General features: G+C 52.4%; 262 protein-coding genes and 7 pseudogenes (1 of these 269 running past the window's edge). 191 read left to right on the forward strand and 78 right to left on the reverse strand.

Annotation, left to right across the window (positions count from 1 at the left end):
• Positions 1-100: 100 nt before the first annotated feature.
• Positions 101-1,048, forward strand: a complete 948-nt coding sequence (rluC, locus tag L362_RS18620) for a 23S rRNA pseudouridine(955/2504/2580) synthase RluC (RefSeq protein ID WP_021240761.1) — start codon at positions 101-103, stop codon at positions 1,046-1,048.
• A gap of 76 nt (positions 1,049-1,124) precedes the next feature.
• Here rluC and L362_RS18615 read toward each other — a convergent pair whose 3' ends face one another.
• On the reverse strand, positions 1,125-1,709 hold the full coding sequence (locus L362_RS18615; RefSeq protein ID WP_023343759.1) for a Maf family protein: 585 nt from the start codon (positions 1,707-1,709) through the stop codon (positions 1,125-1,127).
• 140 nt (positions 1,710-1,849) lie between these two features.
• Here L362_RS18615 and yceD point away from each other — a divergent pair, with 140 nt between their 5' ends.
• From yceD to L362_RS18505, 22 genes are all read left to right on the forward strand, one after another.
• Positions 1,850-2,371, forward strand: coding sequence for a 23S rRNA accumulation protein YceD (gene yceD, locus L362_RS18610; RefSeq protein WP_021240759.1), 522 nt, complete (start codon positions 1,850-1,852; stop codon positions 2,369-2,371).
• Positions 2,372-2,387: 16 nt separating this feature from the next.
• Positions 2,388-2,561 (forward strand): 50S ribosomal protein L32, encoded by a 174-nt coding sequence (gene rpmF, locus L362_RS18605; protein WP_003857964.1) that lies wholly within the window; start codon positions 2,388-2,390, stop codon positions 2,559-2,561.
• Positions 2,562-2,641: 80 nt separating this feature from the next.
• Entirely contained in the window at positions 2,642-3,676 is a 1,035-nt protein-coding gene (gene plsX / locus L362_RS18600) for a phosphate acyltransferase PlsX (RefSeq protein ID WP_021240758.1), read from the forward strand.
• Between the two features lie 6 nt (positions 3,677-3,682).
• Entirely contained in the window at positions 3,683-4,636 is a 954-nt protein-coding gene (locus L362_RS18595; protein ID WP_008500797.1) for a beta-ketoacyl-ACP synthase III, read from the forward strand.
• A 15-nt stretch (positions 4,637-4,651) separates the two neighbouring features.
• Positions 4,652-5,581 carry an ACP S-malonyltransferase gene (gene fabD, locus L362_RS18590; protein WP_008500796.1) on the forward strand — a complete coding sequence of 310 codons (930 nt, stop codon included), beginning with the start codon at positions 4,652-4,654 and terminating at the stop codon, positions 5,579-5,581.
• A gap of 12 nt (positions 5,582-5,593) precedes the next feature.
• The gene (gene fabG, locus L362_RS18585; protein ID WP_008500795.1) at positions 5,594-6,328 is read left to right on the forward strand and encodes a 3-oxoacyl-ACP reductase FabG; all 735 of its coding nucleotides are present in this window, start codon (positions 5,594-5,596) and stop codon (positions 6,326-6,328) included.
• Positions 6,329-6,482: 154 nt separating this feature from the next.
• Positions 6,483-6,719: an acyl carrier protein gene (acpP, locus tag L362_RS18580; protein WP_003857954.1), complete on the forward strand. Its 237-nt coding sequence runs from the start codon at positions 6,483-6,485 to the stop codon at positions 6,717-6,719.
• Positions 6,720-6,810: 91 nt separating this feature from the next.
• A complete protein-coding gene (gene fabF / locus L362_RS18575) occupies positions 6,811-8,052 on the forward strand; it encodes a beta-ketoacyl-ACP synthase II (RefSeq protein WP_008500794.1) in 1,242 nt (413 codons plus the stop codon).
• A 121-nt stretch (positions 8,053-8,173) separates the two neighbouring features.
• On the forward strand, positions 8,174-8,983 hold the full coding sequence (gene pabC, locus L362_RS18570) for an aminodeoxychorismate lyase (RefSeq protein WP_008500793.1): 810 nt from the start codon (positions 8,174-8,176) through the stop codon (positions 8,981-8,983).
• A 2-nt stretch (positions 8,984-8,985) separates the two neighbouring features.
• Positions 8,986-10,008: a cell division protein YceG gene (gene yceG / locus L362_RS18565; RefSeq protein ID WP_023343760.1), complete on the forward strand. Its 1,023-nt coding sequence runs from the start codon at positions 8,986-8,988 to the stop codon at positions 10,006-10,008.
• Positions 9,998-10,639: a dTMP kinase gene (gene tmk, locus L362_RS18560; protein WP_008500791.1), complete on the forward strand. Its 642-nt coding sequence runs from the start codon at positions 9,998-10,000 to the stop codon at positions 10,637-10,639. Before yceG ends, tmk begins: the two co-directional genes overlap by 11 nt.
• The gene (gene holB, locus L362_RS18555; protein ID WP_008500790.1) at positions 10,636-11,640 is read left to right on the forward strand and encodes a DNA polymerase III subunit delta'; all 1,005 of its coding nucleotides are present in this window, start codon (positions 10,636-10,638) and stop codon (positions 11,638-11,640) included. The genes tmk and holB overlap by 4 nt, the downstream gene beginning before the upstream one ends.
• A 10-nt stretch (positions 11,641-11,650) precedes the next feature.
• Positions 11,651-12,445 (forward strand): metal-dependent hydrolase, encoded by a 795-nt coding sequence (locus L362_RS18550; protein ID WP_008500789.1) that lies wholly within the window; start codon positions 11,651-11,653, stop codon positions 12,443-12,445.
• A gap of 297 nt (positions 12,446-12,742) precedes the next feature.
• Entirely contained in the window at positions 12,743-14,176 is a 1,434-nt protein-coding gene (gene ptsG, locus L362_RS18545; RefSeq protein ID WP_008500788.1) for a PTS glucose transporter subunit IIBC, read from the forward strand.
• A gap of 246 nt (positions 14,177-14,422) precedes the next feature.
• Entirely contained in the window at positions 14,423-14,782 is a 360-nt protein-coding gene (gene hinT / locus L362_RS18540) for a purine nucleoside phosphoramidase (protein ID WP_008500786.1), read from the forward strand.
• A 1-nt stretch (position 14,783) separates the two neighbouring features.
• Entirely contained in the window at positions 14,784-15,158 is a 375-nt protein-coding gene (locus L362_RS18535) for a YcfL family putative periplasmic lipoprotein (RefSeq protein ID WP_008500785.1), read from the forward strand.
• Between the two features lie 10 nt (positions 15,159-15,168).
• Complete coding sequence (gene lpoB / locus L362_RS18530) at positions 15,169-15,816, forward strand: penicillin-binding protein activator LpoB (RefSeq protein ID WP_008500784.1); 648 nt, start codon at positions 15,169-15,171, stop codon at positions 15,814-15,816.
• Positions 15,797-16,609 (forward strand): thiamine kinase, encoded by an 813-nt coding sequence (thiK, locus tag L362_RS18525; RefSeq protein ID WP_023343761.1) that lies wholly within the window; start codon positions 15,797-15,799, stop codon positions 16,607-16,609. The genes lpoB and thiK overlap by 20 nt, the downstream gene beginning before the upstream one ends.
• A 23-nt stretch (positions 16,610-16,632) precedes the next feature.
• On the forward strand, positions 16,633-17,658 hold the full coding sequence (gene nagZ / locus L362_RS18520; RefSeq protein WP_032637972.1) for a beta-N-acetylhexosaminidase: 1,026 nt from the start codon (positions 16,633-16,635) through the stop codon (positions 17,656-17,658).
• 34 nt (positions 17,659-17,692) lie between these two features.
• Positions 17,693-18,235, forward strand: coding sequence for an alpha/beta hydrolase YcfP (ycfP, locus tag L362_RS18515; RefSeq protein ID WP_008500781.1), 543 nt, complete (start codon positions 17,693-17,695; stop codon positions 18,233-18,235).
• A 237-nt stretch (positions 18,236-18,472) separates the two neighbouring features.
• Positions 18,473-19,777, forward strand: a complete 1,305-nt coding sequence (locus L362_RS18510; RefSeq protein ID WP_008500780.1) for an NAD(P)/FAD-dependent oxidoreductase — start codon at positions 18,473-18,475, stop codon at positions 19,775-19,777.
• Between the two features lie 193 nt (positions 19,778-19,970).
• A complete protein-coding gene (locus L362_RS18505; protein WP_008500779.1) occupies positions 19,971-20,510 on the forward strand; it encodes a glycine zipper 2TM domain-containing protein in 540 nt (179 codons plus the stop codon).
• A gap of 59 nt (positions 20,511-20,569) precedes the next feature.
• Here the strand turns inward: L362_RS18505 and comR are convergent, their stop codons facing one another.
• Positions 20,570-21,205 carry a TetR family copper-responsive transcriptional repressor ComR gene (gene comR, locus L362_RS18500; RefSeq protein WP_008500778.1) on the reverse strand — a complete coding sequence of 212 codons (636 nt, stop codon included), beginning with the start codon at positions 21,203-21,205 and terminating at the stop codon, positions 20,570-20,572.
• 244 nt (positions 21,206-21,449) lie between these two features.
• Between comR and bhsA the strand changes: the two genes are divergently transcribed.
• Positions 21,450-21,707 (forward strand): multiple stress resistance protein BhsA, encoded by a 258-nt coding sequence (bhsA, locus tag L362_RS18495; protein WP_008500777.1) that lies wholly within the window; start codon positions 21,450-21,452, stop codon positions 21,705-21,707.
• A 74-nt stretch (positions 21,708-21,781) separates the two neighbouring features.
• Here the strand turns inward: bhsA and L362_RS18490 are convergent, their stop codons facing one another.
• The 3 genes from L362_RS18490 to L362_RS18480 form a co-directional block, all read right to left on the reverse strand.
• Positions 21,782-22,750 (reverse strand): L,D-transpeptidase LdtC, encoded by a 969-nt coding sequence (locus tag L362_RS18490; RefSeq protein WP_155249597.1) that lies wholly within the window; start codon positions 22,748-22,750, stop codon positions 21,782-21,784.
• 141 nt (positions 22,751-22,891) lie between these two features.
• Entirely contained in the window at positions 22,892-26,338 is a 3,447-nt protein-coding gene (gene mfd, locus L362_RS18485) for a transcription-repair coupling factor (RefSeq protein WP_023343765.1), read from the reverse strand.
• 148 nt (positions 26,339-26,486) lie between these two features.
• Positions 26,487-27,560: an acyltransferase family protein gene (locus L362_RS18480; protein ID WP_023343766.1), complete on the reverse strand. Its 1,074-nt coding sequence runs from the start codon at positions 27,558-27,560 to the stop codon at positions 26,487-26,489.
• 256 nt (positions 27,561-27,816) lie between these two features.
• On the opposite strand from L362_RS18480, the gene lolC reads away from it, so the two are divergent.
• From lolC to cobB, 5 genes are read left to right on the forward strand one after another with little or no spacing between them, the layout of a single operon-like run.
• Entirely contained in the window at positions 27,817-29,016 is a 1,200-nt protein-coding gene (lolC, locus tag L362_RS18475; protein ID WP_032637640.1) for a lipoprotein-releasing ABC transporter permease subunit LolC, read from the forward strand.
• Positions 29,009-29,710 (forward strand): lipoprotein-releasing ABC transporter ATP-binding protein LolD, encoded by a 702-nt coding sequence (gene lolD, locus L362_RS18470; protein ID WP_008500772.1) that lies wholly within the window; start codon positions 29,009-29,011, stop codon positions 29,708-29,710. The genes lolC and lolD overlap by 8 nt, the downstream gene beginning before the upstream one ends.
• On the forward strand, positions 29,710-30,954 hold the full coding sequence (lolE, locus tag L362_RS18465; protein ID WP_008500771.1) for a lipoprotein-releasing ABC transporter permease subunit LolE: 1,245 nt from the start codon (positions 29,710-29,712) through the stop codon (positions 30,952-30,954). The genes lolD and lolE overlap by 1 nt, the downstream gene beginning before the upstream one ends.
• A 53-nt stretch (positions 30,955-31,007) precedes the next feature.
• Positions 31,008-31,919 carry an N-acetylglucosamine kinase gene (gene nagK, locus L362_RS18460; RefSeq protein ID WP_023343768.1) on the forward strand — a complete coding sequence of 304 codons (912 nt, stop codon included), beginning with the start codon at positions 31,008-31,010 and terminating at the stop codon, positions 31,917-31,919.
• Positions 31,920-31,933: 14 nt separating this feature from the next.
• Complete coding sequence (cobB, locus tag L362_RS18455; RefSeq protein WP_008500769.1) at positions 31,934-32,755, forward strand: Sir2 family NAD+-dependent deacetylase; 822 nt, start codon at positions 31,934-31,936, stop codon at positions 32,753-32,755.
• A 45-nt stretch (positions 32,756-32,800) separates the two neighbouring features.
• Here the strand turns inward: cobB and L362_RS18450 are convergent, their stop codons facing one another.
• Positions 32,801-34,732, reverse strand: a complete 1,932-nt coding sequence (locus L362_RS18450) for a methyl-accepting chemotaxis protein (RefSeq protein WP_023343769.1) — start codon at positions 34,730-34,732, stop codon at positions 32,801-32,803.
• A gap of 236 nt (positions 34,733-34,968) precedes the next feature.
• On the opposite strand from L362_RS18450, the gene L362_RS18445 reads away from it, so the two are divergent.
• Entirely contained in the window at positions 34,969-36,198 is a 1,230-nt protein-coding gene (locus L362_RS18445; protein ID WP_023343770.1) for an EAL and HDOD domain-containing protein, read from the forward strand.
• Positions 36,199-36,245: 47 nt separating this feature from the next.
• On the opposite strand, the gene potD is transcribed toward L362_RS18445, so the two are convergent.
• The 4 genes from potD to potA are packed head-to-tail and all read right to left on the reverse strand — an operon-like array spanning position 36,246 to position 40,054.
• Positions 36,246-37,280, reverse strand: coding sequence for a spermidine/putrescine ABC transporter substrate-binding protein PotD (gene potD / locus L362_RS18440; protein ID WP_023343771.1), 1,035 nt, complete (start codon positions 37,278-37,280; stop codon positions 36,246-36,248).
• Positions 37,277-38,068, reverse strand: coding sequence for a spermidine/putrescine ABC transporter permease PotC (gene potC, locus L362_RS18435; RefSeq protein ID WP_008500765.1), 792 nt, complete (start codon positions 38,066-38,068; stop codon positions 37,277-37,279). The genes potD and potC overlap by 4 nt, the downstream gene beginning before the upstream one ends.
• Positions 38,065-38,922, reverse strand: a complete 858-nt coding sequence (gene potB / locus L362_RS18430) for a spermidine/putrescine ABC transporter permease PotB (RefSeq protein WP_023343772.1) — start codon at positions 38,920-38,922, stop codon at positions 38,065-38,067. Before potB ends, potC begins: the two co-directional genes overlap by 4 nt.
• Positions 38,906-40,054, reverse strand: coding sequence for a spermidine/putrescine ABC transporter ATP-binding protein PotA (gene potA, locus L362_RS18425; protein ID WP_196231162.1), 1,149 nt, complete (start codon positions 40,052-40,054; stop codon positions 38,906-38,908). The genes potB and potA overlap by 17 nt, the downstream gene beginning before the upstream one ends.
• Before the next feature lie 237 nt (positions 40,055-40,291).
• Here potA and pepT point away from each other — a divergent pair, with 237 nt between their 5' ends.
• Positions 40,292-41,515 carry a peptidase T gene (gene pepT / locus L362_RS18420; protein ID WP_023343774.1) on the forward strand — a complete coding sequence of 408 codons (1,224 nt, stop codon included), beginning with the start codon at positions 40,292-40,294 and terminating at the stop codon, positions 41,513-41,515.
• Positions 41,516-41,608: 93 nt separating this feature from the next.
• Complete coding sequence (locus L362_RS18415; RefSeq protein ID WP_023343775.1) at positions 41,609-42,100, forward strand: REP-associated tyrosine transposase; 492 nt, start codon at positions 41,609-41,611, stop codon at positions 42,098-42,100.
• Positions 42,101-42,190: 90 nt separating this feature from the next.
• On the opposite strand, the gene L362_RS18410 is transcribed toward L362_RS18415, so the two are convergent.
• The 11 genes from L362_RS18410 to L362_RS18365 all read right to left on the reverse strand — a co-directional run bounded on the left by L362_RS18410 (position 42,191) and on the right by L362_RS18365 (position 51,428).
• Positions 42,191-43,312: a ribosomal protein uL16 3-hydroxylase gene (locus L362_RS18410; RefSeq protein ID WP_023343776.1), complete on the reverse strand. Its 1,122-nt coding sequence runs from the start codon at positions 43,310-43,312 to the stop codon at positions 42,191-42,193.
• 91 nt (positions 43,313-43,403) lie between these two features.
• Positions 43,404-44,867 carry a two-component system sensor histidine kinase PhoQ gene (gene phoQ / locus L362_RS18405; protein ID WP_008500759.1) on the reverse strand — a complete coding sequence of 488 codons (1,464 nt, stop codon included), beginning with the start codon at positions 44,865-44,867 and terminating at the stop codon, positions 43,404-43,406.
• Positions 44,868-45,539 (reverse strand): two-component system response regulator PhoP, encoded by a 672-nt coding sequence (phoP, locus tag L362_RS18400; RefSeq protein WP_025911763.1) that lies wholly within the window; start codon positions 45,537-45,539, stop codon positions 44,868-44,870.
• Between the two features lie 73 nt (positions 45,540-45,612).
• The gene (locus L362_RS18395; protein WP_023343777.1) at positions 45,613-46,899 is read right to left on the reverse strand and encodes a site-specific integrase; all 1,287 of its coding nucleotides are present in this window, start codon (positions 46,897-46,899) and stop codon (positions 45,613-45,615) included.
• Positions 46,899-47,114 carry an excisionase family protein gene (gene xisR / locus L362_RS18390; RefSeq protein ID WP_023343778.1) on the reverse strand — a complete coding sequence of 72 codons (216 nt, stop codon included), beginning with the start codon at positions 47,112-47,114 and terminating at the stop codon, positions 46,899-46,901. Before xisR ends, L362_RS18395 begins: the two co-directional genes overlap by 1 nt.
• Before the next feature lie 61 nt (positions 47,115-47,175).
• Positions 47,176-47,415, reverse strand: a complete 240-nt coding sequence (locus tag L362_RS18385) for a DUF4060 family protein (RefSeq protein ID WP_023343779.1) — start codon at positions 47,413-47,415, stop codon at positions 47,176-47,178.
• Complete coding sequence (locus L362_RS18380) at positions 47,412-47,711, reverse strand: DUF7740 domain-containing protein (protein WP_023343780.1); 300 nt, start codon at positions 47,709-47,711, stop codon at positions 47,412-47,414. Before L362_RS18380 ends, L362_RS18385 begins: the two co-directional genes overlap by 4 nt.
• Entirely contained in the window at positions 47,708-49,600 is a 1,893-nt protein-coding gene (locus L362_RS18375) for an exonuclease family protein (protein WP_023343781.1), read from the reverse strand. The genes L362_RS18380 and L362_RS18375 overlap by 4 nt, the downstream gene beginning before the upstream one ends.
• 222 nt (positions 49,601-49,822) lie before the next feature.
• On the reverse strand, positions 49,823-50,095 hold the full coding sequence (locus L362_RS18370) for a hypothetical protein (protein WP_023343782.1): 273 nt from the start codon (positions 50,093-50,095) through the stop codon (positions 49,823-49,825).
• Between the two features lie 67 nt (positions 50,096-50,162).
• Positions 50,163-50,348: a hypothetical protein gene (locus L362_RS24545; protein WP_126345250.1), complete on the reverse strand. Its 186-nt coding sequence runs from the start codon at positions 50,346-50,348 to the stop codon at positions 50,163-50,165.
• A gap of 684 nt (positions 50,349-51,032) precedes the next feature.
• Positions 51,033-51,428, reverse strand: a complete 396-nt coding sequence (locus L362_RS18365) for a hypothetical protein (protein ID WP_023311188.1) — start codon at positions 51,426-51,428, stop codon at positions 51,033-51,035.
• Positions 51,429-51,522: 94 nt separating this feature from the next.
• On the opposite strand from L362_RS18365, the gene L362_RS18360 reads away from it, so the two are divergent.
• From L362_RS18360 to L362_RS18330, 7 genes are all read left to right on the forward strand, one after another.
• Positions 51,523-51,780, forward strand: coding sequence for a transcriptional regulator (locus L362_RS18360; protein WP_023343784.1), 258 nt, complete (start codon positions 51,523-51,525; stop codon positions 51,778-51,780).
• Positions 51,780-52,232 (forward strand): hypothetical protein, encoded by a 453-nt coding sequence (locus tag L362_RS18355; RefSeq protein WP_023343785.1) that lies wholly within the window; start codon positions 51,780-51,782, stop codon positions 52,230-52,232. Before L362_RS18360 ends, L362_RS18355 begins: the two co-directional genes overlap by 1 nt.
• A gap of 22 nt (positions 52,233-52,254) precedes the next feature.
• Complete coding sequence (locus tag L362_RS23615) at positions 52,255-53,172, forward strand: helix-turn-helix domain-containing protein (protein ID WP_023343786.1); 918 nt, start codon at positions 52,255-52,257, stop codon at positions 53,170-53,172.
• A gap of 2 nt (positions 53,173-53,174) precedes the next feature.
• Complete coding sequence (locus tag L362_RS18345) at positions 53,175-53,915, forward strand: ATP-binding protein (protein WP_023343787.1); 741 nt, start codon at positions 53,175-53,177, stop codon at positions 53,913-53,915.
• Positions 53,916-53,932: 17 nt separating this feature from the next.
• Positions 53,933-54,607 carry a DUF1627 domain-containing protein gene (locus L362_RS18340; protein ID WP_023343788.1) on the forward strand — a complete coding sequence of 225 codons (675 nt, stop codon included), beginning with the start codon at positions 53,933-53,935 and terminating at the stop codon, positions 54,605-54,607.
• 200 nt (positions 54,608-54,807) lie between these two features.
• Positions 54,808-55,116, forward strand: coding sequence for a DUF977 family protein (locus L362_RS18335; protein WP_023343789.1), 309 nt, complete (start codon positions 54,808-54,810; stop codon positions 55,114-55,116).
• A gap of 19 nt (positions 55,117-55,135) precedes the next feature.
• Entirely contained in the window at positions 55,136-55,354 is a 219-nt protein-coding gene (locus L362_RS18330) for a hypothetical protein (RefSeq protein WP_023343790.1), read from the forward strand.
• Positions 55,355-55,529: 175 nt separating this feature from the next.
• Here L362_RS18330 and L362_RS18325 read toward each other — a convergent pair whose 3' ends face one another.
• A complete protein-coding gene (locus tag L362_RS18325; protein WP_023343791.1) occupies positions 55,530-56,558 on the reverse strand; it encodes a P63C domain-containing protein in 1,029 nt (342 codons plus the stop codon).
• Between the two features lie 418 nt (positions 56,559-56,976).
• Between L362_RS18325 and L362_RS18320 the strand changes: the two genes are divergently transcribed.
• The 41 genes from L362_RS18320 to L362_RS0122745 all read left to right on the forward strand — a co-directional run bounded on the left by L362_RS18320 (position 56,977) and on the right by L362_RS0122745 (position 83,184).
• A complete protein-coding gene (locus L362_RS18320) occupies positions 56,977-57,300 on the forward strand; it encodes a S24/S26 family peptidase (protein WP_023343792.1) in 324 nt (107 codons plus the stop codon).
• Positions 57,301-57,471: 171 nt separating this feature from the next.
• Entirely contained in the window at positions 57,472-57,690 is a 219-nt protein-coding gene (locus L362_RS18315; protein ID WP_010429840.1) for a hypothetical protein, read from the forward strand.
• A gap of 144 nt (positions 57,691-57,834) precedes the next feature.
• Positions 57,835-58,131, forward strand: a complete 297-nt coding sequence (locus L362_RS18310) for a Ref family recombination enhancement nuclease (RefSeq protein WP_023343793.1) — start codon at positions 57,835-57,837, stop codon at positions 58,129-58,131.
• Positions 58,124-58,480, forward strand: coding sequence for a RusA family crossover junction endodeoxyribonuclease (locus L362_RS18305; RefSeq protein ID WP_023343794.1), 357 nt, complete (start codon positions 58,124-58,126; stop codon positions 58,478-58,480). The genes L362_RS18310 and L362_RS18305 overlap by 8 nt, the downstream gene beginning before the upstream one ends.
• Positions 58,477-59,082, forward strand: a complete 606-nt coding sequence (locus L362_RS18300) for a hypothetical protein (protein WP_023343795.1) — start codon at positions 58,477-58,479, stop codon at positions 59,080-59,082. Before L362_RS18305 ends, L362_RS18300 begins: the two co-directional genes overlap by 4 nt.
• A gap of 21 nt (positions 59,083-59,103) precedes the next feature.
• Complete coding sequence (locus L362_RS24550; RefSeq protein ID WP_155249598.1) at positions 59,104-59,394, forward strand: hypothetical protein; 291 nt, start codon at positions 59,104-59,106, stop codon at positions 59,392-59,394.
• 32 nt (positions 59,395-59,426) lie between these two features.
• Entirely contained in the window at positions 59,427-59,816 is a 390-nt protein-coding gene (locus tag L362_RS18295) for a phage holin family protein (protein WP_023150206.1), read from the forward strand.
• Positions 59,806-60,084, forward strand: coding sequence for a phage holin family protein (locus L362_RS18290; protein WP_023343796.1), 279 nt, complete (start codon positions 59,806-59,808; stop codon positions 60,082-60,084). Before L362_RS18295 ends, L362_RS18290 begins: the two co-directional genes overlap by 11 nt.
• Complete coding sequence (locus L362_RS18285; RefSeq protein WP_023343797.1) at positions 60,084-60,713, forward strand: glycoside hydrolase family 19 protein; 630 nt, start codon at positions 60,084-60,086, stop codon at positions 60,711-60,713. The genes L362_RS18290 and L362_RS18285 overlap by 1 nt, the downstream gene beginning before the upstream one ends.
• Positions 60,714-60,720: 7 nt before the next feature.
• The gene (locus tag L362_RS18280; RefSeq protein ID WP_023343798.1) at positions 60,721-60,996 is read left to right on the forward strand and encodes a hypothetical protein; all 276 of its coding nucleotides are present in this window, start codon (positions 60,721-60,723) and stop codon (positions 60,994-60,996) included.
• Positions 60,989-61,138 carry a hypothetical protein gene (locus tag L362_RS0122730; protein WP_032637649.1) on the forward strand — a complete coding sequence of 50 codons (150 nt, stop codon included), beginning with the start codon at positions 60,989-60,991 and terminating at the stop codon, positions 61,136-61,138. Before L362_RS18280 ends, L362_RS0122730 begins: the two co-directional genes overlap by 8 nt.
• Before the next feature lie 116 nt (positions 61,139-61,254).
• A complete protein-coding gene (locus L362_RS18275; RefSeq protein WP_023343799.1) occupies positions 61,255-61,500 on the forward strand; it encodes a hypothetical protein in 246 nt (81 codons plus the stop codon).
• Positions 61,501-61,696: 196 nt separating this feature from the next.
• Entirely contained in the window at positions 61,697-61,927 is a 231-nt protein-coding gene (locus L362_RS18270; RefSeq protein WP_023343800.1) for a hypothetical protein, read from the forward strand.
• A gap of 763 nt (positions 61,928-62,690) precedes the next feature.
• Positions 62,691-62,891 (forward strand): hypothetical protein, encoded by a 201-nt coding sequence (locus tag L362_RS18265; protein WP_023343801.1) that lies wholly within the window; start codon positions 62,691-62,693, stop codon positions 62,889-62,891.
• A 158-nt stretch (positions 62,892-63,049) separates the two neighbouring features.
• A complete protein-coding gene (locus L362_RS23620; RefSeq protein ID WP_230469165.1) occupies positions 63,050-63,499 on the forward strand; it encodes a motility associated factor glycosyltransferase family protein in 450 nt (149 codons plus the stop codon).
• A gap of 7 nt (positions 63,500-63,506) precedes the next feature.
• A complete protein-coding gene (locus L362_RS18260) occupies positions 63,507-64,373 on the forward strand; it encodes a glycosyltransferase family 9 protein (RefSeq protein WP_023343803.1) in 867 nt (288 codons plus the stop codon).
• Complete coding sequence (locus tag L362_RS18255; RefSeq protein WP_023343804.1) at positions 64,354-65,004, forward strand: class I SAM-dependent methyltransferase; 651 nt, start codon at positions 64,354-64,356, stop codon at positions 65,002-65,004. Before L362_RS18260 ends, L362_RS18255 begins: the two co-directional genes overlap by 20 nt.
• Positions 64,985-65,353 (forward strand): HNH endonuclease, encoded by a 369-nt coding sequence (locus L362_RS23625; RefSeq protein WP_023343805.1) that lies wholly within the window; start codon positions 64,985-64,987, stop codon positions 65,351-65,353. Before L362_RS18255 ends, L362_RS23625 begins: the two co-directional genes overlap by 20 nt.
• 108 nt (positions 65,354-65,461) lie before the next feature.
• Positions 65,462-65,899 carry a phage terminase small subunit P27 family gene (locus L362_RS18245; protein ID WP_023343806.1) on the forward strand — a complete coding sequence of 146 codons (438 nt, stop codon included), beginning with the start codon at positions 65,462-65,464 and terminating at the stop codon, positions 65,897-65,899.
• Positions 65,899-67,629 (forward strand): terminase large subunit, encoded by a 1,731-nt coding sequence (locus L362_RS18240; protein ID WP_023343807.1) that lies wholly within the window; start codon positions 65,899-65,901, stop codon positions 67,627-67,629. Before L362_RS18245 ends, L362_RS18240 begins: the two co-directional genes overlap by 1 nt.
• Entirely contained in the window at positions 67,626-67,784 is a 159-nt protein-coding gene (locus tag L362_RS24775) for a hypothetical protein (RefSeq protein WP_023343808.1), read from the forward strand. Before L362_RS18240 ends, L362_RS24775 begins: the two co-directional genes overlap by 4 nt.
• Positions 67,778-68,995, forward strand: coding sequence for a phage portal protein (locus L362_RS18230; protein WP_023343809.1), 1,218 nt, complete (start codon positions 67,778-67,780; stop codon positions 68,993-68,995). Before L362_RS24775 ends, L362_RS18230 begins: the two co-directional genes overlap by 7 nt.
• Positions 68,988-69,590: an HK97 family phage prohead protease gene (locus L362_RS18225; RefSeq protein WP_023343810.1), complete on the forward strand. Its 603-nt coding sequence runs from the start codon at positions 68,988-68,990 to the stop codon at positions 69,588-69,590. The genes L362_RS18230 and L362_RS18225 overlap by 8 nt, the downstream gene beginning before the upstream one ends.
• A 9-nt stretch (positions 69,591-69,599) precedes the next feature.
• Complete coding sequence (locus L362_RS18220; RefSeq protein ID WP_023343811.1) at positions 69,600-70,829, forward strand: phage major capsid protein; 1,230 nt, start codon at positions 69,600-69,602, stop codon at positions 70,827-70,829.
• A 79-nt stretch (positions 70,830-70,908) separates the two neighbouring features.
• Positions 70,909-71,232, forward strand: coding sequence for a head-tail connector protein (locus L362_RS18215; protein ID WP_023343812.1), 324 nt, complete (start codon positions 70,909-70,911; stop codon positions 71,230-71,232).
• Complete coding sequence (locus L362_RS18210) at positions 71,229-71,633, forward strand: phage head closure protein (RefSeq protein ID WP_023343813.1); 405 nt, start codon at positions 71,229-71,231, stop codon at positions 71,631-71,633. The genes L362_RS18215 and L362_RS18210 overlap by 4 nt, the downstream gene beginning before the upstream one ends.
• A complete protein-coding gene (locus L362_RS18205) occupies positions 71,605-72,117 on the forward strand; it encodes a hypothetical protein (protein WP_023343814.1) in 513 nt (170 codons plus the stop codon). The genes L362_RS18210 and L362_RS18205 overlap by 29 nt, the downstream gene beginning before the upstream one ends.
• Positions 72,114-72,674, forward strand: a complete 561-nt coding sequence (locus L362_RS18200) for a phage tail terminator protein (protein WP_023343815.1) — start codon at positions 72,114-72,116, stop codon at positions 72,672-72,674. Before L362_RS18205 ends, L362_RS18200 begins: the two co-directional genes overlap by 4 nt.
• A 3-nt stretch (positions 72,675-72,677) precedes the next feature.
• Positions 72,678-72,848 (forward strand): DUF2635 domain-containing protein, encoded by a 171-nt coding sequence (locus L362_RS23630; RefSeq protein ID WP_023343816.1) that lies wholly within the window; start codon positions 72,678-72,680, stop codon positions 72,846-72,848.
• Positions 72,832-74,346, forward strand: a complete 1,515-nt coding sequence (locus L362_RS18195; protein ID WP_023343817.1) for a phage tail sheath subtilisin-like domain-containing protein — start codon at positions 72,832-72,834, stop codon at positions 74,344-74,346. The genes L362_RS23630 and L362_RS18195 overlap by 17 nt, the downstream gene beginning before the upstream one ends.
• Positions 74,346-74,702 carry a phage tail tube protein gene (locus tag L362_RS18190; RefSeq protein WP_023343818.1) on the forward strand — a complete coding sequence of 119 codons (357 nt, stop codon included), beginning with the start codon at positions 74,346-74,348 and terminating at the stop codon, positions 74,700-74,702. The genes L362_RS18195 and L362_RS18190 overlap by 1 nt, the downstream gene beginning before the upstream one ends.
• Entirely contained in the window at positions 74,699-75,025 is a 327-nt protein-coding gene (locus L362_RS18185; protein WP_023343819.1) for a phage tail assembly protein, read from the forward strand. The genes L362_RS18190 and L362_RS18185 overlap by 4 nt, the downstream gene beginning before the upstream one ends.
• An 84-nt stretch (positions 75,026-75,109) precedes the next feature.
• Entirely contained in the window at positions 75,110-77,020 is a 1,911-nt protein-coding gene (locus tag L362_RS18180; protein ID WP_023343820.1) for a phage tail tape measure protein, read from the forward strand.
• Positions 77,021-77,054: 34 nt separating this feature from the next.
• Positions 77,055-78,398 carry a DNA circularization protein gene (locus L362_RS18175; RefSeq protein ID WP_023343821.1) on the forward strand — a complete coding sequence of 448 codons (1,344 nt, stop codon included), beginning with the start codon at positions 77,055-77,057 and terminating at the stop codon, positions 78,396-78,398.
• Positions 78,395-79,453: a phage baseplate assembly protein gene (locus L362_RS18170; protein WP_023343822.1), complete on the forward strand. Its 1,059-nt coding sequence runs from the start codon at positions 78,395-78,397 to the stop codon at positions 79,451-79,453. Before L362_RS18175 ends, L362_RS18170 begins: the two co-directional genes overlap by 4 nt.
• The gene (locus L362_RS18165; RefSeq protein WP_023343823.1) at positions 79,453-79,986 is read left to right on the forward strand and encodes a phage baseplate assembly protein V; all 534 of its coding nucleotides are present in this window, start codon (positions 79,453-79,455) and stop codon (positions 79,984-79,986) included. Before L362_RS18170 ends, L362_RS18165 begins: the two co-directional genes overlap by 1 nt.
• Positions 79,987-79,989: 3 nt before the next feature.
• Positions 79,990-80,403 carry a phage GP46 family protein gene (locus tag L362_RS18160; RefSeq protein WP_023343824.1) on the forward strand — a complete coding sequence of 138 codons (414 nt, stop codon included), beginning with the start codon at positions 79,990-79,992 and terminating at the stop codon, positions 80,401-80,403.
• A complete protein-coding gene (locus L362_RS18155; RefSeq protein ID WP_023343825.1) occupies positions 80,396-81,475 on the forward strand; it encodes a baseplate J/gp47 family protein in 1,080 nt (359 codons plus the stop codon). The genes L362_RS18160 and L362_RS18155 overlap by 8 nt, the downstream gene beginning before the upstream one ends.
• A complete protein-coding gene (locus L362_RS18150; RefSeq protein ID WP_023343826.1) occupies positions 81,475-82,062 on the forward strand; it encodes a YmfQ family protein in 588 nt (195 codons plus the stop codon). Before L362_RS18155 ends, L362_RS18150 begins: the two co-directional genes overlap by 1 nt.
• Positions 82,049-82,753 carry a gp53-like domain-containing protein gene (locus tag L362_RS25055; RefSeq protein ID WP_023343827.1) on the forward strand — a complete coding sequence of 235 codons (705 nt, stop codon included), beginning with the start codon at positions 82,049-82,051 and terminating at the stop codon, positions 82,751-82,753. The genes L362_RS18150 and L362_RS25055 overlap by 14 nt, the downstream gene beginning before the upstream one ends.
• Before the next feature lie 2 nt (positions 82,754-82,755).
• The gene (locus tag L362_RS0122745) at positions 82,756-83,184 is read left to right on the forward strand and encodes a tail fiber assembly protein (protein ID WP_032637655.1); all 429 of its coding nucleotides are present in this window, start codon (positions 82,756-82,758) and stop codon (positions 83,182-83,184) included.
• Between the two features lie 124 nt (positions 83,185-83,308).
• Here the strand turns inward: L362_RS0122745 and L362_RS23635 are convergent, their stop codons facing one another.
• The 6 genes from L362_RS23635 to rluE form a co-directional block, all read right to left on the reverse strand.
• Positions 83,309-84,403: an acyltransferase family protein gene (locus L362_RS23635; protein ID WP_071787672.1), complete on the reverse strand. Its 1,095-nt coding sequence runs from the start codon at positions 84,401-84,403 to the stop codon at positions 83,309-83,311.
• Between the two features lie 487 nt (positions 84,404-84,890).
• Positions 84,891-86,261 (reverse strand): adenylosuccinate lyase, encoded by a 1,371-nt coding sequence (gene purB, locus L362_RS18145; protein ID WP_008500757.1) that lies wholly within the window; start codon positions 86,259-86,261, stop codon positions 84,891-84,893.
• A 19-nt stretch (positions 86,262-86,280) separates the two neighbouring features.
• Positions 86,281-86,910 carry a high frequency lysogenization protein HflD gene (gene hflD / locus L362_RS18140; protein WP_008500756.1) on the reverse strand — a complete coding sequence of 210 codons (630 nt, stop codon included), beginning with the start codon at positions 86,908-86,910 and terminating at the stop codon, positions 86,281-86,283.
• 28 nt (positions 86,911-86,938) lie between these two features.
• Positions 86,939-88,051 (reverse strand): tRNA 2-thiouridine(34) synthase MnmA, encoded by a 1,113-nt coding sequence (mnmA, locus tag L362_RS18135; RefSeq protein ID WP_021241033.1) that lies wholly within the window; start codon positions 88,049-88,051, stop codon positions 86,939-86,941.
• 40 nt (positions 88,052-88,091) lie between these two features.
• Entirely contained in the window at positions 88,092-88,565 is a 474-nt protein-coding gene (locus L362_RS18130; RefSeq protein WP_023292763.1) for an NUDIX hydrolase, read from the reverse strand.
• A 9-nt stretch (positions 88,566-88,574) separates the two neighbouring features.
• Positions 88,575-89,228, reverse strand: coding sequence for a 23S rRNA pseudouridine(2457) synthase RluE (gene rluE, locus L362_RS18125; RefSeq protein WP_023343830.1), 654 nt, complete (start codon positions 89,226-89,228; stop codon positions 88,575-88,577).
• Positions 89,229-89,345: 117 nt separating this feature from the next.
• On the opposite strand from rluE, the gene icd reads away from it, so the two are divergent.
• Positions 89,346-90,596: an NADP-dependent isocitrate dehydrogenase gene (icd, locus tag L362_RS18120; protein ID WP_023292761.1), complete on the forward strand. Its 1,251-nt coding sequence runs from the start codon at positions 89,346-89,348 to the stop codon at positions 90,594-90,596.
• Positions 90,597-90,716: 120 nt separating this feature from the next.
• Positions 90,717-91,331: a hypothetical protein gene (locus tag L362_RS18115; RefSeq protein WP_023292760.1), complete on the forward strand. Its 615-nt coding sequence runs from the start codon at positions 90,717-90,719 to the stop codon at positions 91,329-91,331.
• A 6-nt stretch (positions 91,332-91,337) separates the two neighbouring features.
• Here the strand turns inward: L362_RS18115 and L362_RS18110 are convergent, their stop codons facing one another.
• The 6 genes from L362_RS18110 to L362_RS0122755 form a co-directional block, all read right to left on the reverse strand.
• Positions 91,338-92,462 (reverse strand): site-specific integrase, encoded by a 1,125-nt coding sequence (locus tag L362_RS18110; RefSeq protein ID WP_023343831.1) that lies wholly within the window; start codon positions 92,460-92,462, stop codon positions 91,338-91,340.
• Entirely contained in the window at positions 92,443-92,688 is a 246-nt protein-coding gene (locus L362_RS23640) for an excisionase (RefSeq protein ID WP_071787694.1), read from the reverse strand. The genes L362_RS18110 and L362_RS23640 overlap by 20 nt, the downstream gene beginning before the upstream one ends.
• Positions 92,689-92,740: 52 nt before the next feature.
• Entirely contained in the window at positions 92,741-95,221 is a 2,481-nt protein-coding gene (locus L362_RS18105) for a 3'-5' exonuclease (RefSeq protein ID WP_023343832.1), read from the reverse strand.
• A gap of 176 nt (positions 95,222-95,397) precedes the next feature.
• Complete coding sequence (locus tag L362_RS18100; RefSeq protein ID WP_023343833.1) at positions 95,398-95,580, reverse strand: DUF1482 family protein; 183 nt, start codon at positions 95,578-95,580, stop codon at positions 95,398-95,400.
• Positions 95,577-95,699 carry a hypothetical protein gene (locus tag L362_RS25015; RefSeq protein ID WP_010433050.1) on the reverse strand — a complete coding sequence of 41 codons (123 nt, stop codon included), beginning with the start codon at positions 95,697-95,699 and terminating at the stop codon, positions 95,577-95,579. The genes L362_RS18100 and L362_RS25015 overlap by 4 nt, the downstream gene beginning before the upstream one ends.
• A gap of 270 nt (positions 95,700-95,969) precedes the next feature.
• Positions 95,970-96,350, reverse strand: coding sequence for a helix-turn-helix domain-containing protein (locus tag L362_RS0122755; RefSeq protein ID WP_032637657.1), 381 nt, complete (start codon positions 96,348-96,350; stop codon positions 95,970-95,972).
• 106 nt (positions 96,351-96,456) lie between these two features.
• Between L362_RS0122755 and L362_RS23650 the strand changes: the two genes are divergently transcribed.
• The 8 genes from L362_RS23650 to L362_RS25060 all read left to right on the forward strand — a co-directional run bounded on the left by L362_RS23650 (position 96,457) and on the right by L362_RS25060 (position 103,115).
• Complete coding sequence (locus tag L362_RS23650; RefSeq protein WP_071787673.1) at positions 96,457-96,672, forward strand: helix-turn-helix transcriptional regulator; 216 nt, start codon at positions 96,457-96,459, stop codon at positions 96,670-96,672.
• Positions 96,673-96,675: 3 nt separating this feature from the next.
• The gene (locus L362_RS18095) at positions 96,676-97,230 is read left to right on the forward strand and encodes a toxin YdaT family protein (RefSeq protein ID WP_023343834.1); all 555 of its coding nucleotides are present in this window, start codon (positions 96,676-96,678) and stop codon (positions 97,228-97,230) included.
• 36 nt (positions 97,231-97,266) lie between these two features.
• Positions 97,267-98,325: a DnaT-like ssDNA-binding domain-containing protein gene (locus L362_RS24855; protein WP_023343835.1), complete on the forward strand. Its 1,059-nt coding sequence runs from the start codon at positions 97,267-97,269 to the stop codon at positions 98,323-98,325.
• A complete protein-coding gene (locus tag L362_RS0122760; RefSeq protein WP_230469177.1) occupies positions 98,237-98,782 on the forward strand; it encodes a replication protein P in 546 nt (181 codons plus the stop codon). Before L362_RS24855 ends, L362_RS0122760 begins: the two co-directional genes overlap by 89 nt.
• 14 nt (positions 98,783-98,796) lie before the next feature.
• Positions 98,797-99,240, forward strand: a complete 444-nt coding sequence (locus L362_RS0122765) for a PerC family transcriptional regulator (protein ID WP_032637662.1) — start codon at positions 98,797-98,799, stop codon at positions 99,238-99,240.
• Between the two features lie 147 nt (positions 99,241-99,387).
• Positions 99,388-100,494, forward strand: a complete 1,107-nt coding sequence (locus L362_RS23655) for an AAA family ATPase (protein WP_023343836.1) — start codon at positions 99,388-99,390, stop codon at positions 100,492-100,494.
• 4 nt (positions 100,495-100,498) lie between these two features.
• Positions 100,499-102,727: a S8 family serine peptidase gene (locus L362_RS18085; protein ID WP_023343837.1), complete on the forward strand. Its 2,229-nt coding sequence runs from the start codon at positions 100,499-100,501 to the stop codon at positions 102,725-102,727.
• A 283-nt stretch (positions 102,728-103,010) separates the two neighbouring features.
• A complete protein-coding gene (locus tag L362_RS25060) occupies positions 103,011-103,115 on the forward strand; it encodes a DinI-like family protein (RefSeq protein ID WP_333110968.1) in 105 nt (34 codons plus the stop codon).
• A 331-nt stretch (positions 103,116-103,446) separates the two neighbouring features.
• Here L362_RS25060 and L362_RS18080 read toward each other — a convergent pair whose 3' ends face one another.
• Positions 103,447-104,358: a hypothetical protein gene (locus L362_RS18080; protein WP_023343838.1), complete on the reverse strand. Its 912-nt coding sequence runs from the start codon at positions 104,356-104,358 to the stop codon at positions 103,447-103,449.
• Between the two features lie 345 nt (positions 104,359-104,703).
• Between L362_RS18080 and L362_RS18075 the strand changes: the two genes are divergently transcribed.
• From L362_RS18075 to L362_RS0122775, 7 genes and pseudogenes are all read left to right on the forward strand, one after another.
• Positions 104,704-104,904: a hypothetical protein gene (locus L362_RS18075; protein ID WP_023343839.1), complete on the forward strand. Its 201-nt coding sequence runs from the start codon at positions 104,704-104,706 to the stop codon at positions 104,902-104,904.
• Positions 104,895-105,263, forward strand: a complete 369-nt coding sequence (locus L362_RS18070) for a RusA family crossover junction endodeoxyribonuclease (RefSeq protein WP_023343840.1) — start codon at positions 104,895-104,897, stop codon at positions 105,261-105,263. Before L362_RS18075 ends, L362_RS18070 begins: the two co-directional genes overlap by 10 nt.
• Positions 105,263-106,281, forward strand: a pseudogene (locus L362_RS0122770) (DUF968 domain-containing protein). Before L362_RS18070 ends, L362_RS0122770 begins: the two are co-directional and overlap by 1 nt.
• A gap of 12 nt (positions 106,282-106,293) precedes the next feature.
• On the forward strand, positions 106,294-106,899 hold the full coding sequence (locus tag L362_RS18065; protein WP_023343843.1) for a hypothetical protein: 606 nt from the start codon (positions 106,294-106,296) through the stop codon (positions 106,897-106,899).
• Between the two features lie 1,227 nt (positions 106,900-108,126).
• Positions 108,127-108,342 (forward strand): class II holin family protein, encoded by a 216-nt coding sequence (locus L362_RS18060; RefSeq protein WP_023292747.1) that lies wholly within the window; start codon positions 108,127-108,129, stop codon positions 108,340-108,342.
• A complete protein-coding gene (locus tag L362_RS18055; RefSeq protein WP_023292746.1) occupies positions 108,342-108,878 on the forward strand; it encodes a lysozyme in 537 nt (178 codons plus the stop codon). The genes L362_RS18060 and L362_RS18055 overlap by 1 nt, the downstream gene beginning before the upstream one ends.
• Positions 108,875-109,264, forward strand: coding sequence for a DUF2570 domain-containing protein (locus tag L362_RS0122775; RefSeq protein WP_032637667.1), 390 nt, complete (start codon positions 108,875-108,877; stop codon positions 109,262-109,264). The genes L362_RS18055 and L362_RS0122775 overlap by 4 nt, the downstream gene beginning before the upstream one ends.
• Positions 109,265-109,445: 181 nt before the next feature.
• On the opposite strand, the gene L362_RS18050 is transcribed toward L362_RS0122775, so the two are convergent.
• On the reverse strand, positions 109,446-109,802 hold the full coding sequence (locus tag L362_RS18050; protein ID WP_126287421.1) for a hypothetical protein: 357 nt from the start codon (positions 109,800-109,802) through the stop codon (positions 109,446-109,448).
• Between the two features lie 172 nt (positions 109,803-109,974).
• Here L362_RS18050 and L362_RS18045 point away from each other — a divergent pair, with 172 nt between their 5' ends.
• From L362_RS18045 to L362_RS17980, 13 genes and pseudogenes are all read left to right on the forward strand, one after another.
• On the forward strand, positions 109,975-110,334 hold the full coding sequence (locus L362_RS18045) for a cell envelope integrity TolA C-terminal domain-containing protein (protein ID WP_023292743.1): 360 nt from the start codon (positions 109,975-109,977) through the stop codon (positions 110,332-110,334).
• 540 nt (positions 110,335-110,874) lie between these two features.
• A complete protein-coding gene (locus L362_RS18035) occupies positions 110,875-111,078 on the forward strand; it encodes a hypothetical protein (RefSeq protein WP_023292741.1) in 204 nt (67 codons plus the stop codon).
• A gap of 431 nt (positions 111,079-111,509) precedes the next feature.
• A complete protein-coding gene (locus L362_RS18030) occupies positions 111,510-112,055 on the forward strand; it encodes a terminase small subunit (RefSeq protein ID WP_023343846.1) in 546 nt (181 codons plus the stop codon).
• Positions 112,030-113,952, forward strand: a complete 1,923-nt coding sequence (locus L362_RS18025; RefSeq protein WP_032637669.1) for a phage terminase large subunit family protein — start codon at positions 112,030-112,032, stop codon at positions 113,950-113,952. Before L362_RS18030 ends, L362_RS18025 begins: the two co-directional genes overlap by 26 nt.
• Positions 113,952-114,158 carry a phage head-tail joining protein gene (locus L362_RS18020; protein WP_023343848.1) on the forward strand — a complete coding sequence of 69 codons (207 nt, stop codon included), beginning with the start codon at positions 113,952-113,954 and terminating at the stop codon, positions 114,156-114,158. Before L362_RS18025 ends, L362_RS18020 begins: the two co-directional genes overlap by 1 nt.
• The gene (locus L362_RS18015; RefSeq protein WP_023343849.1) at positions 114,155-115,744 is read left to right on the forward strand and encodes a phage portal protein; all 1,590 of its coding nucleotides are present in this window, start codon (positions 114,155-114,157) and stop codon (positions 115,742-115,744) included. Before L362_RS18020 ends, L362_RS18015 begins: the two co-directional genes overlap by 4 nt.
• On the forward strand, positions 115,725-117,068 hold the full coding sequence (locus L362_RS18010; protein WP_023343850.1) for a S49 family peptidase: 1,344 nt from the start codon (positions 115,725-115,727) through the stop codon (positions 117,066-117,068). The genes L362_RS18015 and L362_RS18010 overlap by 20 nt, the downstream gene beginning before the upstream one ends.
• Before the next feature lie 9 nt (positions 117,069-117,077).
• The gene (locus tag L362_RS18005; protein ID WP_023343851.1) at positions 117,078-117,410 is read left to right on the forward strand and encodes a head decoration protein; all 333 of its coding nucleotides are present in this window, start codon (positions 117,078-117,080) and stop codon (positions 117,408-117,410) included.
• 55 nt (positions 117,411-117,465) lie between these two features.
• Positions 117,466-117,711, forward strand: a pseudogene (locus L362_RS18000) (major capsid protein); the annotation flags it as partial.
• Positions 117,712-117,874: 163 nt separating this feature from the next.
• The gene (locus tag L362_RS17995) at positions 117,875-119,110 is read left to right on the forward strand and encodes a tyrosine-type recombinase/integrase (protein ID WP_023343853.1); all 1,236 of its coding nucleotides are present in this window, start codon (positions 117,875-117,877) and stop codon (positions 119,108-119,110) included.
• Between the two features lies 1 nt (position 119,111).
• On the forward strand, positions 119,112-119,339 hold the full coding sequence (locus L362_RS17990) for a helix-turn-helix transcriptional regulator (protein WP_023343854.1): 228 nt from the start codon (positions 119,112-119,114) through the stop codon (positions 119,337-119,339).
• 15 nt (positions 119,340-119,354) lie between these two features.
• Entirely contained in the window at positions 119,355-120,182 is an 828-nt protein-coding gene (locus L362_RS17985) for a hypothetical protein (protein WP_023343855.1), read from the forward strand.
• Positions 120,179-120,721 (forward strand): hypothetical protein, encoded by a 543-nt coding sequence (locus tag L362_RS17980; protein WP_032637672.1) that lies wholly within the window; start codon positions 120,179-120,181, stop codon positions 120,719-120,721. The genes L362_RS17985 and L362_RS17980 overlap by 4 nt, the downstream gene beginning before the upstream one ends.
• 3 nt (positions 120,722-120,724) lie before the next feature.
• On the opposite strand, the gene L362_RS17975 is transcribed toward L362_RS17980, so the two are convergent.
• A complete protein-coding gene (locus L362_RS17975) occupies positions 120,725-120,910 on the reverse strand; it encodes a hypothetical protein (protein WP_023343857.1) in 186 nt (61 codons plus the stop codon).
• 134 nt (positions 120,911-121,044) lie between these two features.
• Between L362_RS17975 and L362_RS17970 the strand changes: the two genes are divergently transcribed.
• The 9 genes from L362_RS17970 to L362_RS17930 all read left to right on the forward strand — a co-directional run bounded on the left by L362_RS17970 (position 121,045) and on the right by L362_RS17930 (position 127,203).
• Entirely contained in the window at positions 121,045-121,332 is a 288-nt protein-coding gene (locus tag L362_RS17970) for a host cell division inhibitor Icd-like protein (RefSeq protein ID WP_023343858.1), read from the forward strand.
• Entirely contained in the window at positions 121,325-121,504 is a 180-nt protein-coding gene (locus L362_RS17965; RefSeq protein WP_023343859.1) for a hypothetical protein, read from the forward strand. The genes L362_RS17970 and L362_RS17965 overlap by 8 nt, the downstream gene beginning before the upstream one ends.
• 5 nt (positions 121,505-121,509) lie before the next feature.
• The gene (locus L362_RS17960; RefSeq protein WP_023343860.1) at positions 121,510-121,833 is read left to right on the forward strand and encodes a DUF4222 domain-containing protein; all 324 of its coding nucleotides are present in this window, start codon (positions 121,510-121,512) and stop codon (positions 121,831-121,833) included.
• A complete protein-coding gene (locus tag L362_RS17955) occupies positions 121,830-123,248 on the forward strand; it encodes a helicase RepA family protein (RefSeq protein WP_023343861.1) in 1,419 nt (472 codons plus the stop codon). The genes L362_RS17960 and L362_RS17955 overlap by 4 nt, the downstream gene beginning before the upstream one ends.
• Positions 123,249-123,447: 199 nt before the next feature.
• Positions 123,448-124,446, forward strand: a complete 999-nt coding sequence (locus L362_RS17950; protein ID WP_023343862.1) for a hypothetical protein — start codon at positions 123,448-123,450, stop codon at positions 124,444-124,446.
• 246 nt (positions 124,447-124,692) lie between these two features.
• The gene (locus tag L362_RS17945) at positions 124,693-125,733 is read left to right on the forward strand and encodes a major capsid protein (RefSeq protein ID WP_023343863.1); all 1,041 of its coding nucleotides are present in this window, start codon (positions 124,693-124,695) and stop codon (positions 125,731-125,733) included.
• Positions 125,734-125,742: 9 nt separating this feature from the next.
• The gene (locus L362_RS17940) at positions 125,743-126,084 is read left to right on the forward strand and encodes a head decoration protein (RefSeq protein ID WP_023343864.1); all 342 of its coding nucleotides are present in this window, start codon (positions 125,743-125,745) and stop codon (positions 126,082-126,084) included.
• A 10-nt stretch (positions 126,085-126,094) separates the two neighbouring features.
• The gene (locus L362_RS17935; protein WP_023343865.1) at positions 126,095-126,478 is read left to right on the forward strand and encodes a helix-turn-helix transcriptional regulator; all 384 of its coding nucleotides are present in this window, start codon (positions 126,095-126,097) and stop codon (positions 126,476-126,478) included.
• Positions 126,479-126,690: 212 nt separating this feature from the next.
• Positions 126,691-127,203, forward strand: coding sequence for a terminase small subunit (locus tag L362_RS17930; RefSeq protein ID WP_023343866.1), 513 nt, complete (start codon positions 126,691-126,693; stop codon positions 127,201-127,203).
• A 45-nt stretch (positions 127,204-127,248) separates the two neighbouring features.
• On the opposite strand, the gene L362_RS17925 is transcribed toward L362_RS17930, so the two are convergent.
• Both L362_RS17925 and L362_RS23675 read right to left on the reverse strand, forming a co-directional pair.
• Positions 127,249-128,274 (reverse strand): FRG domain-containing protein, encoded by a 1,026-nt coding sequence (locus L362_RS17925; RefSeq protein WP_023343867.1) that lies wholly within the window; start codon positions 128,272-128,274, stop codon positions 127,249-127,251.
• Between the two features lie 44 nt (positions 128,275-128,318).
• On the reverse strand, positions 128,319-128,606 hold the full coding sequence (locus L362_RS23675) for a DUF3892 domain-containing protein (RefSeq protein ID WP_023343868.1): 288 nt from the start codon (positions 128,604-128,606) through the stop codon (positions 128,319-128,321).
• A gap of 185 nt (positions 128,607-128,791) precedes the next feature.
• Between L362_RS23675 and L362_RS17920 the strand changes: the two are divergent.
• The 17 genes and pseudogenes from L362_RS17920 to L362_RS17855 all read left to right on the forward strand — a co-directional run.
• A pseudogene (locus L362_RS17920) lies at positions 128,792-129,580 on the forward strand (minor capsid protein E); the annotation flags it as partial.
• Positions 129,581-129,625: 45 nt separating this feature from the next.
• A complete protein-coding gene (gpFI, locus tag L362_RS17915) occupies positions 129,626-130,039 on the forward strand; it encodes a DNA-packaging protein FI (protein WP_023343870.1) in 414 nt (137 codons plus the stop codon).
• Positions 130,040-130,050: 11 nt separating this feature from the next.
• Positions 130,051-130,404, forward strand: a complete 354-nt coding sequence (locus L362_RS17910) for a head-tail joining protein (protein WP_023292732.1) — start codon at positions 130,051-130,053, stop codon at positions 130,402-130,404.
• A gap of 9 nt (positions 130,405-130,413) precedes the next feature.
• Entirely contained in the window at positions 130,414-130,998 is a 585-nt protein-coding gene (locus L362_RS17905) for a phage tail protein (RefSeq protein ID WP_023292731.1), read from the forward strand.
• Positions 130,995-131,393: a phage minor tail U family protein gene (locus tag L362_RS17900; protein ID WP_000683284.1), complete on the forward strand. Its 399-nt coding sequence runs from the start codon at positions 130,995-130,997 to the stop codon at positions 131,391-131,393. Before L362_RS17905 ends, L362_RS17900 begins: the two co-directional genes overlap by 4 nt.
• Before the next feature lie 7 nt (positions 131,394-131,400).
• A complete protein-coding gene (locus L362_RS17895) occupies positions 131,401-132,144 on the forward strand; it encodes a phage tail protein (protein WP_001704116.1) in 744 nt (247 codons plus the stop codon).
• 10 nt (positions 132,145-132,154) lie between these two features.
• Entirely contained in the window at positions 132,155-132,586 is a 432-nt protein-coding gene (gene gpG / locus L362_RS17890; RefSeq protein WP_023343871.1) for a phage tail assembly chaperone G, read from the forward strand.
• Between the two features lie 50 nt (positions 132,587-132,636).
• Positions 132,637-132,909 (forward strand): phage tail assembly protein T, encoded by a 273-nt coding sequence (locus tag L362_RS0122780; RefSeq protein WP_032637677.1) that lies wholly within the window; start codon positions 132,637-132,639, stop codon positions 132,907-132,909.
• Complete coding sequence (locus L362_RS17885) at positions 132,893-136,033, forward strand: phage tail tape measure protein (protein WP_023343872.1); 3,141 nt, start codon at positions 132,893-132,895, stop codon at positions 136,031-136,033. Before L362_RS0122780 ends, L362_RS17885 begins: the two co-directional genes overlap by 17 nt.
• Before the next feature lie 3 nt (positions 136,034-136,036).
• Positions 136,037-136,384: a phage tail protein gene (locus L362_RS17880; protein ID WP_023343873.1), complete on the forward strand. Its 348-nt coding sequence runs from the start codon at positions 136,037-136,039 to the stop codon at positions 136,382-136,384.
• The gene (locus L362_RS17875) at positions 136,381-137,136 is read left to right on the forward strand and encodes a phage minor tail protein L (RefSeq protein WP_023343874.1); all 756 of its coding nucleotides are present in this window, start codon (positions 136,381-136,383) and stop codon (positions 137,134-137,136) included. Before L362_RS17880 ends, L362_RS17875 begins: the two co-directional genes overlap by 4 nt.
• A gap of 1 nt (position 137,137) precedes the next feature.
• A complete protein-coding gene (locus L362_RS17870) occupies positions 137,138-137,854 on the forward strand; it encodes a C40 family peptidase (protein ID WP_023343875.1) in 717 nt (238 codons plus the stop codon).
• A gap of 82 nt (positions 137,855-137,936) precedes the next feature.
• A complete protein-coding gene (gene yecR, locus L362_RS0122785; RefSeq protein WP_225828840.1) occupies positions 137,937-138,266 on the forward strand; it encodes a YecR family lipoprotein in 330 nt (109 codons plus the stop codon).
• Between the two features lie 42 nt (positions 138,267-138,308).
• Positions 138,309-138,908: a tail assembly protein gene (locus L362_RS17865; RefSeq protein WP_023343877.1), complete on the forward strand. Its 600-nt coding sequence runs from the start codon at positions 138,309-138,311 to the stop codon at positions 138,906-138,908.
• A gap of 53 nt (positions 138,909-138,961) precedes the next feature.
• Positions 138,962-142,135 (forward strand): TipJ family phage tail tip protein, encoded by a 3,174-nt coding sequence (locus tag L362_RS17860; RefSeq protein WP_023343878.1) that lies wholly within the window; start codon positions 138,962-138,964, stop codon positions 142,133-142,135.
• Complete coding sequence (locus L362_RS23680) at positions 142,129-142,434, forward strand: hypothetical protein (protein WP_032637679.1); 306 nt, start codon at positions 142,129-142,131, stop codon at positions 142,432-142,434. Before L362_RS17860 ends, L362_RS23680 begins: the two co-directional genes overlap by 7 nt.
• Positions 142,431-143,072, forward strand: coding sequence for a hypothetical protein (locus L362_RS17855; protein ID WP_023343879.1), 642 nt, complete (start codon positions 142,431-142,433; stop codon positions 143,070-143,072). Before L362_RS23680 ends, L362_RS17855 begins: the two co-directional genes overlap by 4 nt.
• Here L362_RS17855 and L362_RS24565 read toward each other — a convergent pair.
• The gene (locus L362_RS24565; protein ID WP_155249599.1) at positions 143,022-143,408 is read right to left on the reverse strand and encodes a hypothetical protein; all 387 of its coding nucleotides are present in this window, start codon (positions 143,406-143,408) and stop codon (positions 143,022-143,024) included. The two genes, L362_RS17855 and L362_RS24565, sit on opposite strands and share 51 nt — an antisense overlap.
• A gap of 108 nt (positions 143,409-143,516) precedes the next feature.
• Here L362_RS24565 and L362_RS25065 point away from each other — a divergent pair, with 108 nt between their 5' ends.
• Complete coding sequence (locus L362_RS25065; protein WP_023343880.1) at positions 143,517-145,496, forward strand: hypothetical protein; 1,980 nt, start codon at positions 143,517-143,519, stop codon at positions 145,494-145,496.
• The gene (locus L362_RS25020) at positions 145,486-145,800 is read left to right on the forward strand and encodes a tail fiber assembly protein (RefSeq protein ID WP_023343881.1); all 315 of its coding nucleotides are present in this window, start codon (positions 145,486-145,488) and stop codon (positions 145,798-145,800) included. Before L362_RS25065 ends, L362_RS25020 begins: the two co-directional genes overlap by 11 nt.
• 101 nt (positions 145,801-145,901) lie before the next feature.
• On the opposite strand, the gene L362_RS17850 is transcribed toward L362_RS25020, so the two are convergent.
• On the reverse strand, positions 145,902-146,168 hold the full coding sequence (locus tag L362_RS17850; protein ID WP_023292714.1) for a DinI family protein: 267 nt from the start codon (positions 146,166-146,168) through the stop codon (positions 145,902-145,904).
• 99 nt (positions 146,169-146,267) lie between these two features.
• On the opposite strand from L362_RS17850, the gene L362_RS17845 reads away from it, so the two are divergent.
• From L362_RS17845 to L362_RS23690, 3 genes and pseudogenes are all read left to right on the forward strand, one after another.
• Positions 146,268-146,507: a hypothetical protein gene (locus L362_RS17845; protein WP_023343882.1), complete on the forward strand. Its 240-nt coding sequence runs from the start codon at positions 146,268-146,270 to the stop codon at positions 146,505-146,507.
• Positions 146,508-146,548: 41 nt separating this feature from the next.
• Positions 146,549-146,797 carry a hypothetical protein gene (locus L362_RS17840; RefSeq protein WP_023343883.1) on the forward strand — a complete coding sequence of 83 codons (249 nt, stop codon included), beginning with the start codon at positions 146,549-146,551 and terminating at the stop codon, positions 146,795-146,797.
• Between the two features lie 253 nt (positions 146,798-147,050).
• Positions 147,051-147,221: pseudogene (locus tag L362_RS23690) on the forward strand (NADP-dependent isocitrate dehydrogenase); the annotation flags it as partial.
• A gap of 122 nt (positions 147,222-147,343) precedes the next feature.
• Here the strand turns inward: L362_RS23690 and L362_RS17835 are convergent.
• The 3 genes from L362_RS17835 to L362_RS0122810 all read right to left on the reverse strand — a co-directional run bounded on the left by L362_RS17835 (position 147,344) and on the right by L362_RS0122810 (position 149,329).
• On the reverse strand, positions 147,344-148,477 hold the full coding sequence (locus L362_RS17835; protein WP_023343884.1) for a phage integrase Arm DNA-binding domain-containing protein: 1,134 nt from the start codon (positions 148,475-148,477) through the stop codon (positions 147,344-147,346).
• Entirely contained in the window at positions 148,467-148,703 is a 237-nt protein-coding gene (locus L362_RS17830; RefSeq protein WP_023343885.1) for an excisionase, read from the reverse strand. Before L362_RS17830 ends, L362_RS17835 begins: the two co-directional genes overlap by 11 nt.
• 302 nt (positions 148,704-149,005) lie before the next feature.
• Positions 149,006-149,329: a chromosome partitioning protein ParB gene (locus tag L362_RS0122810; protein ID WP_230469166.1), complete on the reverse strand. Its 324-nt coding sequence runs from the start codon at positions 149,327-149,329 to the stop codon at positions 149,006-149,008.
• 67 nt (positions 149,330-149,396) lie between these two features.
• On the opposite strand from L362_RS0122810, the gene L362_RS17825 reads away from it, so the two are divergent.
• Positions 149,397-150,527 carry an RNA-guided endonuclease InsQ/TnpB family protein gene (locus L362_RS17825; RefSeq protein WP_023343886.1) on the forward strand — a complete coding sequence of 377 codons (1,131 nt, stop codon included), beginning with the start codon at positions 149,397-149,399 and terminating at the stop codon, positions 150,525-150,527.
• A 48-nt stretch (positions 150,528-150,575) separates the two neighbouring features.
• Here L362_RS17825 and L362_RS0122815 read toward each other — a convergent pair whose 3' ends face one another.
• From L362_RS0122815 to L362_RS0122820, 3 genes are read right to left on the reverse strand one after another with little or no spacing between them, the layout of a single operon-like run.
• The gene (locus L362_RS0122815) at positions 150,576-151,103 is read right to left on the reverse strand and encodes a hypothetical protein (RefSeq protein ID WP_023343887.1); all 528 of its coding nucleotides are present in this window, start codon (positions 151,101-151,103) and stop codon (positions 150,576-150,578) included.
• Entirely contained in the window at positions 151,090-152,124 is a 1,035-nt protein-coding gene (locus tag L362_RS17820; protein ID WP_023343888.1) for a hypothetical protein, read from the reverse strand. The genes L362_RS0122815 and L362_RS17820 overlap by 14 nt, the downstream gene beginning before the upstream one ends.
• Positions 152,124-152,483 (reverse strand): hypothetical protein, encoded by a 360-nt coding sequence (locus L362_RS0122820; protein WP_023343889.1) that lies wholly within the window; start codon positions 152,481-152,483, stop codon positions 152,124-152,126. Before L362_RS0122820 ends, L362_RS17820 begins: the two co-directional genes overlap by 1 nt.
• Before the next feature lie 257 nt (positions 152,484-152,740).
• Here L362_RS0122820 and L362_RS17815 point away from each other — a divergent pair, with 257 nt between their 5' ends.
• Positions 152,741-153,547, forward strand: a complete 807-nt coding sequence (locus tag L362_RS17815) for a hypothetical protein (protein ID WP_023343890.1) — start codon at positions 152,741-152,743, stop codon at positions 153,545-153,547.
• Positions 153,548-153,943: 396 nt separating this feature from the next.
• On the opposite strand, the gene L362_RS17810 is transcribed toward L362_RS17815, so the two are convergent.
• Positions 153,944-154,663: a LexA family protein gene (locus L362_RS17810; protein ID WP_023343891.1), complete on the reverse strand. Its 720-nt coding sequence runs from the start codon at positions 154,661-154,663 to the stop codon at positions 153,944-153,946.
• Positions 154,664-154,761: 98 nt separating this feature from the next.
• Here L362_RS17810 and L362_RS17805 point away from each other — a divergent pair, with 98 nt between their 5' ends.
• Both L362_RS17805 and L362_RS17800 read left to right on the forward strand, forming a co-directional pair.
• Entirely contained in the window at positions 154,762-154,980 is a 219-nt protein-coding gene (locus L362_RS17805; protein WP_023343892.1) for a Cro/CI family transcriptional regulator, read from the forward strand.
• 57 nt (positions 154,981-155,037) lie between these two features.
• On the forward strand, positions 155,038-155,508 hold the full coding sequence (locus tag L362_RS17800; RefSeq protein WP_023343893.1) for a YmfL family putative regulatory protein: 471 nt from the start codon (positions 155,038-155,040) through the stop codon (positions 155,506-155,508).
• 178 nt (positions 155,509-155,686) lie between these two features.
• Here L362_RS17800 and L362_RS24870 read toward each other — a convergent pair whose 3' ends face one another.
• A complete protein-coding gene (locus L362_RS24870) occupies positions 155,687-155,860 on the reverse strand; it encodes a hypothetical protein (protein WP_230469180.1) in 174 nt (57 codons plus the stop codon).
• Between L362_RS24870 and L362_RS23695 the strand changes: the two genes are divergently transcribed.
• The 9 genes and pseudogenes from L362_RS23695 to L362_RS17770 all read left to right on the forward strand — a co-directional run.
• Positions 155,789-155,962 carry a DUF4222 domain-containing protein gene (locus L362_RS23695; RefSeq protein ID WP_230469178.1) on the forward strand — a complete coding sequence of 58 codons (174 nt, stop codon included), beginning with the start codon at positions 155,789-155,791 and terminating at the stop codon, positions 155,960-155,962. The two genes, L362_RS24870 and L362_RS23695, sit on opposite strands and share 72 nt — an antisense overlap.
• A pseudogene (locus L362_RS0122825) lies at positions 155,919-156,840 on the forward strand (conserved phage C-terminal domain-containing protein). Before L362_RS23695 ends, L362_RS0122825 begins: the two are co-directional and overlap by 44 nt.
• Complete coding sequence (locus L362_RS17790; RefSeq protein WP_023343896.1) at positions 156,837-157,331, forward strand: hypothetical protein; 495 nt, start codon at positions 156,837-156,839, stop codon at positions 157,329-157,331. Before L362_RS0122825 ends, L362_RS17790 begins: the two are co-directional and overlap by 4 nt.
• Positions 157,331-157,990: an MT-A70 family methyltransferase gene (locus L362_RS17785; protein WP_023343897.1), complete on the forward strand. Its 660-nt coding sequence runs from the start codon at positions 157,331-157,333 to the stop codon at positions 157,988-157,990. The genes L362_RS17790 and L362_RS17785 overlap by 1 nt, the downstream gene beginning before the upstream one ends.
• Positions 157,991-158,051: 61 nt before the next feature.
• Complete coding sequence (locus L362_RS17780) at positions 158,052-158,441, forward strand: RusA family crossover junction endodeoxyribonuclease (RefSeq protein WP_023343898.1); 390 nt, start codon at positions 158,052-158,054, stop codon at positions 158,439-158,441.
• Entirely contained in the window at positions 158,438-159,427 is a 990-nt protein-coding gene (locus tag L362_RS17775; RefSeq protein WP_023343899.1) for a DUF968 domain-containing protein, read from the forward strand. Before L362_RS17780 ends, L362_RS17775 begins: the two co-directional genes overlap by 4 nt.
• A 14-nt stretch (positions 159,428-159,441) precedes the next feature.
• Positions 159,442-159,816, forward strand: coding sequence for an antiterminator Q family protein (locus L362_RS0122830; protein WP_032637684.1), 375 nt, complete (start codon positions 159,442-159,444; stop codon positions 159,814-159,816).
• 74 nt (positions 159,817-159,890) lie between these two features.
• The gene (locus tag L362_RS23425; RefSeq protein ID WP_023343900.1) at positions 159,891-160,739 is read left to right on the forward strand and encodes a DUF6602 domain-containing protein; all 849 of its coding nucleotides are present in this window, start codon (positions 159,891-159,893) and stop codon (positions 160,737-160,739) included.
• 254 nt (positions 160,740-160,993) lie between these two features.
• Positions 160,994-161,215, forward strand: a pseudogene (locus L362_RS17770) (putative holin); the annotation flags it as partial.
• 32 nt (positions 161,216-161,247) lie between these two features.
• On the opposite strand, the gene L362_RS17765 reads toward L362_RS17770, so the two are convergent.
• Positions 161,248-162,368 (reverse strand): IS3 family transposase gene (locus tag L362_RS17765; RefSeq protein ID WP_155249600.1). Its coding sequence is split into 2 segments (ribosomal slippage): positions 161,248-162,110 and positions 162,110-162,368, totalling 1,122 coding nucleotides; the frame shifts between segments, so codons are not numbered across the junction.
• 97 nt (positions 162,369-162,465) lie between these two features.
• On the opposite strand from L362_RS17765, the gene L362_RS25070 reads away from it, so the two are divergent.
• Both L362_RS25070 and L362_RS17750 read left to right on the forward strand, forming a co-directional pair.
• Positions 162,466-163,005 carry a gp53-like domain-containing protein gene (locus L362_RS25070; RefSeq protein ID WP_023343903.1) on the forward strand — a complete coding sequence of 180 codons (540 nt, stop codon included), beginning with the start codon at positions 162,466-162,468 and terminating at the stop codon, positions 163,003-163,005.
• A gap of 1 nt (position 163,006) precedes the next feature.
• Positions 163,007-163,447 carry a tail fiber assembly protein gene (locus L362_RS17750; protein WP_023343904.1) on the forward strand — a complete coding sequence of 147 codons (441 nt, stop codon included), beginning with the start codon at positions 163,007-163,009 and terminating at the stop codon, positions 163,445-163,447.
• 41 nt (positions 163,448-163,488) lie between these two features.
• Here L362_RS17750 and L362_RS23710 read toward each other — a convergent pair whose 3' ends face one another.
• The 3 genes from L362_RS23710 to L362_RS17740 form a co-directional block, all read right to left on the reverse strand.
• The gene (locus L362_RS23710; RefSeq protein WP_023343905.1) at positions 163,489-165,009 is read right to left on the reverse strand and encodes a phosphoethanolamine transferase; all 1,521 of its coding nucleotides are present in this window, start codon (positions 165,007-165,009) and stop codon (positions 163,489-163,491) included.
• A gap of 268 nt (positions 165,010-165,277) precedes the next feature.
• Complete coding sequence (locus L362_RS17745) at positions 165,278-165,526, reverse strand: hypothetical protein (protein WP_155249601.1); 249 nt, start codon at positions 165,524-165,526, stop codon at positions 165,278-165,280.
• A gap of 5 nt (positions 165,527-165,531) precedes the next feature.
• Positions 165,532-165,771 carry a DinI family protein gene (locus tag L362_RS17740; RefSeq protein ID WP_023343907.1) on the reverse strand — a complete coding sequence of 80 codons (240 nt, stop codon included), beginning with the start codon at positions 165,769-165,771 and terminating at the stop codon, positions 165,532-165,534.
• A 98-nt stretch (positions 165,772-165,869) separates the two neighbouring features.
• Between L362_RS17740 and L362_RS17735 the strand changes: the two genes are divergently transcribed.
• The 4 genes and pseudogenes from L362_RS17735 (at position 165,870) to L362_RS17720 (ending at position 167,923) form a co-directional block, all read left to right on the forward strand.
• Positions 165,870-166,109, forward strand: coding sequence for a hypothetical protein (locus L362_RS17735; protein WP_023343908.1), 240 nt, complete (start codon positions 165,870-165,872; stop codon positions 166,107-166,109).
• Between the two features lie 901 nt (positions 166,110-167,010).
• A pseudogene (locus tag L362_RS23715) lies at positions 167,011-167,178 on the forward strand (isocitrate/isopropylmalate family dehydrogenase); the annotation flags it as partial.
• A 77-nt stretch (positions 167,179-167,255) separates the two neighbouring features.
• Positions 167,256-167,603, forward strand: a complete 348-nt coding sequence (locus L362_RS17725) for a DUF1304 domain-containing protein (RefSeq protein WP_008500751.1) — start codon at positions 167,256-167,258, stop codon at positions 167,601-167,603.
• A 74-nt stretch (positions 167,604-167,677) separates the two neighbouring features.
• Complete coding sequence (locus tag L362_RS17720; RefSeq protein ID WP_008500750.1) at positions 167,678-167,923, forward strand: DUF2543 family protein; 246 nt, start codon at positions 167,678-167,680, stop codon at positions 167,921-167,923.
• Between the two features lie 289 nt (positions 167,924-168,212).
• Here L362_RS17720 and L362_RS17715 read toward each other — a convergent pair whose 3' ends face one another.
• A complete protein-coding gene (locus tag L362_RS17715; protein WP_023343910.1) occupies positions 168,213-169,712 on the reverse strand; it encodes an EAL domain-containing protein in 1,500 nt (499 codons plus the stop codon).
• Between the two features lie 236 nt (positions 169,713-169,948).
• Here L362_RS17715 and L362_RS17710 point away from each other — a divergent pair, with 236 nt between their 5' ends.
• The 4 genes from L362_RS17710 (at position 169,949) to L362_RS25025 (ending at position 173,806) form a co-directional block, all read left to right on the forward strand.
• Positions 169,949-171,469: an EAL domain-containing protein gene (locus tag L362_RS17710; RefSeq protein ID WP_023343911.1), complete on the forward strand. Its 1,521-nt coding sequence runs from the start codon at positions 169,949-169,951 to the stop codon at positions 171,467-171,469.
• 167 nt (positions 171,470-171,636) lie between these two features.
• The gene (locus L362_RS17705; protein ID WP_369796316.1) at positions 171,637-173,121 is read left to right on the forward strand and encodes a sensor domain-containing diguanylate cyclase; all 1,485 of its coding nucleotides are present in this window, start codon (positions 171,637-171,639) and stop codon (positions 173,119-173,121) included.
• 284 nt (positions 173,122-173,405) lie between these two features.
• Complete coding sequence (locus tag L362_RS17700; RefSeq protein ID WP_008500746.1) at positions 173,406-173,654, forward strand: GlsB/YeaQ/YmgE family stress response membrane protein; 249 nt, start codon at positions 173,406-173,408, stop codon at positions 173,652-173,654.
• A gap of 29 nt (positions 173,655-173,683) precedes the next feature.
• Positions 173,684-173,806, forward strand: coding sequence for a hypothetical protein (locus tag L362_RS25025; RefSeq protein WP_008500745.1), 123 nt, complete (start codon positions 173,684-173,686; stop codon positions 173,804-173,806).
• Here the strand turns inward: L362_RS25025 and L362_RS24570 are convergent.
• Together L362_RS24570 and L362_RS17695 are read right to left on the reverse strand one after the other, a co-directional pair.
• The gene (locus L362_RS24570; RefSeq protein ID WP_014883431.1) at positions 173,785-173,883 is read right to left on the reverse strand and encodes a YoaK family small membrane protein; all 99 of its coding nucleotides are present in this window, start codon (positions 173,881-173,883) and stop codon (positions 173,785-173,787) included. The genes L362_RS25025 and L362_RS24570 overlap by 22 nt on opposite strands.
• 45 nt (positions 173,884-173,928) lie before the next feature.
• On the reverse strand, positions 173,929-174,957 hold the full coding sequence (locus L362_RS17695) for a sensor domain-containing diguanylate cyclase (RefSeq protein ID WP_031274981.1): 1,029 nt from the start codon (positions 174,955-174,957) through the stop codon (positions 173,929-173,931).
• A gap of 309 nt (positions 174,958-175,266) precedes the next feature.
• Between L362_RS17695 and L362_RS17690 the strand changes: the two genes are divergently transcribed.
• A complete protein-coding gene (locus L362_RS17690) occupies positions 175,267-175,521 on the forward strand; it encodes a putative hemolysin (RefSeq protein WP_008500743.1) in 255 nt (84 codons plus the stop codon).
• Between the two features lie 80 nt (positions 175,522-175,601).
• On the forward strand, positions 175,602-175,907 hold the full coding sequence (locus L362_RS17685) for a nuclear transport factor 2 family protein (protein WP_008500742.1): 306 nt from the start codon (positions 175,602-175,604) through the stop codon (positions 175,905-175,907).
• On the opposite strand, the gene L362_RS17680 is transcribed toward L362_RS17685, so the two are convergent.
• Positions 175,908-176,252: a DUF488 domain-containing protein gene (locus L362_RS17680; RefSeq protein WP_008500741.1), complete on the reverse strand. Its 345-nt coding sequence runs from the start codon at positions 176,250-176,252 to the stop codon at positions 175,908-175,910.
• A 101-nt stretch (positions 176,253-176,353) separates the two neighbouring features.
• On the opposite strand from L362_RS17680, the gene L362_RS17675 reads away from it, so the two are divergent.
• Positions 176,354-177,061 (forward strand): CTP synthase C-terminal region-related (seleno)protein, encoded by a 708-nt coding sequence (locus L362_RS17675; protein ID WP_008500740.1) that lies wholly within the window; start codon positions 176,354-176,356, stop codon positions 177,059-177,061.
• A 31-nt stretch (positions 177,062-177,092) separates the two neighbouring features.
• On the opposite strand, the gene L362_RS17670 is transcribed toward L362_RS17675, so the two are convergent.
• Complete coding sequence (locus tag L362_RS17670; protein WP_008500739.1) at positions 177,093-178,280, reverse strand: CynX/NimT family MFS transporter; 1,188 nt, start codon at positions 178,278-178,280, stop codon at positions 177,093-177,095.
• A 99-nt stretch (positions 178,281-178,379) separates the two neighbouring features.
• Between L362_RS17670 and L362_RS17665 the strand changes: the two genes are divergently transcribed.
• Positions 178,380-179,171: an AraC family transcriptional regulator gene (locus L362_RS17665; protein ID WP_008500738.1), complete on the forward strand. Its 792-nt coding sequence runs from the start codon at positions 178,380-178,382 to the stop codon at positions 179,169-179,171.
• On the opposite strand, the gene L362_RS17660 is transcribed toward L362_RS17665, so the two are convergent.
• Positions 179,155-179,601 (reverse strand): DUF441 domain-containing protein, encoded by a 447-nt coding sequence (locus tag L362_RS17660; RefSeq protein WP_008500737.1) that lies wholly within the window; start codon positions 179,599-179,601, stop codon positions 179,155-179,157. The two genes, L362_RS17665 and L362_RS17660, sit on opposite strands and share 17 nt — an antisense overlap.
• A gap of 144 nt (positions 179,602-179,745) precedes the next feature.
• Between L362_RS17660 and yoaI the strand changes: the two genes are divergently transcribed.
• A complete protein-coding gene (gene yoaI / locus L362_RS24575; RefSeq protein WP_008500736.1) occupies positions 179,746-179,850 on the forward strand; it encodes a small membrane protein YoaI in 105 nt (34 codons plus the stop codon).
• A 20-nt stretch (positions 179,851-179,870) separates the two neighbouring features.
• Here yoaI and L362_RS17655 read toward each other — a convergent pair whose 3' ends face one another.
• The 3 genes from L362_RS17655 to yeaG all read right to left on the reverse strand — a co-directional run bounded on the left by L362_RS17655 (position 179,871) and on the right by yeaG (position 183,763).
• Entirely contained in the window at positions 179,871-180,371 is a 501-nt protein-coding gene (locus tag L362_RS17655) for a YbaK/prolyl-tRNA synthetase associated domain-containing protein (RefSeq protein ID WP_008500735.1), read from the reverse strand.
• A gap of 99 nt (positions 180,372-180,470) precedes the next feature.
• On the reverse strand, positions 180,471-181,754 hold the full coding sequence (locus tag L362_RS17650; protein ID WP_023292702.1) for a YeaH/YhbH family protein: 1,284 nt from the start codon (positions 181,752-181,754) through the stop codon (positions 180,471-180,473).
• Between the two features lie 74 nt (positions 181,755-181,828).
• Positions 181,829-183,763: a protein kinase YeaG gene (gene yeaG, locus L362_RS17645; RefSeq protein WP_008500713.1), complete on the reverse strand. Its 1,935-nt coding sequence runs from the start codon at positions 183,761-183,763 to the stop codon at positions 181,829-181,831.
• A gap of 431 nt (positions 183,764-184,194) precedes the next feature.
• Here yeaG and L362_RS17640 point away from each other — a divergent pair, with 431 nt between their 5' ends.
• Positions 184,195-184,941 carry a MipA/OmpV family protein gene (locus L362_RS17640; RefSeq protein ID WP_021241048.1) on the forward strand — a complete coding sequence of 249 codons (747 nt, stop codon included), beginning with the start codon at positions 184,195-184,197 and terminating at the stop codon, positions 184,939-184,941.
• A gap of 78 nt (positions 184,942-185,019) precedes the next feature.
• Here L362_RS17640 and L362_RS17635 read toward each other — a convergent pair whose 3' ends face one another.
• Positions 185,020-185,904 carry a D-hexose-6-phosphate mutarotase gene (locus L362_RS17635; protein ID WP_008500711.1) on the reverse strand — a complete coding sequence of 295 codons (885 nt, stop codon included), beginning with the start codon at positions 185,902-185,904 and terminating at the stop codon, positions 185,020-185,022.
• Positions 185,905-185,976: 72 nt separating this feature from the next.
• A complete protein-coding gene (gapA, locus tag L362_RS17630; RefSeq protein ID WP_006809136.1) occupies positions 185,977-186,972 on the reverse strand; it encodes a glyceraldehyde-3-phosphate dehydrogenase in 996 nt (331 codons plus the stop codon).
• 341 nt (positions 186,973-187,313) lie between these two features.
• Between gapA and msrB the strand changes: the two genes are divergently transcribed.
• Both msrB and L362_RS17620 read left to right on the forward strand, forming a co-directional pair.
• Positions 187,314-187,727, forward strand: a complete 414-nt coding sequence (gene msrB, locus L362_RS17625; RefSeq protein ID WP_008500710.1) for a peptide-methionine (R)-S-oxide reductase MsrB — start codon at positions 187,314-187,316, stop codon at positions 187,725-187,727.
• Between the two features lie 41 nt (positions 187,728-187,768).
• Positions 187,769-188,041: a YeaC family protein gene (locus L362_RS17620; protein ID WP_021241050.1), complete on the forward strand. Its 273-nt coding sequence runs from the start codon at positions 187,769-187,771 to the stop codon at positions 188,039-188,041.
• 51 nt (positions 188,042-188,092) lie between these two features.
• Here the strand turns inward: L362_RS17620 and L362_RS17615 are convergent, their stop codons facing one another.
• The 4 genes from L362_RS17615 to sppA form a co-directional block, all read right to left on the reverse strand.
• Positions 188,093-189,346: a chitinase ChiD gene (locus tag L362_RS17615; RefSeq protein WP_023343914.1), complete on the reverse strand. Its 1,254-nt coding sequence runs from the start codon at positions 189,344-189,346 to the stop codon at positions 188,093-188,095.
• 221 nt (positions 189,347-189,567) lie between these two features.
• The gene (gene pncA, locus L362_RS17610) at positions 189,568-190,209 is read right to left on the reverse strand and encodes a bifunctional nicotinamidase/pyrazinamidase (RefSeq protein WP_008500706.1); all 642 of its coding nucleotides are present in this window, start codon (positions 190,207-190,209) and stop codon (positions 189,568-189,570) included.
• 9 nt (positions 190,210-190,218) lie between these two features.
• Complete coding sequence (gene ansA / locus L362_RS17605; protein WP_008500705.1) at positions 190,219-191,235, reverse strand: asparaginase; 1,017 nt, start codon at positions 191,233-191,235, stop codon at positions 190,219-190,221.
• A gap of 63 nt (positions 191,236-191,298) precedes the next feature.
• Positions 191,299-193,155, reverse strand: coding sequence for a signal peptide peptidase SppA (gene sppA / locus L362_RS17600; protein ID WP_008500704.1), 1,857 nt, complete (start codon positions 193,153-193,155; stop codon positions 191,299-191,301).
• A gap of 167 nt (positions 193,156-193,322) precedes the next feature.
• On the opposite strand from sppA, the gene L362_RS17595 reads away from it, so the two are divergent.
• From L362_RS17595 to L362_RS17585, 3 genes are all read left to right on the forward strand, one after another.
• Positions 193,323-193,874, forward strand: a complete 552-nt coding sequence (locus L362_RS17595) for an NAD(P)H nitroreductase (RefSeq protein ID WP_023343915.1) — start codon at positions 193,323-193,325, stop codon at positions 193,872-193,874.
• Positions 193,875-193,990: 116 nt separating this feature from the next.
• Positions 193,991-195,034, forward strand: a complete 1,044-nt coding sequence (selD, locus tag L362_RS17590; RefSeq protein WP_008500702.1) for a selenide, water dikinase SelD — start codon at positions 193,991-193,993, stop codon at positions 195,032-195,034.
• Positions 195,035-195,038: 4 nt separating this feature from the next.
• On the forward strand, positions 195,039-196,952 hold the full coding sequence (locus tag L362_RS17585) for a DNA topoisomerase III (RefSeq protein WP_023343916.1): 1,914 nt from the start codon (positions 195,039-195,041) through the stop codon (positions 196,950-196,952).
• Positions 196,953-197,068: 116 nt separating this feature from the next.
• On the opposite strand, the gene gdhA is transcribed toward L362_RS17585, so the two are convergent.
• Complete coding sequence (gene gdhA, locus L362_RS17580; RefSeq protein WP_008500700.1) at positions 197,069-198,412, reverse strand: NADP-specific glutamate dehydrogenase; 1,344 nt, start codon at positions 198,410-198,412, stop codon at positions 197,069-197,071.
• A 229-nt stretch (positions 198,413-198,641) separates the two neighbouring features.
• On the opposite strand from gdhA, the gene L362_RS17575 reads away from it, so the two are divergent.
• A complete protein-coding gene (locus tag L362_RS17575) occupies positions 198,642-198,914 on the forward strand; it encodes a YnjH family protein (RefSeq protein WP_023343917.1) in 273 nt (90 codons plus the stop codon).
• Here L362_RS17575 and L362_RS17570 read toward each other — a convergent pair.
• Entirely contained in the window at positions 198,874-199,290 is a 417-nt protein-coding gene (locus tag L362_RS17570; protein ID WP_023292696.1) for a pyrimidine (deoxy)nucleoside triphosphate diphosphatase, read from the reverse strand. The genes L362_RS17575 and L362_RS17570 overlap by 41 nt on opposite strands.
• Positions 199,291-199,365: 75 nt before the next feature.
• Here L362_RS17570 and L362_RS17565 point away from each other — a divergent pair, with 75 nt between their 5' ends.
• Together L362_RS17565 and L362_RS17560 are read left to right on the forward strand one after the other, a co-directional pair.
• Positions 199,366-199,935 (forward strand): carboxymuconolactone decarboxylase family protein, encoded by a 570-nt coding sequence (locus L362_RS17565; RefSeq protein WP_023343918.1) that lies wholly within the window; start codon positions 199,366-199,368, stop codon positions 199,933-199,935.
• A complete protein-coding gene (locus L362_RS17560) occupies positions 199,928-200,545 on the forward strand; it encodes a CDP-alcohol phosphatidyltransferase family protein (protein WP_023343919.1) in 618 nt (205 codons plus the stop codon). Before L362_RS17565 ends, L362_RS17560 begins: the two co-directional genes overlap by 8 nt.
• Here the strand turns inward: L362_RS17560 and L362_RS17555 are convergent.
• From L362_RS17555 to xthA, 6 genes are all read right to left on the reverse strand, one after another.
• Positions 200,542-201,849 (reverse strand): sulfurtransferase, encoded by a 1,308-nt coding sequence (locus tag L362_RS17555; RefSeq protein ID WP_023343920.1) that lies wholly within the window; start codon positions 201,847-201,849, stop codon positions 200,542-200,544. The genes L362_RS17560 and L362_RS17555 overlap by 4 nt on opposite strands.
• A 73-nt stretch (positions 201,850-201,922) precedes the next feature.
• On the reverse strand, positions 201,923-202,543 hold the full coding sequence (locus L362_RS17550; RefSeq protein WP_023343921.1) for an ATP-binding cassette domain-containing protein: 621 nt from the start codon (positions 202,541-202,543) through the stop codon (positions 201,923-201,925).
• Positions 202,543-204,072 carry an ABC transporter permease family protein gene (locus tag L362_RS17545; RefSeq protein WP_023343922.1) on the reverse strand — a complete coding sequence of 510 codons (1,530 nt, stop codon included), beginning with the start codon at positions 204,070-204,072 and terminating at the stop codon, positions 202,543-202,545. Before L362_RS17545 ends, L362_RS17550 begins: the two co-directional genes overlap by 1 nt.
• Positions 204,045-205,205, reverse strand: coding sequence for an ABC transporter substrate-binding protein (locus L362_RS17540; protein ID WP_050583067.1), 1,161 nt, complete (start codon positions 205,203-205,205; stop codon positions 204,045-204,047). The genes L362_RS17545 and L362_RS17540 overlap by 28 nt, the downstream gene beginning before the upstream one ends.
• 15 nt (positions 205,206-205,220) lie before the next feature.
• Positions 205,221-205,904: a TVP38/TMEM64 family protein gene (locus L362_RS17535; protein ID WP_023343924.1), complete on the reverse strand. Its 684-nt coding sequence runs from the start codon at positions 205,902-205,904 to the stop codon at positions 205,221-205,223.
• Between the two features lie 6 nt (positions 205,905-205,910).
• Positions 205,911-206,717 carry an exodeoxyribonuclease III gene (xthA, locus tag L362_RS17530; RefSeq protein ID WP_023343925.1) on the reverse strand — a complete coding sequence of 269 codons (807 nt, stop codon included), beginning with the start codon at positions 206,715-206,717 and terminating at the stop codon, positions 205,911-205,913.
• A 433-nt stretch (positions 206,718-207,150) separates the two neighbouring features.
• Here xthA and L362_RS17525 point away from each other — a divergent pair, with 433 nt between their 5' ends.
• From L362_RS17525 to ves, 7 genes are all read left to right on the forward strand, one after another.
• Entirely contained in the window at positions 207,151-208,371 is a 1,221-nt protein-coding gene (locus tag L362_RS17525; RefSeq protein WP_008500687.1) for a succinylornithine/acetylornithine transaminase, read from the forward strand.
• The gene (gene astA / locus L362_RS17520; RefSeq protein ID WP_008500686.1) at positions 208,368-209,402 is read left to right on the forward strand and encodes an arginine N-succinyltransferase; all 1,035 of its coding nucleotides are present in this window, start codon (positions 208,368-208,370) and stop codon (positions 209,400-209,402) included. The genes L362_RS17525 and astA overlap by 4 nt, the downstream gene beginning before the upstream one ends.
• Positions 209,399-210,886 carry a succinylglutamate-semialdehyde dehydrogenase gene (gene astD, locus L362_RS17515; protein WP_023343926.1) on the forward strand — a complete coding sequence of 496 codons (1,488 nt, stop codon included), beginning with the start codon at positions 209,399-209,401 and terminating at the stop codon, positions 210,884-210,886. The genes astA and astD overlap by 4 nt, the downstream gene beginning before the upstream one ends.
• Positions 210,873-212,198 (forward strand): N-succinylarginine dihydrolase, encoded by a 1,326-nt coding sequence (gene astB, locus L362_RS17510; RefSeq protein WP_023343927.1) that lies wholly within the window; start codon positions 210,873-210,875, stop codon positions 212,196-212,198. The genes astD and astB overlap by 14 nt, the downstream gene beginning before the upstream one ends.
• Before the next feature lie 10 nt (positions 212,199-212,208).
• Positions 212,209-213,174 carry a succinylglutamate desuccinylase gene (astE, locus tag L362_RS17505; RefSeq protein ID WP_008500683.1) on the forward strand — a complete coding sequence of 322 codons (966 nt, stop codon included), beginning with the start codon at positions 212,209-212,211 and terminating at the stop codon, positions 213,172-213,174.
• 338 nt (positions 213,175-213,512) lie between these two features.
• On the forward strand, positions 213,513-214,007 hold the full coding sequence (gene spy / locus L362_RS17500; protein ID WP_023343928.1) for an ATP-independent periplasmic protein-refolding chaperone Spy: 495 nt from the start codon (positions 213,513-213,515) through the stop codon (positions 214,005-214,007).
• 296 nt (positions 214,008-214,303) lie between these two features.
• On the forward strand, positions 214,304-214,861 hold the full coding sequence (ves, locus tag L362_RS17495; protein WP_021241069.1) for an environmental stress-induced protein Ves: 558 nt from the start codon (positions 214,304-214,306) through the stop codon (positions 214,859-214,861).
• Here ves and cho read toward each other — a convergent pair.
• Together cho and nadE are read right to left on the reverse strand one after the other, a co-directional pair.
• Entirely contained in the window at positions 214,839-215,717 is an 879-nt protein-coding gene (gene cho / locus L362_RS17490) for an excinuclease Cho (RefSeq protein WP_196231159.1), read from the reverse strand. The genes ves and cho overlap by 23 nt on opposite strands.
• Before the next feature lie 115 nt (positions 215,718-215,832).
• Positions 215,833-216,657 (reverse strand): ammonia-dependent NAD(+) synthetase, encoded by an 825-nt coding sequence (nadE, locus tag L362_RS17485; protein WP_008500678.1) that lies wholly within the window; start codon positions 216,655-216,657, stop codon positions 215,833-215,835.
• Positions 216,658-216,878: 221 nt separating this feature from the next.
• Between nadE and osmE the strand changes: the two genes are divergently transcribed.
• The 6 genes from osmE to L362_RS17455 all read left to right on the forward strand — a co-directional run.
• Positions 216,879-217,220 carry an osmotically-inducible lipoprotein OsmE gene (osmE, locus tag L362_RS17480; protein ID WP_008500677.1) on the forward strand — a complete coding sequence of 114 codons (342 nt, stop codon included), beginning with the start codon at positions 216,879-216,881 and terminating at the stop codon, positions 217,218-217,220.
• A gap of 284 nt (positions 217,221-217,504) precedes the next feature.
• Positions 217,505-217,822 (forward strand): PTS N,N'-diacetylchitobiose transporter subunit IIB, encoded by a 318-nt coding sequence (gene chbB, locus L362_RS17475; protein WP_008500676.1) that lies wholly within the window; start codon positions 217,505-217,507, stop codon positions 217,820-217,822.
• Positions 217,823-217,901: 79 nt separating this feature from the next.
• Complete coding sequence (chbC, locus tag L362_RS17470) at positions 217,902-219,260, forward strand: PTS N,N'-diacetylchitobiose transporter subunit IIC (protein ID WP_008500675.1); 1,359 nt, start codon at positions 217,902-217,904, stop codon at positions 219,258-219,260.
• Positions 219,261-219,306: 46 nt separating this feature from the next.
• Positions 219,307-219,654, forward strand: a complete 348-nt coding sequence (gene chbA, locus L362_RS17465) for a PTS N,N'-diacetylchitobiose transporter subunit IIA (RefSeq protein ID WP_021241072.1) — start codon at positions 219,307-219,309, stop codon at positions 219,652-219,654.
• A gap of 29 nt (positions 219,655-219,683) precedes the next feature.
• Complete coding sequence (gene chbR, locus L362_RS17460) at positions 219,684-220,502, forward strand: transcriptional regulator ChbR (RefSeq protein WP_008500673.1); 819 nt, start codon at positions 219,684-219,686, stop codon at positions 220,500-220,502.
• A gap of 109 nt (positions 220,503-220,611) precedes the next feature.
• On the forward strand, positions 220,612-221,441 hold the 5' portion of the coding sequence (locus tag L362_RS17455; RefSeq protein WP_023343930.1) for a 6-phospho-beta-glucosidase. The gene runs 526 nt beyond the window's last position; 830 of the gene's 1,356 nt are visible here — the first part of the coding sequence; its start codon is at positions 220,612-220,614; its stop codon lies beyond the right edge, outside the window.

A 221,441-nucleotide genomic window follows, 5' to 3' on the forward strand; every position in this document is an offset into this window, starting at 1 on the left:
AAATCGATTGCGTGAAACGGGGCGCAGGCCGGATAAAAGAAAATATAAGCATAGAAAAATGAGTGGCGCTAATGGCTGACGATATTTAGAATCGCCAACCATGAAAACAGAGACTCCAGCCGTAAAAATGGTTGCCATCGCCGAAGATGAAGCGGGGCAACGTATCGATAACTTCTTGCGCACCCAGTTGAAAGGGGTGCCAAAGAGCATGATTTACCGCATCCTGCGTAAGGGCGAAGTGCGGGTGAACAAAAAACGCGTGAAGCCCGAGTACAAACTCGAGGCGGGCGATGAAGTGCGTATTCCGCCGGTGCGCGTGGCAGAGCGTGAAGAAGAGACCGTTTCACCGAAGCTACAGAAAGTGGCGGCCCTGAGCGATGTCATCCTTTACGAAGATGACCACATTCTGGTGCTGAATAAACCGTCAGGAACGGCAGTCCATGGCGGTAGCGGCCTGAGCTTCGGTGTGATTGAAGGGCTCCGCGCCCTGCGCCCGGAAGCGCGTTTCCTTGAACTGGTGCACCGTCTTGACCGTGACACCTCTGGCGTGCTGCTGGTAGCGAAAAAACGTTCTGCGCTGCGTTCCCTGCATGAACAGCTGCGTGAAAAAGGGATGCAGAAAGACTACCTGGCGCTGGTGCGCGGCCAGTGGCAGTCCCATGTAAAAGTGGTGCAGGCGCCGCTGCTGAAGAACATTCTGCAAAGCGGCGAGCGTATTGTCCGCGTCAGCCAGGAAGGGAAACCGTCTGAGACGCGCTTTAAGGTTGAAGAGCGCTATGAGTTTGCCACGCTGGTGCGCTGCAGTCCGGTGACCGGTCGTACCCACCAGATCCGCGTACATACGCAGTTTGCAGGGCACCCCATCGCGTTTGATGACCGCTATGGCGACCGCGAGTTTGATAAGCAGCTGGCGGGAACGGGGCTATCGCGTCTGTTCCTGCATGCGGCAGCGCTGAAATTTACCCACCCAAATACCGGTGAAGTCATCCGTATTGAAGCGCCGCTGGATGAGCAGTTGAAACGCTGCCTGAAGGTTCTGCGAGGCTGATTTTGCCCGGCGGCGCTGCGCTTGCACGGGCCTACGGTTTTGTAGGCCGGGTAAGCGCAGCGCCACCCGGCGAAGGTCATATCGTCAGCGGATTACACTCTTCTCGCCGTAACATCTGACACAAGGCAATCAGCGGTAACCCCACCAGGGTGTTCGGATCCCGACCGTCCAGCTTGTCGAACAGCGCAATCCCCAGCCCCTCACTTTTAAAGCTCCCCGCGCAGTTCAGCGGTCGCTCACGACGCACATAATCCATAATCTCTTGCTCGCTGAGATGGCGGAAGTGTACGTCGAAAGGCTCGCACTCGGTTTGCAGATGGCCTGACGCGGCGTTATAGAGGGCGAGGCCCGTATAGAAGGTCACGATAGTACCGCGCGCGCGCAGAAGCTGCTGGCAGGCATTTTCCTCTGTATGCGGCTTGCCGGTGATTTGGCCGTCCAGTACGCAAACCTGATCCGAGCCTATAATCAAATGCGAAGGATAGCGTGCGGCCAGCGACTGCGCCTTCTCCTTAGCAAGACGCGTCACCAGATGGCGCGGTGACTCGCCCGGCTGTGGCGTCTCATCCACGTCTGGAGCAGCGCATTCAAACGGGATCCCAAGCTTTTCCAGCAGCATTCGGCGGTAGGAAGACGTGGAAGCAAGGACGAGATTTGGCATATTTTTATCACCAGATATAGCGTATCGATGCCAGCCATTTTAAACTACAGGCCGCAATGTGTGCGAATAATTGGCAAAAGGCAGCTCTGGTTGCCTTTTTCTTTGACTCTATGACGTTACAAAGTTAATATGCGCGCCCTATGCAAAAGGTAAAATTACCCCTGACTCTTGATCCGGTTCGTACGGCTCAAAAACGCCTCGATTACGAAGGTATCTATACTTCCGATCAGGCTGAGCGTATTGCCGAATCCGTAGTCAGTGTGGACAGTGATGTAGAATGCTCCATGTCGTTCGCTATCGACAACCAGCGCCTCGCCGTGTTAACCGGTGATGCAAAGGTGACGGTAACGCTCGAGTGTCAGCGTTGCGGGAAACCGTTTGTACAGCATGTTCACACAACGTATTGTTTCAGTCCGGTTCGTTCTGACGAACAGGCTGAAGCACTCCCGGAAGCGTATGAGCCGATTGAGGTTAACGAATTCGGTGAAATCGATCTTCTGGCTCTGGTTGAAGATGAAATCATCCTCTCCTTGCCAGTCGTTCCGGTGCATGATTCTGAACACTGTGAAGTGTCCGAGGCGGACATGGTCTTTGGGGAACTGCCTGATGAAGCGCAAAAACCAAACCCATTTGCCGTATTAGCCAGCTTAAAGCGTAAGTAATTGAGGAGTAAGGTCCATGGCCGTACAACAGAATAAACCAACCCGTTCCAAACGTGGCATGCGTCGTTCCCATGACGCGCTGACTGCAGTTACCAGCCTGTCTGTAGACAAGACTTCTGGTGAGAAACACCTGCGTCACCACATCACCGCTGACGGTTTCTACCGCGGCCGCAAGGTTATCACTAAGTAATCACGCGTCAGCGTGATTAGGCTTAGTGAGGAGCTCCCCGTGCAAACGGGGAACTTACCGAACCAGGCTGCGACGATACCTTGACACGTCTAACCCTGGCGTTAGATGTCATGGGGGGAGATTTTGGCCCTTCCGTGACAGTGCCTGCAGCATTGCAGGCACTGAATTCTAATTCGCAACTCACTCTTCTTTTAGTCGGCAATCCCGACGCAATCACGCCATTACTTGCAAAAGCTGACTTTGAACAACGTTCACGTCTGCAGATTATTCCTGCGCAGTCAGTTATTGCCAGTGATGCCCGACCCTCGCAGGCGATTCGCAACAGCCGCGGCAGCTCGATGCGGATAGCGCTGGAGCTGGTGAAAGAAGGACGAGCCCAGGCTTGCGTCAGCGCGGGTAATACCGGCGCGCTGATGGGACTGGCGAAATTGTTGCTCAAACCGATTGACGGTATTGAGCGCCCGGCGCTGGTGACGGTGTTGCCGCATCAGCAGAAGGGCAAGACGGTGGTGCTCGATTTGGGCGCGAATGTCGATTGTGATAGTACAATGCTGGCTCAGTTTGCCGTAATGGGATCGGTGCTGGCAGAAGAAGTGGTCGGGATCAACACTCCCCGTGTTGCGTTACTGAACATTGGTGAAGAAGAGACCAAAGGCCTGGACAGCATTCGCGAAGCAGCTGAATTGCTCAAACAGGTTCCCTCCATCAACTATATTGGTTATCTCGAAGCCAATGAGTTGTTGACGGGTAAAACGGATGTTCTGGTCTGCGATGGCTTCACCGGAAACGTAACGTTGAAGACCATGGAAGGGGTCGTGCGGATGTTTCTTTCTCTGCTGAAATCACAGGGAGAGGGCAAAAAAAGCGCCTGGTGGCTGATTTTATTGAAGCGTTGGTTACAAAAGAGCCTGACGCGGCGATTCAGTCACCTCAACCCCGACCAGTATAATGGCGCCTGTCTGTTAGGATTGCGCGGCATCGTGATTAAGAGTCATGGCGCCGCCAATCAGCGAGCATTTTCTGTCGCCATTGAACAGGCAGTGCAGGCGGTGCAGCGACAAGTCCCTCAGCGGATTGCCGCTCGCCTGGAATCTGTATTAGCTAAAAGTGACTGAGCGTACATGTATACGAAGATTTTAGGTACCGGCAGCTACCTGCCAAAACAAGTGCGTACCAACGCCGATCTGGAAAAAATGGTAGATACGTCTGACGAGTGGATTGTCACGCGCACAGGTATCCGTGAACGTCGTATCGCCGCGCCAGACGAAACCGTGTCCACCATGGGTTACGAAGCCGCACAGCGTGCTATCGAGATGGCGGGCATTGATAAAGAACAGATCGGTTTGATCGTGGTGGCCACGACGTCTGCTACACATGCTTTCCCAAGCGCGGCATGCCAGGTGCAGAATATGCTCGGCATTAAAGGTTGCCCGGCGTTTGACGTTGCCGCTGCGTGCGCAGGTTTTACCTATGCGCTGAGCGTTGCCGATCAGTACGTGAAGTCCGGAGCCGTCAAATATGCGCTGGTGATCGGTGCTGACGTGCTGGCGCGTACCTGCGATCCAACCGATCGCGGAACGATCATTATTTTTGGTGATGGTGCGGGCGCGGTGCTGCTGGGGCAGTCCGAAGAGCCGGGTATCATCTCTACGCATCTGCATGCTGATGGCAGCTACGGTGAGCTTTTGACCCTGCCTAACGCCGATCGCGTTAATCCGGACAACTCGATTTACCTGACCATGGCAGGGAACGAGGTGTTCAAGGTGGCGGTGACTGAGCTTGCGCACATTGTTGATGAAACGCTGGAAGCGAATAACCTTGAGCGCTCCGCGCTCGACTGGCTGGTGCCGCATCAGGCGAACCTGCGTATCATCAGCGCGACCGCGAAAAAGCTGGGCATGTCGATGGATAACGTTGTGGTGACGCTGGATCGCCACGGCAACACCTCTGCGGCGTCAGTACCGTGCGCATTTGATGAAGCGGTACGCGACGGGCGAATCAAACGGGGCCAGCTGGTCTTGCTTGAAGCCTTCGGTGGCGGGTTCACCTGGGGTTCCGCGCTGGTTCGTTTCTAGAATAAGGGTTAAAAAATGACGCAATTTGCTTTTGTGTTCCCGGGTCAGGGCTCTCAAACCGTTGGGATGTTGTCTGAAATGGCAGCACACTATCCGGTCATTGAAGAGACTTTCCGTGAAGCTTCTGATGCACTGGGTTATGATTTATGGGCGCTGACCCAGCAGGGTCCGGCCGAAGAACTGAACAAAACCTGGCAGACACAGCCAGCGCTGCTGACAGCGTCCGTTGCGCTGTGGCGTGTCTGGCAGCAGCAGGGCGGTAAAGCGCCAGCGCTGCTCGCGGGCCATAGTCTGGGTGAATACTCAGCGCTGGTCTGTGCCGGTGTGATCGCGTTTGCTGACGCCGTACGTCTGGTGGAACTGCGCGGTAAATTCATGCAGGAAGCGGTGCCAGAAGGCACAGGAGGCATGTCTGCTATCATCGGTCTGGATGATGCTGCGATTGCAAAAGCGTGTGAAGAATCTGCTGAAGGGCAGGTGGTTTCACCGGTTAACTTCAACTCGCCGGGCCAGGTGGTTATCGCTGGTCATAAAGAAGCGGTTGAGCGTGCCGGTGCTGCCTGTAAAGCTGCTGGCGCGAAACGCGCGCTGCCGCTGCCGGTCAGCGTGCCGTCCCACTGTGCGTTAATGAAGCCAGCCGCCGAGAAACTGGCGGTTGAGCTGGAAAAAATTACGTTTAACGCACCGACGATTGCCGTTGTGAACAACGTCGATGTGAAATGCGAAACCGCGCCGGAAGCTATCCGCGACGCACTGGTTCGCCAGCTCTACAGCCCGGTACAGTGGACCAAAACCGTTGAGTTTATGGCCGCTCAGGGCGTTGAGCATCTGTATGAAGTCGGCCCAGGGAAAGTCCTCACCGGTCTGACGAAACGTATTGTTGACACCCTGACAGCCTCGGCGATTAACGAGCCGGAAGCGATGTCAGCGGCACTCTCGCAATAAAAGAGGAATACCATGAGTTTTGAAGGAAAAATCGCCCTGGTGACTGGCGCAAGCCGCGGTATCGGGCGTGCAATTGCTGAAACACTGGTTGCGCGCGGCGCGAAGGTGATTGGTACAGCAACCAGCGAGAATGGCGCGCAGGCCATCAGCGAGTATCTGGGTGCGAACGGTAAAGGTCTGGTACTGAATGTGACCGAACCAGCATCTATCGAATCTGTTCTGGAAAATATTCGCGCAGAGTTTGGTGAAGTGGATATTCTGGTCAATAATGCCGGGATCACTCGCGACAACCTTCTGATGCGAATGAAAGATGACGAGTGGAACGATATTATCGAAACCAACCTGTCATCTGTATTCCGTCTGTCAAAAGCGGTAATGCGCGCTATGATGAAAAAGCGTCATGGTCGTATTATCACTGTTGGTTCTGTGGTTGGTACCATGGGAAATGCTGGTCAGGCTAACTACGCTGCGGCGAAAGCAGGTCTGATCGGTTTCAGTAAATCGCTGGCGCGTGAAGTCGCGTCCCGCGGGATTACTGTAAACGTTGTTGCTCCGGGCTTTATTGAAACGGACATGACGCGTGCGCTGACCGATGAGCAGCGTGCGGGTACACTGGCGGCAGTTCCGGCGGGTCGTCTTGGCGACCCTAAAGAAATCGCCAGTGCGGTTGCATTTTTAGCCTCTGACGAAGCGGGTTACATCACTGGTGAGACCCTCCACGTCAACGGCGGGATGTACATGGTTTAATCACGATCGAAAATATTTGCGTTATTAGGGCAAATGGCCTCAAAATAACGTAAAATCGTGGTAAGACCTGCCGGGATTTAGTTGCAAATTTTTCAACATTTTATACACTACGAAAACCATCGCGAAAGCGAGTTTTGATAGGAAATTTAAGAGTATGAGCACTATCGAAGAACGCGTTAAGAAAATTATCGGCGAACAGCTGGGCGTTAAGCAGGAAGAAGTTGTGAACTCCGCTTCCTTCGTTGAAGACCTGGGCGCAGATTCTCTTGACACCGTTGAGCTGGTAATGGCTCTGGAAGAAGAGTTTGATACTGAGATTCCGGACGAAGAAGCTGAGAAAATCACCACCGTTCAGGCTGCCATTGATTACATCAACGGCCACCAGGCGTAAGTGAACATCTCCAGGCGGTCATTCGACCGCCTGAGTTTTATCTTTTTTAGTCCCACGAATCTCTTTTTTTATCCCTCCCTGGAGGACAAACGTGTCTAAGCGTCGTGTAGTTGTGACCGGACTTGGCATGTTGTCTCCTGTCGGCAATACCGTAGAGTCCACCTGGAAAGCTCTCCTTGCCGGTCAGAGCGGCATCAGCCTAATCGACCATTTCGATACTAGCGCCTATGCAACGAAATTTGCTGGCTTAGTAAAGGATTTTAACTGTGAAGAGATCATCTCGCGCAAAGAACAGCGCAAGATGGATGCCTTCATTCAATATGGAATTGTCGCTGGCGTTCAGGCCATGCAGGATTCTGGCCTTGAGATTACGGAAGAGAACGCAACCCGTATCGGCGCTGCTATCGGCTCCGGGATTGGCGGTCTTGGCCTGATCGAGGAAAACCATACATCGCTGATGAATGGCGGACCGCGTAAGATCAGCCCGTTCTTCGTTCCGTCCACGATTGTTAACATGGTGGCAGGTCACCTGACCATTATGTTCGGCCTGCGTGGGCCAAGCATTTCTATCGCTACCGCGTGTACGTCTGGCGTGCATAACATCGGCCAGGCCGCGCGTATCATTGCGTACGGCGATGCAGATGCTATGGTTGCGGGCGGTGCTGAAAAAGCCAGTACCCCATTGGGTGTCGGTGGCTTTGGTGCAGCGCGTGCGCTTTCTACCCGTAACGATAATCCTCAGGCGGCGAGCCGTCCGTGGGATAAAGACCGCGATGGTTTCGTGTTGGGTGACGGGGCAGGTATGCTCGTGCTGGAAGAGTACGAACATGCGAAAAAACGCGGTGCGAAAATTTATGCTGAAGTCGTTGGCTTTGGCATGAGCAGCGATGCTTATCACATGACCTCTCCTCCGGAGAACGGTGCGGGTGCTGCGCTGGCGATGGAAAACGCGATCCGTGATGCGGGTATTACCCCAGCGCAGATTGGCTACGTTAACGCTCACGGTACCTCTACGCCAGCAGGCGACAAAGCTGAAGCGCAGGCTGTGAAGTCTATCTTCGGCGAGTCTGCCAGCCGCGTACTGGTTAGCTCCACGAAATCTATGACCGGTCACCTGCTGGGTGCTGCGGGTGCAGTAGAGTCCATCTACTCTATCCTTGCGCTGCGCGATCAGGCTGTTCCGCCAACCATCAACCTGGATAACCCGGATGAAGGTTGCGATCTGGACTTCGTTCCTCATGAAGCGCGCCAGGTTAGCGGTATGGAGTACACCCTGTGTAACTCCTTCGGCTTTGGCGGCACGAATGGTTCTCTGATCTTCAAAAAGGTCTGAGCCTGACGGCCCGAAAGCTATAAAAAAAGGTCCGCTTGCCGGGCCTTTTTTATTAAGCCTAATCTTCTTGTCGGTTGCATGGCATCCTGCCAGACTAAACGCCCACGCATAAGGAGCCACCATGTTTTTAATTAATGGCCTTGAGCAAGACACGCTGCCGGCAAGCGACAGGGCGACGCAGTTTGGCGATGGCTGCTTTACGACTGCGCGTATTCTGGAAGGCGACGTGTGCTTGCTTGATGCACACCTCCGCCGTTTACAAGACGCCTGCCAGACGTTACTGATCCCTTTTACGCAGTGGGAAATTCTTGAACATGAGATGCGTCAGCTGGCGTCAGGTAAAACCAGCGGTGTCTTAAAAGTTATCATTAGCCGAGGCAGCGGTGGGCGGGGGTACAGCGGTGCCGCCTGTCAGCATCCAACACGTATTCTCTCTGTTTCAGCTTATCCTGCTCACTATGCGCGCTGGCGTGAAGAGGGCGTGACGTTGACGCTGAGCCCGGTGCGGCTGGGGCGAAACCCGATGCTTGCCGGACTAAAACATCTTAACCGCCTTGAACAGGTGCTTATTCGTACTCATCTTGAACAGACGGACGCCGATGAGGCGCTAGTCCTTGACAGCGAAGGGTTCATTACGGAATGCTGTGCGGCTAATTTACTCTGGCGGAAGGGCCGTGAGGTCTTCACCCCTTCGCTGGCGCAGGCTGGCGTTAACGGCATCATGCGCCAGTTTTGTTTACAGCAGCTCGCACGTTCAGACTTTCGCATTGTCGAAGTTTGCGCAGGAGAAGACGCGCTACATACCGCCGATGAAGTCGTTATCTGCAATGCGTTGATGCCTGTTATCGCCGTCCGTGCGTATGACCAACAGCGCTGGTCTTCGCGCGAGCTGTTCCAGTTTTTAGCCCCGATATGTGAGCAAACCAGATAGTCATGAAGAAAATGTTGCGATTTGTCCTTCTCCTTATTATTGCGCTGGGCATTGCTGGCGGAGCGGGAGTATGGAAAGTCCGCCAGCTGGCGAACAGTAAAATCTTGATTAAAGACGAGACGATTTTTACCCTGAAAGCCGGTACCGGGCGGATGGCGCTGGGCGAGCAGCTTTACGGGGATAAAATCATTAACCGTCCTCGTGTGTTCCAGTGGTTATTGCGTATTGAGCCTGACCTATCTCACTTCAAGGCTGGTACCTACCGCTTTACGCCCGGCATGACAGTCAGAGAGATGCTGCAACTGCTGGAAAGCGGTAAAGAAGCCCAGTTCCCGCTGCGTTTTGTCGAAGGTATGCGCCTGAGCGATTACCTCAAACAGCTGCGCGATGCGCCGTATATCAAACATACCCTGAAGGACGACAGCTACCAGACGGTGGCCGACGTGCTCAAGTTTGAGCATCCCGAGTGGGTAGAGGGCTGGTTCTGGCCGGATACCTGGATGTACACCGCAGGCACGACCGATGTGGCGATCCTGAAGCGGGCACACAAAAAAATGGTCGCCGCCGTGGACGCCGCCTGGGAAGGGCGAATGGATGGTTTACCTTATAAAGATCAAAATCAGTTTGTTACCATGGCCTCGATTATCGAGAAAGAGACCGCCGTTGCTGCTGAACGCGATCGGGTGGCGTCAGTATTTATCAACCGTCTGCGCATTGGTATGCGCCTGCAAACCGACCCTACCGTTATCTACGGCATGGGTGAGAGCTATATCGGCAAGATTTCCAGAAAAGATCTGGAAACGCCAACGGCGTATAATACCTACGTGATTAGCGGTTTACCGCCTGGCCCGATTGCCACGCCGAGCGAGGCTTCTCTAAAAGCCGCCGCGCACCCGGCGAAAACACCGTATCTCTATTTTGTGGCTGATGGAAAAGGGGGGCATACCTTTAACACCAACCTTGCCAGCCACAATCGCTCTGTTCAGGACTATCTGAAGGCACTTAAGGAAAAAAATGCGCAGTAAATACATTGTCATTGAGGGACTCGAAGGGGCGGGTAAAACCACTGCCCGCAACGTAGTGGTGGACACGCTGAAATCGCTTGGCGTCGCCGACATGGTCTTCACCCGCGAGCCGGGCGGTACACAACTTGCGGAGAAACTGCGCAGCCTGGTGCTGGATATTAAATCCGTTGGCGACGAAGTTATCACTGACAAAGCCGAAGTGTTGATGTTCTACGCGGCGCGCGTACAGCTGGTTGAGACGGTGATCAAACCCGCGTTGGCCGAGGGTAAATGGGTGATCGGCGATCGCCACGATTTGTCGACTCAGGCCTACCAGGGCGGGGGACGCGGTATTGACCAGACGATGCTGGCAACGCTGCGCGATGCCGTACTGGGTGATTTTCGCCCCGACCTGACCCTCTATCTGGATGTTACGCCGGAAGTGGGCCTCAAACGCGCCCGCGCGCGCGGCGAGCTGGACCGCATTGAACAAGAGTCCTTTGATTTCTTTAACCGCACCCGTGCGCGCTATCTTGAGCTGGCGGCACAGGATAGCGCTATTCGTACCATCGATGCGACGCAGTCGCTGGATGACGTCACGCACAACATCCAGCAGACCGTTACGCAGTGGGTACAGGAGCAGCAGGCATGAAATGGTATCCATGGTTGCGTCCGCACTTTGAGCAGCTGATCGGCAGCTATCAGGCGGGGCGGGGGCATCATGCGTTACTGATTCAGGCATTGCCAGGGATGGGGGATGAGGCGCTAATTTATGCCCTCACCCGTTTTCTGATGTGCCAGCAGCCGGAAGGGCACAAAAGCTGTGGTAAGTGCCGCGGCTGCCAGCTGATGCAGGCGGGCACACATCCTGACTACTACACCCTTGAGCCTGAGAAGGGCAAGAGCGCGCTGGGTATTGATGCCGTGCGTGAGGTCAGTGAAAAATTGTACGAACATGCGCGTCTGGGTGGCGCTAAGGTCGTCTTGCTCAAAGACGCCACCCTGCTGACCGAGGCGGCGGCTAACGCCCTGCTTAAGACTCTTGAAGAGCCGCCGGAAAAAACGTGGTTTTTCCTCTCGTGCCGCGATCCGGGACGATTGCTGGCGACGTTGCGCAGCCGCTGCCGTCTTCATCACCTTGCGGTGCCTCAGGAATCATGGGCGCTGAGCTGGCTGGAGCGAGAGGTGACAACGTCACCTGAAAGTGCGCTGTCCGCCTTGCGCCTGAGTAGCGGCGCGCCCGCGGCGGCGCTGGCCTTGCTGCAACCTGACGTCTGGTCACAGCGAGAAGCGCTCTGCCGGGCCGTTGAAGCGGCGCTGAATAACAACGACTGGCTAAGTTTACTCCCGACACTTAACAGCGATAGTGCCGTTGAGCGTCTGCACTGGCTGGCCGCGTTGCTGCTGGATGCCCTTAAAATTCAGCAAGGGGCAACGCTGCTGACTAACCCTGACGCGTGGCCACTGGTGAGTACGCTGGCGAACCGCCTCTCCGGCGCGATTCTTCATGCGATGCTTCATGAAGTTTGCCAGAGCCGCGAACAGCTTTTAACCGTGACGGGTCTTAATCGCGAGCTTTTACTGACCGACCAGTTACTGCGTATTGAACATTACCTGCAACCCGGCGTCACACCGCCAGTTTCCCATCTCTGAGAGAGACATTATGTTTTTAGTCGACTCACACTGCCATCTTGATGGCCTGGATTATCAATCCCTGCATAAAAACGTGGATGACGTGCTGGAAAAAGCCGCTGCCCGCGATGTGAAATTCTGCCTTGCGGTGGCGACGACGCTGCCGGGTTATCGCACCATGCGTGAGCTGGTGGGCGTTCGCGACAACGTAGTGTTCTCCTGCGGCGTGCATCCGCTGAATCAGGACGAGGCGTATGACGTTGAGGAACTGCGCCGACTGGCAGCAGAAGAGGGCGTGGTGGCGATGGGGGAGACGGGCCTGGACTATTTTTACACGCCGGAAACGAAACCGCGACAGCAGGAGTCCTTCCGCCATCATATCCGCATTGGCCGCGAACTGAACAAGCCGGTCATTGTGCATACCCGCGATGCGCGTGCCGATACCCTGGCGATCCTTCGGGAAGAAAACGTGACGGATTGCGGTGGCGTACTACACTGTTTCACAGAAGACAGAGAAACGGCGGGTAAACTGCTTGATTTAGGGTTTTATATTTCGTTTTCCGGGATCGTGACGTTCCGTAACGCTGAGCAGCTCCGGGATGCCGCGCGTTATGTTCCGCTCGATCGCATTCTGGTGGAGACAGACTCTCCGTATCTGGCCCCGGTACCGCATCGCGGTAAAGAGAACCAACCGGCGATGACGCGAGACGTGGCTGAGTACATGGCCGTATTGAAGGGCGTCAGCATCGAAGAGCTGGCCCGCGTGACCACGGAAAACTTCTCAACGCTGTTCCATATTGACCCCGCCCGCCTGCAATCTGTCTGATACACCTGTTTTTTTTAGGCTCGTAATTAATAAATAAAACGAGTAAAGTTCACCGCCTCATTTGGGGCGGTGAGGGTGTTTTTAGACACATCCGGACATGCTTTTTGTAAATAACTGAAAGTTTTTCGACCGCCTTAAGCTGAAACGTGATAGCCGTCAAACAAACTCAGAGGGAATTATTTTACTCTGTGTAATAAATAAAGGGCGCTTAGATGTCCTGTCCACGGCACGGTACTCCCCCCGGGCCAATGCGTGAAAGCGTAAAAAAAGCACAAATACTCAGGAGCACTCTCAATTATGTTTAAGAATGCATTTGCTAACCTGCAAAAGGTCGGTAAATCGCTGATGCTGCCAGTATCCGTACTGCCTATCGCAGGTATCCTGCTGGGTGTCGGTTCTGCTAACTTCAGCTGGCTGCCAGCCGTAGTGTCCCATGTGATGGCCGAAGCAGGCGGTTCTGTCTTTGCTAACATGCCACTGATCTTCGCGATCGGTGTGGCTCTGGGCTTCACCAATAACGACGGCGTATCTGCGCTGGCTGCAGTGGTTGCTTACGGCATCATGGTGAAAACCATGGCTGTGGTTGCGCCGCTGGTTCTGCATTTACCGGCAGAAGAGATCGCCGCGAAACACCTGGCGGACACCGGTGTTCTGGGCGGTATCATTTCCGGTGCGATTGCAGCGTACATGTTCAACCGCTTCTATCGCATCAAGCTGCCTGAGTACCTGGGCTTCTTCGCGGGCAAGCGTTTCGTTCCGATCATCTCTGGTCTGGCAGCGATTTTCACTGGCGTGATCCTGTCCTTCATCTGGCCACCAATCGGCTCCGCTATCCAGACCTTCTCTCAGTGGGCTGCTTACCAGAACCCGGTTGTGGCGTTTGGTATCTACGGCTTCATCGAGCGTTGCCTGGTGCCATTCGGTCTGCACCACATCTGGAACGTTCCATTCCAGATGCAGATTGGTGAATTCACCAACGCAGCAGGCCAGGTATTCCACGGCGATATCCCACGTTACATGGCGGGTGACCCAACTGCAGGTAAACTGTCTGGTGGCTTCCTGTTCAAAATGTACGGTCTGCCAGCAGCGGCGATTGCTATCTGGCACTCTGCTAAGCCAGAGAACCGTGCAAAAGTGGGCGGTATCATGATCTCCGCAGCGCTGACCTCGTTCCTGACCGGTATCACCGAGCCGATCGAGTTCTCCTTCATGTTCGTTGCGCCGATCCTGTACGTTATCCACGCGATTCTGGCGGGCCTGGCGTTCCCAATCTGTATTCTGCTGGGTATGCGTGACGGTACGTCCTTCTCTCACGGTCTGATCGACTTCATCGTTCTGTCCGGTAACAGCAGCAAACTGTGGCTGTTCCCAATCGTGGGTGCGTGCTACGCCGTTGTTTACTACACCATCTTCCGCGTGCTGATTAAAGCACTGGACCTGAAAACCCCAGGCCGTGAAGATGCGACAGAAGACAGCAAAGCTGGCGCGACCAGCGAAATGGCTCCGGCACTGGTTGCCGCGTTCGGCGGTAAAGAGAACATCACTAACCTGGACGCGTGCATCACTCGTCTGCGTGTGAGCGTTGCCGACGTCGCGAAAGTAGACCAGCCGGGTCTGAAAAAACTGGGCGCAGCGGGCGTGGTTGTTGCAGGTTCTGGTGTACAGGCAATTTTCGGTACGAAATCCGATAACCTGAAAACCGAAATGGATGAATACATCCGCAACAACTAAGCTGTGACCTGGGGAGACTAAGGCAGCCGAATGGCTGCCTTTTTTATTTCTGTCTTAAAAAAATGCAGCAGCACGCTTTAACGGTCACTCTTCGTTCAGCTGATGAACATTCAGGAAAGAAATCGAGGGAGGAGGTTGAAAGGACAGGAGAAACTCGCTCATACTCTTGAATTGTGTCACGCACTCAACCAGAGCGTGTGTTAACAGCAATTGCTCGCGCCAGATTAAACAAAAAAGGAAAAGGTCATGGCTGAAGAAACGATTTTCAGTAAAATTATCCGTCGCGAAATCCCGTCGGATATCGTCTATCAGGATGAACTGGTAACGGCTTTCCGGGATATTTCCCCTCAGGCCCCGACGCACGTCCTTATCATTCCCAATATTCTGATTCCGACCGTAAACGACGTAAAAACCGAGCATGAAGTGGCGTTAGGTCGTATGCTGACGGTGGCCGCGAAAATCGCTGAACAGGAAGGCATTGCAGAAGACGGTTACCGTCTGATCATGAACTGCAACCGTCATGGTGGCCAGGAAGTTTATCATATTCACATGCATCTGCTGGGTGGACGTCCTCTGGGGCCGATGCTGGCACATAAAGGTCTTTGATATGCGTAAAGGGCGTATTGCAGCGCTGGTATTGACGATGATGATTGTGGGGTGCAGCTCGCGCCCGGCGATCCCCGTGAACGATGAACAGACGCTGGTGATGGAATCCTCCGTGCTTGCCGCGGGCATCACGGCGCAACAACCCGTGCTGACCATCAGTGAAATCAATTCCTCTGCCTCCTCTACGCTCTTTAATGAAAGACATGAACCCGTGACGGTCCACTACCGTTTTTTCTGGTATGACGTAAGAGGTCTTGAAATGCATCCGCTGGAGGCGCCGCGCAGCGTCACCATTCCGGCCAGATCGTCGGTAACGCTCTATGGCAGCGCCAACTATCTGGGTGCGCATAAGGTGAGACTTTATCTTTATCTCTAAGGGGTGAACCTTGATTAAAAACTTGAGCCGCTATGCGCTCGTGACAGCTTTCGCGCTGTTCCTGGCGGGGTGTGTGACCCGAACTGAACAGCCAGCGCCTGTGGAAGAGGCGAAACCGGGCACTGAACAGCCGACACAGCCAACGCAGCCGCAGCCAACCGTGCCGTCTGTGCCGTCTATTCCGTCACAGCCTGGCCCGATTGAGCATCCAGACCAGACGTCACAGCCCACGCCGCGCGTGCGCCATTACGACTGGAACGGCGCAATGCAGCCCATGGTCGGCAAAATGCTGCAGGCACAGGGCGTGACGGCAGGTAGCGTGTTGCTGGTTGATAGCGTAAACAACCGTACCAACGGTTCGCTGAACGCGGGCGAAGCGACAGAAACCCTGCGCAATGCGCTGGCAAACAACGGTAAGTTTACGCTGGTCTCCGCCCAGCAGCTCGCGGTAGCCAAACAGCAGCTTGGCCTGTCGCCACAGGACAGCCTCGGCACACGTAGCAAGGCGATCGGCATTGCCCGTAACGTTGGCGCACAGTATGTGCTGTACTCTAACGCTACCGGTAACGTGAATACACCGGCCCTGCAGATGCAGCTGATGCTGGTTCAGACAGGCGAAATTATCTGGTCAGGTAAAGGTGCGGTTACGCAACAATGACAGCACGCGTGAAGAGATTCTGACGCGCTATTTTCCTCAGTACCGCCTTATCGCGCCGCAGGCCCACTCCGGGCTTGGCGGCGCGAGTTGCATTATAGCGCAGGGGGAACGACGCCTGGTCTTGCGGCAACATCACGACCCCTATGCGCCTGCCTCCCATTTCCGTCGTCAGTTTCGCGCCCTGAGGCGTCTTCCGTCAGATCTCGTGCCTGCCCCCCGTTTTTTCAGAGAGAGCTGGATGGCCGTCGACTATCTGGACGGTGACGTGAAAAGCGCGCTGCCGGACACGCCGACGCTCGTGGCAATGCTGTATCATCTGCACCGGCAGCCACGTCTGGGATGGCGAATCATGTTATACCCGCTGCTTGAACGCTACTGGCAGCAGGCCGCGCCTGACAGACGCACTCCAGTGTGGCTGGCACATCTCAAGTGGTTGCGTAAAGCAGGCGAGCCGCAGCCGATTCGGCTATCGCCGCTGCACATGGATGTTCATGCCGGAAATATTGTGCATACGGCAGAGGGCATCAGGCTCATCGACTGGGAATACGCCGGAGATGGCGATGTGGCGCTGGAGCTGGCGGCAGTCTGGACGGAGAGTGACGACGCGCGGCAGACGCTTATCAGGAACTACGCCGAGGTGGCGCACATTGACGCCGACGCGCTCAGGCGTCAGGTCAAACGCTGGCGGCCATGGGTCGTCATGTTAATGGCTGGCTGGTTTGAAATGCGCTATCAGCAGTCAAGAGACAAACTTTTTATTGCGCTGGCAGACGATGCCTGGCGTCAGTTATAAACGAAAGGATAAGAGAGGTGGATGTGGGTCCAGTCATGTTGGATGTAGAAGGGTTTGAACTGGATGCGGAGGAGCGTGAAATTCTGGCGCATCCGCTGGTGGGGGGCCTGATCCTGTTTACCCGCAACTATCACGATCCGGCGCAGCTGCGCGAGCTGGTGCGTCAGATCCGCGCCGCGTCGCGCAATCATCTGGTGGTCGCCGTCGATCAGGAAGGCGGCCGGGTGCAGCGTTTTCGCGAAGGGTTTACCCGCCTGCCGGCGGCCCAGTCTTTTGCCGCGCTGCTCGGCACGGAAGAGGGCGGGACACTGGCGCAGGAGGCCGGCTGGCTGATGGCCAGCGAAATGATTGCCATGGATATCGACATCAGTTTTGCCCCGGTGCTGGACGTGGGGTATATCAGCGCCGCCATTGGCGAGCGCTCGTACCATGACGATCCGCGCATTGCGCTGGCCATGGCGACCCGCTTCATTGACGGCATGCACGATGCCGGGATGAAAACCACCGGGAAACACTTCCCTGGCCACGGGGCGGTGACGGCGGACTCGCATAAAGAGACCCCGCGCGATCCGCGTCCGGAAGCAGAAATTCGCGCCAAAGATATGTCGGTGTTCAGGTCGCTTATCACCGACAACAAGCTGGATGCCATCATGCCTGCGCACGTGATTTACAGCGACGTTGATCCGCGTCCTGCCAGCGGCTCTCCGCACTGGCTGAAAACCGTTCTGCGTCAGGAGCTGGGCTTCAATGGCGTGATTTTCTCTGACGATCTATCAATGGAAGGGGCGGCGATTATGGGCAGCTACGCTGAACGCGGTCAGGCGTCGCTGGATGCAGGTTGCGATATGATCCTGGTCTGCAATAATCGTAAAGGTGCCGTTAGCGTGCTGGATAACCTGTCGCCGATCAATGCAGAGCGTGTTACACAATTGTATCATAAAGGTTCATTTAGCCGTCAGGAGCTGATGGATTCGGCGCGCTGGAAGACGGTCAACGCCCGGCTTGAAGACCTGAATGAGCGCTGGCAGGCACATAAAGCCAGCCTGTAAACCCTCCCGGAAGGCGTAGCGTGGTGAGAAGACGATGATCATCTATTTACACGGTTTTGACTCAAACAGCCCTGGTAATCATGAGAAGGTGCTGCAGCTGCAGTTTATCGATCCGGATGTCCGGTTGATCAGCTACAGCACGCGCCATCCGAAGCATGATATGCAGCACCTGCTCAAAGAGGTGGACAAGATGTTGCAGCTCAACGTCGACGATCGGCCATTGATTTGCGGCGTGGGGCTGGGCGGCTACTGGGCAGAGCGGATTGGCTTCCTGTGTGACATCCGTCAGGTCGTATTCAATCCCAACCTTTTCCCGAACGAGAACATGGAAGGCAAGATTGACCGCCCGGAAGAGTATGTCGATATTGCGACCAAGTGCGTCAGCAATTTTCGGGAGAAAAACCGTGACCGCTGCCTGGTGATCCTGTCGCGTAACGATGAGGCGCTCAACAGCCACCGGGCGGCAGAACTCCTGCATCATTACTATGAAATTGTCTGGGACGAAGAACAGACCCACAAGTTCAAGAACATCTCCCCGCATCTGCAGCGCATCAAAGCCTTTAAAACGCTGGGCTAAACCACAGCCTGCGACTTCAGAAACCCGGTCGCGAACGCGCACCGGGTTTCTTTTTGTCCAGAATTGTCTACTTTTAAGCCATCAAAACTTGATGCATATCAATTTTGGTATGACCAATGCGCCTGACGTGGTATTCTCAATGCACCTGAATGGTTTCAGTGCTGTAACCTGTTGTTAATTAAGGGTTATTTTTATAACTTTTAATTAACAATTGGTTAATAATTTGAGGGGGTCACGTTGACTACGCCATTGAAAAAGATAGTGATTGTAGGCGGTGGTGCTGGCGGGCTGGAGCTGGCGACACAGTTGGGTAAGAAGCTGGGGCGCGGTAAAAAAGCCAAAATCACGCTGGTGGATCGTAACCACAGCCACCTGTGGAAACCGCTGCTGCACGAAGTAGCGACCGGTTCTCTGGACGAGGGCGTGGACGCGCTCAGCTATCTGGCGCATGCGCGCAACCATCATTTCCAGTTCCAGCTGGGCTCGGTGGTGGACATCAACCGTGAAAGCAAAACCATCACTCTGGCAGAACTGCGTGATGAAAAAGGGGAGCTGTTGGTTCCTGAGCGCAAGCTGCCGTACGACACCCTGGTCATGGCGCTGGGCAGTACCTCCAACGACTTCAACACGCCGGGCGTGAAAGAGCACTGTATCTTCCTCGATAACCCGCACCAGGCGCGTCGTTTCCATCAGGAAATGCTGAACCTGTTCCTGAAGTACACCAGCAATATGGGTGCGAACGGTAAGGTCAATATCGCCATTGTCGGCGGCGGTGCGACGGGCGTTGAGCTGTCCGCTGAGCTGCACAATGCGGTGAAGCAGCTGCACAGCTACGGTTACAAAGGGTTAACGAACGAAGCGCTGAACGTCACGCTGGTCGAAGCCGGTGAACGCATTCTGCCTGCGCTGCCTCCGCGTATTTCCGGTGCGGCGCACAATGAACTCACCAAGCTGGGCGTGCGGGTGCTGACGCAGACCATGGTGACCAGCGCCGACGAAGGCGGCCTGCACACCAAAGACGGCGAGTATATCAAAGCGGATCTGATGGTCTGGGCGGCAGGTATCAAAGCGCCTGACTTTATGAAAGATATCGGCGGCCTGGAAACCAACCGCATTAATCAGCTGGTCACGGAGCCAACGCTGCAAACCACGCGTGACCCTGAAATCTTTGCTATCGGTGACTGTGCCTCCTGCGCCCGTCCTGAAGGTGGATTCGTGCCGCCGCGCGCCCAGGCTGCACACCAGATGGCAAGCCTGGTCCTGCACAACATTCTGGCGCAGTACAAAGGCAAGCCAATGAAGGCCTATGTTTACAAAGACCACGGTTCTCTGGTGTCTCTGTCAAACTTCTCAACCGTCGGCAGCCTGATGGGCAACCTGATGCGCGGCTCGATGATGGTAGAAGGGCGCATTGCCCGCTTCGTGTACATCTCCCTGTACCGTATGCACCAGATTGCGCTGCACGGCTACTTCAAAACCGGGCTGATGATGCTGGTGGGCAGAATCAACCGCGTGATCCGTCCGCGTCTGAAGCTGCACTAATCTTTCACTCCCTCCGGGCTCTCCGGAGGGAGTTTTTAGCATTTCATGCTGTAGATCACAGTTTGACTGCTTAAGAGTTCTCCTAAATAGAATATATCTCCTCGCTATGCCCCTTTTTTGATCCTTTATCTGATTGGCGAAGCCGTGCCTCCATTGCAAAATTGTTACCAATAGCAACAAAGGAGGAAGTCCCGTGAATAAATCAATGTTGGCGGGTATAGGGATTGGCGTCGCGGCTGCGTTAGGTGTGGCTGCCGTTGCCAGTCTCAACGTATTAGACCGCGGCCCGCAGTATGCGCAGGTGGTTTCTGCTACACCGATTAAAGAAACGGTAAAAACGCCTCGTCAGGAGTGCCGCAATGTCTCCGTGACGCATCGCCGTCCGGTGCAGGATGAAAACCGTATCGCCGGTTCTGTTCTGGGTGCGGTAGCGGGTGGCGTGATTGGTCACCAGTTTGGCGGTGGCCGGGGTAAAGATGTGGCGACCGTGGTCGGCGCGCTGGGTGGCGGCTATGCCGGTAACCAGGTGCAGGGCGCGATGCAGGATAATGATACCTACACCACGACTCAGCAACGCTGCAAAACCGTCTATGACAAGTCGGAAAAAATGCTGGGTTATGACGTGACGTACAAAATTGGCGATCAGCAGGGCAAAATCCGCATGGATAAAGACCCGGGCACGCAAATTCCGCTCGATGGAAATGGCCAGCTGGTTCTGAATAACAAAGTGTAAAAAAGATGTTCTCTGAATTTAGCTCCTCATGCGCTCAGGCTGAGGAGCTTTTTTTTGCTTCAGATTTTGAGTAGCTCAGGCCACAGCCGCAGCGTGGTGTCGCTAATATTCTGCAGTTTTTCCAGCGTTGCCCCTTCACGGGCGCTGATCGACATCCCCTGCAAAATACAGCTCAGGTATTGCGCCAGCAGCTGAGGGTTGCACTGTGCAGGGATTTCACCGCGCTGCTGCCGCTGAGCCAGAAAGGCGCTCAGCGTCTCCTCCTGCATGGCATGACGCGATTTCACCGTATTGGCAATCTCTTTCGAGGACGCCGCCAGGGTGGCAGAGGTGTTAATCATAAAGCAGCCCGCAGGCGTGTCCTTACTGGTGAAGCAGGTCGCGACGGCGGTGAAGTAATCCCGAAGCGCCTGTTCGACGCTTTTCTCTTCACAAAACAGCTGGGCTTCGTGTTTCGCCGCAAAGCGCGAAATGTATCTGTCCAGCACTGCCCTGAACAGCCCCTCTTTATTGGTAAATTCGGCATAGAGCGTCGGCGCTTTGGCACCGGTGGCTTCTACCAGATCGGAAAGCGAGGTTGCTTCATACCCATGTTGCCAGAAGAGAGTCATGGCCTTATCAAGCGCTGCATCCCTGTCAAACACTTTTGGTCGGCCACGGCTTTTCTTTGCACAACTCGTGACGTCGGTTGTCATGTGCCGTTGGTCCTCTGTTGGTTTGTTGAATGACCATTATAAAAATAAACGCAAGTCACCACCAGCGCTGAATGCTTAAAAATAAATTAATCATATGAGTATGAAAAATAACGACTTTAAAATTAAGTTAACGACCATTATAAAATTATGTTGACGTGTGAGATGGATCACATTTATGATTTACCTATCGATCGTTAACTAAATGGCTAACGACCTCCAAATTCATCTGCTAAAGGTAAACATCATGAAAAACGTAAAAACCCTCATCGCTGCTGCTGTCCTGAGTTCACTCTCTTTCGCAAGCTTTGCTGCTGTACAGGTACAGTCCACCCCGGTCGATCAGCATAAAGTCGGGACGATCTCTGCCTCTGCCGGGACTAACCTGGGTTCACTGGAAGATCAGCTGGCGCAAAAAGCGCAAGAGATGGGTGCAAAATCTTACCGCATCACCTCTGTGACTGGTCCTAACACCCTGCACGGCACCGCCGTCATCTACAAATAAGCCGGGCATAAACCCTCATTTATGCCACTGCAATAAAAAACGCCCTGCTTAGCAGGGCGTTTTTTATTTATGATTTACATCGGTTGCTGGATGACATCGTGATGCCGGGTGACGTCGGTCGGCATGCCTGAGCGGGCCTCCATTGCGCGCTCCATCACCTCGCTGTTGGTATTCGCATTCGTTTTAAAGCTTACCATCGCGGCATTCAGGTTAATGGGCAGCGTCTGCGGGTCATCGCCAATGTTTTTCGATAGCGGCTGATGAATTTCAACCAGCCGCACGCCGCCCGGCTCCTCAGAAACCTTGATCGGCGTATTGATGATATTGACTTTGGTACCCGGCGTAACGACGTTAAACAGCGTTTTGATATCGTCATCGCGCAGACGAATACAGCCGGAGCTAACGCGCATGCCGATGCCAAAGTCCGCATTCGTTCCGTGCAGCAGGTAAACGCCGCCGTAGGCCGCCAGACGGATCGCGTGGTGACCCATCGGGTTATCCGGGCCTGCTGGCACCACGGCTGGAAGATCGATGCCCTGAGCTTTATACCGTGCACGAATATTGGCCGTTGGTGTCCAGGTTGGATTCGCGCGTTTATCCGAGACGGTGGTGACCATCGTCGGCGTCAGGGTGTCGCCGCCCAGCTGACCAATACCAATCGGGTAGACGGTCACCTCGTTTTTACCCGGCGGGTAATAGTACAGACGCAGCTCCGCCAGATTTATGACGATCCCCTCACGCGGAGCGTCCGGCAGGATAGTCTGTAACGGGATAGTCAATACGCTGCCCGCGCGCGGGACGTAGGGGTCGACGCCAGGGTTCGCCTGCAGCAGGGCCAGAAAACCAACGTTATATTTTTTGGCAATGGCTTCCAGCGAACCGCCATTATTTTCAACCACATGAAAGCGGTTTTCCCCCACCACCTTGCTGCCGGGCGGAGGAAGGGGCCAGGTATTTGCGCGAGCGGGAAGCGCAACCGCAACGGTGGCTGCCAGCGCAAACAGGGTTAACCAGCGAGTCATACGCGAAGAGATCATTACCATAGTCCATGTAAATGATAAGGTTATTGTTTTATAAGGCGTTAACGATAATTATGGCGAATGGGTGTGTCGGGAAGATCGGGTGAAGTGCAAAGAGTTTGTAAATTGTCCCCCGTTAGCGCTGGGCTAACGGGGAAAGGGAGGTCAGGCGATCGCGTTCTCTTCCAGCTGGCGCATAAAGTTACGCACCCAGTCCATGCGGGTTTTGCGCTCCGTCAGCTCCTGGGTAAATTTCAGACGCGTTGGGCCATCCAGACGGAAATGCTGCGGCTGTTTTTGCAGCAGACCGATGAGCCACATTGGGTTGACGTGGTTCTTCTCCGCGAACTCAATCACGCCGCCTTTTTCGTTGCCTTCAAGCTTGCGAATGCCCAGCTTCTGCGCCTGCTGGCGCAGGCGCGCGATATCCAGCAGATTTCGCGCCGCATCGGGCAGCAGACCAAAGCGGTCGATCAGCTCAACCTTAATCTCTTCCAGCTCGTTTTCCGTCTTCGCACTGGCGATGCGCTTGTAGAACGACAGGCGGGTATTTACATCCGGAATGAAATCGTCCGGCAGCAGGGAAGGCATACGCAGCTCGACCTCGGTTTGCTGGCTGGTGAGATCTTCCAGCGACGGCTCGCGCCCGGCCTTCAGGGCATCAACCGCATTTTCCAGCAGTTCCATATAGAGCGAGAAGCCGATGGTTTCCATCGAGCCGCTCTGGTCCTCACCCAGCAGCTCGCCGGCACCGCGGATCTCGAGATCGTGCGTGGCCAGCGCGAAGCCTGCGCCGAGGTCTTCCAGCGAGGCGATGGCTTCCAGACGCTTTTGCGCGTCGGTGGTCATCGCTTTTGGATGCGGCGTCAGCAGCCAGGCGTAGGCCTGATGGTGCGAACGCCCGACGCGGCCACGCAGCTGGTGAAGCTGCGCCAGGCCAAAGTGATCCGCACGTTCAATGATGATGGTGTTCGCCGTCGGAATGTCGATCCCGGTTTCGATGATGGTGGTACACACCAGCACGTTAAAGCGCTGATGGTGGAAGTCGTTCATCACCCGTTCCAGCTCGCGCTCGCGCATCTGCCCGTGACCGATAGCAATGCGCGCTTCCGGCACCAGCTCCGCCAGCCTGTCGGCCGCTTTCTGGATGTTTTCCACGTCGTTGTACAGGTAATAGACCTGACCCCCGCGCAGCACTTCACGCAGAATGGCCTCACGCACCACAAGATTATCGTATTCGCGGACGAAGGTTTTTACCGCCAGACGGCGCGCCGGCGGCGTGGCAATAATCGACAGATCGCGCATGCCGCTCATCGCCATGTTCAGGGTTCTCGGGATCGGCGTCGCGGTCAGGGTCAGGATATCGACGTCGGCGCGCATCGCTTTGATACGTTCCTTATGACGCACCCCGAAGCGGTGCTCTTCGTCGACGATCAGCAGCCCCAAATCTTTCCACTTCACGTCGCTTTGCAGCAGCTTGTGGGTACCGATCAGAATGTCAATTTTGCCTTCGCTTGCCTGCTCCAGGATCTGCGTCTGCTCTTTGGTGCTGCGAAAACGTGACAGCATCTCGATGCGTACCGGCCAGTTGGCGAAGCGGTCGCGGAAGTTGTCGAAATGCTGCTGAGCGAGCAGGGTGGTTGGCACCAGCACCGCCACCTGCTTGTTGTTTTCCACCGCAAGGAAGGCGGCGCGCATCGCCACTTCGGTTTTACCGAAGCCGACGTCGCCGCACACTAAACGGTCCATCGCCAGCGGCTGGCACATGTCGCTCAGCACGGCGTTAATAGCCTGAGCCTGATCCGGCGTGGTCTCAAACGGGAAGCTGTCGCAGAACAGCTGATACTGTTCCTTATCATGCTTAAAGGCGAAGCCCTCTTTGGCCGCGCGCTGGGCGTAGATATCCAGCAGCTCGGCGGCCACGTCACGCACTTTTTCCGCGGCCTTCTGGCGCGCGCGCGCCCAGGCGTCGCCGCCCAGCTTGTGCAGCGGCGCGTTCTCTTCGGCACCGCCCGCGTAGCGGCTGATCAGATGCAGGGACGACACCGGGACATACAGTTTGGCGTCGTTCGCGTAGGTCAGCATCAGGTATTCACCTTTAATGCCGCCCGCCTCGAGCGTGGTCATGCCCTGATAGCGCCCAACGCCATGCTCCAGGTGCACAATCGGCTGGCCCGGATGCAGCTCGGCCAGGTTGCGGATCAGCGTGTCCGGGTTGATGGTTCGACGGCTGTCCTGACGACGGCGCGCGACGCGCTCGCCCAGCAGGTCGCTTTCGCAAATCAGCGCCAGGTTGTTGAGCGTGTCGATGAACCCATGCTCGGCGGCGCCAATCATCAGGTAACGGCCGTTTCCGGTCGCCTCGCTCAGGCGCAGGATGCGCTTCGGCGCCACCTTAATGCGTCCCAGCAGCTCACCTAACGCTTCGCGACGGCCTTCACTCTCAACGGAGAACACCACCGGGCCGGTAAAGGACTCCAGGAACTTGCGCAGATTATCCAGCGGGGATTTCTGCTGCGCCTGGACGGCCAGGTCCGGCAGCGTCCGGAAGGCGAGGTTGGTGTTAGCGGCCTTATCGGCAAGCGAATCGGTTTTCAGCTGCATCCGCGGCCAGCGCTTCAGCTCGGCGTTGAGCTCGTCGGTACGCAGCCACAGCGCTTCCGGCGGCAGGAGCGGACGCATCGGGTCAACGCCCCGGTTTTCGAAGCGAGCGCGGGTTTCGCTTTCAAAGCGGCTGGCGCTGGCGTCGATATCCCCGGTGTTAACAATCAGGGTATTCGCCGGGAAGTAGCTGAACAGGGCAGGGAGCGGCTCGCTGAAGAACAGCGGCTGCCAGTATTCGATCCCGGCAGGCAGCGTGCCTTTGCTGACCTGTTGATAAATATGTTCCGCGTCGCGCTTCACCTCGAACTTATCGCGCCACTGGCTGCGGAACAGTTCGATAGCGGTTTTGTCCGTCGGGAACTCATGTGCGGGCAGTAAATTGATGGACTCCACTTCCTCCAGCGTGCGCTGCGTATCGGCGTCGAAGACGCGCAGGCTGTCGATTTCATCATCGAAAAAGTCCAGACGATACGGCTGGTCGCTGCCCATCGGGTAAAGGTCGAGCAGCGCGCCGCGGGTCGCATATTCCCCGTGCTCCATCACCTGATCCACGTGGCGATACCCGGCACCGTCAAGCTGTGCCCGCAGGGCATCACGGGACAGGCGCTGGCCTTTTTTCATTACCAGCGCATGGCCATGCAGGTAGCTGTGCGGGCAGACGCGCTGCATCAGGGTGTTTACCGGCACAATCAGCACGCCGCGCTGCATGGTCGGGAGTTGATAGAGCGTCGACAGGCGTGAGGAGATGATCTCCTGGTGCGGGGAGAAGCTGTCATAGGGCAGCGTTTCCCAGTCGGCCAGGCTGAACACCAGATTATCGGTGAACTGGCGAATTTCATCGTGCAGGCGCAGGGCGTTTTGCATATCCGGGGCAACCAGGATCACCGGGCCAGGATGACGCTCAGCAATTTCCGCCACCAGCGTGGCGCACGCTGCGCCCGTGAGTTCACCCAGCTGGCGCTGGTCGCCCGCTTTGACAGGCAAGGAATAACGATAGTGTTCAGGCATGGCTATGTCAGAGTCTCTTATGGATATACCAACAGTATTGGGGCATATCACTGATACGCAATGTCTTTATTATCCTCGATCGTTTTACATAAGCAAATCGTAACCGCACGGCGGGGTTATACGCCCCCGAAAGGGGGCGGAGAGGGCATTAACGGGTGGTCGGCGAGAGCGTAAGCGTCGAAGGCGGAGAAAAGAAAATGTCCCCGAACAGCGCGGTGGAGAGTTTACGCACCCCCAGCCCGGCCAGGGTACAGATAAGCAGGCTGGCAAACGGGTAGACCAGAATTAAGGTGAGTTCAGCCCAGACCGGCCAGTAAGCGGCATTCATCTCGCCAATCAGGAACAGGCTAAAGGCCTCAATGAGGATGCGGTGGGTGGTATAAATCGCAATGGTATTGGAGCCAATCACGTTCAGCAGGTTGTCAGGGTGAACGGCATAGCGCTGCTCAACGCTGTAGAACAGCTTCATGATCAGCACAATCGACAGCAAGGAGAGCAGCAGCGGAACGTTAGCAAACCACAGCACCACGGAGACGGCGGCGAAAGCGCCCGTTGCCAGCCAGGTGCGGCGCAGGTTTAGATTTTTCATCCATGCCATCAGCTCAGCGCCATACCACGCCCCGAGGCTGTAGTAGATCATGTTGCGTACCACGCTGTTCATTCCCCACCACGGCAGCGGCAGGAAGTTGATCGCGATGCTTGCCAGCGCCAGCAGTCCCAGCATCGGCAGCTTCCAGCGGCTCAGCAGTTTACACAACGTGAAGTAGACCACCAGGGCATACAGATACCACAGGCTGGTGCTGGCGGTGAGCATCCCTTGCACAAATCCCTGGAGCGAATCGGCGTAGGCCGCGTTCGACGAGGTGGCAACCTCGCGATCGGGCGCCAGCCAGGCGTTCAGGTGGGTCAGCGCCTGCCATTGCAGAATCCCCCACAGCGCCAGAACCCAGACAATGCTCCAGATTCGCTTGTCGAGGCTGGTTCGCCAGTCCACCTCGTCAATATAACGACGGATCAGATAGCCGGAGATAAAGAAAAAGACCGGCATACGGAAGGGGGCGAGATAGAGATTAAAATAGATCCAGCATTTGGCGAGAAGGCCAGAGAGCGGGTGTTGCAGCCCGATCAGGTGCGGATAAAACGTGATAACTGAATGGTAGATAACCACCAGGCATATACACAGCCCTTTTATCTGGTTAATCCATAATGCTTTTTGCTTCATTGTTCGCAACTACCTTATTGCCATAGACGAACGAGCAATTGTTGTTAAACGAAACCGGGCTGTAATGGGTAACAGTCTGTATCAGGAGGTTTTTCGGAAAAGGTGGAGGTTGCGAGGGGCGGTTTCAGATATTAGTACCCTGATTTATCTGAATTTTTTGGAAAAATGATTACCAAAGCTTACGGTTTCAGTCATTTACGCTTAACGGATTCGCTTATATACTCGTGGGTCTGCTATCAGCAAACAGACGGACTTCATGTATCAACCTGTCGCACTCTTCATAGGCTTACGCTACATGCGTGGGCGCGCCGCGGACCGCTTCGGTCGCTTTGTCTCCTGGCTTTCGACTATTGGCATTACGCTTGGCGTGATGGCACTGGTGACGGTGCTTTCCGTCATGAATGGCTTCGAGCGCGAGCTGCAAAACAACATCCTGGGGCTGATGCCGCAGGCCGTACTCTCATCCACTCACGGTTCGGTTAACCCACAGCAGCTGCCGGAAAGCGCGGCGAAGTTACAGGGCGTCACGCGCGTTGCGCCACTGACCACCGGCGACGTGGTGCTGCAAAGCGCCCGCAGCGTGGCGGTCGGCGTGATGCTGGGTATTGACCCGGCGCAAAAAGACCCGCTGACGCCGTATCTCGTAAACGTGAAGCAGACTGACCTGGAAGCCGGAAAATACAACGTGATTCTGGGTGAGCAGCTTGCCGGTCAGCTTGGCGTCAACCGCGGCGACCAGCTCCGCGTGATGGTGCCTTCAGCCAGCCAGTTTACGCCGATGGGGCGCCTGCCAAGCCAACGCCTGTTTACCGTGGTTGGGACCTTTGCCGCCAACAGTGAAGTCGATGGTTACCAGATGCTGGTTAACATTCAGGACGCGTCACGCCTGATGCGCTACCCGGCCGGCAATATCACCGGCTGGCGCCTGTGGCTCGACGCGCCTCTGAAGGTCGATACCCTCAGCCAGCAAAAACTGCCGGACGGCACCAAATGGCAGGACTGGCGCGAGCGTAAAGGCGAGCTGTTCCAGGCCGTGCGGATGGAGAAAAACATGATGGGGCTGCTGCTGAGCCTGATCGTCGCCGTGGCTGCTTTTAACATCATCACCTCGCTGGGGCTGATGGTGATGGAGAAGCAGGGCGAGGTCGCTATCCTGCAAACCCAGGGGCTGACGCCGCGGCAGATCATGGCCGTGTTTATGGTGCAGGGGGCCAGCGCCGGTATCATCGGCGCGCTGCTCGGGGCGGTGCTGGGTGCGCTGCTTGCCAGCCAGCTCAACAATTTAATGCCGATCATCGGCGCGCTGCTTGACGGCGCGGCGCTGCCGGTGGCCATCGAGCCGCTGCAGGTGGTCGGTATCGCGCTGGCCGCGATGGCCATTGCGCTGCTTTCTACGCTTTATCCTTCCTGGCGCGCTGCCGCCACTCAACCCGCTGAGGCTTTACGTTATGAATAAGATCCTGTTGCAATGCGACAACCTGTCCAAACGCTATCAGGAAGGCACTGTGCAAACCGACGTGCTGCACAATGTGAGCTTTAGCGTGGGCGAAGGCGAGATGATGGCGATTGTCGGCAGCTCCGGCTCCGGTAAAAGTACCTTATTACATCTGCTGGGCGGGCTGGATACCCCAACCAACGGCGACGTGATTTTCTCCGGCCAGCCGATGAGCAAAATGTCCTCAGCGGCGAAGGCCGAGCTGCGTAACCGCGAGCTGGGCTTTATCTACCAGTTCCACCACCTGCTGCCGGATTTCACGGCGCTGGAAAACGTGGCGATGCCGCTGCTGATTGGCAAAAAGAAACCGGCAGAGATTAACGCCCGCGCCAGCGACATGCTGAAAGCGGTAGGGCTGGGCCATCGCGGAAACCACCGTCCGTCGGAGCTGTCCGGCGGCGAGCGTCAGCGCGTGGCGATTGCCCGTGCGCTGGTCAACAACCCGCGTCTGGTGCTGGCGGATGAGCCTACCGGTAACCTGGACGCGCGCAACGCGGACAGTATTTTCCAGCTTCTGGGCGAGCTGAACGCCTCGCAGGGCACCGCGTTTCTGGTGGTGACCCACGATCTGCAGCTGGCAAAACGCATGGGGCGCCAGCTTGAGATGCGCGACGGCCATCTGAACGCGGAACTGACCCTGATGGGAGCAGAGTAATGGCGTCACCGTTATCGTTACTCATCGGTTTACGTTTTAGCCGCGGCCGCCGTCGCGGCGGCATGGTGTCGCTGATCTCCGTTATCTCGACCATCGGTATTGCGCTGGGTGTGGCGGTGCTGATCGTCGGCTTAAGCGCCATGAACGGCTTCGAGCGCGAGCTGAATAACCGTATTCTGGCGGTCGTGCCGCACGGGGAGATCGAACCGGTTAACCAGCCGTGGACGAACTGGAGCGACGCCCTGAACAAAGTGGAAAAAGTGCCCGGCATCGCCGCGGCTGCGCCCTACATTAACTTTACCGGGCTGGTGGAGAGCGGTGTAAACCTGCGCGCTATCCAGGTGAAAGGGGTGAATCCGACGCAGGAAGCGCGCCTCAGCGCGCTGCCGAACTACGTGCAGAACGGCGCGTGGGCCAACTTCAAGGCGGGCGAGCAGCAGATCATCATGGGTAAAGGCGTTGCTGATGCCCTGAAGGTGAAGCAGGGCGACTGGGTGTCAATCATGATCCCGAATGCCAGCGCCGATCACAAACTGCAGCAGCCAAAGCGCGTGCGCCTGCACGTTACCGGTATTCTTCAGCTGAGCGGTCAGCTTGACCACAGCTTTGCGATGGTGCCGATGGAGGATGCACGCCAGTATCTCGACATGGGCGACAGCGTGACGGGCATTGCCATTAAGGTGAACGACGTCTTTAACGCTAACAAACTGGTGCGCGACGCGGGCAGCGTGACCAATAACTATGTCTACATCAAAAGCTGGATCGGCACTTACGGCTATATGTACCGTGATATCCAGATGATCCGCGCCATTATGTATCTGGCGATGGTGCTGGTGATCGGTGTCGCGTGCTTTAATATCGTCTCGACGCTGGTGATGGCGGTCAAAGACAAGAGCGGCGACATCGCCGTGCTGCGTACCCTTGGGGCAAAAGACGGTCTTATTCGCGCCATCTTCGTCTGGTACGGTTTGCTGGCGGGGCTGTTCGGCAGCCTGTGCGGCGTGGTGATTGGCGTGGTGGTTTCCCTCCAGCTAACGCCGATTATCAACGGCATTGAAAAGCTTATTGGTCACCAGTTCCTGTCGGGTGATATCTATTTTATTGACTTCCTGCCGTCAGAACTGCACTGGCTGGATGTTTTTTATGTGCTGCTTACAGCACTTTTACTGAGTCTGCTGGCAAGCTGGTATCCGGCGCGTCGCGCAAGTCGAATTGATCCGGCGAGGGTATTAAGTGGCCAGTAATTACGTCACGATCTAGCGGCTTTCGGGTCGCCAGATCGAAAGAGGAATGCGTTATGTATTATGGATTTGATATTGGCGGCACCAAGATTGCGCTCGGCGTGTTTGATAAAGACCTCAAACTGCAGTGGGAAACCCGCGTTCCCACGCCGCGCGACAGCTACGACGAATTTTTAACCGCCATTGCCGAGCTGGTGGCGCAGGCTGATGAACGCTTTGGCGTGAAAGGCAGCGTCGGCATTGGTATTCCGGGCATGCCGGAAACCGACGAGGGTACGCTGTACGCGGCCAACGTGCCTGCCGCCAGCGGTAAACCGCTGCGCGCCGATCTCTCCGCGCTCCTTGAACGCGACGTGCGTTTAGATAACGACGCCAACTGCTTTGCGCTCTCCGAAGCCTGGGATGATGAGTTCCGTCAATATCCGCTGGTGATGGGGCTGATCCTCGGTACCGGCGTCGGCGGAGGAATCGTCATCAACGGTAAGCCCATCACCGGCCGCAGCTACATCACCGGCGAGTTTGGTCATATTCGCCTCCCGGTGGATGCGCTGGAGGTCGTCGGCCGTGATTTCCCGCTGACCCGCTGCGGCTGCGGGCAGCACGGCTGTATTGAGAACTACCTGTCAGGCCGCGGGTTTGCATGGCTTTACGAACACTTCTATCATCAGAAACTTGAGGCCCCTCAAATCATTACCCTGTGGGAGCAAGGGGATGCGCAGGCGCGTGAGCACGTCGAGCGCTATCTGGATCTGCTGGCGGTGTGTCTGGGCAATATTCTCACCATCGTCGACCCGGATCTGCTGGTGATTGGGGGAGGGCTCTCAAACTTTACCGCGATTACGGAACGGTTGTCCGGGCGTTTGCCCCGACATTTATTGCCGGTTGCCCGCGTGCCGCGTATTGAACGCGCGCGACACGGGGACGCAGGAGGCATGCGCGGAGCCGCATTCCTTCATCTCACCGATTAGTTTACGAGGTTTCTATGCTGTCGCGTCGCCAGGGTCGACTCAGCCGTTTTCGCAAAAATAAACGCCGCTTGCGTGAGCGCTTGCGCCAGCGGATCTTTTTCAGAGACAGAATGATGCCAGAAGCGATGGATAAACCCAGAGTGGTGGTGCTGACCGGGGCGGGGATCTCCGCCGAGTCAGGTATTCGAACCTTCCGCGCGGCGGACGGGCTGTGGGAAGAGCACCGCGTGGAGGATGTCGCCACGCCGGAAGGCTTTGCCCGCGACCCGGATCTCGTGCAGGCGTTTTACAACGCCCGCCGTCGTCAGCTTCAGCAGCCTGACGTCGCGCCGAATGCGGCGCATCTGGCGCTGGCGAAGCTGGAAGAGGCGCTGGGCGATCGTTTTCTGCTGGTGACGCAGAATATCGACAACCTGCATGAGCGAGCCGGTAACAGGAACATCATCCATATGCACGGCGAGCTGCTCAAAGTTCGCTGCGCATGGAGCGGTCAGGTGCTGGACTGGAAAGAGGACGTGCTGCCGGAGGATAAGTGCCACTGCTGCCAGTTCCCGTCTCGCCTGCGTCCGCACGTGGTCTGGTTCGGCGAAATGCCGCTGGGAATGGATGAGATCTACAGCGCGCTGGCGATGGCCGACGTGTTTATCGCCATCGGCACATCCGGCCATGTTTATCCGGCGGCGGGGTTTGTCCACGAAGCGCGACTGCACGGCGCGCATACCGTTGAACTCAATCTTGAGCCAAGCCAGGTGGGCAGCGAGTTTGAAGAGAAACACTACGGCCTGGCAAGCACGGTTGTTCCGGAGTTTGTCGACAAGCTGCTGAAAGGGCTGTGACGCTCATGGCGTGAAAAGGCACCCGCTGGACGGGTGCCTTTTTATTTAAGAATGAAAGAAGGCCAGCGTCTTCTCCAGCGATTTAGCCTGCTCGTCCAGCGAGAGCGCCGCCGCAGAGATCTGCTGAACCAGAGAGGCATTCTGCTGGGTGGTGCTGTCCATTTGGTTGACGGCGGTACTGACCTGGCTAATCCCCCGATTCTGCTCGTCCAGCGCCTGAACAATGTCGTTGATGACCAGATGCACGTGCGACACCGCCTCAATCACCTGTTTCATCATTACGCCGGTCTCATTGACCAGCTCGACGCCTTTGCTGACGCGGCCTGAGGACTCGGCAATCAGCTGAGAGATCTCTTTGGCCGCGTTAGCGCTTCGCTGGGCAAGGTTGCGTACTTCACCTGCGACTACCGCGAAACCGCGTCCCTGTTCACCTGCGCGCGCCGCTTCAACGGCCGCATTCAGCGCCAGAATATTGGTCTGGAAGGCGATGCCATCGACGATACTGTTTATCTCACCGATCTTGCGCGCGCTCTCATCAATTTCGCCGATCACCACGACCACGTCGTTCACCAGCGTTTCGCCATGCCCCGCAAGACTCGCGGCGCGATCGGTCAGCGTGGTCGCCTTGTGGGCGTTATCGGCATTGTTCTTCACCGTAACCGAAATCTCTTCCATGCTGGCAGCGGTTTCAACAATCGCCGCCGCCTGTTCCTCGGTACGCGAGGCGAGGTCAAGGTTGCCCGCCGAAATTTCGCTGGTCCCGCCGTGCACGGAGTGGCTGGCTTCGCTGATGTTGTCGACGATGCGCTTGAGCTGCGTCTGCATGGTGTGCAGGGCATAAAAAATGCTGTGGGTATCTCCGGAGCGCACCGGGATGGTGTTGTTCAGATCCCCGCGGGCGACGGCCAGGGCGATCCCGGCGGCCTCGGAAGGTTCTCCCCCCACCGGACGATCAACCTTGCGGGTAAAGATCTGGGCCATCACCAGGCTAACCGCAACGATGCTTAACACCATCATGACGATGGCCTTCAGTAAAAATGCGCGCGCTTCGGCCATCACTTCGCTGACCGGGGTGATGATGGCGAGTTTCCACGGCGTCTGGCTATTACCGACGGCGATCGCCTGCCAGGTGATAAATACCTCTTCTTTCAGCAGCGGATCGTTTACCCGAGTGACGTCATGTCCTGCAATGTGACCCGCGTAAGGCTTGCCTGCCGCACCTTTTTCCGGGCTGGACACCACGTTATTGCCCGCAGACAGGAGCAGGGCGTAGCCTGTGCCGTTCCACGGTTTAATGGCGCCAATCATGGACTGCAGCGTGGCGAGCGAGAAGTCAGAGGTGACTGAGCCCAGAAACTGACCGTCACGCATGATGGGGGCGGCAATTGAGGTGAGCATCACGTCCACGCCGTTGTAGGGGTAAATATAGGGTTCGATGATCACATCTTTATGCCGCTGTTTCGGCAACAGATAGTAATCACCGCTGCCGGGCGTTTCGATGTCCGTCAGCAGGTGCAATGTCGGTTTGCCGGTGGCATCGCGGTCGACGTAGCGGGCGTAGCGCCCGGCAGGATCTTCGCCGCTCTGACCGGCAAAGACGGCATCTTTATCGTCAAACGCGTTGGGCTCAAAGGCCATCGACATGGAGAGAAACGACGGGTGAGCCGAGAGGAAGTGGACGAGCAGCTGGTTCAGGCTCTGGCGGTCGGAAATGCCCGCTTCGCGTAGCGCGAGGGCGCTGTTGCCCATATCCCGGGCGGCAGTCAGGGCAGAATCCAGCTGTTTGCTGACCTGTAAAGCGTGTACCTCGGCTATCTGGCGGATATGGTTTTTGGCCAGCACCTCTTGCTGCGCCATCCATTGCCACATCATAAACCCGATCGTTGCCGTAAAGCCCACCGTCACGGTGAGGAAAATGGACAATAGCATCAACGTCTTGACTCTTATTTTTTGTCTTCGGACCATGGCGTCTTTCATTCTCATCTCCCGTAATGTCGTGCATGTCGGGCAGGCACAAAGTACTTATCGGATATTTCATCCCCTTTCTGTAGAGCGAAGGATATATTTAATTTAAATCCAGACGATTAATTCCCGTTAATTAGTGTGGATGCTTTTATTTTGTGCATTCAATCAAAATAGTGCTCGATAAAACTCGTTATCGTCGTGTAGAAAGAGGATGCTAATAAATATAAAGTGGTAGAGGAGGATGGGATATGTACGGATTTATCGCGCGACAACCCATTTTTAACCCTGAAATGAATACCGTAGCCTATGAGCTGCTTTTCAGAGACGGGATGACAAATCGTTTTCCGGATGTGTCGGCAGAATATGCCACGTCCAGGATGATATCAGATCAGTTCTTATGTGTGCCGTCCCAGCGCATTGCCGGGGCACATACGTCGTTTATTAATTTCCCTTCAAGGATGGTTATTGACCGCAGTGGAGAAGCGCTTGATAAAGAGAGCGTGGTGATTGAAATCCTTGAAGATGCTGTGCCGGGGGCTGAACTGCTGCAGGCCGTCATGGAGATGAATGCGCACGGTTATCAGTTTGCGCTTGATGATTTCACCCTTGCGCCAGAATGGGATGTTTTTTTACCCTATATTTCAATCCTGAAATTCGACGTCAGAAATTATACCTTAGCGCAAATTAAAGCGTATCTGAAAGTACGTAAACATCTGACCGGTCATATTAAATATCTTGCTGAAAAAATTGAGACTAAAGAGGAATTCAACCAATACAGAGACGAGGGGTTTTCCCTTTTTCAGGGCTATTTTTTCTGCCGTCCGGAGGTCATTAAATATAAACGGCTGTCGCAAAATCAGCTGGCGATTTTTCGGCTGCAAATGGAGGTTGGACGCAATAAACCTGATTTTCGAATCATCGAGTCGTTGATAAAAACCGATCTCACGCTCTCTTATAAAATCATGCGCTATATGAAGCATACGGCGTTTAAGCATGTCGGCGCCTGTAATTTCAGCAAGTTAACCCTGAGCGAGGTGCTCAGGTATCTTGGCGAAAACCAGCTCCGACGGTTTGTTGCCGTCGTGGTCCTCGCCAGTGCGGGCAATGACACCGTCAGCGAGCTTTACCCGCTGAGCATGATGCGCGGCAAATTCTGCGAACTGCTGGCTGAGACGATGAACGAACCTACTCTGGCTGAAAATGCGTTCATGTGCGGCCTGTTTTCTCTGCTCGATACCCTCCTGGAGCTTCCGATGGCAGAGCTGATGAAGCAAATTGCGGTGCCGCAGAGCGTGAGCAACGCGCTGTGCCACCAGGAGGGACGGTTAGCCGACATGATTAACCTCTGCCGTTACTATGAACAGCAGCGGTGGGACGAGGCGACCCGGGTTCGTCAGGCGCTGGGCCTGTCAGATGAAGAGGTGGTTGAGGCGATGCGAAAGGCGACGCTCTGGGCTGGAGAGAATACGGTCAGTTAATCCTTCCTCACGCCGCGCAGGCGGCGTGAGGAAGAGCGCGATACCGGTTAGCGGCCCGCTTTTAACTTCTGGTAATACTCTTCGTAGAGGCGGCTGGCGTCGCCGACATCGTTCTGCCACTCACCTTTGCTGATGGTTTCCGCATCCGGGTAAAGCGACTTATCGTCAGCCACTTCAGGCTTCAGCAGCTTGCGTGCGGCCAGGTTTGGCGTCGGGTAGCCAATCGTCTCGGCAACCTGTTTCGCCACGTCCGGGCGCAGCAGGAAGTTAATCAGCTTCAGCGCCCCATCCACATTTTTCGCGTTAGCCGGAATGGAGAGGCTGTCCATCCAGAAAATCCCGCCTTCTTTTGGCCAGACCACCTCAAGCGGCGTACCGGCCTGGCGGGCCACATACGCGGAGCCGTTCCACACCATCCCCAGATTCACTTCGCCTTCCATATATGGGTTAGCCGGATTATCAGAGTTGAACGCCGCCACGTTAGGCATCAGCTTTTTCAGCTCGGCATATGCCGCTTCAATCTCTTTAGGATCCGTCGTGTTGCCAGAGTAGCCAAGCTTGCGCAGCGCCACCTGGAAGACTTCGCGCGCGTCGTCGGTCAACAGCAGGCTGCCTTTGTATTGCGGTTTCCACAGATCGGCCCAGCTGGTCACCGATTTCGGATCGACGGCCTCGCTGTTAACGCCAATCGCGGTTGCCCCCCAGATATACGGAATGGAGTAGTCGTTATTCGGGTCAAACGGCTTGTTGAGCATCTCCGGATCGAGGTTTGAAAAATGAGTTAGCTTCGTTTTATCGATCTTCTGGATCATGCCCTCTTTGCGCATTTTGTCGACAAAGTAGGTGGAAGGAACCACCAGATCGTACGCGCCATCTTTGTAGGTTTTGAGCTTGGCATACATGGTTTCATTCGACTCGTAGGTCGAGTAGATCACCTTGATGCCCGTCTCCTTGGTGAACTGCTCCAGCAGGCCCGGCGGCACGTACTCGGTCCAGTTGTAGAAGTAGAGCGTTTTGCTGTCATCAGCGTGCGCGGCACCCATACCAAGCACCAGCGCCGCAGCGGCGAGCATTTTTTTCATTTCATTGTCCCCTGAGATTTTGTTTTATCACGAGCAATAACCTGGCTGGCGATCACCAGAACCAGCGAAAACACCAGCAGAATGGTCGCCAGCGCGTTCACCTCAGGTGAAACGCCGACTTTCACCATCGAATAAATTTTCAACGGCAGAATTTCATAGCTCGGCCCGGTCACGAAGGAGGAGACCACCACGTCATCCATCGACAGGGTAAAGCTCAGCAGCCATCCGGCCGCCACGGCGGGCATCGCCAGCGGCAGGATGATTTTGCGCAGGATGGTCATCTCGCTGGCGCCCAGATCTTTCGCCGCCTCCAGCATGCGCACGTCGAACCCTTTCAGGCGCGCAAAGACGGTCACCACCACAAACGGCAGGCAGAAGGTGATATGGGAAAACAGCAGCGACCAGAAGCCAAGCTGTACGCCCAGCAGCATAAACAGCACCAGCAGCGAAATCGCCATCACGATGTCCGGCGACATCATCACCACAAACAGCATGCCGCTGACGAACGGCTTACCGCGAAAGCGATAGCGGTAGAGCGCCACGGCGGTCAGGGAGCCAATCAGCGTGGCGAAGGTGGCGGAGAAGATCGCCATCGTCAGCGAGTGCTGAGCGGCCTGCAGCAGGCTGTCATTGTTCATCAGCAGGCTGTACCAGTCGGTGGTAAATCCCTGCCAGTTAATCCCAAAGCGCGAGCTGTTAAACGAGTTCACGATCAAAATAATGATCGGGATATACAGGTAAGCGTAAATGGCGGTCATAAAACCGCCGCGAAGCAGTCGACCGATCATTCGAGTTCCACCTTCTTGTTCAGCAGCCGTGAGGCGCGCCAGTAAACCAGCAGCATCAGACCCATCACCACCGTCAACGTAATGCTGGTGGCGGAGCCGAACGGCCAGTCGCGAATGTTGAGGAACTGACTCTTGATCACATTCCCAATCAGCAGGTTTTTCGCGCCACCCATCAGGTCCGAAACGTAGAACAGACCCATGGCCGGAAGCATGACCAGCAGACAGCCCGCGATAATGCCGGGCATGGTCAGCGGAATGATAATGCGGATAAAGGTCTGGAACTTGCTGGCACCCAGATCTTTTGCCGCTTCCAGCAGCGGTTTATCCAGCTTCTCAATGCTGGAGTAGAGCGGCATCACCATAAACGGCAGCAGGATATAGACCAGACCCACAATTACCGCGCTCGGGGTAAACATGATGCGGATCGGCGTATCAATCACCCCCAGCCACAGCAGAAATTCATTGAGGTAGCCTTTGGTGCTGAGGAAGATTTTCAGCCCGTAGATGCGAATCAGCGAGTTGGTCCAGAACGGCACAATCAGCAGAAACAACAGCAGCGGACGCACCTTTTGCGGCAGACCCGCGAGGAACCATGCGAACGGATAACCCAGCACCAGGCAGGCAATGGTGGCAATCAGCGCCATATTGAGCGAATGCAGCAGCACGTCAAAATAGAGCGGATCGAGCAGGCGCGCGTAGTTGTCCAGCGTAAAAACCAGCGAAACGAAGTTTGTGTCGTCACGGGTCAGGAAGCTGGTGGCGATGATCATCAGGTTGGGTAAAAAGACAAACAACACAAGCCAACCGACGATCGTGGCAATCACCACATTCTGGAACTTACTTGTGTTCTTCATCAGCCAGTACAACCTCCCAGCTTTCTACCCAGTTGATAACCATTTTCTGGTCGAGAGAGTGGTCGAAGTCCGGGTCGTCCTCGTTAAAGAACTCGCTGACCATCACCATTTTGCCGTTCTCCAGCTCGACGACAGACTCCAGCGTCATCCCTTTGTAGTTGCGCTCGCGGATATAGCCGATTAACCCTTCGGCCTCGGCATTGCCGTGGATTTCATCGACGCGCAGATCTTCCGGGCGCAGCAGAACGTTGAGCTTTTGTCCCTTTTCGACGGGGAAATGCACCGTGATGGCGCACTCGCGTCCTTCGACGCACGCGCGAACGCGCTGGTCATCCAGACGCTCAATCACCGTGGCGTCGAAGATATTGATCTCACCAATGAAGCTGGCGACAAACAGATTTTTCGGCTCTTCGTAGATTTCACGCGGCGTGCCGTCCTGCTCGATTTTGCCGTCGCGCATCACCATGATGCGGTCGGACATGGTCAGGGCTTCTTCCTGGTCGTGGGTGACGAAGACAAAGGTAATGCCGAGCTTGCGCTGCAGGGCTTTAAGCTCGTTCTGCATCTGCTTGCGTAGCTTGTAATCCAGCGCGGAGAGGGATTCATCCAGCAGGAGCAGACGCGGCTTGTTGACCACGGCGCGGGCGATGGCCACGCGCTGCTGCTGGCCGCCGGAAAGCTGATGCGGTTTTCGCTGGGCAAACGTCTCGAGCTGCACCATGCGCAGGGCTTCGGTGACGCGCGGTTCGATTTCATTCGCCGGGATTTTTTGCATCCGCAGGCCAAACGCCACGTTTTCAAACACGGTCATGTGCGGGAAGAGGGCATAGCTCTGAAAGACAGTGTTGACGTGGCGGTCTTCGGCGGGAACCTGGGTGATGTCCTGGTTTTCAAGATGGATATGGCCGTTATCGACGCTCTCCAGCCCGGCGATAAGGCGCAGTACGGTGGTTTTGCCGCAGCCGGAGGGGCCAAGCAGCGTCAGAAACTCACCGTCATTGATGGTGAGAGTGAGGTCGGAAATGACGTCTTTGCCATCAAAACTTTTACGAATTCGTTCCAGTTGCACCAGCGGTGAACGTGAACGGGATTGTGTATTCAATTTTTGCGCTGTCCCATATAGACGCCTCAGGCAGCAGACTGAAGCGGGGTTTGTGTGTAACCACCTTGGTGACTCGTAATGAGGGCGGACATTCTACGGCAATCCCCCGCAATCGCCAATCCTTGTCACTGATTCATAAGCTACATTTACTAACGCATAACGATATAAACGGAAAATATTCTCGTTTGCGGGATAAAAGTGACCTGACGCAATATTTGCGTTTTGATGCTTATTGATAATGTTGTCACAAAAAGTGAGGGTGACTGCATGGATAAATTACTTGAGCGTTTTTTACAGTACGTTTCGCTGGATACCCAATCTAAGCCGGGTGTTCGCCAGGTGCCGAGCACCGAAGGCCAGTGGAAGCTATTAAACCTGCTTAAAGAGCAGCTTGACGCCATGGGGCTGGTCAATGTCACGTTAAGCGAGAAAGGCACTGTGATGGGAACGCTGCCGGCGAATGTCCCAGGCGACATTCCGGCGATTGGCTTTATCTCCCATGTCGACACCTCTCCGGATTTTAGCGGTAAACATGTGAACCCGCAGATTGTTGAAAACTACCGCGGCGGCGACATTGCGCTGGGCATTGGCGACGAAGTGCTCTCGCCCGTGATGTTCCCGGTGCTGCACCAGCTGCTCGGTCAGACGCTGATCACCACCGATGGTAAAACGCTGCTGGGGGCGGATGACAAAGCGGGCATCGCGGAGATCATGACGGCGCTGGCGGTGCTGAAGGGCAACGATATTCCGCACGGTGATATCCGCGTGGCCTTTACGCCGGATGAAGAGGTCGGCAAGGGCGCGAAGCACTTCGACGTGGACGCCTTTAACGCGCAGTGGGCGTATACCGTCGATGGCGGCGGTGTCGGTGAGCTGGAATATGAAAACTTCAACGCTGCATCGGTGACGATCAAAATTGTCGGCAACAACGTTCACCCAGGCTCTGCCAAAGGCGTCATGGTCAACGCGCTGTCGCTGGCGTCGCGTATTCATGCAGAAGTCCCGGCGGAAGAGAGCCCCGAACAGACCGAAGGGTATGAAGGTTTCTATCACCTGACCAGCATCAAAGGCACCGTGGACAGCGCGCAGATGCACTACATCATCCGCGATTTTGACCGTAAAGCCTTTGAGGCGCGCAAGCGTAAGATGATGGAGATCGCCAAGAAGGTGGGCAAGGGCCTGCATCCTGACTGCTATATCGAGCTCATCATCGAAGACAGCTATTACAATATGCGCGAGAAGGTGATGGCGCATCCGCATATTCTCGATATCGCCCAGCAGGCGATGCGCGACTGCGATATTGAACCGGTATTAAAACCGATTCGCGGCGGTACCGACGGTTCTCAGCTGTCGTTTATGGGACTACCGTGCCCGAACCTGTTTACCGGTGGCTATAACTACCACGGTAAACATGAGTTTGTGACGCTGGAAGGGATGGAAAAGGCGGTGAAGGTGATAGTGCGGATAGCTGAGTTGACCGCTAAACGCTAAAAAATGCCCGGTGGCGCTGCGCTTACCGGGCCTACGATCCGAATGTAGGCCGGGTAAGCGCAGCGCCACCGGGCAATGAGGCAAGGAGTGCCCATGTCAAACTACCGTCGCCATTACGTCCCCGGTGGCACCTGGTTTTTCACCGTTAACCTGCAAAACCGTCAGAGCGATTTGCTTACCCGCCATATCGATAGCCTGCGTTCCGCCACCTCAACGGTTAAGCGTGCGAAGCCCTTCACCATCAACGCGTGGGTTATTTTGCCTGAACATATGCACTGTATCTGGACCCTACCGGACGGGGACAGTGATTTTTCCGCCCGCTGGCGGGATATCAAAAAGACATTCAGCCGCAGCATCGACATGCGCTATATCTGGCAGCCACGATTCTGGGAGCACACTATCCGCAACGAAGAGGACTACCGGAGGCATGTGGATTACATTTATGTCAATCCGCTGAAGCACGGCTATGTGGGTAAAGTCAGCGACTGGCCGTATTCAACGTTTCATCGGGACGTGGCTGAAGGGTTGTATCCGGTGGATTGGGCAGGAGAGATTGAGGATTTTGCCGCGGGGGAGCGGAAGTGAAAAGCCGGGTGGCGGCTACGCCTTACCCGGCCTACAAAAGCTCGATCCCGTAGGCCCGGTAAGCGAAGCGCCACCGGGCACTAAAGCGACTCAGTCCTCAAAGAACCAGTACCCGCTGTTGACCAGCGCGGCCAGCATCGCGAGGAAGGACGGGTCTTCCAGCGCATCGCCAAAGGTATCCGCAGTCAGCACCAGATGGCTGGCAATCGCTTCCAGCGCCGGTCGGTGCGGAGAGTCCAGCTTCTCGCCGTTGACGAACACGTCCTCACCAATGCGCAGCACGCGCAACCCGCCCAGGCGCGTCAGCTTGTCGCCTTGCTGAAGCGCATCGTAAATCTCGTCCGCCTGATACGGCGGCTCCGGAGGCGCAACGTCCAGCTCGTGGCGGGACTGGCTAATAAACTCGCCAAACCACTGACGGAAATGTTCCGGCTCGTTGATCAGATCCAGCATCATGCCGCGCAGCTTATCCAGCTCCGCAGGCAGGATGTCTGTCGGGTGCTCACGCGCAGGCACGTCGGGATCGCTGTAACGATAGCTGCCCAGCTCGCGCTGCAGAACATAGTCGGCAAATCCGCTGATCATCTCGCGGCCGCTTGGCGCGCGGAACCCGACGGAGTAGTTGAGGGAGTTCTCCAGGGAGTAGCCTTCATGAGGGAATCCCGGCGGGATATAGAGAATGTCGCCCGGCTCCAGCTCTTCGTCGATAATCCCGTCAAACGGATCAACCTGAAGCAGGTCCGGATGCGGGCAGTGCTGCTTCATCGGCACTTTTTCGCCCACGCGCCAGCGGCGGCGGCCCGTACCCTGAATGATGAACACATCGTACTGGTCCAGATGCGGACCCACGCCGCCGCCCGGCACGGAGAAGGAGATCATCAGATCGTCCATGCGCCAGTCGGGCAGGGCGCGGAACGGACGCATTAATGCGGCCGTCGGCTCATGCCAGTGGTTGACAGCCTGTACCAGCAGCGACCAGTTGTTTTCACCGAGATGATCGTAGCTTTCGAAAGGACCGTGGCTAACCTGCCATTTCCCGTCCTGGTGGCTGACCAGGCGGCTGTCGACTTCGTTTTCCATGGCCAGACCGGCCAGCTCGTCAGGCGAGATAGGGTCGACAAAATTGCTGAACCCGCGTTTCAGAACGACCGGGCGTTTTTGCCAGTAACGTTCAATAAACTCGGGCCAGTTAAGCGTTAAGTGATAATCCATATTTTTTTATTCCGCAGGCTCTTACTGACTCGGATTATAACGGAAGCTCAGCCCCCCGGCTGCGAGATCCTCGCATTTTTCACATAACGGGTTAACTATCGTTCGATGTGGGCTGCTGGCGACCAAAAATGACCTCCATTCGCGCGCCGCCCAGCAAACTTTCGCTGGTTTCGATTTTCCCGTCGTACTGGTCGACAATCTCCCGGGCGACGGCTAATCCAACGCCCTGGCCAGGACGCAACGTATCGGCGCGCTGACCGCGATCGAACACCACATCACGTTTATTGCGCGGGATCCCCGGGCCATCATCCTCCACGATGATATGCAGTTCGTTATCCGTCTGGCGCGCCGACACTTCCACGAACTCCAGACAGTATTTGCAGGCGTTATCCAGCAGGTTGCCCATCACTTCCATGAAGTCATTTTTTTCACCCACAAAGCTTATCTCTGGCGAGATATCGAGGCTGATATTCACCCCTTTACGCTGATACACCTTGTTGAGGGCGGACGTGAGGTTATCCAGAAGCGGGGCGACCGGATGCAGCTCGCGGCTCAGCAGGGCGCTGCCGGAACGCATGCTGGCGCGGTGGAGGTAATAGCCAATTTGCTGGGAAATACGGCTGATCTGCTCCAGCATCACCGGCTCGGCATCGTCGACGCTCAGCTTCGAACTGCGCATGGAACGCAGGGTGCTTTGCATCACCGCGAGCGGGGTTTTCAGGCTGTGGGTCAGATCGGTAAGCGTCGTGCGGTATTTATCATAGCGTTCGCGTTCACTTTTCAGCAGGCGGTTGAGGTTACGCACCAGGCTGGTGAGCTCGCGGGTGGTTTCCGGATTAAGCTTTTCGCGATGATGTTCTTCCAGTTCGCGAACCTCTTTCGCCAGTGATTCAATGGGGCGCAGGCTCCACCACGCCGCTATCCACAGCAGCGGGATCACCAGCAGCAGATTTGCCGCCAGAACGTAGATGAACCAGCTCCAGACCATATAAGAACGCTTCAGCTCAACCGGAATGGTGTCGATCACCACGATGGTCAGCTGCGGCATGTTTAGCGTCGCCGGATAAAGGTTGATCGCAACGGAGTGCGTCATCTCCGTTTCGGCGTCGTCGGCGCGGATCTCGTTCAGCTTTTGCTGCAGGGAACGATCTTCACGGATCAGCGAGCTGGTGGTGTTGAGATCGGCTTCAATTTCGTGAAACCCGTTGGTTTTAAGCCACTCCGGACGAATGCTCTTGACCAGCCACGGAATGTCGCGCTGCGCCCACAGCAGCTTTCCCTTTTCGTTGTAAATCAGGGCCAGGGTGGGGCTTTGCTGATTAAGGTTTTCCGGCATTTCGACGGTGATTCGGTTATCTTCCCATTTCGCCAGGGTATAAAACAGATTGCTTTCGCCGCGTAAGAGACGAAAGGTCGTTTTATCGAAGCTGACGCTGTACCCCACCAGGGCGACCATGCCGTAGGAGAGCGACAGCACCAGCACCACCGCAGCCGTTGCCAGTAAAAAACGAACCCGCAGTGAGAGGGGTAGAAGATGACGCAAAATCCGTCTCATTTAGCGTAATTCAAACAGGTAGCCCTGACCGCGGACGGTGGTAATCACATCCTGCGGGTACTGGGCCTGAATTTTCTTACGCAGTCGTCCCATCAGCACGTCAATGGTATGGCTCTCGCGCAGTTCAGCGTCAGGGTAGAGCTGAAGCATTAAAGAATCTTTACTCACCACCTTGCCGCTGTTGCGGATCAGCGTTTCCATAATCGTATATTCGAATGCGGTCAGCTTGATGACTTCATCGTTAATTGAGAGCTCGCGGCGGGAGAGATCGACCTGGAAAGGCGGGATGGAAATAACCTGCGACGCCAGCCCGCTGTTGCGACGGAGCAGCGCCTGCATGCGGGCCGCCACCTCTTCAATATGGAACGGCTTAGTGACGTAATCATCTGCCCCCGCGCTCAGCACTTCAACCTTATCCTGCCAGCCTTCACGAGCGGTCAGCACCAGAACCGGCAGGGAAACATCGTGGCTGCGCCAGCGGCGAATCAACGACAGGCCGTCTTCGTCAGGCAACCCTAAATCGACAATGGCGATATCCGGCAGGTGTTCATTGAGATAATAATCGGCTTCTTTTGCATCTTCAGCATCGTCCACCTGATGTCCCATCTCCTGAAGCTGAACCTTCAGGTGATGGCGTAGCAATGCGTTATCCTCAACAACCAGTACGCGCATCATCTTTTCTCCCAGAATAAATAGTATGAATAGTTTAACGCTGATTATGGAGTTTGAAACCAGCGTCATGAAATTAAATGACTTTTTTAATACTCCCAATACTTTGGGGGCGTCCTGGGGGCACAGCTGTCGGCATCTGGTTGTTCAGCATGTTGACCTGGTCCTGGTTCATATCGCCGATCCACTTCGAATAAACCTCATACACCATGCGCGCATCCTCATGACCCATCTGGCTGGCGATAAAGGAAGGGTTAGCACCGGCCATAAGCGTCCAGCAGGCGTATGTGTGTCGGGACTGATAAGGATTTCTCTCACGTATTCCTGATAGTTTAGTGCCCCGTTTCCATCCATACGAAATCGAGTTTTTGGAAAAAAAGCTCTCATTCACTGACGATTTCTTTTCCGGGGAAAACACAAACCGCAGATTTTGTGGCTCGGTTTTGCCGATTTCCCGGTGATGGAAAATGATCTGCTGTCTTGGGTTATTGCCGGTGATTTCGAACTGCTCGAGCAGCGCATCATGAGCAGGTTTAAGCAGAGTAATCGTTCTGATACCAGCATCTGTTTTCGGCGGCACAAACACCCGCTTGTTCGTCAGGCTTCTTGATACGTGAATCTCACCTTTTCTCAGATCGATATCCTCCCACGCCAGAGCACAGATCTCGCCGGGCCTCATTCCCGTGTGGACGGCTACAATGATGATCAAAGCCAGTTTTCGGGGAAGGGCGGCAATTAGTGCCTGGTACTCATGAAGTAGAAGCGGATCGGGGTCTGCCTTAGATAGCTTGAGCCGGGATACGCCCTCATAAGGAGCGTGTAATATAAACTGACTTCGATTCGCAAGCTTCAGCATTTCTGATAAAACCGCCATCTGTTTATTGACTGTTGAGGGCGCGCGTCCCTTTTTAACCAGATTGGGCATTGAAGGGTTTAATACGCTGCCGGTCAGCAGCTCTTTGCGGTAATTCAGGATATCGGCGTGCTGAATTTCAGCCAGTGGGGTATTTTCTCCCACAACGCGTTTCAGTGTGTTAACTGCAGACGTTAGTGAATGCAGCGTAGCCCCCGACACCTCCAGTGACTTTGTATCAATGAAAAAATCGCTCAGCTCTTTAAATGTCGTGATCCGCTTGGTTGATGAGAATTTTTTAAGCGCCTTTGATTCAGGGAAGCGCGCTGCGTAGTCGAACTGGCCGAACTGGATCTCACTCACGATGACGGCGCGAAGGTTTCCCGCCTTCTTGATGTTGCTGCTGTTAACCACCCAGCCACGGAGAACTTCGCGGCAGCGAATGCCGCGAAAGGTAAACGTGATCCTTAATTTTCCGTTATGAAGTTCAACGCCGGTTGGAAAGTTCATCATGCTTCCTGAATAAATCTATTAATCAGCGGAAAGTTGTACCAGACCAAAGCGCGTTTGCTTTCTCCACCGGGTACCGCGGGTACTCGCTTAAAATGAACCCCTTCAATCCAGCTTCCGAGGCGATAAGCTTTTATTTGCCTGTCATCCAGCCCCGTTTTCTCAGTTAGCCTTCCCGCCACCATCCACTCTTCATCAAAAATGATTTGCGCCATGCTTAACTCCATGACGCCGCCACGATAACGCAGCGGCAGATAGTATATTGATTGCCAAAAATCACCGGCCAAGCCCTGGGAGACATTGCAGATGTCGGGCCCGGGTCATTGCCGTGGCCACATAGCTGCGGGGCCGGTTAACAACCTCGACAGTGATTTTTCTCCCGAGGATCCGCACGGTGTATAGCGTTTGCAAATGCTGCTTTCCGTGATCACCGAAAAGCTCATGATGACGCTTCAACACAACCGCGCATGCCTGCCGTCCTTCAGGATCGTCCTTGCATCGGTTAATCAGCCTCATAAAGCCTCCACGTGGGTGTTGAAGTTCTTATTCAGCGCTGATTCCATCCTCCTGATGCAGTCACGTATTCTCGTCATTTGGACTTCCGGGAACTGGCTTCGGCCCATTTCCTCCAGCACGCTGACAAGATGGTGATCTTGTGCCTTAGCGGCCAGAACGCGAGCGCATGCACGTAGCGATTCACCAATACGGCGTTTTTCTATGGCTGCAAAAGCGCGACACAGCTCCAGAGTTACCAGCGTGTCCGGGAATTCCGCATACCTGGTATTGGCGATGACTTCCTTTGCTTTACTCACTCTGCAACCTCCTGCTGACTGACAACGCTGCGGGCAAGTCCGGCGGCCATAGCCGGTAATTCGTCATACTGATTGCAATATGCCGGGTTGGAACATAAGCCCTGCAGTGCGGCAATGGTAAGCTGTTGCAGGTAGGTAATCGATGAAAGCGGCGCGTTTGTTTCAGCTACTGGTTCGGGCTCGGCATCCGGCTTTGCAGTAACGGCTGGAGGATCGAGTGCGACAGTTTTTGGTGGTGCCGGGCGGCGGTATTCCACGATCGCATCAAGCGCAATTTTCTGACGAACGCTGATATCATCAGACCACTGTTCAAGAATCGTAGTAGCAACGTCCTGTACTTCTTCATCACTGAAATCAGGCGACAGACAGAATTCAGTTGTGGTGATATCTGCAATCAGTAACGGGAAAATATGCTGGATGTCTTTACCCGTGGTGGTGATGAGATTTTCGATATCATCCTGGTCACCGATGTTTGTGCGCCCGGACATCAGCTCGTTTAATGCATGGGCAATTTCAATCTCGCGATCACTTAGCGCTGGTGGCACTTCCTGTTTTTCGACTTCATTTGAGGAGGTGGTTTTTATCAGAGCATCAACTGAGAAGACCCCGCCGCCAAGATTCTCCACCCGTGGCTGCTCGCTCTCTTGCTTTTCTGGTGCAGGGCTCTGAGCGAATGCCTCGTTGAGTTCTTTGTCGAGCTGTGCAGCTTTGCCCGGGCAAACTGCTGGTAGCACAGTTTCGCCCTGTACAGTCGATTCGGTTTCATCATTTTCTTTTTTCTCAGCATTAGTGCGAGGTTTAGGGCGGCAGGCAATATCTACCGTTTTCTGGTCAGGGTTCGCATGGTCACATTCAACCAGCTCGCGATTGATATACTCACGTAATGCGACAGGATCGATCCAGAGATCTTCCGGGGCGGATTTAATCAACGCGATTATGGCCGCGCGGGAATAGTCCAGAATGCCTGGGGTGCTACGCAGTTTTTTCCACCATGCTGTGAAGCGTGGATCCTGTTCTGCTTCGGCCATAGCTTTCGCTGGAATCATGTATTTATTCGGGATCCAGTAAATGTCGATCTCGTCGAACATACTCAGAATGGCAACTGCCACTTCGATACGCAGCGTTGAGAGGTTATGAACCAGATCCGGACTGCGGTCTGTCTTGTTGCCACCGCCAAGTGTGGCGCCGGTGTCTATACGGTTTTCATCTGTGGTGATGGCAGACTGAGGACGCTTATCAACCGGGGTATCGATCCACCTTGTGATCCGCCTTTTAATGTCCGGCCACTGGGTCGTTTCTTTAGTGTCCTCACGCACCCAGGCGAGCAACTGCTCCTGCCGTTCAGGTGTAAGCTCAAGCGCGCGTCTCTCTTTTGCCAGTGCTTCTGCAAGCTCGCGGGCAAAGCTGGGTTCATCATCATTCTTCAGATCGACGATCTGGCCATACTGCGCTGTGGTGATTCCTGGGACCGGGCCGAACAGTGCCAGACAAGCTGCTCGTGATGCCTGGTCGAGCTGCGCAACAGTTTTAATTTCTTCCACTGCCTTGTTGTCGTCCCATTCCGTCTTTTCTTCAGATTCAGGCTGTGGTGACGCAGCTGGTTCACCTGCATTCACATTCCAGATAGCCACGGTATCGAAAAATTCAGGTGAGAAAACATCAAGCTCAGGGCACGGTAAACCTTCTCGGTGCTCCCAGATTTTCACCTTAAAATAATCATCAATATGTTCTGGGTGCTCGGCCGCCAGCTTGCCGAAAATAACAGCTTCAGCAATGGCTTTTGTAGCCGAGTTTACTGCTGTAGCAAGCGGTTTTAAGTCTGGGTATTTTTTCAATGCTTTATCTTTTGGAAAATAAGCGCCGCCGAAAACTTTTAATTCAACAGACATAATTACCTCTATATTTTTTTGGAGGGTGATGTTTAGCGATATGGTTTTCGAATAACGCGCTTTACATTTTTTAACGCGTTACGTCTTTCTCTTTTTTCATTGCATTGCTCACATAAATAAATCGTGCGCTTAAAGGGGTATATATCTGTTTTCCTTTCATGCATTTCCGATTTTTTATATTCGTGGCAGCAAACAGCGCAATGACAAATGATGTAATCCATATCAGTTAAGTTGTTGGCGTTTGTGATCGTAATAAGACATGCCACAAGCGTTCTGCGCTTCTGCGAAGTTCACAGACAGCAAGCTAATGTGCTTTACAGCGCAAGCCGGGCAATGAAACTCACCGAGCACGTAGCCACCGTCAAGTACGACTGTTACAGGGCCTGACGATGGCAAATGAACCACACCTGAAATGGCACCGTTAATATTAAAGGTAGCAATCTCTTTATTTACGATAACAAGATTCAGCTCAACACTTGTAACGCTTACTTTCATTTTAAACTCCATGATTCAGGGTGTGAAAATCCCTGCCGTTTAAGGCATAGGTTTTAAATTGGTAAAATTAAATTACTTTTAAACTATTTCGCCATTCCTGATGAGGTTGGCGATGCACAACGAAATTTCTGTATTTCCGTAAGACCTTCCAGGCAGCATGACATCCGGCAACATCACGAAGAAATACTGAAGTGACGAGTTTTCCCTGTGCCCAGGCAATTTGTTGTTCCGGTGTTAATTGTGTCTTATCCATATATGAACACTCCACTAAGAAACCAGCTTTAAAAAGGGTGGTATATGCATGGACCACGGGAAACGCATATACCACCAAAACTACACGCAGCCTCATGTTGCGATTGCCCACAACTGGAAGCGCATTCCGCCAGTTAACAAACCGATCCCCATCAGTGAAAAGAGTAATACGCTTACATGTTGTGGACGATTCATCTGCCCTAGTCCGGCGGCGCCACCTCGCCAGGGCAGATGTAAAGGGCAGTTACGCTGCCAGCCGGCTTATTGGTCTGTGCAGGTATTTCAAGTCCTGCATCGCGGGGTTTGCTCTCCGCCCCAGGTTCTCCCCGCTATGCTTTAGCGCGCAACCTGAGAAAACCGCCTTCAAGCCGTTGGCTTACGCCACATTCAAGAAACTGCCTGGACGAACTCGGAAAAGCTCAGTGCTTCTTCACCCTCCGCCAGACTGTTGAAATACTCTTCGTATGCTTTTTCCATCTCGAACCCCTGTTTGCTGCTTTGCTTGGCTAATCACCCTTATCGCTGGGTAGGCGGAACGTTTACTGATTACTGCGTGTTTCGTTGGTCTAAGTTTATAAACAAATAAACCATAATGTAAAGTTAATAGTAAACAAAAAGGCGTGAAAAATTAGATGTGGTTGAATTTGGAGAAAAAAAAGACCGCAACATGCGGTCTTTAGGGGAGTTAGTCTATTTCGAGGTCTTTGAGCATCTGAAGGATTTCTTGTTTGCTCTTGCCTTTCAGCCTTGCCTTGAGCTCATTGTCTATGGAGTTAACTTGGGCCCTGAGGTTTACCATGTGCTGCTCTTTTTCCCATTCAGCAAGGCTGTCGAAAAGGTCTAGCAGTTCTTCATGGCGCGCGTCAAATGGACGAGGGGATCTTATCTCTTCACCCATAGGTTCTTCATCAAGATAACCAGGAGCCATGCCGTAATCTCTTTCAATACGGCGCGCAGCTCTCTCGCCGAACGACGCTTTGCCGTTGATCAGCTGTGAAAGGTAGCTCTTCTCTTTCTCCGGCAGGGTTCTGCTGGAAAACCATGCCGCTAGGCGCTTACGCCTGATTTCTTTTGTGTCCATGCAGTCATTTTGATTAGTAATTTCTAAACAAGCAAAAACTTGACATTAATGTTTAGTGGTTTATAAACTTATAACTCAACACACAGGAGCAATTATGCAACTCAATGACTTTTTGAAAGCCGGTGGGCCAAAGATCCGCAAGGCGCTGGAGCAACATCTTGGGATATCGAAATCTTACCTCTCCCAACTGGCAACGGGGCGGGCTGCTATTTCGCCAAGTCGATGCATCGTTATCGAAACCTTCACCGATGGGAAGGTTTCTCGATCTGATATGCGTCCAAGCGATTGGGCTGAAATTTGGCCTGATTACAAGCCAGAAAATACCACAGCAGCTCAGGAGGATACTGAGTGATGGAAATCAAAAAGCTGGCATGCGAGCTGGAGTCCTGGGCGCAGGAAAAGGGCTGGAAGACGGTCACGCAGCTGATAACCCCGCATCACTTTGGCGATCTGCTTCAGCCACTGGATAACGTGACGGATCCTGACGAGTACGCGCGCCGACTGCACAACAACAAGCAGATTATTCAGCGCGCCTTCAGAAACGATACGCCGAATTATCTCAAGCAGGCAGAGGCGCTGAGCTATGCGGTGCGCGCCGCGATTGATAACGAGCTGGAGCAGAAGGACTGCATGCTCTACCGGGCTGCCAGGGTTAACAAAGAGTGTATCGAAGCTACCAACGCGGTATTCACCGGGAAACCGCAACCGGTAATCAGGCGTGAAACTCTGGAAGCGATAGACGCGCTGGCGCAGCTGGTCGGCGTCAAGGTGAAGCTGGTTTCGACTTGTTCAAACGTAGCCTAGTTCAGTTGTATTGAGGTGTTCTATGAGCATGGAACTGATGGTTCAGGCGATGAAGGTCAAGGTAGGAAACCCGCTTCGTAAGCTGGTCCTGCTTAAGCTGGCCGATAACGCAAGTGACCAGGGCGAATGCTGGCCGAGCTATCAGCATATCGCTGATCAGTGTGAGATCAGCCGTCGTTCCGTCATGAATCATGTTGCCGCGCTTTGCGAGTCTGGACTGATGCGAAAAGAGACCAGATCGGGGCCTAAAGGCAATGGCAGCAATTTCTACCGACTAACCCTGAGCGGTGCAAATACCAGTGCTAGGGTAGTGCAGGAGATTCACCAGGATGGTGAAGCAAATTCACCAGGGGCTGGTGCAGGAGATTCACCAGATGGTGCAACACATTCACCAGGGGATAGTGAAGGAGATTCACCCAGAATCAGTCACTCTTCTGAACCAGTCAAAGAACCAGAAAATACTTCTTGTCCGGACGCTCCGCCGTCGGACGGAAAATTGACAAAAACCGATTTTTTAAAGCGCCACCCAGATGCGGTGGTCTACAGCCCTGCAAAACGCCAGTGGGGCAGCCAGGAAGATTTGACCTGTGCGCAATGGATTTGGAGGCGCGTGCTGAAACTCTACGAGGAGGCCGCAACCTTTGACGGCGAGATCGTTCGTCCGAGAGAGCCGAACTGGACGGTCTGGGCGAATGATGTTCGTCTAATGCGCACCCTTGATGGCCGTAGCCACAAGCAAATTTGTGAAATGTTCAAGCGCGTTCAGAGCGATACGTTTTGGGTTCGCCAGGTGAAATGCCCGGCCAAACTCCGCGAAAAATGGGATGACCTGATTATCCGCCTGTCGGCACCGGGCACAGGGCATTACCAGGCTGGTGGACGGGATATCAATCAGATCTCCCGTCCTGATAACACCGTTCCGCCAGGATTCAGGGGGTAAGCATGCAAAACGCAGGTTCGATTCTCGATCGCCTTCGCCGTGTGATTCCGGCAGGCATTGAACCCAAATTCAAAAACGCAGCTGAGCTGATGGCCTGGCAGCGCGAAGAAGGGCAAAAGCGCGCAGCGGAGATAGACAAGATCAACCAGCAGGCGCGGGCAGAGAAAATTTTCGGGCGATCCGGAATCCAGAACCTGCACCGCAGCTGCAGCTTCGCGAATTACACGGTGGAGGGTGACGGCCAGCGGCATGCTCTGAGTATGGCAAAGAGCTATGCGCAAAATTTTGGTACCGGGTTCGCCAGTTTCGTTTTCACCGGAAAGCCTGGTACCGGGAAAAACCACCTTTCAGCGGCGATCGGCAACTACCTGCTGAAGCAGGGGAAAACGGTTCTGATTGTGACTGTGCCGGATCTGACCCTGCGCGCCCGGGCCTGCTACGACGAAGGGCAGTCTGAAGCCGCGTTGTTGGATGACCTCTGCAAAGTGGATCTGCTGGTGCTCGACGAAGTCGGCATTCAGCGGGATAGCCGCGGCGAGAAAGTTTTATTGAACCAGATTATCGATCGCCGCCTGGCCGCAATGCGCCCGGTTGGCGTTCTGACCAACCTGAATTACGACGCGCTGGTAGAAACCCTGGGTGAAAGGGTTGTTGACCGCCTGCGCATGGATAACGGCATTTGGGTGAATTTTGACTGGGAGAGCTATCGCGGAAACGTTAGCCACCTGAGACCTGTTAAGTGAATTTTGAGGAGAAAATTATGGAAACCGTACTGGATGCACTGAAAGCCATGAAAAAAGCGACATATCGCGAGATTGCTGCCCGTCTGGATATCGAGCCCGTTGAAGCGCTGAACATGCTGCGCGAGCAGAAAGAACAGGGGTTATGTGATTTTTACGATGGGGCATGGTCTCTTGGTACCATGCAAGAGCAGGCCAGGCAACCGACCAAACCGCAGGTAGCGGCGTCAGCACGTCAGGATCCGCGCCTGAAAGGTGATGAACCAGCACCGGTTGATGCTGTGACCATCCGCCAGCTGCTTGGAACGAGCGGCGCTATGACCACCGCGTCGCTAGCTGCAGCTGTAAATCGTAATGCCCGCGGCATGGTCTCTGTAATGCTGTCTTTTGAGCGCCAGGGCGTGGTTATCAAAAATGGGAAGGGGAAGGGCGTGACATGGTCTCTGCCTGGAGCCGGTGAGGCCGTAGGCACTACAGCCGAAGCTGCGCAGCCAGAAAAAACAACTGCAGAAATTATTGAGACCATCCCGGCATTTGCTTCCCGTCCGGATGACCTGATTATTCCGTCATCCCGTTATATCTCCAGTGAAATCCGCCGAACAAAAGCGAAGCTGTCAAACCTGCAGCGTCTGCAGGGGGCTGTTCGGGAGCTGCGCCGCCATAAGCATCTGCTGGAGGGGCTGGGGAATGAATAATTTACCGAAATGTCCTCAATGCGGCATGGCCCCTTCACTGAGGGTTCGCAGTCGGGGAATGAACTGGGGTTCGGCAGAGGTCCGTTGTTCGAACGGTTGTCCTGGCATCCGGGCGGGATTTTCGTTCCCGCCTAATGGTGAGGCAGCGGCCCGGCGGTTGCTCCAGGAAAAATGGAAAGAGTTGGTGGGAGGGCTTAACGATGCCGAGACCAAAAAAAAAGAGTAAGCGCGCTCAAATCTTCACCAGGATCATTGAGTTGGTGAAAGAGCATGACCGTATCACGACAAAGGATGTCGTGGCGATGTTCAACCTTCATCGGACATCATCAGAGAAATACCTGCGTCTCGCCTTTCAGCGGGGCGAATTGATTCGAAACGGGCGCTGCGGCATCTTACGGGACAAGCGGGCGATTGTAGACTTCGACCGTGAGTGTTACAAGAACCAGCAGTTATTTACATGCTGTGGTCCAGGACATGTTATAACCGAGCTAACAAACACGACACTCTAATAGATAACGAGGCACAAGAATGAAATTACGCATCATAAAAGCGATCGGCCTCAGCAGATTTTCACCAAGATGGATTAAGGTTATTTGCCTTCAGATGATTAAACATGACATTGATCGCTCCCTCAACATACTTCTTGAGGGCATTGATGTGTCAAATTTAACCCCTGAGCAAAAGAAAAGGCTTCAGGAATGTGTTGAAAAACTCAATTCTGCAAGAGGTAAGGCGATGCAGGCATGAGTTGCTACTTAGAACCTCCCGAGGCAGTAGACCCATTACTCCAATTCACTACTAAGCGGATCGTTGAACAGAAAGCCTGCTGTTGGCGGATGTATCTGAAACTGTATGGCCTATTGGAGTAAGTTTGGTCTTGTCGTAAGGCAACGCCGCCGGCCAAACAGCCGGCGGCTTTATTCTATTCAGGATCTGTAAGAGCCAGTTCGAAAGTGCCACCTTTTTTAGGCATAACCTGATCTACCATTTTGACAAATTTATTCCATCCATAGCCATTGGCTATAGAAAGTCGCTGTATCATTATTATCGAATGTAGATGTTGCGCCAACATAGGATTACCTACGTCATCGGTTAGCCACTGATGAAGCTTGTTTTTTCTATTCCCCTTATCATCTTTGGGGGTCTTCTTTTCAAGCTCTTCCAAAATGCTATCGCCAAGACGTTCGTAAATCAGATCCCGAGTGTAATGAGCAACGACACTGAACCTGTTTTTAGACATGCCTGACCATTTCCAACCTCTAAGCTTATAAATATTCTCATAAAACTCGTCAGGAAATTTCTTCGCCCATGCGGCGAGCTCCTTGCTTATGACCTTATCTAAAAAAGCCTGTAAAGCATCCCGTGGTCGAACTTCTTGGTACCCTGTTGCCTCATCTACAAGTGCGATGATGCCAACTTTTGCCAACGAACGTACTAAGATTTCTGCTTTACGTGCTGTATCTAACTGGTTTGAACGGGTAATAACGCCTTCTTCTCTAGCCTTTAAATAAACATCACATACCAAAGGCAAGATAGACGCGTCATAGCCTTCGACTAACACATCTGAAAGAGAGCGATATTTCACCCTATTGATCACACCTTTAAGGTCTTCAGAAATAAAGGGTCTTAGGTTGATTGCATCCATAAAAGCAGGCATAACGATCTCACCTTCTGGTGCTGATTTCACACCTCGCGTCGGGCGACCAAAAGCTTTAAATACAGAGCCTTGCGAAATTATTCGTTTGCCATCTTCTAAAACTGCCACGTCAAGCTCTGCATCCCCGATCTTCAGAATGCCCTCATGTTTGGCTGTGTGTATGGTGATAGCTTCCTTTTCTTTTTGCCACCTGGCATTTGCAGCTTTAGATGCCACGTTACTACGTTGTTCTGGGCTTAATTTCGATGCTCGAGCCTTACCGCCTAAAGATTGTGGTGTTTTATCATGTTTCATTATGTGTACCAGTAGGAGAGGGTATTGTGATTGTCGTTACAATCCTCTGTGCTAGCAAGCATTAATTTGATTTATGCTTGCTAGAAAGGATTTTGTTGCTGTGAAGATGAGGGCGTAGATAGTTCAAAATGATTTAGCTTCAACTAAGACAACTTCGGGAATAAGAAAGCGAAAGACAAACAGGTCGCGCGATGCAGGAGTGCGGAACCGCTACCATTCTCCGAAGCACAGTTGAGAGCAACCCTTCCAGAACTCTGTCAAAACAAGGAAATAGCCGCTTAATACGGCCCCGCATAAAGCGGGATTATTTTGCCATCACTTGGCAGCCGATTTGGCATTTTGTGCTGTTAAAGCGTTGATCAAATTAATACAGGGGTGTACTGTATAAATATACAGTTAATTATCAGGGGTGGTTATCATGGGTTTTCCATCACCAGCAGCAGACTACGCAGAACAGACGCTCACTATCACCAGCCTTTGCGGCTATGACGGCAACTGCCGAACCATCGAAACATCAGCCGGGTACGCGATCATAAACGTTGCCAGAAAGCCGGAAGTGGGAGACACAGTCCTGGTTTCGTTCTGTGGCAGTCTGGATTTTGCAAAAGTCCAGGGGAAAGCGCTGATCACTCAGGATGGAGAAGCTATTGAGGGGGATGCACTGGATGATGCAACCGTAATGGGAGTGGTAACGCACCTCCTGAATCGTGTGACAGATACCGACAATCGGCCTGTGATTTAAAAGACCTGATCTGATTCCTGTGTCTTAAAGCCGATCGGTTAGACAGAACAATTTCGCCGAATTGCTCTGTCTAACCTATAAGACGTCTGGTTAGCGGAACCTTTAATTGAATCAGTGCGCAGGGAGAAAGGACCGCCCCCGGAAGGGGAAACCATTTTTAGGGATGTGCCCATGAAATTAAATGAATTTGCCGCGGGTTTAACCAAAGACGGATTGCTTGTTTTAAATCTGTCTGATGGCGAAATAACTGACTACCTCGTCACCAATAATGCTTTACGCACGCTGATACGCCGTGAAGGAAATAGAATTTCCGCGCGGATCCTCAGTGATGATGAGCGGATAATCAACCTTAACTCCCTGCCAGAAGCACTTAAGGTTCTCAAGCCGTAAGTGTTGATTTATAATAATCAAACGGGCTGAACACCCACTGATTACTGCGCCAACCTGAGGAATCAAAATGGCGCAGAGTATTACCCAAAATCACCTTCACCGCACGATTACGCGCGGTGTTTCTGCTTGTGCTGGTGGTCCAGCATGAAGAAAGCAGATAGCCTCCATCTTTCGCGTGTGGCCGCACTGGGCTGCATCGTGTGCAGAAATCAGAACCTGGGCGAAACGCCCGCGGAAATCCACCACATCCGAACCGGACAGGGTACAAGCCAGCGCGCTGACCATCGAAAATCAATTCCCCTGTGCCATATGCATCATCGCAACGGCGGTTACGGTGTGGCGATTCATGCTGGCCGCCGCGCCTGGGAAATGAAGCACGGCACCGAAGCAGAGCTGCTCGTGCAGGTGCTCTATCTGCTGGGCGAGGGCGCCGATGCCTAAATACATCATCAACCCAGTCGGAAAACCCCGTATGACTCGCGCTGATAAGTGGAAGCAGCGCGCGCCGGTGATGCGATATCGCATGTTTTGCGATGAAGCCCGCCTGCATGGAATCCGGGTGCCGGACAACGGCGCACACATCACATTCGTTTTGCCGATGCCGACGAGCTGGAGCAAGAAAAAGCGCGCGTCTATGGACGGCCATCCCCACCAGCAAAAGCCCGATCTGGACAACTTAACAAAATCTCTGTTGGACGCCTTGTTTGAGGATGATTCCCACATTTGGGACGCCCGGACATCAAAAATATGGGGCGAAACCGGAATGATAATTATCGAGGACATGAAATGACGCCACGCCAGAAACGCCAGTATCTTGAAGGACTGGGAAAAACAGCAATGGCGCCACGCAAGAGCTGGCTCGGGAAAAGTATTCTCCTGACTGATATCCAGTCCGGGTGGATTAAATCGCTGCTAACTGTATGGGGGGAATCTGTACGCGGCGGAACGGCCCCGGCCAAACCGTGCGGCCATTCGTGCTGGAACGTGATAAGCGGAAAAAACTGGTCTGATAAAGCGCTTGAGCGATTTACAGCGGCGTTGAACCAGGCGAGAGAAGAGGGATTCCGTGGTGAGCAGGCAATGAGACGCGCGCGCTCGATACTCTGGCCGGAGCCGCAGGTAAATGTCATAGACGCAGCGATGAACAGCGACGATGCAAAATTTATTGAGGATGTGGTGCTGCAGGCGTTCGACCAGATGGATCCGGTTTATCTGGTTGGCCGTCAGTATTACACCACTAGGAAAAAAATCTCTGACATCACCAGAGAGCTGCAGAGCCTGGCCCCGTGGCTCACCGATTCGGAGGCCAGAAAGCGTGTGCGCTGGTGCTTGGAAATATTCAGGGCAAAGGTATTTCTGTCAGCGAGGAAAAGCCTGAAAGAAAATTCATGATCATGATTGAATTAGCAAAAAGTGCTATTTGTTCTGAATGATGTTGAAAACGGGCCGGAAAATCAGATAATCCATTCATGCTTGGCAGAGCTGCGCCACGATGGCAGCGATGTAAAGCGACAATTTGAAAAAACTTTAAACCCCGCCTGCCGGGGTTTTTTGTTATCCGGCGATACGACAGGGGTATTCGCGAAGGTGCATTGCACCAGTACCCCTGTCATATCGCCGATCTCACCTGATTTATTCAATCCAAACATCTTCTTTGAGGGCTGCCATCCGGCGGCCTTTTTTATTTCCCCTCAATTTTTCTGAGAGGATTCACAGCAATAACAGAGGGGGGCGTAATGTCCGATCCATTAACCGGAACTGGCGCAGTTCTCGGCGGTGGCCTGCTTGGTTCAGTCCTGTACGGTGTCTTTACTCATACAGATTTCGGCGTGGTGTTTGGAGCGTTTGGTGGTGCGGTGTTTTACGTCGCTACAGCTGCAAACCTTACGCGTGCTCGCCTGGCTGCATATTTTCTGACTTCATTCATTGTTGGAGTACTTGGCGCCGGGTTTGTTGGTTCATGGCTAAATGCCGCCTCGAGTTATGAAAAACCGCTGGATGCACTCGGTGCAGTGATTCTGTCTGCGCTGTGCATAAAAATCCTAACTTTTCTTAATAACCAGGACCTGAACACCCTGTTCGGTTTTTTCTCACGGTTACGCGGAGGAGGGGGAAATGGTAATTGACCCGTCAGCTGTCTTAAACGCGTTTATCTGCTCGGTGATCGTCGTCGTTCTGATGTTCTACCAGCGCCATGGTGCCAGGCACCGTCCTTTCATCTCAATCCTGGCGTATATAACCATCCTGATTTACGCAGTAATCCCCTGGCAATTCATCTTCGGCCTCTATCGTGACTCCAGTTGGCTGGTGGTGATGGCGAACCTCCTGATATGCGCAGCTGTTATGAAGGTCCGGGGAAATCTGGCACGTCTGGTTGATCTTCTGAGGCACTAATGAACCAAATACTATTTCAAAAGGCGGCAGGTATAAGCGCCGGTCTAGCCGTTCGCTGGTTTCACTATATCGATGCTGCAATGAAGGAATTCGGCATAACCGCGCCGCTCGATCAGGCCATGTTTATAGCGCAGATGGGCCATGAGTCCGGCGGTTTCACCCGGCTGGTGGAAAACCTGAATTATGCGGCAGAAAAACTGGTACCTACGTTCGGCAAGCATCGCATTACTGCACAGCAGGCCGCTGCACTCGGCAGAACGGCAACGCAACCGGCAAATCAGAAAGCGATAGCCAATCTGGTTTATGGCGGTGAGTGGGGCAAAAAGAACCTGGGCAACCAGGTTGCTGGTGATGGCTGGAAATATCGCGGCCGAGGCCTTAAGCAAATCACCGGGCTTAGCAACTATCGCAGCTGCGGCCAGGCTCTCAAACTGGATCTGGTTTCGTATCCCGAACTACTGGAACGAGATGAATACGCTGCGCGCTCCGCCGCATGGTTCTACGTCTCGCACGGATGCCTGCTCCATTCAGGCGATGTGGAGCGCGTCACGCTGCTTATCAATGGCGGCCGTAACGGTCTGGATAAACGCCGTGCGCTGTTTAACCTGGCAAAATCAGTGCTGTTGTGAGGTCACAATGGGGTTTGAAACTTTAATTGGTATTGCTGCAGCTGTCATTGCCGCCATCGCTGGCGCTTTCGGCCTGGGCCATATTCGCGGCACAAGCAAAGCTGAAGCGAAAGCAGATCAGCAGCGCACTGAAGATAACGCAGCGGCAACGGTCGCAGCAGCAGAACGCCGGGTAGAGACAACGAAAGAGGCCAGCGATGTACAGCAGACTGTTAACCACATGCCTGATGACGATGTTGATCGCGAGCTGCGTGACACGTGGAAGCGTCCCGAGGGTGGTTGATACCGCCTGTGACTGGGTAAAGCCAATCTACCTGACTGATCATGACATCGACGTTCTGGATCGCCAGACGAAGAAAGACATCCTGGCGCACAACAAAACGTGGCAGGCGAACTGCCAGAAACCAAAAGAAGTGCGGTCTTAATGACATTATCCTAACAAGCTGATATGCGGACCGTAATCCGTTTGTGAGGTTTAAAGAGGAAAAATACGAGTGTCGGCATCATAATTGAAACTCCCCAATTCATGAGGAGTATGCTTATGCTTGAGGGAAGAAAAGAAAAATTACATTGCGGATCAATGTGTTTTGCAGTCTTTGGTAGTGACGATGACATAAGTGATTTTGTCGAGTACCTTAAAACCTCAGCTATTGCGATTGATGTTAGAGTCATTGCTGGGCGCGACCACCTGGACAGGATAAAAATCGTTATTACAGGAAGCATCGTTGACCAGCTATCTTTTGATGCATTCAGGCATCAGTACATAGACGACTACTGCAGTAGATGAACAATCAGACCGCCTTCGGGCGGTTTTTTTTCAGTATTATCATGCCTGTCTTAATGCGTTTTATACCCCCAGTGTTGAGATTTACTGGTTTGTTAAAAGCAACTTAAGTCACGGTGAGCTGTTTTTTTTGAACGTTAGAATGGTTACCAGGTTAATATTTGTAGCACTTGATAAATCTTAAGCGGAAGGATATGTCATGGTGCAGATACTGATTTTTGCTGAAAACGACAATGCAAAATTGCTGAAAATTCGTAATTACAGAAACAAAATCAGATACCTGTATGCTAACAAAGAGGTGAAGTATCTGGATGTAGTCATGTTTTTTTCAACGTTTTTGAATGGTAAGAGTGGAGCCGTGCTGGTGGCGAGTGACAGATACGTTACCAGGAAAGAAATCCTCGAAGCTTATGATGCTCTGATTAGTTGATATCAACCAATCAGTTACTCAGAAGCCACACATTCAATCCTGGTGTACATCGTTTGCTCTTCAGCACAATACACGCCGCTCTGCAGAGCTAATGCTGCCGCTCATAGTGCCGCTGCTGGCTGTTATTGAGAAGGGTAATAATTACTTGGCTGGTATATGTCAGGTTTAGCAAGCGCGCCAGTGAACCTTAAACAAAGCGTGACAGGAAAACTGCCATCCAAAATAGAACCTCATCCATGAGGCTCTGACACAGTCTCTCCTCTGGACTTTAACCGTAGCAAATTCTCACAGGCCCGCACTCGCTCAGCATACCTGTGTTACAGTTTAACCGTGGTGAATCCCCCTAAGCGGCGGGGCTACATGACCAGGCGGCAAGCGATACTATTGTTGGCTGACAAAAGCGAGTTGTTGTTGGTTATGCAACAACTCACCGGGAGGCACCCGGCACCACAACCTATCTGAACTGCAGCTTAAAAGCAGCTCACCAACTGGTGGGCATTACTTTAGTGCAACCATAAAAAAAGCCCCAGTTACGGGGCAATTATGAATTGAATCTTTTGTTATGCTTTTGTGCTTCTTGCTCTAAGGCTGTGGGACCTTAACATCTTGTTCAAAAAATGCAAACAAAATGCACTTTTAAATTTAAAACAAAGCTCACCTGCTGGTGGGCTTGATAATGGTTAATGACCTTGTTATTTATCAGGTAAACCCAATATACATTTTGTTACCTGTCATCCCGGCAGGATTATAAAATGGAGTTGATATGTTAGAAGGTTATACGATTAAAACCACAGAAGGCCGCGATAGATTTTTGGCTGTACAGGCCGCACTGGAGATAGCAAAAGCATCGGTTGGCTCTGTCGGAGCCAGCACACAATCACGGGTAGCGGCCGATCTTAAAGCTGTTGCCAATGAAATCAGCGGACTGGCCGATGCCATTCAAGCAGCTCTCGCCACAAAATAATCCGTAAATGCCTCTGTGATAATCAACCCGCTTCGGCGGGTTTTGTATTTGGGCTTCGTAAATTCATGCGCAAAACATTCATCTGTATTGCAAGTGGTCCTTCATTGTCGCCAGACGATTGCACAATTGCGCTGCAATCTGGGATTCCAGTTATTGCCGTGAATAACTCGTGGATTGCCGCGCCGCACTGCTCCTTCATCTACGCAGCGGACTGCTGCTGGTGGGAAGAATACGGAACAGGCATTACATCAAATGCGGCCCGCTGGTGTGGTGATGAGTTCACGGCCCGGCGTTTTGGCATTAACTGGCTACCGTCAGAAATCCCCGGTTCTTTTAATTCTGGTCAGCGCGCCATTGAGCTGGCGATCCACCTGGGCGCTAGCCGCGTTCTGTTGCTGGGTTATGACTGCTCAATACGGAACGGCACTCACTGGCACGGCAACCACGCTATGCTGTCCAACCCTGACAGATTCAGCGTAGCGCGCTGGCAGGATGAATTTTCCCGCCTCCGTGCTGTTGCTGGTGGTGTCGAGATAATTAACTGCTCCCGCTTTACGCGGCTTACCTGCTTCCCCCGACAGTCCCTCGAGACTGCACTTTCTCTGTAGGAAATTTATGAAAAGACGAAAGGTCTGCATCCGTGGGATGTACGGGCTTGGTGACTCTATTTACCAGCGGGCGTTTGTACGCCAGTTCCCCGGCGCGTATCTGCGAACACCCTGGCCGGAGCTTTATTGCGATCTCGATGTGAATTTTGTCCGCTCGAATACTGCACTCAGGACGCAGCGGAAAAACGAAGAGCAAACGGGTGTGGAGTTTGTGCAGGAGCCGCCGCGACCGTCAGAGATTCTGACGATTTTTTATGGTCCCGACGAACTGAGCAAGGGCTCCATCATCGATGCCATGACCTGGCAGTTCGGCAAGATGGTCAGCGTGTTTGATCTGCCGTCCTTCGGTGAATCGCCGGTACAGGTTGATAAGCCTGTTGCTGTGATCCGCCCGGCAACCGTCCGTAAAGAGTGGGCGAACCCCGCGCGAAATCCTGACCCGAAATATCTGGCGGATGCCGCGCGGGAGCTGCGTAAACATTTTTACGTTGTGAGCCTGGCAGACCTTGAGGAAGGGGAAGAGTGGCTGGTGGGTGAGCTGCCGGAGGCTGACCTGTATCTGCACAAAGGCGAGCTGTCATTAACAGAAATGCTGGCGCTGGTGGAACATGCCGCCGTCGTGGTTTCTGGTGTTGGCTGGGCGCTGCCCGCGGCCATTTGCTACAAAACGCCTGTTTTCATCGTTCAGGGTGGATGCGGTGGCCACAATGCCCCCCACATCGTTACCGACCCAGAAATGGATCTCTCCCGCGTTGGCTGGGCGCAGCCCGACGATTACTGCATGTGCGCGAGCATGCAACACGACTGCAGTAAGCACATCACTGGTTTCCTCGATAACTTCAAAGGCTGGCTAGATGACATTGTTCTCAAATGAAATGCAAAACGGCCTTGTCTGGCTGCCCGAACTGGGCATAGGCCGGTTCCCGGTACCACCAGAACGGCCATACGATGCCAGTTATTTTGCGAAGTATCGTCAGATGGCACAGACCAGTATGGGGATTCAGTTGAATGCGGCGCGCATCCAGCTGGTGGCCCGCCACCATCAGGGGAAAGTGCTTGATGTGGGGATAGGTTCTGGGCAGTTCGTGGAGACGCGGCCTGATACCTGGGGCTATGACGTGAACCCGGAAGGGATAGCCTGGCTTAAAGCTGGTGGTCGCTGGGCGAACCTTTACGATCCGTATTTTCATTCCGGTGATTTCCCGGCGCTGACGTTCTGGGATTCTCTGGAGCACATCGACGATCCAGAAGCAGCTGTGGCGCGCGCCGGTCAGTGGGTGTTTGTGTCGCTACCGGTCTTCAGGAATGCGGAACACATCCTGACGTCCCGGCATTACCGTAAAGATGAGCACATCTGGTATTTCACCGATGAAGGAATCCGGCGCTGGTTTGGCGTGCAGGGTTTTGTATGCGCTGAGCACAACACCATTGAGAGCATGCTTGGGCGTGACGGCATCAGCAGCTATGCATTCCGGAGAGTTAGCCATGCCACCGAGAACGCCTAAAGCGTGTCGCAAACGTGGATGCAGGCAGACCACAACGGACCGCAGCGGATACTGCGATGACCACCGGGGCGAGGGCTGGCGGCAGTACAAACCCGGCGTGTCACGTCATCAGCGCGGCTATGGTGCGTCATGGGATAAGACCCGTCTCCGCATTCTCAAAAGAGACAAAGGGTTATGCCAGGAGTGTTTGCGCCGTGGCGCAATAACCGAGGCGACCAGCGTTGACCACAGGCTGCCGCTGGCGCACGGAGGCAGCGACAGTGACGACAACCTTGAAAGCCTGTGCACCCCATGTCATCGGGCGAAGACGGCGCGAGAGCGCCTGTCAGGCGGGCGGGGGGGAGGGTAAATCCCTCCAGCCTTTGCCCCTCCGGACTGCCCGCCCCGTTTCATTTTTACGCGCCCAAAATAAGAAACTTTTTTCCGGAAGGTTCCGCCTATTGAATTGGAGGTTTTGATGGGTACTGCTGTACGATCTTCCGGTGGTGGCCGTAAGCGCAATTTGCCCTCAAACCTGAAGAGCAAACTGACAAGGATCGCGCCGCCGGATGAGTTAATGAGCGACATCGCGATCCGCATCTGGAAAACGCAGAGCAAAATTTTAATTGATCGCGGCGTTTTTGATCTCGAAGACGCGCCGTTACTCCTGGCGTACTGCAATGCGTTTCACCTGATGGTTGAGGCCGAAAAAGTCATCGCGAAAGACGGCCTGACCGTATCAAGTGAAATGGGGGGTGAGAAAAAACACCCTGCAGTCAATGTCCGTAATGACTCCGTTTCGCAGCTCGCCCGTCTGGGTTCACTTCTCGGGTTAGACCCGCTCAGCCGCATAAGAATGACCAGCGGTAAAAATGATCCGGACGATGAAGGGAATGAATTTGATGAGTTTGACTGATGGCTACATATCCGAACGTCAATGCGGCGAACCAGTATGCGCGGGACGTCGTGAACGGGAAGATACTGGCCTGCCGGTTAACCATTCTTGCCTGTCAGCGACATCTTGACGACCTGGAACGCGCCAAAGATCCACGCTGGCCTTACCGCTTCGATAAAAATAAAGCAGAACGTTTCCTTCGCTTCTCCCAGAAAATGCCGCACACCTCCGGTGACTGGGCTCGCCGGAAACTGCGTATTGAGTTTGAGTCCTGGCAGAAATTTGCCCTGGGCGTGCCATTTGGCTGGGTCCGTAAGGACAATGGTTTTCGTCGCTTCACAGAGATTTACATCGAGGTACCTCGTAAAAACGGCAAATCGGCAATCGCTGCAGCCGTCGGCAATTACATGTTTTGTGCCGATGGTGAGTACTCAGCAGAGGTTTACTGTGGCGCCACGACGGAAAAACAGGCCTGGAAAGTCTTTGCACCTGCTCTGGCAATGGTGAAAAAGCTGCCGGCCCTGCGTCAGAAGTTCAGCATTAAACCCTGGGCGAAAAAGATGACACGCCCTGATGGTTCTCTCTTCGCGCCGATTATCGGTGATCCTGGCGACGGTGATTCACCATCCTGCGCCATCATCGATGAGTATCACGAGCACGATACAGACGCGCTTTATACCACGATGACTACCGGGATGGGGGCAAGGGAACAGCCCATCACGCTTATCATCACCACAGCGGGTTTCGATATTGCCTCGCCATGTTATGAGAAGCGCACGCAGGTAGTCGAAATACTGGAGCGCATCAGAGAGGGGAATGAAAACGAAAATATTTTCGGCATTATCTACACCATTGATGATGATGACGACTGGACACAGCCGGAAGCGCTAATAAAGGCCAACCCGAACTACGATATTTCTGTTAAAGGGGATTTTCTCAGAGCCAAACAGCTGCTGGCGATGTCCACGCCCAGCCAGACCAACAAAATACTCACCAAGCATTTCAACAAGTGGGTGAGCTCTAAAGCGGCATTCTACAACCTGCAGAAGTGGATGGCTGCGGCAGACAAAACGCTCAAACTGTCCGATTTTGCGGGGGAAGAGTGTTATCTCGGTATCGACCTGGCCTCAAAACTCGACCTTAACGCAGTGGTGCCGGTGTTCCGCAGAGAAATCGACGGAATAAGCCATTATTACTGCGTTTCGCCTCTGTTCTGGGTACCGGAAGACACTGTCTATGCCACGGACCCGGCGCTGAAAACGATGGCCGACCGTTACCAGTCCTTTGTTAATCAGGGCGTGCTGGTTCCATCGGACGGGGCCGAGGTTGATTACCGCCTTATTTTCGAAGCGGTCCTGAAATTACGTGAAACCGTGAAGATAGCGGCGAGCCCGATTGACCCCTATGGTGCAACCGGCCTTTCTCATATGTTGCAGGATGAAGGGCTGGAGCCCGTCACCATTACCCAGAACTACACCAATATGAGTGACCCTATGCGTGAGATTGAGGCTGCGATTGCTGCTGGCCGATTCCATCACGACGGCAATCCGCTGATGACATGGTGCATATCAAACGTGGTCGGCAAATATTTACCAGGTAGTGACGATGTTGTTCGCCCGGTAAAAGAGGGCGCAGGCAACAAAATCGATGGTGCAGTTGGCCTGATGATGGGTGTTGGCCGCGCAATGCTGAATGAGCCGAAAGACTTCCTTTCTAACCTCGATCCTGATGAGGACCTGTTATTCCTGTGAAATCACTAATTATCGATGTGGCCGGGCTGGCAGGCTTCGGCGCACTGGTGGGAGGCGTATTCCTCAAATTTGGCGTGGCGGTTGCTCTCATGGCTGGCGGTAGCGGTCTGCTGCTGTGGGCGCTGCTGGCCGCCAGGAGAATAAAATCATGCTGATTGACGCCATTTTTCGAAGTAACTCGCTGGAAAACCCCGCGGTACCGCTCACCGTTGAAGCCGCCGACAATGACGGGATTTTTAACGGTGATGTGATCGTTAATCCCCGGACGGCTATGAAGCTGGCAGCGGTTTATGCCTGTATTTACGTCATTTCGTCCAACGTTGCACAGATGCCGCTGCACGTCATGCGGCGTACCGGGAAGAAGGTCGAAACAGCCCGCGATCATCCGGCTTTTTATCTGGTTCACGACGAACCGAACGCCTGGCAGACCAGCTATAAGTGGCGTGAGCTGAAACAGCGGCACATTCTGGGCTGGGGGAATGGTTACACACGTGTAATCCGCCACGGCCGGACCGGTGAGGTGACCGGTCTTGAAGCCTGTATGCCCTGGGAAACAACTCTGCTCAACACCGGCGGACGTTATACCTACGGTGTATATAACGAAGAGGGTTCCTTTGCCATCAATCCTGACGACATGATCCACGTCAGGGCGCTGGGTAACGATCAGAAAATGGGGCTCAGTCCGGTACTGCAGCACGCCGAAACCATCGGAATGGGCATGAGCGGCCAGAAATACACGGAAAGTTTTTTCAGCGGCAATGCCAGACCGGCGGGAATCGTATCAGTTAAAGGGGAGCTGAATGATAACTCCTGGGACCGCCTGAAAAAAATGTGGCAGAAAGCCACGCTAATGCTGCGCAGCCAGGAAAACAGGACGATGCTGCTTCCGGCAGAGCTGGACTATAAAGCATTGACGGTCTCCCCGGTTGATGCCCAGCTCATCGACATGATGAAGCTCAACCGCTCGATGATTGCCGGTATTTTCAACGTGCCGGCGCACATGATCAACGACCTCGAAAAAGCCACCTTCTCCAACATCTCCGAACAGGCGATTCAGTTTGTCCGTTACACGATGATGCCGTGGGTGACGAACTGGGAGCAGGAGCTTAATCGCAGGTTATTCACCCGCGCCGAACGTGCTGCCGGGTATTACGTGCGCTTTAACCTGGCCGGTCTGCTGCGCGGTACCGCAAAAGAGCGTGCAGAGTTCTATCACTACGCCATCACCGATGGCTGGATGAGCCGCAACGAGGCGCGCGCGTTTGAAGACATGAACCCGAAAGACGGTCTCGATGAAATGCTCGTCAGCGTCAACGCCTCCAAGCCAGCCAAATCCACAACCCAGGAGAACACTCAAGATGAGTGAACGAGAAATTCGCTGTTATAGCGGCGAGGTGCGCGCTGAAACGCACGACAGCGACCCCAGCCGGATCATCGGGTACGGTTCGATTTTTGACAGCCGTTCCGAACTGATTTTCGGTTCGTTTCGAGAAATCATCCGGCGCGGTGCGTTTGATGATGTGCTTCAGGACGATGTCCGGGCGCTGTTTAACCATGATCCCAATTTTATTCTGGGTCGCACCCGCGCGGGCACGCTTGCACTGACGGTGGATGAACGCGGTCTGCGTTACGACATCACCGCGCCAGAAACCCAGACAATCCGCGATCTGGTGCTGGCACCGATGCAACGCGGGGATATTAACCAGTCCTCTTTTGCTTTTCGCGTCGCCCGCGACGGAGAGGAATGGTACCAGGACGAGGAAGGCGTGGTCATTCGTGAGATTACCCGTTTTTCCCGTCTGCTGGATGTCAGCCCTGTGACATATCCGGCGTACCAGGAGGCGGATTCCGCAGTCCGCTCAATGAAAGCCTGGCAGGAGGCGCGCGACAGTGGTGCGCTGCAGAAAGCCATTAACCAACGAATGGCGCGTGAGCGCGTCCTGACCCTTCTTAACGCGTAAGGAAAAACCATGAAATTGCATGAACTGAAACAAAAACGTAATACCATCGCGACCGACATGCGTGCGCTGAATGAAAAAATCGGCGATAACGCATGGACGGATGAACAGCGCACCGAGTGGAATAAAGCGAAGTCAGAGCTGGAATCCCTCGATGAGCGTATTGCCCGCGAAGAAGAACTGCGCCGCCAGGACCAGACCTACGTGGATGAAAACGAGGAAGAGCAGCGCAATAATCAGGATCCTGATAAAAACACGCAGCAGGACGAAAAACGTGGTCAGATCTTTGATAAATGGATGCGTCACGGTGCCAGCGAACTGAGTTCAGAAGAGCGCAAAGCCTTAAAAGAGCTACGAGCGCAGGGCGTGGCGCCAGACGAGAAGGGCGGTTATACCGTGCCTGATACCTTCCTGGCGAAAGTCGTTGAGCAGATGAAAGCCTATGGCGGTATTGCCAGCGTGGCGCAAATTCTGACGACTTCCGACGGTCGCACTATGGAGTGGGCAACCGCTGACGGTACCGCTGAAGTGGGCGTGCTGCTGGGTGAGAACGAAGATGCTGGCGAAGAAGATACCGAATTCGGTATGGACTCCCTGGGCGCGGTGAAAATGACGTCCAAAATCATCCGTGTGTCCAACGAGCTGCTGCAGGACAGCGCGATCGACATGGAAGTCTATCTTGCCCGCCGTATCGCTGAGCGTATCGGGCGCGGTGAAGCTAAATACCTTATTCAGGGTACCGGCACCGGCACGCCAAAACAGCCGAAAGGGCTGAAAGCATCCGTCACCGGCACCACTCAGACGGCCGCTGCTGCCGCAGTGAAATGGCAGGAAATTCTGGCGCTGAAACACAGCATTGATCCGGCGTACCGCCGCGGGCCGAAGTTCCGCCTGGCGTTCAATGACAACACGCTGAAACTCATCAGCGAGATGGAAGACGGTCAGGGGCGTCCGCTCTGGCTGCCGGATATCGTCGGTGTGGCGCCAGCATCCGTGCTCAATGTTCCTTATGTCATCGACCAGGAAATCGATGATATCGGTGCGGGTAAAAAATTCATGTTCTGCGGTGACTTCGATCGCTTCATCATCCGCCGTGTTCGTTACATGATCCTGAAGCGACTGGTGGAGCGTTACGCGGAATTCGACCAGACAGGCTTCCTGGCATTCCATCGTTTTGACTGCATCCTGGAAGACACATCTGCCATTAAAGCGCTGGTGGGCAAGGGCTCAGCAAGCAGCTAATAAACTCCATCACTGAACAAACCATGCCGCGTTAAGCGGTTTTTTTGTGCCCGCCATCTGGCGGGCACAGGAGGATCCCATGTTGCTTTCTCCTGAGGAAATCAAGGCGCAGCTCAGGCTGGATGAGGATTACGCCGATGAAGACAAATTTCTTGAGTTGCTGGGGCGGGCGGTTCAGGCCCGGACAGAAAATTTTCTGAACCGGAAACTTTATGCGGCGGAAGCGGGGGTGCCAGACGACGATCCTGAGGGGCTTATTCTCTCGGATGACATCCGGATGGGGATGTTGCTTCTTGTGACGCACTTTTACGAGAACCGCTCAACCGTCACCGAAGTGGAGAAAGTCGAACTGCCGATGAGCTTTAACTGGCTCGTCGGTCCATACAGGTACATCCCGCTATGAAACTCAGGCAGGCGCAGGCCAGCGCCACATACCTTTTGCCCGACCCGGGCGAACTGGACCAGCGCATCGTTATCCGGCGGCGCGTCGACGTGCCAGTAGATGATTTTGGCGTGTCACCTACTTATCCGGAGCAGGTCCGGACGTGGGCCAAAAAAGCACAACCCGGTGCAGCGGCGTATCAGGGGTCTGTGCAGGTTGAAAATAAGGTGACCCATTATTTCACCATCCGTTTTCGCCGCGGCATTACCGCCGATCATGAAGTAGTTCACGACGATATTTCTTATCGGGTCAAACGCGTCCGGGATCTGAACAGTAAACGCCGTTTTCTGTTGCTCGAGTGCGAAGAACTGGGTACCGACAGCGGGAGTGAGTATGCCGCAGACAGCATTTTTACACGTTGATTTCGAACAGCCGGACGAGCTGGTCTTTAACCGGGCGAGGATGCGACGAGCGTTCGTCAAAATCGGTCAGGTTCACATGCGCGATGCCCGGCGGCTGGTAATAAAACGTGGTCGCTCGAAGCCTGGCGAAAACCCCTCATACCGGACGGGGCAGCTGGCGCGCTCAATCGGCTACTACGTGCCCCGCGCTTCTAAAAAACGTCCGGGGCTCATGGTGAAGATTGCACCAAACCAGAAGAACGGGGAGGGAAACCGCCATATCAACGGTGCCTTTTACCCTGCATTCCTGTTTTACGGTGTTCGCCGTGGCGCGAAGCGTAAGAAAGGGCACCATCGCGGCGCATCCGGTGGCAGCGGCTGGCGCTTGGCACCGCGTAACAACTACATGACGGAGGTACTGGATAAGCGCCGCAGTTGGACACGTTACGTGCTTTCCCGCGAGCTGCGTAAATCCCTCCGACCTCAACGCAGGAAGAAAAAATGAAACTAACCCCGATTATTGCGGCGCTTCGCGCCCGATGTCCGCTGTTTGAAAACCGTGTTGGCGGTGCCGCGCAGTTTAAAGCGATCCCCGAAGCCGGAAAGCTCAGGCTGCCAGCAGCGTATGTCGTGCCATCTGAAGATGTCTCCGGCGAGCAGAAGTCGCAGACGGACTACTGGCAGGATCTGACGGAAGGTTTTTCCGTCATCGTCGTGCTCAGCAACGAACGGGATGAAAAAGGGCAGTGGGCATCGTATGACGCCGTTCATGACGTCAGGCAGCTTATCTGGAAAGCGCTGCTGGGCTGGGAACCGGATCCGCAGGCGCATGAAATTCAGTACGCCGGTGGGATGCTGCTGGATCTGAACCGCCACGAACTTTATTACCAGTTCGATTTCACGAGGAAGTATGAAATCACCGAAGAGGACACCCGCCAGCAGGACGACCTGGACGCATTACCCGACCTTAAAACGCTCAGTATTGATGTTGATTTTATCGAACCCGGTACCGGGCCAGACGGCAACAATGAGCACCACACCGAAATAACCTTTCAGGATTAATTCATGTTTGTGAAACCCGTCAAAGGGCAGTCCGTTCCGGATCCTGCCCGTGGAGATGTTTTGCCGGAAAAAGGGCGAAACGTCGAAGCGTCTGCGTACTGGTTCCGCCGGAAAGCCGCTGGCGAAATCGAAGTAATTCAACCAAAAGGGGCTAAAGATGACCGTAAGCTTTAATAACATCCCGGCAGATAACCGGGTACCGCTGTTTTATGCCGAAATGGACAACAGCGCCGCCAATACGGCACAGGACAGCGCGCCATCCCTGCTGATTGGCATGGCATTGTCGGACGCTGAAATGCCCGTTAACCAGCTAGTCATCATGCCGTCGAAAGACCTGGCAAAGAAAATGGCAGGCCGCGGCAGCCAGCTGGCGCGCATGGTGGAAGCGTATCGCCGTGTTGACCCGTTCGGTGAGTTATGGGTTATCGCTGTGCCTGACAGCGGGCAGGCGGCAACCGGCACGATCACCTTCTCAGGCACGGCAACAGATGCGGGGGCTGTAAACCTGTATATCGGTACCACCCGTGTACAGATTACCGTGGCCGCTAATGACACCGGTGCGGATGCAGCGCAGGCGCTGCTGGCTGCCATTAACGGCAATCAGGATCTGCCGATCACCGCCCAGTATAAGATGACCTCGGCTGGACCTGCCCAGGGAACGCTTGAGCTCACTGCAGTTAATAGCGGTACCGGCGGCAACACCATTCCGCTGACGCTGAATTACTACGGCACGGCCAGCGGCGAAGAATTACCTGCAGGCTTAAGTGTGCAGGTCGGAAAAATGAGTGGTGGTGCTGGTGACCCTGATTTGTCAGCAACCATCGCCGCAATGGGGGATGAGCCGTTCGATTATATTGGCCTGCCGTTCAGCGACAGCGCCTCGCTGCAGCTGATGGCGACCGAGATGAACGACAGTTCCGGGCGCTGGAGTTACATTCGTCAGCTTTACGGCCACGTATATACGGCCCGAACCGGTTCATTGTCAGATCTGGTGGCCTATGGCGATACGTTTAATTATCAGCACATCACTATCGCGGGTTATGAAAAGGATGTGCAGACGCCGGTTGATGAGCTGGTTGCATATCGTCTGGCGCGTCAGGCTGTATTTTTACGCAATGACCCCGCGCGGCCGACTCAGACCGGTGAACTGACCGGCGCTCTCCCTGCACCAACCGGAAAACGCTTTACCATCACGGAGCAGCAGTCATTGCTAACGCATGGCATTGCAACGGCGTATACCGAATCAGGCATTTTGCGCATTCAGCGCGACATCACCACCTACCGGAAAAACGCTTACGGCGTGGCGGATAACAGCTATCTGGACACCGAAACGCTGCATACCAGTGCCTACGTTCTCCGACGCCTGAAGTCGGTGATCACCAGCAAATACGGTCGTCACAAGCTGGCGAATGACGGCACCCGCTTCGGACCCGGCCAGGCGATTGTTACACCGTCTGTCATTCGCGGAGAGCTGGGGGCGATTTACCGCCAGCTCGAGCGTGAGGGCATCGTGGAAAACTTCGATCTCTTCCAGCAATACCTGATTGTCGAACGTAATGCGAATGACCCGAACCGTCTGGATGTGCTGTTCCCGCCGGACTACGTCAACCAGCTGCGCGTGTTCGCCGTGCTTAATCAGTTCCGTCTGCAATACAACGAGGAGGCCGCATAATGGCAAAGATTGCGGGTACCACTTATTTCAAAATCGATGGACAGCAGCTGTCCATCACCGGCGGTATCGAGGTGCCGATGAACACCCGGGTGCGTGATGACGTGATCGGCCTGGCTGGTGATGTCGATTACAAAGAAACGCACCGGGCACCCTATACGAAGGTGACGGCGAAGGTGCCGAAAAACTTCCCGGTTAACAAAATTACCTCCTCAGACAACATGACCATCACCTCCGAGCTGGCGAACGGACAGGTTTATGTTCTGTCGAATGCCTGGTTGCACGGCGAGGCTAACCATAACCCCGAAGAGGGCACTGTGGATCTGGAATTCCACGGCGAAGAAGGATTTTATCAATGACAACTGAACTGGTTCTGAAAAAGCCTATTACCGCCCATAACGAAAAACTGCACGTGCTGGAGCTGCGCGAGCCCACTTACGACGAAATTGAGCGTATAGGGTTCCCGTTCACCCTGTCGGCAGAAGGGGGCGTTAAACTCGATAGCGCTGTCGCGTTGAAGTACCTTCCGGTGCTTGCGGAGATTCCGCGTTCGTCTGCCGCGCAGCTGGCAAAGCTGGATATCTTCAAAGCCTGCATGCTGATCCTGAATTTTTTTACCCAATCGGAGACGGAACAAACCTCAGACGACGACTCTATAACGTCGCCTGGTTCTGGAAATTAAACCCCCTTGAGCTACGGCGGACGGCCATTTCCGACTTCCTTGAACTGGAAGCGGAGGCCGTCCGCATCAACGAGGAAGTGAAAAATGGCTGACAGTTTCCAGTTAAAGGCAATTATCACCGCCGTTGACCAACTGACCGGGCCGATGAAAGGGATGCAGCGTGAGCTTAAGGGATTCCAGAAGGAAATGGGCAGCCTGGCGCTAGGGGCGGCCGCCGCGGGTACCGCCATTCTCGGCGCGCTGGCGCTGCCCGTAAATGCTGCGATCGGTTTTGAGTCAAAAATGGCTGACATCAGAAAGGTGGTCGACGGCCTTGATGATAAAAAAGCGTTCGCGCAGATGAGTGACGATATTCTGACGCTTTCCACGCAGTTACCGATGGCGGCGGAGGGGATCGCAGAAATTGTGGCAGCAGGCGGACAGGCGGGGATAGCGCGTAGTGACCTGATGCAGTTTGCCAACGATGCCGTGAAAATGGGGGTAGCGTTTGACACCACCGCCGAAGAGTCTGGCCAGATGATGGCGCAGTGGCGAACGGCGTTCAAACTGACACAGGATGATGTGGTTGTTCTCGCCGATAAGATTAACTATCTGGGGAATACCGGTCCTGCAAATGCGGCAAAAATTTCGGAAATCGTGACCCGAATCGGGCCGCTGGGAAGTGTGGCCGGGGTGGCATCTGGTGAAATTGCTGCAATGGGCGCTACGATCGCGGGGATGGGGGTCGAATCAGAGATTGCCTCAACCGGCATCAAAAACTTCATGTTGTCTTTGACTGCGGGTAATTCTGCTACTAAAGCGCAGAAACAGGCCCTGTCCTTCCTTAAGCTGAACCCGAAACAGCTTGCAGAGGACATGCAGAAAGATTCACGCGGTGCAATGCTGAAGGTGCTGGACTCCCTCGCAAAAGTGCCAAAAGCGAAGCAGGCCGCTGTAATGAATGCCCTGTTTGGCAAAGAGTCGCTGAGCGCGATTGCCCCTCTGCTGACCAACCTGGATTTGTTACGCACCAATTTTAACCGTGTAGCAGATGCCCAGGAATATGGCGGATCGATGCAGAAGGAATACGCATCCCGCGCGGCTACGACAGAAAACCAGCTGGTGCTGCTCAAAAACAGCGTGAACGCAATTTCGGTAACGCTGGGTGACACATTCCTGCCAGCTGTTAACGAGGCAGCAAAAGCGGTGATGCCTTATCTGGAGCAGCTCAGGGCTTTCGTTCGTGCAAATCCGGAGCTGGTACAGTCGGCTGCCAAATTCGGCGCGGCGCTGCTGGGTGTTGGCGTGTCCATCGGCACGCTATCCCGCGCAATTAAAATCCTGAATACGGTAATCAACCTTTCTCCGGCAAAAATCGCGATTGCGGCGCTGGCGGCTGGTGCCATGCTAATCATCGAAAACTGGGATGATGTTGGCCCGGTGATTAAAGAGGTATGGCAGGAGGTTGATAACGTCGCTCAGGCAATGGGCGGCTGGGAAACGGTATTGGGTGGTGTAGGCCTCTATATGACGGGCGTATTTACGGTTAAAACACTGGGTACGCTGCGAACCGCTCTGACCTTAGCAACGCAGCTTTCCGGTGTGCTGGGGAAAATTGCCACGCTGGGGGCGACCACCGTTCAGATTGCAGTTGCTATCTACATGTTTGAGAAGCTTAAAGAAATCGCAGATGCAGCGAAGGAAGCCGACCATACCGATTCATTCTGGCAGTCACTGAAAAACCGATGGAATTCTGGTGGCTGGTATAACAACCAGCAAAATCGCGAAATGGTAAAGCAGGATACAGCAGAGAATTTTACGCTATCTCCACCTTTACTGAACCAGGGGCCGGTGCTTGATCGTGCTGCTGCGCCAGCTGCACAGCGCAGTGAGTTAAAAGTGACTTTTGATAATGCTCCTCCAGGTATGAGAGTGCTGGATATCCCGAAATCGGGAAATCGGCTGATGGACGTAACTCACGATGTCGGTTATTCACCATTCCGCACACCACGTTAAACCCGCCTAAGGCGGGTTTTCTTTTGGGGGCTATATGGCTTTTTTTTCTTCAAACGACTGGCGCGATCGTCTTCGTGATGCGTCGTTTCGTGGCGTACCTTTTTCAGTGGAAGATGATGAGGGTTCATTTGGGCGCCGTGTTCAAGTGCATGAATATCCCAATCGCGATAAACCGTTCACGGAGGATTTAGGTCGGGCAACGCGCAGGATGACTATTAACGCCTATCTGGTAGGCGACGATTACGCTGATAAGCGCGATCGTCTTATCGGGGCTATTGAAACCGCCGGGCCGGGTACGCTTGTCCATCCTCAGTATGGAGAAATGCAGGGCAGTATCGACGGACAGGTAAGGGTCACGCACAGCAATGCCGAAGGGCGCATGTGCCGCGTTTCCTTCCAGTTCGTGGAAAGCGGCGAGCTTTCTTTTCCTGTGGCAGGCATGGCGACGGCGCAGCGCCTCACACAGTCGGGCGGTCTGTTTGATGACGCGATCGAAAGTATGTTCTCGGCATTTTCACTCTCCGGCATTGCCGACTTTATCCAGAATGATGTGCTGGCCGATGCAGCTGCGATGCTTGGCGATGTCGCAGATGCGTTCCGGATGGTTGATTCCGGCGTTTCAGCTGCAATGCGACTGCTGCAGGGAGATTTGTCAGTCATTCTGATGCCGCCCAGCGCAGCCAGTGATTTCGTGAGAGCGCTGCAAAAAGCATGGCGCGCCGGTGACAGGCTTACAGGCGATACTTCAGACCTGGTGACAATGATAAAAACCATGTCCGGTGTAACGCTTGATCCAGGGCTGGCGCCACGGGGAACCTGGCCAACAGATTCAGGTTCCGTTGGGATGCAAAAATCCCGCAGCAATATGGTTGCTGCAGCGATCCGTTCCACTGCAATCAGCACGGCATCCCAGACCGTTGCAACACTGGCACAGCCGAAAACCATCGCGGCGCAGCAGGGGCAAACCGGGAAGGTAACCGGCGGTGCATCCACTAACGACATCATCAATATTTCACATCCCGCGCTGGACGGTTCGGGCAGTACCACGGTGAAAGAAGATCCGCTTACATGGGATGAATTAACTGAAATTCGCTCGGCTCTGAATTCCGCTATCGATCAGGAGCAGTTGCGCATTACGGACGACGGGATTTTTCAGCAAATCACTGTGCTCAGAACGGACCTGAACCGGGATATCTCGGCACGTCTTGCTCAGGTGGAAATCACGGCTGAGCGTATCCCCCCGGAAGTTCTCCCTGCACTGGTGCTGGCGGCGGGCTGGTATGACGACGCGGCGCGGGAAGATGACATTCTCACCCGTAATGTGGTGCCCCACCCGGGGTTTGTGCCAGTTAAACCTCTGAGGGTACCGGTCCGATGAACAATACCGTTTTTTTACGTGTGAATGGTCGCGAGTGGGGCGGCTGGACATCTTCCCGCATCAGCGCGGGGATTGACCGGGTTGCCCGTGATTTTAACGTGTCGATCACCAGGCAGTGGCCGGGTAGTGATGGTGTGCCGCAGATTAAAAACGGCGATCGCGTTGAGGTGATGATAGGCGATGACCTGGTGATTACGGGCTGGGTTGAGGCGTTACCGCTGCGCTACGATGCAACGGCAATCACCATGGGGATCGTTGGCCGCAGCAAAACAGCAGACCTTATTGACTGCTCGGCGGCGCCAGCACAGCACAATGGCAAAACTCTTTTCCGTATTGCTGGCGCGCTGGCTAAGCCGTTTGGCGTTGACGTTGTGGACGCAGGTACACCTGCGACTGCAGTCATTGACGCGCAGCCGGAACACGGTGAAACGGTGGTGGAGTGCCTGAACCGTCTGCTGGGGCAGGTGCAGGCGTTGGCCTACGATGATGCACAGGGCAGGCTGGTGCTTGGTAAACCAGGGGCTGAGAAAGCGACCACGGCGCTGGTACTGGGCGAAAATATTCTTTCGTGTGATACAGAGCGCAGTGTCCGCGATCGGTTTTCCAGCTACCTGGTCACCGGCCAGCGCCCCGGCACTGATGACGATTTCGGTGAAGCGACGATTGCCGCCATCCGGCAGAGTACATCAGATACCGGAGTGACCCGCTACCGCCCGCATACCGTCCAACAGTCCGGTACCGCGACGACGGACAGTTGCAAAACCCGCTGTGAGTTTGAGGCCAGACAACGTGCCGCAAAAACGCGTGAAACCACCTACACGGTTCAGGGCTGGAGGCAGGGCAACGGCGAACTCTGGCGGCCAAATCTTTCGGTCATTGTCTACGACCCGTTGAATGGCTTCGATAATGAGACGCTTGTTATCGCTGAAGTGACATACATCAAAGATAACAACGGCACCACGTGCGAAATCCGCGTTGGGCCTGCTGACGCATACCTGCCGGAACCAGCTACGCCGAAGAAAGAGAAAAAAACATCGGGAGGCTCAGAATTCTGATGGCTGGATCTTCTCTTCAGAACATTGTCACGCGAGCGGTTATAACCGCGCTCGATACCGCAAAAAAATGCCAGGCCGCTGGTCTGAGGTTGATCGCTGGCGAACCAAAAGAAAACGTGGAGCATCTGGAGCCGTATGGCTTTACGTCCGCTGCGCATAATGGTGCAGAGGCAGTGATGCTGTTTCCTGGCGGCGACCGTTCCCACGGTGTTGCCGTGGTGGTCGCTGACCGACGGTACCGCCTGAAAGGCCTGAAACGTGGAGAAGTCGCCATTTACGACGACCAGGGGCAGTCGGTAACGCTGACCCGTGCCGGGATCGTTGTCAACGGCGGCGGTAAGCCGATTATTTTTACCAATGCTCCTAAAGCCCGTTTCGAAATGGATATTGAGTCCACCGGAGAAATCAAAGATCTCTGCGATGGCGCGGGCAAAACGATGTCCGCCATGCGCACGACGTACAACGGGCATACCCACAAGGAAAATGGCGACGGCGGCGGAACCACAAATCCTCCCAACCAACCAATGAGCTAAATCATGATCCTCTACGTTAACGGGCTCCTGAAGGAGACCGCGGATCCACTCGACCTTTTAACACGTGCTGTCGTTATCTCTCTTTTTTCGTGGCGGCGTGCCGAGAGCGACGACCGTGCACCAGACCCCTACGGCTGGTGGGGCGACAGCTGGCCGACAGTGCAGAATGACCGTATCGGCTCCCGCCTCTATCTGCTGAAACGCCGCAAGCTCACCAATAAAACGCCTCAGGATGCCCGCGAGTATATGCAGCAGGCGCTGGCCTGGATGACTGAGGACGGCGTGGCCGCACGCGTTGACGTAACCGCAGAACGTACCGGGATCGATACGCTGGCGGCTGGAGTTACGATTTACCAGCGTGACGGCACCATTCACAACATTACCTTTGATGATATCTGGAGTGAACTCGATGGCTGACAGTCAATTTTCACGGCCGGAACTCCCGCAACTGATAGCCACCATCCGCAGCGATTTGCTGACGCGCTTCCAGGAGGATGTACTCTTACGCAGGATGGATGCAGAAGTGTACGCGCGAGTGCAGGCCGCTGCCGTTCATACCCTCTACGGCTATATCGATTATCTGGCGCGCAATATGTTGCCCGATTTGTGCGATGAGGACTGGTTATACAGGCACGGCAGAATCAAGCGCTGCCCCCGAAAGGATGCCGTGGTCGCGGCGGGCTATGTGCGCTGGGATGGTATCAGCGGTACGCCGACGCTGCCCGCAGGAACGCAAATCCAGCGTGATGATCAGGTAACCTTTACCACCACGCAAACAGTCAAAGCGTCAGGAGGTGTGTTACGCGTGCCGCTGGTGGCGGATAACCCAGGGGCGGCAGGGAACACCGATGATGGAATTGCCTTACGTCTTGGCACGCCGGTAAGTGGCATCCCGTCAACGGGGTACGCCGACACGGTGACAGGCGGCGATGACATAGAAGAGCTGGAGACCTGGCGCGCACGCGTTATGGAGCGCTATTACTGGATCCCTCAGGGTGGCGCTGACCCGGATTATGTCATCTGGGCAAAAGAAATTGCAGGCATCACTCGCGCGTGGACTCTCCGGCATTATCAAGGGATCGGAACCGTGGGTGTCATGGTTGCAACCGGCGACCCGGCGCACCCGGCACCGGGCGATGATCTTGTTCAGACTGTCCGTAATCATATCCTGCCGCTGGCCCCCATTGCAGGCGCAGGTCTTTTCGTTTTCGCGGCTACGGAAAAAGTTATTCCAATGACGATCGCGCTGGCGAAAGATACTGCAGAAATTCGTGCAGCCGTAACTGCTGAACTGAATTCACTGATGCTGCGTGACGGTGTTCCGGATGGGAAAATTTACCTGTCGCGTATCAGCGAAGCGATAAGCCTGGCAACGGGTGAGGTCGCTCACCAGCTGCGTGCGCCGGTTGCAGACGTTGTGCTGGGCTCTACTGAACTGCCCGTGGTCGGCACCATCACCTGGGCAACCTATACGGAGGCTAGTAGCTGATGGCAATGCAGGATGAGTATGAGCAACTCCTCTACAAATTGCTTCCGCCTGGCCCGGCATGGGAGGGGGAAAATCCACTGATAGAAGGCCTGGCCCCATCGCTTATGCGCGTGCATCAGCGTGCCGATGCGCTGATGAAGGAAATCGACCCGTCGCAGGCAACAGAGCTGATTGACCGGTATGAAACCGTCTACGGTCTGCCGGACTCATGTACCCCGGATGGGGTACAGTCACTGGTCCAGCGTCAGCAACGCCTGGATGCAAAGGCCAACGTGGCGGGCGGTATCAACGAACAATTCTACCGAAACCAGCTGGACGCGCTGGGATATACCACGGCAACGATCGAACAGTTCCAGAATCTCGACAGCACGCCGGATCCTGAATGGGGGGAATTCTGGCGCTATTACTGGCGTGTGAATATTCCGACTGACGCCAACGTTAACTGGCAGACCTGCACCAGTGCGTGTAACTCCGCTATCAGAACCTGGGGCGATACGGTCGCAGAGTGCGTAATAGAAAAACTTGCGCCGTCACACACCGTGGTCGTTTTTGCTTACCCGGAAGGAACAAACAATGCATCGAATTGATACACCCACAGCTCAGGCAGATAAATTTGGCCCGGGCAAAAATGGTTTTACAAATGGTGACACGGCCACCGGCCGCCGCGCTACTTATCTCGACAGTGATATGTGGGATGCCGTTCAGGAGGAGATCTGTAACGCTATAGAGAAATCAGGCGCGGTGCTGAATAAAGGGCAACATGATCAGCTGTATCAGGCTATCGTTAAGCTCATCACTGACCGGGTGCCTGATGCGCTTTTACGCAACAATAATCTTGCTGATGTGGCAGATAAAGCGCTGGCGCGCTCGAATCTAGGGATTGGGGAAGCAGCAAAGCTTGGCGTCGCTACCAATTCGCAGATGGCAGCCGGAACAGCAACAAATCTCCTTCCAAGCGTTGCAGCAGTTATGAGTATTTTCAGTAAACGAAACTTTGCGACGAAGGATTATATCCGTATTCCAGATGTACCTGGTGGGCTGATCGTTCAATGGGGGACCGAATCTGTTAATGCTGGGGCCAATGGCAATTTTACTTTGGCGACAACTTTTCCAACCGGAGGTTTAGTTGCTCTAGGCGGCCCTTCTGATAGCACTCTCTCCACAACTTATAGAGCAGGCATCGGTGCGCCTATGTTTCCAAGTGCATCGCAGATAAGGCTTGTAAACGTTTATACAGGTAATGCGATTAACGTGAATTATATTGCAATAGGTTATTAACCATGAAATCAGTTTATTTTTCAGCATTAACCTTAGGGTTTTATCCAGAAGAATGGAAACTGGATGGGTCTTATCCAGATGGTGTGTTACCAGCAGATGCTGTAATTTTGACAGATGATGAGGCGGAAACATATTGGAAACAGAACAATCCTTTTGGGAAACAGCTTGGAGCGATTGATGGTAGACCTGCTTGGATAGACAATCCGAAACCAACTCAAGAACAATCTGTTGAGATGGCGGAAAACTTGCGTTCTGTTTTACGTGCGGGTGCGGATGAACAAATTGCATGGCTTCAGGATGCTGTTGACCTTCTTGAAGCAACTGAAGATGAAGCTTTAATGTTGACAGCATGGAAAAGATATCGGGTGTTATTGATGCGTGTAGACACTTCTACAGCTCCGGATGTAATATGGCCTGATTTACCGAAATAATTTATAATCGATGGGATTGCTGATCGCAGTTATCACTGCTAAGAAATTGAGGTTAAATTTTACCTGGCATTTAAATATTAATATACAAATGGTGTAGCAGGGGGATATCCCCCTGTTTGATTTTTTAAGCTTTATATTTAAGCACAAACATCCTTCCTTTGTTAAGGAGAGGGGTTTCTATGTATTTGTATGATAGGTGTGATGTTATTGCCAATAATGAAATGCATATTGCAAGTGCAATATATCCATTGTTATTTATAAAAGACAGGCTGTCAGTGTCTCTAATTAATTTAGCAAAGGCATGTATAACAGTTAAATGGCACAAATAGAGAGAATACGACCTGTCTCCAATCCATAGCAAAATATTCGAAAAAATACTCCGTCCAAAGATATCGCCATTGATACATAGCAACACACAAAGCGCACCAAGAACTCCAACAGTTAATGGAAGAAGAACGTGTGGTAATTGGTTTGGCAAGACGCATATCAACACCAAAGATGCAGCAAGAATGGCTATTCTAATGATTCTCGATAGTAATATCTCTGTATGCTGTGATGCTAATGAAATGGCTACGCCAAGAATAAATGATTGTGGACGAATCCACCATACTAATGATTTTACCTGAACTGGGTCAGAAGACATAACGCATGAGATAATAAAAACAATAGCAAGGATTGCTGGTAGTGTTTTTTTGCTGAAAAAGAACATGGCGATGAATAGCAAAATATATAATTGCCATTCCAGAGACAATGACCATGTAATACCGCTTAAGTCAGAGGAACCGCATACAGAACCATTTACAACGCAGTTGTACCAATAAAAGTTAGAATATGCAAGTAGTGAAGGTAATGCGGCCTTTAGTGCTAGCGGTCCATCAGCATTGAAAAATGGCGCGACATACCATGCGACTGGTATTGAAACTGCAACCCAAAAAATCAATGCAGGATATAGTCTAAATATCCTTTTAATGAAAAAAGACTTGAATGCAGAGAATGTATGCCCGCTTTTAGAAAATTCCCGCGAGATAACACGATACATTAGAAACCCAGAAAGAGCTAAAAATATATCTACTCCTGCCCACATACTTAGATAGTTTACTGAATCAGCATACCAATCTGCTGAAGGCAATCTCCATTTATAATGCTGAAAAATCACCATCATTATTGCTATCCCTCGCAATATCTGAAGATCGTTATTCTTCTCATTATGAGTTTTCATAAGTTATTTTGGATTTCCGTTAACAATTATCAAACAGCAGATTACGTGTAATTGAGTCAATGATAACACATTACGCTTGTTCTTCCTTCTCACTGAAAATGCTGTATGCAAAAAAAAGTTGGTGACATGCTAAAGTTTACTGACAAGCTTGGCGTATGATCGGAAACTCTGAAACTAACCACATTTCGGCTCTTCAAACATTTCCTACAGCTTGCAGTTCAGCTTTTCACGTTAGCAGTTTTGGGGGCAAATTTGGGGGCATTTCTGCGTTGGGGGCGCAGTTTGGGGCAATAAATTGCCCATTATTGTCCGATAATGTCTGAATGGCTCACAAGGTAAGTGGTTGAAATATAAATAAGTTATTGGTATTGCTGTCTTTTTTATTTTAACTATGCAGTCTAACGCTGATTATGTTGCTGTGGGGATAAACATTGAGTAAACCGGGGAAAAGCAACCCCCTTTCCGGGCGGAAAGGGGGGAGAGGAGATTACTTCAGCTCGTCAACCATGGTGATGGCGCGGCCAATGTAGTTCGCCGGAGTCATCGCCTTCAGGCGGGTTTTCTCTTCTTCCGGCAGCGCCAGGCCGTCGATAAACTGCTTCATACCTTCGGCATCAACGCGTTTGCCGCGGGTCAGCTCTTTCAGCTTCTCGTACGGTTTTTCGATGCCGTAACGACGCATCACGGTCTGAATCGGCTCCGCCAGCACTTCCCAGTTGTGATCCAGTTCGTCCAGCAGACGATCGCGGTTCACTTCCAGCTTGCTCACGCCTTTCAGCGTGGACTGATACGCGATCAGCGCGTAGCCGATGCCTACGCCCAGGTTACGCAGTACGGTGGAGTCGGTCAGGTCGCGCTGCCAGCGGGATACCGGCAGTTTGCTCGCCATATGCTGCAGCACGGCGTTCGCCAGACCCAGGTTACCTTCGGAGTTTTCGAAGTCGATCGGGTTCACTTTGTGCGGCATGGTGGAAGAGCCGATTTCACCGGCGATGGTTTTCTGCTTGAAGTGGTTCAGGGCGATGTAGCCCCACACGTCACGATCGAAGTCGATCAGGATGGTGTTAAAGCGCGCGATGCAGTCAAACAGCTCCGCAATATAGTCGTGCGGCTCAATCTGGGTGGTGTACGGGTTCCACTGAATGCCCAGCGAGGTCACGAACTCTTCGCTGAACTGGTGCCAGTCCACTTCCGGATACGCGGCGATGTGGGCGTTATAGTTACCGACCGCGCCGTTGATTTTGCCCAGAATTTCAACCTGTTCCAGCTGACGGTACTGGCGCTCCATACGGTACGCGACGTTCGCCATCTCTTTACCCATCGTGGATGGGGTGGCTGGCTGGCCGTGGGTACGGGAGAGCAGCGGAATGTCGCGGTATTCCACGGACAGCGCTTTCACCGCGTCGATGATTTTACGCCAGTAAGGCAGCACCACCTCTTTGCGCGCGGTGGAGAGCATCAGCGCATGAGAGAGGTTGTTGATGTCTTCAGACGTACAGGCGAAGTGAATGAACTCAGACACGGCGTGCAGCGCAGGAACGCTTTCCACTTTCTCCTTCAGGAAGTACTCAACCGCCTTCACGTCGTGGTTGGTGGTGCGCTCAATGGTTTTAATGCGCGCGGCGTCTTGTTCGCTAAACTCGGCAACGATTTTATCAAGGTAATCGTTTGCCTTTTCGTCAAAAGCAGGAACTTCCTTGATTGCTGCCTGGGCGGCCAGCTTTTGCAGCCAGCGTACTTCAACCTGAACACGGAACTTCAGCAAACCATATTCGCTGAAGATCCCGCGCAGCGCGCTGACTTTATCGCCGTAGCGTCCATCGACAGGGGATACGGCGGTCAGTGAGGATAATTCCATAATTCGCAACTCCGGGAGGTTAACAATGAGCAAGAATTTGTTTTGCCTGAGTGGTCAGGCGATTACGAGAAAACATTAGCTGCAGGCGGCCACCGCCAACCTGGTGCCACAGCACGGCGGCACGGATCCCTGCCAGCAGGGAGGCGCGTACTTTTGCCTGTACCTGCGGGCTTTGCAGCACGGCAGGGGAGCCGGTGACCTGAATTCGTGGGCCCAGCGGGCTGATGACGTCAACATAAATGCCGGCCATGGCGCTCAGCAGCGTGTCGGACTGCAGGTCAAAATGGTCAAGCTGACGCTGTAACCCGGCAATGCGATCGCCCAGGGTATTAAGCGCGCCTTTTGCTGCGCTCAGCTTACGCTCCAGCACCATCAGGCTCAACGTGTAGCGGGTCAGCTCTGCGTTTAACCCCTGACGGCTGCTGGCGTTAAGCACGCCAAGCAGGGTTTCAAGACCGAGACGAAGGTTGGTTTCACTGCCACCGAACACGCCCAGGGTTGAACCGGGGTTGAGGTCGATAACGCTATTGAGTGAAACGTGCAGGGCATCAGCGTCGCAATGACCCTGATGCGCCAGCTGTTGCACCAGACGGGCTGACTGGCAAATTCCCGCCAGCGCCAGGGTGATGTCATAGTAATTCTTCGCCACACGGTCTCCTTTATGTGTGCAAACGCTGTTAAACAGCGGGCAGCGGCAGGCGCTGTTCAATGATCCCGCCGCCCAGGCAGATTTCGCCGCTGTAGAAGACAGCGGACTGACCCGGGGTGACGGCGGCGACCGGCTCGTCGAAGCGCACGTCAATGCGGTCGTCATCAAGCGCGGTAACGGTGCAAGGAATATCGGTCTGACGGTAGCGTGTTTTCACCGTGCAGCGCAGCGTGCCTTTCAGCGGCTCACGATCGACCCAGTGCAGCTGCTGCGCGATCAGGCCAACGGACATCAGACGCGGATGGTCATGGCCCTGAGCAACAACCAGAATATTGTTTTCGACATCTTTGTCGACCACGTACCACGGATCTTCGCTACCTTCTTTCGTCCCGCCGATACCCAGGCCTTTACGCTGGCCTAAGGTGTGGTACATCAGCCCCTGATGCTGGCCAATCTCTTCACCATCGACGGTGACAATTTTACCCGGCTGTGCGGGCAGGTAACGTCCGAGGAAATCGCGGAATTTACGCTCGCCGATGAAGCAGATACCCGTAGAGTCTTTTTTCTTCGCGGTGATCAGGTCCAGCTCTTCGGCGATTTTACGCACCTGCGGCTTTTCCAGCTCGCCGACCGGGAACAGGCTCTGGGCGATTTGCTCGTGGCTCAGCGTATAGAGGAAATAGCTTTGATCTTTGTTGCCGTCCAGACCGCGCAGCAGCTGGCTTTTACCATTCACGTCTGCGCGACGCACGTAGTGACCGGTCGCAATGTAGTCTGCGCCCAGATCTTCCGCGGCGAATTCCAGGAAGGCCTTAAATTTGATCTCTTTGTTGCACAGAATATCCGGGTTCGGCGTGCGGCCCGCTTTGTACTCTTCGAGGAACAGTTCAAACACGTTGTCCCAGTATTCTGCGGCAAAGTTAACGGTGTGCAGTTCAATGCCGAGCTTATCGCACACGGCCTGCGCATCGGCGAGATCCGCTGCGGCAGTGCAGTATTCCTCGCCGTCATCTTCCTCCCAGTTCTTCATGAACAGGCCCTCCACCTTATAGCCCTGTTGCTGTAACAGGTAGGCGGAAACGGAGGAATCGACACCGCCGGACATGCCGACGATCACTTTTTTCTGGCTATTATCTGACATGGAATACTCACGACATTGAACTTCAAGGCGGCGTATTCTATCACGCCCCCCCACCATTGGCACCCTCTGTAAATGGCCAGTTGAATGCGCCGATGACATCCAGCGGTAAGCGGCCAGCAGACTGCCAGCAGCGAATGCTTTCCGCAACCAGCGGCGAGCGCAGGTTTGGCGCGTTCAGGATCTCGTCGGCGGTAACCCACAGGCAGCGATCGATGTCGTCATCCTGCGGCTCTGTGGCGCACGTTTCGCTAAGCTCAACGGCAAATAAAAAGCGCAGGAACGGAGTGTGATCGGGCGCGATCCACTGGTGCATACGGATGAAGTGCTGGGGTTCAGCGTGAATGCCGGTCTCTTCCCACAGCTCGCGTTTCGCTGCCTGCAGCAGGGTCTCATTGGCTTCAAGATGCCCGGCAGGCTGGTTCCACAGCGCTTTGCCGTTAATGCTCTCTTCGACAACCAGGAATTTACCCTTAGCGTGGACCACGCAGGCAACCGTGACATGAGGTTTAAACATAGTGACTCCTTAAGAGGTAACGTCCCGCCATTCGCCGTTTGCCAGCGTTTCCAGGGTGTAGCTGCCCATGGCGTAGCGAATCAGACGCAGGGTAGGGAAGCCGACGTGTGCGGTCATGCGCCGAACCTGGCGGTTGCGGCCTTCATAAAGGGTGATTTTAAGCCAGCTTGTCGGAATCGATTTGCGTTCGCGGATAGGCGGGTTACGCGGCCACAGCCACTCCGGTTCATTCACGCGTTCAATACCTGCCGGCAGGGTGGGACCGTCGTTGAGCGTGACGCCTTTGCGCAATTTTTCCAGCGTCTCATCATCCGGCTCGCCTTCTACCTGGACGAAGTAAATTTTGCCGGTGCGTTTCCCCGGCTGTGTGAGTTTCGCCTGTAAGGCGCCATCGTTGGTCAAGACCAGCAGGCCTTCGCTGTCGCGGTCCAGACGCCCGGCCGCGTAGACCCCCTGAACCGGGATGTAGTCCTTAAGCGTGCTGCGCCCGGCTTCGTCGGTGAACTGCGGCAAAACATCGTAGGGTTTATTGAACAGAATCACCCGCTTTGGCTGGGTTTCTTGCGGTCGTCTGGCGGCTTGTCGCGAGCTGAATCGCTCAACCCGGTGTTTTGTAAAAGAAGTTTTCTTCATGGTATTTTCAGGCGTTATCAATTGCCGCATTATAGCCTAATAACGAAGACCTTTCATGGCGTCGGACAATCAGGTACTATCGAAGGGCTCATTACAATTTATTAACATAAGATCAGTAACAACCAGAAGCGCTCGAAGGAGAGGTTAATGGAAAGCAAAGTAGTTGTTCCGGCGGAAGGTAAAAAGATCACCCTGCAAAACGGCAAGATTAACGTTCCTCACAATCCGATCATCCCATTCATCGAAGGTGATGGTATCGGTGTAGACGTTACCCCGGCAATGCTGAAAGTGGTTGATGCCGCTGTTGAGAAAGCCTACAAAGGCGAGCGTAAAATTTCCTGGATGGAAATTTACACCGGTGAGAAATCGACGCAAGTTTATGGCCAGGACGTCTGGCTGCCAGCCGAAACGCTGGACCTGATCCGCGACTACCGCGTTGCTATCAAAGGCCCACTGACGACGCCAGTTGGCGGCGGCATCCGTTCCCTGAACGTGGCACTGCGTCAGGAGCTGGACCTGTACGTCTGTCTGCGTCCGGTTCGTTACTATCAGGGCACCCCAAGCCCGGTTAAGCACCCAGAACTGACCGACATGGTCATCTTCCGCGAAAACTCAGAAGACATCTACGCGGGTATCGAATGGAAAGCGGACTCTGCTGATGCAGAGAAAGTGATTAAATTCCTGCGCGAAGAGATGGGCGTGAAGAAAATTCGCTTCCCTGAGCATTGCGGTATCGGCATTAAGCCGTGCTCCGAAGAAGGGACCAAGCGTCTGGTGCGCGCGGCCATCGAATATGCGATCACCAACGACCGTGACTCTGTGACCCTGGTTCACAAAGGCAACATCATGAAGTTCACCGAAGGCGCGTTCAAAGACTGGGGCTACCAGTTGGCGAAAGAAGAGTTCGGCGGTGAGCTGATCGATGGCGGCCCATGGCAGAAGATCAAAAACCCGAACACCGGCAAAGAGATCGTCATTAAAGATGTGATCGCCGATGCGTTCCTGCAGCAGATCCTGCTGCGTCCAGCGGAATACGACGTGATTGCCTGTATGAACCTGAACGGTGACTACATCTCTGACGCCCTGGCAGCTCAGGTTGGCGGTATCGGTATCGCCCCTGGCGCGAACATCGGTGACGAGTGCGCCCTGTTCGAAGCTACCCACGGTACTGCACCTAAATACGCAGGCCAGGACAAAGTGAACCCCGGCTCTATCATCCTGTCCGCAGAGATGATGCTGCGTCATATGGAATGGTTCGAAGCCGCAGACCTGATCGTTAAAGGTATGGAAGGCGCGATCAACGCGAAAACCGTAACCTATGACTTCGAACGTCTGATGGAAGGCGCTAAGCTGCTGAAATGCTCAGAGTTTGGCGACGCGATTATCGCGAACATGTAGTTCAGAATCTGGCCTAAAATAGAACGGGAGCCTGTTGGTTCCCGTTTTTATTATTAGTTTTCGAATGGTTATCAAAAATTTAACAAAACAAGTTATCAAAACAGCTCTGGAAGTAATGTCATGGATAGAATCTCAAAGAATGTTTTTACAGCTCTATTAATTCTGCTCTTAATATGCTTATCGTTAATTGCTCACTTTGGAAATGATAATACTTATTTTGTAGGGAATTTAATTCCGGAATTCATTGGGGTATGTGTAGATCTTATTATTATTCTTAAGGTTTTCGAAGTTTGGCAACAAAGAGATGAACGAAGAAAACTGATTAAAGTTGAAAGACGTTTAAGAGAGTTTTTAATTTTTTTCTTAAATCATACATGCCAAGATTTTCCAGTAGCAAGTAGACCTGGAAGATTCTACGGCACCGACTACGAGCAAAATCAAAAATCGTTGACTGCGTTAATTTCCCATATCAAAGATAGTGGCTTAAGCGAAGAAAATGTGTTAAAGATTCAAGCGTACTGTAAAAGTCAACATGATATCATTAATAATATGATCCCTGTTTCTTCTGAATTAGAAAATGATCATTTTAAATCATGGGTACGGATAGCTTATTTTATGAATGCTGTGGCAATTGGCCAAGAGAAAACGAGTCATGCATTGATAAAAATATTAGAAAATATTAAGCGATTCGATAAAGAATCGCATGATAAGAAATTGTATGTTGGGGCCGATTAAAAAGTCTTAAACCACTATGGTCCAATTTTTCCCGCGATCATCATTGTAGCGTTCTGTTTGTTGTTGGGATTTATGTCCCAACAGCTTTTTCGTGTCAATTCCTTGTGTTTTATATAATCTCTCCGCTAAAGAGCGTTGTTCATGGAAGGTAGCAGGTGTGCCATCCCCCCAATTTATTTCTGCTTTATCACGAGCCTTACTGAAATTCATCGTTAATGTGTTCGACTTCACCTGTGCCCCTCTTTCTGCCATTGAAGTCGCCCGGAAAAAGTGGATTAGGTATGGACTCACTGCATAGTCACGGCAACGCGCAACTACATCCCTCAAACTCCAGTCGATCGCGTTAAGCCTTAGGGATAGGGGGATCGCTAGCTTGCTCCCCGTCTTTTGCTGAACGACATGAAGATGGTCATCCCAAATATCGCTAAACTTCATGTTGGAAATATCCCCGAGGCGTTGACCGGTAACGAGTGCCAATAGCATTGCATTGCCCATGTATTGGTGGCGGGCATCAGCTATCTCGAAAATCTTTTGCCATTCGTCGAGGTTTAGACGCTGTCGAGTAATCCGCCGGCGCGGTTGTTTTGTAGCAAGAGCCGGGTTATAACCCGGCGGTACCTCGCCATAATGTTGGGCTTCTTTGAATACATCAATCAAGACTGAGCGTATGACTTGTGCCATTCTTGGCTGGCCCTCTGCAACATAGGACTCCAGTATCTGGGCAACATCTCGAACATCGACGGATGAAATGAATTTCATTCCTACGCTCTCACGAAGCAGGGCTACTGGTTTAGCCTTTTGCTTATGAGTGTTCGGCTTGATATCACCATTCTCAAGTCTTTCATCCTGAATTTTCCAATATCGATCCAACCAAGTATTTGTTGTTATCGCCTTTCCTTTGCTGGTGGCGATCTTGTCACTGATAGCCAAAACCTGCCTGGTGCGCTGTTCAGCCAGTCTCTCATTCGCTTCGATTGCTATTGCTGTTGCTTCGGCCTCGTTAGTTCCAAGACTATGAAACTTACCTGTAATGGGATGTTTATAGCGCCAGTAAATTTTATTTACCTTCCGACTGTATAGCGGATAGAGATTAGGTATCTTGACGTTGTTTTTACGTGGTCGAGCAGCCATCAGACAGTATCCTTTGAAGCATAGGAGAATCAGATTTTTTAATAACGGGCTGGGTTAAATTACCTGTAATCTCGGCATCTTCTCTTACCCGCCAGTATCTTCCTTCTTTGGTGGCCGGGGGAGTGAACATGCTCTCTTTGGCGTATCGGCGTAAAGTATTCAGACTTGGAGGATTACTCCGGTATTTTTCCGCAGCCCATTCTTCTAAAGTCAGCATTTGAAGCATGTGATTTACCTCATAATGGCCCATATCAGGGCCATTTTCTGATATTAAAAAATCAGTGTTCAGTCAGACGCTGCCAGATTGCTGACACGTATTTGACCTGATGAAGAGCATCCGAAATAGCCTTGTGAGGTTCTCCCTCAAATGGGATCTCATAGCGAGGCTTGCAGCCAACGGCTTTACCCAACTCGACAATGGTTCTTACATCCCGGTTATTCCAGAATTTCCATGGGCAGGGGATCCCCGTACGGTCATAAGATGCCTCAAGCAGGACATTGTCATAAGTGGCACCATTACCCCAGACCTGAACAGAATCAGGGCCGTTAACCGCATTCTCGCCTATAAACTCATTTAGCTGCAGTAATGCATCATCGAGCGGAATAGCGTCATCCATTACCAACTCAGAGCGCGCTTCGGGCGAAGCTTTTAGCCAGAAGATAATGGTAGATGCATCCGGAACTCCGCCGCTGGCCATGGCTGATTCCAGGCTAATAACTTTGTAAAATTCCGATCCGGTATTACCTGTAGATGGATCAAAGAACACGGCCCCGATAGATACGACTGGTGAATCAGCTTTTTTACCAAAAGCTTCAATGTCGATCATAAGGTGTGTATAGAGCATTTCAGGGTCGGTATAATTATGATGACCGGAATCATTATTTATGGCAGTTGTGCTGCTATAAGTCTCAGTAGTGCTTGCGCCTGAGATAGTTTCTTCCGTGCCTTCTGATAACGCAGCATCGTCCGGGGTTTCATCATTGCCAGTTTCTTCCATCTGCACATTATCAACGTACTCCGCCGCGGTATTTTGTTGGACATTTACAGCGTTGCTGGTGGCCAGCCCTTCAATAGAAAAAAGACCATTACCAACTTTTTCGAGAACCGGCAGCGTGCCGCCGTCGACTTGCGCACCTTCATTCTGGCCGCCAGTTTCAAAAGCAGAATCAGTCACTATCTCGTTTGTCCAGCTCACCTCCGGGTTATGGCGTGCCGCAACAAGAGTTTCGTCTGATGGTGCAGAATGATCGCTTTCAGTCAGGTTCGCGTTAATGAATCCGCTGAGATGTGCCGGATACAGATAATGTTCTGGGTGAGCGCTACGGATAAGTGCAAAGATAGCCGCACGCGAGTAATCCAAAACTCCCGGGGTTGCACGAAGGGCTTTAGACCATTCCTTGAACGGACTTTCTTTCTTACTAACAATCTCTTTAGCCCGACGGAAAACACCACCAGGGATATCGTAAATGTTGAAATCCATTGGTAACGTGGCCAGCGCAATCTCTAAATCGAGAGTGTCGAGATCATGTTTAAGGTCAGGGTTTCTGTCGGTCTTGTTGCCTCCGCCAGCATTCGTACCGCTTTCAGTACGCTGTATTTCTGCAACGCGATTGCCTTTGGCCCATTCTTTTACCAGCAGGCCGCGGTCAATGTAATCAGTCGCCGACCAGATTCTGGTGAATCGGAGAACCAAAGCGAGTTCGTGACGCTTTTCCTGGCTGAACACTTTGCGAATGGCGTCGGTATAGCGCCACAGGTCTTTGGTGTCGTAACCCTTAACCTGTTCGCAGTTTTCTGCCGCCAGCAGCAGGTTCTGGACATAGCTATTGTCAGTGTCCATCTCCAGCGCGCTGATCCCTTCGTATTCATCGCGTGTAATGTGGTGGCGCAGTTCGTCGGAGGTGAACTGGGCGAGTAGCTGCTTGCGGAAGGGCATGCGAACGACTGGATAACGTGTGGTTTCGTCATCATTCTCGTCAATCTGGATACCGTTATCATGTTCAAGACCCTGACCTGCTATAACGCCGGTGTCACTGGTGCTTTCAGATTTCAGAGGGGTAAATTTGCCACTGCGCCAGTCTTCAACTAATTTGTTGCGATCGCTGACATCTGCTTTAGCCCAGTCAGCCATGAATGCAGCGATATCTTCAGTTTCGTGCGCTTCATCTGGCGCGAATACCTGCTTAATCGCCTGAACGAGTTTCCACTCAGCGTTCAGGCTGAGTTCGGCAACTTCAGGGATGTCGTTCTTCGCCAGCAGCAGGTTCTGAAGATAGGTATTGCCTTCATCCAGTGACATTTCGCTGGCAGCCAGCTGCTGCTCTTTAGTGATATGTGACTGGTATTTTTCGCTGGTCATGTGGACGGCAAAACGGACCGCTGGAGTGCGGTTTTCAAGAGGAACACTCTCGACGGTACTTTCGACTTTAACGGTCGGTTCCGGTGCGGCAGTGTTGTCCACGGCTTCAGTTGATCCAGCACCAGCCTTTGGCAGCCAGGTGCGTCCATCGTCCTGCAGTTCGTAGCGTTTGCACCAGGTGTAATCTACTGTGCTTTCTTCCGGCAGGTCGTTGTAAACAGGGAAATCGGTACGGACAGGCTTGCTATAATCCTTGCCCCGGCCGGTTTCAATGCCAGCATCTTCCAGCTTTACATCCAACTGCAAATTGGCTCGTGCTTCTGATTTAGCCGTGAACCAGATAACGGCATCTTCTTTGCCGGATTTCTGCGTAGCCTTGATTAAATGAAAGAATTCCATATCGGGTCCTTAATTTTGGTTGTAAGATACCCGCAGCTAGTGATTGCCGCCTTGGGTAGTGGTCATTGGTCAAAACTCGATTCCGGAAAGCTTTGGTCGGCTGACCGGGTACTTAACCCGCCTTGCGCGGGTTTTGTGCTTTTAGGGGCTAGCAGCAGCCATTGGTCATAACTCAATTAAAATTTGAAAGCAGGCTGTTGGTCTTCAGCCGGTTTATATGGATAACACTCTCCTTTAATTTGCTGCTCCTTGGCAGCTGCATCACAGACAGATTCGGTTTGGTATACACCGAGCATGATGTCTGAGCATTCCCCGGTGAGGGCGCAGACGGTAACGATCAGGGCAAAGAAGGAGCTCATGCTTTTAGCTCTGGATTGCCTTTTTGTGCCAGTAAGTAGCAAAGTTTACGAACCAGCACTTCAAACAGATTTAAGCGTACGGCTTGGCAGCCAGCTTTTTTGCGTGCGAAATCGATCATGGTTAACTCCTATGTGCCTTTAACGCCAGGCTGGCGGAACGGTAAACCTGCTGCGCGATTGTCTTGCCATCTCATCCGGTGTTTCGTATGCCGCCGGCAGCTACTTCGTGGGCGTCCTGCCTTGATGACGTTGCTGTGTTTATAGTTAAACTCATAATGTGATTTAATGTCAACACATGATGTGTTTTGCTGGGTGGGATTTTCAGGGAAGGGAATTTATGGGCACAAAAAAACCAGCCTGCAGGCTGGTTCAGTAGACTCTATGGCAATCTAATCTTCTGCAGATTTGAAGCGACCTCGAAGATACTTTTCAACATAGTCATCAATTTCTTTCAAACGAACTTGGAACAAATCGATCATTCGTTCTTGCTCGGCTTCTGGCAACTGATCAAACAAGTCGAGCAGTCTCCTATGTTGAGGAGAAAGCCACTCTTGAGTAGATTCGGGTCCAAAGACAAGTTCTGCCGGAGGGATCCTCAATGCTTTGGCCAGCGCTATAGCATCATCAATACCAATAGCTCTGCTTGCAGATTCATAGTTGCCTATACGTGATTGAGCCCACCCACACAATTCTGCGAGTGTCTTTTGAGATAAGCCTTTTTGCTCTCTGGCCTGCTTTAGCCGCGCAGCAATACGTTCATTTGTATTCATAAAATCGTTTTACCACGAAGCGTGTTATTGCTCAAAAACAAATCGTGTTGACATTGAAACACGAAGCGTGTTTAAATCCGATCTATCGATAACCAAGAGGTCCAATATGAACAAAATAGCGAGCGAGAGACTATCTCTCGGTTTAACACAGGAACAGCTAGCTCTGATGTTCGGGTGGCGTCAATCACGTATCTCTAATTATGAAAATGGGACTCGCAAGCCAAACCTGAATGATTGCCGACGTATTGTAGAAAAATTTAATGAACTCGGGTCTCAATGCACTCTCGATAGTGTATTTCCACCAATCCCCCCTAAGGAGTGAAGAATGCAATACATAACGTATGAACATCATATCAACATGACCAATGCTTCTTTGAAATCCGAAAATCATTTCCATATGAAACGCAGGGGGCAAATTAGCTGCCGACGAATATTTGAAGCAGTGCGGGAGTGGGAATCTACTTTGCCCGGCCAGGCGCAGGAAAAAATCGCTCTGCTGGTGGCAGAGCAGTGGACGAAGGAAGGGGGCCGCGGTATCGCGGTCAACAAGCAGAATTTATTCCGGTATCTGAAAAATGAAGGTGGTTCGGAAAAATACACCGCTTACATCATGCAACTGTCGGGGGCAATCGTCGCCGCTATGCCCATTGAGATCGCCAGAAAGCATGGCCTCAGTAATGCCAGAACGGAAGCCGAACTGGTGGCGAGCGCTATCAAAGAATGCAGTGAGGCACATCAGGCGAAGTTGCTGGGCGCACCGCTGCAAAAGCTTGAGAAGGAGATCCGCGAAGCGGCAATCGCTTTATTCAACATGTTACCTGCTGACGCGGCGGGACCACTACTGGCGAGTATCAGCGCCGTAGCGCCGCAATTTTTTTAATCGAGTTTTGACCAATGAATTCAACCCGGAGGCTTCATGAGCATTGATGCAATGCGGTGGGCCAAGAAAGTTAAGACCGGAAAATCCTCCAGTAAGGCGATCCTGACCTGGCTGGCTGATATGTGCGGCGCTGACTTGTGCGCTTACCCATCCGTCGCTGCGCTTGCAGAGGCTACTGAGATGGACAGAAAGACGGTGCTTGCAGGCTTGCAGCATCTGCAGGAAATCGGCCTGGTTGTCGACACAGGTGAACGGCGCGGCAGGACCAAGCAAATTCCTGTGTACAAGCTGGTCGGTGTTGAGGAAAGCATCCCCGATGCCGAACAGACCCAAAACCGGAACTCTTTAAAGGATCCCAAAAACGGTACGGTTGATTTGAACCGTACCGAAAACGGAACTGTTAATACAAACAGTGCCATTAACGGGACTGTTTCAGGTAATAAGGGTACCAAAAACGGGATTGTTAACAGGTCAGATTTTAACCAAAGAGTACCGTTTTTCCCTTTAAACAGTCCCAAAAACGGGACACGGAATCTACCAAGGAACCATAAAGATCTAAACCCCACACATACAGAACTGGTCGAACCTGTTATTCCTGATTATCCGGATCAGCCAGGTATCGGAATTGGGCAACAGCAGCCATTCGGCAAATTCCGGATGTTTGAAGACTGGAAGCCAACAGCCGACTTTGCACGACAGGCAAACCTGTGGGGCATGCCGCTCAAGGCAGGCATAAATATCGAAGCCGAGCTGAGCAGTTTCATCGCTTACTGGCAAGCCGAAGGGAAAGTGTTTCATCAAATTCAGTGGGAGCAGAAGTTCGCTCGCCACCTGGATCGCGCAAAGGTTCTGAAAGCACCACAAACGGGAGGTACCGAGAATGCATCAGTTCGACCACAGCCAGCAGCATCCCGAGCTGTCCAGCAAATACAGTCAGCACACGCAGAGTGGCGACGCCGGAACGGACTTGATGGCGACGGAGACAGCGTGGCGGTTATGGCAGGTGATGGGGGAAATCTTCTCGAACCGCTGGACGCAGAAGAATGGGGCAGAACCCACGGCCCTTTGGATAGCTCAGATAGGTTCGATGACTGAGGCACAGATCAAACTGGTCTGTCAGCAATGTATGGAACGTTGCGCAGTTGGGAATACCTGGCCTCCGGATCTCGCTGAATTTGTGTCGCTGGTTTCCGAAAGCGGGGCTAATCCGTTCGGACTGACATCTGACCGAGTGATGACTGAATACCGACGCTGGCGAAACGAGTCGTATCGTTTTTCGGGTAGTGACAAATATCCGTGGCCGCAGCCGGTGCTGTATCACATCTGCATCGAAATGCGCAGAACTGGTGTTGAACGTCAGATGACCGAGGGGGAACTTAAAAAACTGGCAGAGAAGTTATTAACCAAATGGACGAAGCACGTAAGCAACGGGCTTTCAGTTCCACCAATCCGTCGACAGCTAGCTGCACCGCAGCATCCGGCAGGACCAACTCCGGCACAGCTGCTGATGGAAGAATATCAACGCCGCAAAGCGGCAGGTTTAACGAACTAATCGAGTATTGACCAATGACCAAAGCATTAACACAAAAAGAGAAGGTGGCGGTATTTGAGCGCTATCAACCGAACTGCACCGTTGGCGATGTTTCCGAAGCTCTGGACTTGGCTGGCGGCACAGCCGGCAGGTTGCTGCGTGAGCTCAGTGACGAAGGAGTGATCATTCGATCACGTGATAGCGTTCAGTACACATACAGGGCGGTACCACACACGGATATTCCAGACGTTATCATCCCGTGCATGGTGGAAAAAACTGATCCAGTAAGGATGCAGGCTGCTGAGCAGAAAGCGAAGGCACTTGAGGATAAGGGGCTATGGCGAAGAGCTGCTGCGGTGTATTCAGAAATGTTTGGCATAGCTGGTAGTGCTGTTGAGGTCGCCCGTATCGCCAAGCGTCGTAAAGACTGCCTGCGCCAAGCGACAAGGGAGGAACCTCTGCTGAGTTTGAAATCATAGTTAGAGAGACAAGGTCATCTTTTGGTGAGCAAAAAGTAGCTCACAGTTAACATATTTCAGTTTTATGTTTACATAAAATGAACTATGATTTACATGTATTCGAAAGGGATGGCTCTTAGTGAGGTCATCATTTAATCCGGAAAAGGTATGAAAGTGTTAGTTGACGATATTGTTGCTCTTATAGAAGCGTCTTTAGATGCAAACTATTCTGAAGTACGTAGTGTGAGCAATCGAATTGCCAAAGCTATAAGTACCGATAATTTGGATGGTGCAAAAAAAATAAAATCCGTTTTGCGACGTAAGGGAGTGCCGTTACGTAGTTCTGGTTATAGCGATAGCTTACCCGTTGATCCAAAGTCAAGAATGCCGTTGGTAGAAGAACACCAGTGGCCCGTCACTCCACTTTTCTTAGAGGAAAGTGAACGGGAAACGTTTAATACTTTTGTTGAAAGTGTTAAACAACAAGACAAGCTCATCGCGAATGGTTTAGTGGGAAAACTAGGGTTATTGTTATCTGGGCCACCTGGAACAGGCAAAACTTTGATTGCAGGACATATAGCATCACAGCTCAATAGACCACTTTATGTTGTGAGATTAGACTCTGTCATTTCTTCTCTTCTGGGTGATACGGCGAAGAATTTAAGACAAATATTTGATTTTGTTCCCTCAAAGAATGGGGTTCTATTTCTTGATGAAGTTGATGCAGTTGCAAAAGTTAGAGATGACCGCCATGAAATAGGGGAACTTAAAAGAGTAGTTAATACTTTGATTCAAGGTCTAGATTCGCTTGATGATAGTTCAATAGTAATAGCAGCAACTAACCATGCTGAATTACTTGATCCTGCTATTTGGAGACGTTTCCCATTTAAGATGCGTCTCGAATTACCTTCTCAGGATTTGCGAGAATTTTTATGGAGTCATTTTTTATTTAGGGATAAAGGTTCTGATAAGGAATTAAAAGCGTTGGCTATTGTTTCAAAGGGGCTTAGTGGTGCTGATATTGAAAGCATAGCTATTTCTGCCAGAAGGCAGTCAATATTATCAAATACGACGTTAAATATTCCTTCCGTATTATTATCAATTATTGATAGTGAATATAACAATTCAGTGATGCCTAACTCTAAGGATCCTGACTTACATACGAAAAAAAGATTAATAAATCTTTTGTATGATGCAAAATCTTTCACGCAGACAGAAATTGCAAGCCTATTAGGTTTGAGTAGGCAAACAGTTTCAAGCCATTTAAAGGAGTGATGCTATGGCAGATGGTAATAACAGTAAGAAAGTATTGAATCCTCTATTATCATATTTGGAGGATCCTACTCCAAAAGCGATAAATGGTGGAGGTAAGAATGCTGACGGTATTCAGTGGGCTAGACTAGATTTTCAAAAAGAGGCTTTAAGCGAAAGCCTCAATAGTATACGAGAAAATAAAGCTATTGTAGCTCATGCTGGTAAAATCCATCTGCTAATCAAGATGTTTGATGACTCATTAGCACCTTCATGGACTCCTACAGATTTATTTGAGACAAATCCTTTTACTAGATTAATTTCTCCTGCTTATAATGGGTTTTTAGTCGAAACAAGCAAGGATAAAATACCCGAGATCATCAAAAAAATAAAAAACGCTAGTAACGATAGAGTTAAAGTAGATGTTTCTAGGCTTGAAAGTATAAAAGCATTCGATAGGAATGCAGTTTTAAGAGGGAAAAGTTTATCCGAGTTCGATTTCAAAGATGAGGATAGTCAGTTTAATATTTGGCTTCTTCCATTTCATGATCCAGATGCTAGGTTTTCGGTTGCTGAAGAGTTAGAAGATCTAGTTGATGAGGATGTTATTACATTCGGGAAATCAATATATGATAATATTTTTGAAGAAAGTAAAAAAACAACTGGAGTTCGTTCATTTAAAAGAAAATTAAAACAATATTTATCACATGGACATTTAACATTTACAGCGGTTGTAAAAAATAAAAAGGATTTTAATCAACTCATAAGCTCAGGAGCTATTTATAGAATCGAGCCGGTCAAGAAAGTAATAACAAGATCGTTGCCTCCTGGCGAAGGAGAAGAACCTTCACCAAAAATGATTAATAAAGAAACCGCTCCTGTTGTTGTGATAGTTGATGGTGGTTGTTCATCAAAATCATATTTGCCACTGAATGTCATTAATATAAAGCCCCTTATTGATAGTTACGATGCAGATATGAAGCATGGTAACCGTGTCACTTCGCTAGTCTGCCAAGGGGGAGCTTGGAATAATAAGTTACATCTGCCTCAGTTAGAGTGTAAATTTGTTAGCGTACAAGCAATTAGTAAAAAAGATATAGATTCACAACCAACAACTGAACAGTTCATTAATTATTTAAGAGCGGTAGCTGAGAAAACGAAAGGTGTTTCTTCTGTTTGGAATCTATCTTTTAATGAGGCTTCTCCATCTGATAATTTTGAGGAAATAAGCAGGTTGGGACATGAAATAAGCCTGCTGGCCCGAGACTTTAATATATTGCCTGTAATTTCAATTGGTAATGCTAATGCTGCTAATCCAACTACATTATGCCCTCCGGCCGATTGTGAAGCAGCCTTGACAGTATCTGGTCGTAGAGCATCTATTTTCGGAGAGGTTTCTTCACATTGTCCAAAAAGTTTGCGTGGGCCTGCACCTGGTGGAATGAAAAAACCTGAGCTCTCTTGGTTTTCAAAATTGAGAATGTTAGGCGGGGACATTAAGACTGGCACAAGTTTTAGTGCGCCATTAATATCAAGTATTGCCGCTCACACATTTAAAAATTTAAAAGAGCCGACCCCTGATTTAGTTAAGGCATTGTTAATAAATAAAGCTGAAGGTATTGAACATGACCTTGCGCTTGGTTGGGGATCTCCTTGGCGCAAAGGAAGTTCTATGCCATGGATGTGCGAAGACGGGTCAGTTACTTTAGCATGGAATTCGAAGCTCAAAGCTGGAAGTGCCTATTATTGGAATGATATCCCAATTCCACCTGAGATGATTGTTGATGGAAAAATAAAAGGGACTATTATTCTCACCGCTATATTAAAGCCAGTAGTGGCTGAATTAGCAGGAGATAATTATTTTTCAACAAGATTACAATGTGCACTACAACATGTTAATAACGGGGGCAAGGCTAAAAATCTTCTTGGTACTATGAAAGAATCAACTGAAAAGGAAATTGATTCAAGAAGTGAATTAGCTAAATGGAGCCCGATTAGGCATCATGGAAAATGTTTTAAAGGCGTCTCTGTTGATAATACTAAAGTAAGACTATATGCGCGTATTTTTACTAGGGATCTTTTCCAATTTAATTATACAAGTCATCATGAATTAGATGAACAAGATGTAGCATTTGTCTTAACATTCAAAAGTCCTGCTGACAACCCATCAATTTACGACTCAATGAAACAGCAATTGGGTAACAAGGTTGAAGCAGCAGTAATTGAACAGGATATTACGCTGGATAGTGATCTTTGATAAGGATCTTCCAATACCGATTACTTATACCCGCTTCGGCGGGTTTTTTCTTGCTTTAACTCCTAACCAATTAACATTTCGTGCTGTTAAACCGTTGATCATGCCTATGTATCGGTGTACTGTATAAAAATACAGTTAAGACAACGGAGGCGTCTATGAAAGTTGAATTAACCATTGATCATACTCAAGAACTTCCTGATGCGGAGACCGCGTCACTGGGAAACACTCCTATAAAACGGCTCCAGAATCATCTTAATGAGTGCAGTCTGGTTAGACGCTGTACATACCCCGATGGGCCTACTGTTTACGGTGGTGGAAAAGAAGCAAGAAGAGGGTTGAAGAGTACCTCCAGCAGACATGGGAAAGCGCAGATAACTGGTTTTATTAATTTGGCATGCAACGAATTTCCAGTGTGGAGGGGGGGGTGGTGATACATAAAGAAGAGTTACCACAGAAGGGATATGCAGTAATCAGGTGTCACGATGGTGTTATCGTTGCACGGTTGCACTCTTTTCCCGAATGCGAACGGGCGCTTATGTACAGGCGTGGCGATGAAGTATCGTTTACACCACTAAAGCGAGATGAGATTGTAGGCACACCAACACTCTTTACACAGATGCTTGAAAAGGCTGGCTATCGCTCAATTCAAATCTGAAATATATAAGATTTAATACCAGTATTAGGGCGCCAGAATGATTTCTGGCGCATTAGAACATATCTTAATTATTCTTATTGAAAATGTCGCCGATAACTTCTAAATTCAATTGCTGATTGAATTTCGGAAGGGATCTCTTAGCCTGTTCTGTTAATTCTATTTTAAGAACACCATTAGTGTTTTTATTTGCGAATATGCTTGGGAATTTTGTGTTTAGCTCGTAAATTTCATTTTGGTAAGTTGCGACAATTGCTTCAAGCCTCTTTTTGTCATTTCTTTCCCAATGAATATCTTTATTTAGGGAGGTTACGGAGTCCTCGGTGATTTTAATTTTTTCTGATAGTTCTCGCACTGTGATATTTAAACTTGAGTTCGCATCGATTGTTTTTTTAAGAGTGGACTCAGTCTTTTCACGTGATTCTATTGCTGCATCCATTTGGGCCTTGTATTTATTTTCTTCAATTTTACTTTCACTTAAAGATGATTTTAGTTCGAGAATTTCCATTTCATACGAAATAGCTTTGTCTGAAAGTTTAACGTTTTCCTCTTTGATAGCATCGATGTTTGCGTCTATATTTTTTTCTTCTCTTTTATCGGCAAGTTTTTTCTTTGCTTCAAGTTCAGCTATTGATTGCTGTAGTTGTGCGATCTTTATTTTAGATGACAAGGTCAATTCAATAGTGTCTGAATTTGGTTTGTCTTGAATTCTTGTGACTAATTTATTTATTTGAGGTAGTAAAAAAGATATTAGTATCGATGTGCAAATCGGTCCTAGCAAAAAAGAACCTATATCATAACTTTCGTTTATACTAACCAACCTTTTTTCAATAGGCCTGTCACTAAATATCAATATCAGGATTGCTTGCCAGTTAAATGCAATCCAGGAAAAAGCAAATGCGCCAAGAAAAGGGCTCTTGATGCGCTCCAATGAGGTTTGTCTAAAAGCACTAAAGATATCTTTTATGAAATCCAACACAGCAATAATCCTTATTAAATTAGATGGTTATAGTTAATTTTAACAACTTTCTTTAATGCATGATTGGTGAAATAATAGGTATTACATATCACATTATAGGTTTACATCTTAAGTCGAGATATGATATCCAGTCCATCTTGGGAGATTGTAGTGACTATAAATGTCATTTACTCCGTAGTCCGAGTCTATCCAACTATGATATTATGAATCGATAGGTCTGAACAGCCTATACCTGCTGCGCCCCTGGAGAGATACCATGGCGCAAATACCAAACCAGAATAAATCCTTACTGACCCTTCAAAGGGCCAGCAATTTTCTTTTGATGTCACTCCTGCAGGAGGCGGCATGAAGAAAAGCTGGTTCACTCACACCGGGCTGACAACCGAAGAAGCCAATGAACTGGTGGCTCGCTACCAGTCTAAAGGCGTCCCCGTCGAGAAAAGCCTCGATATTGACCCTCGTCTTTGGATAGTCAGCGCATTACTACCTCAGCAAAAATCCTCAGCTAAGACAGCGCAAAGTATGCGTTCCCGGGCATGGGGGTGATCGTGACAGTCTACAACATCCTCCCGATGGGTAAGCCACGCATGACGCGTGCAGACAAATGGAAAAAGCGCCCTGAAGTTATGCGTTACCGGGCCTTTTGCGATCACGTCCGGCTGCTGGGCATTTACATGCCAGAGTCAAATTCACACGTTACCTTCGTTCTTCCGATGCCTAATAGCTGGAGCAAAAAGAAGCGCGCAGAGATGAACGGGCAGCCCCATCAGGGTAAACCCGATCTTGATAACCTGATGAAGTCTTTGATGGATGCGCTCTTCGAAGACGACACGCATATATGGGATTCAAGGATAACAAAGCTCTGGGGCGAGAACGGGCAGATCATTATCAGGGAGAGCGAGTGATGCGTGCGCTTCTTCAACCTGTGATTGCACGGGAGCTGGGTGTCGTACTTTTGAAGCCAGGAAGAGAGCTGATGGAGTTGTTCACCGCAGGTAGAGTATTAATCGAGCGCCAGCCAGAAAGTATGGCTGGATATCAAACTGGTCGCGTTTCGGACGCGCGGCAGCCACTGGCTGAAAACGAGCAGCTGCGAAGCTTCTTTCTGAATGAAAAGGTCCTGACTGCAGCTGGTGGTATAAGTGGGCTTGATTACTGGTTGCTAAAGCACGGCGCCGGAAATTGCCAGTTCGCTCACAGTGAATACCACTATCACGAACTAACCATTATGCACCATGAGCCTGGCTCCATCCTGCTTTGTGGCTATTGTGATAACCACTTGCGAGAGCAGCGTACCGAAGCACTGGCAGAGATGGCATGCAGAAACGTAATTGCCTTTGTTCTGGATTCTGTTCGTATTTCTTTAGGTATCGACAAAAGCCGCGAGATTTCCCTCCCTGAACTCAGCTGGTGGGCTGTTCGTAAGACTGTAACGGATGCCTTACCGGAATGTTGCGCCCGGGAAGCACTTCGTTTACCTGAAGAAAGCAGGATTGGTCGCGAAAGCGATATTACGCCTGCAGTACCGGCCACCAGCATTCTTGAGAAATTAGTGTCAGCCGTCACCTGCCTGATTCTATGACAAAACTGCTGGTGGGTGTGGTGGTGGATCAAGCGCCGCCTCAGTCTTTCATGCGGCGCCCAAAGCGTCTGCGCTGGGAAAGTCGCGAGTATCTGAATTGGGTGAAAAAACAGCCCTGCGAATGCTGCCAGCAGCAATCAGACGACCCGCATCACTTAATCGGATGGGGGCAGGGTGGCATGGCGACAAAAGCGCATGACATCTTCTCCATACCACTTTGCCGAAAGCATCACACCGAACTGCATAACGACCGACTGGCATTCGAGCGCAAATATGGCTCGCAGCTGGAAATGATCATTAGAGTGCTGGACCGGGCCTACGCGCTCGGCGTTCTGGCGTAAGGAGCGAACAGGATGACACCACGTCAACGCCGTAATCATATTGAAGCGCTGGGTAAAGCAGCGAGTGCGCCGCGTAAAAGCTGGTTGGGTAAAAGCATGCTTCTTACAGGTATTCAGTCGGCATGGATTAAATCATTGCTGACAACATGGGGCGAGGGGGTAAGCGGTGGAACAGCCCCACGATTGCCTCGCGCTCATGCATGCTGGGATGTTCTTAAGGGCGGGCGATGGTCGGATAAGGCATTGTCTCGCTTTACAGCTGCACTGGAACAAGCTCGAGCAGAAGGATTCAGAGGGCCGCAGGCCTTAAATCGTGCTCACGCCATTTTGTGGCCACAGCCCGCCACCAGTATCATTGATGAAGCTATGCGCGATGATGACGTTGATTTTGTCGAGCAGTCAGTGCTTCAGGCGCTTGATGTAAATGACCCGGTTTATATCGTCGGTCTGCAGTATTACACCACACGCAAAAAAATCTCAGACATTACACGGGAGTTACAGTCTATTGCACCGTGGCTAACGGATTGGGAGGCCAGAAAACGAGTTCGCTGGTGCCTGGAGATATTCAGGGCGAAGGTCTTTTTATCTACGCGGAAACTCCTGGCTGAGCAGAGCTGAATGATTGGGTTTTAACTTTTCGTGCTCTAATTCTATTTATATATTGAAAACGAGCCAGGAAGTTAGATAATTCATTCATGCTTGGCAGAGCTGCGCCGCGATGGCAGCGAACTTAAGCGACAATTTGAATATAACGAAAGCCCCGCCGGTCGGGGCTTTTGCTTTACGGCGATACGACAGGGGTATTCGCGAAGGTGCATTGCACCAGTACCCCTGTCGTATCGCCGAACTAACCAGATATATTCGAAGTAGAAAAATTTTAATGGCCCGGTATTGCAAGCTATGGTTCATCTCTTGTGTTGACAGTTTGTTGATCCAGTTTGAATTAAACTGCGTACAATAAATGAACAGGGAGAATGTATTGTTAAAGATACTCAAAACGCTGGCGTTGGTAATCTGTTTTGTGGTTAGCTGTGCAATGTACTTTCATCTCTATGTAGTGATGAATAAGGATTGTATTGGGAATACCACAGAAGAGGTGACCTATGGGCGTCTGGATGATTGCCCTGATACTGATTGCCAGCCTTATAGCTGGAGTTGTTATTTACATTGATGTTATCTCGGATTTCATTATCGATGCCAATTTCCTTCATCTCCTATAGATGTTTTTGCGTGAGCGCTGCTTTTCGCAAAATTGCTGTGTGAAAATACTGACCCTTGGGTTCAGCGCTCATCCAAAAGCATCTCGTCAATATCCAACTAACCGGGGTGGTTTGTTGGATGAGGTGCCTCAAATTCAAATAGCCTAGCTTCGGCGAGGTTTTTTCATTTGTAAGACCTCCATCAGGAAGCGATGTCTAATCTCATTGACCGAAGGAATAAGTACAGCGTAATTTATTTCTGTGGTGAATCCTTTCTAAGCGAAAGGGCGTTCCAGTCGACTGCTATCTGCAGGTATGCGCGCGGCTTTGCTGACTGGGGTAGAGTCACCGGGAGGCACCCGGCACCATGACAACAATAATACAAGCTTCAAATTCCTTGAGAGCCTGCCATAAAAAGCAGGCCTTTTTTTATGGTTTTGCAAACTGCTGCTACTCTTTGAATTGTGGGAAGTAACTGAATGCCCTGTGGTTCTCCTGGACCGATAGTGAATCAGCCGATACAGCTTCACTCCTGAGCATAGGCCTTACTCACACCTACCTTACAAATAGTCAACTCATTAGCCCGCCTTCAAAAGCGGGCTTTTTTTATTCTCACGACAGCACCCGCATAGAGCGAGGTGAGAGCATGTATCGAATGGACAAAATAACTACTGGCATTTCCTACGGCGCATCGGGAGGTAGTGCCATTTACTGGTTTAGAAGACTTCTTGACGGTTACTCCCCAGAGCAGTGGGCGGCTATAGGTGTGATCGGTAGTTTACTGTTCGGCTTGCTCACCTTTCTCACCAACCTCTATTTCCAAATCAAAGCAGACCGTCGAAGAGCTGCGCGAGGTGAATGATGTCTAATAAATCAAAACTCAGCGCAGCAGTGCTGGCACTAATCGCATCAGGTGCATCTGCTCCACTCATTTTTGACCAGTTCATCAGCGAGAAAGAAGGCAATGCGCTGGTGGCCGTTGTTGATCCGGGTGGGGTCTGGTCTTTATGTCACGGCGTGACCGTCATCGATGGCAGGCGTGTTGTTAAAGGCATGACGGCCACTGAAGAACAATGTCGCAAGGTTAACGCTATTGAACGCGATAAGGCATTAGCCTGGGTTGATCGCAATATCAAAGTGCCTCTGACAGAGCCACAAAAGGTAGGCATTGCGTCCTTCTGCCCGTACAACATTGGTCCCGGGAAATGCTATCCATCGACATTCTACCATCGCATCAACGCTGGTGACCGTAAAGGGGCATGCGAAGCAATCCGCTGGTGGATTAAAGACGGTGGCCGTGATTGCCGACTAACCAAAGGCCAAAAGAACGGCTGTTACGGTCAGGTCGAGCGGCGCGTCCAGGAAAGCGCACTGGCATGCTGGGGGATAGATCAGTGAACCGCCTTACCGCCATTATCTCCGCGGTGTTGGTGTGCCTGATTGTCTGCCTTGGCTGGCTGGCAATGCACTACCACAACGCTGCCAGTCAGCAGCAGACGCGCGCAGAAACCGCAGAGCAGCAGATTAACGCCGCTGAGTCAGTGACCTCTAACGTCCTGACCAACATGACCATTTTCAACACCATCTCCGAGGTCAACCAGCATGCAAAAGAGCAGATCGCACTGGACGCATCGGGAGCATCGGCAGATATCAAGGTTGCTGTTGCGAACGATGATTGTGCTCGCCGCCCTGTTCCTGATGGCGCAGTTAAGCGGCTGCAGCAATACGCGGACGGTTTACATCAAGGTGCCGGTGGTGCCGCTTCCGGCAAACCTCACGGCTGAGACGCCTTACCCGGCTATCCTGGATCCGATGTCATGGGGGCAAAGTCTGGACCTGAATGTCAGCCTGCTTTCTGCGCTTGGGCAGTGTAACCGCGACAAGGCCGACATAAGGCAGGCTGAGAAAGCAAGATCCAGCCAATAAAGGCACTTCAGTAGTTCTTCACTGAGTGCCTTAGATTTCTCATCCAATTTCGGCAATTAGTTGTGTAAATCGGGCCTCAGCCTCTTGGAGGGTAGAGCAAGAAATATTACCCTCAAATTTTAGTTTTGTCCCATCGCTACGAACCCAGATATTCGCAACATCATGTTTGAGGATATCGCCGATCTCAAACGCAACATCCTCTGGTGCGCGTGCCGCAGAAAAATACCTGCCTCCGTCGCTCTCGAAGAGATAAACGACTAAATGTGCGTGGTCAATCGCATGCTTCTTGATAACAACGTAATGCATTACATCAACCATTAATCCTCCTTGGTAAAGATGTGATTCCTTGACAGGAATGATTTCTCTGTAGGAGCTACTTCGGATAGTGGCAGCCATTACAAAGCTCGCCTGCTGGTGGGCATGTCGTGCTGTAGAGCGTCTAGTTGCCGACTGTTAAGCATTACATCAGGCCCTGTGTAGATGCCTGCAATACAAAGTAAGAATAGCTCGTTCATTCTTCGTTTGTATATATGTTATAACTTCGGAAACATTTAGTAAGGAGCGCAGAATGAGTAAGTTTTTATGTTTCCTCGTATTATTCCTGGTGGGATGTCAGGGGCCAAAACAACAAACATTAACACCAAAGCAGAGACAGGAGTTCCCCATAATCAATCAATGGGCTGTAAAATTTAAAGAGGCAGTTGAAAGTAGATTTCCATATGCCAGTAGATATGTCGGAGATACATGCACTATCCGTGTTCATCAGCCGAAAGGAACAAATAAAATCACCAATATGCATGTAGTAGAAGGGAACCCGGAATTGTGTAAAGCGGCAGTTAAAGCTATACAGACCGCCAGTGATGATGGTTTATTACCCCTTACGCCGGAGCTTATCGGTGAGGAGTTTCCGTTGGATTTCAAACCATAGACGCGTCTCAGAACCACTATAACTTTTGTATTGCCTTCGCCATCGCAATACAGCAGACATTCTCGGAGTGCCTGTGATAATGCTTTCAGAAGAGTATACGCTGCCTTATCATACAGTTTTTATAACTGTATGATAAGGATGCTTATGTTGTATTTTCTAGTGTGGGAGATTTACTCCGCTGATTGGATTTTAGTAAAGAAGGGGAATGTCTTCCTTCGATTAGAAGAGGGGCAGGATATAGACTCTCAGGTTTTGTTAACTGAGATGGGTATTGCTGAAGCAAACAACGTCAGCCGTCGCCAGTGTGTTGTTACCTCAATCCAGCCAATCCAAAAACTCGAAGCATAACTTTATCCTCATTGGCCACTGGCATCCGCTGGTGGCATTTTTAATGCGCATCGCACGCGCATATCAAAGAAAGTCTTGCAGCTGTGAGCCTGGGCAAACCGTTAACTTTCGGCGGCTTTTCCGTGCATTAGAGCTTTACTAAACAGCATTCAGTATTATCCTAATAGCTCTTTAATAAAAGGAGTTAGGCTTATGAGAATCCTCTGGGCTATTTGTGTTGTTTTCGGGGCTATTGGTTTTGTTCAAGGTATCGTTGGGGTTTTCGGCGCTGTCAGCGCACCTCAGCAAGCAGCAGGAGCAGCCATGGGAGTTGCCTGGGCAGTAATTCCTTACTGCATTGTCCGAGCCATACAGCAGATGCGGCCGCAGGAAGTAGTGATTAAAAAAGAAGATTGATTGTCATTATCCATATCAAACCAAGCCTCGCGTTAGCGGGGCTTTTTAATGTACATCGTACGTGCAGATCGAAGAAGGTCTTTCAGATGTGAGCCTGCCACTGCGGCGAAGCCGCGCTGCATGATATGACCTACATTCATTAATGCAAAACAGACGTTTAGATGTCTAAATGATTGTTGATGAATGCATGTAAATGATAATCAATGTCATTATGGGTCCTTTCCGCCAATCCGCCTTGTTACGGGGCGGCGACCTCGCAGGTTCTCGCTATTTATGAAAATTTTCAGGATTGCGCCTTTTCCGTTCTTCTTCTTGCTAAGTATCTGTCTTTGCTGGGTATAACCCACCACAAGAAAGGAAGTGTTAAAACCTGGTAATAGTCATTTTACTCGGCATGGTTTCCTTACTATGTGTTTCGCCTGGAGTTCGTCATGGAGATCAATAAAAAACGCCTTTCAGAGATTTTTGGAGTCAGCATCCGCACGATCCAGAACTGGCAGGATCAGGGAATGCCAGTTGCGCGCGGTGGTGGAAAAGGTAATGAAGTGCTTTATGACGCTGCCGCCGTAATCGAATGGTATTCCGCCCGTGACGCAGCGATAGAAAACGAAAAGCTGCGCAAAGAGGTTGAACAGCTGAGAGTTGATTCAGAATCAGACCTTGTGCCTGGCACGATTGATTATGAGCGGCATAGGCTTACCCGAGCCCAGGCTGATGCTCAGGAACTAAAAAATGCAAAAGAGTCCGCTGAGGTGGTGGAGACCGCATTCTGCACGTTCGTGCTGTCGCGGATAGCCGGAGAAATTGCCAGTATCCTTGATGGAATACCTCTGTCGGTTCAGCGGCGCTTTCCGGAACTGGAAAATCGACATATTGATTTCCTCAAGAAGGACATCATAAAAGCCATGAACAAAGCAGCTGCGCTGGATGAAATGATACCGGGGTTGCTGAGTGAATATATCGAACAGTCAGGTTAAGGGGCTACAGCACTCCGCGCGCTCGGGGCTCCGTTCGTTGTACCGGCCAGAACCGCAAACGGCGGTTGAGTGGGCAGACGAAAATTATTACCTTCCAAAAGAGTCTGCTTATCAGGAAGGGCGCTGGGAAACGCTGCCGTTTCAGCGTGCGATAATGAATGCGATGGGTAATGACTATATCCGCGAGGTCAATGTCGTTAAGTCTGCCCGAGTAGGCTATTCAAAAATGCTGCTCGGCGTGTATGCGTATTTCATCCAGCATAAACAGCGTAACTCGCTTATCTGGTTACCTACCGACGGTGATGCAGAAAACTTCATGAAATCCCATGTCGAACCGACAATCCGGGACATCCCCTCACTGCTGGCGCTGGCGCCCTGGTACGGTAAAAAGCATCGGGACAACACGTTGAATATGAAACGTTTCTCGAATGGGCGAGGTTTCTGGTGCCTCGGTGGTAAAGCTGCAAAAAACTACCGTGAAAAATCTGTTGATGTGGCGGGTTATGACGAGCTGGCGGCATTTGACGATGATATCGAGAAAGAGGGCTCTCCAACGTTCCTGGGGGATAAACGTATTGAAGGGTCGGTCTGGCCTAAATCGATACGAGGATCCACACCCAAAATTAAAGGGACATGCCAGATTGAACGTGCCGCCAAGGAGTCTGAGCATTTCTTGCGCTTCTATGTTCCCTGCCCACATTGTGGGGAGGAGCAGTTCCTTAAATTCGGCGATAAAGAGACGCCATTCGGGTTCAAATGGACGCCGGGCGATCCTGCCAGCGTTATATATCTGTGTGAACACAATGCCTGCGTAATTAAACAGCAGGAGCTCGATTTTTCGCAGGCGCGGTACATCTGTGATGAAACCGGGATCTGGACGCGAGACGGACTTTGCTGGTTTTCATCATCGGGTGCCGAAATTGATCCGCCTGACAGCGTAACCTTTCATATCTGGACGGCCTATAGCCCCTTCACAACCTGGGTGCAAATCGTCAAGGACTGGATCAAGACCAAAGGGGACACGGGAAAGCGTAAGACGTTCGTCAACACAACGCTTGGTGAAACGTGGGAGCCTAAAATTGGTGAGCGTCCTGATGCTGAGGTGATGGCCGAACGTATTGAGCACTTCTGTGCCAGGGTGCCGGAGCGCGTGGCCTACCTTACTGCCGGTATTGACTCCCAGCTTGACCGTTACGAAATGCGTGTCTGGGGCTGGGGGCCTGGTGAGGAAAGCTGGCTTATCGACAAAATTATCATTATGGGGCGACATGATGATGAATCCACGCTTCTGAGGTTGGATGAGGCGATCAACAAAACCTATCCGAGGCCTAACGGCGTTGAGATGCTTATTTCCCGCATCTGCTGGGATATCGGTGGCATAGACCCAACGATTGTTTATAACCGCTCGAAAAAGCATGGTCTGTTTCGTGTCATCCCCGTTAAAGGCGCATCTGTCTACGGCAAGCCCGTGGCGAATATGCCTCGTAAGCGTAACAAGAACGGCGTTTATCTCACTGAGGTAGGAACAGACACCGCGAAAGAGCAAATTTATAACCGTTTCACGCTGGTGGCAGAAGGCGACGAACCGCTGGCGGGAGCGGTTCACTTCCCTAATAACCCTGAAATATATGATTTAGCTGAGGCTCAGCAGCTTACGGCTGAAGAGCAGGTTGAGAAGTGGGTAGACGGGAAGAAAAAAATCGTCTGGGACAGTAAAAAACGACGAAATGAGGCGCTTGACTGTTTTGTCTATGCACTTGCAGCTCTGCGGATAAGTATCTCCCGCTGGCAGCTGGATCTGGATTCTCTTCTGGCCAGCTTACGGGAAGAAGACACTGGCCGTAAAAATAATACATCTCTGGCGGATTATGCCAGAGCATTAGCGGGAGATGAATAATGGCAACACAGGCTGAACTGGATGCCGCGCGCGCAGCGTTACATGATCTGATGATGGGAAAACGGGTTGCGACGGTACAGAAAGACGGTCGAAGGGTGGAATTTACGGCGACGTCAGTCAGCGATCTGAAAAAGTACATCGCCGATCTAGAGTCACAGGTCGGTACCTCTTCACGACGCCGCGGGCCGGCAAGGTTCTACGCATGAAAACTCCTTCTTTAGTTGGCCCCGACGGGAAAACCTCCCTGAGGGAATATGCAGGCTATCACGCCGGTGGCGGCGGATTCGGTGGGCAGCTAAATGCCTGGAATCCCCAGAGTGAAAGTGCCGACGCCGCACTTCTGCCGAATTTCGCCCGGGGGAATGCCCGTGCTGATGATCTGGTCCGTAACAATGGTTATGCGGCAAACGCCGTACAGCTTCACCAAGATCACATCGTCGGGTCTTTTTTCAGACTGAGTTACTGCCCGAGCTGGCGTTATCTCGGCATTAAAGAAGAGGAAAGCCGAGCATTTGCCAGGGAGGTGGAGGCCGCCTGGTATGAATATGCGGAGGATGACTTTTGCGGGATTGATGCCGAGCGCAAGCGTACCTTTACGATGATGATCCGTGAAGGCGTTGCGACGCACGCTTTTAACGGTGAACTGTGCGTCCAGCCCACCTGGGACAGTGATTCATCGCGACTTTTTCGCACGCAATTTAAAATGGTTAGTCCAAAACGCGTGAGTAATCCCGGTAATACAGGTGACACGCGTAACTGCCGCGCGGGTGTCAAAATCAGTGATAGCGGCGCAGCGCTGGGGTACTACGTCAGTGAAGACAGCTATCCTGGCTGGATGTCGCAAAAATGGACCTATATACCACGGGAACTGCCGGGCGGAAGGCCATCATTCATCCATATTTTTGAACCGCTTGAGGATGGACAGACCCGCGGCGCAAACGTGTTTTACAGCGTGATGGAGCAGATGAAAATGCTCGACACACTGCAAAATACTCAGCTCCAGAGCGCAATTGTAAAGGCGATGTATGCGGCGACAATCGAGAGCGAGCTTGATACCGATACGGCGATGGACTTTATCCTCGGCGCGGATAGTAAGCAGCAAAATAAGCTGACGGGCTGGCTTGGCGAAATGGCAGCATACTACGCTGCAGCGCCGGTTCGCCTCGGTGGCGCGAAAGTGCCTCATCTTATGCCGGGCGATTCCCTGAACCTTCAGTCAGCACAGGATACCGATAACGGTTATTCCACCTTTGAACAATCACTCCTGCGCTATATTTCGGCCGGTCTTGGTGTTTCGTATGAGCAGCTTTCCCGTAACTACTCTCAGATGAGCTATTCGACGGCGCGCGCCAGTGCCAATGAATCCTGGGCGTTCTTTATGGGGCGTCGCAAGTTTGTCGCGGCCCGGCAAGCCTGCCAGATGTTCGTCTGCTGGCTCGAAGAGGCGATTGCGCGCCGGGTTGTCACGCTCCCCTCCAAAGCCAGGTTTAGCTTCCAGGAGGCGAGAACTGCCTGGGGTAACGCCAACTGGATTGGCTCGGGGCGCATGGCTATTGATGGGCTGAAGGAGGTGCAGGAGGCCGTGATGCTGATTGAGGCTGGTCTCAGCACATATGAGAAGGAGTGTGCCAAACGCGGAGATGACTATCAGGAAATATTTTCTCAGCAGGTACGTGAAACTATGGAGCGCCGGAGCGCGGGACTTAAACCTCCGGCATGGGCGGCTGCTGCATTTGAATCTGGGCTGAAAAAATCAAACGAGGAGGTAAAAGATGACGCCAGAGCTGCGTAATCTCCCGCATATTGCCAGCATGGCCTTCAATGAGCCGCTGATGCTTGAACCCGCCTACGCGCGGGTTTTCTTTTGCGCGCTGGCAGGCCAGCTGGGTATCACCCGACTGACTGATTCCGCTTCTGGCGTCTCGCTCGGCGCTGAACAAATTGCAGAGCCGCTGGCGCTGTTTGGCGATGACGAGGATATTGGGCCCCGGCCAGCGCGGAGCTATCAGGTAACAAACGGGATCGCGGTGCTGCCCGTTTCCGGGACGCTGGTCAGCAAAACCCGGTCACTGCAGCCTTATTCCGGTATGACGGGCTATAACGGGGTCATTGCCCGACTGCAGCAGGCAATGAGTGATCCCGGCGTAGACGGTATTCTGCTGGATATGGACACACCGGGCGGGATGGTGTCCGGGGCTTTCGATTGTGCCGACATTATTGCCCGGATGCGGGATATCAAGCCCGTTTGGGCGCTGGCAAATGATATGAACTGCAGCGCAGGGCAGCTAATTGCCAGTTCTGCATCGCGACGGCTTGTCACGCAAACGGCCAGAACCGGCTCCATCGGCGTCATGATGGCGCACAGTAATTATGGCGCTGCGCTGAAAACTAACGGCGTTGAGGTCACGCTGATATATAGCGGCGATCATAAAGTCGACGGCAATCCCTACGAAAAACTACCAAAGGACGTTCGCGCTGATTTTCAGACGCGCATCGATGCCACTCGTCAGATGTTTGCCGAAAAGGTTTCCGCTTATACCGGAATGTCAGTGCAGGCCGTACTGGACACCGAAGCGGCCGTCTTCTCAGGTCAGGAGTCCGTGGATAACGGTCTGGCGGATGAACTTGTTAACAATACCGACGCGCTCAGCGTGATGCGTGAAGCACTCGACAGACGCAAAAAAACAACCACTGGAGGAACTATGCCATCACCTTCTGCATCTGCAGCGACCAATCAGCCAACTGACCAGGCAGCAACACAGACGACTGCACCGGCTGAGCAGGTCACCACCGTTGACACAACAACTGCTGCCTTAACGGCCCCGGCAGACCTCAGCGCTCAGGTATCGGCAGCCGTAGCCGCCGAGAATGGTCGCATCATGGGTATTCTGAACTGCGAAGAGGCAAAAGGTCGTGAATCACAGGCTCGTGCGCTGGCAGAAACGCCGGGCATGACGGTCGAGAGTGCACAGCGCATTCTGGCCGCGGCGCCGCAAAGCGCCCAGGCGCGTACCGATACGGCGCTGGATCGCCTGATGGAAACCGCACCAGGCGCTCTTTCAGCAGGGAATGCCTCTGCTGAAGCCGGCGACGATTTGTTAAACACCCCCGTTTAAGAGGCTAACATGGCAATCACCGAAGTATTTACTCATCACCAGCCGCTCGGTAACAGCGATCCGGCACACACCGCGTATGCACCGGGCGAACTGACAGGATCCACCCCGGAAATGACCCCGCTCATGCTCGATGCTACGTCCGGCAAGCTAACCGTCTGGGACGGCGAGCATGCAGGTGCAGCAACCGGCATTCTGGCGGTTACCGCTGACCAGAGCAGTGCTGAACTGGCATTCTATAAATCCGGTTCTTTCCGCATCGAAGATGTGCTCTGGCCATCTGCCGTTACCGACGAAAATATCAAGCGTAACGCGTTCGCCGGTACTGCGATCAGCATCGTTTAATCACCCTCAACTTTCATAAAAGCCGCTTATGCGGCTTTTTTTACGGGAAAAATCTATGTCAGTTTACACAACAGCCCAGCTTCTGGCGGTCAATGAGAAGAAATTCAAGTTCGATCCGCTCTTCCTGCGTATCTTCTTTCGCGAAACTTATCCCTTCAGTACAGAAAAAGTCTACCTGTCGCAAATTCCGGGCATGGTCAATATGGCGCTGTACGTATCGCCGATTGTCTCCGGGAAAGTGATTCGGTCCCGTGGCGGCAGCACGTCGGAATTTACGCCGGGGTATGTGAAGCCAAAGTACTTAGCATGGCTTTCTGAGGCTTTCGTGTAGTTGCTGGTTTTTGCACTTAATTGTTTGATAATTATGGTTAAGTTTTTCTGGCGCTTTCACTGTATTTTCCTCGTTTTCTGTGCGTTGCAATCACCTTTGTATTGCAGCTTGTATTGCTTTTTGGGGGCTAAAAATGGCTGGTGAGAACAAATTGAGCGACAAGGCGCTTAAGGGGTATCTGGGAAAATCCAGAGAAAAGCAGATCACTGTAGCGGATGGGAAGGGGCTTTCAGTTCGTGTGAGTAAGAAGGGGGCTGTGAGTTTTGTCTTCTTCTACAGGTTAGCTGGTGGTCTGACTGCCCCTGTCTGGTTAACGCTGGGTAAGTATCCGGATATGTCGCTAAAACAAGCCAGGGAGAAGCGGGATGAGTGCCGGGCGTGGCTTGCAGAGAAACGAGATCCACGTATACAGATAAAGATTCAGTCCGAGGAGCGTCTTAGGCCGGTTACTGTTCAGGACGCTCTCTGTTACTGGTACGAAAATTATTGCAAGGTTCGTCGCAAAACCCATGCTGTAACTCTGGGGCGATTTCGTAAACATGTTTTTCCCTTTATCGGTCATCTGCCTGTGAACGACACACACCTCTATGAATGGCTCGATTGTTTTGACCGGATTAAACGTAATGCGCCAGTTATGGCGGCGTATGTATTTTCTGACACAAAACTGGCACTTCGTTTTTGCCGGGTTCGCCAGTACGCAACCTGCGATGCACTAAAGGACTTGCGCATGACCGATGTTGGCCAGGCGGCTGGTAAGCGTGATCGGGTTCTTAATGAGGCCGAGTTAGGGCAGCTCTGGAAAGCTATCTTTGTTGAACCTGATATCAAGTTGATGTCCGAATATGCCAGGAAAATGTTTGTTCTGTGCACGGTTTTCGGATGCCGCATGAGTGAGGCCCGGTTATCAGAATGGAAGGAATGGGATCGAAAAAACTGGGTATGGTTCGTTCCAAAAGAGCATTCAAAAAATGGGGTGGAAATTGTAAGGCCAGTACCCGAAGGCCTGAGGCAGTGGATAACGGACGTCTACGAGGAAACAAAGCATTCCGGCTATGTGCTGGGTAGTCTGCGTATCAGGGAAAGCGTAAGCAAAATTGGTGGAAAAATTGGTAAGCGGCTGGGCCATGAAAAACAATGGTCTCTACATGACCTCAGGCGAACGCTTTCAACCCATCTTAGTGATTTGGGCGTTGAGTTTCATGTAGTGGAGCAGCTGTTAGGCCATGCATTACCTGGTGTTGCGGGCATTTATAACCGAAGTAAATTTATGGCGAAGAAACTGGACGCGTTGGAACTCTGGACGACATACCTCAATAGCATCTCAGGTGCTGAGTCAAAAGTGACAATCCTCAAACAAAAGGTTGGTTAACATGAAAAAAATGGCAGTTGTTGATAAAAAGGGTCTCGAGTACATTCCTAACATTGACCGTATGATCCGTGAAAAAGAGTGTCGGGAACTGACTACTCTTGCGAACAGTACGCGCTGGAAGCTGGAGAAGGAAGGGAAGTTTCCTAAGCGTATAAAAATTGGTGCTACAGCCGTAGCATACCGTCTCTCAGAGATTCAAGCTTGGATAAGAGGCGATTGGATAAGCTGAATAAGGAGAAGTAATATGACAATGTGCGTTTATTGGAAAGATAAATCTAATAATATTCATATGGCAACTGATTCTCGGTTAAGTAACGGGGTGTCTGTTCTCGATCATTGCTTGAAAATATCTAAGCTTGATTGTGAGGTACATGAATGCAACGATTTAAGTGGCGAGGGTAAAGTATTTGTAAGAAAGATTAATCTCGCCATTTCTTTTTGTGGTGGATTTGTGAGTGCCTATACGATTAAAGAGAGTCTTACTGAAATCCTAAATCAAATGGTTCTTTTTCCTGATTCATCACATATTTCTATGGACTTGATAACCGATGTGGCTTTGATGGTTTATGAAAAGGTGGTAAGGGCTGCTGTTGAGTATTCCAATGGTAAATCAGGCGCTTGCTTTTTTTATATTGCTGGTTTTTGCCCGAAAACTAATGAAATGGAAATGTATAAGTTAGGTGTTAGGGCGAATTCATCCCAAGATGGGTTTAATTGTTTTAAAGAAAAGTGTTTTCAAACTAATGATTATATTATAGATGGAAGTGGGGCTGCATTTTTAATGGAGACCGATACGCTGGATAATCATTTTAAAAATGCTTATTCTATTAATCAACAAATGCCATTGCTCGATTTATTGTTTTCAGTGATTAATAATAGTGCATGTGATACTGTTGGTGGCGCGATACAATATGCTAAATGTGATCCTAACGATAATGTTATATATTCGATGTATGAAAATGATAATGGTCAAATAAGATATATGCGTGGTGGTGTTGATTTAAATAAGTTGACTGATGAATGCGCTGCACAAGGGGTAGTAATTGAAGCTAAAATGATTGGGAAGCAATGATGAAAGATATAGATGGTGTTAATGAAGTTTTAGAAGTAATGAAACCTCACATGAGTAGTATTGAGAAACATTTTACAGAAATGAACGATATGTTTCTCGGTCTTATAAATCAACCGCATGATTACATTGGGCGAGTTTTGAAATGCCATCTTGTTGTTGAACATTTTTTGACTAAGTTTCTACATGATTATTATAAAATTGAAAGGCTTGATAACCTCAAGTTGCGTTTTGCTCAGAAAGCCGAAATGATTCCCCAAAATGGTCTGAGTGCTTCGTTTGTAAGGCCAGGCATAATACAATTAAATAGAGTGCGAAATAAATGCGGCCATGATTTAAACTCTAGCATTGAAAGGCATGAAGTTTCGTCTATTTATCAGGTGCTTGAGATATCAAGGAAAGGATTGAAATTTGATGATCCTGTGAATGCGATTGAAGCTTTCACACCAATCGCATGCGCTTTTCTTTCTTTACCGCCGCCAGAGCTTCAAGAAGTTTTTATTGATGCCTTCAAAGCGATTTCTACTTACGACCCAGAATGATGACTATGAGACATCAATATCTTTTGTGATGTCTCGCTGATTTAACTCTTTCCGTACAATTCTTTTTAGCCATGCAGAGAGCGTCTCATCACCGTCTTCTTTCATGGCTTTAACCATCGCTTCTTCTAAAAATGGGTCTACTCGAAAAGCTATTTGCTTGTTGCCTTTAGGCATTTTTGTGTTTGACATGTGTCTGACACTCGGCGTAATCTTTTGTGTGTGACAATGTACAACGTATGTCTGACACTTGTAAATAGCGAAGCCCTGTGGTGCGCCAACACCAAGCAGGGCTTCTAACCAAACCGTTAACTGGAGTAACGACTATGGCTGGAACACAGCATACCCAAACTCACCCCAAATTTACATGGCTATTCCTTGGCACACCGAATGGCCACGCCTGCACACCCGTAGTTCTGCGCACCGTCGCCGAGACCGAAGATACTGCCCGTGAAGCATTCTGCGGCTGGAAGTTAACCTTCGCCGCAAAAATTCGAACCGAAAGCCCGCTTTCAGTGTCGTTTATGGACCCTGAAAGCCAAATCCTTTGGAGCATTCTGGGTAGCGATCCTTACAGCGCAGATGCCGTGCCAATGGAGGTGCGTCATGCATAAGTCCGACTTACCCGCAGATTACGAGATTCGCGTACTGGTGACGGTTAAAAACGGTCAGGTTACAGAGCGCCGCCTTCGTCCGAATGAAATCGTGGCCACACCGGAAGGTTTTATCCAGGCAGTTCGTCAGGCTGCTGATGCACACGGTTTAACTGCTACCGACAAGGAATAAATCTCATGGTGAAAAAATTAAATCGGGCACAGCCCGAGGGCATCGTTCAACCAAAAATCGAACTTAACAGCCGCTGGAAAGATTCTCGCGGGGAAAAAATTACAGTCACAGGCGTAACGGATAGCCGTATTACGTATGTCCGGGATGGATACTCCCATGAGTGTGTTTTTTCTGAGTATCGGTTCCGAAATGAATTTATTTACCTTCCTGAGGAAAGCCGGGAGTGGCAGGAGGCAGTAAAAGAAAATGGGCGTAAAAAAATCGCTGCGCTGCGATCTTCTCTGCCGCTGAGTGTTGGATCTGACGGATGGGACAAGGGGCTGAAATGAAAAACGCACCGAACCTGAAACATCAGCCAAAGGAAAAATTCACTGAGGCAGTTATCTTTGCCGGGTCTGATGCATACGCACATGCCAGGGGATGGGAAGAGGGGCTTGGTAAACAGATCGCCGAAGACACTGTCCCTCCCGTTTACCTTGGGCCAATGCAGCTGGCAGAGCTCGATAACCTGCGCATTGTGGATGACGGCCGTCGTGCCGCGCGCATATATCTGGCTGGGAATATTGAGCCTATCCAGATTAATAATATTGCCGAAAAACTGGCTCTGGCTGGTGTGCAGGATGCCAAATTGTACAAAGGTATTCCCGACCAGGAGCCGGAGGACTGGAGAGAATATCTCTCCCGTCTGCGCGAACAAATTGAAGTCTCTGCGAGGGAGGTGTCATTGCGGCACAGTTTACCGTTAAGCGTGGGATCTGATGGGTACGATCAGGAGCAGGATTATACGTTAAAGAGTTATCTCCCCTCTAATAGCCTGAGCAGCATATACGGCCCTAGCGGTTCGTATAAAAGTTTTCTGGCGGTGTCTTGGGCTTGCCACGTTGCAGCCGGGATGAAGTGGGCTGGAAAGTCAGTATCAGCTGGCGCCGTGATGTACGTAGTGGGTGAAGGTGGTATTGGCGTCCCGCGGAGAATAAAGGCGTGGGAGAAAAAGCATGGTGTGAAACTGAATAACCTCTATCTGGTCAACCGTCCGGTTTTCCCAGTTCGCCGTGAGGAAATGCAGGAGATGATCAAAGCTGCGCGTGATGTTAAGTCCAGAACGGGCCAGCCGATTCGCCTGATTGTCGTCGATACGCTGGCGCGGTGCTTCGGTGGTAATGATGAAAACGATGCTCGCGATATGGGGGCATTTATAGAAGGCTGCGACGTCATCAAGCGTGAGACTGGAGCCACGTTGCTGGTGGTGCATCATTCAGGTAAAGACGATACCAAAGGCGCACGAGGTTCCAGTGCTTTCAGGGCAGCTCTGGATGCCGAATTTAACATTCGCCGCGAAGGTGACGGCGGAGCGATAATTCTGACCTGTACGAAGATGAAGGATGCGGAGGAGCCTAAACAGGCCGCATTCGATTTGCGCCCGGTGGAACTGTTTACGGATCGCGATGGCGAACTTATTTCTTCGCTGGTGGTTAATGATGTTCCTAGAGAGGCAAAAGGGGTAGATCCTGAGTTGGTAGGGATAGCGAAGTTAACAGGTAATCATATGGCTCTATGGCAAGCTATCCGAAGTAGAACAATGCAAGGTGAATCTTGTACCAGGGCCGTTCTGCGCGATGATTTGAAAGCGACGGGTAATGATACTAAGCACTTTAGCCGCTGGGTTCAAAAGTTGGTTGATGATGGATTGATTATCCAGAATGGTGACGTATTAACTATACAATCGTTAAGGGAAGTGGGTTAACAAGTGGGTAGTAAGTGGGGAGGGCTGGGAGCCCCCCCCTGTTTTCCCCACTTTGCGCCTATATACTTGGACAAAGTGGGTAAAAACGCTCTAACCCGCGTCAGTACTGGTTTTGGCGGGGGTTGCCTAAAATGCTGGTGGGTTGTAAGTGGGGAGTAGTAGAAGTGGGGATTAAGTGGGTAGTTGTCCAGGAGGAAATATGAGCGGTAAAAGAAAATATGTGTCTGAGTTTTCAGTCACCATAACCTCAAAAGGCTGGTTAATGTTTACTCCAGATCAGCTGCATGCAGAAGGGGAGATTAGAGCGGAACATAGGGATATTGCCGATAGCTGTCATATTTATATGATATGTAAGAGACCAAAGGCCACTTGTAGTGCTGAGCCGCCAACACTTGATAATGGTATTTTGACAGGACATCTAACTAGCCGCGTCGCTGGAGAGTTAGTTTTATCTACATACAAGATACCTTTTGAGTTTGAGGATGAAGAAGAAGAGAAGATTTATGTTGCGGATTACCCTCACAGAAAAATCTATACCGTAAATAGTGATGGCGAAGAAGTAAGATATTGGCCTGGTGATTTATTGGCATTGAGAACTGGAAATGGGATTTTCAGTGATTTGGAGGTGCTTTATGTTGGACAAGCATATGCAGAAGGTAAGCGAACAGCATTAGACAGGCTGAGAAGTCATGCTACTCTACAAAAAATCCTTGCAGATACCATGTATGATTTTCCCGACGATCAACTATTTATTGTTACTGTCGAATATGATGATTATATCCTGGCATCAACATTCAATGGCATGGATAAAGGGGCAATTGGCGGTGATGAGGATGATGCTAGGCTTAAAAGCGTTTTTAAAAACCCACTATCCCAGAAAGAAATTATTTGCCTGTCGGAGGCTGGGCTAATAAGGTATTTTCAACCGAAATATAATGAAATTTATAAAAAGAATTTTCCTGCAGCAGATCAAAAAGTTTTGGCGGGTTGTTTTGATTTGGATTTCTCTGGTTTATCTGTTGAAGTTGAACTTTATGGGACTGGATTGAGATTGTTCTCAAGTTGTGTTCCTGTTCGGTATCACCACATTGCTATGTTCAATCTTGCGGATGAGTCGAAGAGACTTGGCTTTTTCACTTTCAGTGATGGTGTAAGTGAACCATTCACTATAGATGGCACTATCCCTTTGAAGAAATGATGTGATTGAAATGAGAGCGGGCCACAACCGGGCCCGCTTGGCAATTACCGATTTTTATAAATGGTGTTATCTGGAGGAAATAACGGTAAGGATGATAGCAGATTTAACGTGTCGTAAAATCATGCCAAATTAAATCTATACATTATTGCACTCCATTACACACCGTTGCATACATCCAATACCACTTTTACAGTGATAGCATTATCCCTGCAACGAACTCTATTCGATTTTTTAATGAGGTAATATATGCCAGGTTTATACACGCCAGCGGCACTTGTCCGAGTTGTTAGTGCCGAGGATATCCAGAAACAACTCAAAACTCTATTCACTGATTTATTCTTTACCCGCGCAGTAACGTTCGAAACGCGCGATATCATACTAGACACGATTGACGACCCTAATATTCCGATCGCAGCATTCTGTTCGCCAATGGTAGGCAGTAAGGTGGCACGCGATGAGGGTTATGAATCGAAATCTATCCGTCCGGGGTACATGAAACCCAAAAGCAGCATTGATCCGAATAAACTGGCCGTTCGTCCGGCGGGTGTAACCCCTGAGCAATACAGCTCGCTCGATGCACGAAATATTAAAGTCAAACAGGCCATACTGAAGCAATCCATTGCTATCCGGGCGCGTATTGAATGGCTGGCTGTTCAGGCCGTTACTACCGGGAAAAATATCATTGAAGGAGAAGGGATCGAACGCTACGAACTGGACTGGAATATCAAATCCCAGAACATGATCACTCAGGCTGGTGGCGCTGCATGGTCAGGTAAAGACAAAGCGACATTTGATCCAAACGACGACATTGAAACCTACTCAGAACTGAGCGAAGGCGTTACTAATATCATCATTATGGGAGGGAATGTCTGGAAGAAATACCGCTCATTCAAAGCGATCAAAGATGTACTCGATACACGTCGCGGATCTAATGCCCAGCTTGAAACAGCACTGAAAGACCTGGGCGATTCAGTGAGCTTTAAGGGCTATATGGGCGATGTTGCAATCGTCGTTTACAGCGGTCGCTATACCGACGAAGACGGCACAGAAAAATATTTCCTTGACCCGGATTTGATGGTGCTGGGTAACACTGCACTACAGGGCATTGTGGCTTATGGTGGAATTCAGGATCCCGAACTCATCCGCATGGGCATCACCAAAGCAGAACTTGCGCCCAAGAATTACATCGTACCTGGTGACCCGGCGATTGAATATGTCCAGACGCATTCCGCACCGCAACCAATCCCGGCCCGCATTAACCGTTTTGTCACCGTTCGTGTGGCTTAAGGAGCATTTATGACTGCAAATTACATTGAGCTGGTGGCCGGCACTGAAGCGCTGGTATCTACGCTGGGGATTTTTGCTGGTGGGAAAGGCGTAATCCCTGCGCTGACACCGCTGATGCAGGATGCGACTACTGGTGCTCTGGTTGCATGGGATGGCGTTAAAGCAGGGCAAGCTGTTTATGTGTCCTGCTTCAGCGTCGATACCGCAAGCCAGACACAGGCGCAGGTCTACAAGACTGGTGTGCTGAATGTCGATGCACTCAACTGGCCGGAAGAGGTTACAACTCTCTCGGCAAAGATTGCCGCCTTTGTTGGTTCGGGTATTTCTGTTCAACCTCTGGCGCACGTGTGAGGAGATAACGATGAAAGTTAAAGACAAAAGCCTGATGGCAACCGCCGATGCTCTCTATCCGGATCCGGTAGCGAACGAGCTGCAGGAGCTCGCAGACAAGATGAAAGTCAGTGAGCGCCTGGTTGATATGAATCAGGTGATAGAACTCACCACACTAAGCCGACGTACATTGCTCAACCTCGAAGCTCGAGGCGAGTTTCCGGTGCGTGTACAGCTCACTGAAGGGCGTAAGGCATGGTATCTGAGCGAAGTTATCGAGTGGATCAATAACATTCCTCGCAGCTCTGAAACATGTCAGGTCCCTGTGCCCGTCAAACCAGATGCATCACTATGCCTCAAGGCTGAGCGAGTTCGCCGACAGGCCCAGAACGGCAAAAGCAAGCTGATCGGCTAGGTGAGTCAGCCCGATTGACCCGGCGAAAGTGCGCGGGTCCTTTCGGGCAGTTTGGCTTACTACGGGGCGGCGACCTCGCGGAAAAGCGCTATTTATGAGTTTTTATGAGAGGTAGGTGGTGGTGTTGTTATTTCATGTAAATATATGATTTAAAATGATATTTACATAGAAATATAGCCACTTACGCAGTTCAAAATAATACAGAGGAACAAATGACCCAGCATCTGCTCAACAAGAAGAACATGGCGAAAAGTTGTAAGGTCGGTGTAACTGCTTTCGACAAATGGGGTGTAGAACCAGTAAAGCGTGCCGGACGCGAAGCGTTTTATGATGTGGCAAGCGTTGTAAGTAACAGGGTTGAAAATGAACTGAGTAAGATTATGGAACAGGGGGGTGACATAGATGATGCTGAACTTTTGAAAGCTCGAATACGACTTACTAACGCTCAGGCAGATGCACAGGAGTTGAAGAACGCCCGTGAAACAGGGGAGGTGATTGATACGGCATTCGCTACATATGCCTTATCAAAATTAGCTGGAGAAGTTGGAGCCATTATGGATAGTCTTCCCTTGGCTATCAGTCGACAGTTTCCAGGTATGGAAAAAAGATATCTGGACTCAATTAAAAAGGAAGTCAGTAAGGCGATGAATCGAGCTTCTCATATTTCAGATGAAATACCAGAAATGGCTGAGCGGTACATATGTGAAAATCAGAAGGGCAAATGATCTATAGTTCTAGATGCACCGCAAATGGTAGCGATGCATCATTTTTTACAAGAGGAATTGTTGGCGTGATATTTCATCCTCAATGTTTTTGAGGAAGTCTAAATGATTTGCGATGCCATGATACCCAGGATATATACGAGGGTAGTCATATCCCATCAATATTAACAACCGATATAGCTCCATTCGCTGGGAGTTTGGTAATGTGACTTTTATAAAAAGCGGTTCATCTCCAAGATTCGTATTTGAGCTACTTGTTAGTTCATCAAATACAACTTCATCCAATGGTCTGGTGTCAACTTTGTCTTTTTGGCCTAATATAATATCCCTTTGTTCATGTGGAAGTAAGAAAACTTCTCTTGGGAAAATATTTCGTTTAAGTATGGATGAGCAATATGTGAAAAGGCCTTTTTGTGCTGTCACGTTATCGTTGTTTTTATAATTTGGTGTGAAGAAGTTTATTCTGTTTACTTTTCCGGATTTTTTCAACAAAGTTATCCAGTTGGCATTCATAGCCCAAACACATAAATCCTCTTTGCTTTCAACTTCAGAAGTGCAAGCAAAAAAACATGCTGTCAGTGCATCATGTGTCCAATCCATAAGTCTCGTTGGAATACCATAATGTTGAGCTAAAGCTGCAAGCTCTAATAATTCTTTAGGTAGCCATTCTTCATCTTCATGACGATCAGCTACCACAAATTGATTTGTAACTAAATGAATGTCATCCTTAAACCAACGTTCTGTGGGTGGTGTAAATAACCCATTTCTATTGGATATTTTATAAAACTGCCTAAGTATGGCTGTTTCGGCTTGAATTTGTTTTGATTCAAACAATAAATCTGTTTCTGTTATTGATATCCTTGCGCTCATGGCTTGAATTCTTTTGATTATTGAGCTGTCTCTTCTTAGAACCGATGGGATAAGTTTATGATTTGCATTCCCATGCCCTCTGAAAATAAAATTTCTGAAGTCAAATTCTTTATTTAAATACGGTGAGAAATAACTAAGGAAGTCTTGTGCTGTCTCAAGGTTTATTTCGATGTTTTTTTTGAGGACTTCTTCTTTGTTCATCATATTTATGCTCTTGAGTTATTTAAGGGGCTTTCGCCCCTATGAGTTTAGCATTGTGGTAAAGAAAGAAGATTGTTGTTCCATTTGCCATCGGCATAAGTTCGAATAAATTTCTTTCGTCCATCTTTGGGATCTACAACGCCAACATAGGCTGTGTTGCCATATGCATCAGTTACATGAAACGTATGCTCATTTTTTTCAATAGCCGCAATAACTTGCGCAACCGTCCATTTGCTCCCTTTAGGGTTGAATTGAGGGCTGCCTACATGAGTAATATGCTCGTGAATAGCATTTGTATCAGAGAGTGTAATGCATGTGATACGTACATCAGTCATAAGAATCTCCTTATCGCTATGTGAAGGAAAAAAATCTAAACTGATTAATCAAACTTCAAAGTTCTAGTAAGCACATATGAGAGCAATGTATTGCAGTCTGTATTGCAAGAGCGCAATTTACCCTTTTTTTTTAGTATCTTTTTTGTTTTCAGTCAATCTCATACGTTCATATTTGACTCATGTAGCCAAAACACGAAGTGAATCCGCTGATGACCCTCCGCCGCCTGCCTGATGAAGATCCACAGAATCTGGCCGACCCTGCCTATCGCCGCCGACGCATCATTCTTCAGAACATGAAAGATGAAGAGCTGGCAATTGCGCAGGTAGAAGAAAAGCAGGCCGTTGCTGCAGTCCTCAGTGGTAAATACACAATGACCGGGGAAGCGTTTGAGCCGGTTGAAGTTGATATGGGACGCAGTGCCAGTAACAACATCACCCAGGCGGGTGCAGCTGCCTGGTCTTCTCGCGACAAAAAAACGTACGACCCGACCGATGATATTGAAGCGTACGCGCTTAACGCCAGCGGTGTGGTCAACATTATCGTCTTCGATCCAAAGGGCTGGGCGCTGTTTCGCTCCTTTGACGCGGTGAAGGAAAAGCTGGATACGCGTCGCGGTTCAAGCTCTGAGCTCGAAACCGCCGTAAAAGACCTGGGAATGGCCGTCTCATATAAGGGGATGTATGGCGACGTTGCCATCGTTGTGTACTCCGGTCAGTACATCGAGGATGACGTCAAAAAGAACTACCTGCCGGATCTGACAATGGTGCTGGGAAATACCCAGGCGCGCGGTCTGCGTACCTATGGCTGCATTCTGGATGCAGATGCACAGCGCGAAGGCATTAATGCTTCAACGCGCTATCCGAAAAACTGGGTGCAAACGGGCGACCCGGCTCGCGAGTTCACCATGATTCAGTCAGCTCCGCTGATGCTGCTGCCAGATCCGGACGCGTTCGTTTCAGTCAAGCTGGCATAACTTTCCCCAGTGGCCCTGTTGGGCCACATTTCTGGAGTATTTCCCATGACAGAAAAAGAAACCCTTATCGCCCGACTGAAAGAGCTGGGCGTAAAGCTTGATCGTGAGGTCAACGTCACAGGCACCATCCAGGAGCTTACGTTACGTATTTCTGAGCTCGAAGAGGAACTCGACGAAGACGGAGAAGAGGGCGATGAGGTGTCAGTTGCCAGCACTACTGCTATCAGCACTTCGGGCCAGCCCGGCCCAGAGAACACCTCTGGCTCTATTAACGAGAATCCTGCGTCAAATGAGCCCGGCGAGCTGGTGGCGGTTGAGACACTGGTGACCTTGCACATTGATGCACTTCACGCCACACGCAACGAGTCCCTCTCTATTGTTGAGCCTGGTGTCGTTATTCGCTTAACCGACGCGGAGGCTACCGGACTGATTTCTCAGGGGCTGGCCCGGGAAGTCTGACAGGGGGCCTAATGGCTGATTTCGATAATCTTTTTGATGAAGCGATGGCGCGCGCGGATACCACTATACGTGGAGTGATGGGAGCAGAGGCAAGGATAACCTCTGGCTCTTTATCCGGCGTCACGCTCCGCGGGGTCTTTGACGATCCAGAGAACATCGGTTTCGCAGAAGCGGGGATCAGAATTGACGGAACCAGGCCGACGTTTTTTGTCAACTCATCGGATGTGAGCGGGCTGGAACGGCTGGACACGCTGAAGGTAAACGGGCGTGAATTTTGGGTTGATCGCGTGGGCCCGGATGATTGCGGTTCCTGCCATGTATGGCTGGGTAGTGGATCACCTCCCGGCGGATCGCGGCGTCGTTAAGGAGCATTCATGTCGATAAAAGGTCTTGAGCAGGCGATTGCTAACCTGGATAGCCTGGACAGAAATATGGTTCCCAATGCCAGCGCATGGGCTGTGAACCGGGTTGCTGCTAATGGCGTCTCGGTTGCCGTCCGAAGAGTGGCGAAAGAAACGGTAGCCGGTGATAACCGCGTTTCGGGGATACCTGTAAAGCTGGTCAGACAAAGGGTGAGAATCAACAAAGCCTCGGCGTCAGGGCACTCAGCCGCCCGAATTAAGGTTAACCGGGGCAACCTTCCCGCCATCAAACTCGGTGCCGCGCAGGTCAGGGCTACGAACCGAAAAGGCCCGCTGGTTCGAAAAAGTAGCGTGCTGAGAATTGGCCGTTATGTTTTTCGCGACGCCTTTATCCAGCGCCTGGCGAACGGCCGCTGGCACGTCATGAAGCGCATTGCAGGAAAAAGTCGTTATCCCATCGACGTGGTCAAAATCCCATTGTCCGCGCCCCTCACTACTGCTTTCGAAGCAGAGAAGAAACGCATGCTTGAAGAGGAAATGCCAAAACAACTTGGCTATGCCCTCAGGCAACAACTGAGGTTGCATCTGACACGATGAAACACACTCTCATTCGCCAGAAAATTATTGATGTGCTTGAAGAGGCCATCGGGATCGACGTCATGTTTTTTGACGGGCGTCCGGCTGTCATTGAGGAGGAGGATTTTCCTGCCGTCGCGGTCTATCTGACCGATGCGGAGTATACCGGCGAAGAACTTGATGCCGATATGTGGGCGGCAACGTTACATATCGAGGTCTTCCTGTCCTCGCAGGTACCAGATTCCGAACTGGATGAATGGATGGAAAGCCATATTTATCCGGCCCTCGCTGATGTTCCCGGCCTCGATTCACTGTTAACGCTCATGGTTCCACAAGGCTTCGATTACCAGCGCGATGATGCGATGGGGCTGTGGACCTCCGCCGATATGAAATATTCAATCACTTACGAAATGTGAGGAAAACATGCCAACACCAAATCCACTTGCTCCTGTAAAAGGCGCCGGTACCACCCTCTGGCTTTACACCGGAACGGGCAACGCTTTCGCTAACCCACTCTCTGATATCGACTGGAATCGCCTGGCGAAAATCAAAGAACTTACGCCGGGCGAAATGACCGCCGAATCTTATGACGACACTTACCTCGACGACGAGGATGCCGACTGGAACGCGACGGCCCAGGGGGCAAAATCTGCTGGCGATACCTCGTTCACCCTCGCCTGGAAGCCGGGTGAAGAAGGGCAAAAAGACCTGGTCGCATGGTTTATTGATGGCTCAGTACGCTATTACAAAATCAAATACCCGAACGGTACCGTCGACGTTTTCCGCGGTTGGTGCAGCAGCCTGGGTAAAGCCATTCCGGCAAAAGAGGTCATTACCCGTACAGCGAAAATCACCAATACCGGCAAGCCGGAACTGGCAGAAGAAAGCGGTACCCCGAATATCCCCGTGACCGGAGTTACGCTCGATAAAGCCACGGCAAGCGTGGCCGTCGGCGCAACCACAACGCTCAATGTGACGGTTAACCCTGCCAGCGCCTCAGATACCTCGTTCCGCGTGGCAACCTCCGACGGGGCAAAAGCAACGGTCACCGTTAGCGGCAACGCGATCACCGTCACCGGCGTGGCGGCAGGCACCGCTGACGTTATTGTTATGACCAGCGACGGTAATTTCGTTGCGGTCTGCAAAGTCACCGTAACTGCAGCGTAAGGAAGGACGCATGTTTCTGAAAAAAGATAAGTTCACCTGGCAAACAGAATCACTGACCATCTTCGAGCTGTCGGCGCTGCAGCGTATTGAGTACATCACGTTTATGGCCGCAGAGGAAAAGGCCGTCAGCGCTGACAGCGACGGCATCAGCGATCAGGAAATGACGGCCAGGCTGATTGGCTCCAATATTCGCTGCGGTGCGCGTTTGATCGCGATGTCTTTGTGGCATAACGATCCGGCTGGAACGGATGTGGAAACGCTTTATCAGCAGGTCCTTAGCGGATGGCCGCCGGAGGCGATCGGTAAAGCAGAAATGGAAATAAAGCTGCTCTCCGGCATGCTCGTTCCGGTTGAGGATGACAATGATGCCGATCCGGATGCCTCTGCGGAGGCCGAAAGCGCTGAGCCCGTTACGGCGGAAAAGCCCTTGCCAGCGAGCTGAAGTTTGTCCTGAATCTGGCGCGCGAGTTCGGGCGACCCGACTGGCGCGCCATGCTGGCTGGAATGACTTCCAGTGAGCTGGGCGACTGGCACCAGTTCTATCGGGAGCATTATTTTCAGGACGCGCAGCTCGATGCGCATTTCTCAGAGCTGCTTTATTCCATCTCCACTCTTTTCTTCCGTGACCCGGAACTTACCCCCGCACATTTCAGCCTGCTTTCTCCTTCCGGAGTCGCCATCAGCGATGATGAGCCGGATGATGATGCGCTGATGACCGCCGCTGAGGGGATAACAGGAGGTATCCGATATGGCCCAGCAGATTAGCGATCTGGTTATTAAGCTGGATGTTGACCGCGCAACCTTCAGCGAGCAGGTCGCCCGAATCAAAGGGCAACTGACAGGAATGGCGGATGAGTCTGATAAAGTTCAGGCGCGAATGCAGCGTGCTGCGGACCGTCAGAGCGCTGCACTAAAGAGTGTGGGCGACGCTGGCGCGGCGGCGGCCGCAGACATGAAAGCCCGTCAGTCGGCCGCAACGGAAGGGCTGACCAAAGACTGGCAGAGCGTTTCAAAGTCCGTTGATGAAACTCACCGCCGCGTTACCGAGCTAAATCAGCGCATGCGTGAGAATGACGGGCAGGCCGCAGCGCTTGCCCGTCGACAGGATGAACTGGCGGCATCCTTTTTCCGCCAGATTGACGGCGTTCGCCAGCTCAATGGTGAAACACAGTCGCTTGCGAACGTACAGGCGCGCTTTCGCGCAGCCAGGGCACAGGGCAACATCACCCAGCAGGATTATCTCGCCCTTATTTCCCGCACCACGGCCCGGCAAAAAGAACTGCAGATCGTGGATGAAAAATCGGCCGCAGCGCGCACGCGATTCCTCAGCCAGCTGAAGCAACAGGTTGCAGAGCAAAAGCTCTCCGATACCGAGCTGCTGCGCATGAAGGCGGCGCAGGTCGGTGCCAGCGATGCGGCTGAGGTCTATATCCGCAAGCTTGAAGCTGCCAAAGTGGCCACGCACGGTCTGGGGCTGCAAAGTGCTGCTGCCCGGCAGGAGCTGGGGGTACTTATCGGCGAGGTCATGCGCGGTAACTTCGGTGCGCTGCGCGGCTCCGGGATCACGCTGGCGAACCGGGCAGGATGGATAGACCAGCTACTGTCGCTGCGCGGCCTGGGGATCGCCGGCCTGGTTGGTGGGATTACCGCGGCGGTATTCGGGCTGGGTAAGGCCTGGTATGACGGCAGCAAAGAGTCTGAGGAATTTAACAGGCAGCTGATCCTGACCGGGAACTACGCGGGGAAAACGTCAGGGCAGCTTCAGGCGCTGGCGCGCTCGCTGGCCGGTAATGGCATCACGCAGCATGCCGCTGCAGGCGTGCTATCGCAGGTCGTTGGAAGCGGCGCATTCAGCGGGAATGACGTCAGCATGGTCAGCAATGTTGCCGCCAGGCTGCAGCAGGCTACCGGGCAGGCCGTTGACGAAACCATAAATCAGTTTAAACGACTGAAGGATGATCCGGTTAACGCGGTCGCTACGCTCAACGATTCCCTTCACTTTCTGACGGCCACCCAGTATGAACAGATAGCTTCTGCTCAGGCGCTGGGGGATTCGCAGAAAGCTGCCGAGCTGGCCATGCGGGCATATTCCGACGCGGTCATTCAGCGCGCCGGGGCGGTCGAGGATAATCTTGGCTCCCTCGAAAAAGCCTGGAACTGGGTGAAGAATGCCGCATCCGTCGCATGGGATGCGATGCTTGGCATAGGGCGCAATCCTGACACCGCGATGAAGCGCCAGGATTCTTTTGCTGAATGGCAGGCAGCAGAGAAAGAGTACCGTGCGCTGTCCAGCAATCTTAAGGTCGACCCGGATTATGCCGGTAACAACGTTCTGCAGAAAGCTGATGCGGAAAGGCTCAGAAACGCGCGCCAGCAGGTGGAGCTGAAAAAGCAGGCTTACGATCTTGCCGATCAGCAATACGCCCAGGAAGGGCTGGCAGCCGCGCGGGAAAAAATGCGGACGGACCAGCAGGCTCAGGCAATCCGCAACCAGCAGCAGTTTAACCAGCTGGTGGAGTCCGGCGCGACGGCGGCAGAAAAGCGGGCTTCAGCAGAGAAAAAGCTCATTCAGCTTATTGAGAAAAACCGCCAGGATGCGAAAGACGGTGTCGCCACGCTGTGGACTGAAAAAGACATTGCCGCGGCCCACGCCGGGATTGAAAAGCAGTTTAAGGACGTCAAAACGCCGAAAGGCAAAAGCTACTCAACGCCCGCCGGAGACAAGGCCGAGGAAAAGGCCCAGGCCGAACTCCTCACCCTTCAGGCCCAGCTTAAAACGCTCGAGCAGCATACCAGCGTAAACGACGTCATAAGCAAACAGCGTCAGGACCTCTGGCAAACTGAAAATCAGTTCACCGTTCTGCAGGAGGCTGCTGGTCGTCGTCAGCTTACGGCGCAGGAAAAATCCCTGCTGGCGCACAAGGAAGAAACGCTCGAGTACAAGCGGCAGCTGGCCGACCTGGGCGATAAGGTTGCCAGCCAGCAAAAGCTCAACCAACTGGCCGATCAGGCCGTGAAGTTTGAGCAGCAGCAAAAAGCCGCCAGGGCGGGCCTGCAGGCTCAGTCTGAGGGAGTATCCACTCGCGAGGCCGGACGACAATCCACCCTGCAGCGTCTCAGTGAGAGCTATTCCTACAATCCTCAGGCGCAGCAAAAGGTTCTCGAAGAGCAAAGGGCAACGTTTGAGGCTGAAGATGCCCTGCGCGCAAACTGGCTTGCCGGTGCTAAGCAGGGCTGGGCTGAATATCAGGATTCAGCTACAAACGTTTTCAGCTCCGTTCAGCAGATTTCACAGGCCACATTCACCGGGCTGGCGGGCCAGCTCACCAGCCTTGTGACAACCGGCAAAGCCAGCTTCAGGGACTTCACCACCTCGATCCTCAAAATGATAGTAAACGTTATTAACCAGCTTCTGGTGGCTTACGCAATCCAGAGTGCAATGGGCTGGATAAGTAGCGGAACTAATACGGCCTCTGCAGGTCAGTCATTCGCGGTACCGTCTTTCCGGCCCACGGGCTATGACGTGGGTGGTTACACAGGGCATGGCGGTAAGTATGAGCCTGCAGGTGTTGTCCACCGGGGAGAGTTCGTCTTCACCAAAGAGTCGACCAGCCGTATTGGTGTGGCAAACCTTTATCGCCTGATGCGCGGTTATGCAACGGGCGGACTGGTTGGTGGTGGTAATGCCGCTGCTGCTGGTATGGGTGGCGTTAGTGTTTATGCCCCTGTTTCAGTTACAACCGGGCAAGCCGGCGATCAGATGCAGCAACAAAATAGTGGTGCACTCGCTCAGGCCTACCAGAAAGTGGTCGATCGCTCTGTGCGGGAGGGGATAGCCCGTGAAATACGGCCTGGTGGGATTATCTGGAATGCTAATAAACAGAGGTAACTGATGGCCATAGAGCATTTTGCATGGAAGATTCAGGCAGCAAGCCAGCCCACTCTGAGCAGCAAAGATACAGTCAGAACGGCGCAGTTTGGTGATGGATACAAGCAGGTAAGTGGTTCTGGCCTGAACGATGAGGTTCTTAATTATGCCTTTTCTTTTACTGGCGATCCGGTAATTGCCAGGGAGATTCATTCATTTCTGCGGAGGCATAAAACAAAGTCTTTCACATTCACTCCACCTGGTGGTGATTTAGCCCTCTGGCGTGTTGAGGCAGATAGCCTTCAGCGAGTCACCCTGAATAAAAAAGTGGAAACCGTAACCGCAACTTTTGAACAGGCATTTGCACCATGAGCCTTAATGCTGATTATCAAAAACTCGAGCCGGGCAATGAAGTCCGGCTTTTTTCTGTCGATGGTACGGCCTTCGGTATGTCAGATGTGCTTTTCTTCCATGCACATAATATCGCTCATACACCAGAAGAGATTGAAGCTGCTGGTGGGGATGAAAGTAAACTGCCTGCGAAATCCATCTGGTGGCAGGGGCAGGAATATAAAGCGTGGCCCTGCCAGATTGAGGGGATTGAGGTTTCCACCAGTGGGAGCAGCGCGCAGCCTAAATTATCGGTGGCTAACCTCGACAGCTCTATAACTGCGCTCTGTCTTGCCTATGATGATCTGTTGCAGGCGAAGGTCACGATCCATGATACGTTGGCTAGCTACCTTGATGCCCTAAATTTTCCAGGCGGGAACCCCACGGCAGACCCTACTCAGGAAAAGGTGAAAGTATTTTACATTGATGCAAAGAGCAGTGAAACCAACGAAGTTGTTGAGTTCACGCTATCCAGCCCGATGGACCTGCAGGGGCAAATGATCCCTACGCGGCAGCTTCATTCTCTGTGCACCTGGTGCATCAGGAACAAGTATCGCACCGGCGACGGCTGCGACTATGCCGGAACCCGATATTTCGACAAAAACAACAATCCGGTAAGAGATCCGTCGCTGGATGAATGCAACGGCACGCTGACGGCTTGCAAACTCCGATTCGGTGAAAATAACGAACTCTCGTTTGGTGGCTTCCCGGGCACGTCTTTGATCAGGAGTTGATATGCGTCAGAAAACCATCGATGCGATTATGGCGCATGCTGCAGCTGAATATCCTCGCGAGTGTTGCGGCGTGGTGGCGCAGAAAAGCCGCGTTGAGCGGTATTTCCCTTGCCGGAATCTTGCCGCGGCGCCGGAGGACAATTTTGTCCTTTGCCCGGAAGATTACGCAGCTGCTGAGGACTGGGGGACGGTGATCGCCATCGCTCATAGTCACCCTGATGCCACGACACAGCCGAGCGAACTGGATAAAGCGCAATGCGATGCAACGCTTTTACCCTGGCATATCGTTAGCTGGCCTGAGGGGGATTTACGCACCATCCAGCCGCGCGGAGAACTTCCGCTGCTGGAGCGTCCATTCGTGCTTGGTCACTTCGACTGCTGGGGGCTGGTAATGAGCTATTTCCGGCAAACACATGGTATTGAGTTGCACGACTACCGGGTTGATTATCCCTGGTGGGAAAACGACTATCCGGACAACTTCTATCAGGATTGCTGGTATGAGTGCGGATTCCGTGAATTCGACGGGCCACCGAAACCCGGCGATATGGTGATCATGCAGGTCCAGGCTGATAAGTGGAACCACGCTGGAATACTACTGGATGGAAACATGCTGCTGCACCACTTATACGGACATCTGAGCCAGCGGGTGCCGTATGGAGGTTACTGGCAGGAAAGAACAGTTAAGTTATTGCGTTATAAAGATTTATTTATGTATTAAATTATGTCATCAAAAATTATTCTTATATTGCAGCCAGATTGAATGGTGTTAAGATATTTCTGATTGTAATCAAGGGAAATAAATGATGAAGAAAATAGTCCTGATAGTTTTAACTACCATGATTTTATCTGGTTGCGCGGTTCGAAAGGAAATGGTCCCTATGGGGGGAAGCAAGGCCGATGGTACTGTGAGAATGGGTTATACAGTCGGTCAATTTGAAAAGCCTGTTGTTGACCTTAATCAAGCCGCATCTTTAGCCGCCCAAAAATGTAAAACTTGGGGATATGAAGGTGCAGAACCTTTTGGCGGACAAACTAGCCAGTGTGGACAGATGGATGGTTTTGGGAGTTGTATTATGTCCAACGTATCTGTCGAATATCAGTGTACCGGCGGTAAAGCTGCACAAAATTGATATTTAAACCGCTTCGGCGGTTTTTTTATGTGTGGAAATTGTATGAAAGAGGTTATGAGTCGAATTGAACTTGGCGGAGTTCTTGGTAAAACGTTTGGAAAAGTTCACCATCGCCTGATTTCCCGTGTGAGCGAGGCTGGTGTCGCACTCGCGAAGACCATTCCTGGATTTGAGCAGTTTATGATTTCCAGCCAGCGTCGTGGGCTTACATACTCTGTATTTAAGGGTAAAAAAAACATTGGCGAGGATGATCTTGGCTTTCCGGTTACCGGTGACGTTATCCGCATCGTTCCGGTAATCATTGGCAGTAAAAAAGCGGGGGTATTACAAACAATCCTCGGCGCAGTACTGGTCGTTGTCGGGGTAGCTGTTGGCTATTTTTCAGCAGGTACGTTATCTGCTGCCGGGTATGGTGTCGCACAATTTGGTGCGGCGATGATGGTCGGCGGGGTTGTGCAAATGCTTTCTCCTCAGCCAACCGGACTGGCCAGCAAACAGAGTGCAGATAACCGCGCCTCATACGCTTTCGGTGGCGTGACAAACACCGCTGCACAGGGCTACCCGGTACCGCTGCTTTATGGTCGCCGGCGAATCGGCGGAGCGATTATCTCAGCCGGTATTTATGTCGAAGATCAGCAGTAGATAACAAACCTTTTTTCAGGCCACCTTCGGGTGGCTTTTTTTATGGGCGCAATATGGCTACAGAAAAAGTGTTAAAGGGCCGCAAGGGCGGCAGCTCAAGTTCCCGAACCCCTACCGAACAGCCTGATGATCTGCAATCTGTAGCGAAGGCAAAAATCCTCGTTGCGCTTGGGGAAGGGGAGTTTTCAGGGCAGCTAACCGGCAAAAATATCTACCTGGACGGCACGGCGCTGCAGAACTCCGACGGCTCCCAAAACTTCAGCGGCGTGACGTGGGAGTTTCGCGCAGGAACGCAGGCGCAAAATTACATCCAGGGCATTCCAGGTACCGAAAACGAAATCAGTGTTGGTACCGAAGTATCCAGCACTACAGCCTGGACGCGCACATTCACCAATACGCAGCTTTCAGCGGTTCGCTTGCGTCTGAAATGGCCGTCACTCTTTAAACAGGAAAACGACGGAGATCTGGTCGGCTACTCAATCAACTATGCTATCGACCTGCAGACTGACGGCGGTATCTGGCAGTCGGTACTCAATACCAGCGTGACCGGGAAAACGACATCAGGTTACGAGCGCAGCCACCGAATTGATTTACCGCAGGCGGGCAGCACCTGGACTATCAGACTGCGTAAGATTACAGCCGATGCCAATAGTGCGAAGATCGGCGACACGATGACGCTGCAGAGCTTCACTGAGGTGATCGACGCCAAACTGCGCTACCCGAACACAGCATTGCTGTATATTGAGTTTGATTCAAGCCAGTTCAACGGCTCTATCCCGCAGATCTCATGCGAGCCACGCGGGCGCGTTATTCGCGTTCCTGATAACTACGATCCTGAAACCAGAATCTACTTAGGCATATGGACCGGGGCGTTTAAATGGGCATGGACCGATAACCCAGCGTGGATTTTTTACGACCTGGTGGTTTCTGACCGCTTCGGCCTTGGTCACCGGCTCAGCGCGGCAAATATCGATAAATGGACGCTGTATCAGGTGGCTCAGTATTGTGATCAGAGAGTTCCTGACGGAAAGGGGGGCAGCGGTACCGAACCACGGTATACCTGCAACGTGTACATTCAGGACCGGAACGACGCCTACACAGTCCTGCGTGATTTTGTTGCTATCTTCCGGGGCATGACCTACTGGGGCGGCAATCAAATTGTTGCTCTGGCTGACATGCCGCGTGATGTTGATTACAGCTATACGCGCGCAAACGTTATTGACGGTCGCTTCACCTATTCGAGCAGCACCACGAAAAGCCGATACACTACTGCGCTGGTATCATGGTCCGATCCAGATAATGCCTACGCCGACGCTATGGAGCCGGTATTTGAGCAGTCTCTGGTTGCGCGGTACGGTTTTAACCAACTGGAAATGACAGCCATCGGCTGCACCAGGCAGTCAGAGGCAAACCGAAAGGGGCGCTGGGGCATTCTCACCAACAACAAGGATCGCGTTGTTTCGTTTGATGTCGGCCTGGACGGAAACATACCACAGCCAGGCTACATCATCGCCGTGGCTGACGAACTGCTGTCCGGAAAGGTAATGGGTGGCCGCATTAGCGAAGTTAACGGTCGCGTTATCAGGCTTGATCGTGTTCCTGATGCGACTGCAGGTGATCGCCTTATTCTGAACCTTCCATCAGGAGCTTCGCAGAGCCGCACCATTCAGGCGGTAAACGGTGAATCGGTAACTGTCACAACCACGTACAGTGAGACGCCACAGCCTGAAGCAGTTTGGCTGGTGGAATCAAACGAGCTCTACGCGCAACAGTACCGCGTTGTCAGTGTGAGCGATAACAATAATGGTACCTTCTCAATCACTGCGGCATTTCATGACCCTGACAAATACGCCAGAATTGATACCGGCGCGATTATCGATCAGCGGCCGATTAGTGTTATTCCGCCGGGAAACCAGTCCGCACCAGCCAACATCGTGATCAGCTCGTTTTCTGTGGTTCAGCAGAATATCAGCGTCGAAACCATGCGCGTAAGCTGGGACCAGGCAAAAAATGCCATCGCCTATGAGGCACAGTGGCGCCGTAACGACGGGAACTGGGTGAACATGCCGCGCAGCTCGACTACGTCATTCGATGTTCCGGGCATTTATGCAGGGCGTTACCTGGTGCGCGTGCGCGCCATCAATGCTGCCGAAATATCATCAGGATGGGGGTATTCAGAAGAGAAGGCGCTGACAGGCAAAGTAGGCAACCCTCCGAAGCCTGTGGGATTCATGGCCACTGGCATTAACTGGGGTATTCGTCTGAACTGGGGATTCCCGGCAAACACCGGCGATACGCTAAAAACAGAAATCCAGTACACAGCCAACAGTGACTTTTCAGATCCGCTACTTCTGTCAGACGTGCCTTACCCATCTGCTGAATATACTCAGCTTGGACTGAGGGCAGGGCAGGAATTCTGGTATCGCGCGCAGCTGGTGGACAAAACAGGAAATGAATCAGGCTATACCGACTGGATTCGCGGCATGTCTAACGATAACGCCGATGATTATCTTGGTGATATAGCCGATGACTTCCTGAGCTCTGCTGATGGCGAACGGCTTACAAGCGATATCGATACAGATTTGGAAGCAGCACTGCAAAACGCACTGGCGAACAACGCTACGGTTGATCACCAGTGGGCGCAGTATGGTGAGGTTCGTGCTGAAATCCTCATTGTCAGAACGACAATAGCCGAAGTCGATAAAGCTATGGCTGAACTCTCCACGACTGTCCAGGCGCAAATTGAGGACGTCACGGCAACGCTTGAAGATAAGCTTACCGCAGTTGTTGATGCGGACGGCGCCACAGCGATTTATACCCTGAAGGCAGGGGTTCGCATCAACGATGTGATGTATAACGCCGGGATGTCCATTGCCGTGCTGGCTGAGGCTGGCAAACCTGTTGTGACGCGGGTCGGTTTCAACGCTAACCAGTTTGTGCTGATGAGTGGCAGTGGAGATACGCAATATTCTCCTTTCGCAGTGGTGAATGGTCAGGTGTTTATCAGCTCGGCATTCATTCAGGATGGGACAATAACCAATGCAAAAATCGGTGCTTTTATCCAGTCTAATAACTATGTCGCGGGTACTCAGGGATGGCGTCTGGATAAAAACGGTAATTTTGAAATTAACGGTGTTGCTGGCGGAGGGAGGATGATTATAAATAATCAGCTTATCCGTATTTACGACAGTAACAATGTCCTCCGTGTCCGAATGGGGTTATGGTGATGCCGCAGGGACTTCAATGTTGGGATTCAGCAGGTCGCATAGTTGTAGACCTGTCTGATTTCTCCATTCGTTATATTGGTAGTGCGAGCGTAACTTTTGCCACTGGCGAAAGTTCGAAAAGTATCCCTTTCTCCGGAGTCTCTCAGGATGGTTCATTCATTACCATTGTCACTCAGGGGCTGGACGTGAATGAGTTTTTTTGCCGCGCTTTTAACGGCGGTTTTACTGCCATGTATCTTCCGGTTAATGGGGTACCATTTCCAAGAACACTTAATGTGGAGATTTATAATTTCCAATGAGCGGATTCGAGGTTTACAACGAGAGCGGAAAAATTACAGTTGACTCAGATAACAGGGGAACACTTTTCTATGATCAGAGAGCCCTCGGCACAGTACAAGGCAAAGGTGCTTACAGAATAGATAGCCCTTTCGGAGACGGCAGTACGCTGGGCTATACACCGCAAGAGTTCTGGAATGACGGTCATTTAAGATGGTTACAACTCTCACCAAATAAGTATGGTATGCCAGGCGCCGAAATTCTTGAGGACTATGCGGGTATGATGATCCGCACCAGCAGGAATGCTGCGCTGGAGAGTGGTTATCTTGATGTTTTCAACGGTGCGGGTGAACTCATCTGGAGTGCCGTTTCAGCGTCTAAGATGCCAAGAATAATGGGGTTTTTTGATGTTCCACCTGGTTATGATCTTCAGAACAACACCTTTATCGTAACCCCAGGCTTTAACCCGTGGATTCTGGTCAATAACTGCCCTGGAAATTTAAGTGATGATGGAACTGTTGTCGGTTATTCAGGTATCACTCTGAAGTGGACCGGCTCACAATTGCATGGCCGGTACATTTCAAAAAATCAAAAAAGCTGGGGGCAAACGTTACAAAATCAGGGGATCAGAATCCCTCTTGCTCAGTTCGTTGGGATCTGACTTTGGCGGAACACGCGGATACTGAGTTGCTATCATATTTTGCTTAACACCTTTATCCGCATTGAAATGATAAATCACATTCATGCTGTCTGTTTTCTTATAACAGATATTACTGAGGCGCTTATAAATATGGCGACTAAAAACCCCATCGCTTGTATCAGAAATAACATCCATTTGTCTGGTTGCGCAGTTAATTTTCACATTAACATCGCCACCCAGTGATAAACGGGCAGCATCGACCGGATAATCCATTTGGAAATTATATTCTTTACTGTGATTAAGGCATCCAGATAGTACAAGCGGAAGTATTGCAATTAAAAAAGTTCTTAGTTTCATTTTTTAATCTTTTATGTGTTTTGCAGCATTGTAACTATTCCATGCTGCATGAACATAGATACATGCAGCATTTCTGTTTATTTTCATGTCATTTCAGGAGGTTTTGCAATGTCAGTTGGTACATTAACACTGACGAATGGCTCTGATATCGTCGCCGGTTCTGGAACCGCATTCAATACTGAACTTGCTGCAGGTGATTTTGTAGTCGCCATAGTTGGCGGTATCACTTATACGCTCCCGGTAAAATCAATTGAAAGCCCGGCATCATTAACGCTCATTCGCGCCTTTCCCGGTCCGACGCAGTCAGGTGCTGCATGGAATGCCATTCCCCGCGCCACGCAAAACCAGTTAACGGCAGAGCTGGTAGCACAGACAACGGAAGCTTTGCGTGGTCTGAACTATGACAAGCAGAACTGGCAGGCTATCTTCAGTGACGATGGTAACATCACTGTCAGGCTCCCTGACGGTTCAACGTTCTCCGGCCCGTCATGGCTGAAGATTGTCGAGTTACTTAACAGTATCGATGTGGATGCTCTGCAAATCCTGGCTGCTCAGATTCATGTGGACGCGCAACAGGTAGCTTTAGATAAGACAGAGGTTGCGCAGAATAAAACCGCCTCCGAAAGCGCAGTAACTACAGCAACGCAGAAAGCTGATGCCGCGGCTCAGTCGGAGGCGAGCGCTGCACAGTCAAAGACTGACGCGGCCCAATCAGCTCAGGAAGCAGAAGCAGATCGTATTGCCATCGGTGATGTAGAAACTGCTTTGGCTGCCATAAACGGCGTGGCCACTATCCCTCTCGGTCTGCCAATGTATTCTCCCACGCGCGCAACAATCCCCACTGGTGGCGTTGCATATGATGGACAGATATTGCCTTATGCGACCTACACCAGCGTTAAGGCTGCAATGTCCTCAGGGTCTCTTCCAGTGGTGACTAACTCTCAATGGCTGGCAGACCCTAAGCTGAGGCAGGCATTCGCAGAGGTTGATGCGGACCACTTCCGCTGCCCTGATTACAATGGTGTGCAGGCGGGCTCGATTGCGCAAGTGGCATTAACCGGTGGTACAACAGCTCAGGCTGGCATTTTTCATGGGGAAGCGCCAAACGCTAAAGGCACGATCGGCGCGTCCGGAACGGGTGTTTTTGCTAATACAGCGTCAACCAGCGGCGTATTCGCGCCCACGAATACCTATCCAAACAGCGCTCAGGCGGGAAGCGCTTCAACCACGACCGCGTCACAGGTGAGTATTGACCTTTCTAGGGCCAGTGATGTCTATAAAGATACTGCTACCGATATTCTGGCAGCGCGTGCCGTTGGTGTTATCTGGGGGCAACTCTTTGGCCGCATCAATAACTCAGGCAGCATGGATGCCGCAACACTGGCGGCAAGAATTGAGCAGGTAAACACTCGTGTAACCGATTCGATCAATAAGCGCTTTATCCGTGGTTTAGATCTGACCGTGTCGACAACGACAGTAACGGTTTCTGCTGGCGCAGCTGTGATCCCCTCTACAGGTGCTCCCCTGGAAGTATCGGCGCCAGTTACGGCAAATATTGGGGCTACCACAGCGTCAACCTGGTATCACGTTTACCTGTATTCAAACAATGGAACGCCTGCGATTGAAATCTCCACGACGGTGCCAACACCTTATGCTTATCCGGCGCATACAAAGACAGATGATACGTCACGCAGATATCTCGGCAGTTTCCGTGTTGATGCATCGAACGGCGTGCGCGGGGTTAACACGGTTGATGGAAGGGCATTTCTGCAGGGGTCATGGTACACCGTTAACCGCGTATTAGCCGGAGGGACAGCGACACCGCGAACGGCTGTAGACGTCAGCTCACTTAACCCATCCACAGCGCTTACCTGCTTACTTTCTGCCAACAACGGCGCTACCGCAGGTGTGGCTGCCATCGGCAGTACTAATGAAGCGTCAGGCGATATGATCAACATCCCGATTAACGGGAAGTTTACAGCGGAGATCCCGTTCCGCTCGTACCCTAACATTTTTTATCAATACCTGTCCGCCGTGTCTGGTGGTGGACTATTTCTCGATATTGGAGGCTATACCTATGCCAGATAAAGAATACTGGGCTGTTACAGAAACAAGTTACCGAGCGGTGAGTGGGCCTGAAAGTCTGGTAGACGGTGAAACTCTTGTAGAAGGGGCACGCCCGGTTATCCCATATCTGGATAACCTCTCCGTGCAACAAGAACAGAGAACAAAAGCTGATGCCATTATCGAATCTCTGCAGGAAGCGGTAGATGTTGATCTGGCCAGTGATGATGAAAAAGCCAGGTTGCTGGCCTGGAAGCGTTATCGTGTGCTGCTTAGCCGTGTCGATCTGCGCGCTGAAAAACCAGGCTGGCCGACACTTCCAGACTAAGGAAATAAACAGCCGCAGCCCATCAAGTTCAGGATCGGGCTACGGCTAGTTTTTCAGTATTCATACCCGTGTAATCATCACGAATATCACCAGATAGGTACTTAAAGTCCAACCTGGCGAACGGTCGGGAACTCAGAAACCAACCACATATCGGACTCTTCAAACATTTCCTCGAGCATGCGGTTCAGTTTTTCCCGATCGCTTTTGCTTGCATCGCTATTCAAGCCGTTTGCCTGCATCGGCTTTACCTTCACTTCGGCATCAGGGAAAATCTGGTGCACCCGCTTCGTCAGCTCGGCCAGAATGATCTCTCTGGCCCCTTCGAGCCCCTCAACATTACGCTTGTCATAAACCAGTTCAACAAACATACCGATCCTCTTATAAGTGAAAACTGCCTGTGCTTGATCTGTTTTCGTAAAAATACTGCTGTATATGCATACAGTCAATGAGCGAGTTAGGGTGCATTTATGCCTCGTCAACCGGATATTCGTGCTGCTTTTATTGCGGCCATACAGCAAAACCCGAAGGGCTATCTCTGTCTGCATACAGACAAGTTCATCGCTGAACTGCAGGAGGGGCACTGGCATTTCAGCCAGGCGGATGCAAATACATGGATCGAGCGATACCAGCCGGACTTCGCCGATAAGACGACAAACGGAAGCGAGAACCAGTACTGGATCCTGCGTAACATGGGGAGGGTTTTCTAATGGGATTTCCATCGCCAGCTATGGATTACCAGGAGTAGCGCATGACGATAGATGTTATCTGTGGTGTAGACAACAACTGCCGGGTTATTGAAACTTCATGCGGCTGGGCCGTTATTAAAGTCAGTCTGAATCCAGAAAGAGGGGATACGTTGCTGGTTAGCATGGATGGGAGAAACCAGTTTGTGAAGCTACTGGGTCAGGCACTTATAACAGAAGAGGGTGAGGCGATCGAAGGAGAAGCCTTGAATGATGTTACGGTGCTCGGCGTTCTTACACATACGATTAACTAGGTTAAAGACGATAAATCGCCTGTAATGTAGCGTGTAAATGTCGGTGGTTATTCCCCCATTTCCCCTATTTTTTTCATTAAGTTACATGCTGGCTGTTGTGAATGTTGCTGAGAGATCCTCTTACTAAAATGGTTATCAAAACCATAAAATAATTAAGTACAATCATCAGGTTAGCATGTGCCTAAAAATGTGTGACGAGAGCAATATTTCAGATATTTTTACTTAAAAATCAATGCATCATGAATGATTTCATGAAATACTGCTGCGTCATATGGAATGGTTCGAAGCCGCAGACCTGATCGTTAAAGGTATGGAAGGCGCGATTAACGCGAAAACCGTAACTTACGATTTCGAACGTCTGATGGAAGGCGCTAAGCTGCTGAAATGCTCAGAGTTTGGCGACGCGATCATCGCGAATATGTAATCCAGTTTCTGGGTTAAACAAGAACGGGAGCCTGATGGTTCCCGTTTTTTATTAGTTAACGAATTTCTTCCCCAAAATTTTCCCCAAAACACCTCCCCAAAACTGGCTATAAAATATCCTTTTCAAACGGCTATGACAGTCCAGTCTTTCCCCCTGTCATCATGGTATTTAGCCGTCTGCTGAGGTGATTTGTGGCCGAGTAATTTTTGCGTATCAACCCCCTGAGCCTCATACAATCTTTCTGAAAGCGAACGTTGTTCATGAAATGTAGGCGCAGTTCCCTTTTCCCATTCGATGCCGCATTTATTCCGGGCTTTTTTAAAAGATGTCGTAAGGCTACTCGATGAAACGCTGTCTCCTCTGGTTGCCTGAGAAGTCGAGTGGCGAAAGTGAACAAGGTATTTGCTTATCACTGCATCCCGGCATTTTGAAACCACATCACGAAGCGTCAACCCTAATGCATCGCATTTAAGATCAAGAGGGATGGCTAACCTTGAACCAGTCTTTTCCTGTTCGATATGCAGCATGTCGTCCCAAATATCAGAAAACTTCATTCTACAGATATCACCGAGTCGTTGTCCGGTTACCAGCGCTAGTAACATCCCACACTGTAGATAGGGCTGCATAGTTTCAGCCGCTTCATAAATTGACTTCCATTCTTCTAATGACAGTCGCTGTCTTGTAACTTTATGTCGAGGTTGCTTTGTTGCCATCGCCGGATTATATCCAGGAGGGACATATCCGGCATGCTGAGCTTCTTTAAACACATCAACCAATACTATTCGCACGACTTGCGCCATGCGACTAAAACCATCATTCTTAATTGCATCAGTGATTTCAGCTATATCAATGGTCTCGATATCTTTCAGATATCGCATGCCAGAATGTTCTCTGAACAGTCGAAGCGGTTTATTTTTCTGACGAAAAGAGTTTGGTCGTAATTCGTTATTCTTAAGGCGTTCTTCTTGAATTACGATATATTTATCAATCCATTCCGTAACAGTTATATCTGTTCTTTTCCCTTTCATCCTGGTCAGACGATCATTAACGCTAAGAATCTGACGAGTTCGCTGTTCAGCAATAATGGTGTTAGCCTCGTTAGCTACCTGTTTTGCTTCTGCCTCATCTGTTCCAAGACTATGAAAGCGCCCAGTAGTGGGGTGTTTATACTGCCAGTAAACTTTTCCTGTTCTCTTATCCAGCTTGCAATAGAGATTTGGAATGGAAATTTTATGTGTGCGTGGTCTAGCAGCCATCAGCAATGATCCGTTTTAATCTGGGGTTAGAATTTGCAGGAACAACAGGTTCGGCTATCACGCCAACGTAACGAGCCTCACGGTCTACCATCCAGTTACGTCCGACCTTAACGGCAGGCGGGACCATCATTCGGCCCTTAGCGTATTTTTTCAATACGCGTTCACTTGGCGCTTGTTCTCCAAACTCTTCTTGTGCCCAGTCGATTAATGAAATCATGCGGGACATATAATCCTCCACTTAACCGGCTGCACCCGGCTATCGCTTATAGAAAATGCAAGATGAGCAACCACCACGGAGCCCATCATTGCAGGTACGACATCTTTTTGTTTCGGTGTAATAAAGCTGGTGGACCATTTCCTTTGGCATGAGAACTGGCATCGGCACGCGGATAACCAGCTTCTTGAGCCTGTCGATTTCCCCTGCTAGCTCCAGCAGGCGGGAGCGGCAATCTTCTGCTTCCTCGCGCCACCATGCGACATCCGCTTTAAGGCGGCGAGTACGCCTCTGTTTGAGTTTGCTGGCCATGCTTATTTACCGAAAATCCATTGGTTACCAGCATGGGCTTGAAACTTAACTGAAGTATCTGGCAGCAGTAGTTCCTGCACTACCTCGCCGGTTTCGACAAAGTAATAATTGCTGTCAGTAACATTGTTAATAAATAAACCCTGTCGTTCAGCCTCACTGAGGTCACCAATTATTTTCATGACTTTTTTACCAATCGGACGATAGTCAGGCTCTACCCCGGCTAACTTTGCCGCCGCATAGTTATGGTGGCCATCCATTAAAATGGTGTATTGCTGACCACGCAGAACTATTGGGTACACAGAAACGATGAAGCGTTTAAATCTCAATGCACGGTCGACAACTTTTGCGTAATCACATTTTCCTCCTTAGTATGTGAAACCATGAAACGTGCACATGAAACGTGCATATAAATACCGGTTTTACCCGACACCAGAGCAGGCTGAGCTTTTAGCTCAGACGTTCGGCTGTGTACGTTTTGTCTACAATTCCATCCTCCGATGGCGTACCGATGCATACTACGAGCGAAAGGAAAAGATTGGCTATCTACAGGCCAATGCTCGCCTTACGGCACTCAAAAAAGAGCCTGAGCACGCCTGGCTTAACGAGGTTTCCTGCGTACCCCTCCAGCAGTCTCTGCGCCACCAACAAACAGCCTTTGCTAACTTCTTCGCCGGACGTGCCGCATATCCTGCCTTCAAAAGTAAACGGTACAGTCAGGCCGCTGAGTTCACTGCGAGCGCGTTTAAATACCGTGACGGCAAGTTGTACATGGCAAAGAGCAAGTATCCACTGGACATTCGCTGGAGCCGTAAGTTACCTTCAGCACCGTCAACCGTTAACATTTCCAGAGATTCCGCTGGCAGGTACTTCGTTTCCTGTCTGTGTGAATTTGAACCGGTATTAATGCCTGTAACCGCTAAAACTGTAGGCATTGATGTTGGCTTAAAAGATTTATTCGTCACTGACAGCGGATTCAAAACCGGCAATCCCCGCCACACGGATAAACATGCGAAGCGACTGGTGTTGCAACAGCGCAGGTTGAGCAGGAAGAAAAAAGGCTCAAAGAACCGCGCCAAAGCACGCTTAAAGGTCGCCCGACTCCACGCCAAAATCGCCGATTGCCGGATGGATAACCTGCATAAGTTGTCCCGCAAGCTGATTAACGAAAACCAAGTTGTTTGCGTCGAATCCCTCAAAGTGAAAAACATGATCCGCAACCCGAAGCTGTCTAAAGCGATAGCTGACGCAGGCTGGAGCGAATTTGTTCGCCAGCTACAGTACAAAGGGGAATGGGCAGGGCGTAGCGTTGTCGCTATCGACCAGTATTTCCCTTCTACCAGACGTTGTAGCTGTTGCGGCTTCACCATGAAAAAAATGCCCCTTGATGTTCGTAAATGGACTTGCTCTGAGTGCGGAGTAGCCCATGATCGCGACATTAACGCGGCGCGTAATATTAAAGCTGCCGGGCTGGCAGTGTTAGCCCACGGAGAGCCTGTAAATCCTGAATCGCAGCACGCGGCTTAGGTTCGGCTCGTTGAAGTGGGAATCCCCGTCCTTCAGGGCTGGGAGTAGTCAAGACTGCACTCCTTTGCGAAACTGGGCTGCGAACTCATCGAGAGCCTTTGAAACTGCGTAAGCTCCTGCTGTGCGCTGCTCTGCGTCTTCATAGCTGATTCCGTTCGACTTCATAACACAGTCAGTGTCAAACACCCCATCTAGCGATTTAAGTGCATCTGTGATTGCACTGGCCCGCACCTCAGCCAGGAAAGCGTCGGTAGTTGGGGTTTCGTTTAGAGCTTTAAGAATTACCTGTTCCCACTTATTGAAATAGACTCCATCAGGGCGAGTCGATACTAACTGACGAAGGACATCACGCATGTTCCAGTTTTCTGCAATCACTGCGTTCAACCCCGCATTCTCCGCAGCCAGCGCCGCAACATCATTGCGAACCTTACGCAGTTCCAGAACGGCAAACTGAACTGCATAAGCGAACATGGCGGAAGGGCGGTCACCTGCTTTTTCGCTATCGCGCTGCATGTTTACTGCAACAGTCATCAGTTCATCCAGTTGCTCGCCGGTCATTGGTTTATTGGCTGTCATGATTATTTTCCTGCTGCAGTTTGTGTTGCTTAACGAAGTGGGCAACAGCCTTTGACTGGCTGGCGGCAATGGTTTTGTCACCCATGTCCAGCCAAACTGTTTTTCCGCGATACAGTGAGGCCCGACCAATGTCTTTACCATCGAGCATCACATACAGAGTTCGTCCGCGAATTTCTGTGGTCGGGACTGGCTGTGACAAGCGATACGTTTCACGCGCTTCAGCAATGGCTTTGTGCTCGTCGATAATTGCCAGTGCTTCTGCCAGCGCCGCACCTTCAAGAGTGAAAACACCTTCATCACTGATTGCAGCCTGAGCCATAAGCTCAACGAAACGGCGCGCGTTTTTGATGCTGAGTTCGGGGGCGATAGAACTGCGGGTAACTTTTGATTTACCTTGTGCTGCAGCTACTGCTTTGTCATGCTGGAGAACTTCACCCGCCTGCTCGCCATACTCGCGAACGCGGTCCACAGCAACGTCAACAGACACTGCACCGGATTTAACTTCCCGCTGAACGTCATGGTTTGCTGTGCTTAGGAGTAACAACTTCTCGACTGTGGCCACGGATTTATTAACCAGTTTTGCAATTTCGCTGGTGGTCTGGTTGAACGCGTTATGAAGCTCCTGGATCACTGCTGCCTGTTCCATATCAGAAAGAGGCAGTTGGTTGTTGCTGGTCATGATGCGCGCCAGGCGCTGCACATCGCTACCGTTGAACGGCATGATGTGGATGCGGTCCACTGGCTTGCCAGCTTCAGCACAGCGCGCATAGCAGCGGCGACGGCGGTGACCTTCAACAACCCAAACGCCACCTTCATCACGGGCTATAACTTCCAGTGGTGGAACTGATCCGCCGTTCATCAGGTAGTTGAACAGGTCATCATCAGCCTGGCGGGTGCGTTCATCGTCTTCACGCTTGTCGAAACCTTCACGAACGTGGATATCGGAAAGAGCGATAAACATCCCGGTATCGGTACGCTTAATGGTCCCGTCACGGGTCATTTGCTTGAATGAGTTAGCCATTAGAGAGCAACCTCGCTATTCAAGGAAATGACCACAGGAGATAGCTCACGCAATTCTCGCTGAGCTTCCAGCAGATGCATGTTGGTAGGCGTTTTGGTATGGCGCTCTTCGATGCGGTCGCACTCTTTGGCCCAGTTGGCAACATCCTCACGCAGCGTAGCGTTCTGCTCAGCCAGTTCCTTACGCTGCGCCAACGCTTCACAGAGCGCGACGCTGGTAACATCAAGGCGCGTAGCAAGTTCGTTAACCATCCAACCGTAAGCGGCAGGAAGAAGAGGGACGGCTTTGCGAGCTGCATCAATAAGCTGCTCTCTGGTCATGCGTGGTTGTAACTTGGTACCGTTCTGTGTGGCAGTCATTGTTAGTTTCTCCTTTTAAAAGAGCGCTCTGCACAGCGCTGATTATTTCTTGAAAAATTGAGATTGATAAGGTTTAATAACTCAGATAGACAATTTCATTAAATTCCATTGCTTTTCTTTAAAATTCCATCTATTTTTCTTTCGGAATTTTGAAGTAAACTGATGATACGATTTCGTATTAAGATTTGTTATTTTTGCGCTTAAGTTTCATCAGGGGCTAAGTTTGTTTCATTACACGACAAGCAGGGATCGTATTTATGGAAAATGCAGTCAACTATGTAAATGGTAAAGTAAGAATAACATTGTGGGCATCACTGATTGCATATGGAGTATTAAATTCCATAATTTACTCTTGGTTTTTTTGGAGTAAATTCAATGTAAACATCATGCATTTTGCAACCATAAATGACTTGATGCCATTAATTATATATACAATGGCTTTGCCGTTGTTGTTAATATTTATTACGTTCCTGTTTTTGCGAGTCTGGGAATTGGTTGTTGACCATGTATTCCCAGCAATCGATGTTCTTGCTTACAGGTATGATATAAATATGCCTGCTACAATACTAATTAAGGTTATCTTGACGATATTATTTGTATTCATCATATTCTTCATTCTCCAATCAATTTACCCTTATTTTAATTTAGATATTATGCTAAATGACGATTCTGGCTTCACCAAAGGTTTGATAGGTTTTATATCTGCTATTCTAGGCTTGGTTTTATCAAGGGTTAAAACATTTTTACCTGAGATGAAAAAACATCGAAGTGTTATTTTTTGTTTCTTTTTAGCTATTCCTGGTTTAACTTACGCTTATGCAGATGATCAAGCTGGGTTTATTTTGAAAGGAATTGATACGTTCATTATTTCATCTAAAGTAGATTGTGAGCAAAAACAAGGGGAAAAATTCAGATATATTTCTACTATATCCGATAAAACAATTGCACTTTCTCTTTTAGATGGTTCAATTTGTATTTACAAATACACTCATCTGCGATTGCAGAAAGAAGGTAAAATTAATTACTCGACTATTCCACCTTCCCAGGTCTCATACAGCATGTAATAGCTAATGTGTAACAGTTTTACAGTGAGATTTTTAAAGAGCTAAGCATCCAATGGGTGCTTTTTTAATACCTGAAATTATACTTGTCTCTTACAAGGCAACACTTATCGCCACGCTGTAGAAAGGCTTCTAGCTTTCGTACGCGCTTGGCTTGATCAGTCCGGCTACAAGCTGGAATTGTCTTGCAAGGAATCCCCGGATCGCTGCGGCACTTGTGCTATATGCCGTTCTGCTAACCAAGCGATGGTCTTAAACATCATCACCCCGGCGCATAACGAGCATCACCAATAGTAATTAAATGGTCAACACCTGTAGTGATAAAAATATCACGAGTAATGTTAACTTTATGATTCGTAAGGTGAAAAAAGATGAAAAAATAAGGAGCCGATTGGCTCCTTATTTGAAGATGGTTTCAGGCCATTGGGCCTTGACGACCTTGCCAATTATCCTGCAATTCTCATTACATTCAATGGCCTGATAGCGAGGGCTTGGGTTGAGAGGTTCGAGCCAGGGTTTACCGTCTTCACGAACAAATTTTTTAAAAGTAACCTCTGAATCGTTGAATATACCAGCAACACAGAAATCACCAGGCTCAACGTCCTGTTCTGGATCTATGAGTATAAGCATTCCCTCAGGAAAGCTTGGCTTTACTCCAGGAGGCGCAGCCATTGAATGGCCTGATACCTCAAGCCAAAAGGCAGAATCACTGGCTTTAACAGTGGTTGAAACCCATTCCTTCGCGTCGCGTTCTGTGTATGAATTAACAGGGCAAAATGAGCCCGCCTGCACTTCGGTTAACAGCGGGTACTCATATACAGAGGAATGATTCCTTCCGTTCGCAATCGCCTCAAACATAGCTGATATCTCAGCTGCAAGGGATGGACTGAAATCATCGACTTTTACTCCGAGAATTTTAGCGAACTGTGCGGCATGAGTAGCGTTGATAGCATTTGTGCCATTCAGTAACTGAGCGATACCACTTTGTCCCATACCCATTTGCTCAGCCAAAGTCTCCTGTGAGAGCCCAAGCGCTTTTTTCTTGGACTCAAAGATAGCTTTTAGCCTGTTGGCGTCGGCGATTTGTTCGGCGGTCAATGGTTTCTTTTTCATTCTCATAATTTATCACCGCACGGCATAATCACCAATCACCGCTAGTGTTGACTTGTTTATCACTAACAGTGATACTTTTTATATGTAAACCACGAGGAAAACCAATGAAGATTATTCCGCTCTCTGAATATGTTTTGGAAAACGGGCAGGCTAAAACCGCTGAGGCTCTTGGGGTATACCAAAGCGCCATAAGTAAAGCCATCAAGCGTAATCGCCGGGTAAATATCCTGATAAACGAAGACGGGAAAATTGAAGCCGAGGAAGTCCGACCATTCCCTAACAAAAACAAACCTGCTGATCCTGACGTTGCCGTAACACTGTAACACTGTAACACCGTAACCCAGCAATCAGCATCACGTAACTACCAAAGGAAAAACAACATGGTAGAACCAAGCCTGAAAGAAGTAGTTAAAGCGATGTGTAAAGCGTACTCGGGTGGCCGTGAGGCTATGGCCGGTGCTCTTGGCATGTCACTAACGCAGTTCAATAACAACCTGTACGAGAAGAACGGCTGTCGCTTCTTCGAAGTGAACGAGCTGGAAGCAATGGAAGACATTTCAAACACATCTCTCCTGGCTGATTACTTCGCGCAACGTCGCGACGCTTTGCTGGTGGACGCTCCCAAGCTGGAAGACCTCGATCGCGTAGACCTTTTTACCCGAGCCATGAGAACTGCAGCAGCACGCGGACAGGTTGATCAGATTATCCAGAAGGCCCTGGAAGACGGAGTGATAGAACCGCATGAAGCTGAAGAGATTCACGAGCATCACCGCCGCCATCTGGCAGCGCGTGAAGAAGAAATCCGCGCGATTGTCGCACTCTTTAGCCGTAAGCAAAGCCAAAAGAAGTGACGCCAGCGGGCGTGCAGGCCCCTGGCGTCTTGGCGTGTCGTATTCAGTGGAGAAACTAACGCATGAACAGTTTAAACCGATTGAGACCAGCGAAGCAATTCAGATGCCTTCCGCTGGTGGGAAAAGACTCCCCGTTCGGCTATGTGGAGAGATTAAACGACCAGGCTGACACGAACAACTACCAGCCTGAGAACGCGATGGTAGAGGCTTTTGCTCTGATGAACGAGAAGGGGCGTGAGGAATGGCTGAAGTTGACCGGCGATTCAGAGACCGCAGAGGCATCCCCGTCCACGTTGTCAGGTGGGAGCCACAGACTCGACGCGTTATATACCTTCGCGAAGGGTACGATCATGAGTGCTTCAGCCCTCTTGAGCAATTCCAGCGTAAATTTACAGAGTTAAAGGACGATCATGAGCCTGTTGATGCCATCCCGGCCGATAGTGATAAACCCTGACCTTGCGTACAGCATTGGCCTGAACGAGGCTATTGCGTTGCAGCAGGTAAACTACTGGCTTAAAGAAACCACCTCCGGACTGGAGCGTGACGGCGTGCGCTGGATTTACAACACCAACGAGCAGTGGCTGGAGCAGTTCCCGTTCTGGTCTGAGTCTACGCTGAAGCGCACATTCACACGCCTGAAGAACCTCGGCGTGCTCAAAGTTGAGCAGCTGAACAAGTCTCAGCGCGACATGACGAACTACTACACGATCAACTACGAAAGCGAGCTTTTAGATGAGGTCAAAGTGACCAAATCGAAGAGTTCAAAATGCACTCTTCCATCAGGTCAAAATGAACCGATGGAAGAGGTCAAAGTGGAACGCTCCAACGGGTCAAAACGAACCGCTCTCATCAGGTCAAAATGCACTGATGTTCTTACAGAGAATACAACAGAGAATACTACAGATATTAAAAAACCTATTTGTCCGGTTGCGCCGCAACCAGACCCTGAGGTGATGATCACAGATAACGCCATTCTTGTTTTAACTCATCTCAATCAGGTGAGTGGTTCCCGATACCAAAAATCTAAAAACCTCTCTTGAGAACATCAGGGCGCGCCTTCGCGAAGGTTACAGCGTTCACGACCTGCAGCTGGTAATTGATCTAAAGCATGAACACTGGAACGGCAATGATGATCAGTACCAGTACATGCGACCTGAAACTCTGTTTGGCCCGAAAAAATTCGAGTCATACCTGCAAAGTGCTACTCGCTGGGAAAGCAAAGGCCGCCCTAAGCGCCAGGATTGGGAAGGACAGCGGAATAACTCCAGCATGATGGTATTTGGCGGGCCAGATAAATCAATCCCAGCAGGTATCAGAGGAGCTAAGCCATGAGCCTCTTGAAAGACATTCAGATTTTCATCGCCACCAACCCTGGCTTAACGAACAAAGAGATTGCGGCATCAATGCCACAGTACGACGTTCATGCTGTTCAGCGCGGGGTATGCCACCTGGTCAAACTGAATCGCGCTACCCGCCAGCACAACGGCAAGTGCTACCAGTATTTTGCTAAAGCGCCGAGTGGGGATGTGAGCGAAGGGCGTTCTGCACTGAAAATTAACCGAGCTGACGCACCAGCTGCATCAGAACAGGAAGCCGCACCGAACCCGGCAGTAACCGCGATGATGGAAAAAGCTCAAGGCCTATTCGAAAAGGGGCTCTTCCAGCGTGCGGCCACGGTTCTGATGGAAGCATTCAATCGCTCAAAAGACGAAGAGCAGCGAATGAAGATACTGATTGAGCGCCAGCGTTGCCTGAACATGGTACCGAAAGTCAAAACGCCTACTGACGCATGGTGTCTGGCAGGTCAGGGGAGGAATATCTAATGAAATACTCTCTGATTTACGCAGACCCAGCCTGGGAATACGGGAACACCGTCAGCAACGGTGCAGCCGCCAACCACTACGGCACGATGAAGCTGATCGACTTGAAGCGTCTGCCTGTTTGGGACCTGGCTGCGGATGATGCTGTTCTGGCTATGTGGTTCACCGGCACGCATACCCGCGAAGCGATTGAACTGGCTGAAGCCTGGGGCTTTAAGGTCCGCACGATGAAGGGCTTTACCTGGGTGAAGTTCAACCCATTGGCAGAGCAGCACATCAACAAAGCTCTTCAGGCTGGTGGAGTGGAGGACTTTTACGACTTCCTCGACCTGCTGAACGTACAGACCCGTATGAACGGCGGCAACTACACCCGAGCCAATACCGAAGACATGCTGATCGCCACCAGGGGGAATGGACTGGAACGCCAGTGCGCCAGCATCAAGCAGGTTATCTACAGCCCACTCGGTGAGCACAGCCAGAAACCAGCAGAGGCGCGTTTCCGTCTGGAGAAGCTTTACGGTGACGTTCCGCGCATTGAACTGTTTAGCCGTTGCGGTGCGTCTGGCTGGCACCACTGGGGTAATCAGTCCGAGTCAGCTGCGGTTGAATTGATTCCCGGCGTTGCTATTCCGGTGACAAATAACCGGGAGCATGCAGCATGATAAAACTTTCAACCGGGCAGGATAACGCTGTTGAATGGCTGAAAAAACAGGGAGTGACTTTATGAAACTGGTGCTCCCGTTCCCTCCGAGCGTAAACACCTACTGGCGAGCCCCTAACAAGGGGACGTTAAAAGGCCGCCATCTTATCAGTGAGAAAGGCAGGGCATATCAGAGTGAGGCATGCACAGCGATTATTGAGCAGCTGCGTTGCCTTCCTAAACCATCATCGTCACCAGCTGCGGTGGAGATCCTTCTCTTTCCACCAGATGCTCGCCGTCGGGACATCGACAACTACAACAAGGCTCTGTTTGATGCGCTTACGCACGCTGGCATCTGGGAAGATGACAGCCAGGTGCAGAGAATGCTGGTGGAGTGGGGCCCTAAAGTTCCGGTTGGCAGGGTTGAAATAGCGATTACTAAACATCAACCAGCGGTAGGAGTAATAGGGTGAGAGCAATACTGACACCTGAAGTTGCACCAATGTCGGGAGTTGTGCTGTTCCGCCCTGGCAACGAGCTGCTGTGGCTGTTCCGTCGCGGAAGGGTAGTGATTGAAACTCCTTCGGAAGCCATCCAGCATCTGCCATCTGGGCTGATTCCTGAAGCTCACCAGCCACTCACAGATGATGTCAGTATGCAGGAACTTTTCCTGAACGAGCGGATTATTCAGCGTGCTGGTGGACTGAGTGGCCTTGATGCCTGGCTGGAACGTAAATTCGAATGTCAGTGGCCGCACAACGAATGGCACTCAAAGGACTTCACACTGCTACGCCACGCCCCCGGCAGTATTCGACTGTGCTGGGGATGCGATAACCAACTGCGGGAACAAACCACTGAAAGACTGGCAGGAATTGCCATGCAGAACCTGGTAAAATGGCTACTCGAAAGGGTAAATATTATGCTGGGTTTCAGCGCTGATCATACCCTGACGCTGCCGGAGTTCTGCTGGTGGATGGTACGTAACGATCTGGCTGACCTTATTCCTGAATCAGTGGCTAACCTGGCACTCAGGATTAAGCCTGAATCGCACAGCTCAGTGATGCGGGAAAGCGACATTGTTCCGTCATTACCGGCGACTGAAATCCTCCAGGAGAAAGTGAAGACGATAGTCTCGGTGAAGGTCGATCCTGAATCACCTGAATCTTTCATGCTGAGGCCAAAGCGCCGCCGCTGGGAGAACGAGAAGTACACCCGCTGGGTGAAGTCGCAGCAGTGTAGTTGCTGCAATAACCCTGCAGACGACCCCCACCACCTGATAGGCCACGGGCAGGGTGGAATGGGTACCAAAGCGCATGATCTGTTTGTGATACCGCTGTGCAGAGCGCATCACGACGAGTTGCACGCTGATCCTGTGGTATTTGAAGCGAAACACGGAGACCAGTTAACGCTGCTGTTTCGATTTTTAGATCGTGCGCTGGCAATCGGCGTATTAGCTTGAAAAGTGGAGAAAACATGCGTGATATTCAGATGGTTTTAGAGCGTTGGGGCGGATGGGCTGCGAGTGATAGTTCTGGGGTTGATTACTCATCTATAGCAGCTGGTTTCAAAGGTCTTCTTCCCCCAACAAGCAAACCCCGCCTGTCATGTACAGATGACGATGCCATAATTATTGAGGGATGCTTGGCCCAACTAAAGAGTCGCAAACCGTATGAGCATTCACTTATTGTTGCTCACTACCTGTATGGTGTATCAAAGCGAAAGATGGCTAAAGCCCGAAAAAAAGATGAAAAATTAATACGTATTGAGATACAGATGGCTGAAGGATTCATAGATGGTTGTCTTTCAATGTTAGACATAACACTAGATATGGATGTTGAAATAAGTTAGTTTATGCTCTGAAGTATATACCCATGACGATTTTAAATTTATTACATGGGTATTCATGTGTACTGGAGGATAATATGTCAAGTAGGATATTTGATGCGCTTTATCGCGAGAAAATAGATATCTTTACAAATTCTTTTTCCGCAACTTCGAACGAGGTTTTTTATGATCCGGAAAAGAAACGCCTTATTCATGCTGGTGAATATGGAATGTATCGTGAGTCTGTGGTTAGGGATTTTTTGAGCTTCATAGTTCCTCAGCGACTTGCTATATCTAATGGTTTCTTAATGTCGGGGATGGATGACATTAGTACACAATGTGATGTCGTTATTTTTGATTCTAAAATGACACCGCTTTTTCAAGGCGCTGACAAACATAGATTTTTCCCAGTTGAATCTGTTTACTGCATCGGTGAGGTTAAATCAAATTTATCGCGTGCTAATTTTCAAGAAGCCATAAATAAGCTTGCGAGAAACAAAGCTATTGCCGAGAGAATAAAAAACCCATCATTAAGTATTGACACTAGTGGTTTTGTTTTTAAACCGACCTATAATCCCACTCATATATATTCTAGTATACTGATCTGTAAAAAACTTGATTTTGATATAAGCAATTTGGAAAATGAAATGGATGCGCTTTATTCTGATGAAATACAATATAGGCATAGGCATAACCTGATCCTTAGTATCGAGGATGGTCTTTTTGCCTATGCTGCTTCAGATGGAATGAAAGCCCCAATCCCAATGGCTCGTCAGCAAAACTTAAAAAACTGTTTCATAAGCCCACAAAATGACAAATATTATCACATGAAATTTTTTGGTACATTTATGTTTATGTTAACTACGCAAAAAATATCTTTATATCCTGAGTTCTCAGATTATATATCACCAGTGAAAGATGGAGGGACTGCCAGGATACAAAAATGATTTAGTTTGAAGAGGCTATTTAATGATCCTTCAATATTGATATTGAGTTTTCTTCTACCGTGGTAAAAAGAATGTAAAAACTCTAACGCGGTCCGCAAATCTTGTTGTAATGTGTTAAGAATGGTCATTTAGACACGAACTTAAAAGAATTCAAAACCTCGCTTCGGCGGGGTTTTTTCGTTTTTAATGGCTTTTTTATAGTGGCTTTTTTATCCCATCGTTCTGAGAGGATTCATTGCAAAAGAGGGGGCTAAATGTCCGATCCTGTTTCTGGCACTACGATAGCGGCTGGTGGTCTGATGGGGGCCAGCATGTTCGGTTTGGCAACCGGCATTGATTATGGTGTAGTGTTTGGTGCATTTGCTGGTGCGGTTTTCTATGTCGCTACGGCGGTTAATATCAGCCGCCTTAAGCTGGTGGGCTACTTCATCACCTCATTCATCTTCGGCGTCATCGGAGCGCCATTGCTTGGCTCTTACTGACCTGCCCCCAGGATTAGATACAACCTTCAGTTAGTAATGTCGGTTGGTTTTTCTTCATATTTCCTGTTTCGCCAGTCCGTTGCGAATTCAGCTGGTGTCTGGTAATCCAGCGATGAATGGGGACGGCACTCGTTATAATCCTGCCGCCAGTCATTAATCGTTTTCCGGGCATGAAGAATATCGCTGAACCAGTGTTCATTCAGACACTCATCGCGAAAGCGTCCGTTAAAACTCTCAATAAATCCGTTCTGCGTTGGCTTACCTGGCTGGATGAGCCGTAGTTCCACACCATGCTCAAAGGCCCATTGATCGAGCGCGCGGCAGGTAAATTCAGGGCCCTGATCGGTTCTTATTGTCGCCGGATAGCCCCTAAACAGCGCGATGCTGTCCAGAATACGCGTGACCTGAACGCCTGAAATACCGAAAGCAGCGGTGATCGTCAGACACTCCTTCGTGAAATCATCCACACAGGTCAGGCACTTGATTCTCCGACCGTTGGCCAGTGCGTCCATAACGAAATCCATCGACCATGTCAGGTTCGGCGCATCCGGGCGCAGAAGCGGAAACCGTTCGGTTGCCAGCCCTTTACGGCGTCGTCTGCGTTTTACGCTCAGTCCATTAAGGTGGTAAATACGGTATACCCGCTTGTGATTGACGTGAAGGCCCTCCCGACGCAGCAGCTGCCAGATGCGGCGGTAGCCAAAACGCCTGCGCTCCAGTGCCAGCTCAGTGATGCGCCCTGATAAATGCGCATCAGCCGCCGGACGCTGAGCCTCGTAGCGGCAGGTCGACAGAGACAAAGCAGTAAGCCTGCAGGCACGACGTTGCGACAGACCGGTCGCATCACACATAAACTTAACGGCTTCCCGCTTGTGGTCTGTCGTCAGTACTTTCGCCCCAGAGCCACCTGAAGCGCCTCCTTATCCAGCATGGCTTCGGCAAGCAGCTTCTTGAGGCGGGCGTTCTCCTCTTCAAGAGATTTAAGCCGCTTCACCTCAGGAACTTCCATGCCACCAAACTTCTTGCGCCAGGTGTAGAAAGTGGCATCGGAAATGGCGTGCTTACGGCAGAGCTCACGGGCAGAAACCCCGGCTTCCGCTTCGCGAAGAATACTGATGATCTGTTCGTCGGAAAAACGCTTCTTCATGGGTATGTCCTCATGTGGCTTATGAAGACATTACTAACATCGGGGTTTGTTAATCAACGGGGAGCAGGTCACAGATCTTGATGACGATTATTTTGACATGCTGCAGGAAGAGCTTGCTGGCGTGGTGGAAGCTACAGGGGTTGTGCTGGATAAATCCAAACACAACCAGCTTCTGACAGCCCTGAAATCATTGTTGCTCAGTCGCGCACATCCATTTGCTGATATCAAAGATGATGGCTCTGCTGCAGTGGCCGAAGCTCTTTCAAATCTTGGTTTGGGAACAGCTGCAACGAAGAATGTTGGTACAGGTTCAAATCAACTCCCTGATATGTCCAGCTTTGCCGCCTCGTTATCTGGAAGTGGCTGGCAAAAATTGCCTGGGGGTCTGATTATTCAGTGGGGCCAGGTGCTTTCAAATTCTGGAGGCTTTGCTCCCTGGACATACCCGATTGCATTTTCTACAGCCTGCTTCCATGTTTACGCCACGCCGTTCGTCGGTGCATCGGCCAATAACTTCACCCTTACCGAAATTGGCAATCCGGGACTAACTGCCGTCACTACCGCCTGCTACGTCAATGGCGTGCAGTCCAGCACTGCCGGTCAGGTTGGGGTTCGTTATCTGGCAATAGGATACTGAAATGAAAAACTATTTATGGTCGCCATCCAAAAACGCATTCATTCCTGCTGGAATGGTTGAAGACTATCGCAATGCTGGCTGGGATATTGATGAGTTAATACCCGTTGATGACGCAGTTTTTGCGGAATATTCAGCAACACCTCCAGATGGAAAGATAAGGGGAATTTCCGCCGACGGTTTTCCTGAATGGGCAGATGCTCCACAACTGACAACCGAAGAACAGATCGCACTTGCAGAGCGGAAGAGACAAACTCTTCTCGCACAGGCGAATGAGATAACCGCCGACTGGCGAACTGAGCTCCAGCTTGACATCATCTCTGATGAGGATAAGGGTAATCTTATTAAATGGATGGCTTACATTAAGCAGTTAAAGGCGATGAGTTTCTCCAAAATTATTGATGAAGCAAGTTTTGACAACATTATATGGCCTGTAAAGCCTTAGCTGGCATCCCTCCCAGAAGTTTGGGAGGGAGTAACTTAATGTCAGTGAGTTAAACGTTCCGCTGGTTCATCATTCAAGCTTTTATATTCTATCATTGACTGACCATTGAAGACTTCTATTTTCTCGTTGGTATCATTCCAGTCTTTTATTTTTGGTGCCACAACTTTCACACCTAATTCCTCAGCAAAAAATGAAATGAAGTTAAAGGCACTTTTAGGAGAGTTTATGTGTTTTTTGTTACTGAGCGTGTCTGATAAGACAATTAATGGGACATTGTAGTTTTCCTTAACTTTATCACCATGCCTCAAATATAATCCCCCATCAATTTTCCTCTCTGATAAACCATGATCAGAGAAATATATCAAAGTGAAAGGAGTACTTTCTGACTGAAGTGTTTCATAGACTAACTTTATAAAATTATCAGTTTTTCTATATGTTGATATATAATCTGATATGTCTTTGTTTGAGTAATTGAAGAATGGCTTCTCACCATTTAGTCTATCTACAAATTGAGGGTGGGAACCCATAATATGCAATGCAATAAACTTACGGCCATTTGATGAGTTTAGGGCTTTTTTGAAATAAGGCAGCAATGAGTAATCATCAGTGTTCAATGACTCAAAGTCTCCCTTTTTTAGGAATATTTGATGATCACTATATGTTGCAAGTTTGGATGTAGGTAAATCAAAATCACCCAAAAAGCCTTGATTCGACAACCAGAATGTTTCGTATCCTGCTTGTTTGGCTAGGTTTATAATGTTATGAGATATATCGACATTAACACCACTGCTTAACGCCAATGTCCTTGGTAGAGATAGAAACGTATTTGGAGCCGTAGATATGTAGTTACGGTAAAATATGCCATTCGCTTTGTTAAGGAATGGTGTTGTTGGCAATGGATAGCCAAATGCGGACATATAATCTTTTCGCATGCTTTCACCGATAATTAATACTACGTTTGTAGGTGATTTTGTATTGTTTGGTATTATTCCCCACTGAGCGTTTGTGTTTCCTGATTTTAATTGATTAATTTGTTTGGAGTATGCATTGAATGAATTTGCGATGCTGGCAACAAAATCAACTGCTTTTATCTTGGTTAGTTTCCCAGTAATACCTAATGATATTATGAAAATTACAGTTAAGAAAACAAATGAAAATTTTACTTTTGTCGGGATATTGGTTGTATAGGCGTATCTTCTTAATGCGAAATAAGATGCGACAACCAATAATGGTAAGGCATAGCAAAATAATGGAACCGATTTTATAAATTCAAATGTTTCTAAATGGTTAGTTTGTAAAAGAGATGCAGTAATTGATAAGGATGGTTGTCCGTATAGATAGCCAACAGGGAAGTAAAAGGCTAATAATACTAATAAAGGATGTAGTATTGTTTTTTGAAGTGGCGGGTAAAATGAAAATACAATTAGACATAAGGAAGAGAATACAATGTCAATCCCCTTTGCTCCGTGATAACCAAATGAATAGTTAATAACAAAAGATGAGAATAAAATTGCTATTAAATATCCGCTGTATTTTTTTGTTACAGCAATGTAATTTGCCATTCCTTTAACACCTTGTTCCTGTTAGAAATTCAAAACTATTTTTGTTCATCTTTGCTAATTATGCTGTGTTATTCAATAGATAATTGATCAATCAATAAGACTTCTAGCGAAGCTTAATGTCCTTCAGGTGAACATTTTATCAGTTGTGGCGTAAACCAGGAAGCCGCCGCACCGTCGTATGCAAGAACGGGCGGCGGCTGGCTGGTGATCTTCCGATAGTGCGAGTATTGAATGGTTACCAGCCAGCGCTCATTCTACCAGCAGATGATCAGCAGGCAACGTTTGGGAAACGACTACTTGCAATTTTGGTGGCAGCGGTTATCGCAAACGCGGCTTCTTTGAAAAAACGAGGGGAGGCAAGCTCCCACTTACCGCTTTTGTGGATAAATAATACATAATCCGGGATAGTGTCAGCATCCCGGACAACAGCAAAAGTTAGCATGTCGTCGGATGCTTTTGGCAGCTGGTTGTCGGGCGGGAAGTAGATACGCGCTCCCGAGATGATCATGTTGTCCATGCGCATTATTCTTCCACTAACCACATATCGGATTCTTCAAACATTTCCTCCAGCATGCGGTTAAGCTTTTCCCGATCGCTTTTGCTGGCATCGCTATTCAAGGCGTTTGCCTGCATTGGCTTCACCCTCACTTCAGCATCAGGGAAAATCTGGTGCACCCGCTTCGTCAGCTCGGCTAGGATGATCTCTCTGGCCCCCTGGAGCCCATCAACATTTCGCTTGTCATAAACCAGTTCAACAAACATACCGATCCCCTTTAAGTTAAAAAATCCTGTTCTTGATCTGTTTTTATAAAAATACTACTGTATATGTATACAGTAAATGGGCGAATGAGGGTTCATTTATGCCTCGTCAACCGGATATTCGTGCTGCTTTTATTGCGGCCATACAGCAAAACCCGAAGGGCTATCTCTGTCTGCGTACAGACAAATTCATCGCTGAACTGCAGGAGAGGCACTGGCATTTCAGTCAGACGGATGCAAATGCATGGATCGAGCGATACCAGCCAGACTTCGCCGATAAGACAACAAACGGGAGCGAGAACCGATACTGGATTCTGCGTAACATGGGGAGGGTTTTCTAATGGGCTTTCCTTCACCGGCAATGGATTACCAGGAACAGCGGTTAACCATAGATCTGCTATGCGGAATTGACGGGAACTGCCGGGTAATAGAGAAGTCATGTGGTTGGGCTGTCATTAACGTTGCCCTGAGACCAGAGCAGGGAGATACGCTCCTGGTAAGAATGGATAACAGGAATGAGTTTGCAAAGCTTTACGGTTCTGCGTTGGTCACTGAAGATGGTGAAGCGATAGAAGGCGACGCGCTGGATGACGTGGAGGTTTTTGGAGTGTTAACGCATAGCCTTAACAGGGTAGGGAACGATGATTGCCCGGCGATTTAAAGCACGGTTAAACCATCATTTCACCATAGTTTCACCATATAGATTTTACACAAAGAAAAAACCAGCCATAAAAGGCTGGTTTTGATAATAATTTTGGTCGGCACGAGAGGATTTTAACCTCCGACCTCCGACCCCCGACACCCCATGACAGCGTTTACTCAAACTGAAGAAAGGTTTGCCCTTTGTGCTGAGTAATGAGCAAAGTCGGATTTTCTTCGCACCCTTCGCAAGTGAAATAAATTTTCAATCCATCCCTTCTGGCTGATGGGTTTCCCTCCATCGAACGATTGATAGTCACTTCGGATCCATCGACAACCACGTGGTTACCTTCTTGTGCATCCTCTGTACGGTCAAAAATTTCGTATTTGTATTGGTGCAGATAAGTACCCTTACAATGAGGGCAGCAAAGGAGGTGCTCGAAAGATGTACTTAGAAGGAGATCGCCAGTCATTTCATTCCCCAAAACTAAAAACAAAGATAGTGGTATCAGCAAGTTAGCACATGGCGTTAATGTCGTAAAATGAAACAAAGAATGTTGATAATTATCTGTAAAAGCAGTAGCTTAAGTAAAGCTCAAACATGTAATGCTGCGTCATATGGAATGGTTCGAAGCCGCAGACCTGATCGTTAAAGGTATGGAAGGCGCGATCAACGCGAAAACCGTAACTTACGATTTCGAACGTCTGATGGAAGGCGCTAAGCTGCTGAAATGCTCAGAGTTTGGCGACGCGATTATCGCGAACATGTAATCCAGATTCTGGGTTAAACAAGAGCGGGGGCCTGAGGGTTCCCGTTTTTTTTGCCTCTGCCCGCGGGAGACAACCCGATGTTAGCCACTGTCCTTATCACTGTCGTTGCACTTATTCATCTCTACATTCTTGTGCTGGAAATGTTCCTGTGGAATACCAAAACCGGGCACAAGGCCTTTAATCTGCGTCCTGATTTTGCACGCGACACCCGCGTGTTGGCGGCGAATCAGGGGCTGTATAACGGGTTCCTGGCGGCGGGCCTGCTGTGGAGCCTCTGGCTCGGCGAAAACGGGATTCAGGTGGCCATCTTCTTCCTGACCTGCGTGCTGATCGCCGGGCTTTTTGGCGCAGCCACCGCCAGTCGTAAAATTTTGTACGTGCAGGCCATTCCCGCACTCGCTGCGCTGCTTGCGTTACTCATCTGAAGCAATGCTTTGGTTGAGATAATGCGTCCGATATACTCGTGACGTTACCTTTATTGACCAGAGACGAGACTGTTATGCACAACGATATCCCCCTGAAATATTATGATATTGCCGATGAGTACGCGACGGAGGCCGCAGAGCAAGTCGCGGAATCAGAGCGCGACGCGCTTGCACACTATTTCCAGCTGCTGCTTACCCGCTTAGCGAATAATGAGGAGATCAGCGAGGAAGCCCAGCAGGATATGGCCACAGAAGCCGGGATCCGTGCGGGTCGCATTGATGATGTTGCGAACTTCCTCAATCAGTGGGGAAATGAATAGCCTGCCTCAAAACCGTTATGGTGATGCTTTGCGATACAGCTCAGCATCACGCTATCGGACCACATGCATTTTTTCCGCAGAATAGGCGAAGCGGGTTTATCGACAAGCAGCGCGAAAATAACGATCAGAAAAAAGAGTACTGCTGGAAAAACTAAGGATAATTTCACGTTTTTAACCAAAATAAGAGTGTGCTTCAGGGTAATCTACCGTCTGAATATGACGACTATATGTTTTGGCGGAAAAAATGGAAACGTCCGAGTGTAAAAAAACGAGCAGGACAGGCTTCATGTTAGGGGGCGACGCCGGTGAGTCGCTTCGCCAGCTCGCTCCGGGTGAGTGCTTTTGAAAAATACCATCCCTGGATCAGCGCGTCGGGATATCTGTTCGCAATAAAGCGATACTGAGTTTCATTTTCCACGCCCTCGAACACAAGGGTTTTATTCAACTTCGCGAGGGCATCGCTGAAGATAACAAAGATGTTTTGCTTATAATCTTCGCTGATGCCATCCACCAGCGATTTGTCAATTTTAATTTCATCATATTCAAGCTGCGACAGCCGCGCCAGATTTGAATTTTGCACGCCGAAATCATCGATTGAAATTTTAACGCCAAGCGATTTTAGTTCCTGGCAGAATCCCTCAAGGATATCCGCCGCGGAAACGGCTTTCTCAGAAAGCTCGACCTTCATCAGGGAAAGGGGAAGGTTGTTGACTAAGCACTCGCGACGCAAAATGTTAATAAACTGTCCGTCTTCAATTTCTTTCCGCCCAACGTTGATTGAAACGATCAGCTGATGCTTAATCGCCAGCGGGGCAATTTCTGAGAGCGATTTACCGATAACATTGCCATAATATCTTTTATACAGCCCGATTTTCTTAATCAATGGGATAAACAGCTCCGGCGAGACGTCTCCGTGTTTTTGATCGCGCCATCGCGACAGAACTTCCACGCCCACGATTTTTTGATCGCGAATGCGAATAATGGGCTGATAGTTAACGCTGAAGGTATTTGTTATCACGGCTTTGATCAGCGTACGTTCCAGCGAAAAACGGTCTTCATGGATACGGAAGACAAATAACGCTATCGCGACCCAGATAAAGTAGAGAATGATCGCGAGAAACGTCAAGATAAACGGGGGTAACGAGGCCAGTCCCGCATCGTGATGTTTTACAATCACGCATAAATCCCACACGGCGCTGCACTGTGTAATGGTCAGGGTGAACAACGTGGAGTGCAGCCAGCTCCGCGCTCGCAGGTCGGGGGCAGCCGAAAAAAAGATCCGGCCAAAGTCCTTTGTGGTGGCACTCAGGGAATAGCTTGCGGTAACCGGGGTGAATTTATCGTAAGCATAGCGGGAGGTGAAGATAATAATATTATTATAAATGGCCGCATTGCCCGTGAAAAAGTCTTTTCTTGAAAACTGCGCGAGGAGAAAACCTCTCGGCGTTTTATGCAGTTCCGCAGGAAGTGGAACGGGCGTCGCGAGTTTACCCCAAAAAGCAGTACAGATAATTTTTCCTTTTTCAATAAAACCGATATCGCCGAAATAGAGGTTGTTAAGCTTTATTTGTCTGTAGCTATCAAGGCTGGTTTTATCACACCCCTGCGTCGTTATGCTTTTAAGGCCCAGCGCCACGTTTTGGGACAGGTCTTCGGAATAATGTAAAAGGGTCCGGGATATTTCAAGCTGTTTGGTTTTTTGCTGACCAAGGATAACCGCATTGACCGCATAAAGAGACAGGATGACCAGAAGCGTTGAAACGATCGCAACGGCAATGCGCTTTTTCATTTTCCGGTTATCCTGTCCGCTCCCTGAATTCATAAATCTTAACACAGCCTGGGCAAGGCACAAGCCTGATAGTCACGCCGGGTGAGCAAATTCGGGCGGGTGAACTCATACGAAAGCATCAGTTTTTTAAGACAATTCTCAGCTAAGCTATTTTCATTGCGATCGGCAACGTCAGGTAAACCACGGGTTCTTCTTTCAGATCCTTCATGCTTGTTTATTCTATTAAGGAAAACATCGTGCGCAACGTGATGATCCCTATTCTCAGTGCCCTGTTTCTTTTTCTGATCGGCATACTGATTATTAACTGGCAGTTATGGCAGATGGCGAAAATGAATAACGTTCATACCGCCACGGTAAGCATCCAGAAAATAGAAAGCATTTTGTCGGAAGCCGTCAGTGCGGCCAACACGGCGAAGCGCGTTGCGGAGCAGGGGTGTACCAGCAGCGGGCAGCTGGCGCTGGGGACAGAAGCTGCGCTAAAACCGCATCTGCGCGCCATCATGATCCAGCAGCAGGGGCAAATCATCTGTACATCCCTTCCGGGGAATGGCGTATTGATTGTTCATCCTGAGACGCTACCTGAAAAAGAATTAATGCTGCTCCCCGGTAATCAACTGGTGAACGGCATCCCGGTACTTGTCTTCCAGATGCCCATCGCGGGCGGGCGCATCATCGTCAGCGTCAGTGATGCGCATTTGCAGGACGTCATCGCGAATGCATCAAACAGCGTTGACCTGGGGTTGGTTGTCGGCGAAAGCATGTTTACGCGCAACGGTGACGTGACCGGATGGAAAGCGGCCTCGTGGACGGGTTCACTTACGGCATCTTCGCAATTCCCCTTTAGTCTGGCCTGGCAACCGCCTGCCTTTTTTAGCCTGACGCGGCTACTGCACCAGGGCTGGAGCCTGATACTGCTGATTCTCGCGCTATCCCTGGCGGTGGGCATTTTGATCCGTCGATACAAGGGAAAAAGCACCACCTTTGAAGACGATTTGCGTAAGGCCATTTTACAGGGAGAGATCGTGCCTTATTACCAGCCGATCGTGAACGGGGACACCGGCGGGTTATACGGTGTTGAAGTCCTGGCAAGGTGGAAGCATCCAAAGTCTGGGTTTATCCCGCCGGATGTCTTTATTCCGATTGCTGAACGTAGCGGGTTGATTATTCCGCTGACCAAAGGCTTGATGGCGAAAGTGGTCACACAGCTTAAGCCGCTGTTGCCGAAGCTACCGGATGGGTTCCATATCGGGGTGAACATCAGCGCCAGACACATTGATGCCCCTTCTTTCCTCGGTGACTGTCGTCTCTTCGGCAAGGGGTTTCAGGGTAAAGCCGTGAAGCTGGTTCTCGAGGTGACCGAACGTGAACCGTTGATCGATAATCCTCATCTGCTGGAAAACCTCAACGCGCTGCATAACGCCGGTTTTGTCATTGCACTGGATGATTTTGGGACGGGGTATTCCGGGCTGTCATGTCTTAATGCGCTTGCCATAGATTATATTAAAATTGATAAAAGCTTTGTTAACCGGGTTTCTGAGGAGAAGGACTCAACGATCCTGCTGGACTGCGTTATTGACCTGGCGAAAAAACTTTCATTGCGTATCGTGGCCGAAGGTGTAGAAACGAAAGAGCAGCTGGAGTACCTCAACCGTAATGAAATTACCCTGTTGCAGGGGTATTATTTTGGTAAACCCGTCTCCTATATCGATTTTATTAAAGTCATTTTATCTAAGCCCAGGGAGGCCGTGATGCTGTAAAACGTCAGGCGCTGTAAAAAAATCAGGAATAGAGCGGGTTGCCTGGCGGTGAAACACAAAATAAAGACGAGCTTCTGTTGTATGCTTAAGTGCAATTCATTTTCCTCTTATCCTGAGCTTTGTTACAGTGACAAGAGTTGTCAGCCAGGGATATCAGGCGTGATAAGGTGGAAAAGCTCGTGCATGTGAAAAATACTTTTTACACAACAACCATTACCGTCATCATTGTCTCATTGATCATCTCGCTGGCGCTTGCCGTCCAAATTGCCACGTCCAGACAGCAGTCAATCCAGCAAATTAATACCAGCGTCGCTAATCTTAGCCACACCCTGGATGTTTATACTGAAGGGATCATGCGCCAGAGTGAAATGTTAATTACTACCGTTTCCGACATAATCGAAATTTATGGCATGACCCCGCAGCAGGCGACCAATATTCAGCACATGATCCATAATCAGGATAACCTTCTTACCCAGATTAATAATGTGGTTGTTTACGATGCTCAGGGCGATATCTTCACCGCGCTGCATGAAAGTTTCACGGGGCCACGCAAAGGCTCGGACAGAGAGTTTTTTATCTATCACAAGGAAAATAAAACTCAGCAGGTCTTTATTGGGGGGCCGGTGGTAAGCAGAACCAATGGCAAATGGGTTATCACCCTCAGTCGGCGCCTTGAAACCCAGTCCGGGGCATTTAACGGTGTCGTGGTGGTGACGCTCGGTATTGAAAATTTTCTGGCACTCTACGGGCAGATTAATATCGGCCACTCGGGCGTCATCGGCTTAACGACGCAATCAGGCGTTCTGCTGGTCCGTTATCCCTTTAAAAATACCTATATCGGCACGATTGTTTCTGATTCACCGCTCTTCAGGAAATATCTCAAAGTACAAAATACGGGGATAGCCAGCTCCATCTCACGGTTTGATAAAATCGAGCGCATCTATGCCTATGAGAAAAACCGACGCTACGGACTGGTCACCACAGTGGCCGTCAGCATTGATGAAGCTCTTGCACCCTGGCGCAAGCAGGCGATTCAGCTGGCGGTACTCATTTTCGTGTTTACGGCGATACTCATCGTGGCGTCGTACTTCCTGTATTCCGACCTGTCCCGAAAAACACGGGATAACAAAGCGCTGAAGATTATCGCTTCAGAAGATGCGTTGACCGGGCTGTACAACCGCCGCGTCTTTGATGAAAAAATCCTCTCGGAAATTGCTACGTGCGCCGCGCATGACGCGCCGATTTCGGTACTGATCGTGGACGTGGACTACTTCAAAAAATACAACGATAACTATGGTCATCCTGAAGGGGACCGGTGTCTGGCAATGCTCGGAAACAGCCTCAGGGAGAGCCTTACCCGTGATAATCAGCTTGTGGCGCGCTACGGCGGAGAGGAGTTTGCGCTGATATTGCCGGATGCGGATATTCAGGAGGCACTTCGTCTGGCCCAGACGATTATTCGCAATGTGTTCTCGCTGCAAATCGCGCATGCCTTTAGCCCCTTCGGCCGGGTGACGGTAAGCGTCGGAATTTCCACCGCCCGTGCCGTCGACATTGCAGGCAGCCAGCAAAATATCATTATTGCCGCAGACCAGGCGCTCTATCAGGCGAAACGCGCGGGACGAAACCGGTACGCGTTTGTTGGGGTATGAGCATAAAAAAAGCCCACTCAGGAGTGGGCAAGAAATACTGGAAGCAATGTGAGCAATGTCGTACTGAATACTTGAGTGTTTCTCTCAACTATTCAGTGTTGAGAAAGATAATCTTTCTCAATAAAAGATGCAACCCCACAGTTTCTGTGGCCCGTACATTTTTTTGATGAATAATTCCCCACTCTCTCATTGTGATGCTTATCACAAATTTCCTTTCTGGAATCCTGTGCTATTCTTTTTTGTGTCGTTGATTTAATGACAAAAACCATACAGAGAGGAAAGTTATGGGAATTTTATCCTGGATTATCTTTGGGCTTATTGCGGGTATTCTGGCGAAGTGGATCATGCCGGGCAAAGATGGCGGTGGGTTTATCGTCACCGTAATACTGGGTATTGTCGGCGCGGTAGTCGGCGGCTGGATCAGTACGCTGTTCGGTTTTGGCAAGGTCGATGGCTTTAACTTCGGCAGTTTCGCCGTCGCGGTGATCGGTGCGCTGGTTGTTCTGTTTATCTACAGAAAGATCAAAAGCTAAGGTCTGAAAGCGTTGAAAAAGGCTGCCAGATGGCGGCCTTTTTACGTACTGGCGTTTACCACCAGCCAAGCTGCGTGCCGGCAAACGCCGCGATGGCAACGATCAGCATAATGACGGTTGTCTTCCGCATTTATGCCCCCGGCGCCGCGTAACCGCCGACAAAAAACCACGCTAAAAATACCACCGCCGTTATAAATATAACGACCGGGAAGAGGATCCCTATTCTCATACCATCACCTGTTTCGGTTTCTGTAACGCCGTAGAGTGTACGGGGTTAATCTATAGTGAGAAAGCGTGATTTGCTTTTTCCTTTCTTATCCTGATACATCGCGACATCCGCAGCGCGTAACGCGCTGTCAGGATCGGTTGCGGCAGGGTCCACTTCGATCACGCCGAAGCTGGCGCCCGGATAAATAATATGAACGCTGCCCAGCCAGTATTCGCCAGCGATGCAGGCGCTGAGGCGCGTTTTGAGCAGCGTAAGCTGCGCGTTATCCCCGTCCTGGTGGGGCTGGCTTAGCGACGCCACCAGAAATTCATCCCCGCCCAGACGACCGATAATATCGTCCTGCTGTTTCTCTTCCGTCAAACGCTTGCCCACTTCTATCAGGAACTGGTCGCCAGCCTCGTGGCCGTAACGATCGTTAATCAGTTTGAAATCATCCAGATCGATGAACGCGATGATGGCGTTACGCTTAAGATGCCGGGCCAGAGAAAAGAGGGTGGTCAGATCTTCAAAAATGGCGCGACGGTTGGGTAAACCGGTAAGGGCATCCGTATAGGAGTGCGCGATGAGGGCCGCATTGGCTTCGCGAAGCTGGGTGACCAGCGACTCTTTCTGAATGGACTGGGCGATCAGCCCGGCGAAGAGCTTCAGAACCTGTTCGCCGCGCTCGCTCAGCGGCTTTCTGGCCGTGCTGGTGGCACAGAGCGTTCCGTAAAGTGAACCATCCGCAAGATGGACAGGAATACTCATGTAGGTGGTAATGCCAAGTGCTTTCGCAGCTTCGCACTCGGGCCAACGCTCGGGCACGTCATTGCTGAATATCGTGTCACTATCCAGCGCGCGCTTGCACAGCGTCTCATCCCATGGGACGCTCAGCCCCTCAGGAATCGTCATCTGCTTGCTGTTGCGGGCGTAGAGAATGTGCTGAAGCCGCGCTTCGATATCCACCTTCGTCAGGTAGGTCGACTCCATGTCGGTGACAATCTCCAGCATCTCCAGCAGCTGGCGAACGAGGCTTTCAAGGGATTGCTCGGTGGCAAGGGTTTCTGAAACGCGAGCGAGGATAAGATCCGACATGACGTAGAATGACTCCCTGGCAGAAGACGTCTGCATCTGCATGTTATGCTGAATTTTTAGGCTTCAGACATAGTAAAACATGAATACAGAAAATTTAATATATGCAGGGGGCGGGCAGCAGGCGAGAAAAAAAGCCCCGTTGTTGAGACCGGGGCAAAGACATCTTGATTACGGAATGATGTTCTCTGGTCATATCGAGAACATGCCACACTATAGTGCTGAAAAGTGCAGTTAAAATGGAGAAATCATGGAGAACGTGGCGATGACCCGTTACCCTTAGACTCTGATGACGTCAAAAGGATCAATGAGATGAGATTTCTGCTTCTGGCGCTGGCGCTTCCCCTGGCCGCCTGCACCGCCAAAACCACGCCACCTGATGCACCGAAACCGCCGCACGTTATCGGTATGGCGAACCCAGCTTCCGTCTACTGTCTGGAGAAAGGCGGGGAACAGGTCCCGGTTCAAAGCCCGCAGGGCGTGCGTACCGAGTGCAAATTACCGGGCGGCGAAGTGATTGATGAATGGACGCTCTATCGTCGCGACCATCCGCAACCCGCCAGGTGACAAAGTAATATTGCCTGCGATACACTTCTCTTTAAGATTATTCTTAGCCAGTTCCTGGCGTTCGTTATCGTGAGAGAAGTATGTTTCAGCTAAAACCGGGCAGCATGGCGATGATCGTTGGCGCCCGCACGGCGTCAGGCCGTCGCAATATTGGTAAATCCGTTGAGCTGTTTGGCCTTTGCCAGCCTGGCCTGCGTTTTGTTAACCCGGTCAACGGCGTGATGACGCAATTACCGGTCACCGCAGATCGCGCGCTTTGGCTGGTGACGGGTGATGTCTACGCCTTTGACAACCAGCACGGCTTTGCGTTTGTCCGCGCCGAACATCTGATGCCGCTCACCCCGGATGAAGCGCCGCAAATTCTGGATGAACTGACGATCGGCTGATCACAGATGGCGCAGCCAGTCGGCTAAGACCAGAGCGTGATTTTGCTCCGTGTTTTTGGCAGCAAAGAGCAGGGTGACGGTCTGCCTGCGCGCCAGCGTCGCCAGACGCGCGCCCTCGTCAGCCTGCTGCGCCAGCTCTTCCCGATAGGCCTGACTGAAGGCGGCGAAATCAATCGTTTCGCTGTGAAAGGCCTTGCGTAGTTCAGTTGAGGGCGCGAGCGCTTTACACCATTCGTCATACGCGAGATCCGTTTTCTTCAGCCCGCGCGGCCACAGCCTGTCCACCAGTATCCTATAGCCGTCGTCAGGGCTTGCCTGTTCGTATACCCGTTTGCACTGAATCATGATTCCACCCTCCCAATTTAAGGTATTGTGATAATTGCAAAAGATCGGTAGTCTGAGGTTCCTTATGTTATCTGATAATACTCTGGCATAAGGAACCTTTCATGGAACACCTCCCGGTTAAAACAACGCTGCGCATTGCGCTGGTTGGCGATTACAATCCCAATGTTATTGCGCATCAGGCTATCCCGCTGGCCATTGACGACGCCGCTGCAGTGCTTGACCTCACCGCCGATTACGACTGGCTGGCCACGACGGAGCTAACAAGCGCTGAAGATCTGGTGGGCTACGATGCCATCTGGCTGGTTCCTGCCAGCCCCTATAAAAACACGGCGGCCGCTTTTATTGCCGCGCGCTACGCCCGTGAGAACGGCATCCCGTTCCTGGGCACCTGCGGCGGGTTCCAGCATGCGCTGATTGAGTATGCCCGAAACGTGCTGGGCTGGGCTGATGCGGCACACGCTGAGACGGATACCGAAGGCACCATGGTGATTGCGCCGCTGACCTGCTCGCTGATGGAAAAAACGGATGCCATTGAGCTGCGCAATAATACGCTGATCGCCAAAGCGTACGGCAAGCCGGAAATTGAAGAGGGGTATCACTGTAACTATGGCGTGTCGCCGGCGTTTGCGCAGGCGCTGGAAAGCGGTGATATGCATGTAACGGGCTGGGACGATCAGGGTGAAATTCGTGCCGCGGAGCTGGTGACGCACCCGTTCTTCGTGATCACCTTATTCCAGCATGAACGTGCCGCGCTGGAAGGACGCCCGGTCGTGCTGGTGCAGGCGATGCTGCGCGCAGCGCGCGGGTAAAAAAGGCAGACCCGGTGGTCTGCCTCAGGATTTAACGGGGCGCGATCTCCCGGTCTCGCCCGGCTAACACACCGCAGATAGCCATTATCACAGCGGCCAGCGCACAGCCCAGAAGCGGGATTTGCCAGTCTCCTGCAGTATCGTGAATTTTCCCCATCAGCGGCGGGCCGCAGGCGGCAAGCAGGTAGCCAATCGACTGTGCCATTCCGGAGAGCGCCGCCGCCTGGTGCGCAGAGCTGGCGCGCAGGCCGATGAACGTCAGGCCGAGGATCATTGTTGCCCCTGTGCCAAAGCCAAACATCAGCGTCCACATCACCGCCATTCCGGGCATAAACCATAATCCTGCCGCGCTTATTGCGCACATCAGGGCCACTAAGCCTGCGATCGCTCGCTGATCTTTCAGGCGGTGGAGGATCAGCGGAACGGCGAGTCCCGGCACGGCCGTGGCCAGCTGCAACAGACCGTGCACCGAACCGGCCTGCGCTTCGCTGTAGCCGTGGCTCAGCAATATCGCCGGCAGCCAGCCGATGATGACGTAGTAGATCAGCGAGTTAATTCCTAAAAAGAGCGTCACCTGCCAGGCGAGGGCCGAGCGCCAGAGCGCGCGGTTTTGCAGCGCGCCTGCGCCCGTTACCGTTGCGACGTGTTTCTGACGCCACTGCGGCAGCCAGAGCAGCAGTGCGACCAGCGGAAACGCCATCAGCATCAGCAGCGCGCCATGCCAGCCCGCGCTCCCCTGTGCAAGGGGAACGATCATCGCTGAGCCAAACGCCGCCGAGACGCCCATCGTCAGGGAATAGGCGCCGGTGAGCTTCGCCACCTGGCCCGGAAAATCACGCTTAATTAATCCCGGTAACAGCACGTTCCCGAGCGCAATACCGCAGCCGACGATCGCCGTTCCGATGAAAAGCAAAGTGGCGGAAGGCAGCGAGCGAACGGCAATCCCGGCGCAAATGAGCAGCAGGGCGATAAACAGGCTGCGCTCCATGCCGATACGCCGGGCAACGCCTGCGGCGAGCGGCGAGACAAGGGCGAAAGCCAGCAGGGGCAGGGTGGTCAGCAGACCGGTTTGCGCCGTGCTTAAGCCATAATCAAGACGAATGGTATCGAGCAGCGGCGCTGCGCCAGTAAAGGTGACGCGAAGCGTAGTGGCAATCATCAGGATGCCTGCAATCAACAGCGCGCCGTGTTTTCCTGAGGTGCGAATAGCAGTAGTCATTATGTTCTCATACGTTCAAGCGAGCGCACACAATACCGATTTTCTCAGCGGTTGAAATCAGGCTAAAATGACAGTTTATCGCTCATATCGGACAAACTGATGATTGGTCTGGGACTGGAAGGCTACGATCCAGATAGCCAGTACGATGCGGCCGTCGCATTTCGCATTCAGGTAGTGGCGGAGGAACAATATATTCCGCTTCATCATCACCGTAAGGGGCAGCTGATTCTGGCCCTCGGCGGCGCAATCACCTGTGAAGTGGAAAATGCCATGCTGATGGTGCCGCCCCAGTATGCCGTCTGGATCCCTGGACAGATGCCGCACAGTAACAGGGCCACGCCGGGCGCGCAGCTCTGCTTTTTGTTCATTGAGCCGGGGGCTGCCAGCCTGCCCGAGCGCTGCTGTACCCTGAAAATCTCCCCCCTGGTGCGGGAGCTGATTTTATCGCTCGCGGAAAAATCACGTGAACAGCTGCAGCTCGCGGCCACCTCGCGTCTGGTGGACGTCCTGTTTGACGAGCTGCCGCTCCAGCGACAGGAGCATCTGCAGCTGCCCGTGTCGCCCCATCCCAAAATCAGGCTGATGAGCGAGAAGATGGCGGAAGAGCCCGCCGCCTGGCAGACGCTGGCGCAGTGGGCGAGCCACTTCGCCATGAGCGAACGCAATCTGGCGCGGCTGGTAGTGAAGGAGACCGGTCTGAGCTTCCGCCGCTGGCGTCACCAGCTGCAGCTGATTGTGGCGTTACAGCATTTAATAAGCGGCAAATCGGTGCAGCAGGTGGCCCAGTCACTGGGCTATGACTCGACCACCGCGTTTATCACCATGTTCAGGAAGGGACTGGGCCAGACGCCGGCGCGTTATATGGCCAGCCTGACTACGACTTCCCAATAAACAGCGAGACAAGGCCTGCCGCAATCAGCGGGCCGACCGGCACGCCGCGAAAGAGCGCCACGCCCAGCACGGTGCCCACCAGCAGGCCCGCCACCAGCGAGGGCTGGCTGCTCATCAGCGTGACGCCGCGTCCGCCCAGCCATGACACAAAAATCCCCACCGCGATCGCCACCAGCGATTTCCAGTTTACAAACGAATGCAGCAGCGTTGAGGCGGGAAGGGTGCCGCTGGCAATCGGCGCCATCACCCCAATGGTTAAGATGATAATCCCGATGGTGAGGCCTTGTTTTTCTATCCACGGGAAAAAGGTATTTAATGGGGTCACGCGCACAATGATCAGCACCAGAATCGAGATGGCGACGGTAGTGTTATGGCTTATAAAGCCGAGCGCGGCGAGTGCCAGAAGAATGAGCAGAGTAGGGTCAAACATAGGGAATCCTTGCCAGAATAATGGTCCTGTTTACTGTACGCGCAAACGCGGCAGAGAACAGTGTTAAAAAGATTTTATCGTTGTCATAACCTTGTCATTTACGCGGATTAAAACGAAAGCAGATATCGCAAAAGGGTCGCCATCATGAACGATCACATGTATGTGGAAACGCTGATTATCTCCTCATCGTTTTTCGCTATTGCCGTTATTCTCGTTGCCTCCGTGCTGTTCCTGGAAAGAAAAGGCTGACAGGGCGTCAGCCGTTGCAGTTAGGCTTTATGGAAGGTGACGAGTTCAGGACGGGCGATGCGCAGGTAATCCTGGGTATCCATAATCACGGATTTCTCCAGCAGGCCGGCGTTAAACGCGATTTCGTCAAAGCGCTCGAACAGCAGCGGGTCGGCAACCAGCGCCAAATCAGGATGGAAGCTAAAGGGCGGGATAGCGCCGAAAACGCAGGCGGTCAGGGCATCGACTTCGGCAGGGCTGGCGAGGGAGGCCTTTAGCCCGCCAAAATGGCTGGCAAGCTGGCTCAGGTCAGCCTGCAGGTCGGCGGCAAGGATCGCCAGAACATGTTTCTTTACGCCGTTTCCCTTCACCTTGCAGACCAGGGCTTTAGCGCCTTGCCGCAGGTCGGTTCCGCGAATTTCACTTACCGCTTCACATTTCCCGACCGCCTCGTGCTCCATGACGCGAAAACGCGCGCCCTGCTCGGTGAGTAAGGTAATGAGCTGCTGGTGGGTTCCTGTTCCAATAACGTCGTCAGTCATAACGATTTTCCCGGTGATAATCCAGTATGCAGGGGTCTACATTAGCACGGGATGAACGGGGTCGAAAGAAAACAGCCAGCGGGTTCGCTGGCTGTGGGATTATGCGTTGCTGGTAGCAGACTGCTTGTGGAACAGCTCCCTGAACACCGGATAAATGTCATCCTGGTCACGGATATGCTGCATGGCAAAATTATCGAACATCGACTGCAGATGCTCATACTCCCGCCACAGGGTCTGGTGCGCACGACGGGTGATTTCGATATAGCTGTAGTAACGCACGACCGGCAGAATTTTCTTCGCCAGAATCTCGTGACACAGCGGCGAGTCGTCGGCCCAGTTATCGCCATCCGACGCCTGCGCGGCATAAATGTTCCACTGTGCCGGGTCGTAGCGCTCTTTGACCACTTCATCCATCAGCTTCAGCGCGCTCGAGACGATGGTGCCCCCGGTTTCCTGCGAGTAGAAGAACTCATGTTCATCCACTTCTTTTGCCTGGGTGTGGTGGCGGATATAGACCACCTCCACGTTCTTATAGGTTCTGCTCAGGAACAGATAGAGCAGAATATAGAAGCGCTTTGCCATATCCTTGGTGGCCTGGTCCATCGAGCCGGACACGTCCATCAGACAGAACATCACCGCCTGGCTGGAGGGCTCAGGGCGTTTTTCGTAGTTCTTGTAGCGCAGGTCAAAGGTGTCGATAAACGGGACCCGTTCGATCTTCGCCCTCAGCTCTGCAATCTCTTTACGCAGGCGCTCCTCTTCCAGCAGTTGCGCCGGTTCCGTATTTTCCACCACCTTCAGGCTGCTCTCCAGCTCGCGCAGTTCGCGACGTTTGCCTGCCGTCATGGCCGTGCGTCGCGCCAGCGAGTTCTGCAGCGAACGCACGACGCTGATGTTGGCGGGCACGCCGTTGGCGGTATAGCCCGCGCGGTGGGTTTTATATTCATTAAGCTGACGATGCTGATTCTTTTTCAGATTCGGCAGCGCCAGGTCTTCGAACAGCAGGTCGAGATATTCATCTTTTGAGATCTGGAAAACAAATTCGTCCTGACCTTCACCGTCCTGGCTGGCCTGTCCCTGACCGCTTCCTGAACCACCGCCGCCGCCCTGAGGGCGCTCAATTCTGTCGTTCTGAACGAAGTGGTCATTACCTGGGTGTACGCGATGGCGCAGGCCGCCTCGCCCCTGATGAAACATCGGTTCGCTGATGTCATCGGTGGGGATGGAGACAGACTCGCCGCTGTCGACGTCGGTCACCGAGCGTTTGTTGATGGCCTCGGAGATAGACTGTTTAATTTGCGCTTTATAACGACGCAAGAAGCGCTGGCGGTTCACCGTGCTCTTGTTTTTGCCGTTAAGACGCCGGTCAATAAACCAGGTCATATACCCCCCGTACTGCATTTGCCAACTTGCATTTTGTAGGCCCGGCAGGCGCTAAGCGCCGCCGGGCACTTGTTTTAAGACGATTTACGCACGCGCAGGTACCATTCGCAGAGCAGGCGGACCTGTTTGCGGGTGTAGCCTTTTTCCATCATACGGTCGACAAAATCGTCGTGTTTTTTCTGTTCATCGGTTGAGGTTTTGGCGTTAAACGAGATCACCGGCAGCAGCTCTTCGGTATTGGAGAACATTTTCTTCTCAATGACCGTGCGCAGCTTCTCGTAGCTGGTCCAGTTCGGGTTGCGCCCGTTGTTATGCGCTCTGGCGCGCAGGACGAAGTTCACAATCTCGTTACGGAAGTCTTTCGGGTTGCTGATCCCGGCAGGCTTCTCGATTTTTTCCAGCTCCGCGTTCAGGGATTCACGGTCAAACAGCTGGCCGGTATCCGGGTCGCGGTATTCCTGATCCTGGATCCAGAAGTCAGCGTAGGTGACATAACGGTCAAAAATGTTCTGCCCGTATTCTGAATAGGATTCCAGGTAGGCCGTCTGGATCTCTTTGCCAATGAACTCGGCGTATTTCGGGATCAGGTAACCTTTCAGGAACTCAAGGTAGCGTTCAGCCTGCTCCTGGGGGAACTGCTCGCGCTCGATTTGCTGCTCCAGCACGTAGAACAGATGCACCGGGTTGGCCGCCACTTCCGCATGGTCGAAGTTAAAGACGCGGGAGAGGATCTTAAACGCGAAGCGCGTGGACAGACCGTTCATCCCTTCATCAACCCCGGCGTAGTCGCGATACTCCTGATACGACTTCGCTTTCGGATCGGTATCCTTCAGGCTCTCACCGTCATAGACGCGCATTTTCGAGTAGATGCTGGAGTTTTCCGGCTCTTTCAGGCGCGACAGGATGGAGAAGCGAGACAGCGTTTCCAGCGTGCCCGGCGCGCACGGCGCATGCACCAGCTCACTGTGGTTAAGCAGTTTCTCGTAAATTTTGATCTCTTCGGAGATCCGCAGGCAGTAAGGCACCTTGACGATGTACACGCGGTCAAGGAAGGCCTCGTTGTTTTTGTTGTTACGGAAGGTCACCCATTCAGATTCGTTCGAGTGGGCAAGAATGATCCCGTTAAACGGCAGGGCGGAGATACCTTCCGTCCCGTTGTAGTTTCCTTCCTGAGTGGCCGTCAGCAGCGGATGCAGCACCTTGATGGGCGCTTTAAACATCTCGACGAATTCCATAATCCCCTGGTTAGCCCGGCACAGCGCGCCAGAGTAACCGTAGGCATCCGGGTCGTTTTGCGCGAAGTTTTCCAGCTTGCGGATGTCGACCTTACCGACCAGCGCCGAAATATCCTGGTTGTTCTCATCACCGGGTTCCGTTTTAGCGATGGCGATCTGTTCCAGGATCGACGGCCAGACTTTCACCACGCGGAATTTGGTGATGTCGCCACCAAACTCGTGCAGGCGTTTTGCCGCCCACGGCGACATGATGGTGCCGAGGTAGCGACGCGGGATGCCGTACTCTTTATCCAGAATCTGCGCATCTTCCTGCGGATTGAACAAGCACAGCGGGTGGTCATTCACCGGGCTGCGCTCGCCGTTGGCGCTCAGGACATAGATAGGCACGCGCTGCATCAGCGACTTCAGGCGTTCCGCCAGCGAGGATTTACCGCCGCCCACGGGGCCGAGTAAATAGAGGATCTGTTTCTTCTCTTCCAGACCCTGAGCGGCATGCTTCAGGTAGGAGACAATCTGTTCGATTGCATCTTCCATACCATAGAACTCTTCAAACGCCGGGTATCGGGCGACCACCCGATTCGAAAAGAGACGGGAAAGCCGGGGTTCCAGGGCAGTGTCAACCATGTTTGGCTCACCAATAGCCATCAATAGCCGTTCTGCCGCATTGGCATAGGCACTGCGATCTTGCCGACAGATGGTAAGAAACTCCTGCAGTGTGAACTCTTCGTCCTTGGCAGCTTCATAGCGCTGGCGATAGTGATCGAATATATTCATGGCATGCCGTCCTTTCGTTTTTTAGCACAGGATAAGAGCCGTTCGTATGAGTAGTGGAGGCTCCCGGAAGAGAATCTCTCGCACCTCACTGCCAGAGCAGCAACCTGTGTGCCAGGTCAGACGCTAAGAACCGCAGGGTGTTCAGGAAAACTCTTCTTAAATTAAAGCGTAGATGGCATTTGCAAAACTTGCATGCCCATAAAATCTACTTTCAATGACATATCAATAACTCATCCAAAAATTTCCACTCTGGTAATAAGGCAAAAGCACATTTTTCATTCAGCGGTCATGTAAATGAAAGCCGGTTGTCATCTGATAAGTTAAAAATAATGGGTTAATCAGACTGATTAGCAGGCAAAAAATTTTGGGATGTACGGGAATGGCGGTTACACTTCACCCGCTGATTATTTGACTACAGGAAAGAATGGATTGTGACCAAACTCAAACTTCTGGCATTAGGCATCCTTGCCGCGACCGCAGTAAGCACCGCACAGGCGGAAAGTCAGTGGACGGTTGGCGCGGGTGTTGGCGTCATTAACAGCCCGTACAAACAGTATGACCGTGATGTTTATCCTGTCCCGGTTATCACCTATGAAGGCGATAACGTCTGGTTCCGTGGGCTCGGCGGCGGCTACTATCTGTGGAACGATACGGCCGATAAGCTTTCCATCATGGCGTACTACGATCCTACGCACTTCAAGCCGGGTGACAGCGACAGCCACGCGCTTCGCCAGCTCGACAAGCGTAAAAGCTCGATGATGGCCGGCCTCTCTTATGTGCATAACACCCAGTATGGCTTCCTGCGTACGGCCCTGGCAGGCGATACGCTGGATAACAGCAACGGCTTTATCTGGGATCTGGCGTGGCTGTACCGTTACACCAACGGTGGTCTGACCCTGACGCCGGGTATTGGTGTGCAGTACAACAGCGAGAACTACAATGACTACTATTATGGCGTCTCTAAAAACGAGTCCCGTCGTAGCGGTCTGAAGAGCTACAGCGCAGATGACGGCTGGGATCCGTACCTGGAGCTGACCGCGAGCTATAACTTCCTTGGCGACTGGAGCGTGTACGGTACTGGCCGTTATGAGCGTCTGAGCGATGAAGTGAAAGACAGCCCGATGGTCGATAAGTCCTGGGCAGGCATCTTTTCTGTCGGTGTGACCTACAAGTTCTGATTGCGCACTTATATTGTGCAATTGGTGCATCAAAACGGGGCGCTTGCGCCCCGTTTGCTTTAGTGTGGTGCAGCGAGATTATCGCTTAATAATGCGGATCGTCTGACCTAAACGAGATGGCTTTTCTTCACTCGCTTTCTGCGGGGCAGTCACGCAGGCCGTTTCCACGCAGACAAACGTTTTATAACCGTCGTCAGGCACGTCGGCCATGCTGACAGACAGTGCAGGGCCCGGGTTCCAGCCCACCACGTTGCTGTGATGGTGATGTACTACCTCAATGCCGCGGTTCAGGGCACCGTCGTGGATCATGCTGCATGCTTCCGGATGCAGATAGACGCGGTCGGTACGGTCAGGAAACGCCTGAACGCCGTCGCTGAGTTTGCCTTCTTTCGCGTTGTCGACTTTATCGATAAAGGTATCGCCAAGACCGCTCACCTTCACAGCGCTGATGTCACCCACGTTGAAATAGGTGTGCAGGGCGGAGGTGGTTTCGAACTCGCCATGGGCTTCCAGTTCGATTTCACAGGTTTTACCCAGCTTAAAGCGGGCGTACAGGGTGAAATCGTGCGGCCACAGAGCGCGGGTTTCGTCATTTGCCTGCAGCTCAAAGGTCAGCACGGCGCCGTTGTCGTCTTCGTTATGCGCTTTAAGGGTCCACTGCTGGTTACGGGCAAAACCGTGAGAAGGCAAACCCGGCTGTGCGGACGGGCCGAACCACGGCCAGCAGATCGGTACGCCACCACGGATTGCAGCCCCTTTTTTGAAGGAGGTCGCATCACTGAGCCACAATCCCTCAACTTCACCTTCCGGCTTCCAGGAGAGCAGGTGGGCGCCGTTCAGCGCCACGGAGGCCTTAACGCGTGGATGGTCAACGACGATAACGTCAGCACCGTCAATCTGGCGGCGGGAGAGCACAGGGGTAAGTTGTTCGACTACCGGAAGTGCAAAAATTTTATTAATCATTAAGCAATCCTCTGTCTTATAAATAAAAAAGGCGACCGAAGTCGCCTTTTTGGATCAAACACTCATCTCAACTTATTTGGAGATGTGAGCGATCAGGTCCAGTACTTTGTTAGAGTAGCCGGTTTCGTTGTCGTACCAGGATACCAGTTTAACGAAGTTGTCGTTCAGTGCGATACCTGCTTTAGCATCGAACACAGAAGTGCACACTTCGCCGTTGAAATCGGTAGATACAACGTCGTCTTCGGTATAACCCAGAACGCCTTTCATTGGGCCTTCGGAAGCAGCTTTGATTGCTTTCTTAATTTCTTCATAAGAAGCAGCTTTTTCCAGACGAACGGTCAGGTCAACAACGGATACGTTAGGAGTTGGAACGCGGAACGCCATACCAGTCAGTTTGCCATTCAGTTCTGGCAGTACTTTACCTACAGCTTTAGCCGCACCGGTAGAGGATGGGATGATGTTCTGAGCCGCGCCACGGCCGCCGCGCCAGTCTTTGTGAGACGGGCCATCAACGGTTTTCTGAGTAGCGGTGGTTGCGTGAACGGTAGTCATCAGACCTTCGATGATGCCGAAGTTGTCGTTGATAACTTTAGCCAGCGGTGCCAGGCAGTTGGTGGTGCAGGATGCGTTGGAAACGATGTCCTGGCCAGCGTAAGTTTCGAAGTTTGCACCACGAACGAACATTGGGGTGTTGTCTTTGGAAGGACCCGTCAGAACAACTTTCTTCGCACCCGCAGTGATGTGTTTACGTGCAGTTTCGTCGGTCAGGAAGATACCGGTTGCTTCAGCAACAACGTCAACACCAATTTCGTTCCATTTCAGGTTAGCTGGGTCTTTCTCAGCAGTAACGCGGATGGTTTTGCCATTTACAACCAGGTGGCCGTCTTTCACTTCAACGGTGCCGTCGAAACGACCGTGAGTTGAGTCGTACTTCAGCATGTACGCCATGTATTCAGCGTCCAGGAGATCGTTGATACCAACGATTTCGATGTCAGAACGTTTCTGAGCAGCACGGAAAACAATACGGCCGATACGGCCAAAACCGTTGATACCTACTTTGATAGTCATATATTCCACCAGCTATTTGTTAGTGAATAAAAGGTTGCCTGTAAAATTACAAAAACCTTACGCAGCGTCAAGCGGAATCGTGTCAATCATTGCGACAAATCAATCCTGTGACTAACGTTTGTGCGACTGACTCGCCTCACTTTCCCTTTGAGCTTGCAACCACATGGGGGCTGCGCCCGGAATTTTAAAGTCCTCGCAGGATAAAAATGTGAATATGATCACAATTGCCTGACCGCCTTTTCGCGACACATAAGTTTAGATCAAAAGTGCACGCAAGGGTGTTAATGTTTTGTTAGAATGCGGGGTAAAAGATGTCTGTTTCTACAGCGAGATGTAAGCATATGTCGAACCAACGTAACCCCGACGATTTGAAAAAAAACCTCACAGAAATGCAGTTTTACGTGACGCAGAACCACGGGACGGAACCGCCGTTCACCGGGCGTTTACTGCACAACAAGCGAGACGGCGTCTACCACTGCCTGGTCTGTGATGCTCCGCTGTTCAATTCCCAAACGAAATTTGATTCGGGCTGCGGCTGGCCGAGCTTTTACGAGCCGGTGAGCGATGAGGCTATCCGCTATCTGACCGACTCGTCGCACGGTATGGTGCGCACCGAAATTCGCTGCGGCAACTGCGATGCGCACCTTGGACACGTCTTCCCGGATGGCCCTCAGCCAACGGGCGAGCGTTTCTGCGTGAATTCAGCCTCAATGAGCTTCACTGACGACGAAAACGGCGACCAGATCAAGGGTTGAAAAAACGATTCAGCAAATTATTCCTTCGAAAGGGCGGGATTGTGAATATTGAAGACATGATTAGCGGTATGACGCCGGAGATTTATCAGCGTCTGGTCACCGCCGTAGAGCTGGGAAAATGGCCCGATGGCGTCGCGCTGACCCCGGAGCAAAAAGAGAACAGCCTGCAGCTGGTTATGCTGTGGCAGGCGCGCAACAACACCGACGCGCAGCACATGACGATCGACACCCATGGTCAAATGGTGATGAAGAGCAAGCGTGAGCTGAAAGAGGACTTCGGTATCACGCCGAAGCCGATTGCGACTTTCAAATAAGGCTCTCCCTGTAGGCCGGGTAAGCGCTAGCGCCACCCGGCACGCTACACTTTAGTGCGGGATCCCGAGCGACGCCGCCAGCTGCTTCGCTAACTGGTTTTCATCATCCGCGCCGTACTCCCAGAACATCGCCCCGGCGAGACCTTTCTCTTTGATGTAGTCCGCTTTGATCGCCACGGATCGCGGGTTCTCATACGAAATCGCAAACAGCGCGTTGCCATCGGCACCCTTCACCGAAAGCCACGGCACTTTCGCCTGGTCGTCCCAGTGCTCGGTAAAGCGTTTCTGCGGATCGTTCAGCAGCTTTTTGACGATATCGTTGTACTTCACGTAGGTATCTTTGGTCAGGTCGTAGCCGAGCGACTTGAACAACCCGATCTCCTGCGGCCCGAAGTAGGGCTGAGTGGCCGGATTTTTTTGCGCATCGGGTTTCGTCCAGTCAATGCCCGGCTCCACGGCGCGTTTTGGTACGCGGCCATAGAAACCAATCCCGAGATTCATCTGCTGCGGCTTCAGCCCGGCGGCCAGATAGTTGTTCACCACAAAATCGACGCTGTATTTGTCCGCGGCGGCCACCGTCGGCCAGGCGCTGGAGTCGTACAGGTTGGCATTGAAATACTGCGTGCCGTACGCCATGTCGTAGGTCATCAGGTTGATGTAATCGAGCAGGGGGGCAATGGCTTTCACATCCACCCAGCTTTTCGGACTTTCCGCATTCGCGCCTACCGCAATGGTCACCAGCTTTTTATGCCCGAACGCGTCGCGCATCTCCTTCAGCAGGGCGGTAAAGTTATCCCTGTCGGCGGGCTGGCTTGCCACCAGGCCCCAGGCACCGTTGACCGGATACTCCCAGTCGAGGTCGATCCCGTCCAGACCATATTTTTCAACAATCTCCTGCGCGGAGCGGATGAACACCGCGCGACTCTCTTGGGTTGCCGCTGCGCCAGAGAAGCCACGGGCGCCCCAGCCGCCGACGGAGAGCAGGACCTTAAGATTTGGGTTTTGCTTACGCAGGGTGGGGATCAAGGCCAGGTCGGACGCCACTTTTGGTGATAGCCAGATTTGATGCAGCTTCGCCGGATCTTTCAGCGCGGCGTTGGTTTCGTCTTTTTCGTCGTTATAGACCAGACCAAACGAGTAGTTCAGGTGGGTGATCTGGCGAACGTCCAGCTTATTGATATCGCCACCCGGTCCAGCGGTGACGTCGCCACCCCCGTTAAAGTAGCCCACGGACATCAGGGAACTGGCGGAGGCAACTGACGCGCAAAGCAAGGGTAAGGCTGCCAGCAAGGGCAAACGTTTCATACAAGTTCCTCTTTGACTTAATAAAATTAACCACGCCACGGAAAAGGCGTGGCGAAAAAACAGCCTGAAGAGAATAGCATTGCCGCTTCGGTGAGGTTGCGAGGGAGTTCACTTTATGGGGATCGGAGGGGGAGTTTTGCCGGGTGGCGCTGACGCTTACCCGGCCTACAAAACCAAAGAAGTCGGCCGGGTAAGGCGCAGCCGCCACCCGGCTTAAAAGACTACGCCTGCGTTTCCAGCCAGTCTTCGAGCGTATACAGCGTCGCGCCTTCCGCAGCCATATCCATAAACGCCTGAGCGCTGTCCTGCGGGTGAATGTTCACCCCGCGGCAGCCGTCGGTGATGACGCTGACGGTGTAGCCAAGCTGAAGCGCATCCAGCACGGTGAACTTCACGCAGTAGTCCGTTGCCAGCCCCAGTACAATCAGCTCGGTGATTTCATGGTGACGTAACCAGGCGTCCAGCGCCGTTTTCTGGCGATGCCCGTTATCAAAAAACGCGCTATAGCTGTCGATAGCCGGGTTTTCACCTTTATGGAACACCGCGTCGATGGCTTTCTGGTTCAGGAGCGGATGTAACTCCGCGCCTTCCGTTTGCTGTACGCAATGATCCGGCCAAAAAGTTTGCGCCAGCCCGTCGAGTTCACCGTGGGTGAAGGGCTCGACATTGTGCTGGCTGGCAAAGCTGCCGTGATTTGCCGGGTGCCAGTCCTGGCTTGCGACAACTGCTTCACCACGGGCTTTGCACCAGTCAATCAGCGTGTTGGCCACGTCAACGGTGCTGTCACCTTCGGCGACGGCCAGCGCACCGCCCGCGCAGAAATCATTTTGCAAATCGACCAGGAGCAGGGCGCGTTGCTTCATGAGACCTCCTTATTCGTCAGGTGTCAGTTCGCCGCGCAGGTTTTGCATCATCGCGCTGCGAATGGACTGAATGTCCAGATCCTGACTCAGTAAATAGTGAAGTTTAGTCAGCGTTGCCTCAACGGTCATATCGAAACCGCTGATCACGCCCGCATGCGCCAGCGCGTTGCCGGTGGCATAGCCGCCCATATTCACTTTACCGGACATACACTGGGTCAGGTTCACCACCACAATTCCGCGCTCGCTGGCTTCCTGAAGCTCTTTCAGAAACTCGCCGTTTTGCGGCGCATTGCCTACGCCATAGGAGCGCAGGATAAGCGCTTTCACCGGCTGGCGCAGGAAGTTACGCACCACGTCCGCAGAGATACCCGGATAAATGGTCACCACGCCAATCGGTTGCGGAGTAATCGGATGCACAATCAGCTCGCCCGCGGTGTTCGGCGCAGGAGGGGTTCCCAGACGACGGATATGAATCCCGGCCTCCAGCAGCGGCTGCAGGTTGGGTGAGGCAAAGGCGTCAAAGCCGTCGGCGTGGGCTTTGGTGGTGCGGTTACCGCGATACAGACGGTTGTTAAAGAACAACGACACTTCATTAATCGGGTAATTCGCCGCCACGTACAGGGAGTTCAGCAGGTTGATCTGCCCGTCAGAGCGCAGCTCCGCCAGCGGAATTTGCGATCCGGTGACGATAACCGGCTTGCTCAGGTTCTCCAGCATGAAGGAGAGCGCCGAGGCGGTAAACGCCATGGTGTCGGTACCGTGCAGGATCACGAAGCCGTCGTACTGGTCGTAATGGGCTTTAATATCATCCGCGATGTGCTGCCAGTCTTCCGGCGTCATGTCGGAGGAGTCCATCAGCGGCTCGTATTCGTGGATGGTGAAGTCAGGCATTTCCGGTCGGTGGAATTCGGGCATCAGCGCAAGCTGACGCTGCAGGTGGCCGGAGACGGGGATATAGCCGTTTTCAGAGCGCTGCATACCGATGGTACCGCCAGTGTAGGCTACATAAATCGATTTCTTCTGCATGGTAGTGAGTTCTTGTTCTTCAAAAGAAAAAAATCCCCTCTTCGTAGGAAGAGGGGACGGTTTTTAACGGACGTTCGCGCAGGTCAGGCAAAACGCGTAACGACTCTGTGGATCGTTAAAGGCCGCAAGCTTATCGCTTTCTGCCTTCATCGCTTTTGCCGCCGTGGCGACCGGCGCAGGCAGGTAAGCCTGCAGCGCCTCCGGCAGCATGGCGCGTACCGAGCCGGACATGCTGTCCATGACCATATCGAAGAACGACGGTTCGTCCTGGTAATACTCGATATGCCACTGCTTCAGCTTCGCCAGTTCGGCGGCTTTCTTCACCGCGTCATCGAAGTCGCCCAGGCTGTCCACCAGTCCGTTGCTCTTCGCATCCTGACCGGTCCAGACGTGGCCCTGCGCAATCTGGTCGATCTGCTCAGGCGTCTTTTTGCGCGAGTCGGCGACCAGGGTGATAAAGCGTTTATAGCCGTTCTCAATGCTGAGCTGCATCATCTCAGAGACTTCCGGCGGCAGGGATTTGGTCACCGCGACATCCGCGAGCGGAGAGGTCGCTACGCCGTCAGTATGCACGCCCAGAGAATCCAGGCTGTTTTCTACGGTGTTGATCACCCCGAAGATGCCAATCGAGCCGGTGAGCGTGCTTGGGTTCGCCACGATGTAGTTGGCTGGCGTGGAGATCCAGTAACCCCCGGAGGCGGCCATTCCGCCCATTGAGACGACGACCGGCTTACCGGCGGCGCGGGCCGCGGCCAGTTCAGCGCGGATCACTTCGGAGGCGCTGACGCTACCGCCAGGGCTGTTGACCCGCAGGACAATCGCCTTCACTTTCGGATCGAGGCGCGCATCGCGGATTTGTGACGCGGTGGTGTCGCCGCCCACGTTCCCCGGGGTCTCCTGACCGTCCATGATCGCACCGTTGGCAAAGACCACCGCGACGCTGTCCCCGTTCTCATCCGGTTTCTTCGTCGAGTAATCATACATGCTGATGGCGCTGTAATTTTTGTCCTCTTTGCTCCAGCCAAACTGTTTGCTCAGGGATTTTTCAATCTCGGCGCTGGTGCCCAGGGCATCAACCAGTTTGTTATCGAGCGCATATTTCGCGGTATCGCCGTCAACCTTACGCAGGCCTTCCAGCACGCCCTGCGCGCCAGGGAACACCTGCTCAGGCGTAATCTGACGGTTAGCGGCAACGGTGCCGAGATAGTTCTGCCACAGCTCGCCAATCCAGCGGCTGTCCGCTTCGCGGGCGGCAGGGGACATATCGTCGCGGATAAACGGCTCCACGGCGGATTTGTACGTGCCGACGCGGAAGACGTGGGTGGTGACCTTCAGCTTATCGAGCAGCGATTTATAGTACAGGCCGTTGGTGGCAAAGCCGTGCAGATCGACCGTACCCTGCGGGGAGAGCCAGATCTTATTGGCGAAGCTCGCCAGATAATATTGCCCCTGGCTGTAGCTGTCGCCCACGGCAATGACCGGCTTGCCGCTGTCGCGGAATTCGCGCAGCGCTTTACCGATGTACTGCATAGACGGCTGGTCGCCGCCAGCAAAATCTTTCAGATCCAGCACGATGCCGGTGATGTTGCGGTCATCTTTCGCCTGACGGATGGCATCGACGATATCGAACAGGGAGTTTTCCTGCAGGCGGTCGGACGTGGCGCCAAACAGCTGGCGACTGATCACACCCAGACGGTTGCTGGCTGACGGTTTATCAACGATGACGCCGGTGATATCGAGTAACAGGGCCCCGCGAGTCGAATGCTGCGCCTGATTTGCGTTGCTGATATGCATCCAGATGCCCGCGCAAACCAGAACCAGCAGGATGAAGAAAATATTCATCACCAGGTTGCGGACGAAGTTGAGCAGTCGCCACGTCCATTTAAAGAAACCGGCAATAATTCGCCAAAGGGTTCGCATGTATTCTCCCTAACCAGAAAATGACTGTTTCCGTCGCCACTGGACGGTAATGTTGGGTTATCGTAATGACCCAACCGCCACTTGTCAGCAGGAATCGCCTGCCAGGCTGTAACAAAATCTGCCGTCGTGTTAATTTTGTGAGTAAATTTCAAGAAAGGAGTTAACCAATGGACGCACTCGAACTGCTTGTTAACCGCCGTAGCGCTTCCCGTCTGGCCGAACCTGCCCCGGCAGGCGAGCAGCTGGAGAACATTCTGCGTGCCGGCATGCGTGCCCCCGATCATGGCACGCTGCAGCCGTGGCACTTCTTTGTGATTGAAGGCGAAGGCCGCGATCGTTTCAGTAAACTGCTGGAGCAGGGAGCGGTGGCCGCAGGGCAGGATGAGAAAGGAATCGAGAAGGCGCGTAATGCCCCGTTCCGCGCCCCGATGATCATCGCTGTCGTGGCAAAATGCCAGGCGGATCATAAAGTCCCGGTCTGGGAACAGGAAATGTCTGCGGGCTGTGCGGTGATGGCGATGCAGATGGCCGCCGTCGCGCAAGGCTTTAACGGTATCTGGCGCACCGGTGCGCTGACCGAAAGCCCGGCGGTCCGGGACGGTTTTGCCTGCGGTGAGCATGACAAAATTGTCGGTTTCCTCTATCTCGGTACTCCGCAGCTTAAAGCCTCCAGCACCATCAGCGTGCCGGACACCACGCCTTTCGTCAGCCGTTTCTGATAGCGCGCGCTAAACTGTCTGGATTCTGAGCATCTGCCGCAGAATTCAGACAGTCATACTTACCTCTTTATGGAATGAGCGCTACCATAGCGCGATTGAGATGACAGGAGACGTCCATGAGCGAGCAAACCATTCGTTTAACGCAGTACAGCCACGGAGCCGGTTGCGGTTGTAAAATTTCCCCTAAAGTGCTGGAGACCATCCTGCACAGCGAACAGGCGAAGTTTGTCGACCCGAACCTGCTTGTCGGCAACGAAACGCGTGACGATGCAGCGGTTTATGACCTGGGTAACGGCACCAGCATTATCAGCACCACCGACTTCTTTATGCCGATTGTCGACAACCCGTTCGATTTCGGGCGTATTGCGGCCACTAACGCCATCAGCGATATCTTCGCCATGGGCGGCAAACCGATTATGGCGATCGCTATTCTGGGCTGGCCGATCAACACCATCCCGCCGGAAGTAGCCCGTGAAGTGATTGATGGCGGCCGTTTCGCCTGCCAGCAGGCGGGGATTGCGCTGGCCGGTGGTCACTCTATCGATGCGCCGGAGCCTATCTTCGGCCTGGCCGTGACCGGCGTGGTCCCGACCGAGCGCGTGAAGCGCAACAGCACCGCGCAGGCGGGCTGCAAGCTGTTCCTCACCAAGCCGTTGGGCATTGGCGTGCTGACCACCGCCGAGAAAAAATCCCTGCTCAAACCGGAGCACAAAGGGCTGGCAACCGAAGTCATGTGCCAGATGAACCTCGCGGGTGCGGCGTTCGCCAATATCGACGGCGTGAAGGCGATGACCGACGTGACCGGTTTTGGTCTGCTGGGGCACCTCTCCGAAGTGTGTCAGGGCGCGGGCGTGCAGGCGCAGGTCTGGTATCAGGACGTGCCGAAGCTGCCGGGCGTGGAAGAGTATATTGCTCAGGGCGCGGTCCCGGGCGGTACCCAGCGTAACTTCGCCAGCTATGGTCACCTGATGGGCGAAATGCCAGAAGAATGGCGCAACCTGCTGTGCGATCCGCAAACCTCCGGCGGCCTGCTGCTGGCGGTCACGCCGGAATCCGAAGCCGAGGTTCAGGCAACGGCCGCCGAGTTCGGCATTACCCTGACGGCGATCGGCGAGCTGGTGACCGCGCGCGGTGGCCGACCGATGATTGAGATCCGTTAATTCGATGCGGTTGTTTATTGCCGAAAAGCCGAGCCTGGCCCGTGCCATTGCCGATGTGCTGCCTAAGCCGCATCGCAAAGGCGACGGCTTTATCGAATGCGGTAACGGGCAGGTGGTCACCTGGTGTATCGGTCACCTGCTTGAGCAGGCGCAGCCGGATGTCTATGACAGCCGCTACGCCCGCTGGAATTTAAACGATCTGCCCATCGTGCCGGAAAAATGGCGCCTGCAGCCCCGACCTTCGGTGACCAAACAGCTCAACGTGATCAAGCGCTTCCTGCATGAAGCCGATGAAATCGTGCACGCGGGTGACCCGGACAGGGAAGGACAGCTGTTGGTGGATGAGGTGCTGGACTATCTTGAACTGGCGCCGGAAAAGCGCCAGCAGGTGCAGCGCTGCCTGATCAACGACCTCAACCCGCAGGCGGTGGAGCGTGCGATCTCGCGCCTGCGCGCCAACAGCGAATTTATCCCGCTGTGCGTCTCCGCGCTGGCCCGCGCGCGCGCCGACTGGCTGTACGGCATCAACATGACCCGCGCCTACACCATCCTCGGGCGCAACGCGGGCTATCAGGGCGTGCTCTCCGTGGGGCGCGTGCAGACGCCGGTGCTGGGGCTGGTCGTGCGTCGTGATGAAGAGATTGAGAACTTCGTCGCCAAAGATTTCTTTGAAGTGAAAGCGCATATCGTCACGCCTAAAGACGAACGCTTTACCGCCGTCTGGCAGCCGAGCGATGCCTGCGAGTCATATCAGGATGAAGAGGGGCGTTTGCTGCACCGTCCGCTGGCGGATCATGTGGTTAACCGCATTACCGGACAGCCCGCTATCGTCACCAGCTATAACGATAAACGGGAATCAGAACCCGCGCCGCTGCCGTTCTCGCTGTCGGCCCTGCAGATTGAGGCCGCGAAGCGCTTTGGCCTCAGCGCGCAGAACGTGCTGGACATCTGCCAGAAGCTCTATGAAACCCATAAGCTGATCACCTATCCGCGTTCGGATAGCCGCTATCTGCCGGAAGAGCATTTTGCCGGTCGTCATTCGGTGATGAACGCCATTAGCGTGCATGCGCCGGATCTGCTGCCGCAGCCGGTGGTGAACCCGGACACCCATAACCGCTGCTGGGACGACAAAAAGGTGGACGCCCACCACGCGATTATCCCGACGGCGCGCGCCAGCAACGTCAATCTGACCGACAACGAAGCAAAGGTCTATAACCTGATCGCCCGCCAGTACCTGATGCAGTTCTGCCCGGACGCGGTGTTCCGCAAATGCGTGATCGAACTGGAAATCGCGAAAGGGAAATTCATTGCGAAAGCCCGTTTCCTTGCTGAAGCAGGCTGGCGCACGCTGCTGGGGAATAAAGAGCGTGACGAGGAGAATGACGGCACGCCGCTGCCCGTCGTTGCCAAAGACGATGAGCTGCTGTGTGAAAAAGGGGAAGTGGTGGAACGCCAGACCCAGCCGCCGCGCCATTTTACCGATGCGACGCTGCTTTCCGCGATGACCGGCATCGCACGGTTCGTGCAGGATAAAGATCTGAAGAAGATCCTGCGCGCCACCGACGGTCTGGGTACGGAGGCAACCCGCGCGGGGATCATCGAGCTGCTCTTTAAGCGCGGTTTTCTTGAGAAAAAGGGGCGCTATATCCATTCGACCGAGCCGGGCCGCGCGCTGATTCACTCCCTGCCGGAGCTGGCCGCCAGGCCGGACATGACCGCGCACTGGGAATCGGTGCTGACGCAGATCAGCGAGAAGCAGTGCCGCTATCAGGACTTTATGCAGCCGCTGGTGGGGACGCTTTACCAGCTGATCGATCAGGCGCGCAGCACGCCCGTGAAAACGTTCAGAGGGATGGTTGCACCCGGTGGTGGCGCGAAGAAACCGTTTAAAAAGAAAAAGAGCGCGGCCGCTTCTTAACCCGTAGGCCGGGTCAGGCGAAGCCGCCACCCGGCGAAAGACAGCTCTGCGGCCTGAAAAAAGCCCGGTGGCGGCTACGCCTTACCGGGCCTACAGGGCGAGAACGCAGCGAAACTTTAAATCACACCCTGCCCAATCATCGCATCCGCCACCTTCACGAACCCGGCGATATTCGCCCCACGCACGTAGTTGGTTTGCGATGCTTCACCGCCGTACTCCACGCAGGCGTGGTGAATATCCAGCATGATATGGTGCAGGCGCGCATCCACTTTCTCCGCCTTCCAGCCGAGACGCGCGGCGTTTTGCGCCATTTCGAGGCCGGAGGTCGCCACGCCGCCCGCGTTAGCGGCCTTGCCCGGTGCAAACAGCACGCCCGCCTCCAGGAACAGGTCCGTCGCGTCGATCGTGGTCGGCATGTTTGCCCCCTCGGCCACCGCTTTTACGCCATTGCTAATCAACGTGCGCGCGGCTTCCGCATCCAGCTCGTTCTGCGTGGCGCACGGCAGGGCGATATCCACCGGCACGCCCCACGGCTGTTTACCTTCGAGGTAGGTCAGGCCAAACTCCCGGGCGTAATCCGCTACGCGTCCATCGCGGCTGGCTTTGATTTCACACAGGCGCGCCAGCTTCTCTGCCGTGAAGCCCGCTTCATCCACCACCGTTCCGCTGGAGTCAGAGGCGGTCACCACGCGAGCGCCAAACTGCATCGCTTTTTCAATCGCGTACTGCGCCACGTTACCGGAGCCGGAAACGGCTACGCGCATGCCTTCGAAGCCTAAGCCGTGACGCTTGAGCATGGCCTCTGTAAAGTAAACCAGGCCGTACCCGGTCGCTTCGGGGCGGATCAGGCTCCCGCCAAACGACAGCCCTTTGCCGGTAAATACGCAGGCGCTGTTGTTGGAAAGCTTTTTCATCATCCCGGCCATAAAGCCCACTTCACGTCCGCCCACGCCGATATCACCGGCAGGCACGTCGGTATCGGGGCCGAGGTGACGGTAGAGTTCGGTCATCAGCGCCTGGCAGAAACGCATCACTTCACCTTCGCTTTTGCCTTTCGGGTCGAAATCGCTGCCGCCTTTTCCGCCGCCCATGGGCAGCGTGGTCAGTGCGTTTTTAAAGGTCTGCTCGAAGCCGAGGAATTTCAGAATCGACAAATTCACGGAAGGGTGGAAGCGCATGCCGCCCTTAAACGGGCCGATGGCCGAGTTAAACTGGACGCGCCACGCGCGGTTAACCTGCACCTGATTGCGATCGTCCACCCAGGTCACGCGGAACTGGATCACGCGCTCTGGCTCGACCAGGCGTTCGAGCAACGACATCTGGCGATAGCGCGGGTTTTGTTCAAGGAAGGGCCACAGGGTGGTCATCACTTCACGCACGGCCTGGGCGAACTCGCTTTGGTGCGGGTCGCGCTGCTGAACATGGGCAAGGAAACTTTCCAGAGAGCGTGTCTGATCCATAGATATAAGAACCTCTTATAATAATGTTTGTATATGACTTATGCGTTTTGTGTTGTTTTTTTGACTATACCACCCGTACCGCTTTGTGTGGCAAGCAGAAATTCAGGACGAAAGGGAAATTAATGACAGGTGCTGCGTCATAACCAAAAGCGATGACGAGATAAATTAAAGGTTCCGCGCGGGATTACCGTTATAGTCATTATCAAGGGAACAACAGGAAGATGTGTCTATGAACCGTTATGTACTTACCGCGTTATGTTTGATCTTTACCGCAGGCGCGCAGGCTGACCGCATTCGCCCGGACGTGGAAGTGAATGTGCCGCCAGAAGTGTTTAGCTCCAGCGGCCAGCGTGCGCAGCCGTGTAACCAGTGCTGTATTTATCAGGATCAAAACTATTCTGAAGGGGCCGTCGTGAAGGCGGATGGCGTGCTGCTGCAGTGCCAGCGCGACGAGCGCGCCATCAGCACGAACCCGCTGGTCTGGCGTCGCGTAAAACAATAAACGCTTCCAACAGGGGAATATCCGCGGGGGCTAAGGCGTAGCCAAACGCCTCTTCCGGCGTACACCATGCCAGCGCGCTGTGGTAGTGCGCCGTGAGCGCACCGCTAAACGCAGGAACGTGCCAGGCGTGCAGGTTGATTAAGCGCTGCGAGACTACACGCTGGTGGCTTGCCACGTATTGCGCGGGCAGCGCTTCAATACCCAACTCTTCGCGCAGCTCGCGGATAAGCGCCTCGGGCTGGGTTTCACCCGCCTCGACTTTGCCGCCTGCAAATTCCCACATGCCCGGCTGGTCGGCGTGGGCAGGGCGCTGCGCCAGTAAAATTTTGTCGTCTTTTTCGATGATGGCGGCAACGACATCGAGTGTTTTCAGCATGGTCGTCAATAATTGATAGCGAAAAAAGACATATTATCGTGCCCTTTCTCAGAGTCCAGTAATCAGGAGAATCAGGTGAAAGAGACCACCGCCTGGGTTGCCCCTATCGAATCCCTTCCCGCCAGCCTTAGACCGATTGCCGTGATGCAGAAAAAGCATTTTGGCGCCGTGCTGAATCCCACGCGCTGGTGGGGGCGCATGCCGCGTCTGTTCTGGCTGGTGGCGCTGTTCGTCGGTTTTCTGGAGCGTCGTCGCGCGCGCCTGTCACCCGTGCTGCGTTCGCTGCTCATGACGCGGGTGTCCCAGCTCTGCCACTGCGCTTTCTGTATTGATGCCAACAGCCTGCGGCTGGCCGAGCGCTGCGGTGCGCTGGAAAAGGTGCAGGCCGTGAGCGACTGGCAGGCATCCGCCTTGTTCACGGAGCAGGAGCGCGCGGCGCTGGCCTACGCCGAGGCGGTGACCGCCACGCCGCCCCGGGCGGATGAGGCCATCAGAACGGCGCTGAAGCGCCACTTTACGGAAGATGCCATCACCGAGATGACGGCGCTCATTGCCTTTCAGAATCTCTCTGCCCGCTTTAACGCCGCGCTGGATATTCCGGCGCAGGGGCTATGCGCCACCTTTAACGAGACGCCCCATGCTTGATCGCCATCTTCACCCGCGGATAAAACCGGCTCTGAATCGTCTGGTCTCTATGCTGGACAGGCCGGGCATCACGCCAGACGGATTAACCCTGACCGGGTTTGCCATCGGCGTGCTGGCGCTGCCGTTTCTGGCCCTCGGCTGGTATCCGGCGGCGCTGGTCGCCATCGTGCTTAACCGTCTGCTGGACGGTCTGGACGGGGCGCTGGCGCGCCGCAGAGGGCTGAGCGATGCGGGGGGATTTCTCGATATCGCGCTCGACTTTCTGTTCTACGCCCTGGTGCCGTTTGGCTTTGCGCTGGCAGCACCGGCGGAAAATGCGCTGGCAGCCGCCTGGCTGCTGTTCGCGTTTATCGGGACCGGCAGCAGTTTTCTGGCGTTTGCGGCCCTGGCCGCGAAGCACGACATCGACAACCCCGGCTATGCGCACAAGTCGTTTTATTACATCGGCGGGTTAACGGAAGGGACGGAGACCATCGTGCTGTTTGTGCTGTGCTGCCTTTTTCCTGCGCACTTTACGCTCTTCGCGTGGGTATTCGGCGCGCTGTGCTGGCTGACCACCACAACGCGCATCTGGAGCGGCTACGTGACGCTGAAGTCACTTAACCCTTAGCGCGCGCTTTCAGGCCCGCGCTCACCGGTCGTCACCGGGTTCTGCGGATGACTGCTCCATTCGTACCAGCCGCCGTCATAGACGGCGATATTCTTCCAGCCCATCGCCCGGGCGTACATAAAGGTTTCAGACGCCCGCCAGCCGGTGCCGCAGTAAAACGCGACGTGCTGTTCCGGCAGAATATTCCAGCGCTTCCACTGGGCGGCGATGTCGTCAGCGCTGCGCATGGTGCCATCCGGGTTATGGAAATCCTCCATGTGGGTGGCATCGCTGCCCGCGTGACCCCAGCGGGCACCGGCAATTTCACCTTTTGGCTTGATGTAGCTGTAGCCGCTGGTTTCGCCGATGAACTCCGGCCACGAGCGTATGCTGACCAGAGAGGCATCCTGACGGTGCAGCATGCCGCGCGCCTGTTCCATATCCACCATCAGCTGCGGCTGACCGGGGATCGGCGCGCCGAAATCGGGGGCGGGCGTCACTTTACCGGGCGTACCGCGCTCAACCGGCAGGCCTGCATCTGACCACGCCTTCCAGCCGCCGTCGAGAATACGCACATCCTTCACGCCCGCATACAGCATAATCTGCGCCACGCGCGCGGCGGCGTAGACGTCGCGGCCATACAAAATGACGGTAGTATCGTGACGGATCCCGTGCTTCGCCAGCATCGCTCTCAGCTTGTCGTCGGAGACTTTATTCCACAGCGGTTCGCTTTCCACCTCGTTGGTGTCGATATAGCCCGCGCCGGGAATGTGGTTCAGCAGGTAAAACTTCGGTGCACCCCAGGCGGCTTCGATCACTTTCCAGTCGCCCGCCGGTGCGGCAGCCACGGGTTTACCCTGCTGGAGCCGGTGGATCCACTGCGGGTAAACCAGCTGTTCAAAGTGAGGCAGGCGCTGAAGGCGCTCGGGCGTCTGCAGAGCATCGCTGAGCAGCGAAACGTGGCGGTACCCGGCTTTCTCCAGGCGGGCTTTCACCGCCTGGTTATCGTTCTCGTCGCCGTACAGGGCGATGGTCGTCGCAGGGGTAAGCTGATGCTGTTTTGCCCACAGCGCAATCTGCTCGTCGCTCATGGCGCTGAGCCAGGCAGCAGCAAGGTTGAGCGCGGCGGGTTCATGCCCGGAGGGGCCGCTAAGCGTCTGCGGCCAGCCGTTATAGAAGGCGCTGGCGCGTGTGTCGACAGGCGTGCCGTGCTGTGCCTGAAGCTGAGACAGCGTGATGGCGCTGGGCATATCAGCCGCCAGCGAGGAAAAAGAAGCGAGGCCGCAGAGCAGGGCCAGCGCGGTCAGTTGAGAAACACGTTTCATCGAATAACCTGACGTCAGTAAAAGAGGGGGGCATTGTCGTCTCTCCCGAATCGGAAAACATTGCGTTAGCACATTATTGCCAGCGAGAAATCTCAATCAGCTCGCCGCCGGGTGGAATATCGTCCTCATCGTGCGTGACCAGCACCGCCGGAATATTGCGCGCGCGGACGGCGTCAAATACCCATGCCCGAAACGTGGCCCGTAACGCTTTATCGAGGCGGCTGAACGGTTCATCCAGCAGCAGCGCCTGCGGCTCCGCGAGCAGGGCCCGCAGCAGGCTGACCCGGGCACGCTCCCCGCCGGAGAGGGTGGCTGGATCGCTGGCGTAATGGCCGCTCAGCCCGGCGGAATCCAGCGTCTGCTTGACCGCCTCCCGCCTCGCGTGTCCTGTGATGCGCTCGGGCAGCGCCAGCAGCAAATTCTGCCCGACGCTGAACTGGTCGAACAGCAGCGCGTCCTGAAAGAGAATACCCAGCCCGCGGGACTCCACGGGAAGCGCGTCGCAGCGACGCGCGTCGAGCCACAGTTCGCCCCGCGCCTGGAAATCGTCTGACAGCGAGCCGACCATCCAGGCAAAAAGGGTCGACTTTCCGCTGCCGGACGGCCCCATCAGGGTGACGATCTCCCCCCGGGGCACGCAAAAACTGACCTCGCGGAAAAGCGGTTCGATGGTGAGATTTTTTACCTTCAGCATTAACGTAACCCTTGTCGGTAGCGGCCCACGAGCCGGGATAGCAGGGCAGCAGCACCAAACACCGTGCCCGTGACCAGCAGTAATCCCAGCGCCCGGTTAGCGAGAATTGGGATGCTGCCCCCGCTGCTGAGCGCGACGGTTTCGGTGGTCAGCGTGGCGAAACGCCCCGCGCCCAGCCACAGCGTCGGCATGTATTGCGCCATGCTGACGGAAAAGCCGGTGGCAAAGGCCAGTAGCGCAGGGCGCACCAGCAGCGGGCATTTCAGCAGTAAAAAGATTTTTGTCCGTCGCCAGCCGAGGGTTCTGGCGGTGAGAATAAGCCGGGGATCGATCCGGCGCCAGGCGGGTTGCAGCACCAGCAGCATCCACGGCAATACCCACAGGAGGTGGCTCCAGAGCACGGCGGCGTAGTGCCCGTCGATGCCCAGGTGCAACGCAATGGCATACTGGCCGGTGACGAGCGGGAGGGCCGGAAGGGCGAGCGGTAACCATACCCACAGCGTGCCGCGCTGCGGGCCCCACTCCAGCCAGAGTAACCCGACGACCAGGGCAATCAGGGCTGAAAGCAGACCGAAGAAAAGGCTAGTTCCCACCGGGCCAACGTCATCCCGTTGCGCCAGCATCAGCAGTACTGCGGCGCACAGGACGCCGCAGGCGGGCAGAAACCCGCTCAGTGCCCGCTCAGGCAGGACGCGCTGCGACCGGGGACGCGTTCCGGTGAGGTCCGCAAGTGTGCGAACCCATGCCTTCCAGAGTCCGTATCCCAGAGCGGCAAGCGCGGCCAGCAGCAGAAGGAGAAGCAGGCACAGCAGCGTCCCTTTTGCCTGCTGCTGCGCGTCGCCCTGGCTTAACCACTGCCAGGCCAGCACGGCCAGGGTAGGCGGGTTGCCGGGCCCGAGAACGATCGCCACGTCCACGACCGACAGCGACCATGCCAGCACCGCCAGCATGACTGCCCCGAGGACGGGCGCGATAGCTGGCAGAATCAGCCAGCTCAGCGTCTGAAATCGCCCGTAGCCGAGCGTCTGCAGGACGATCTTCTGCTGCGCGAGCCGTTTTTCCGGCAGTACGGCATAAATCGCCCACAGGACAAACGCGCTCTCTTTGACCGCGAGCGTCAGCCCCAGCCCGGCACCGTAGCGGTCAAACGGCGGCGAACAGACGGTGCAGACCTGATAAAACAGTCCGCCCTCGGCAAACAGCAGTAGCGCGCCGGTGGCGAACGCCACATGGGGGATCGCCAGCAGCCACGGCAGGCGGGTTGTGAGACGTCGCCAGCGTTTACCGGGCCAGAGAAGGCTGACGAGGAGAAGAGCAATGAACAACGCCCCCAGCGTGGCGATGAGCGTTGAGACCAGCGTGGCGACAGCCGCCTGCGGGAGCTGCGGATCGTTCAGCAGTCGCTGCCAGTTTGTCAGCGAAAACGCCGGGGCAAGCAGCATGGCGCCGGCGGGCAGGATCGGCAGATAAATCACCGCCATCGCCAGCCAGACGAGACCGCTCAGCGGGTGCCGTAACGACGCAGCCATTCCTGCTCCAGTGCGTTCACCCAGGCGGACTGCGGCTCGGCAAGCACCTTCGGCAGCCCCTGAGGCGTGTGGGCCATCAGCTGTCTGGCTTCTTCTTCGGGCAGCGTTTTCGCATCCAGCACGCTCGGATCGCCCCAGATGGCCGGGTCAGCTTTGCGGATCTGCGCCTGCGGCGACAGCAGGAAATTGGCGACCATTTTCGCCCCCGCGCTCGCGCTGGCGTTGGCCGGAATCGCCACAAAATGGACGTTGCCGAGCATCCCGCCCTGAAAACCAAAGCTATAGCTGTCGGCGGGCAGTTCGCCGCTCGCCACTTTCTGCTGCGCATGGGCCGGGTTAAAGGTCAGCGACAGATTCAGGCTGCCGCTGGCAAGCAGGGCATCCATCCGTGCAGGAGAAGGGGGAAAATCTTTCCCTTCGCGCCACAGCAGCGGGTGGAGCGTGTCCAGATAATCCCAGAGCGGGGCCGTGACCTCGGCAAAGGTGCTATCGGGGGCCTTTTGCAGCGCCTCCGGGTGAGCGGTTAGCGTCATCAGCAGCTGCTCAAGAAATGCCGTGCCGGTAAAATCGGGCGGGCGAGGATAGCTGATCTTGCCCGGATGCTGCTGCGCGTAAGCCAGCAGCGCCTGAGGATCCACAGGCGGCGCCGGCATGCTGGCTTTGCGGGCGATAAAGGTCAGCTGCGCGCCGCCCCACGGCGATTCCGCGCCGTCTGTGGGGATAGCAAAATCCTCCGTAACCGGTTTGCGGGTATCAACATAGCGCCAGTTGGGCAACGTCTGCGCCCATCCGGTCTCCAGCAGGTTTGCCTCTTTCAGCGTGCGGAAGTTCTCGCCGTTAACCCACAGCAGGTCGACGGAGCCGTTGGTCTTGCGCCCCGCGGCGGCTTCGGTCTGAATACGTTTTACCGCGTCGGCAGCATCCGCCAGCGGGACAATTTTAAGGGTAATGGCATAGTGCGTTTGCATCTCGCCGCTGACCCACTCCAGATAGCGGTTGACCGCCGGATCGCCGCCCCAGGCGTTAAACCAGACGGTCTGGCCTTTGGCCTGTTGCTGAATGGCCTGCCAGCCGTCGGCGGCATACAGAGGGGCTGCCAGCAGCAGCCCGGTCAGAAACGCGCAAAAACGCACACGGCGCATAATGCCTCACTTTTTAGCAGACGGGAGATAACGGGAAAACAGCCGGCGGGTGACCAACGGCAATAACCCCAGTAGTGTAAAGGCGAATAGCATGCCCGGCGACAAAATATCGCGCAGCGAGGTCACTTTTCCCAGCTCGCGCCCGGCGTTCAGAAAGATAATCGTGGCGGGCAGCATGGCGAGCTGGCTGACCCACCAGTAGCGAAATACTCCCATGCGGGTCAGCCCCATCAGCAAATTCACCAGGAAAAACGGGAACAGCGGCATCAGGCGCAGGGCAAAAAGATAGCCCGCGCCGTCGCGCGCCATGCCGGTATTCACCGTACCCATCTGCCGGGCAAACCGCCGTTGCACCCAGTCGCGCAAAAGATAGCGGCTGGCGAGCATCGCCAGCGTGGCCCCGAGTGTGGAGGCAAACGAGACCAGCACAGTGCCTTCCCACAGGCTAAACAACGTCCCGCCCAGCAGGGGCAGGATCGCCGCGCCGGGTATAGAGAGGGCGGAGACCGCCACATAGACCGCAAAGAAGATCAACGCGCTGCGCAGCGGCGAGTGGTCGACATAGGAGAGTAATGCCTGCTGGTGCGTTTTAATCCCTTCCAGGGAGAGGGTTCCCGGCGGAAGCATGATAAACGCCAGAATAAAGGCGCCCAGAAGGGCGCACAGGAAGAGTGTTTTTGAAAGGTTCACGCGTCATTACAGCTTGAATTTAGCCCACACCGGCGCGTGGTCAGACGGTTTTTCCATGCTGCGGATGTCGTAGTCGATCCCGGTTTCGATGCAGCGCTCGGCCAGCGGTGTACTGGCGAGCAGAAGATCGATACGCAGGCCGCGGTTGTCGTCAAAGCCTTTGGAGCGGTAGTCAAACCAGGAGAAGCGATCCTGCGTTTCCGGGTTGGCATTGCGGAAGGTATCCACCAGGCCCCAGCCCAGCAGGCGCTCCATCCACTCACGCTCTTCCGGCAGGAAGGAGCATTTGCCGGTGCGCAGCCAGCGTTTGCGGTTCTCTTCGCCAATACCGATATCGAAATCCGTCGGGCTGATATTCATGTCGCCCATGATCAGCACCGGATTCTCTTTTTTGAGTTCGGTGGTCAGGTAGTCCTGCAGATCCTGATAAAACTTCGCTTTAGCCGGGAATTTGGTCTCATGGTCACGGCTCTCACCCTGCGGGAAATAGCCGTTGATGACCGTGATATTGCCGATCTCAGAAGGGACTTCCGCCATGATAATGCGACGCTGTGCTTCTTCACCGTCGCCCGGGAAGCCGCGACGCACGGAAACCGGTGGCGCTTTGGTCAGCAGCGCGACGCCGTAGTGACCTTTCTGGCCGTGATAAAAGACGTTGTAGCCGAGTTTCGCCACCTCTTCGAGGGGGAACATGTCGTCGTGAACCTTTGTCTCCTGCAGGCCGATCACATCTGGCTGATGTTGCTCAACGATAGCTTCAAGCTGATGAGGGCGGGCACGCAGGCCGTTGATATTAAAAGAGACAAATTTCATAGTCGCTGCCAGTGCAAGGTGAATAGTGCAAGGATGGTAGCAGAATTTGCGTCAACTGTTACCGGCTTCGACCAATAACTGCAACAGATAATGCCGGTGGTGCAATATTTGCACCATTCTGACGCGCTTCGCCCCCAAAGAGGGCGTAAATGGCCGATAAATTTCGCGAGCGATCACAATTCCAGAATTATATTTGGCCTGTGCATACTCTTTCTGATTTTCATGCGGCAAAGCGCCGCTTGTCGTAAAAATATTCACTTTTTATGCACTAATAGTGAATAACTCCATGTTGTAACTTATTGATATTCTGTCCTCTCAACCCGTTTATGCATTTTTATCGCTGGCTGGCACGAAGGCTGCAATCTACATTCACAGTGCAAACACTCAATTATTTAACATTCAAATAACCTTTTATTTACCGGATGAGGTCGCTATGTCTCTGTCAATTACGCGTGAAAATTTCGATGAATGGATGATGCCGGTTTACGCTCCGGCGGCTTTTATTCCGGTTCGTGGGGAAGGCTCGCGCCTGTGGGATCAGCAGGGTAAAGAGTATATCGACTTTGCCGGTGGGATTGCGGTGAACGCGCTGGGGCATGCGCACCCGGCGCTGCGTCAGGCGCTCAATGACCAGGCGGCGAAGTTCTGGCATACCGGCAACGGCTTTACCAACGAGCCTGCGCTGCGCCTGGCCAAAAAACTGATCGACGCGACGTTTGCCGAAAAAGTCTTTTTCTGTAACTCGGGGGCGGAAGCCAACGAAGCGGCGCTGAAGCTGGCGCGCAAATATGCGCACGATAAGTTTGGTACCCACAAGAGCGGTATCGTGGCGTTTAAAAATGCCTTCCACGGACGCACGCTCTTTACCGTCAGCGCGGGTGGCCAGCCTTCCTACTCGCAGGATTTCGCACCGCTGCCGCCGGATATCCGTCACGGTATTTATAACGATCTGCAGTCTGCCAGCGAGCTGATTAACGACACCACCTGTGCGGTGATCGTCGAGCCGATGCAGGGCGAGGGCGGCGTGCTTCCGGCGAAAAAGGAATTCCTGCAGGGGCTGCGCGAGCTGTGCGATCGTCATAACGCGGTGCTGATTTTCGACGAAGTGCAGACCGGCGTGGGCCGCACCGGCGAGCTGTATGCCTATATGCACTACGGCGTCACGCCGGACGTGCTGTCGACCGCCAAAGCGCTGGGCGGCGGCTTCCCGATTGGCGCAACGCTGACCACCGATAAATTCGCCAGCGTGATGACCGTCGGCACCCACGGCACCACCTACGGCGGCAACCCGCTGGCCACCGCCGTTGCCGGACAGGTGCTCGACATCATTAATACCCCTGAGGTGCTGAAGGGCGTTAAGCAGCGCCACGACTGGTTTGTTGAGCGCCTGAATGCCATCAACGGCAAGGTTGGCCTGTTTAAAGAAATTCGTGGCCTGGGGCTGTTAATCGGCTGCGAGCTCACCGCTGAGTTTGCCGGAAAAGCTAAACTTATTTCACAGGAAGCGGCAAAAGTGGGTGTGATGGTGCTGATTGCCGGTGCCAACGTCGTGCGTTTTGCTCCCGCGCTGATTGTCAGCGAGGAAGAGGTGCAAACCGGTCTGGACCGCTTTGCGCTGGCGTGTGAAAAGGTGAAATCCGGGGTGTCATCATGATGGTCATCCGTCCCGTTGAGCGCGGCGATCTCGCCGGGCTCATGCAGCTTGCCGGTAAGACGGGAGGCGGGCTGACCTCGCTTCCTGCCGATGAAAAAACGCTGTCGGCGCGCATTGAGCGCGCCCTTCAAACCTGGCAGGGGACGTTGCCAAAAAGCGAACAGGGGTATGTGTTCGTGCTGGAAGACACCGACACGGGGACCGTGGCCGGGATCTGCGCCATCGAAGTGGCCGTCGGGCTTAACGACCCGTGGTACAACTACCGCGTCGGCACCATGGTTCATGCCTCGAAAGAGCTGAACGTCTATAACGCGCTGCCGACGCTGTTCCTCTGCAACGACCACACGGGCGCCAGCGAGCTTTGCACGCTGTTCCTCGACCCGGCGTGGCGCAAGGAGGGCAACGGCTACCTGCTTTCCAAATCGCGCTTTATGTTTATGGCCGCCTTCCGCGATCGCTTTAACGAAAAGGTGGTTGCGGAGATGCGCGGCGTGATCGACGACACCGGCTATTCACCGTTCTGGGAGAGCCTGGGCGAGCGCTTCTTCTCGATGGAGTTCAGCCGGGCGGACTATCTCTGCGGCACGGGTCAGAAAGCCTTTATTGCCGAACTGATGCCGAAACATCCTATCTATACCCATTTCCTCAGCCCGGAAGCGCAGGCGGTGATCGGCGAAGTGCATCCGCAAACCGCGCCTGCCCGCGCGGTGCTGGAGAAAGAGGGCTTCCGCTACCGTAACTATGTCGACATCTTTGACGGCGGGCCTACGCTTGAGTGCGATATCGACCGCGTGCGCGCGATCCGTAAGAGCCGGCTGGTTGAGGTCTCTGAAGGCCAGCCCGCGCCGGGCGACTGGCCGGCATGCCTGGTGGCAAACGAAAATTACGCCAACTTCCGTGCGATGCTGGTGCGGACCAACCCGAAATGTGAACGTCTGGTGCTGACGGCTGCAGAACTGGATGCCCTGAAATGTAACGCCGGCGATAAGGTTCGCCTGGTGCGTCTCTGCCCTGAGGAGAAAACAGCATGACATTATGGATTAACGGTGACTGGGTCACGGGCGAAGGCGAACAGCGCGTAAAGACCAATCCGGTAGGAAAAGAGGTGCTCTGGAAGGGGAACGACGCCAGCGCCGCGCAGGTGGAACAGGCCTGCCATGCCGCTCGCCGCGCGTTCCCGGCGTGGGCAAAACAGCCTTTCGCCGTGCGCCAGGCGCTTGTTGAAAAGTTTGCCGGGCTGCTGGAGGCAAATAAGGCCGAACTGACGCGCATCATCGCGTCTGAAACCAGTAAACCGCGCTGGGAAGCGGCAACCGAAGTGACAGCGATGATCAACAAAGTCGCCATTTCGGTGAAGGCGTACCACACCCGCACCGGCGAACAGCACACCGAGATGCCGGACGGCGCGGCCACGCTGCGCCACCGTCCGCACGGCGTGCTGGCGGTGTTTGGTCCGTACAACTTCCCGGGGCATCTGCCGAATGGCCACATTGTGCCCGCGCTGCTGGCGGGCAATACCGTGATTTTCAAGCCGAGCGAGCTCACCCCATTAACCGGCGAGGCGGTGGTTAAGCTGTGGGAACAGGCTGGCCTGCCGCCGGGCGTGCTGAATCTGGTGCAGGGCGGACGCGAAACCGGCCAGGCGCTGAGCGCGCTGAGCGATATCGACGGCCTGCTGTTTACCGGCAGCGCCGGGACGGGCTATCAGCTGCATCGCCAGCTGGCGGGGCAGCCGGAAAAAATCCTTGCTCTCGAGATGGGCGGCAACAACCCGCTGATTGTGGAAGACCCTGACGATATCGACGCCGCGGTGCACCTGACGATTCAGTCCGCCTTTATTACCGCCGGACAACGCTGCACCTGCGCCCGCCGCCTCCTGGTGAAACGGGGCGCGCAGGGGGATGCGTTCCTCAAACGTCTGGTTGAGGTGAGCGCGCGTCTGGTGCCAGCCGCGTGGGATGCCGATCCGCAGCCGTTTATCGGCGGGCTGATTTCCGAGCAGGCCGCGCTGAACGTGCTGAAGGCCTGGCAGGACCACGTCACGCGCTGCGCGAAAACCCTGCTCGAACCGAAACAGGTTCAGCCGGGTGCCTCGCTGCTGACGCCGGGCATCGTTGAGATGAGCGGCGCGAGCAACGTGCCGGATGAAGAGGTCTTTGGCCCGCTGCTGTGCGTCTGGCGCTATGACGATTTTGACGACGCCATCGCAATGGCCAATAACACCCGCTACGGTCTGTCGAGCGGGCTGATTTCGCCGCATCGCGAGAAGTTTGACCAACTGCTGCTGGAAGCGCGCGCCGGGATTGTGAACTGGAATAAACCGCTCACCGGGGCCGCGAGCACCGCGCCGTTCGGCGGCGTGGGTGCGTCGGGGAACCATCGCGCCAGCGCGTGGTATGCCGCCGATTACTGTGCCTGGCCGATGGCGAGCCTGGAAACCCCGGCGCTGACGCTGCCGGAAACGCTTAATCCGGGGCTGGACTTTACCGGAGGGGACCGTCATGAAAGCGCGTGAAGTCAACTTTGACGGGCTGGTGGGGCTGACGCACCACTACGCCGGTCTCTCTTTTGGTAATGAAGCCTCCACGAAGCACCGTTTTCAGGTTTCCAACCCGAAGCTGGCGGCGAAGCAGGGGCTGCTTAAGATGAAAGCGCTGGCGGATGCCGGTTTCCCGCAGGCGGTGATCCCGCCGCAGGAGCGTCCGAACGTGGCGGTACTGCGTCAGCTCGGCTTTAGCGGTACCGATGAGCAGGTGGTCGAAAAAGCGGGGACGCAGACGCCGCACCTGCTCTCGGCGGCAAGCTCCGCCTCTTCGATGTGGGTCGCCAACGCGGCAACCGTCGCGCCGTCAGCCGATACGCTGGATGGCAAAGTCCACCTGACGGTGGCGAACCTGAATAACAAGTTTCACCGCGCCACCGAGGCGGAAACCACCGAGCGCGTGCTGCGCGCCATTTTCAACCAGGACGCCCATTTCGCGGTGCATCAGGCCCTGCCGCAGGTGGCGATGTTTGGCGACGAAGGCGCGGCCAACCATAACCGCCTGGGGGGCGATTATGGCGAGCCGGGTGTGCAGCTGTTTATTTACGGGCGAGAAGAGGGGGGCCACGTCGCGCCAACCCGTTATCCTGCCCGTCAGACGCTGGCGGCCAGCCAGGCGGTTGCCCGCCTGAACCAGGTGAATCCTTCCCAGGTGATTTTTGCCCAGCAGAACCCGCATGTGATCGACCAGGGCGTGTTCCACAACGACGTGATTGCCGTTTCTAACCGCCAGGTGCTGTTCTGCCACGAGCAGGCGTTTGCCCATCAGGAAAAGCTGCTCGCCACGCTGCATGAGCGCGTGCACGGCTTCACGCCTGTCCAGGTGCCAACGGAGGCGGTGAGCGTGCAGGACGCGGTTGAAACGTATCTGTTCAATAGCCAGCTGCTCAGCCGCGATGACGGCAGCATGATGCTGGTCCTGCCGCAGGAGTCCCGGGATCATCAGGGCGTATGGCGCTACCTGACCGAGCTGGTGAAGGCGGATAACCCGATTGACGAACTGCGCGTATTTGACCTGCGCGAAAGCATGGCCAACGGCGGTGGTCCCGCCTGTTTACGTCTGCGCGTGGTTTTGACTCAGGACGAAATGCAGGCGGTTAATCCGGCGGTCATGATGAACGATACGCTCTTTGCGCGCCTGAATGACTGGGTCGATCGCTACTATCGCGACCGGCTAACGCAGGCCGATCTGGTTGACCCGCAGCTTCTGCGCGAAGGTCGCGAGGCGCTGGACGCGTTGTCGACAATCCTGCAGCTGGGATCGGTTTATCCGTTCCAGCGCTAAAGGAGTGGGTATGGAAAATTTACTGGCGCTGACTCTGGCCGATGAAACGCCGGAACAGAAAGAGGGGGATGGCCCCTCATTTCGCTGGCGGTGGCTGGGGCGCGGGGTGCTTGAGCTGACGCCGACCGCAAAGAGCGATCTCTCGCTGCTGCTTTCAACGGGCATTCACGGGAATGAAACGGCGCCCGTTGAGATTGTCGATCTGCTGCTGCGCGCGCTGTATCGCAATGAAATTGCCCTGAAGTGCCGCGTGCTGGTGGTGCTCGGCAATCCCCCTGCGCTGGCGCAAAATAAACGGTATCTGGTGAGCGACATTAACCGCATGTTCGGCGGGCGCTGGTCGCAGTTTCCGCAGAGTGACGAAACGGCGCGGGCGGCGTGGCTGGAGAATGTGGTGACCGCGTTCTTTGCCGCTGCGGGTCCCGTGCGCTGGCATCTGGATCTGCATACGGCCATCCGCGCGTCCTACCATGTCCGCTTCGGCGTGCTGCCGCAGCGCAATCAGCCGTGGGAGGAAGATTTCCTGAGCTGGCTGGGAGATGCCGGGCTGGAGGCGCTGGTGTTTCACCAGTCGCCGGGCGGAACCTTTACGCACTTCACCTGTGAGCACTTTGGTGCGTTGTCCTGTACGCTGGAGCTGGGGAAAGCGCTGCCGTTTGGGCAAAACGATCTCACCCGCTTTGCGCCAACGCATCTCGCCCTGCGGGCGCTGCTGGGCGGGTCGGCTCCCGAGCATACGCACCAGACCGTTGAGCGTTACCGGGTCGTGCAGCAGATCACGCGCCGCAGCGATGCCTTCCTGCTCCACATGGCCGCACACACCCTCAACTTCACCCCGTTCCGCAAAGGGGCGCTGCTGGCCGAGGACGGCGAGGAACGTTACGAGGTACAGAAAACCACCGAGTATGTTTTATTCCCTAACCCAACCGTCGCGTTTGGCCTGCGTGCCGGGCTGATGCTGGAAAAAATATCCTGAACCTTTCCCCTCTCATCATCCGGGAGGGGAAGTTAAATACCTTTTCTTAGCAATTAAAGCGCGTGAACGTGTTTTGCAGAATATTCCTGGTGAATTGCTTTATTATTCACCTTCACTCCGTTATACTTTTTCTAAATCGCTTTAAAATCATCGTATTGAATATTTTTGGTTGCAACTCTCCACGCTTTATCCTTATTTCCTCCACATTTGGCGAAAATTTGTTTTTTACACTTTCATTGTTTTACCGTTGCTCTGACTAATTGACGATAAACCCCGTAAAGTTAATCTCGTCAACACGGCATAGCGCCGAAGAATAACTGAAAGAAAGGAAATAAATTATGCGTAAGTTTACTGCACTGTTTGTTGCTTCTACCCTGGCTCTGGGCGCTACCAGCATGGCGTTCGCCGCAGATACTGCGACCACCACCGCTGCCGCGCCTGCTGAAGGCAAAATGATGATGCATCATAAAGGCCCGGGTATGCACAGCGAGATGATGATGTTTAAGGATCTCAACCTGACGGATGCACAGAAACAGCAGATCCGCGATATCCGGAAGAGCGAACGCGACCAGATGAAACGTCCGCCGCTGGAAGAGCGTCGTGCCATGCATGACATCATCGCCAGCGACAGCTTCGACAAGGCGAAAGCCGAAGCGCAGATCGACAAAATGGCCGAGCAGCACAAAGCCCGCATGCTGGCTCACCTGGAAACCCAGAACAAGATCTACAACATTCTGACCCCGGAACAGAAAAAACAATTTAATGCGAATTTTGAGAAGCGTCTGACAGAACGTCCGGCGATGGAAGGTAAAATGCCAGCACCAACCGAATAATCGGTTCACTCTCTTAAGACCGCCGGGATCCTGTCCACAAAAGCGCAATCGCTGTGGACAGGACCGGCGGTTTTTCTTTCCTGCCCTCTTGTCTGCCGCCGCCAGCGCGGTATGCTCCTGTAGTCGCATCAGAGAATGTTTGTAGAGTCATGGCGTTAGAATTTTTATTAACGTTCCGCTAAGGCCTGCCCGCTCTGCTGCCGATACTGTGTTGTGAATACCTAACGATAACAAACAAGACAGCAACGATAGCAATATCCTTGCCCTGGCACGGGTTGTGCCATTCAGGAGTGGTGATGGAGTTCTTTGATATCCGTAAGATGCCGGTCAGCCTCTGGCGCAATGGTGCGGGTGAAACGCGTGAGATTTGTTGTTTCCCTCCCGCGACGCGTGATTTTCACTGGCGCGCCAGTATCGCGACTATCGCCAGCAACGGCGAATTTTCCTCTTTTCCCGGCGTCGATCGGGTTATTACCTTGCTGGAAGGCGGGGAGGTGACGCTGGATGCGGGCCAGGCGTTCTTCCATACCCTGAAGCACCATCAGCCCTACAGCTTTGCCGGCGACCTGCCGGTGAAAGCGCTGCTGTCCGATGGGCGGATGGCGATGGACTTCAACATCATGACCCGTCGCGACTGCTGTCGGGCGAAGGTGCGCGTGGCTGACCGTACCTTTACCACCTTTGGCACACGCGGGGGCGTGGTGTTTGTGTTAAGCGGGGCGTGGCAGCTGGGTGATAAATTGCTGACGGCCGATCAGGGCGCCAGCTGGGAGGAGGGTACCCACACGCTGCGTCTGCTGGAGGCTCAGGGTACCTTATTGTTCAGCGAAATCACGTGGCTGCCAGGCCATTGAGCTCAATGATTTCAAACTTACCGGCCAGCACAGGTTTACAGAGAATTTTGTAGCCATCGTGGTCAAATCCGGCGGGCATGCGCAGCAGGGTTGCCGCGTCGTTGATATCGTCGACAGCGCCCAGCCAGAGCCAGTTATTGACGATGTGATATTGGGTCATCGCGTCACCCACTTCTTTTAGCGCAACGGCGCTTTCCCAGGGCCAGCACTTCACGCTGATGGCCGCCAGACCGGCGAGGAGCCGGGCGTGGTGGGCCTCAACGCTCTCTTTCCCACAGCAGGCACCGGCACAGCGCTTCAGCGCGGATCGGAAACAGGCGCGTCCGCGCGTGGTCGCCTCCAGGCCCAAAAGGCTGTAGCAAAGCTGGAGCTCATCCGCCAGCGTCTGCAGCGCCTGAAGTGCCGCACGTTTATTGGCGAACAGTCCATAGAGATTCGGGGCATGAGAAAAATCGACGTCGCGCGCGTAGACGACCTGCGGCTTGCCTTCGTTGATCTGCAGGGAGCAGAGCTGACGGTTGCGGCGCAGGCGCTTGTTGAACAGCGGCTGTTGTTCTTTTATCAACCGCGCCTCCAGCAACAGCGCGCCCATTTCTCCCGCCGTCTGGAACCAGGTAATGCGTCGCGACTGGCGCAGCATGGCGGCCTCGTCCGGAGTACGCAGATGGGATAACACCCGACTGCGAATGTTAACGCTCTTGCCGATGTAAAGCGGCAGCGTGTCGCTTTCACCGTGAAAGATATATACGCCCGGCTGTTTAGGCAGTGCCTCAAGCCAGGGGCGAAGGTGCTCGGGATATTCGTAGATAGCCGCCGCTTCAAACTCAAGACGCGGGGCGGATTGACGCCTGCTCACATACTGCTCCATATACTGTTCAGGCATACAGTGTAGCAGAGAGGGTTAGGTTAAAAAAGAGCCGGGTGGCGGCGACGCCTTACCCGGCCTACAAAACGGGGTTACCGTTTTGCGTTTATTTCCAGAAGTCGTCAAACACCGTAATTGGCGTGTGGCGCTTGTGCTCGGTTTTCAGATACCAGCCTTCGATGATCTTTGCGGTGCCTTCATCCAGCTTTTTGCCTTCCAGATAATCATCAATGTTGTCGTAGGTGACGCCAAGAGCCGCTTCATCCGGCAGGGAAGGGCGATCGTCTTCAAGGTCCGCTGTCGGCGCTTTCTTATACAGATGCTCAGGACAGCCCAGCGCGGCAAGCAGCTGCTTACCCTGACGCTTGTTCAGGCGGAAGATCGGGTTGATGTCGGTGCCGCCGTCGCCGTACTTGGTGAAGAAACCGGTGATCGCTTCTGCCGCATGGTCGGTGCCGACCACGACGCCTTTGGTCATCCCGGCAATGCTGTACTGCGCTTTCATGCGCTCGCGGGCTTTCTCGTTGCCGCGAACAAAATCGCTTAACTCAATGCCCGCTTCGCGAAGCGCCTGCTCGCTTGCCAGCACGGAGCCTTTAATATTGACGGTCAGCACGCGGTCAGGCTGAATAAAGGCGATTGCATCCTGGCAATCCTGCTCGTCCGCCTGTACGCCATATGGTAGACGCACGGCGATAAATTGCAGGGTTTCATCTCCCGTCTCCTCGCGCAGCTCTGAAATTGCCATCTGGCAGAGCTTACCGGTCAGCGTTGAATCCTGGCCGCCGCTGATGCCCAGCACCAGAGATTTCAGGAAAGAGTTCTTCTTTAAATACGCTTTTAAAAAATCCACGCTGCGGCGGATCTCTTCATTTGCATCTACCGCAGGCTTCGCGCCCAGCGCCTGGATAATCTCTTGTTGCAGAGTCATCACGCTCTCCATAAACAGAATGTGTTAACTGTTAAAACTAACCCTTTGGACGTAAAACGACAAGGATCACAGTTTCGAGTGCGCTAATTTACGCCGTTTTAGCAGGTTATCGTTGTTTTATTAGAATTTTCCGAAATTCGTCTGGCGTAACGCACAAAGTTGAACAATAGTACTTTTTATCCCATGCTTAGATAACACGCTGATAAACAAGAGGACGGAATATGAACAAGAACGTAGCAGGAATTCTTAGCGCAGCGGCGGTACTGACTATGCTGGCAGGGTGTACGGCTTACGATCGCACCAAGGATCAGTTTACGCAGCCCGTAGTAAAAGATGTCAAAAAAGGGATGACCCGTTCGCAGGTCGCTGCGATTGCCGGTAAACCTTCTTCCGAAGTCACCATGATTCATGCGAAAGGCACCTGCCAGACCTACATCCTGGGTCAACGTGATGGTAAGGCAGAAACCTACTTTGTCGCCCTGGATGATACCGGTCATGTGATCAACTCCGGCTATCAGACCTGTGCTGAATACGATACTGACCCGCAGGCACCTAAGGCGTAGTCACCCTGCTTGCCTGAGGATGTTAGCAAACCGGCCCTGAGGCCGGTTTTTTTATGCATCGGAAAATCTTATTTCTTTTCGCGAATTATTTGCCCGAAATGTGAGGGTAGTCAACAAGCCAGGTCAATGAGAGACAATTTGAGCCTGTTCAGAATTATCCCCTGTCTGTACCATTGCGTATACTCACTCCAACGATAAACAACAGTACGCAAACTACCTGTCTGCCGGGACAGCGAGTCGAGTGAGAACGCGACGGCAGGTAGTCATACAAGAGGGAAATTACGATGGAAAAGAAACATATCTACCTGTTCTGCTCAGCGGGCATGTCAACCTCGCTTCTGGTGTCAAAGATGCGTGCGCAGGCTGAAAAGTATGAAGTCCCTGTGGTGATCGAAGCGTTCCCGGAAACGCTGGCGGGCGAAAAAGGTCAGACAGCCGATGTTGTTTTACTGGGACCGCAAATTGCCTATATGTTGCCCGAAATTCAACGACTGTTACCCAATAAACCGGTCGAAGTGATCGACTCGGGGCTGTACGGCAAGATTGATGGTTTAGGTGTTCTTAAAGCTGCTGTGGCAGCGATTAAAAAAGCTGCTAATTAATTTTTATTTTTCCCGTCAAAGAGTTATTTCACACACAATACGCCGTAACATGCGTTACGGCATTTAAGGGTATTTTCCTATGAGTAAAGTCATCGCTTCACTTGAAAAGGTACTCCTTCCTTTTGCTGTTAAAATAGGAAAGCAGCCTCACGTTAATGCCATCAAAAACGGCTTTATTAAATTAATGCCGTTGACGCTGGCCGGGGCCATGTTCGTTTTAATTAACAACGTTTTTCTGAGCTTTGGTGAAGGTTCCTTCTTTTATTCATTAGGAATTCGGTTAGACGCTTCCACAATTGAAACCCTTAATGGTTTTAAAGCCATCGGCGGCAACGTCTATAACGGTACGTTGGGGATTATGTCGCTGATGGCGCCTTTCTTCATTGGGATGGCGCTGGCAGAAGAGCGTAAGGTGGACCCGCTGGCCGCCGGGTTATTATCCGTCGCCGCCTTTATGACAGTGACCCCGTACAGCGTCGGTGAAGCCTATGCTGTGGGCGCCAACTGGCTGGGTGGGGCTAACATCATCTCCGGTATTGTTATCGGCCTGGTGGTGGCAGAGATGTTCACCTTTATTATCCGTCGCAACTGGGTGATCCGCCTGCCGGATAGCGTACCGGCCTCCGTTTCCCGTTCATTTTCCGCGTTGATTCCAGGCTTCATTATTCTCTCTATCATGGGGATTATCGCCTGGGCGCTCTCTCACTGGGGCACGAACTTCCACCAGATCATCATGGACTCTATCTCTACGCCGCTGGCGTCTATGGGTGGCGTGGTCGGTTGGGCGTACGTGATTTTCACCTCTCTGCTGTGGTTCTTTGGCGTGCATGGTTCACTGGCACTGGCCGCGCTGGACAGCGGAATTATGACCCCGTGGGCACTGGAAAACGTTGCACTGTATCAGCAGTACGGCTCCGTTGATGCGGCGCTGGCAGCGGGTAAAACTTTCCATGTGTGGGCGAAGCCGATGCTTGACTCCTATATCTTCCTGGGCGGTACCGGGGCAACCTTGGGTCTGATCATCGCGGTCTTTATTGTCTCTCGTCGCGCAGACTACCGTCAGGTCGCGAAGCTGGCGCTGCCATCAGGCATCTTCCAGATTAACGAACCGATTCTGTTCGGTCTGCCAATCATCATGAACCCGGTCATGTTCATTCCGTTCATCCTGGTTCAGCCGCTGCTGGCCGCTATCACCCTGACGGCGTATTACATGGGCATCATTCCTCCGGTCACCAACATTGCACCGTGGACCATGCCAGCGGGTCTGGGTGCCTTCTTCAACACCAACGGCAGCGTCGCAGCCTTCCTGCTGGCGATATTTAACCTCGGGATTGCCACCCTGCTGTACATGCCGTTCGTAGCGATTGCGAACAAAGCCGCCACCATCATTGATGAAGAAGAGAGCGAAGAGGATATCGCCCTCTCACTGAAATTCTAAGATTGACGGCGCGGGGAAACCCGCGCCAGCCACAAGGAGCTTAAAGATGTTAGATTTGGATAATATTGTCGCAGACGAAGCCGTCGAGAACGATCTCGAAGAAGTGGTGATGGGGCTTATCATCAACTCCGGGCAGGCCCGCAGCCTGGCCTACGCCGCGCTGAAGCAGGCCAAGCAGGGGGATTTTGCCGCGGCGAAAACCATGATGGAACAGTCCCGCACGGCGCTGAACGAAGCGCACCTGGTGCAGACAAAGCTGATTGAAAGCGATCAGGGCGAAGGGAAGATGAAGGTCAGCCTGGTGCTGGTCCACGCGCAGGATCACCTGATGACCTCGATGCTGGCACGTGAGCTGGTGGCGGAGCTCATTGAGCTTCACGAGAAGATGCAGTAAGTCAGACTGAGTAGCAGGAGGTCAGCACGATGGAAATTAAAACCGCACTTGAACAGCAGCTGTTTAATGGCAAAAATTTTCACGTGGTTATCTACAACAAGACGGAGAGCGCCAGCGGTCTGCATCAGCATGACTATTACGAGTTCACGATTGTTCTGACCGGCCGCTACTACCAGGAGATCAACGGTAAGCGCGTTCTGCTTGAACGAGGGGATTTTGTCTTCCTGCCGATGGGATCTTATCACCAGAGCTTTTACGAATTTGGTGCCACCCGCATTTTGAATGTGGGCGTCAGCAGACGTTTCTTCGAGAAGCACTATCTGCCGCTGGTGCCGTTCTGCTTTGTGGCCTCTCAGGTTTATCGCGTCAAAAACGAGTTCATGACCTGGATTGAAACGGTTATCGCCTCGCTTAACTTCCGCGACAATGAATTTGATGAGTTTATTGAAACGGTGACCTTCTACGTGATGAACCGGCTGCGCCATCATCGTGAAGAGCAGCAGGTGACGGATGATATTCCGCAATGGCTGCGCAGCACCGTTGAGCTGATGCACGATAAAAGCCAGTTCAGCGAAAATGCGCTGGAAAATATGGTCTCCCTGTCGGGCAAATCCCAGGAATATCTGACCCGCGCGACGCAGCGTTATTACCGTAAAACGCCCGTGCAAATTATTAATGAAATCCGCATTAATTTTGCTAAAAAACAGCTGGAAATTACCAACTATTCTGTCACCGATATTGCATACGAGTCAGGATACAGCAGCCCCAGCCTGTTTATTAAAACCTTTAAGAAATTGACGTCATTCACACCGAACAGTTACCGGAAAAATTTGACGGTAATTAATTAACTGTCGGCGGATTACCCGCCACGAATATTGCTTTAATGGCTTGCCCAAATAGCGGGAAGAGCACGCTATATCTTGCAGGCGATTAACCTGATACGCTAAGGGAGATATTATGCAGAAGAAATTAAAAGTCGTAACCATTGGTGGCGGCAGCAGCTATACCCCGGAATTACTCGAAGGTTTCCTGAAACGTTATCATGAATTACCGGTCAGCGAATTATGGCTGGTGGACGTTGAGGAAGGTCAGGAGAAGCTGAATATTATTTTCGACCTGTGCAAGCGCATGGTGGAAAAAGCGGGCGTACCTCTGACCGTGCATAAAACCCTCGATCGTCGTCTGGCGCTGAAAGATGCGGATTTTGTTACCACCCAGCTGCGCGTCGGCCAGCTGAAGGCGCGTGAGCTGGACGAGCGTATTCCCCTGAGCCACGGCTATCTGGGGCAGGAGACCAACGGCGCGGGCGGCCTGTTTAAAGGCCTGCGCACCATCCCGGTGATTTTCGACATCGTCAAAGACGTGCAGGAGATCTGCCCGAACGCGTGGGTCATTAACTTCACCAACCCGGCCGGTATGGTGACCGAGGCGGTCTATCGTCATACGAACTTCAAACGCTTTATCGGCGTCTGTAATATTCCGATCGGCATGAAGATGTTCATCCGCGACGTGCTGGCGCTGACCGACAACGACGATCTCTCCATCGATCTGTTCGGCCTGAACCACATGGTGTTTATTAAGGATGTCATCGTGAACGGGGAATCGCGCTTTGCCGAGCTCCTCGACGGCGTAGCCTCCGGTCGTCTGACGGCGGCATCGGTGAAAAACATCTTTGACCTGCCGTTCAGCGAAGGGCTGATCCGCTCGCTGAATCTGCTGCCTTGCTCGTACCTGCTTTACTACTTCAAGCAGAAAGAGATGCTGGCCATCGAAATGGGCGAGTATTA

This window comes from Enterobacter sp. MGH 16 (genome assembly GCF_000493175.1).
In the GTDB taxonomy this organism is placed as follows: domain Bacteria; phylum Pseudomonadota; class Gammaproteobacteria; order Enterobacterales; family Enterobacteriaceae; genus Enterobacter; species Enterobacter roggenkampii.

Coding starts and splice junctions, on each gene's coding strand:
- L362_RS18150 (WP_023343826.1), top strand. CDS start 81,475: ATGGCAATGCAGGATGAGTATGAGCAACTCCTCTACAAATTGCTTCCG.
- L362_RS18035 (WP_023292741.1), top strand. CDS start 110,875: ATGAGAATCCTCTGGGCTATTTGTGTTGTTTTCGGGGCTATTGGTTTT.
- L362_RS18335 (WP_023343789.1), top strand. CDS start 54,808: ATGCCGAGACCAAAAAAAAAGAGTAAGCGCGCTCAAATCTTCACCAGG.
- L362_RS0122765 (WP_032637662.1), top strand. CDS start 98,797: ATGACCAAAGCATTAACACAAAAAGAGAAGGTGGCGGTATTTGAGCGC.
- L362_RS17875 (WP_023343874.1), top strand. CDS start 136,381: ATGAGCCTTAATGCTGATTATCAAAAACTCGAGCCGGGCAATGAAGTC.
- L362_RS17575 (WP_023343917.1), top strand. CDS start 198,642: ATGAACCGTTATGTACTTACCGCGTTATGTTTGATCTTTACCGCAGGC.
- L362_RS18240 (WP_023343807.1), top strand. CDS start 65,899: ATGGCTACATATCCGAACGTCAATGCGGCGAACCAGTATGCGCGGGAC.
- L362_RS17670 (WP_008500739.1), bottom strand. CDS start 178,280: ATGACTACTGCTATTCGCACCTCAGGAAAACACGGCGCGCTGTTGATT.
- L362_RS18195 (WP_023343817.1), top strand. CDS start 72,832: ATGACCGTAAGCTTTAATAACATCCCGGCAGATAACCGGGTACCGCTG.
- L362_RS24565 (WP_155249599.1), bottom strand. CDS start 143,408: ATGAAACTAAGAACTTTTTTAATTGCAATACTTCCGCTTGTACTATCT.
- L362_RS18030 (WP_023343846.1), top strand. CDS start 111,510: ATGGAGATCAATAAAAAACGCCTTTCAGAGATTTTTGGAGTCAGCATC.
- L362_RS18310 (WP_023343793.1), top strand. CDS start 57,835: ATGAAGAAAGCAGATAGCCTCCATCTTTCGCGTGTGGCCGCACTGGGC.
- L362_RS18275 (WP_023343799.1), top strand. CDS start 61,255: ATGCTTGAGGGAAGAAAAGAAAAATTACATTGCGGATCAATGTGTTTT.
- gdhA (WP_008500700.1), bottom strand. CDS start 198,412: ATGGATCAGACACGCTCTCTGGAAAGTTTCCTTGCCCATGTTCAGCAG.
- L362_RS17715 (WP_023343910.1), bottom strand. CDS start 169,712: ATGAAAAAGCGCATTGCCGTTGCGATCGTTTCAACGCTTCTGGTCATC.
- potC (WP_008500765.1), bottom strand. CDS start 38,068: ATGATCGGTCGACTGCTTCGCGGCGGTTTTATGACCGCCATTTACGCT.
- L362_RS18200 (WP_023343815.1), top strand. CDS start 72,114: ATGAAACTAACCCCGATTATTGCGGCGCTTCGCGCCCGATGTCCGCTG.
- L362_RS18260 (WP_023343803.1), top strand. CDS start 63,507: ATGAAAAGACGAAAGGTCTGCATCCGTGGGATGTACGGGCTTGGTGAC.
- L362_RS23630 (WP_023343816.1), top strand. CDS start 72,678: ATGTTTGTGAAACCCGTCAAAGGGCAGTCCGTTCCGGATCCTGCCCGT.
- phoQ (WP_008500759.1), bottom strand. CDS start 44,867: ATGAGACGGATTTTGCGTCATCTTCTACCCCTCTCACTGCGGGTTCGT.
- L362_RS25015 (WP_010433050.1), bottom strand. CDS start 95,699: ATGATCGATTTCGCACGCAAAAAAGCTGGCTGCCAAGCCGTACGCTTA.
- potD (WP_023343771.1), bottom strand. CDS start 37,280: ATGAAAAAAATGCTCGCCGCTGCGGCGCTGGTGCTTGGTATGGGTGCC.
- L362_RS17925 (WP_023343867.1), bottom strand. CDS start 128,274: ATGATGAACAAAGAAGAAGTCCTCAAAAAAAACATCGAAATAAACCTT.
- L362_RS18170 (WP_023343822.1), top strand. CDS start 78,395: ATGAACAATACCGTTTTTTTACGTGTGAATGGTCGCGAGTGGGGCGGC.
- L362_RS18100 (WP_023343833.1), bottom strand. CDS start 95,580: ATGAGCTCCTTCTTTGCCCTGATCGTTACCGTCTGCGCCCTCACCGGG.
- L362_RS17820 (WP_023343888.1), bottom strand. CDS start 152,124: ATGGCTAACTCATTCAAGCAAATGACCCGTGACGGGACCATTAAGCGT.
- xisR (WP_023343778.1), bottom strand. CDS start 47,114: ATGGCGCAAATCATTTTTGATGAAGAGTGGATGGTGGCGGGAAGGCTA.
- L362_RS18175 (WP_023343821.1), top strand. CDS start 77,055: ATGGCTTTTTTTTCTTCAAACGACTGGCGCGATCGTCTTCGTGATGCG.
- yceG (WP_023343760.1), top strand. CDS start 8,986: ATGAAGAAAATGTTGCGATTTGTCCTTCTCCTTATTATTGCGCTGGGC.
- L362_RS17815 (WP_023343890.1), top strand. CDS start 152,741: ATGGAAAATGCAGTCAACTATGTAAATGGTAAAGTAAGAATAACATTG.
- phoP (WP_025911763.1), bottom strand. CDS start 45,539: ATGCGCGTACTGGTTGTTGAGGATAACGCATTGCTACGCCATCACCTG.
- L362_RS17980 (WP_032637672.1), top strand. CDS start 120,179: ATGATGAAAGATATAGATGGTGTTAATGAAGTTTTAGAAGTAATGAAA.
- L362_RS18340 (WP_023343788.1), top strand. CDS start 53,933: ATGGAAACCGTACTGGATGCACTGAAAGCCATGAAAAAAGCGACATAT.
- lolE (WP_008500771.1), top strand. CDS start 29,710: ATGGCGTCACCGTTATCGTTACTCATCGGTTTACGTTTTAGCCGCGGC.
- hinT (WP_008500786.1), top strand. CDS start 14,423: ATGGCTGAAGAAACGATTTTCAGTAAAATTATCCGTCGCGAAATCCCG.
- fabD (WP_008500796.1), top strand. CDS start 4,652: ATGACGCAATTTGCTTTTGTGTTCCCGGGTCAGGGCTCTCAAACCGTT.
- L362_RS17700 (WP_008500746.1), top strand. CDS start 173,406: ATGGGAATTTTATCCTGGATTATCTTTGGGCTTATTGCGGGTATTCTG.
- L362_RS17960 (WP_023343860.1), top strand. CDS start 121,510: ATGGTGAAAAAATTAAATCGGGCACAGCCCGAGGGCATCGTTCAACCA.
- rpmF (WP_003857964.1), top strand. CDS start 2,388: ATGGCCGTACAACAGAATAAACCAACCCGTTCCAAACGTGGCATGCGT.
- L362_RS17675 (WP_008500740.1), top strand. CDS start 176,354: ATGGAACACCTCCCGGTTAAAACAACGCTGCGCATTGCGCTGGTTGGC.
- L362_RS18045 (WP_023292743.1), top strand. CDS start 109,975: ATGAGTAAGTTTTTATGTTTCCTCGTATTATTCCTGGTGGGATGTCAG.
- cobB (WP_008500769.1), top strand. CDS start 31,934: ATGCTGTCGCGTCGCCAGGGTCGACTCAGCCGTTTTCGCAAAAATAAA.
- L362_RS17560 (WP_023343919.1), top strand. CDS start 199,928: ATGCTTGATCGCCATCTTCACCCGCGGATAAAACCGGCTCTGAATCGT.
- L362_RS17955 (WP_023343861.1), top strand. CDS start 121,830: ATGAAAAACGCACCGAACCTGAAACATCAGCCAAAGGAAAAATTCACT.
- L362_RS23635 (WP_071787672.1), bottom strand. CDS start 84,403: ATGAAAACTCATAATGAGAAGAATAACGATCTTCAGATATTGCGAGGG.
- astB (WP_023343927.1), top strand. CDS start 210,873: ATGAAAGCGCGTGAAGTCAACTTTGACGGGCTGGTGGGGCTGACGCAC.
- nagK (WP_023343768.1), top strand. CDS start 31,008: ATGTATTATGGATTTGATATTGGCGGCACCAAGATTGCGCTCGGCGTG.
- L362_RS23680 (WP_032637679.1), top strand. CDS start 142,129: ATGGTGATGCCGCAGGGACTTCAATGTTGGGATTCAGCAGGTCGCATA.
- L362_RS25020 (WP_023343881.1), top strand. CDS start 145,486: ATGCCAGATAAAGAATACTGGGCTGTTACAGAAACAAGTTACCGAGCG.
- L362_RS18385 (WP_023343779.1), bottom strand. CDS start 47,415: ATGAGGCTGATTAACCGATGCAAGGACGATCCTGAAGGACGGCAGGCA.
- yceD (WP_021240759.1), top strand. CDS start 1,850: ATGCAAAAGGTAAAATTACCCCTGACTCTTGATCCGGTTCGTACGGCT.
- L362_RS18075 (WP_023343839.1), top strand. CDS start 104,704: ATGAAGAAAAGCTGGTTCACTCACACCGGGCTGACAACCGAAGAAGCC.
- tmk (WP_008500791.1), top strand. CDS start 9,998: ATGCGCAGTAAATACATTGTCATTGAGGGACTCGAAGGGGCGGGTAAA.
- L362_RS18215 (WP_023343812.1), top strand. CDS start 70,909: ATGTTGCTTTCTCCTGAGGAAATCAAGGCGCAGCTCAGGCTGGATGAG.
- L362_RS18225 (WP_023343810.1), top strand. CDS start 68,988: ATGAGTGAACGAGAAATTCGCTGTTATAGCGGCGAGGTGCGCGCTGAA.
- sppA (WP_008500704.1), bottom strand. CDS start 193,155: ATGCGAACCCTTTGGCGAATTATTGCCGGTTTCTTTAAATGGACGTGG.
- L362_RS18415 (WP_023343775.1), top strand. CDS start 41,609: ATGTCAAACTACCGTCGCCATTACGTCCCCGGTGGCACCTGGTTTTTC.
- L362_RS18535 (WP_008500785.1), top strand. CDS start 14,784: ATGCGTAAAGGGCGTATTGCAGCGCTGGTATTGACGATGATGATTGTG.
- yeaG (WP_008500713.1), bottom strand. CDS start 183,763: ATGAATATATTCGATCACTATCGCCAGCGCTATGAAGCTGCCAAGGAC.
- L362_RS0122820 (WP_023343889.1), bottom strand. CDS start 152,483: ATGACTGCCACACAGAACGGTACCAAGTTACAACCACGCATGACCAGA.
- astA (WP_008500686.1), top strand. CDS start 208,368: ATGATGGTCATCCGTCCCGTTGAGCGCGGCGATCTCGCCGGGCTCATG.
- L362_RS17725 (WP_008500751.1), top strand. CDS start 167,256: ATGTTAGCCACTGTCCTTATCACTGTCGTTGCACTTATTCATCTCTAC.
- L362_RS18105 (WP_023343832.1), bottom strand. CDS start 95,221: ATGGAATTCTTTCATTTAATCAAGGCTACGCAGAAATCCGGCAAAGAA.
- spy (WP_023343928.1), top strand. CDS start 213,513: ATGCGTAAGTTTACTGCACTGTTTGTTGCTTCTACCCTGGCTCTGGGC.
- selD (WP_008500702.1), top strand. CDS start 193,991: ATGAGCGAGCAAACCATTCGTTTAACGCAGTACAGCCACGGAGCCGGT.
- L362_RS18010 (WP_023343850.1), top strand. CDS start 115,725: ATGACGCCAGAGCTGCGTAATCTCCCGCATATTGCCAGCATGGCCTTC.
- L362_RS17900 (WP_000683284.1), top strand. CDS start 130,995: ATGAAACACACTCTCATTCGCCAGAAAATTATTGATGTGCTTGAAGAG.
- yecR (WP_225828840.1), top strand. CDS start 137,937: ATGATGAAGAAAATAGTCCTGATAGTTTTAACTACCATGATTTTATCT.
- L362_RS17870 (WP_023343875.1), top strand. CDS start 137,138: ATGCGTCAGAAAACCATCGATGCGATTATGGCGCATGCTGCAGCTGAA.
- L362_RS18160 (WP_023343824.1), top strand. CDS start 79,990: ATGATCCTCTACGTTAACGGGCTCCTGAAGGAGACCGCGGATCCACTC.
- L362_RS18245 (WP_023343806.1), top strand. CDS start 65,462: ATGGGTACTGCTGTACGATCTTCCGGTGGTGGCCGTAAGCGCAATTTG.
- L362_RS17740 (WP_023343907.1), bottom strand. CDS start 165,771: ATGTTTGTTGAACTGGTTTATGACAAGCGAAATGTTGATGGGCTCCAG.
- L362_RS17975 (WP_023343857.1), bottom strand. CDS start 120,910: ATGTCAAACACAAAAATGCCTAAAGGCAACAAGCAAATAGCTTTTCGA.
- ycfP (WP_008500781.1), top strand. CDS start 17,693: ATGATCATCTATTTACACGGTTTTGACTCAAACAGCCCTGGTAATCAT.
- L362_RS18115 (WP_023292760.1), top strand. CDS start 90,717: ATGGATAGAATCTCAAAGAATGTTTTTACAGCTCTATTAATTCTGCTC.
- L362_RS17985 (WP_023343855.1), top strand. CDS start 119,355: ATGACAATGTGCGTTTATTGGAAAGATAAATCTAATAATATTCATATG.
- L362_RS18375 (WP_023343781.1), bottom strand. CDS start 49,600: ATGTCTGTTGAATTAAAAGTTTTCGGCGGCGCTTATTTTCCAAAAGAT.
- L362_RS17865 (WP_023343877.1), top strand. CDS start 138,309: ATGAAAGAGGTTATGAGTCGAATTGAACTTGGCGGAGTTCTTGGTAAA.
- rluE (WP_023343830.1), bottom strand. CDS start 89,228: ATGCGGCAATTGATAACGCCTGAAAATACCATGAAGAAAACTTCTTTT.
- L362_RS17810 (WP_023343891.1), bottom strand. CDS start 154,663: ATGAGAATGAAAAAGAAACCATTGACCGCCGAACAAATCGCCGACGCC.
- L362_RS17805 (WP_023343892.1), top strand. CDS start 154,762: ATGAAGATTATTCCGCTCTCTGAATATGTTTTGGAAAACGGGCAGGCT.
- L362_RS18270 (WP_023343800.1), top strand. CDS start 61,697: ATGGTGCAGATACTGATTTTTGCTGAAAACGACAATGCAAAATTGCTG.
- astD (WP_023343926.1), top strand. CDS start 209,399: ATGACATTATGGATTAACGGTGACTGGGTCACGGGCGAAGGCGAACAG.
- L362_RS18360 (WP_023343784.1), top strand. CDS start 51,523: ATGCAACTCAATGACTTTTTGAAAGCCGGTGGGCCAAAGATCCGCAAG.
- L362_RS18205 (WP_023343814.1), top strand. CDS start 71,605: ATGCCGCAGACAGCATTTTTACACGTTGATTTCGAACAGCCGGACGAG.
- L362_RS17860 (WP_023343878.1), top strand. CDS start 138,962: ATGGCTACAGAAAAAGTGTTAAAGGGCCGCAAGGGCGGCAGCTCAAGT.
- L362_RS18295 (WP_023150206.1), top strand. CDS start 59,427: ATGTCCGATCCATTAACCGGAACTGGCGCAGTTCTCGGCGGTGGCCTG.
- L362_RS18395 (WP_023343777.1), bottom strand. CDS start 46,899: ATGAACTTTCCAACCGGCGTTGAACTTCATAACGGAAAATTAAGGATC.
- L362_RS18050 (WP_126287421.1), bottom strand. CDS start 109,802: ATGGCTGCCACTATCCGAAGTAGCTCCTACAGAGAAATCATTCCTGTC.
- purB (WP_008500757.1), bottom strand. CDS start 86,261: ATGGAATTATCCTCACTGACCGCCGTATCCCCTGTCGATGGACGCTAC.
- L362_RS18005 (WP_023343851.1), top strand. CDS start 117,078: ATGGCAATCACCGAAGTATTTACTCATCACCAGCCGCTCGGTAACAGC.
- L362_RS17650 (WP_023292702.1), bottom strand. CDS start 181,754: ATGACCTGGTTTATTGACCGGCGTCTTAACGGCAAAAACAAGAGCACG.
- L362_RS18345 (WP_023343787.1), top strand. CDS start 53,175: ATGCAAAACGCAGGTTCGATTCTCGATCGCCTTCGCCGTGTGATTCCG.
- L362_RS18060 (WP_023292747.1), top strand. CDS start 108,127: ATGTATCGAATGGACAAAATAACTACTGGCATTTCCTACGGCGCATCG.
- L362_RS17665 (WP_008500738.1), top strand. CDS start 178,380: ATGATTGGTCTGGGACTGGAAGGCTACGATCCAGATAGCCAGTACGAT.
- L362_RS18210 (WP_023343813.1), top strand. CDS start 71,229: ATGAAACTCAGGCAGGCGCAGGCCAGCGCCACATACCTTTTGCCCGAC.
- L362_RS25025 (WP_008500745.1), top strand. CDS start 173,684: ATGGCGGCCTTTTTACGTACTGGCGTTTACCACCAGCCAAGCTGCGTG.
- L362_RS17660 (WP_008500737.1), bottom strand. CDS start 179,601: ATGTTTGACCCTACTCTGCTCATTCTTCTGGCACTCGCCGCGCTCGGC.
- L362_RS18315 (WP_010429840.1), top strand. CDS start 57,472: ATGAAATTAAATGAATTTGCCGCGGGTTTAACCAAAGACGGATTGCTT.
- L362_RS18290 (WP_023343796.1), top strand. CDS start 59,806: ATGGTAATTGACCCGTCAGCTGTCTTAAACGCGTTTATCTGCTCGGTG.
- L362_RS18190 (WP_023343818.1), top strand. CDS start 74,346: ATGGCAAAGATTGCGGGTACCACTTATTTCAAAATCGATGGACAGCAG.
- L362_RS17880 (WP_023343873.1), top strand. CDS start 136,037: ATGGCCATAGAGCATTTTGCATGGAAGATTCAGGCAGCAAGCCAGCCC.
- L362_RS24855 (WP_023343835.1), top strand. CDS start 97,267: ATGAGCATTGATGCAATGCGGTGGGCCAAGAAAGTTAAGACCGGAAAA.
- L362_RS0122760 (WP_230469177.1), top strand. CDS start 98,237: ATGGGGGAAATCTTCTCGAACCGCTGGACGCAGAAGAATGGGGCAGAA.
- L362_RS24870 (WP_230469180.1), bottom strand. CDS start 155,860: ATGATCGTACCCTTCGCGAAGGTATATAACGCGTCGAGTCTGTGGCTC.
- L362_RS0122815 (WP_023343887.1), bottom strand. CDS start 151,103: ATGACAGCCAATAAACCAATGACCGGCGAGCAACTGGATGAACTGATG.
- L362_RS17965 (WP_023343859.1), top strand. CDS start 121,325: ATGCATAAGTCCGACTTACCCGCAGATTACGAGATTCGCGTACTGGTG.
- L362_RS17835 (WP_023343884.1), bottom strand. CDS start 148,477: ATGGCTGCTAGACCACGCACACATAAAATTTCCATTCCAAATCTCTAT.
- L362_RS25070 (WP_023343903.1), top strand. CDS start 162,466: ATGCTGCAGGAAGAGCTTGCTGGCGTGGTGGAAGCTACAGGGGTTGTG.
- L362_RS17935 (WP_023343865.1), top strand. CDS start 126,095: ATGAAAGTTAAAGACAAAAGCCTGATGGCAACCGCCGATGCTCTCTAT.
- gapA (WP_006809136.1), bottom strand. CDS start 186,972: ATGACTATCAAAGTAGGTATCAACGGTTTTGGCCGTATCGGCCGTATT.
- gpG (WP_023343871.1), top strand. CDS start 132,155: ATGTTTCTGAAAAAAGATAAGTTCACCTGGCAAACAGAATCACTGACC.
- L362_RS18480 (WP_023343766.1), bottom strand. CDS start 27,560: ATGAAGCAAAAAGCATTATGGATTAACCAGATAAAAGGGCTGTGTATA.
- mnmA (WP_021241033.1), bottom strand. CDS start 88,051: ATGTCAGATAATAGCCAGAAAAAAGTGATCGTCGGCATGTCCGGCGGT.
- L362_RS18370 (WP_023343782.1), bottom strand. CDS start 50,095: ATGAAAGTAAGCGTTACAAGTGTTGAGCTGAATCTTGTTATCGTAAAT.
- gpFI (WP_023343870.1), top strand. CDS start 129,626: ATGACAGAAAAAGAAACCCTTATCGCCCGACTGAAAGAGCTGGGCGTA.
- chbB (WP_008500676.1), top strand. CDS start 217,505: ATGGAAAAGAAACATATCTACCTGTTCTGCTCAGCGGGCATGTCAACC.
- L362_RS17745 (WP_155249601.1), bottom strand. CDS start 165,526: ATGGACAACATGATCATCTCGGGAGCGCGTATCTACTTCCCGCCCGAC.
- L362_RS17695 (WP_031274981.1), bottom strand. CDS start 174,957: ATGTCGGATCTTATCCTCGCTCGCGTTTCAGAAACCCTTGCCACCGAG.
- fabG (WP_008500795.1), top strand. CDS start 5,594: ATGAGTTTTGAAGGAAAAATCGCCCTGGTGACTGGCGCAAGCCGCGGT.
- icd (WP_023292761.1), top strand. CDS start 89,346: ATGGAAAGCAAAGTAGTTGTTCCGGCGGAAGGTAAAAAGATCACCCTG.
- L362_RS18065 (WP_023343843.1), top strand. CDS start 106,294: ATGACACCACGTCAACGCCGTAATCATATTGAAGCGCTGGGTAAAGCA.
- L362_RS18445 (WP_023343770.1), top strand. CDS start 34,969: ATGTACGGATTTATCGCGCGACAACCCATTTTTAACCCTGAAATGAAT.
- L362_RS17615 (WP_023343914.1), bottom strand. CDS start 189,346: ATGAAACGTTTGCCCTTGCTGGCAGCCTTACCCTTGCTTTGCGCGTCA.
- L362_RS18325 (WP_023343791.1), bottom strand. CDS start 56,558: ATGAAACATGATAAAACACCACAATCTTTAGGCGGTAAGGCTCGAGCA.
- L362_RS17990 (WP_023343854.1), top strand. CDS start 119,112: ATGAAAAAAATGGCAGTTGTTGATAAAAAGGGTCTCGAGTACATTCCT.
- L362_RS18095 (WP_023343834.1), top strand. CDS start 96,676: ATGCAATACATAACGTATGAACATCATATCAACATGACCAATGCTTCT.
- chbR (WP_008500673.1), top strand. CDS start 219,684: ATGGAAATTAAAACCGCACTTGAACAGCAGCTGTTTAATGGCAAAAAT.
- L362_RS17895 (WP_001704116.1), top strand. CDS start 131,401: ATGCCAACACCAAATCCACTTGCTCCTGTAAAAGGCGCCGGTACCACC.
- L362_RS17780 (WP_023343898.1), top strand. CDS start 158,052: ATGAAACTGGTGCTCCCGTTCCCTCCGAGCGTAAACACCTACTGGCGA.
- L362_RS23655 (WP_023343836.1), top strand. CDS start 99,388: ATGAAAGTGTTAGTTGACGATATTGTTGCTCTTATAGAAGCGTCTTTA.
- L362_RS17635 (WP_008500711.1), bottom strand. CDS start 185,904: ATGATTAATAAAATTTTTGCACTTCCGGTAGTCGAACAACTTACCCCT.
- L362_RS17850 (WP_023292714.1), bottom strand. CDS start 146,168: ATGTTTGTTGAACTGGTTTATGACAAGCGTAATGTTGAGGGGCTCGAA.
- L362_RS17790 (WP_023343896.1), top strand. CDS start 156,837: ATGAGCCTCTTGAAAGACATTCAGATTTTCATCGCCACCAACCCTGGC.
- L362_RS25065 (WP_023343880.1), top strand. CDS start 143,517: ATGTCAGTTGGTACATTAACACTGACGAATGGCTCTGATATCGTCGCC.
- chbC (WP_008500675.1), top strand. CDS start 217,902: ATGAGTAAAGTCATCGCTTCACTTGAAAAGGTACTCCTTCCTTTTGCT.
- L362_RS18355 (WP_023343785.1), top strand. CDS start 51,780: ATGGAAATCAAAAAGCTGGCATGCGAGCTGGAGTCCTGGGCGCAGGAA.
- L362_RS18185 (WP_023343819.1), top strand. CDS start 74,699: ATGACAACTGAACTGGTTCTGAAAAAGCCTATTACCGCCCATAACGAA.
- L362_RS25055 (WP_023343827.1), top strand. CDS start 82,049: ATGCATCGAATTGATACACCCACAGCTCAGGCAGATAAATTTGGCCCG.
- acpP (WP_003857954.1), top strand. CDS start 6,483: ATGAGCACTATCGAAGAACGCGTTAAGAAAATTATCGGCGAACAGCTG.
- L362_RS18365 (WP_023311188.1), bottom strand. CDS start 51,428: ATGGACACAAAAGAAATCAGGCGTAAGCGCCTAGCGGCATGGTTTTCC.
- L362_RS18155 (WP_023343825.1), top strand. CDS start 80,396: ATGGCTGACAGTCAATTTTCACGGCCGGAACTCCCGCAACTGATAGCC.
- L362_RS18015 (WP_023343849.1), top strand. CDS start 114,155: ATGAAAACTCCTTCTTTAGTTGGCCCCGACGGGAAAACCTCCCTGAGG.
- L362_RS17905 (WP_023292731.1), top strand. CDS start 130,414: ATGTCGATAAAAGGTCTTGAGCAGGCGATTGCTAACCTGGATAGCCTG.
- L362_RS17685 (WP_008500742.1), top strand. CDS start 175,602: ATGTTTCAGCTAAAACCGGGCAGCATGGCGATGATCGTTGGCGCCCGC.
- L362_RS17585 (WP_023343916.1), top strand. CDS start 195,039: ATGCGGTTGTTTATTGCCGAAAAGCCGAGCCTGGCCCGTGCCATTGCC.
- L362_RS18110 (WP_023343831.1), bottom strand. CDS start 92,462: ATGGCTGCTCGACCACGTAAAAACAACGTCAAGATACCTAATCTCTAT.
- L362_RS18410 (WP_023343776.1), bottom strand. CDS start 43,312: ATGGATTATCACTTAACGCTTAACTGGCCCGAGTTTATTGAACGTTAC.
- L362_RS23640 (WP_071787694.1), bottom strand. CDS start 92,688: ATGCTTCAAATGCTGACTTTAGAAGAATGGGCTGCGGAAAAATACCGG.
- L362_RS24545 (WP_126345250.1), bottom strand. CDS start 50,348: ATGGATAAGACACAATTAACACCGGAACAACAAATTGCCTGGGCACAG.
- L362_RS17655 (WP_008500735.1), bottom strand. CDS start 180,371: ATGACTGACGACGTTATTGGAACAGGAACCCACCAGCAGCTCATTACC.
- lolC (WP_032637640.1), top strand. CDS start 27,817: ATGTATCAACCTGTCGCACTCTTCATAGGCTTACGCTACATGCGTGGG.
- L362_RS17545 (WP_023343922.1), bottom strand. CDS start 204,072: ATGGCTGCGTCGTTACGGCACCCGCTGAGCGGTCTCGTCTGGCTGGCG.
- L362_RS17830 (WP_023343885.1), bottom strand. CDS start 148,703: ATGTCCCGCATGATTTCATTAATCGACTGGGCACAAGAAGAGTTTGGA.
- L362_RS18230 (WP_023343809.1), top strand. CDS start 67,778: ATGCTGATTGACGCCATTTTTCGAAGTAACTCGCTGGAAAACCCCGCG.
- xthA (WP_023343925.1), bottom strand. CDS start 206,717: ATGAAATTTGTCTCTTTTAATATCAACGGCCTGCGTGCCCGCCCTCAT.
- L362_RS18255 (WP_023343804.1), top strand. CDS start 64,354: ATGACATTGTTCTCAAATGAAATGCAAAACGGCCTTGTCTGGCTGCCC.
- L362_RS18595 (WP_008500797.1), top strand. CDS start 3,683: ATGTATACGAAGATTTTAGGTACCGGCAGCTACCTGCCAAAACAAGTG.
- L362_RS17825 (WP_023343886.1), top strand. CDS start 149,397: ATGAAACGTGCATATAAATACCGGTTTTACCCGACACCAGAGCAGGCT.
- L362_RS17690 (WP_008500743.1), top strand. CDS start 175,267: ATGAGATTTCTGCTTCTGGCGCTGGCGCTTCCCCTGGCCGCCTGCACC.
- L362_RS17525 (WP_008500687.1), top strand. CDS start 207,151: ATGTCTCTGTCAATTACGCGTGAAAATTTCGATGAATGGATGATGCCG.
- lolD (WP_008500772.1), top strand. CDS start 29,009: ATGAATAAGATCCTGTTGCAATGCGACAACCTGTCCAAACGCTATCAG.
- astE (WP_008500683.1), top strand. CDS start 212,209: ATGGAAAATTTACTGGCGCTGACTCTGGCCGATGAAACGCCGGAACAG.
- L362_RS18220 (WP_023343811.1), top strand. CDS start 69,600: ATGAAATTGCATGAACTGAAACAAAAACGTAATACCATCGCGACCGAC.
- L362_RS17995 (WP_023343853.1), top strand. CDS start 117,875: ATGGCTGGTGAGAACAAATTGAGCGACAAGGCGCTTAAGGGGTATCTG.
- pncA (WP_008500706.1), bottom strand. CDS start 190,209: ATGAAGCAACGCGCCCTGCTCCTGGTCGATTTGCAAAATGATTTCTGC.
- L362_RS18265 (WP_023343801.1), top strand. CDS start 62,691: ATGTTAGAAGGTTATACGATTAAAACCACAGAAGGCCGCGATAGATTT.
- L362_RS18055 (WP_023292746.1), top strand. CDS start 108,342: ATGTCTAATAAATCAAAACTCAGCGCAGCAGTGCTGGCACTAATCGCA.
- L362_RS18180 (WP_023343820.1), top strand. CDS start 75,110: ATGGCTGACAGTTTCCAGTTAAAGGCAATTATCACCGCCGTTGACCAA.
- L362_RS18285 (WP_023343797.1), top strand. CDS start 60,084: ATGAACCAAATACTATTTCAAAAGGCGGCAGGTATAAGCGCCGGTCTA.
- L362_RS18085 (WP_023343837.1), top strand. CDS start 100,499: ATGGCAGATGGTAATAACAGTAAGAAAGTATTGAATCCTCTATTATCA.
- L362_RS17940 (WP_023343864.1), top strand. CDS start 125,743: ATGACTGCAAATTACATTGAGCTGGTGGCCGGCACTGAAGCGCTGGTA.
- osmE (WP_008500677.1), top strand. CDS start 216,879: ATGAACAAGAACGTAGCAGGAATTCTTAGCGCAGCGGCGGTACTGACT.
- L362_RS23615 (WP_023343786.1), top strand. CDS start 52,255: ATGAGCATGGAACTGATGGTTCAGGCGATGAAGGTCAAGGTAGGAAAC.
- ptsG (WP_008500788.1), top strand. CDS start 12,743: ATGTTTAAGAATGCATTTGCTAACCTGCAAAAGGTCGGTAAATCGCTG.
- L362_RS0122745 (WP_032637655.1), top strand. CDS start 82,756: ATGAAATCAGTTTATTTTTCAGCATTAACCTTAGGGTTTTATCCAGAA.
- L362_RS17950 (WP_023343862.1), top strand. CDS start 123,448: ATGAGCGGTAAAAGAAAATATGTGTCTGAGTTTTCAGTCACCATAACC.
- rluC (WP_021240761.1), top strand. CDS start 101: ATGAAAACAGAGACTCCAGCCGTAAAAATGGTTGCCATCGCCGAAGAT.
- L362_RS17785 (WP_023343897.1), top strand. CDS start 157,331: ATGAAATACTCTCTGATTTACGCAGACCCAGCCTGGGAATACGGGAAC.
- L362_RS18615 (WP_023343759.1), bottom strand. CDS start 1,709: ATGCCAAATCTCGTCCTTGCTTCCACGTCTTCCTACCGCCGAATGCTG.
- L362_RS18020 (WP_023343848.1), top strand. CDS start 113,952: ATGGCAACACAGGCTGAACTGGATGCCGCGCGCGCAGCGTTACATGAT.
- comR (WP_008500778.1), bottom strand. CDS start 21,205: ATGACAACCGACGTCACGAGTTGTGCAAAGAAAAGCCGTGGCCGACCA.
- L362_RS17750 (WP_023343904.1), top strand. CDS start 163,007: ATGAAAAACTATTTATGGTCGCCATCCAAAAACGCATTCATTCCTGCT.
- L362_RS18330 (WP_023343790.1), top strand. CDS start 55,136: ATGAAATTACGCATCATAAAAGCGATCGGCCTCAGCAGATTTTCACCA.
- msrB (WP_008500710.1), top strand. CDS start 187,314: ATGTCGAACCAACGTAACCCCGACGATTTGAAAAAAAACCTCACAGAA.
- ves (WP_021241069.1), top strand. CDS start 214,304: ATGGAGTTCTTTGATATCCGTAAGATGCCGGTCAGCCTCTGGCGCAAT.
- L362_RS18300 (WP_023343795.1), top strand. CDS start 58,477: ATGACGCCACGCCAGAAACGCCAGTATCTTGAAGGACTGGGAAAAACA.
- L362_RS17595 (WP_023343915.1), top strand. CDS start 193,323: ATGGACGCACTCGAACTGCTTGTTAACCGCCGTAGCGCTTCCCGTCTG.
- holB (WP_008500790.1), top strand. CDS start 10,636: ATGAAATGGTATCCATGGTTGCGTCCGCACTTTGAGCAGCTGATCGGC.
- L362_RS18280 (WP_023343798.1), top strand. CDS start 60,721: ATGGGGTTTGAAACTTTAATTGGTATTGCTGCAGCTGTCATTGCCGCC.
- nadE (WP_008500678.1), bottom strand. CDS start 216,657: ATGACTCTGCAACAAGAGATTATCCAGGCGCTGGGCGCGAAGCCTGCG.
- L362_RS23425 (WP_023343900.1), top strand. CDS start 159,891: ATGTCAAGTAGGATATTTGATGCGCTTTATCGCGAGAAAATAGATATC.
- L362_RS0122780 (WP_032637677.1), top strand. CDS start 132,637: ATGCTGGCTGGAATGACTTCCAGTGAGCTGGGCGACTGGCACCAGTTC.
- L362_RS17550 (WP_023343921.1), bottom strand. CDS start 202,543: ATGCTGAAGGTAAAAAATCTCACCATCGAACCGCTTTTCCGCGAGGTC.
- L362_RS18490 (WP_155249597.1), bottom strand. CDS start 22,750: ATGGTAATGATCTCTTCGCGTATGACTCGCTGGTTAACCCTGTTTGCG.
- L362_RS0122755 (WP_032637657.1), bottom strand. CDS start 96,350: ATGAATACAAATGAACGTATTGCTGCGCGGCTAAAGCAGGCCAGAGAG.
- L362_RS17845 (WP_023343882.1), top strand. CDS start 146,268: ATGCCTCGTCAACCGGATATTCGTGCTGCTTTTATTGCGGCCATACAG.
- L362_RS18305 (WP_023343794.1), top strand. CDS start 58,124: ATGCCTAAATACATCATCAACCCAGTCGGAAAACCCCGTATGACTCGC.
- L362_RS23625 (WP_023343805.1), top strand. CDS start 64,985: ATGCCACCGAGAACGCCTAAAGCGTGTCGCAAACGTGGATGCAGGCAG.
- ansA (WP_008500705.1), bottom strand. CDS start 191,235: ATGCAGAAGAAATCGATTTATGTAGCCTACACTGGCGGTACCATCGGT.
- L362_RS18130 (WP_023292763.1), bottom strand. CDS start 88,565: ATGTTTAAACCTCATGTCACGGTTGCCTGCGTGGTCCACGCTAAGGGT.
- L362_RS17840 (WP_023343883.1), top strand. CDS start 146,549: ATGACGATAGATGTTATCTGTGGTGTAGACAACAACTGCCGGGTTATT.
- L362_RS18320 (WP_023343792.1), top strand. CDS start 56,977: ATGGGTTTTCCATCACCAGCAGCAGACTACGCAGAACAGACGCTCACT.
- L362_RS17720 (WP_008500750.1), top strand. CDS start 167,678: ATGCACAACGATATCCCCCTGAAATATTATGATATTGCCGATGAGTAC.
- potB (WP_023343772.1), bottom strand. CDS start 38,922: ATGAAGAACACAAGTAAGTTCCAGAATGTGGTGATTGCCACGATCGTC.
- L362_RS23710 (WP_023343905.1), bottom strand. CDS start 165,009: ATGGCAAATTACATTGCTGTAACAAAAAAATACAGCGGATATTTAATA.
- L362_RS17885 (WP_023343872.1), top strand. CDS start 132,893: ATGGCCCAGCAGATTAGCGATCTGGTTATTAAGCTGGATGTTGACCGC.
- L362_RS23650 (WP_071787673.1), top strand. CDS start 96,457: ATGAACAAAATAGCGAGCGAGAGACTATCTCTCGGTTTAACACAGGAA.
- bhsA (WP_008500777.1), top strand. CDS start 21,450: ATGAAAAACGTAAAAACCCTCATCGCTGCTGCTGTCCTGAGTTCACTC.
- L362_RS23675 (WP_023343868.1), bottom strand. CDS start 128,606: ATGACTGATGTACGTATCACATGCATTACACTCTCTGATACAAATGCT.
- yoaI (WP_008500736.1), top strand. CDS start 179,746: ATGAACGATCACATGTATGTGGAAACGCTGATTATCTCCTCATCGTTT.
- chbA (WP_021241072.1), top strand. CDS start 219,307: ATGTTAGATTTGGATAATATTGTCGCAGACGAAGCCGTCGAGAACGAT.
- L362_RS18550 (WP_008500789.1), top strand. CDS start 11,651: ATGTTTTTAGTCGACTCACACTGCCATCTTGATGGCCTGGATTATCAA.
- L362_RS17855 (WP_023343879.1), top strand. CDS start 142,431: ATGAGCGGATTCGAGGTTTACAACGAGAGCGGAAAAATTACAGTTGAC.
- L362_RS17970 (WP_023343858.1), top strand. CDS start 121,045: ATGGCTGGAACACAGCATACCCAAACTCACCCCAAATTTACATGGCTA.
- L362_RS17680 (WP_008500741.1), bottom strand. CDS start 176,252: ATGATTCAGTGCAAACGGGTATACGAACAGGCAAGCCCTGACGACGGC.
- pabC (WP_008500793.1), top strand. CDS start 8,174: ATGTTTTTAATTAATGGCCTTGAGCAAGACACGCTGCCGGCAAGCGAC.
- L362_RS17800 (WP_023343893.1), top strand. CDS start 155,038: ATGGTAGAACCAAGCCTGAAAGAAGTAGTTAAAGCGATGTGTAAAGCG.
- L362_RS18450 (WP_023343769.1), bottom strand. CDS start 34,732: ATGAAAGACGCCATGGTCCGAAGACAAAAAATAAGAGTCAAGACGTTG.
- L362_RS17930 (WP_023343866.1), top strand. CDS start 126,691: ATGACCCAGCATCTGCTCAACAAGAAGAACATGGCGAAAAGTTGTAAG.
- L362_RS18165 (WP_023343823.1), top strand. CDS start 79,453: ATGGCTGGATCTTCTCTTCAGAACATTGTCACGCGAGCGGTTATAACC.
- L362_RS18070 (WP_023343840.1), top strand. CDS start 104,895: ATGGGGGTGATCGTGACAGTCTACAACATCCTCCCGATGGGTAAGCCA.
- pepT (WP_023343774.1), top strand. CDS start 40,292: ATGGATAAATTACTTGAGCGTTTTTTACAGTACGTTTCGCTGGATACC.
- L362_RS17570 (WP_023292696.1), bottom strand. CDS start 199,290: ATGCTGAAAACACTCGATGTCGTTGCCGCCATCATCGAAAAAGACGAC.
- L362_RS17910 (WP_023292732.1), top strand. CDS start 130,051: ATGGCTGATTTCGATAATCTTTTTGATGAAGCGATGGCGCGCGCGGAT.
- L362_RS17555 (WP_023343920.1), bottom strand. CDS start 201,849: ATGAAACGTGTTTCTCAACTGACCGCGCTGGCCCTGCTCTGCGGCCTC.
- mfd (WP_023343765.1), bottom strand. CDS start 26,338: ATGCCTGAACACTATCGTTATTCCTTGCCTGTCAAAGCGGGCGACCAG.
- L362_RS0122830 (WP_032637684.1), top strand. CDS start 159,442: ATGCGTGATATTCAGATGGTTTTAGAGCGTTGGGGCGGATGGGCTGCG.
- L362_RS24570 (WP_014883431.1), bottom strand. CDS start 173,883: ATGAGAATAGGGATCCTCTTCCCGGTCGTTATATTTATAACGGCGGTG.
- L362_RS17735 (WP_023343908.1), top strand. CDS start 165,870: ATGCCTCGTCAACCGGATATTCGTGCTGCTTTTATTGCGGCCATACAG.
- L362_RS17945 (WP_023343863.1), top strand. CDS start 124,693: ATGCCAGGTTTATACACGCCAGCGGCACTTGTCCGAGTTGTTAGTGCC.